Below are 228,444 nucleotides of genomic sequence, written 5' to 3'. Positions count from 1 at the left end.
CGACGCCCGTGTGCCGCCGCGGTCCGCTCACCCGCCGGGACCGGGATCCGGGGTGGGGTCGTCCGCCTCGACGACACAGGCGAGCCCGACGGTGCCGGCGCGCCCGCGGCGCAGCACACTGCCCTTGACCGTGAGCCACCCGAGGATCCCGTACTTGCGGGCGATCGTCGCCCGCGCCCGCTCGGTGCCGGCCGCGTCGAGCACCGTGGCGGTGCCGGGCACCGCGTCGCTGCGCGGTGTGCCGCGCACGTCGCACACCGCGACGGTGATCCGCGGATCGCGGCGCAACCGCCGGACCTTGTAGGAGTCGGTGACGGTCCACACCAGCAGCCGGTCGGCGTCGGCGGCGGCCCACACCGCGGTCGGCACCGGGGTGCCGTCCCTGCGGAAGGTGGTCAGCAGCACGTACTTCGCGGCGGCCAGGTCGGCGAAGGTCGGGGTCATGGGCCACACCCTACGGACGGGCGGGCCGCGCCGACCGCCGCCGTCTAGCCTGGAGGCCATGGCGCCCGCTGACGAACCCGTCGACCTGGTCGAGGTGTCCCTGCCCGGCGGTCGGCTCGCGGCGGCGCAGCTGCAGATCCTCGCCGAGCTCGCCCACGACCACGCCGGGGGCGCCCTGGTCCTCACCGCCGACGGTCTCGGGCTGCGCGGGAACCGGGCCGAACTCACCGCGCAGCTGTCCGGCCACGGCTTCGACCTGCCCGGACCGCATCGGCGCCGCCTGCTCGCCTCGCCGCTGTCCGGCCGCATCGGCGGGCATGTCGACGTGCGGGACATCCTCGCCGAGGTGCACCGTCGACTCACCGCGCTCGCGCCCGGCCGCGACCTCGTCGTCGGGATCGACGACGGCAGCGGCGACATCGCGGCCCTGGCCCCCGAGGTGGGGGCGGCGGCGCTGCCCGACCGGCGGTGGGCGCTGTTGCTCGACGGCACCGACACCGGCGTGCGCCTGCCCCCCGACGACGTCGTCGAGACGCTGGTCGCGGCGGCGCAGCGGCCGCCGCGGGCCGGGGTCGCCGCGACCCTCGCCGCTCTGGGCGTGGAGCCGTCGGCGCCGCCGGCGCGGCGCCCGTCGGCCCCGGCCCGGCCCGTGGGCTGGTTGGACCAGCCCGACGGTGCGGTCACCCTCGGCGGCGGTCTGCCCGGGGCGGTGCTGCCGGCGCGGACGGCGGAGTTCCTCGCGGCCGTGGATCGTCCCCTGGTGGTGACGCCGTGGTCGGTGGTGCTGCTGTGCGATCTCGACGAGTGGGCCGCCGAACAGGTGGTGCGGGTCCTCGCCCCGATGGGACTGGTCTTCGACGCCGACTCTCCCGAGCTGCGCTGAACCGCGCCGCGGCGGTCGTGTTCCGGGCCCGCACCGCCCGCACGCCGCCTACCGTGGGTTCATGAGCATCGGTGCGGGGTCCGAGTCCGAGGTGTTCGATGTCGTCGTCCTCGGCGGCGGACCCGCCGGGGAGAACGCCGCCGCCTACGCCATCGCCGGCAGCGACCGCACCGCCGTCCTGGTCGAACACGAACTCGTCGGCGGTGAATGCTCCTACTGGGCGTGCATGCCGAGCAAGGCGCTGCTGCGCCCGGGACAGGTGCTGGCCGCGGCCCGGCACATGCCCGGCGTCGCCGCCAAGGTCGCCGCCCACGGCGTCGACGTCGCCGACGTCCTCGCCCGCCGGGACGCGTTCACCGACGGCCGCGACGACACCGCCCAGGTCGAGTGGGCGCGCGGCGCCGGGATCGACGTCGTGCGCGGGCACGGCCGCCTCACCGCCCGGTGCGAGGTCACCGTGGACGGCCCGCAGCCGCGGCGGCTGCGGGCACGGCACGCGGTGGTGGTGGCCACCGGCAGCACCGCGTCCGTGCCCGATGTGCCGGGGCTGCGCGCGGCCCGGCCCTGGACCTCGCGGGATGCGACGAACCTGCAGCAGGTGCCGCGGCGCGCCGCGATCGTCGGCGGCGGCGTCGTCGCCTGCGAGATCGCGACCTGGCTGCGCGAGCTCGGCACCGAGGACCTGACGATGCTGGTGCGGGGGGACCGGCTGCTCGCCCGCACCGAGCCGGTCGCCGGCGCCGCCGTCGCCGAGGCGCTGCGCGAGCACGGCGTGCGGCTGCGGTTCGGCACCACGACGGCGGAGGTGTCCCGCCCGGACGTCGCGGACACCGGCATCGGACGCATCCACGGCGGCCCGGTGCGGCTGCGCCTCGACGACGGTGGCACCCTCGAGGTCGACGAGCTGATCGTCGCGGCCGGGCGCCGGCCCGCGACCGCCGGACTCGGACTCGACACGGTCGGGTGGGCCGGGGAGGGCCCGCTGCGCACCGACGACCACATGACCGTCGCCGGGGTGGACGGGCGCTGGCTCTACGCCGTCGGCGACGTCACCGGCCGGACCGCGCTGACACACATGGGCAAGTACCAGGGACGGGTGTGCGGCGACGTGATCGCCGCCCGCGCCGAGGGACGCGACCTCGACGCGCCGCGGTTCCGGGCGCGCGCCGACCACGGGCAGGTGCCGCAGGTGGTGTTCACCACCCCGGAGGTCGCGGCCGTGGGCCGCACCGCGGCCGACGCCCGCGCCGACGGCCTCGACGTCGAGGTGCTCGAGGTCGACATCGCCGTGGCCGGATCCGCGCTGGCGCGGGACGATTTCACCGGACGCGCCACCCTCGTGGTCGACCGCGCCGCCGACACCGTGGTGGGGGCGACGTTCGTGGGCACCGACGTCGCCGAGCTGCTGCACGCCGCGACGGTCGCGGTGGTCGCCGCGGTGCCGCTCGAGACGCTGTGGCATGCGGTACCGGCGTATCCGACGGTCGGCGAGGTGTGGTTGCGGCTGCTCGAGTCGCGCCGCCGCTGAGCGCGCCGGTCAGCGCGGCAGTCGCCGCCAGATCGGCCGCGGCAGCAGCCGCATCCCGACGAACACCGGCCGCAGCACAGCCGGCACCCACACCTCGCCGCGGCCGCGGCGCAACGCCCGCACCGTCGCGTCCGCGACCCGGTCCGGGGTGCTCGACAGCGGCGCGGGGCTCATCCCCTCGGTCATGCGGCCGACGACGAACCCGGGTCGCACCAGCAGCAGCGACACGCCGCTGCCGTGCAGCGCGTCCGCCAGGCCGGAGGCGAATCCGTCGAGACCGGCCTTCGCGGAGCCGTACACATAGTTCGCCCGGCGCACCCGCACCCCCGCCACCGACGAGAACACCACGATCCGGCCCGATCCCTGGGCCCGCAGATGCCCCGCCAGCCGCGTGAGCAGGGCCACGTGGGCGACGTAGTCGGTGTGCACGATCGCCACGGCATGGGCCGGGTCGTGTTCGGCGCGGTGCTGGTCGCCGAGGATGCCGAACGCGAGGACGGCGACGTCGATCGGCCCGTACAGCATCGCGAGGTCGGCGAGGGTCTGCTCGTGGGTGTCGAGCCGGTCGGCGTCGAACTCGACGGTGTGCACGGCGACGGCACCGGCGTCGAGCACGGCGCGGCGCTGCGCCTCGAGATCGCCGGCGCGACGCGCGGCCAGGACCACGGTGCGGCCGCGGGCCAGCCGGGCGGCCACCGCCGTCCCGATCTCGCTGCGGCCCCCGAAGACGACGATCGAACCCTGCCCGTTGTTCACCGCACCAGTGTGCCGGGTGGCGCCGCGGGGCGCGCGGGCCGGGTTCGGCTACCGTCGCAGGCATGGCCCGCACCCCCGCCGCGCTCGGCGACGCCGCGTTGCAGTTCCTCACCGAATACCATCTCGGGACGCTGACGACCCTGCGCAAGGACGGCAGCCCGCACGTGGTGGCCGTCGGTTTCACGTGGGATCCGGAGGCCGGGGTGGTGCGGGTGATCACCGATGCGACCTCGCAGAAGGCGCTCAACGCCGACCGCCGCGGATACGGTGCCGTCAGTCAGGTCGAGCGGGGCCGCTGGCTCACCCTCGAGGGGCCCGCCCGGGTGCGGGCGGAACCGGAGGCCGTCGCCGAGGGGGTGCGTCGTTACACCGCGCGGTACCGGACGCCGCGGCCCAACCCGACGCGCGTGGTGGTGGAGATCACCGTGGCACGGGTGATGGGCTCGGTACTCGACAAGTAGGGTCGCTCACCCCGGCAGCACCGTCAGTCCGTGCGGACGGTGGTTGAGCGGCTCGCAGCCGTCCTCGGTGACCACCACGATGTCCTCGATGCGCGCACCCCACTCGCCGCGGAAGTAGATGCCCGGTTCGATGCTGAACGCCATCCCGGGCCGCAGCACGTCGGCATTGCCGTCGACGATGTACGGCTCCTCGTGGACGGACAGTCCGATGCCGTGCCCGGTCCGGTGCACGAAGACCTCGGCGAGGCCGTGCGCGGCGAGGGCGTCGCGGGCGGCGGCGTCGACCGAGGCGGCGGTGACCCCGGGCCGGACCGCGTCGACCGCCGCCTGCTGCGCCGCCTCGAGCAACGCCACCTTCGCCGCGACGTCGTCGGGGGGCGCGCCGAGGCTGTAGGTGCGGGTGGAGTCGGAGTAGTAGCCGGGCTCGACCGGGCCGCCGATGTCGACGACCACGACGTCGCCGGGTTCGAGGACCCGGTCGGAGACCTCGTGGTGGGGATCGGCGCCGTGCGGGCCGGACCCGACGATGACGAAGGCGGCCTCGGTGTGGCCCTCGGCGACGATCGCGGCGGTGATGTCGGCCGCAACCTGCGCCTCGGTGCGGCCGGGCCGCAGCCACCGCCCCATCTGCGCGTGCACCCGGTCGATGGCGGCGCCGGCGCGGCGCAGCGCCGCGACCTCCTCGTCGTCCTTGACCATGCGCAGCTGCCGCACCACCTCGGTCGCCAGCACGGGCGGCACCGCGAACCGGGCCGCGAGGGGCACCAGGTGCAGGGCGGGCATGGCGTCGACGACCGCGGTGCGCGGACGCTGCGGCAGCAGCGCGGCGACCTGCGCGTACGGGTCCTGTCCGTCGACCCAGTCGTGCACCGGCAGGTTCAGGTCCGTGGCCGCGGAGTCGGTGAGGGAGGCCAGCTCGAGGCGCGGCACGACGACGGACGCGCCCTGCCCGTCGGTGGGGATCACCAGGCAGGTGAGCCGCTCGAACGATTCCGCGCGTGAGCCGAGCAGGTAGCGCAGGTCCGGTCCGGGAGTGACGAGCAGCGCGTCGAGACCGGCGTCGTGGCCGAGGGCGGCGGCCCGGGCGAGGCGGTCGGCGTAGACGGGGGCGGGGAAGCGGCGCTCGGGGGAACTCATGCGGACAGCGTAGTGGCGTTTGGCAGGATGACCGGTGTGACTGCGACGCCGGCCTCCGCCGCCCCCGTGCCCCCCACCGGCCCGTTGATGCTGCTCGACGGGGCGAGCCTGTGGTTCCGCGCGTTCCACGCGCTGCCCGAGTCGCTCACCGCCCCGGACGGCCGCCCGGTCAACGCGGTGCGGGGGTTCACCGACATGGTGGCGTCGCTGATCACCAAGCATCGGCCGGCGCGGCTGGTGGTGTGCCTGGATCTGGACTGGCGGCCGGCGTTCCGGGTGGCGGCGGTGCCGAGTTACAAAGCGCACCGGGTGGCCGCCGGTTCGGACGGCACCGCCGAGGAGGTGCCGGCGGCGCTGCCGCCGCAGGTGCCGATGATCCTCGACGTGCTGGCCGCGGTCGGGCTCGCCACCGCCGGGGCGGCCGGGTTCGAGGCCGACGACGTGATCGGCACTCTCGCCGCCGGCGAGGCCCGCGACCCGGTGCTGGTGGTCAGCGGCGACCGGGATCTGCTGCAGGTGGTGCGCGGCGGCGCGGTGCCGGTGCGGGTGGTGTACGTCGGGCGGGGCCTGGCCAAGGCCGAGGTGTTCGGTCCGGCCGAGGTCGCGGCCCGGTACGGGCTTCCACCCGGGCGGGCCGGAGCGGCCTACGCCGAGCTGGCGGCGCTGCGCGGGGACCCCTCGGACGGGTTGCCGGGCGTCAAGGGGATCGGGGAGAAGACCGCGTCGACGCTCCTGCAGGAGTACGGGTCGCTCGCGGCGCTGCGCGCGGCGGCCGCGGACCCGGCGTCGGGGCTGGCGAAGGGGGTGCGCGCCAAGCTGATCGACGCCGGCGAGTATCTGGACGCGGCGGTGCCGGTGGTGCGGGTGGCCACCGACGCTCCGGTCCGGGTGTCGCGCCCGGACACGATCCCGGGGGCCCCCGTCGATCCGCAGGGACTCGAGCGGCTGGCCCAGGATCTGGGGATCGGGCGGTCCGCCGCCCGGTTGACCGCGGCGGCGGCCGGGGTGTGAGGGCGACGGACCGGCGTGCTCAGTTGGGCCGGCTGACCTCGTAGGTGCCCTCGTCGTCGGTGAAGGTCAAGGTCACCGTCCGGAACTGCCCGTCCACCGTGAGGGTGCACTCGAAGCTGTTGCCCGCCTTGACTTCTTCGCCGTCCGGGCACTGCACGTCGGAGACGTCGGTTGCGCCGTACGACTCGGTGAGGACCTTCTCGACGCCGGCCTGCGCGGCCTCGGGGTCGAGGGTGTCGGTGCCGCCGAAGAGCAGGACGGCGCCGATGATCGCCCCGATCAGCACGAGCGCAGCGACGGCCAGGCCGACGATCAGGCCGGTCTTCGACTTCGTCTGCGGTGCACCGGCATTCCACTGGTTCGCGCCGGTCCATTGCTGGCCTTGCGGCTGACCGGGTTGCTGCTGTCCCCACTGGCCCTGTTGCGGCTGGCCCTGCTGCGGTTGTCCCCACTGCTGGCCGGGCTGCTGTCCCCACTGCTGGCCTTGCGGCTGACCGGGTTGCTGCTGTCCCCACTGGCCCTGTTGCGGCTGGCCCTGCTGCGGTTGTCCCCACTGCTGGCCGGGCTGCTGTCCCCACTGCTGGCCTTGCGGCTGACCGGGTTGCTGCTGTCCCCACTGGCCCTGTTGTGGCTGGCCCTGTTGTGGCTGGCCCTGCTGCGGCTGCCCCCACTGCGGCTGGCCCTGCTGGGGCTGGCCTGGGCCCTGCTGAGCCCACGACTGCCCGGGAGCCTGGCCCTGCTGCGGTGTGCCGAACGCCTGCGTCGGTGCCGGCCCCTGCTCGGCTCCGGAGGACGGCGGGGGCGACGGCGCCCACTGCTTGGTCGAATCGTCGGAATCCTGCGGGTCGTGCGGACCGCTCATTGTCGCCTCCACCTGCCTTCGCTGTGTCCAATTACCGTAGTCGTAGCACCCCACCCATCACGAGGAAGCCGTGTGGCAGCGCGCGTATCAAACCACACGCGGTGTCTTCACGCCGCATCGACCGCGACGACACCGCGCCGGATCGCGCCGATCGCGCGGGCGGCCGTCTTGGCGAGCTGCGGGTCGACGGCGCCGGTGCGGATCTGATCGAGCAGATCGATGACCTGCCGGCACCAGCGCACGAAATCGCCCGCCGACAGGTCACGTCCGGCGGTGCCGGCGGCGAGCAGAGCCTCGGTCAACGACTGGGTGCTCACCCACGTGTAGATGGCGTCGACGAATCCGGGATCCGGTTCCCGGGTCGGGGGCAGCTTGAAGCGGACCTCGTCGGCGCGCAGCTGTCCGCACAGACGGACGGTGTCGGCGAGCGCGCGACGCAGCGGCCCGGTCGGCCCGTACTCGGTGGCGCCCTCCTCGGCGCGGGCTTCGTACACCACGGCCGAGACGACCGCGGCGAGCTCGGCGGGCGAGAGCCCGGCCCACACCCCGTGGCGCAGGCATTCGGCGACCAGCAGGTCGCTCTCGCTGTAGATGCGGGCGAGCCGCTCCCCCGCCTCGGTGGTCGACGGATCGTCGCCGGCGGTGAGGTAGCCCCGCTCGGTCAGCAACGCGACGATCCGCTCGAAGGTGCGCGCGAGGGAATTGGTGGTGGCCGCGGATTGGCGGCGCATCTGGGCCACCTCCCGGCCCAGCCGGTTGTAGCGTTCCCCGAGCCGGGCGAGACGGTCGAGATCGGGATGCTGGTGGGCCGGATGCCGGCGCAGCCGCCGCAGCGTGTCGATTTCGCGGCTGTCGCCGTGCTTGGCGCGCTTGGGTCGGCGCGGCGCGGAAATCCCGGTGCTGCGCAGCGCCGATGCGAGGTCCCGGCGGGCCCGGGCGGTGCGGGCGTCGGCGTGTCGGGGCAGCCGGAGCTTCCCCAAGGCGGTCGCCGGGGCCGGGAAGTCCGCGGCCGACACCCGGCCGGACCAGGCGTCCGCGGTGACCACGAGCGGCCGGGGATCGGTGACATCGGTGTCGGTCTCGAGGACGACGGCCAGGCCGGTGCGTCGGCCGCCGGGGATGGCGACGATGTCGCCGCGGCGCAGCGCGAGCAGCGACGCGACCGCCGCCTGCCGGCGGTCCTGCCGCGCCTGGCGTTCGCGGGCACGTTCGAGCTGGGTCAGTTCCTCGCGCAGCTGCAGGTAGTCGAGGATTTCGCCGTCCTCGCCGCCGAGCTGGTCGCGCAGCTTGGCGAGGGTCTTCTCGTTGCGCTCGATGCCACGGGTCAGGCCGACGACCGACTTGTCCGCCTGGAACTGCGCGAAGGACCGTTCCAGCAGTGCCCGCGAGTGTTCGGCGCCGACCGCGTCGATCAGGTTGACCGCCATGTTGTACGACGGGCGGAACGAGCTGCGCAGCGGGAACGTGCGGGTGGAGGCGAGCCCGGCGACGTCGGCGGGCTCGAGACCCGGCTGCCACAGCACCACCGCGTGGCCCTCGACGTCGATGCCGCGCCGTCCGGCCCGCCCGGTGAGCTGGGTGTACTCGCCCGGGGTGAGTTCGGCGTGGGTTTCGCCGTTGTACTTGACCAGCTTCTCGAGCACCACGGTGCGGGCCGGCATGTTGATGCCCAGGGCGAGGGTTTCGGTGGCGAACACCGCGCGCACCAGGCCGCGGACGAACAGATCCTCGACGGTGTGCCGGAACGCCGGGAGCATGCCGGCATGGTGGGCGGCGATGCCGCGTTCGAGGGCGGCGCGCCACTCCCGGAAGCCGAGCACCTCGAGGTCTGCGCGCGGCAGGTCGCCGGTGTGCTCGTCGACGACCGCCCGGATCTGCGCGATCTCGGCCTCGGAGGTCAGGTGCAGCCCGGCGCGCAGGCACTGACCGACGGCGGCGTCGCAGCCGGCGCGGCTGAAGACGAACGTGATCGCCGGCAACAACCCCTCCCGGTCGAGGCGGGCGACGACCTCCGGGCGCGGCAGCGGCCGGAACCCGATGCGCCCGCGGGGCCCGCCCCACCGGCCGGCCGAGTCGAGGGCGGCGCGGCGGCGCACCTGCTCGACGAGTTCCCGGTTGACCACGACCCCGCGGCGACCGGTGCCGTCCGCCGCGTCCGGGTGTGCGGCGGATTCGAACAGGTCGAAGATGCGGGGACCGACCATGACGTGCTGGTGCAGCGGAATGGGCCGCACCTCGTCGACGACGACGGTGGTGTCCCCGCGCACGGTCTCCATCCAGTCACCGAACTCCTCGGCGTTGGAGACGGTCGCGGACAGGCTGACCAGGCGCACGTCCTCGGGCAGGTGCAGGATGACCTCCTCCCACACCGCGCCGCGGAACCGGTCGGCGAGGAAGTGCACCTCGTCCATCACCACGTGGGTCAGCCCGATCAGGGTGGTCGAGGACGCGTAGAGCATGTTGCGCAGCACCTCGGTGGTCATCACCACCACCGGGGCGTCCGGGTTGACGGACTGATCACCGGTGAGCAGCCCGACCGCGGCCTTGCCGTAGCGGGCGACCAGATCGGCATACTTCTGGTTGCTCAGTGCCTTGATGGGGGTGGTGTAGAAGCACTTGCTGCCGGCACGCAGCGCCAGATGCACGGCGAACTCCCCGACCACGGTCTTGCCGGCGCCGGTGGGGGCGCACACGAGCACGCCGTGCCCGCCCTCGAGGGCGCGGCAGGCCTGCACCTGGAACGGGTCGAGCGGGAAGGGCAGCCCGGCGGTGAACTCGGCGAGCCGGGACGCCGGCGGGGGCGCGGTGGATCCGGTGTCGGGTGAATCGGTCACAGGCGACTAGAGGGTGTCGGAGTAGTCGGCGGACGCGGGCCCGGGCGGCGGCGTGGAGGTGGGCGCCGGCACCGGGGCCGGCGGGGTGATCGGCGAGCTCTCGTCGTCGTCGAGGTCACCCCAGCCCTGTTCCCGGTCGCGGCGGGCCCGGCGCTTGTCGTTGAGGCGGGCGATCTGGATGGCCAGCTCGAGCAGCACGGTCAGGGCCGCGGCCAGCGCCAGCATCGAGAACGGGTCCTGCCCCGGGGTGGCGACGGCCGCGAAGACGAACATCGCCATGATCAGCCCCCGCCGCCACGCCTTGAGCTTGGCGTAGCTGAGGATCCCGACGGCGTTGAGGGCGACGATGACGAGGGGGATCTCGAAGGACACCCCGAAGATCACGAGCAGGTTGATGATGAACCCGAAGTACTCCGAGCCCGACAGCGCGGTGACCTGCACGTCGTTGCCGACGGTGAGCAGGAACGACAACGCGTGCGAGACCACCAGGTAGGCCAGGACGGCGCCCGCGACGAACAGTGCCGCGCCGGAGACGACGAACCCGATCGCGTAGCGGCGTTCCTTCGCATACAGCCCGGGGGTGATGAACGCCCACAGCTCGTACAGCCAGAACGGGCAGGCGAGCACGATGCCCGCGGTCAGCGCCACCTTCAGCCGCAGCATGAACTGCTCGAACGGCCCGGTGGCGAGCAGCCGGCAGCTGTCGTCGGGGCTGATGTCGGCGCGCGCGGACGCCGGCAGATCACAGTAGGGGCCCCGCAGGATCTCGCCGAGGCTCGGCAGCCCGAACAGGCCGGTGCTGTACCAGACGAACCCGACGATCGTGGTGAGGACCACCGCGGCGAGGGCGATGAGCAGACGGGTGCGCAGTTCGTAGAGGTGCTCGACCAGCGACATGGTGCCGTCGGGATTGGTCTTGCGTCGGCTTCGACGCGGATCGAACGGGATGCGCACGGTGCGGTTCTCAGCTCCTGTCACGGCCGCCGGGATCAGCGGAGGACCGGGACATCCGCGCGGATGTCCCGGTCAGGGTAGTACGGTCAGGCCGAACGCGATTCGGGCTGCGACGTCTGCGTCTGCGGCTCCACGGGGGCCTGGGGCGGCTGGGCCGGCGGCAACGGGCTCGGAGCCGGCTGCTGCGCGGGGCGCGCATCGTCGTTCTGCATCTCCTTGACCTCGCTCTTGAAGATGCGCAGCGACCGGCCGAGACCGCGAGCCGCATCGGGCAGCTTCTTCGAACCGAACAGGATGATCACGACGATCGCGACGATGGCCCAGTGCCAGGGGCTCATTGCACCCATTATCAACCTCCACTGATCTGCTGGCGTCGATGCTACCGGACCGCCCCTGCCGCGGCGCGCCGCACAGGGGCGTTCACAGGGAGTTCGCAGCGGCTTCACACACCGTTCCCGGCGAGCGCGTCGTACGCCGTCAGCGCCGCCTGCGCCCGGTCCCGCACCGCCGCGACCAGCTCCGGCGGGCCGAGCACCCGCACCCCCGCGCCGAGGCCGACGGCCAGGCGCGCCATCCAGTCCAGCGACGCGTAGTGCATCACCGCGTCGACGACGCCGTCCTCGTGGGCCTGCACATCGGTGAGCGGATAGTAGTCGAGCAGCCACCCGTAGCCGGACTCGATGCGCAACCGTGCCGCCGGCAGCGCCGGGTCCCCCGCGAACAGGTCGAGGTGGTCGTCCTCGTCCAGCGCCCGCTCGGGCGGATCCGCCGGTTCGTCGAGTTCGGTGGCGGCGTCGATGCGGTCGAACCGGAACAGCCGCACCCCGTCGGCGGCGCGGCACCAGGCCTGCAGGTAGGTCTGCTCCCCGACCAGCACGATCCGGATCGGATCGACGTCGCGTTCGGACACCGCGTCGCGGGAGGCCGAATAGTAGGTCAGGTGCAGCGCCCGTCCGTGCTGCACGGCCGACCGCACCGTCGCCGCCACCGGATCCTCGGCGACCGGAGGTGTGGGGGCCGGGGGGCGGGCGGTGGCCGCGGCCGTGCCGGCCGCCGCCTCGATCTTCGCGATCGCCCCGAGCGCCGCGGTGGGGTCGACCACACCGGGCATCTCCACCAGCGACCGCAACGCCACCAGCAGCGCCGTGGCCTCGGTGGACGTCAGCCGCAGCGGCCGGTCGATCCCGGCGGTGAAGGTGACCACGATGCTGTCCTCGGAGAACGACAGATCGATCAGGTCGCCGGGACCGTAGCCGGGCAGCCCGCACACCCACAGCTGATTCAGGTCGTCCATGATCTGCTTCGGGGTGACCCCGAGATCGCGCGCGGCCTCGGCGGCGCTGATCCCCGGATGGGCCAGGAAGTAGGGCACCAGGTTCAGCAGCCGGGTCAGCCGACCGGACAGACGTGTGCTCATCGGTGCTCCCCCCGCTCGGCGGCCACGCCGCTGTTCGTGCCGGCGCCGGCCGCGACCGTCGGGGTGGCCAGCACCCGGGCCAGGGTGCGGCGCACCTCCTCGCGCAACTCCGGCGGGTCGAGCACCAGCGCGTCGGCGCCCTGCCCGGCGATCACCCGCCCGATCCACTCCCACGACCGCACCGGCACGTCCAGGACCGTGCCGGGCCGGGCGCCCACCACGCGGCGCTCGTGCTCGGTGCCGAGCCGGCGCAGTTCGAATGCGCGCCCGTCCGCGACCCACACCCGGGCATGACCGGTCACGTCGCCGGTGGCGGTGGCGGCGCGGGCGTGCGCCCGCAGGTCCACCCCCTCGGGGATCCGCACGGCCCCGGCAGGACCGAACTCGGTGATGTCGTCGTCGATCCGGGAGAGCCGGAAGGTGCGCGGCGCCCCCCGGTCCCGGTCGAACCCCACCAGATACCAGCGACCGTGCACCGTGACCACCCCCCACGGCTCGACGGTGCGCTCGGTCCACGGGTCGGTCGGGGAACTGCGGTGCCGGAACCGCACCGCGCGGCGCGCGTCGACGGCGGCGAGCAGCCGCCCCAGCACCGGCTCGGAACCGCGACTGCGGGTGGGCATCGCGGTGATCGCGCCCGCCGGATCGGCATCGACCTGCACCCCGGCGGCGCGCAGCTTGAGCAGCGCGCCCTGCGCCGCGGAGGTGAGCTCCGGTGACTCCCACAGCGCCGCCGCCACCGCGACCGCCGCGGCCTCGGCGCTGGTCAGTTCGATCTCGGGCAGTTCGTAGGCGTCGCGGTTGATGCGGTAGCCCTCGACGGTGGAGAACCGGGACGGCATGCCGGTCTCGAGGGGGATCCCCAGATCGCGCAGCTCGTTCTTGTCGCGTTCGAACATGCGGCTGAACGCCTCGTCGCTGCCCGAGTCGTCGTATCCGGCGACGGAGGCGCGGATCTTCTCGGCGGTGAGGAACTGGCGGGTGGACAACAGGCAGATGACCAGGTTCACCAGCCGCTCGACTTTGGAATTCGCCACGCGGTGCAGCCTAATCCCCCGCCCGCCGGTCGACCCGGTTACCGGACGCCGGCCCCTCTGCCGGCGACCCCGGGGCGCTCCTACATCGAGGCGATGAGCCGTTCGACGCGTTCGTCGACCGAGCGGAACGGGTCCTTGCACAGGACCGTGCGCTGCGCCTGATCGTTGAGCTTGAGGTGCACCCAGTCCACGGTGAAGTCGCGGCCCGCGTCCTGCGCGGCGGCGATGAAGTCGCCGCGCAGCTTCGCCCGGGTGGTCTGCGGCGGGGTGTGCACGGCCGCGTCGACGGACTCGTCGTCGGTCAGCCGCGTGGCCAGGCCCTTGCGCTGAAGCAGGTCGAACACCCCGCGCCCGCGTTTGATGTCGTGGTACGCCAGGTCCAGCTGGGCGATCTTCGGGTCGGACAGCTCCAGGTCGTAGCGGTCCTGGTAGCGCTGGAACAGCTTGCGCTTGATCACCCAGTCGACCTCGGTTTCGACCTTCGCGAAGTCCTGCGACTCGACCGCGTCGAGCACCCGGCCCCACAGATCCACCACCTGCTCGACGTGCGGATCGGGTTCGCGGGTGCGCAGGTACTCCACCGCCCGGCCGTGATACTCGCGCTGGATGTCGAGGGCGCTGGCCTGCCGGCCACCGGCCAGGCGCACCGGCCTGCGCCCGGTCAGGTCGTGGCTGACCTCCCGGATGGCCCGGATCGGATTGTCGAGCGCGAAGTCGCGGAACGCCACCCCGGCCTCGATCATCTCGAGCACCAGCGACGCGGAGCCGACCTTGAGCATCGTGGTGGTCTCGGACATGTTCGAGTCCCCGACGATCACGTGCAACCGCCGGTACTTCTCGGCGTCGGCGTGCGGCTCGTCGCGGGTGTTGATGATCGGCCGGGACCGGGTGGTCGCCGACGACACGCCCTCCCAGATGTGCTCGGCGCGCTGCGACAGGCAGAACGTGGCCGCCTTGGGGGTCTGCAGCACCTTCCCGGCGCCGCAGATCAACTGCCGCGTCACCAGGAACGGCAGCAGCACGTCCGAGATGCGGGAGAACTCCCCCGCCCGCACCACGAGGTAGTTCTCGTGGCAGCCGTAGGAGTTGCCGGCCGAGTCGGTGTTGTTCTTGAACAGGTAGATGTCCCCGCCGATGCCCTCCTCGGCGAGGCGCTGCTCGGCGTCGATCAGCAGTTCCTCGAGCACCCGCTCGCCGGCGTGATCGTGCTCGACGAGCTGGAGAAGGTCGTCGCATTCGGCCGTGGCGTACTCCGGGTGCGACCCGACGTCCAGGTACAGGCGCGCCCCGTTGCGGAGGAACACGTTCGAGCTGCGCCCCCAGGACACCACCCGGCGGAACAGATACCGGGCGACCTCGTCCGGGCTCAGCCGCCGGTGCCCGTGGAAGGTGCACGTGACGCCGAACTCCGTCTCGATGCCCATGATTCGTCGCTGCACACTTCGACAGTACCGCGCGGAATCACCGAGCATGAGCCGCAACGGGATTACCGTCGAACCCGTGATGTTCGCCCCCGCACTGTTGACACGCCTGGACCGGTCCCTGTTCGCGGGCAGCGCCGCCCTGCGGCCCTCCCCCGCCGACCCCGTGCTGCGCGGCCTGAGCCGCGCCGCCGACCACGGTCGGCTGTGGCTGGGCTGCGCCGCGGCGTGCGCCGCGATGGGCGGACGGCCCCGGCGCGGCGCCGTCCGCGGCCTGCTGGCCCTGGGCGGGGCCAGCGCCCTGGCCAACGGGGTGCTCAAGCCGCTGCTGCCGCGCCGCCGCCCCCCGGCCCGGCAGGACGGGCCGCTGCGCCGCTCGCTGCCGACGCCACGCTCGTCGTCGTTCCCGTCCGGGCATTCGGCGTCGGCGGCGGCCTTCGCCACCGGGATGGCCCTCGAATCCCCGCTGGCGGGGGCCGTGCTCGCGCCGGTGGCCGCGGCGGTCGCCTACTCCCGGGTGCACACCGGGGTGCACTGGCCGGCCGACGTGGTCACCGGCGTCGCCCTCGGCACGGCGGTGGCCCTGGCCACCCGGCGCTGGTGGGCGGTCCGCACCGAGGAGCCCGCCCGGCTGGGCCCACCCGCCCCGGCCCCCGCCCTGCCGCAGGGCCGGGACCTGCTGGTGCTGGTCAACCCCGACGCGGGCCGGGACGACGGCGCGGACGCGATCGCCGCGGCGCTGCCCCGGGCACGGGTGATCGTCCTCGACCCGGACCAGGAGTTCACCGCCCAACTCGACCGGTACGTCGCCGAGCACGCCCCCGCGGCGCTCGGCGTACACGGCGGGGACGGCACCGTGCGGGCCGCGGCCGGCGCGGCCGTGGCGCACGGCCTGCCGCTGGCGGTGTTCCCGGGCGGCACCCTGAACCATTTCGCGCGCGACGCCGGGCTGCTCGACCTGGAGCAGACCGTGCGCGCGGTCGAGCGCGGGCAGGCCCAGCGCGTGGATCTCGGCCGGGTACAGGTCGACAGGTCCGGGCCGGAGGGTGGCCCGGTGTTCGTCAACACCGCCAGCGTGGGCGGCTATCCGGACTCGGTGCGGCTGCGCGAACGCTGGGAGCCGCGGATCGGCAAGTGGCCGGCCGCCGCGGCGGCGTTGGCCGCGGTCCTCGCGACCGCGAGCCCGCTGCGGGTGTCGCTGGACGGGGTGCCCACCGCGGTGTGGTTGCTGTTCGTCGGCAACGGACGGTACGCACCGGACGATCGGGTGCCGATGTCACGGCCCCGCCTCGACACCGGGACCCTGGACGTGCGGTATCTGCGGGCCGATCTGCACTGGTCGCGGACGCGACTGCTCGCGGCCGCGGCCACCGGCAGCCTCGCCGGGTCCCCGATCCACGTGCGGCGCGATGCGCCGGCGCTGTCGGTGCGGGTGCGTGACGGGCGGGTCGCCCTGGCCACCGACGGTGAGGTCCTCGCCGAGGGCACGCGGTTCGAGTTCCGCAGCGCCCCCGGCGCGCTGACCGTCTACCGGCCCGTCGATCAGGAACCCTGAGCGGGCTCCGCTCCGTCCGCCCCGGCGGTGTCACTGCCCGGCCCGGCGGTGTCACTGCCCGCCCCGGCGGTGTCACTGCCCGGCAGCAACTGGTCGAGCGCGGCGCCGGTGATGCGGCGGAACGCGCGGCGCGGGCGGGGCTTCTCGAGCACCGCCACCTCGAGTTCGGCGCGGCCGAGCACCCGGGTGCCGTTCTCGGGTCCGGCGGCGGGCACCTGCTGCAAGGCCTGCACTGCGACCTGCACCGCCTCGGCGAGGGACAGCCCCGGCCGGTACGACTCGCGTAGCGCGGTGGCGATGGGTTCGGTGTGCCCACCCATCACCACGAACTGCGGTTCGTCGACGATCGACCCGTCGTAGGTGATGCGGTACAGCTGCGCCGTGTCGGCGGACTCGGCGCGGCCGACCTCGGCGACGCAGATCTCCACCTCGTACGGCTTGGGCTGCTCGGTGAAGATGGTGCCCAGGGTCTGGGCGTAGGCGTTGGCCAGCGACCGCACGGTCACATCGCGCCGGTCGTAGGAATAGCCGCGCATGTCGGCGTGCACGATCCCGGCGCGCCGCAGGTTCTCGAACTCGTTGTACTTGCCGACCGCGGCGAATCCGATGCGGTCGTACAGTTCACTGACCTTGTGCAGGGCCTTCGACGGGTTCTCGGCAACGAACACCACCCCGTCGGCGTAGATCAGCACGACCACACTGCGGCCCCGCGCGATGCCCTTGCGCGCCAGTTCCGAGCGATCGCGCATGATCTGCTCGGCGGACGCATAGTACGGCAGCGTCACAGCGCACCTCCCTGCCCGGACTCGGTGACGGTGCGGTCCGCGACGACGGTGCGGGCCAGCTCGGACAATGTCTGCTCCGGTACCTCGACAGCGCCGTCGGCGGTGATGACCACCGCGGTGGGATAGATGCCGCGGGCGGTGTCCGGGCCGCCGGTGGCGGTGTCGTCGTCGGCGGCGTCGTAGAGGGCCTCGACGACGGTGCGCAGCGCCGCCGCCTGGTCCGCGTCGGCGCGGTAGAGCTTCTTGAGCGACGACTTGGCGAACAACGACCCCGAGCCCACCGCGTGGTAGCCGGCGCGCTCCTCGTAGCGGCCCCCCACCACGTCGTAGGACACGATCCGGCCGGCGCGCTGCGGGTCCGGCGCCTCGAGGTCGTAGCCGACCAGCAGCGGGACCACCGCCAGGCCCTGCATCGCGGCCCCGAGGTTGCCGCGCACCATCGACGACAACCGGTTGGCCTTACCGTCGAAGGTCAGCGGGACACCTTCGATCTTCTCGTAGTGCTCGAGTTCCACCGCGAACAGGCGCACGAGCTCGACGGCCAGCCCGGCGGTGCCGGCGATCCCGGCCGCGGAGTAGCTGTCGGTGACGAACACCTTCTGCACGTCCCGGCTGGCCACCATGTTGCCCATGGTGGCGCGCCGGTCACCGGCGATCAGCACCCCACCGGCGAACGTCACCGCGACGATCGTGGTGCCGTGCGGGGCGATGTCCGCGTCGGCGCCGCGCAGCCCGGGACGGTTCTCCGGCAGCAGTTCCGGCGCGTGCAGGCGCAGGTGGTCGGAGAACGAGGACAGCGGGGAACCGAACGGCATGTGCGGCGGGTGGACGGGGAACGGGATCGGCGAACGCTCCGCTGTCACTGGCCGCCCTTCTGCACGTACGCACGCACGAAGTCCTCGGCGTTCTCCTCGAGCACGTCGTCGATCTCGTCGAGCAGGTCGTCGGTCTCGGCCGCGAGCTTCTCGCGTCGTTCCTGACCGGCACCGCCGTCGCCGACGACCTCGTCGTCGTCGCCTCCGCCACCGCGTGTGGTCCGCTCCTGAGCCATAGCGGTCGACCTCCTCGTTCGTTCGTGGCGCCCGCCCCGGCCGCGACCGGCGCGAGCACCGACTGCTCGGACCTCCACCCTACCGAGCAGATGCGACACTCCGCGCGACTACGCGCGTGTCGCGCCCGCCCGGGCGGGTCAGCTGGTCAGTTCGTCGACCAGCGCGGCCGCCGAATCCACCGAGTCGAGCAACTTGCCGACGTGCGCGCGGCTGCCGCGCAGCGGCTCGAGGGTGGGGATGCGCACCAGCGATTCGCCGCCCAGGTCGAAGATCACCGAGTCCCAGCTGGCGGCGGCGATGTCGGCGCCGAACCGGCGCAGGCATTCGCCGCGGAAGAACGCGCGGGTGTCCGACGGCGGGGTATGCACCGCGTCGAGCACATCCTGCTCGGCGACCAGGCGCTCCATCGAGCCGCGGGCGACGAGCCGGTTGTACAGGCCCTTGTCCAGCCGCACGTCGGAGTACTGCAGGTCCACCAGATGCAGCCGCGGCGCCGACCACGCCAGGCCCTCCCGGTTGCGGAAACCCTCGAGCAGGCGCAGTTTCGCGGGCCAGTCCAGCAGGTGCGCGCAGTCCATGGGGTCGCGTTCGAGCAGGTCGAGGACCATCGCCCACTTGTCGAGGATGTCGCGGACCCGCTTGTCGTCGGTGCCGTCGTGGAACGTCGCGACCCGCTCGTGGTAGATCCGCTGCAGGGCCAGGCCGGTCAGCTCCCGGCCGTCGGTCAGGGCCACGGTCTTGCGCAGCGTGGGGTCGTGGCTGATGTGGTGCACGGCGGTGACCGGCCGCGCCAGCTGCAGATCCGACAGGTCCACACCGGCCTCGATCAGATCCAGCACCAGCGCGGTGGTGCCGACCTTGAGGTAGGTCGACATCTCGGCGAGGTTGGCGTCGCCGATGATGACATGCAGGCGCCGGTACTTGTCGGCGTCGGCGTGCGGCTCGTCGCGGGTGTTGATGATGCCCCGCTTGAGGGTGGTCTCGAGCCCGACCTCGACCTCGATGTAGTCGGCGCGCTGCGACAACTGGAATCCGGCCTCGTCGCCGGACTGGCCGATGCCGACCCGGCCGGAGCCGGTGATCACCTGCCGGGAGACGAAGAACGGGGTCAACCCCGCGACCACCGCCGAGAACGGCGTGTCGCGGGCCATGAGGTAGTTCTCGTGGGTGCCGTACGAGGCGCCCTTGCCGTCGACGTTGTTCTTGTACAACTGCAGGCGCGGCGCGCCGGGCACGCTCGAGGCGTGCCGGGCGGCCGCCTCCATCACCCGTTCGCCGGCCTTGTCCCAGATGACCGCGTCGAGGGGGTCGGTGACCTCCGGCGCCGAGTACTCCGGGTGGGCGTGGTCGACGTACAGCCGGGCGCCGTTGGTGAGGATCATGTTGGCGGCGCCGACCTCGTCGGCGTCGATGACCGGGGCCGGGCCGTTGAACCGGCCCAGGTCGAAGCCGCGGGCGTCGCGCAGGGGGGATTCGACCTCGTAGTCCCAGCGGGTGCGCTTGGCGCGGGGCACGCCCTCGGCGGCCGCGTACGCCAGCACCGCCTGGGTGGACGTGAGGATCGGGTTCGCTGTGGGCTCGTTGGGTGAGGAGATCCCGTACTCGACCTCGATGCCGATGATCCGCTGCATGACGTCGAGGTTAGGCGATCGGCGCCGGGTCGGGCGGGCCGGGACGGGCGGAAGGTGGGGCGACGGCGGTGTCGAGAAACTCCACCGAGCCGGTCGCGCGCAGGACCTGGCGGACCCCGGGCGGCGCCCAGCCCGCCGTCGGGTCGCGGCCGAGGACGGGGTCGACGAGGTCGAGACGGCGGCCGCGGTGGTGCAGGGTGCAGCCGCCCGCGGCACGCACGTTGCGCACCCAGTCGGTCCGGGGACCGTAGGTCAGTGCGATGCGGTAGCCGCCTGCGCGGCCGAACACCAGCACCGGGGTGCGATAGCGGCGCCCGCTGCGCCGGCCGCGATGTTCGACGATCGCCGTGCCCGGCAGGTGCCCGGCGACGGGCCGGGCGAGCCGGTTGGTGACCACCCGGTTGAACCGGGCGAGGGCACGGGGCAGCGGCACGCTCACCCTCCTGCCGGTCGCGTCGGGTCCCGGTGGGGCCGCCGCTCCCCGCGGCGGCCCCACCGGGACGGCGTCACAGGTACTGGCCGGTGTTCGACTCGGTGTCGATCGCCCGGCTGGCGCTGGCGTTCTTACCGGTGACCAGGGTGCGGATGTAGACGATGCGTTCGCCCTTCTTGCCCGAGATCCGTGCCCAGTCGTCCGGGTTGGTGGTGTTGGGCAGGTCCTCGTTCTCGGCGAATTCGTCGACGATGGAGTCGAGCAGGTGCTGCACCCGCAGGCCCGGTGCCCCGGTCTCGAGCACCGACTTGATCGCGTACTTCTTGGCGCGGTCGACGATGTTCTGGATCATCGCCCCGGAGTTGAAGTCCTTGAAGTACAGGACCTCCTTGTCACCGTTGGCGTACGTCACTTCGAGGAAGCGGTTCTCCTCGCTCTCGGCGTACATCCGGTCGACGACCCGTTCGATCATCGCGCGCACGCACGCACCGCGGTGCCCGCCGAACTCGGCGAGGTCGTCGGCGTGCACCGGCAGTCCCTCGGTGAGGTACTTGGAGAAGATGTCCAGTGCCGCCTCGGCGTCGGGCCGTTCGATCTTGATCTTCACGTCGAGCCGGCCGGGCCGCAGGATCGCCGGGTCGATCATGTCCTCCCGGTTGGACGCGCCGATCACGATGACGTTCTCGAGGCCCTCGACACCGTCGATCTCCGACAGCAGCTGCGGCACCACCGTGGTCTCGACGTCGGAGGACACCCCGGAGCCGCGGGTGCGGAAGATCGAGTCCATCTCGTCGAAGAACACGATCACCGGGGTGCCTTCGGACGCCTTCTCCCGCGCCCGCTGGAAGATCAACCGGATGTGGCGTTCGGTCTCGCCGACGAACTTGTTGAGCAGTTCGGGGCCCTTGATGTTGAGGAAGTAGGACTTGGCCTCCTTCGAATCCTCGCCGCGGGCCTCGGCGATCTTCTTGGCGAGCGAATTGGCGACGGCCTTGGCGATGAGGGTCTTGCCGCAGCCGGGCGGGCCGTAGAGCAGCACCCCCTTGGGTGGGCGCAGCGCGTATTCCCGGAACAGGTCCTTGTGCAGGAACGGCAGTTCCACCGCGTCGCGGATCTGTTCGATCTGCCGGCCGAGGCCACCGATGTCGTTGTAGTCGACGTCGGGAACCTCTTCGAGGACGAGGTCCTCGACCTCGGCCTTGGGGATGCGCTCGAAGGCGTACCCGGCCTTGCTGTCGACCAGCAGCGAGTCGCCCGGCCGCAGCTTGAACGACGCTTCGGTGTCCTCGCCGCCCTCGCCGACCTCGACGATCCCGGCCGCGGCTGCCGCCGCGGCGGCCAGCGGCGCGGCCAGCCACACGATGCGTTCCTCGTCGGCGTGTCCGACCACGAGGGCGCGGGTGCCGTCGTCGAGGACCTCGCGCAAGGTGGTGATCTCCCCGACCCGCTCGAAGCCGCCGGCTTCGACGACGGTCAGCGCCTCGTTCAACCGGACCGTCTGTCCGGAGACGAACGACTCGGGTTCGAGGTTCGGGGACACGGTGACCCGCATCTTGCGGCCGGAGGTGAACACGTCCACGGTCTGGTCGTCGTAGATGCCGAGCAGCACCCCGTAACCGCTGGGGGGCTGACCGAGCCGGTCGACTTCCTCGCGCAGGGTGATCAGCTGCTGGCGGGCCTCTTTGAGGGTGTCCATCAGCTTGCCGTTGCGCACGGTCAGGGAGTCGATCCGGGCCTCGAGGTCACGGACCTGTTCGGACGGTTCGACGAGCCGCCGCCGCAGGGCGGTCGCCTCGGCGCGCAGCGCTTCGAGTTCTTGTGCCGCCGCAACCGAATCCGGGTTCTCTGTCGAGCTCATGTGCGACTCCCTCCACTATCGGTCATTCCACGCTACCGGCAGACGGCCGACTGTGTGGTGCGACGCGAAATCGGCATGCGGCGAATGCGTGTCGGATTCCTCACGGCGGCGACCCGGGACCCCGCGACCGATGTTAGCCTTGCCTTTCTCGCAGCCGGGTCGAAAGGACTTCCGTGACCACTCGCACCAGGTGGGCAGCTGCCGCCGTCGCCGCCACCGCACTGACCGCGCTGCCGGCCTGCGCCACCGGCGACTCCACCGGTGCCGCCGTCCAGTCCACCGCCGTCCAGTCCACCGCCGTCCAGTCCACCGCCGTCCAGTCCACCGCCGCCCCGTCCGCCGCGTCCGCGGCCGAACTCGACGCCGTGCTGGCGACGTTCTTCGACCCGGCGGTGCCGGCGGCCGACAAGACCGCGATCGTCGAGAACGGCGCGGCGCGGGCCGCGCTGCTCGAACAGTTCAACGGGGTGCTCGCCGGCTACCCGCTCACCGCCGACGTCGACACCGTCGAGTCCGTCGACGGCGACACGGTCACGGCGACCGTGCAGGTCACCGGCCCGCACGGCGGCGCCCCGATGCCGATGACGTTCGAGCGGGAGGACGGAACCTGGCACCTGGCGGACGAGAGCACCTGCCAGGTCCTGGCGATGGGGTCCCTGACCTGCCGGTGACCGAGCGCTCGGCCCCCGGCCGGATCAGCCCTTGCTCGGCCGGCGCTGCGGCTTCGGCGTGACGGTGCCCTCGGCGAGACGGCGGGCGCTGACCAGGAACGCGGTGTGCCCCTGCATCCGGTGCTCCGGCCGCACCGCCAGACCCACCACGTGCCAGCCGCGCACCATCGACTCCCACGACCGCGGTTCCGTCCAGCAGGTCTGCTCCCGCAGCGCCTCGACCACCTTCGACAGCTGAGTCACCGTCGCCACGTACACGATCAGCACCCCACCGGGCACCAGCGCCTTCGCCGCCGTCGGCAGAGCATCCCACGGGGCCAGCATGTCCAGCACCACCCGGTCGACCGGACCGTGCCGGTCCAGGTCGTAGTCCGCGACGTCCCCCACCGTCAGATCCCAGTTCCCGGGACGCTGCCCGAAGAAGGTCTCGACGTTGCGCACCGCATGCTCGGCGTGATCCTCGCGCACCTCGTAGGACACCACCCGGCCGGTCGGTCCCACCGCCCGCAGCAGCGAACAGGTCAGCGCACCCGAACCGGCACCGGCCTCGAGTACCCGGGCGCCGGGGAACACATCACCCTCGTGCACGATCTGCGCGGCGTCCTTCGGGTAGATCACCTGCGCCCCACGCGGCATGGACAGCACGTAGTCCGTCAGCAGCGGCCGCAACGCCAGATACGGGGTGCCGTTCGTGGAGGTGACGACGCTGCCCTCGTCCGCGCCGAGCAGCGCGTCGTGCAGGATCCCGCCCCGGTGGGTGTGGAACTCCTTGCCCGCCTCGAGCACCACCGTGTACTTGCGGCCCTTGGCGTCGGTGAGCTGCACCCGGTCACCGACCTCGAACGGTCCGCTGCGCCCGAGTCCACCTGCTGCCATCGCCGTATCCACCTTCGTCCGCTCCACCGGGACCGACACCGTGTCGGTCCCGGGCCATACCCTGCCAGGTGTGAACCCGGCCGCGACCACGCCCCCCACCGACGACCGGCCCGCGGCACCGCGGCCACCGGCGCTGTCGCCGTCCCGTGCCGCCGACTTCAAACGCTGCCCCCTGCTCTACCGGTTCCGGGCGATCGACCGCATCCCGGAGGTCCCGTCGCGAGCCCAGCTGCGCGGCAGTCTCGTCCACGCAGCCCTCGAAGCGTTGTTCACCCTGCCCGCCGCCGACCGGCTGCCCGCCCCCGCCGCCGAGCTGGTGGCACCGGCCTGGCGGCGGCTCGTCGAGCACGAACCCGCCCTCGCCGAGGTGATCGGCGAGGACCAGCGCGACCGGTTCCTCGCCGAGGCCCGCGCCCTGCTCGCCCGCTACTTCACCCTCGAGGACCCCACCGCGTTCACCCCCGAGGCGTGCGAGCTGCGGGTGGAGACCGACCTGGACGACGGGCCGCGGCTGCGCGGCTTCGTCGACCGGCTCGACATCTCCCCGCAGGGCCTGCTGCGCGTGGTCGACTACAAGACCGGCCGCTCCCCCCGGCCCGACGGCGAGGCGGCGGCACTGTTCCAACTGAAGTTCTACGCCCTGGTGATGCTGCGCACCCGCGGCGTGGTGCCGGCGCGGCTGCGACTGCTGTACCTCGCGGACGGACAGGTGCTCGACTACACCCCCGACCAGGACGAGCTGCGCCGCTTCGAGACCACCCTGCGCGCCCTCTGGGCGGCCGTGCGCACCGCGACCGACGCACAGGACTTCCGGCCCAACCCGGGACCGCTGTGCCGGTGGTGCGATCATCGGGTGCGGTGCCCGGCATTCGGCGGCACCGCCCCGCCCTATCCGGACCGCCCGGACGAACACGCCGGTGCGGACCGCACCGAGGAGGAGACGAACGAGTGAGCGACGCGGCGTACTTCGTGCCGATCGACGGGAGCAACCCCAGCGCCGACGTCGAACGCTTCCAGCCCACCGCGCACACCGTCAGCACGTGGGCACCGACGATGCAGCACGGCGCCCCGCCGTCCGCGCTGCTGGCCCGCGCCCTCGACCGCCACGGCCGACGACCCGACGCCCGACTGACCCGCATCTGCGTCGAACTGCTCGGCCCGGTGCCGCTGACCGAGATCGAGGTCCGCACCCGCATCGACCGCCCCGGCCGCAAGGTCGAACTCGTCGTCGCCGAGCTGTGGGCCGCCGGCCCCGACGGCACCGCCCGCGCCGTGGCCCGCGGCACCGCCTGGCGCATGCAGACCACCGAACTGCCCGAGGTCGCCCACACCGCCGACGCACCGCTGCCGCCACCCGCTCGCGGCACCGTCGAACACCCCGACGCCGACTTCTGGCAGACCGGGTTCGTGCGCACCCTGGACTGGCGCACCATCACCCCCATCGGGGCGCCCGGGCCGTCGGCAGCGTGGCTGCGCACCGACGTCGCACTCGTCGAGGGCGAAGCCCCCACCCCCGTGGAGCGGCTGTTCACCGTCGCCGACGTCGCCAACGGTGTCGGCTCCAAGCTCGACCCCGCCGAGTGGACATTCCTCAACACCGACCTGACGGTGCACCTGTTCCGGGAACCGACCGGCGAATGGATCGGCATCAGCGCCGAGACCTCCACCGGCCCGGACGGGGTGGGCATGACCGCCGGCGTGCTGTACGACGAGGACGGCGCCGTCGGACGGATCGCGCAGACCGTGCAGGTCCGCCCCCGCTGACCCCGCCGCGGGCACCGACCACCGATCACCGGGCGGACGCCCGCGGACCGTGCCACACTCGACCGGACATTTCGGTCGGCGCCAGGGGAGGACGACATGCCCGCGACCGGTCCCCACCGCCGAGCCCGCGCCGCCACCGCCGCGCTGCGCACGGCACCGTGGTGGACGTCCGTGCTCCTCGGACTCGTCTGTCTGCTGCTCGGCCTGCTGCTCACGACGAGACCGCTGACCTCACTGTCCGCGCTGGGCCTGCTGATCGGCCTGGCCGCGATCACCGCCGGCGCCGCCGACCTGCTCGCCGCGCACCGCTCCCACGCCGGTGCGGCGGCCATCGCCACTGCCCTCGCCTGGATCGGGTTCGGCATCGTCGTCCTCGCCTGGCTCGGCCGGGCCCTGGATCTGCTCGCCCCCGCCGTCGCGCTCGCCCTCGTCGTCGGCGGCGCCCTGCGTCTGGCCCGCGCCGCCCGCGGCGACCTCGACGAGCGACTCACCACCGCAGTCCTCGGCCTCGCCGACATCGTGTTCGGTGTCCTCGCCTGGCGCTGGCCCGACGTCACGGTCCTCGTCGTCGCCTTCCTGTTCGGCATCCGCACCGTGTTCTTCGGCCTCACCCGCATCGGCGACGGACTCGCCGCCCTCGACGACCGCACCCCCGGCCCCACCCCGACGGCGCCCCGCCGCACCCCGGCCCGGTACCGGCGACCGGCCGTGGCGGTTCTCGCGCTGCTCGTGGCCGTCGCCGCAGCCGGCGTCGCGGTCCGCCTGCGCGCCGGCTCCCCCGTCGTCGACGCGTTCTACACCGCACCGCACCGGATGCCCGATCATCCCGGCGCGCTGCTGCGCGCCGAACCGTTCACCCGCGCCGTCCCCGACGGCGCCGAGGCCTGGCGCATCCTCTACACCACCACCCGCGACGACAACCAGCCCGCCGTGGCCAGCGCCCTGGTCGTGGTCGCGAAGAACGCCCCGCCCGGACCTCGACCGGTGATCGCCTGGGCCCACGGGACCACCGGTTTCGCCGAACCCTGCGCGCCCACCCTCCTCGACGACCCGCTCGGCGCCGGCGCCCTGCCCGCCGAGTCCGCGCTCCTCGACCGCGGCTGGGCTCTGGTGGCCACCGACTACGTCGGCCTGGGCACCGCAGGCCCGCACCCGTACCTGATCGGGCAGGGCGAAGGACGCTCGGTGCTCGACGCTGTGCGCGCAGCCCACCAGCTCGACCACCTCGACCTCGCCGACCGCACCGTCGTGTGGGGGCACTCGCAGGGCGGGCACGCGGCCCTGTGGGCGGGGCTGCTCGCCCCCACCTACGCCCCGGACACACCCGTCGCCGGGATCGCCGTGATGGCCCCCGCCAGCGACACCGTCGCGCTGACCACCGGACTCGACACCGTTCCCGGCGGCAGCGTGTTCGCCTCGTACGTCCTCGCCGCCTACACCGCGGTCTACGACGACGTCGACGGCGACACCTACGTCGGGCCCGCCGCCCGCACCCTCGTGCGCGAGATGGCGACGAGGTGCCTGTCCGAACCCGCCGTCTACGTCTCGGTCCTGTCGGCACTCTCGCTCAGTCGCGACCGATCCGTGCTGCGCACCGACCCCACTACCGGACCCCTCGGCCGCCGCCTCGCGGAGAACGTCCCCACCGGCACGATGGCCGTGCCCGTCCTGCTCGCGCAGGGCGCCACCGATTCCCTCGTCACCGCCGCCGTGCAGGACGGCTACGTGCGCGACCGCTGCGCCGAGAACTGGGCCCTGGACTACCGCACCTATCCCGGCCGGGACCACCTCGGGCTCGTCGCCGAGGACTCCCCGCTCGTACCCGACCTGCTCACCTGGACCGAACAGCGTCTCGCCGGCACCGCCGCCCCCGGCACCTGCCCCGGGCGCTGACGCGCCGGGCGCTCGGCCGCGGCTACTCGACGCCGCGCATCGCGCGGCACGACCGGATGTCCGTGGCCAGGATCGCCCGCGCCCCGATCCCGGCGAGCCGATCCATCACCGCGTTGTGACCCTTGCGCGGCACCATCGCCCGCACCGCCACCGACGAATCGTCGGCCAGCGGGGAGATCGTCGGTGACTCCAGCCCCGGCGTGATCTGCACGGCCTCGTCGAGCACCGGCTTGGGGCAGTCGTAGTCGAGCATCACGTACTGCTGCGCGAACACCACGCCCTCGATGCGGGCGACGAGCTGATTGCGCGCCGAATCCCCGCGGCTCGCACCCTCCTGTTCGATCAGCACACCCTCCGAGTCGCACAGCGACTCCCCGAACGCCACCAGATCGTGCTGGCGCAGCGTCCGGCCCGAGCCGACGACATCGGCAATCGCGTCGGCGACGCCGAGCTGAATGGAGATCTCCACCGCACCGTCGAGACGGATCACCGTCGCCTCGATCCCCCGCGCCGCCAGGTCCCGCCGCACCAGATTCGGATACGAGGTGGCGATCCGCAGACCGGCCAGATCCTCGACCTTCCAGTCCCGGCCCCTGGGCGCGGCGTACCGGAACGTGGAGTACCCGAAACCCAGCGCGAGACGCTCGGTGACCGGCGCCGCCGAATCCAACGCCAGATCGCGGCCGGTGATCCCCAGATCGAGCTCGCCGGACCCGACGTAGATGGCGATGTCCTTCGGGCGCAGGAAGAAGAACTCGACGTCGTTGACCGGGTCGATGACGGTCAGATCGCGCGAGTCGGTGCGGCGCCGGTATCCGGCCTCACGCAGGATCTCGGCGGCGGACTCGGACAACGAGCCCTTGTTCGGAACTGCGACGCGCAGCATGGACGGTCCTTTCGGCAACGGTGCGAACAGCAAGGGGCGGGAAAACGTGCGGGAGGTCTCGCGGGCACGACGGCCGGCCACGGGCCACGGCCCGGCGGCGCGCCGTCACAGATGCTTGTAGACGTCCTCGAGCTTCAGTCCCCGGCCGACCATCAGCACCTGCACCCAGTACAGCAACTGCGAAATCTCCTCCGCCAGCTGTTCGTCGCTCTGGTACTCGGCGGCGATCCACACCTCGCCGGCCTCCTCGATCACCTTCTTGCCCTGGGCATGGACCCCGGCGTCGAGGGCGGCGACGGTGCCGGACCCCTCGGGACGGGTGACGGCACGCTCGGACAGCTCGGCGAACAGGGAATCGAAGGTCTTCACGGGGGTTCATTGTTTCATGACCGCGGCACGCTCCCGCACCCAGTGTCCCCCGCCGGACCGTCAGAACCCGAGGGTGAGGCCGCTGTCGAACCGGCGCCGCCGCCCGGTGCGCGGATCGTCGAACTCGACGGTCCGCGCCAGCAGGCGCAACGGATCGGAGAAGTCGTCCGGCGCGCGGCGCCGCAGCCGCGGATAGAAGTTGTCCCCCACGATCGGCGCGCCCAGCGAGTTCAGGTGCAGCCGCAGCTGATGGGTGCGCCCGGTCCGGGGATGGAGCCGGTACCGGGCCAGCGCGCCGCGCCGCTCCACCAACTCGATCCACGTCTCGGAGTTGGCCTCGCCGGGCTCCTCCACCGCCGTGAGCTCACCGTGCCGCTTCCGGATGCGGCTGCGCACCGTGCGGGGGAACTCGAGTCCGGGCCGGTAGGGGGCGATCGCCTCGTACACCTTGCGCACCCGCTGCCGTTCGAACAGCTGCTGGTACAGCCCCCGCAACGCCGGGTCGACGGTGCACAGCAGCACGCCCGCCGTCATCCGGTCCAGACGGTGCACCGGCACCAGCTCCGGCAGACCGAGTTCGCGGCGCAGCCGTACCACCACCGTCTCCCGGATGTGCGCGCCCCGCGGGATCGTCGCCAGGAAGTGCGGCTTGTCCACGACGACCAGCCCCTCGTCGCGGTGCAGGACGGTCACCGGGAACGGCACCGGCACCTCCGGCGGCGGCTCGCGGTAGAAGTACACGAACCGACCCGGCTGGTAGCCGGTGTCCTCGGTCACCGGCCGGCCGTGCTCGTCGACGAGTTCCCCGGCCGCGACGTGGCGCTGCCAGTCCTCACCGGGTTCGGCGCGGTGCAGGAACCCCAGGATCGTGCGGGCCGGATCGGTCACCGGCAGCCGCAGCCGATCGGGGCCGAGACCGTCGCGCACCGGCAGCGGCGGCGCGGCCACGGTCAAGGCCCGGCCGGGTCCGGCACGCACGCCTCGCACACCAGGCTCAGCTCCCGGCCGTTGATGTCCGGGTGGTTGCGGTAGCGCGAGGTCGGGGCCCCGCACACCGCGCACCGCCCCAGCACCGCCGCCGCGTCCGAGAACTCGACGTTCATCCGGCCGTCGAAGACGTACAGCGAACCCTCCCACAGCCCGTCGTCGCCGAACGTCTCGCCGTAGCGGACGATGCCGCCGTCGAGCTGATACACCTGCTCGAACCCGCGGTTGCGCATCAACGCGGACAGCACCTCGCAGCGCACCCCGCCCGTGCAGTAGGTCACCACCGGCCGCGACTTGAGATGGTCGTAGCGGCCGCTGTCGAGCACCGACACGAACTCGCGCGTGGTCGCCACGTCCGGCACCACCGCCCCACGGAACCGGCCGATCTGCGCCTCGAACGCGTTGCGTCCGTCGAAGAACACCACCTCGTCGCCGCGCTCGCCGATCAACTCGTGCAGCCCGTGCGGCGACAGCGGCACACCACCGCCGACCACCCCGTGCTCGTCGACCTTCACCTCGTGCGGCGCCCCGAACGTCACGATCTCCGGCCGCACCCGCACCGACAGGCGCGGAAAGTCCCGCCCGGTCCCGTCCGACCATTTGATGTCGGCGTCGGCGAACGGCGCGTACGCGCGGGTGCCGCGCACGTACCGCTTCACGGCGGCGATGTCGCCGCCGACGGTGGCGTTGATGCCGTGCTCGGAGATGAGGATGCGGCCGGTGAGCCCGTTCGACGCCGCCAGGGTGTGCTGCCACAACCGGATCGCCTCCGGATCGGCCAGCGGGGTGAACCGGTAGAACAACACGATCTTCGGGATCGCCACCTCAGTACGCTCCGGGCAGGTGCAGCGCGTGCAGGTCCGCGGCGGTCAGCCCGTCCAGACTCTCCCGGAACACCCGTCGCGGCGAGCCGGGCACCTCCGTCAACGACGGCACCACCAGCACCGTGCAGCCCGCGGCCTCCGCGGCCGCCGCCCCGGTGGGCGAGTCCTCCACCGCCAGACAGTGCACCGGATCGAGACCGAGCAGCTGTGCCGCCCGCAGGTACGGCGCCGGGTCCGGCTTGCCGGCCGGCACCTCGTCGCCGCACACCGAATGGTCGAAGTGCTCGCGCCCCAACGTGTCCAGGGCGAACTCGCACAACGCCCGGTCGGTGTTGGTCACCAGCGCGGACCCGAGCCCGGCGGCGCGCACCGCCCCCAGCGTCCGGCGCGCCCCGGGCCGCCACGGCAGCCCCTGCGCGAACAACTCCCCCATGCGCCCGTACAGCCACGCCTTCGCCGCGGCCAGGGCGTCGGGGTCCGGGACGAGATCGAGCGACTCGAACACCGTCCGCAACGCGAACGCGCTCGACGCCCCGATCGTCGCCCGCCGTGTCTCGTCCGTCATGGGCCCGCCCAGGCGCAGCGACAACTCCCGCATCCCGATGTCCCACAACGTTTCCGACTCGAGCAGCGTGCCGTCCATGTCCCACAGGACCGCTCGCAGCGTCGACGTGGCCACCGCGCTAGACATTGAAGTACTTCGCCTCCGGGTGATGCAGGACGAACGCGTCGGTGGACTGTTCCGGATGCAGCTGCAGCTCCTCCGACAGCTCCACCCCGATCCGGTCCGGCTCGAGCAACTCGACCAGCTTGATGCGGTCCTCGAGGTTCGGGCACGCCCCGTACCCGAACGCGAACCGCGCCCCGCGGTAGCCCAGCTTGAAGAACTCGGCCACGTCCGCCGGATCCTCCTCGGCCAGGTTGTGACCGCCGGCGAGCACCAGCTCCTCCCGGACCCGCCGGTGCCAGTACTCGGCCAGCGCCTCGGTCAGCTGCACGCCGATGCCGTGCACCTCCAGGTAGTCCCGGTAGGAGTTCGCCGCGAACAACTCGTTCGCGAAGTCCGCGATCGGCTGCCCCATCGTCACCAGCTGGAACGGCAGCACGTCCACCTGCCCCTTCGCCCGCGCGTCCGCCCGCGACCGCACGAAGTCGGCGATGCACAGGAACCGGCCGCGCTGCTGCCGCGGATAGGTGAACCGGTACCGCTCGGCGGCGTCCGGATGCGGCTCGGCCAGCACCACCACGTCGTCGCCTTCCGACACCGCCGGGAAGTACCCGTACACCACGGCGGCGTGCGCCAGGATCCCCTCGGTGGACAACCGGTCGAGCCAGTACCGCAGCCGCGGCCGGCCCTCGCTCTCCACCAGCTCCTCGTACGTCGGCCCGTCCCCGGTGCGCTGCCCGCGCAGCCCCCACTGTCCCAGGAACAGCGCCCGCTCGTCGATCAGGCCCGCGTAGTCGGCCAGCGCCACCCCCTTGACCACCCGGGTGCCCCAGAACGGCGGGGTGGGCACCTCGAGGTCGGCGGCCACATCGGAGCGTTCCGGCACCTCCACCGGCGTCTCGGCGGCCTTGCGCTTCTCCGCGATCCGCTTGGACCGCTCGTGCCGCGCCTTGCGCTCGGCGGCCTTCTCCTTCGCCGCGACCGCCTCCGGGCTGTCCGGCGCCGGGCCCTCGCCGCGCTTGACGGCCATGACCCGGTCCATCAGATGCAGCCCCTCGAACGCATCGCGCGCGTAGGACACCTCACCGTCGTAGATCTCGGCCAGGTCGTTCTCGACGTACGAGCGGGTCAGCGCGGCACCGCCGAGCAGCACCGGGAACCGCTGCGCCACCCCGCGGTGATTGAGCTCCTCGAGGTTCTCCTTCATCACCACGGTCGACTTCACCAACAGCCCGGACATGCCGATCACGTCGGCGTTCTTGTCCACGGCCGCGTCCAGGATCGTCGCGATCGGCTGTTTGATGCCGAGGTTGACCACCTCGTAGCCGTTGTTGCTCAAGATGATGTCGACGAGGTTCTTGCCGATGTCGTGCACGTCGCCCTTGACGGTGGCCAGCACGATCCGGCCCTTGCCCTCGTCGCCGGTGGACTCCATGTGCGGCTCGAGGTACGCCACCGCCGCCTTCATCACCTCGGCGGACTGCAGCACGAACGGCAGCTGCATCTGCCCCGAGCCGAACAGCTCCCCGACCGTCTTCATCCCCGACAGCAGCGTGTCGTTGATGATCGCCAGCGGCGGCGTCGTCTGCATCGCCTCGTCCAGATCCGCCTCGAGCCCGTTGCGCTCGCCGTCGACGATCCGCCGCTCGAGCCGCTCGAACAGCGGCAGCGCAGCGAGCTCCTGCGCGCGGGACTCGCGCGACGACGCCGCCGACACCCCTTCGAACAGCGCCATCAGCTTCTGCAGCGGGTCGTATCCCTCGCGCCGCCGGTCGTACACCAGGTCCAGCGCCGTCTCGCGCTGCTCGTCCGGGATCCGCGCCATCGGCAGGATCTTCGACGCGTGCACGATCGCCGTGTCCAGCCCCGCCTGCACACACTCGTGCAGGAACACCGAGTTCAGCACCTGCCGCGCCGCCGGGTTCAGTCCGAACGACACGTTCGAGATGCCCAGGGTGAAGTGCACCCGCGGATGCCGGCGCTTGATCTCGCGGATCGCCTCGATCGTCTCGATGGCGTCCCGGCGGACCTCCTCCTGCCCGGTGGAGATCGGGAACGTCAGGGCGTCGACGACGATGTCCTCCTCGCCGAGGCCCCAGTTGCCGGTCAGATCCGCGATCAGCCGCTCGGCGATGCGCACCTTGTGCTCGGCGGTACGCGCCTGACCCTCCTCGTCGATCGTCAACGCGACCACCGCGGCACCGTGCTCGACCACGTGCTGCATGATCCGTTCGAACCGCGAACCCGGGCCGTCGCCGTCCTCGTAGTTCACCGAGTTCACCGCGCACCGGCCCCCGAGATGCTCGAGACCGGCCCGGATCACGTCCGGCTCCGTCGAATCGATCATGATCGGCAACGTCGACGCCGTCGCCAGCCGGCTCGCCAGATCCGCCATGTCGGCGGCGCCGTCGCGGCCCACGTAGTCCACGTTCAGATCCAGCAGGTGCGCGCCGTCGCGGATCTGATCCTTCGCGATGTCCAGGCACTTCTGATGATCCCCGGCGAGCATCGCCTCCCGGAACGCCTTCGACCCGTTCGAATTGGTGCGCTCGCCGATCATCAGGATCGACGAGTCCTGCTCGAACGGCACCGCCGAGTACAACGACGACACGCCCGGCTCCGGCCGGGGAGCGCGTTCGGCGCGCTCGGTCTCGCGCACCGCCTCGGCGACCTGCCGGATGTGCTCGGGGGTGGTGCCGCAGCAGCCGCCGACCAGCGCCAGCCCGAACTCGGCGACGAACCCGCTGAGCGCCTGCGCCAGTTCCTCCGGGGTCAACGGGTACTCGGCACCGTTGGCCCCGAGCACCGGCAGGCCCGCGTTCGGCATGACCGACACCGGGAGCCGGGCATGCTTGGACAGATGCCGCAGGTGCTCGCTCATCTCCTCCGGGCCGGTGGCACAGTTCAGCCCGATCAGGTCGATGCCCAGCGGCTCGAGCGCCGTCAGGGCCGCCCCGATCTCGCTGCCGAGCAGCATCGTGCCGGTCGTCTCCACCGTCACGTGGGTGACGATCGGAATGCGCCGACCGGACCGCTCCATCGCGCGGCGGCTACCGACGATCGCGGCCTTCGCCTGCAGCAGGTCCTGGCAGGTCTCGACGAGGATGGCGTCGGCGCCGCCGTCGAGCATGCCCAGCGCGGACTCGGTGTAGGCGTCACGCAACACGGCGAACGGGGCATGACCGAGGGTGGGCAGCTTCGTGCCCGGACCCATCGAGCCCAGCACGAACCGTCCCATGCCGTCCGGGCCGGGACCCATCTCGTCGGCCACCTCCCGGGCCAGGCGGGCGCCGCGTTCGGACAGGTCCCGGATGCGATCGGCGATGTCGTAGTCGGCGAGGTTGGGCAGGTTGCAACCGAAGGTGTTGGTGGAAACGGCATCCGCTCCCGCCTCGAAGTACGCCCGGTGGATTCCCCGGATGACGTCGGGCCGGGAGTCGTTGAGAATCTCGTTGCACCCCTCGAGGCCGCGGAAGTCGTCCAGACTCAGATCCGCGGCCTGCAACATCGTGCCCATCGCCCCGTCTCCCACGACAACGCGCTGCGAGAGCGCATCGAGCAAGGCAGAGTGCAATGGGGTGGACATGCGTTCCAGACTAGTGGGCGGCCCGTCCGGCTCTCGCCGTAGGCTGGACAGGTGAGTGCAAGCGAGTTCGCCGAGACCCCGGAACCGGACGTGCCGACCCTGCGTGACCCGGTGCTGGTCGCCGCATTCGAAGGGTGGAACGACGCCGGTGACGCGGCCAGCGGCGCCGTCGAACACCTCGAGCTCATCTGGGACGCCGAACCGTTCGCCGAACTGGACTCCGAGGACTACTACGACTACCAGGTCAACCGCCCCATGGTGCGTCTCGTCGACGGCGTCACCCGCGAGATCGAATGGCCCGCCACCCGCCTGTCGGTGTGCTCGCCGCCCGGCAGCACACGCGACGTCGTGCTGCTGCGCGGCATCGAACCCAACATGCGCTGGCGCAGCTTCTGCGACGCCATCATCGAACTCGCCGACGAGATCGGCGTGCACACCGTCGTCATCCTCGGTGCCCTGCTCGCCGACACCCCCCACACCCGGCCCGTCCCCGTGACCGGCACCGCCTACAGCACCGACGCCGCCAAACGCTTCAACCTGGAAGGCTCGCGGTACGAAGGGCCCACCGGCATCGCCGGGGTCCTGCAGGATGCGTGCGTCCGCGCCGGCGTGCCCGCCGTGTCGTTCTGGGCCGCCGTCCCCCACTACGTCTCGCAACCCCCGAACCCCAAGGCCACCGTCGCGCTGCTGCGCCGCGTCGAAGACGTCCTCGACCTCGAGGTCCCGCTCGGCGAACTGCCGGTCCTCGCCGAGGAATGGGAACAGACCGTCACCGCGATGACCGAGGACGACGAGGAGATCGCCGAATACGTCCGCGCCCTCGAGGAACGCGGCGACGCCGAATCGGACATCTCCGAGGTCATCGCCAAGATCGACGGCGACGCCCTCGCCGCCGAGTTCGAACGCTACCTGCGGCGACGAGGCCCGGGCGGCTTCACCCAGTGAGGGCGGCACGCGCCTCGCTGCCGCGTGCCGCCCTCTACGCCGGAGGATTCCTCGGACCCTTCGGCGGCGGTGTCGTGGCGTCGATGCTGCCGGAGATCGGCGCCTCCACCGGCGTGAGCGCCGGCGCGGCCGCGAGCACCCTCACCGCCTACCTCGGACCGTTCGCGCTGACCATGCTCGTCTCCGGCACCCTCGGGGCACGGTGGGGACGGGTCCGCACCGTCCGCACCGCGTACATCGTCTACGCCGTCGCGTCGCTGGCGTCCGCGCTCGCCCCCACCCTCGGGCTGCTGCTCGCATCCCGGGCCCTGCAGGGCGTCGCCAACGCCTTCACCACCCCGCTGCTGCTCGCGGCGCTCGCCGCGCTCGTCCCGCGGGCCCGCCTCGGCCGCGCCCTGGGCCTGTTCGGGGCGATGCAGGCCGCCGGACAGACCTCGGCCCCGCTCGTCGGGGGGCTGGCCGCCGAGGTCGACTGGCGGTGGGCGTTCGTCGTGATCGCCGCGGCGGCCGCCGTCCTCGCCGTGATCGGCCTGCCCGAGCAGCTGACCGTGCCCACCGGCGAGGCCCCGCCACGGCTGCGCGACGCGCTGCGCCCCGACGTGGTGCGCATCGGGGTCGTCGCCCTGCTCGGTTGGGGAGCCCTCGGCGGGTTGAACTTCCTGCTCGCCTTCCGCGCCGAGGACGTCTTCGGTCTGACCCCCACGCAACGGGGCCTGCTCCTGACCGGCTTCGGCGTCGCCGGCATCCTCACCGCCCGCCGGGTCGGCACCCTCATCGACCGCATCGGCGCCCGTCGCACCGTGCTGCTCGGCGCTCTCGCCGGCGCCGGTCTCGTCGTCGTCGTCGGCACCGCCGGACTGCTGTGGCTGGTCGCGGCCGCGTGGTTCGTCGCCGGCATCGCCTCCCAGTGTGTGCTCGTCGGGGTCAACGCCGCCGTCCTCGGCTCCTCGGGCCGCAACCGCGGCGGCGCCGTCTCGGTGGTGCAGGCGTTCCGGTTCTCCGGCGGCGCCGTCGCCCCGCTGGCACTGACCCCCCTCTACGCCGCCGCCCCGGTCGCGAGCTTCGTCGTGCCCGCCCTCGTGCTCGCCGTCGTCGCCCCGCTGGCGATGCCGCGCCGCGACTCCCCCTCCCGCTGACATCCTCACCCCGGCGGCGGTGAGCACTTCCTGACCGCCGCGTAACCCCGGTGCCGCCGAGCCGTCACCGCCCCCGGCAACCCTGGACGCATGACCCCAACCGCGTCGCACCACCACGGCCCGCGTCGGCGCCTGCTCGTCGTCGGCAACGGCATGGCCGGCGCCCGCACCGTCGAGGAGATCCTCGCGCGCGGCGGCCGGGACCAGTTCGACATCACCATGATCGGCGACGAGCCGTACGGCAACTACAACCGGATCATGCTCTCCCACGTGCTGGCCGGGGAGGCCGACGTCGACGACGACCTCGTCCTCAATCCGATGAGCTGGTACCGCGCGAACGGCGTGACCCTGTACGCCGGTGACCGCGCCACCCGTCTCGACCGCTTCGGCAAGACCGTCACGTGCGAGTCCGGCCGGCAGGTCCCCTACGACCTGCTCGTCGTCGCGACCGGATCGAACACCTTCTTCCCCAACATGGACGGGCTGCGTGAACCGGACGGACGGCTCGGCCGCGGGGTCTTCGGCTTCCGCACCCTCGCCGACACCAACGGCATGCTGCAGATGGCCGACGCCCACGACGACGTCCGCGCCGTGGTCGTCGGCGGCGGCCTGCTCGGCCTCGAAGCCGCCTACGGGCTGCGCACCCAGGGCCTGACCGTCACCGTGGTGCACTCGCCCACCCACCTGATGAACCAGCAGCTCGACGAACGCGGCGGCCGGGTACTGCGCACCGAAATCGAACGACTCGGCATCACCGTGCACACCGGCACCCGCACCACCGCCGTCCTGCGCGACGACCGCGGCGCCGTGACCGCCGTGCACTTCGCCGACGGCACCGTCGTCGACACCGACATGGTCGTGGTCACCGCCGGCATCCGTCCCAACACCGAATTCGCCCGCGCCGGCGGCCTCGTCGTCGAACGCGGCATCGTCGTCGACGACCAGATGCGCTGCGAGGAAGAATCGAGCATCTACGCCGTCGGCGAATGCGCCCAGCACCGCGGCGAGGTGTACGGGCTCGTCGCACCCGTCTGGGAACAGGCCGTCGTCCTCGCCGAGCACCTCACCGGCACGAATCCCCACGCCGCGTACGAGGGCTCGCGCACCGGCACCGCCCTCAAGGTCGCCGGCATCGACGTCGTCGCGATGGGCATCAAGGGACCCGAACACGAAGACGACGAGTTCGTCCAGTTCTACGATCCGCGCAGCGGCATCTACAAGAGCATCGTCGTGCGCGACGACCGGCTCGTCGGCGCCATGCTGCTCGGCGACGTGAGCAGAGCCACCACCCTGACCCAGGCCTTCGACGGCAGGATCGAGATCCCCGCGGACCGCGCGGCGCTGCTGTTCGACCTCGGCGACCCGCAGGGCGCCGACGTCGCCGCCGACCTGCCGGACGAAACCCAGGTGTGCAACTGCAACGGCGTCAGCAAGGGTGACATCGTCTCCTGCGTCCACGACGGCGCCGGCACCCTCGCGCAGGTGTGCGCCCGCACCCGCGCCGGGAAGGGCTGCGGCTCGTGCAAGAGCCTGGTCGCCGACATCGTCGCCTGCGCCGCCGGCGGCGCCCTCGCCGCGGACCCCGCCGCGAACTGGTACGTGCCGTGCATCCCGCTCGCCAAACCGGACCTGATCGCCGAGATCCGCCGCCGCGACCTGCGTGCGGTCTCCCAGGTCTTCGCCGAACTCGCCCCCGGCGGCCGCGAGGAGGCCACCGCCAAGATGCCGCTCGCGTCGCTGCTGCGCACCGTGTGGGGCCCCGACTGGGTCGACGAACGGGGTGCGCTGTTCATCAACGACCGCGTCCACGCCAACATCCAGCGCGACGGCACCTTCTCCGTGGTGCCGCAGATGAAGGGCGGGGTCACCACCCCGGACCAGCTGCGGCGCATCGCCGACGTCGCCGACAAGTACGACGTGCCCATGGTCAAGGTCACCGGCGGCCAGCGCATCGACCTGCTCGGCATCCGCAAGGAGGACCTGCCGAAGGTGTGGGCCGACCTGGACATGCCCTCCGGATACGCCTACGGCAAGAGCTTCCGCACCGTCAAGACCTGTGTCGGCAGCGACTTCTGCCGCTTCGGCCTCGGCGACTCGACCGCGCTCGGCATCGCCCTCGAGGAACGCTTCCAGGGACTCGAGACACCCGCCAAGCTGAAACTCGCCGTGGCCGGATGCCCCCGCAACTGCTCGGAAGCGCTGTGCAAGGACGTCGGCGTCGTCGCGGTCGGCGACGGACGCTGGGAGATCTACGTCGGCGGCGCCGCCGGCGCCCACATCCGCAAGGGTGACCTGCTCGCCGGCCCCGTGTCCGGCGACGACGTCCTGGCCCTGGCCGGCCGGTTCATCCAGTACTACCGCGAGAACGCCGCATGGCTCGAGCGAACCTACGACTTCGTGCCCCGCGTCGGCATCGACCGGCTCCAGGCGCTGCTGGTCCGAGACGAGGAGGACATCGTGACCGGACTCGACGACCGCATCGGCGCCGCCGTCGCGGCATACCGGGACCCCTGGCTCGAACGGACAGCCCCGAAGTCGCCGGCACAGTTCCGTCCCGCGCTGCCGCTGCTCCCGCTGCCGCAGGTGCCGGTCCGATGACCACCACCGAAAGCCGGACCACCGCGCGGGAGTACGAGGTAGGCGCGCTGAGCGACCTGACCCCGGGCGAAGGCCGCACCTACACGGCGGGCGGACGGCAGATCGCCGTGTTCCTGCTCGGCGACGGCACCGTCCGGGCGCTGGACGCGGTGTGCCCACACCGGGGCGGACCGCTCGCCGACGGCCAGATCGACCCCGACCTCGTCGTGTGCCCCCTGCACCAGTACGCGTTCAGGTTCGACACCGGACGGTGCACCGCACCCGGCATCGACCCCGTCCACATCTACCCCGCGCGGGTGCACGACGGCCGGATCGTCGTCACCGTCGGGTGAGCGACGGGTGGCTGTCACGCCACCAGCAGTACACGTACAGCGTCAGCGCGGCGACGAGGGCGGTGACCACCCAGATGGTCACCGCCACGTCGACCCACGACCCGATCGGCGGCGAACCCGGCAGGATGCCTCGCAGCGGAACCACGGCGAACAGCATGGCCGCCATCCAGGCGAGCATGTCGGTTTCGACTGCCCGGCGCCGCCGGAACGTCTGCACCGCGACGAACGCGGCGAGCACCGCGAGGACGACCATCATCAGCAGCAGGATCGCCGCATACACCAGAGTGCCCCCGGTGCGCACGAACACCACCTCGGTGCCGTCCACCCCCTCGGGGAAACCGAGCTCCGGGGCCGCCACGACCGCTCTACGGTCGATCGACCACCCGTCGATGCGGCCGTCGATCAGCACCGCCGACGGCACCGGCTCCCGCTCCGCTCCCTCCCCCACGTCGACCTCCACGACGACCGGCGTGACGTCGAAGACGTCGAACGGCCAGCGGATCGCCTGCCCCCGCGCCAGCAGTTCCACCGGGTAGGCGACAGGCACGGTGTGAGCCGGGAAGAACAACTCCGACTGCGCGACAGCCGGCACGAGCAGCACACTCAGCGGCACGGCGAGCGTGGCCCCGTTCGCATCGAGGAACGACTCCCCGGGATAGATGGTGACCTCCGCATGCACCCGGTCGACCGTCGGCTGCAGCGACTTCATCGTCACCACCACGAGCACCGAGTCGGCAGCCACCTCCACGGGCCGCCACTCCCGCCGTTCGTGCGAACTCACCCCGAACAGGAGGAGTACGCCGGCATACACAGCGATCGCCGCCGCCACCAGCGACATCAGCACAGACCGGCGAGACGGGCGATTCGGACGCGGCGCAGGCACTCCCGGACTGTAGTCCGCAGGTGCCGCCCGGGGGTCTTTGCTTTGTTTGTTGGCGAGTTGTCGTGGGAGCGAGGAAGGTTTCGGTAATTTTGTATGTTCCGTATTGTTCGGAACATTTCCCGTCGTTCCGGGCGACCGCCGAGTCGGCCTCCACTTCGCACCACCCTCGACGTCCTCACATGGCTTCGCCGGCTCGGGACCGACCGGACGGAACATCGGCCTCCGGATTCTGCTGTTCCGAGACTCTGCGCCTCGTCGCCTGCCGCTCCGCTCCCCTGCACTACAAGCCGAGAACGAGTGTTCGCAAATTGTTGGGCTTCCGTGTCGTACCGATTACCTATGGTGGGGACATGACCGCGTCCGCACCGCTCGCAGAACCAGCCGACAGCGCGACGGGCCCCCGCCCGGAGCGGCCCATCGACATCTACCGCCGCGCCATCGCCGTGGTCGAGGCGTGCCTGCCCCTGGGCTGGACGGTCACCTCCGACCGCCCCCGCTCCCCCGCGGCCCCCGACCGGATCCTCGTGACCGCGCCCGACGGCGAATCGGTGTCGTACGCGGTCATCGCGTCCCGCGGCGTCCTCAGCGGAGACGTCGCGCGCATCGCCGCGGAACTGTCCGAGTCCGACCGCGGATTCGTGTGCGCTCACTATCTCTCCGATCCGGTCCGCCGCCAGCTCGATCAGCACGGCATCTCGTACTCCGACGCGACCGGGAATCTCACGCTCGTCGCGTCCCGGCCGGCGATGTGGGTGCGCAACCGCGGCGCCGACGCCGACCCGTGGCGCGGGCCCGGCCGGCCGTCGGGCGTGCTCACCGGCGAACCGTCCGAACGCGTGGTCCGGGCGCTCGCCGACTTCACCGGGGAGATGTCCGTACCGGAACTGATCCGGCTCTCCGGTGCCTCCACCGGCGCCACCTACCGCGTCGTCGAGGTCCTCGGGGAACGGGAACTGATCCGCCGCATTCCGCGCGGCCCGATCACGATGGTGCACTGGGAGAAGATGCTGCGCGCGTGGGCTGCGGACCGTAAGCCTTGCGTCACAAGGGGATTCGCCGCGCCCGACGGCATCGGCACGGTACGGGCGGATCTCTCCGAACCGCTCGACCTGAGCTATGCGATCACCGGTCTCGGGGCCACCGACTACGCAGGCGCCGAGGTCCTCGAGGTGTACGCCGACGACCCGGACACGTTCGCCCAGGCCCTGGGTCTGCGCCCGGTCGACCGCGGCGCCGACGTCGTGGTGGCCACGCCGTGGTCGCCGGTGGTGTTCGAGCGGATGGAGCGACGCGACGGACTACGCTTCGCGGCACCGTCCCAGGTCTATGCGGACCTGCTGGCCGGACCGTTCCGCAATCCGAACGCCGCCGAACACCTACTCGCGGCGCTCACCGCCGACCCGAGCGCGTGGCGCCGGCCCGTGGGGCGCACCTGACCGTGGTCAGAGGCCGAGCGCGGTGACGGCATTGCCGGCGAGTCCGGCGTGCTGGCGGCTGTAGAGCGCCACCATCCGCTCGTCGGCGTGCCCCGTCTGCGTCATGATCGTCTGGGTCGTGGCTCCGTTGCGGACGGCCTGGGTGACGAACCCCGCGCGCAGGCTGTGCCCGCCCAGGGTGGCGACCACCTCGGGCGCGAACCCCGCCTGCCGCGCCCGGCGCTGGATCATCGAGTGCACCGACTGCCCGCTCAGGGCGCCGCTGCCGACGGCACCGGTGCGGTGGATCGTGCGGAACAGCGGCCGTTCCACACTCCCCGTCCCCGGCGCGACACCGCGGCAGCAGTGCTCGTCGCCGGCGGCACACTCGGCGCTCACCAACTCCCGCACCGCCGCCCCACCGTCCGCGTCCCATGCGTCGAGCACCTCGCGCCAGCGCCGGTAGGCGCACACCGGGCAGGTCTGCGGATCCCGGCCGTACGGGAGCGTGACGGTGCGCCCGCGCGCGTCCCGATCCGCCTTCGAGCGACGAATCGTCACGTACAACCCGTCGGACCGATGGGCGACGACATCGGACATGGCCAGTGCCGACAGTTCCGACCGGCGCATCGCACCGGCGAGCCCCAGCAGTAGCAGGGCGGAGTCGCGGCGCTCGGCTACCCGATCCGGCCACTCGGTGGCGGCGGTGCGCATCGCTCCGACGATCGCCCGGATGTCGTCGGTGAGCAGGGGTGTGCGGCGCGCCGGTGGCGCCGCACGGGTCCGCCGGATGCCCCGCACCACGTCTCGCACGGCCTCGTGGTGTCCCGGCTTCGGCAGTCCCGCCAAGGCGTGCATCTTGTTGATCGTCGCGACCCATCGCGCGAGGGTCGACGGGGCGTACGCCCACCGCCCGTCGGGTCGCAGTTCGCCCGACTTCTCGGTCAGGTACCAGCCCACGAGTTCGGGCGCGGCCGGAAGGGGGACGTGACCGACGGTGTCGCACCATCGGGCGAACTTGTTCCAGTCGCTGGTCACGGCGGCGCGGGTGTTCTCCGATGCGGCCTTGGCGCGGAGCCGGCGCATCGCCTCCTCCACACCGGGGGGAAGCGCCGGCGCAGGCAGTGGCGACTCGGGGGAATCATTGCCCGGCAACTGATTCGTCACGGTGACACCACTCCTCTGCCCGACCCTTCGCGCACGGACGATACGCGTCGATCGCGCCCCTCGCGTCGACGACACCGGCCGGCGCGTCGTGCCCGGCTCGGGGGTGCGACGCACGCACCCGTGCGGCGCCCCGGGCAGAAGCTGTTCCCGCCGGTCAGCGCGCGGGCGTGTGCGACCGGCCCGGGACTCGACCGTGACGGGCCTCGACTGCCTGCCGTGTCTCCTCGGCGATCAGGTCCGCGTTGATCCGGGCGGCGACGGACGCGCCTGCCGCCGCGGCGGCACCCACCTGGGCGACGGGATCGGTGACGTTACCGGCAACCCAGACGCCGGGGACGTCGGTGCGGCCGGTCACGTCCGCCGGAATGTGCTCTCCCACCCCGGCCGGATGCTGCGCCGGCCGCACCCCGAGGGGCGCGAGAAAATCGGTGCGCACCACCATCCGCGGCGCGACCACCAGCGCCTCCCGGGCGATCGTCCGGTCCCCACGCAGCCGTACCCCCGCAAGTCGGTCGTCGACGGTCTCCACTGCCACGACCTCACCGTCGATCACCCGGACGCCACGCGCGGCCAGTTGCTCCGCCTCCTCTGCGGCGGGCCCCGGCGCCGTGTGGGTGAAGAAGGTGACGTCGGCGCTCCACTGCCGGAACAGCAGGGCCTGGTGCACGGACATGGGGCCGCTCGCGAGCACGCCGATCGCCTGGTCGCGGACCTCCCAGCCGTGGCAGTACGGGCAGTGCAGCACGTCTCGTCCCCACCGTGCCCGCAGGCCGGGTACGTCGGGCAGGTCGTCGACCGCTCCGGTGGCCACCAGCACCTGACGACCACGGGTCACCCGGCCGTCGGACAGCGCCACCTCGAACCCGCCGTCTCTGCGGGTGACAGCATCCACGCCGGCGCGCACCACGTCACCGCCGTATCCGCGGACCTCGCCCCGGCCGCGCTCGAGCAGTTCGGCCGGCGGGATCCCCTCGCGGCCCAGCAGCCCGTGCACACCCGTCGCCGGTGCATTGCGCGGCGCACCCGCGTCGACGACGACCACCGATCGTCGCGCGCGGGCGAGCATCAGTGCCGCGTTCAACCCGGCGGCTCCCCCGCCGATCACTATCACGTCGTATCCGTACCCGAGCACGTCGCTCATCTCGACCACCTCCACGACGACTGTGCGTGCCGACCGCAATGACTGGCAACATAATTTGCCGATATGGCAAAATTCCCGCATGGACGATCTCGACCAGGCGCTCGCGACGGTCGGACCCCGGCTCCGCGCGCTGCGGCGTACCCGCGAGACGACGTTGACCGATCTCTCGGCGGCGACGGGCATCTCGGTGAGCACCCTGTCCCGACTCGAGTCCGGAACCCGCCGACCGACGCTCGAGCTGCTGCTGCCCCTGGCCAGAGCGCACGGGGTGACGCTCGACGAACTGGTCGGCGCCCCGCCGACGGGCGACCCGCGCATTCACCTGCGTCCCGTCACCCGGCACGGCATGACCATGGTGCCGCTCACCCGGCGAGCCGGCGGGATCCAGGCGTACAAGCTGGTGCTCCCCGCCGACAGCAGCCGCGGGGAACCGGATCCCCAGACCCACGAGGGGTACGAGTGGCTCTACGTCCTCGACGGACGGCTACGGCTCGTCCTCGGTGAGCACGACCTGGTTCTCTCCCCCGGGGAGGCGGCCGAGTTCGACACTCGCGTGCCGCACTGGTTCGGCGCCGCCGGTGCCGAACCGGTCGAGTTCCTCAGCCTGTTCGGCAAGCAGGGTGAACGAGCGCATCTTCGCGCCCGTCCGGCCACGAAACCTGTTCCGCGCCAGTCCGATCCGTAGAGATCTCCCGCTCCCGTGTGGGCACGGAAGGGCCGATGGTTCACCGCTGAGCCCCGGCACGGAACCCCTCCCCGCTTTTCGCCCACCCACGGCGTTCCGACTCACTATAAGAGGGGGTTATGACGATCATGCCCGATCCATGCATATATGCGAATCTATGCGCCCTTTGGAGGTCGACTGGATGGGTCTTCGTAACGTTTCGAGTTTCGTCCGCATAGCACCTTCATCTAACTGCTATTATTTTTTCTCATTCATTTCGTTTCGTAATTCATTTCGTTTTGAGACACGTACACTGCGGCCCACAGGACGCGCCGGGGCCCGTATTCGGCCCGCGGGGAAGGCCCCCGCCTCGTGCGCTCGGCTGGTGAGCTCGGTCGAGAAAGAGCTGGGCAGTGATTCGGCTAATCGAGGAATTCCGTAGGCAGCCGATTCCACTAATGCCTCCTGGCCTCTCCCTCCCCCTGATAGATATGGCGGCAACCACCGACCGAGATGAGGAATCCGTGAGCGAAGCGAGCACCGGCGACTCCCTGCCCGACCAACGCATGCCCGACCAACGCATGCCCGACGCGCGCCCGAAGCCGGGACGGCCGCGCAAGTACGCGTCCGCCGCAGACCGGGTCCGGGCCTACCGAGAACGCGAACGGCAGAAGAGGGAGGCGGCCTCCCTGGCCGAGCTGACCACTCCCCCGGGCCCGGCCGAAGCAGCCACCAACCTGGCGTCCGCCGTCGCCGCGCTCCGCACCCTGAACGCGACGTCGCTCGCGCAGTACAACGCCGTCGCCGCGCAGATCACCGCGGCCGTCGACAAGCTCACCGACCCGGACGCACTCGAGGCGCAGATGACCCGGGCCACCACGGAGCTGGCGAAGGTGAAGGCGGACGCGGATGCCAGGATCGCCCGCCTGCGCGAGCAACTCGCCCAGGCAACCGAGGACCGCGACAACGCGGAGGCCGCCGTCGAGGCCGTCGACCGCGAGCTGGCGGACGCCCGCGCCGCGCACAACACCCGGATCCGGGACCTCGAGACCGCGCATCGCGACGAGTCGACACGAGCGGCCGAGGAGCACGCGGACACACTGCGCACCTGGCAGGAACGCATCGACGCCACCGCGGCCGCGCACGCCGCGGAGATCGCCGAGTACCGGTCGACCGTCACCACCCAGCAACAGCAGCTCGCCCGGCTCGAATCGGAGCTCGCGACCCTGCGTGACGAACTGGCGCACACCCGCGCCGCGGCGGAGAAGGAGGCGGCCACGGCCGCCGCGGCCGTGGCCCGGCTCGACACCGATCTCACGGCGGAACGCGCCCGCGTCGAGGAACTGCGCGGCGCCCTCGAGGAGGCTCGCGTCGCGGCGGCCGCCGCGCGGGCCGCCGCGACCGCGGCCCGCGATCGAGGCGACGAACTGCGGGCCGAGATCGTCGACCTGCGCGGCGAGCGGGACCGGCTCCGGGGCGAGCTCGCCGCGGCACACGCCGCGGCGGCCGAGACCCGCCGCGAGGCGGACCCGACGGAGACGACGCCGGCCGAGAGCTGACCGAGCGGCGACGTTCCCGACCCCGGCGACGACCGGACGCCCACGCGAGGCACGGCGGCGCCTCCCGCCCCGGGTGTGGCACGCACGGCACCGGGGGTTGCGTGGCACGTGGGCCGCCCCCGCCTACCCTGTCACGGTGAACGAAACGCAGCCGCCCGCCGGGCACACCGACCCGGGGCCCGGGGTGCAGCACGATCGGCTCCGGTTGTTCTCGTTCGCCACGGCCGAGAAGCGGGCCGAGTACCTCTGGGTGCTGCGGGCTTTCGACATCGCTCGGGCCAACTACGTCGTGCTGCTGCACGCCGCCGAGGTCGCGGCGATCCTCGAGCGGACCGGCTCGACGGATCCGGCGGCGGCACTGTCCGCCCAGGACGTGGCGCCCCTCCTCGAGCAGCTGCACGCCTGGGGGGTGCTCGAACGCAGCTACGACGGCACCCGGGTGGCGTCGCTGGCCGAGTACCGCAACCGGCACTACGTGTATCAGTTCGGCCGGGCCGGTTACCACGCCTTCCGGGCGGTCGAGGAGGTGCTGAGCGCGCGCGGCGAGGACGCGTCGCTGTCGCGTCTCGCCCTGGCGGATCTGCTGGCCGACCTGACCGAGCTGGCGGCGGCGAACGACGCCGGGGACGGCGAGCTCGTCTACCGCAAACTGTCGCGGCTGGACACGACGTTGTCGGACATGGCCGAGCGGGCCGCCGGGTTCTACCTGATGCTCGGCGACCTGGTGCGCACCACCGAGGTCACACCCGAGTCGTTCCTGGCGCACAAGGATGCGGTGCTGGCCCACATGCGGGAGTTCAGCACCGACCTGGCCCGCTACGGTCCTAAACTCGCGGCGGCGCTGGCGCGGGTGCGGGAGACCGGGGTCGACCGCATGCTGGGGTTCGCCGCCGCGCACGACGAGCGGATGCTGTTGTCCGTGGCCGAGCGGCACGCGGACTGGCGGGCCCGGTGGCGTGGGCTCGAGCGGTGGTTCGTCGGCGCCGCCGACGTGCCCAGCGAGTCGGAGCGGCTCCGGGACGGCACGATGAGCGCGATCGCGGCGGTGCTGGCGCTGCTGCGGCGATTGACGGAGACCCGCCGGGGCGGGGTCAGCCGCGAATCGCAGCTGCGGCACCTGGCCGCCTGGTTCGCGGCCGCGCCGGACGAGCAGTCGGCGCACGCGCTGTTCGACGCGGTGTTCGACCTGGGCCGCCCGCGGCACTTCTCCGTCGTGCATCCCGACCCGGAGACGGTCCCGGTGACGACGTCGTGGTGGGACGCGCCACCCGTGCCGATCGCCCGGACGCTGGCCGAGACCGGGCGCACCCCGTCGGCGGGAGCGCCGGCGCGGGTGCAGCGCAACGAATCCGGGGTCCGGCGGTTGCGGGAACGGCAGCTGGCGACGCAGCGGGCGCGGGCCGAGGCGGCACGCTCCCTCGCGGCGGGCGGCGTGGACGAGCGGGAGTTGTCCGAGCCGGAGACCGAGGTGCTGTTGGGTCTGCTCGACGCGGCGCTGTCGGCGCGGGTTCCGGTCAGCGGCACCGTGCCGGGTGCGACGGGCACCCAGAACGGGGTGCGGCTGACGCTGAGCCCGGCCCCGGAGGGCACGGTGGTCCGGACGGCGCGGGGCCGGCTGCATCTGGACGGGCTGCGGGTGAGCGTGCAGTGAGCGCCCGGCGGATCTCGCCGCTCGACCGGGATTCCTACCAGCGGGCGGCACGGCTGATCCTCTCGCACCACCTGGTGACCACCCGATACCCCGACCGGGCCGCGCTGCCGCTGCTGCGCCGGTGGGCGACGGAGCTGCGGGAGGACCTGCTCGAGTTGTTCGGGTACCGGCTCGAGGTGACCGAGACGACCGCGCGGTTGTTCACCGTCGCCGACCGGCTCGATCCCGGGGGCGGGGCGCGCTCGGTGACCGACCGGCCCTTCGACCGTCGCCGGTACGCATATCTGGCACTGGCGCTGGCGGCGCTGGGCCGCGCGGGCGGGCAGATCACCCTGTCGGAGCTGGCCGAGCAGGTCGCGTCCGAGGCGGGCCAGGTGCCCGGGGTCGAACTGGCTCCCGAGCGGGCGACGGACCGGGACGCGTTCGTCGACGCGGTGGCGTGGCTGGCGGCGCGGGGGGCGATCGCACTGGCGGACGGCGACGCCGGGGGCTGGGTGTCGGACCCGGAGCGAGGTGAGGCCCTCTACGACATCGACCGGCCCGTGGTGGCCGCGTTGTTCCGGCCGCCGCGGGCGCTGCAGCACCTGCACTCGGTGCGGGGCCTGCTCGCCGCCGGTGACCGCCGCGACGGGGACCGGAGCGTGGGCACCGCGGAGGTGGCGCGGCGGGTGCGCCGGGCGCTGGTGCAGCGGCCGGTGGTGTATGCCGAGGAACTCGACGACGAGGCGCGGCTGCAGCTGGCGCTGCCGCGCACGACCGCGGGGATCGAGCTGTTGACGGGGCTGGTGGCCGAGCGCCGCGCGGAGGGCGTCGCGCTGGTGGACTCGTCGGGGCGGATGTCGGATCTGCGGTTTCCGGGGGTGGGGACGGTTCCGCAGGTGGCGTTGTTGCTGGCCGGGGAGATCTGCGCGCGGGTGTCGGAGCCGGGGTGCGAACCGGTGCGGTTGCCGCGGCCGGTGGACGCGGAGGCCGAGCTCGAGGCGGGATTGGACGCCGCGATCCCGGCGGCCGGGGTGTTCGCGCCGCTGGCGGGTGACGCGGCTGCGGCGGATGCGCCCCCGGGGCCGCGGCCGGCGCCGGAGCATCCGCTGGTCGAGGACAGTTGGCTGGCGGAGACGGTGGCGCGGCTGGCCGACGAGTTCGGCCGTACCTTCGCCGCGCAGTGGCAGGCCGATCCGGCCGGTCTGCTGGAGGCGGCGGTGACGATGTTGGAGCGGCAGCGGCTGGTGGCCCGGGTGCCCGGCGGGGTGCTGGCGTTGCCGGCGCTGGCCCGGTTCCGGGGGGTGGTGGTGACGGTGCGCGAACGCGATCCGCGTCTCGCGCTGGCCGGCGAGGATTCGAACGAAGCGGAGATGTCGTGAGCAGTGCCCGTTTCCGGCCCACCCGGGCCGGGATCATCAACCTGTGGGACTACCGGGATCAGGAGTTCTCGTTCGCGGACGGTCGGCTGGTGCTGCGGGGGCCCAACGGGTCGGGCAAGACCAAGGCGCTCGAGGTGCTGTTCCCGTTCGTGTTCGACGGTCGCATCGAGCCGCGGCGGTTGAACCCGTTCGCCGGCGAGGAGCGCACGATGCGGTCCAACCTGCTGTATCAGGGGCAGGACAGTGCGTATTCGTATGTGTGGATGGAGTTCTGCCGCGGGCGCCGGGACGATCCGGAAGCGGTGACCGTGGGGGTCGGGATGCGCGCGGCGCGCGGCCACGACAAGGTCACGCGGTGGTATTTCGTCGTCGACGGCCGGGTCGGTGTGGACTTCTCGCTGCTGGATGCGGCCGATCGTCCGCTGACGCGGCGGCAGCTGATCGAGGAGGTCGGTGCCGATGCGGTCACGGACCGGCCGGTGGACTACCGGGCGGCGATCGATGCGCGGTTGTTCGGGCTCGGGATCGAGCGTTACGAGCAGCTGATCAACCTGATCCTGACGTTGCGCCGGCCGCAGCTGGCGAAGAATCTGGATCCGAAGGGGTTGTCGCAGGCGCTCACCGACGGGTTGCGGCCGCTCGACGAGCAGCTGGTGCTCGAGGCGGCGCGGTCGTTCGCCGACATGGAGGAGGTGTCCCGCACGCTGGAGTCGTTGGCGGCGGCCGACGACGCGGCGCAGAGGTTCGTCGCGGTGTATACGACCTACCTGGGTCAGCAGGCTCGCGCCGACGTGGACCGGCTGGGGGCCCGGCTGGCGGCGGTCGACGCCGGCACGTCGGAGTGGACGGCGTCGGTGGCGGCGTTCGAGCGGGCCGGGGTGGAGCGGGCGCTGACGCTCGAGCGGCTCGAGGTCGCGGAGCGGGACCTCGAGCAGACCCGCGCGACGCTCGAGGCGCTGCAGCGGTCGAGCGCGTACGAGGGTAAGCAGCAGCTCGACGATCTGGCGCAGGTGGTGGCGGATCTCGAGCGCACCACGGCCGGGCAGGCGGAGCAGGCGCAGCGCGCGCGGGTGGAGCTGGCGCAGCGTGAGGAGGAGGCGCGGCGGGCCGCGGAGGCGGCCGCGGACGCGGCGTCCGCGGCACACCGCGCCGAGGACGCGCTCGCCGGGGCGGCGCGCGATGCGGGTGTCGAGTGGGCGGGGCCGGGCGGGGACATCGGCGGTGACCAGATCGCGGCGACGGTCGCCGCGTGTGCGGAGGAGCGGGCCGCGGATGTGCGCGCGGTGCGGGCGGCGGTGGCGGCCGCGGAGGGGGCGTCGGCGGCGCGGGTGCGGGCGGAGGCCGCGGCCGAGCGCGCCCGGGCGCAGCGCGAGTCGGCCCGGGCGGCGGTGGACGCGGCGGACGCGGCGGTGGAGTCGGCCCGCGCGGAGGCGTCGACCCTGTTGCGGGAGTGGTGGACCGGTCATCGGGACGCATGGTCGGGGGTCGACGGGCCGGAGGAGCTGTTCGAGGCGCTGGCTGCGGCGATCGCGGCGGCCGGCGACGACGAGGCGGCGACACCGGCGGCGGTGCTGGCCGAGCGTACGGCATCGGTGGTCGAGGAGTTGCGGTTCCGCGGCCGTGGCCTGGAGGCGGAGATCACGCACGGACGGGAGCGGATCGCGCTGTTGGAGGCCGAGCGGGACATGATCGAGGCCGAGCGCGACGACGCTCCCCCGGCGTTCCCTGCGTCGACCGCGGGGACCGGCACGTCGGGCGCGCCGCTGTGGCGGCTGGTGCGGTTCGCGGACGCGGTGAGCGCGGAGGCGGCCGCGGGCCTCGAGGCGGCGCTGGAGGCGGCGAACCTGTTGACGGGCTGGGTGTGCGGCGGGGCGGGAGACGTGCCCGCGGGGGCGACGGTGCTGGTGCCGGCGCCGCCGGCGCAGCGGCCCGCGGGCCGGACGTTGGCCGACGTGCTGGTCGTGGAACCGGATACCGGGGTGCCGGCCGAGCGGGTGCGGGAGGTGCTGGCGTCGGTCGCGGTGCCGGACGTGGTGACGGACGAGACCGGCCCGGCGGTCGACGAGCGTGGCGGCTACCGCCAGGGGGTGCAGCTGGGTCGGTACACGAAGGCGGAGGCCGAGTACATCGGGGCGACCGCGCGGGCCCGTCGCCGGCGCCTGCGATCGGCCGAGCTCGACGCGGAGATCGCCGAGGTGCGGGCGCGGGTGGCGGACGCGGAGTCGGCGCGGGTGGCGGTCGGCGAACGGCTGGCGCGGCTGGATGGGGCCGCGGCGGCGGTGCCGCGCACCGGCGCGGTGCTTGCGGCGTTGCGGAAGGTCAGTGAGTGCGCGGGGGCGTTGCGCACCGCCGGGGAGGCGGCGGCCGCGGCGGACCGGGACCTCGATCAGGTGATCGCCGAATGCTCCGTGAAGGAGCGGCAGGTGCGGTCGGTGGCGGCCCGGTACCGGGCGCCGCACACGGTCCGCGAGCTCGAGCAGCTGGCGGCGGCGATCCGGTTCTTCGAGTCGCAGGGCCAGGTGTTGTTGCGTGCCCGGCGGGAGCGGGTGGCCGCGGTCGAGCGGGCGCGGGAGGCGCAGGCGCGGCGCGACGACACCCGGGTGGCGGCCGGTGCGTCCGCCGAGCGGGCGGTCACGGCCGAGGAGTCGCTGCGGCAGCAGCAGCAGCGGCTGGCGAAGCTGCGTGAGGCGTTGGGCGCCGACGCGCAGCAGATCGACGCGCAGCTCGCGCAGGCCCGCGAACGGATCGAGGCGGCGCGGGCGGAGCAACGCGCCGCGCGCCGCGCGCACGACGAGGCGGTCGAGCGGCTCGGGAAGGCGGAGGCGGCGCATGTCGCGGCGGAGCAGGCGCTGCGGTCGGCGTTGACCGAGACGCGGGCCGATGCGGCACAGCTGGCGCCGTATGCGCGGCCGGATGTGCTGGCGCTGCTGGGGATCTCGGAGGAGCTGCGGTGGCCGTCGGCGGCAGTGGAGTGGCCGGCGCCGGAGCAGGCTCGGCTCACCCGGGCGGCCGGGGACGTGCCTGCGGTGCCCGCGGCGGTGGGGGCGTTGCATGCGGCGCTGGCGGCGGCGACGGCGACGGTCAAGGGCGGGGACGGGGCCCGCAAGGCGGCCCGGTCGGCGTTGACGGCGGCGTTGCAGGAGTTCGACGGTCAGCTTGCGGCGGCCGGTCAGGACTACCGGCTGCAGTGGGATGCGCCGGAGGGGTTGACGGTGGTCCGGGTGCAGGACGAGCAGGGATTCTCGTCGGTGGCGGAGTTCGCGGTGCGGATCGGGGCGGCGCGGCGGGAGCAGGAGCTGCTGTTGACCGACGCGGAGCGGCGCATCCTCGAGGATGCGCTGTTGGCGGGGTTGGCGCAGCAGATCCACGAGCGCACCGAGGACGCGCGGGAGCTGATCGCCCGGATGGGGGCGGAGATGCGGCAGCGGCGCATGTCGTCGGGGACGACGGTGGGCGTGCGGTGGGTGCTGGCCGATCATCTCGACGATCAGGCGCGGGCGGTGTGCCGGCTGCTGGATCGGGAGGTGTCGGCGCTGGGTCCGGAGGAGCTGGCGCGGGTGCGGGCGCATTTCGCGGCGCGGATCCGGGCGGAGCGGGCGGCGCATCCGGAGCGGTCGTATCCGGAGATCCTGGCGACGACGTTGGACTACCGGCGGTGGCGGGTGTTCTCGTTCGGGTTGATCGGGATGGACGGGTCGGAGGATCGGTTGACGGTGGCGCGGCATTCGGCGTTGTCGGGGGGTGAGCAGTCGGTGTCGCTGCATCTGCCGTTGTTCGCGGCGGCGCACGTGATGCTGGATTCGGCGGATCCGCAGGCGCCGCGGTTGCTGGCGTTGGACGAGGCGTTCGCCGGGGTGGACGACAACGGGCGTGCGGAGTTGCTGGGGTTGAGTGTGCAGTTCGATCTGGATCTGTTCATGACCGGCTACGACCTGTGGATCACCTATGCCGGGGTGCCGGCGTGCGCGCATTACGATCTGGCGCATTCGGTGGCCGAGCACACGGTCGGGGCGACGCTGCTGGTGTGGTCGGAGGGCGGGTTGCTCGCCGAGCACGACGGGTCGGATCTGGCGGCGGCGCTGGGGTCGCCGGGGACGCGGCGGGTGCCGGCGCCGGTGAAGGGGGCGCTCGAGTTCGCGTAGGGGTGCGGGTACTCCCGGATCGATGCGGGAGGCGGCGCATCCCCCTCTGCTCCGATGCGCCGGACGGTGGGTTCCGCTTCGGGGCTGTGGAAGCAGGGTCGCCAAGTTCGGTTTTTCTTTAGGTTCCGCTGCGCTCGGATTCTCTCGGTGCCGGGGTGCGGCGTCGCCGACCGCAGGCCCCGCCGACGCCGAGTCAGGGCCCCCGACTACGGCATCGATCGGCACCACACCGGATTCGACGGATGCTGTCGCCACCCGGTCGTCGGCGCTGCGCGCTGCCGAATCCACGGCAACGGGCAGACCGACGAGCTGCGGCGGAGCGTTGACCCCCGTCCGGTCCGATGCAAAGATGATCAACCACACGCGGTCGAACGCGTGTGCGAAAACTCAACAGGAAGGCCCGCCGCGACTGCCACCGCGACGGGCCGGATGTCCGACTGAAAAGGAGTCGAACATGCGACAGCATACTCATGCGCAGGTGACGCCATGAGCATCGAAGCGATCATCTGGGCACTTGAACGCGCCGCGATCCCCTCCCCCACGCCGCCCGGCATGCCGTCGGCGCCGGCGCTGACCGTGGTCCTGATCAGCCTGGCGAATCACGCGTCCCGGCACGGCGAGGGCGCCTATCCATCCGTGCGCACCCTCGCCGGCTACGCCCGGATGAGCGAACGGCAGGTGCAACGCTGCCTTGCCGCCCTCGTCCAGCTCGGTCTCATCTCCCGCGGCGACCAGCAGCGCGTCGCCGCCACCATCGCTCGCGAGGACCGTCGCCCCACCTGCTACAACCTGGCGATGCGGCGGGGCGACACATCGTCACCCCGCTCCCGCGCACGGGGCGACAACTGTGCCCCCGACGGGGTGACAGTCGAGCGGCCACGGGGTGACACGCATGTCACCCGAACCGTCCTCGAACCAAGAGATGAACCTGCTGCGTCGCGCCCGGCGCCTCCCGCCCGCGCCGCGAAGGCGGCGCAGCGGCCGCATCATCCGCAGATCGAGACACTGGCCGCGGCATGCCGCCGGGCCGGGCTCACCGCCCGGTTCGACACCCTCACCGCGGAGAAGGCCTCGATAATCACGCACTCGGTCGACGTCCACGGCATCGACGCGCTCGTGCGCGCGGCACTCGCACGCCATCGACCACACGATCCCGCCCGCTCGGCGGCGGCGTGGATCCCGACCTGGCAGGAACTGCGCCCGCCGCGGCCGAAACGTCCACCCACCTGCGGCAACTGCGAGGAGTACGGCTGGCGACCTGACGACGAACTCGGCAGAGCAGTTCGCTGCCCGTGCCGCCGCGCCGGATTCGAGTGGCCGGAGGCACCCCCCGGAGTGCCGAGCGCACGCAAGCGGACCGAATCCTGCTCCGCCCACGACCGCACTCACCGGACGTTGTGTGCGAGTAGTGCGTGACGCGGACGGAGTGTCTGTTCGCCGTGGTCGGTCCGATGGATCCACATTGCGCCGCGACGACGCCGCCGGCGGGCGATTCGTCCACGAGTCGCACCGCCAGGGGCCTTTTCGGCGAGTGCCGGTGGTGGCGGAGACCTACGGCCCGGCACCGGAGTTCCGCAGCGCACATCTCGTCGTTACGCCTCGGCGTGTCGCGACGAGATGTGCACACTCGAAATGAGCTCTATCGCAGTGGGATGCCGAGCAGGGCGTCGACGGCGTCCGCGAATACGGCGGGTGCCGAGGGGTCGTCGCCGCCGTGCTCGACCGCGAACTTCGCCCACGCATCCAGTGCGTCGAGGGCCTTGGGCGTGTCGAGGTCGTCGGCGAGGTGCTGGCGCAGCCGGGCGACGGTGTCGTCGACCGAAGCCGCGGACGGCAGGGCCGCGGCGTCGCGCCACCGGGCGAGGCGGGCCTGGGCGTCGGCGAGGACCTGGTCGGTCCAGGCCCGGTCGGTGCGGTAGTGCCCGGCGAGCAGACCCAGGCGGATGGCGGCGGGGTCGACGCCCTGGCCGCGGAGTTTGGAAACGAAGACGAGGTTGCCGCGGGACTTCGACATCTTCTCGCCGTCGAGGCCGATCATCCCGGTGTGCACGTAGTGCCGGGCGAAGCGGCGCTCGCCGGTAACGGCCTCGGCGTGGGCGGCGGAGAACTCGTGGTGCGGGAAGATCAGGTCGCTGCCACCGCCCTGGACGTCGAAGCCGCTGCCGATCCGGTTGAGGGCGATCGCGGCGCATTCGATGTGCCAGCCGGGGCGGCCGTCGCCGAACGAGGACGGCCAAGCCGGTTCGCCGGGCCGCTGCGCGCGCCAGAGCAGCGCGTCGAGCGGGTCACGTTTGCCGGGGCGGTCGGGGTCGCCGCCGCGTTCGGCGAAGAAGTGGTCCATGGTGGCGCGGTCGTAGCCGGACTCGTAGCCGAACTGCTCGGTGGCGTCGGCGCGGAAGTACACGTCGGCGTACTCGGCGTCGTCGACGATGTAGGCGGCGCCGGAGGCGACGAGTTTCTCGACCAGTTCGACGACTTCACCGACGGATTCGACGGCGCCGATGTAGTCGCGGGGCGGCAGGACGCGCAGCGCCTCCATGTCCTCGCGGAACAGCGCGGTCTCGCGCATGCCGAGCACGATCCAGTCCTCGCCGTCGCGGGCGGCGCGTTCGAACAGCGGGTCGTCGACGTCGGTGACGTTCTGGACGTAGTGCACGTCGTGGCCCGCGTCGCGCCACACCCGATGGACCAGGTCGAAGGCGAGGTAGGTGGCGGCGTGGCCGAGGTGGGTGGCGTCGTAGGGGGTGATGCCGCAGACGTACATCGTGGCCGTGCGACCCGGGGTGACGGGGCGGACCGCGCGGTCCGCGGTGTCGTAGAGCCGCAGCGGGGGGCCCTGGCCGGGGACGGACGGGAGCGCGATGTCGGACCATGACAGCATGCGCACGAGCCTAGTGGAGGGCGCAGAGCGCTCCGGACGGAGGCCGGGTCCTCAGAACGCCGGCCAGGGGATGCGCCGCTCGCCGACGGGGCGGGGCATGACGGGGCGGCGGAGCAGGGCGGCGATGCGGCCGCGCAGGGCGGCGACCTCGCGGGCGGTGATGTAGGTGCCCAGCCGCCGGCCGAGTTCGCCGTCGAGTTCGCGGGCGAGTTTGTCCAGGTCGACCAGGAGCGACGGGTCGATCGGGCTGCCGGCCCAGCCCCACAGCACGGTGCGCAGCTTGTTCTCCTGGTGCAGGCAGATGCCGTGGTCGACGCCGTACACGCCGCCGTCGAGGCCTTCGAGGGCGTGTCCGCCCTTGCGGTCGGCGTTGTTGAGGACGACGTCGAGCACGGCCATGCGCTGCAGGCGCGGGTCGTCGGCGTGGACGAGGACGACGTCGGTGCCGTCGAGGTCGCGGGCGCGCAGGACGGGCAGCCATCCGGGAGGGACGGCGTCGAGCGGGCACAGGTCGACGAGGTCGAGGCGGCCGGGCGGGTCGGCGGGATCGGGGGTGTCGATCCACTGCTGCACCATGCCGGTCCCGAAGGGTCCCTCGCGCAGCACGGTGGTGGGGATCACGCCCCAGCCGAGGGCTTCGGAGACGAGGTAGGAGGCGACTTCCCGGCCGGCGAGGGTGCCGTCGGGGAAGTCCCACAGGGGCCGTTCCCCGCGGACGGGTTTGTACACGCAGCGCACGGTGGTCGCGCCGAGGGTGGCGTCGCACACGAGGGTGGCGTTGCTGGCGTGGACGACGCGGCCGACCACGGTGAGTTCGCCGTCCGTGAGCACGGTGCGGAGGTCGGGGCTGCCCACCGGGTCAGGTCTCCTCGCCGAGCCAGGCGGCGGGGTCGAAGCCCTCGGTGCGCAGGTACCCGTTGGTGCGGACGCAGATGTGGCCGCCGCCGACCGGTTCCCCGCACAGCGGGCACGGGGTGCGGCCGGCGGCGACGACGAGTTCGGAGCGGGCGGCGAAGTCGCGGGCCTGCTGGGGGGTGAGGAAGACGCGGACGGCGTCCGGGCCCTCCTCGGCGTCGTCGAGGACGACGGACTCGTCGACCTCGGTCTCGGTGACGGCGAGCAGTTCGACGACGACGTTGCCGCTGTCGGCGTCCCAGCCCAGGCCCATGGTCCCGACGCGGAACTCCGCGTCGATGGGGGTGACGAGCGGACTGATGTCGACGTCCGGGTCCTCGGGCAGGTCGGTGCCGAAGCGGCGGTGCACCTCCTCGAGGAGCAGGCCCATACGGTCGGCGAGGATCTGCACCTGTTGCTTCTCGAGCATGACGCTCACCACCCGGGAGGCGTGCACGGCCTGCAGATAGAACACCCGGTCGCCGGGTTCACCGACGGTGCCGGCGACGAACCGGTCCGGGGTCCGGAAGACATGTATCGCGCGGGCCATCGCACCTCCTCGTTGTCGTATCCATCCGGTGTCGCTCTCCCATTATCCGCCGCGGGGGGCGACCTCCCCGCCGGGCGCGGGCGCCGGTTGGGCGGGCGGTGCGAGCCCGGACAGGTCCGAGCCGGTGTCGTTGACCCGCAGCACGAACGGGCGGGTCTCGGTGTAGCGGACGACGCTGAGGGACGCGGGCTCGGCGACGATGCGCTGGTAGCCGTCGAGGTGCGTGCCGAGCGCGTCGGCGAGGACGGCCTTGATGACGTCGCCGTGGGTGCAGGCGATCCAGACGACGTCACCGCCGTGGGCGGCGGCGAGGCGGCTGTCGTGTTCGCGGACGGCGGTGACGGCGCGGGCCTGGACCTGCGCGAGGCCCTCGCCGTCGGGGAACACGGCGGCCGAGGCGTGCTGCTGGACCACCTTCCACAGCGGTTCCTGCAGGAGTTCGCCGAGTTCGCGGCCGGTCCACTGCCCGTAGTCCACCTCGACGAGGCGGTCGTCGACGAGGGGGGTCAGGCCGCGGTCGGCGGCGAGGGGGGTCACCGTCTGGTGGCAGCGCAGCAGCGGCGAGTGCACGATCTCGGCGATGGTGAGGCCGGCGAGCCGCGCGACGAGGCCCTTGGCCTGGATGTGGCCGACCTCGTCGAGTTCGACGCCGGGGGTGCGTCCGGCGAGGACCCGGGCGGTGTTCGCCGTCGAGCGCCCGTGCCGCAGCAGGATGACCGTCATGAAGCCAGCCTAATGGGCCGGGCGCCCGACGAGCGGGCCCGGCGGGGTCCCGGCCTCAGGTGGCCGAGATGGTGCCGGTGGCGAGCAGGGCCAGGACGAGGGTGCCGAGGGCGATGCGGTAGCCGACGAACCAGTACATCGAGTGGTCGACGACGAATTTGAGCAGCCAGGCGATGGAGGCGTAGCCGACGGCGAACGCGACGGCGGTGGCGACGAACAGCTGGGCGCCGGAGGCGCTGAGGCCCTCCCCGGCGGGTTCGAACGCGTCCGGGAGGCTGAACAGGCCGGAGGCGACGACGGCGGGGATGGCGAGCAGGAACGAGTACCGGGCGGCGGCCTCGCGGGTCAGGCCGAGAAACAGGCCGGCGCTGATAGTGCCGCCGGAGCGGGACACGCCGGGGATCAGGGCGAGGGCCTGCGCGGAGCCCATGACGATGCCGTCGCGGAGGGTGAGTTCGTCGAGCTTGCGGGTCTTGCGGCCGTAGCGTTCGGCGGCGGCGATGACCAGGGCGAACACGATGAGCATGGTGGCGATGAGCCACAGGTTGCGGGCGCCGGTGCGGATCTGGTCCTTGAACAGGAAGCCGAGGACGCCGACGGGGATGGTGCCGACGATCACGTACCAGCCCATGCGGTAGTCGAGGTCGCTGCGGTGTTCGCGGTGGGCGAGGCCACGGAACCAGGCGGCGACGATCCGGACGATGTCCTTGCCGAAGAAGACCAGGACGGCCGCCTCGGTGCCGAGCTGGGTGACGGCGGTGAAGGAGGCGCCGGCGTCGGTGCCGAAGAAGATCTCCGAGACGATCCGCAGGTGGCCGGAGGACGAGATCGGCAGGAACTCGGTCAGGCCCTGCACGAGGCCGAGGACGAGCGCCTGCAGCCAGGTCATGGATTCGCCGATCACGCGGTGCCCTCCGGGTGCTCGTGGGGACGGTCGCCGGGGGTGGGGTCGATTTTCACCTGGGCGAGGGTACGCGGCGCGGCGGAACGGTTTTCGCGGCCTCACGGCACTAGGGTGCTGGGTCAGGGGCGGCGGTCGCGGTGACGGCGGCTCGACCCCGTCGGTCGGATCGTGACGAGGCGCGGGCGGATATGGAACACAGAACGGTGGGTGCGAGCGGGCTGCGGGTCTCGCGGCTCGGCCTGGGCACCCTGAGCTGGGGACGCGGCACGGACGGGGACGAGGCGGCGGCGCAGCTGTCGGCGTTCGTCGACGCCGGTGGCACCCTGGTCGACACCTCCCCCGCCTACGGTGACGGGGTGGCGCAGCGGATCCTGGCGGAGCTGCTCGACGACGTGGTGCCGCGCGATCAGCTGGTCGTGTCGGGCAGCTCGGGCATCGACACCTCGAAGGTCGGGGCCGGGCGGGTGGACTGTTCCCGTGCGGGTCTGCTCACGCAGCTGGACCGCACGCTGCGGGACCTGGGCACCGACCATCTCGATCTGTGGCAGGTGGCGACGTGGGATCCACGGACGCCGGTCGACGAGGTGGCGGCGGCGCTGGAGTTCGCGGTGACCAGCGGCCGGGCCCGGTACGTGGGGGTGCGCGGGTACCTGGGGTGGCAGCTGGCGACGGCCGCGTCGGTGGCGACGCGGCACGCACCGCTGGTGGGAACGCAGGTGGAGTATTCGCTGCTCGCGCGCGGGGTCGAGGAGGAGCTGATCCCGGCGGCCCTGCACCACGGGGTGGGGGTGTTCGCGGCGGTGCCGCTCGCGGGCGGGGTGTTGACGGGCAAGTACCGCGACGGCATCCCGGCGGACTCGCGGGGCGCCGACGACCTGCACACCGAGGAGGTGCGCAGCTATCTGACCGAGCCGGCGGCGCGGGTGGTCGAGGCGGTGGCGACGGCCGCGGACGGACTGGGGACCTCCCCGCTGGCGGTGGCGTTGGCGTGGGTGCGGGACCGGACGGGAGTGGCGTCGACGGTGGTGGGTGCGCGGGATCTGGCGCAGCTGACCGGGGTGCTGGTGGCGGAGGAACTGGAGTTGCCGGCGGCGATCGCGGCGGCGCTCGACGACGTCAGTGCGTGACGTCGGGCCCCCGGGCCCGCGACCCCGCCACGAAGTTAGGTTAGCCTGTGGTCGAGGTCGGTGCACCGGCACCGGACGGCGGGCACGAGGAGGGACCGGTCGATGACCGCGATCGAGGCCGCGGGGTTCGCGCAACGGCTCCGCCGGGAGACCGCGCAGGCGCACAGCGACACCGAGAACGCGCAGTTCGTCACCGAACTGCTGGCCGGCCGGCTCACCCGGCAGGGGTATGCGGCGCTGCTCGCGCAGTCGTGGTTCGTCTACGAGACGCTCGAACGGGTCGGCCGCTCGCACGCGGGTGACCCGATCGCCGGGCCGTTCCTGGACGACGCGTTGCTGCGCACTCCGGCGCTCGAGGCGGATCTGACGTTCCTGCTCGGCCCGCGGTGGCGGGAGACGATCGCGCCGCTGCCCGCGACCGAGCGGTACGTCGCGCGGCTCGAGCAGGTGGCCGCGGTGCGCCCGGAGGTGTTCCTGGCGCACCACTACCTGCGGTATCTGGGGGATCTGTCGGGTGGGCAGATCATCCGGCGCCTGCTCGAGCGCGCGTACGGGCTGGACCGGGACGGGTTGCGGTTCTACATCTTCGACGACATTCCCCACCCCAAGCCGTTCAAGGACGCCTACCGGGCGAAGCTGGACGCGGCGCCGCTCGACGAGGGCCGGCGGCGCACGGTGATCGACGAGGCGAACCTGGTGTTCGGGCTCAACGCCGACCTGTTCGCCGATCTGGCCGCCGACCTGGACCGGTACCGCACGACTTCCGCCCTGCCATGACGCGACGCGGCATCCTCGCGTTCCTCGCCGCGGCGCTCGCGCTCGTCGCGCTGCTCGTCGGGTGTTCGACCGCCCCGACCGGGGGCGGCGGGACCGGGGCGCGCACCGCGGTGGTGGGCGACCCGAATCCGCGGCCGATCGCCGAGGCTCCCGTGCCGGCGCTGCCGGTGACGGTCCGCGGCGTCGACGGGGTCGACGTCACCGTCACCGACGCCTCCCGCATCGTGACGGCCGACCGGTCGGGCACCCTCGGCCAGACCGTGTTCGCGCTCGGTCTCGGGGACCGGCTGGTGGGTCGGTCGACGGCGGGTTTCCCCGCCGTCGAGCAGGTGCCCAACGTCACCCCCGGCGGGCACGGGCTCTCGACGGAGGCGATCTTGGCCCTGGCCCCGACGGTGGTGCTCACGGACACGTCGGTGGGGCCGCTCGCGGTGCAGGAACAGCTGCGGGCCACCGGGGTGCCCGTGGTGTTCGTCGACCCGCGCCGCACCCTGGCGACCGTGGGCGAGCAGATCCGCTTCGTCGCCCGGGCGCTCGGCGTGCCCGCGGCGGGTGAGGCCCTGGCGCAGCGCACCGACGACGAGATCGCCGCGGCCCGCGCGGCGGTGCCGGACGACGGCGCACCCCCGACGGTGGCGTTCCTGTATCTGCGCGGGTCGGCGATCAAGATGCTCGGCGGTCCCGGGTCGGGGGCGGACGCGCTCGTCGAGGCGCTGGGGGGCCGCGATGCGGGCACCGTCGCCGGCCTGACGTCCGAGTTCACCCCGATCACCAGCGAGGCGATGATCGCCTCCGCCCCGGACGTGATCTTGATCATGACCGAGAGCCTGGCCTCCGTGGGCGGACCCGAGGGCCTCGCCCGGCTGCCCGGCGTCGCCCAGACCCCGGCCGGGCGCGACGGCACCATCGTCGACATGGCCGACTCGGTGCTGCTGAGCTTCGGCCCGGACACCGGCCGGGTGCTCGCCGCGCTCGCCGCGGCGCTCTACCCGGCCGCGCCGGCATGAGCGCCGTCGACTCCCCCGCCCCCGTCCGTCCGGCCGCCGCCCACCGCGGCCGCACCGCGGCGGTGGTCGCGGGCCTGACGGCCGCCCTGGTGGTGCTGGCGGTGCTCTCGGCGTGCCTCGGGCAGGTGCCCACCTCGCCGGCCGAGGTGATCGGCAGCGTGCTGCACCGCCTCGGGCTCGACCTCGGGCCGCTGCCGGCCCACCCGGCCGGTGAGGTCACCCTGTGGGAGGTGCGGTTCCCGCGGGTGGTGCTCGCCGTCGTGGTGGGGGCGTCGCTGGGCTGCGCGGGCGCCCTGCTGCAGGGCGTGTTCGCCAATCCGCTCGCCGAGCCCGGGGTGATCGGGGTGTCCGCCGGGGCCGCCGTCGGCGCGTGCGCGGCGATCGTGCTGGGCGGGGCGTTCACCGCCGGGTGGGCGCTGGCGGGCGCCGCGTTCGTCACCGGGCTGCTGACCACGACCCTGGTGTACGTGCTGTCGCGGTCCGAGGGCCGCACCGAGGTGGTCACGGTCATCCTCACCGGCGTGGCAGTCAACGCGTTCGCCGGCGGCCTGATCGCCCTGTTCACGTTCGTCGCCTCCCCCGCCGCGCGCGACCAGATCGTGTTCTGGCAGCTCGGCAGCCTGGGTGGGGCCACGTGGGAGGTCGTGTCGGTGGTCGCGCCGCTCGCGGTCGGCGGCGTCGTCGCGGCCGTCGTGCTCGCCCCGAAGCTGGACCTGCTCGCCCTCGGCGAGCACGTCGCGCGCCACCTCGGGGTCGACGTCGAGCGGGTACGGCAGGCCGCGATCGTCGTCGTCGCCGTCCTGGTGTGCTCCGGGGTGGCGTTCACCGGCATCATCTTGTTCGTCGGGCTCGTGGTGCCGCACCTGATGCGGATCGCGCTGGGGCCCGCGCACCGCGTGCTGATCCCGGCCGCCGCGTTGTGCGGCGCGGTGGTGCTGCTTGCCGCGGACCTCGGTGCCCGCACCCTGGTGCCGAACGCGGACCTGCCGCTGGGCATGCTGACCTCGCTGGTCGGTGGCCCGGTGTTCTTCTGGATGCTGCGCCGCACCCGGGCACGCCAGGGCGGCTGGGCGTGAGTCCGCGGCGGCCGTGGCCGGACCGGCAGGTGCCCGCCCGAGCCGGGCGGGGCGCGGTGACGCTGCGCGCCGAGCAGGTGGCCGTCCGCCGCGGCGACCGCGTCGTCCTCGACGGCGTCGACCTCGAGGTGCGGGTCGGGGAGGTGCTCGCGCTCGTCGGGCCCAACGGCGCCGGCAAGTCCACCCTGCTGGCCGCGCTCGCCGGCGATCACCCCGTCGCGGCGGGCGAGGTGACGGTCGGCGACCGTCCGCTGGCCGAGTTCTCGGCCGCCGCCCTGGCGCGACGACGGGCGGTGCTGCCGCAGCAGCACGCGGTCGGGTTCGCCTTCACCGCCCTGCAGGTGGTGCGGATGGGCCGTGCGGCCTGGGCGCGCACCGACCGCAGCCGGGACGACGAGACGACGGTGGCCGCGGCGCTGGCCGAGGCGGACGTCACGCACCTGGCGCACCGGCCGTTCCCGGCCCTGTCCGGCGGCGAGCGGGCCCGGGTGGCGCTGGCGCGGGTGCTGGCGCAGGACACCCAGACGCTGCTGCTCGACGAGCCCACCGCGGCCCTGGATCTGGGGCATCAGGAGACGGTGATGCAGGTGGTGCGCGGCCGCGCCGACGCCGGCACGGCCGTGGTGGTGGTGCTGCACGATCTGAATCTGGCCGCCGCGTACGCGGACCGGGTCTGTGTGCTCGCCGGAGGCCGCGTCGCCGCCGACGGTCCGCCCGCGCAGGTGCTGACCGGGGAGCTGCTCACTCGCGTGTACCACTACCCGGTGCGGGTCCATCCCCATCCCGGGACCGGCGCACCGCTGGTGCTGCCGCTGCGGGCCGGCGACGCGGCGGCGTCACCGGCCGGGCAGCCAGCCGAGCACGCGGTCGAGCCACGTCGGTGACCGGCACGGCCGGGCGCGGGCGACGGTGTCCCGCACCGCCGCCGCCACGCTGCGTTCGTCACCGAGGTCGATCTCGGCGACCGACGCCCGCGCCCGGGCGATCACGTCCGCCGCGGTGGGCACGGTGGACGGGCCCGCGGGCCGGTACACCTCCACCCGCAGGGTGGCGCGGCGCACCCGGAACGAGAACGGCCGGCCCTCCTCGGTGCGACCGAACCCGTGCGCGTGCACACCCGGGCTGAGGTACTCGACGACGAAGCCGTCGGGGGGCGGGTCGGGGGAACCGGTGGGCCAGGTCACATCGGCCTCCTGGCGGGGTGACGGGGGGCGAGGCGGCTGCGGCGCCGCCACGGCGATCAGGAACACTGGGGGTCGGGTGCGCCGCCGGCGACGGTGCCGCACGCCACCGACCCCGGGCGACGACGAGGAGCGAGACGATGGGCAGACCGGCAGCACGTGCGACCGCCGCGGCGGTGGGGTTCGCGTTGGCGCTGGTCACCGGGTGTTCCTCCTCCAGCGGCGGCGACAGCCTGCCCACCATCGACCCGGCGACCCCGGCCGTGGCGCCGGAACCGGCCGTCCCGCCGGCGGGGACGGTGCAGGCACTGGGCCGCGCCGTCGAGGCCCTCGCCGTCGATCCTGGCACGAGTACGGTCGCCGCGCTCGCCGGCGACGGGTCGCGGCTGCTGCTGCTCCGGGCCGCCGACCCCGCGGCAGCGCCCCGCGAGGTCACCCTGCCGGCCGCGGCGGCGACCGTGCTCGCCGGTGTCGACGGCGAGGTCCTCGCCCCCGGCGCCGGCGTCGTGGCCCGGGTGGATGTGCGGTCGGGCGCCGTCACGGAGGTACCCGTGGACGGGGATGCGCGGGCGGCCGCCGTGCTGGCGGACGGTCGCCTCGCCGTGGGCACCGCCGACGGCGTCATCCACCTCGTGGACCCGGCGTCGGGTGCGACGCAGACCGTCCCCGGTCTGGCGTCGGTCGACGCGCTCGCCGCCGTGGGCACCGAGCTGGCCGCGCTGGATCGGCGCCAGACGTCGCTGACCGAGGTCGACGTCGCCGACGGGGATCTCGGCCTGGCGTTGCGCGCCGGGGAGGGTGCCACGCAGCTGGCCACCGACCCGTTCGGCCGGGTGCTGGTGACCGACACCCGGGGTGGGGAGCTGCACGTGTACACGCTCGATCCGCTGGTGTTGCGCCAGCGGTATCCGGTGCCGAACGCCCCGTACGGCGTCGCCTACGACAGCGCGAACGACCTCGTGTGGGTCACTTCGACCGGGAGCAACGAGGTCGTCGGCTACGATCTGTCGACCGGGATTCCGCAGGAGCGAGGCCGGTACGCGACGGTGCGGCAACCGAACTCGGTGGTGGTCGACACCGCCGGCGCCGTCCTGGTGATCGGATCCGGGACCGGGGACGGGCTGCAGAGGATCCCGATCGGGGGTGTGTGATGGCAGGTCCACGCGACGTGGGCGGCCGGTGGACGCGGATGCCGGTGGGCTGGGACACCAGCAACGACGAGTACGACTACGTGCCGCTGCGGCTGCCGCGCGACGTCTCGCGGGTCAGCGCGTCGCTGCGGCTCGCCATCCAGGCCGAGTTCCACGGGTGGGAGCTGACGCGGGTGCGGCTGTATCCCGACGGCAGCCGCCGGGTGCTGCTGCGCCGCCGCAAGACCGGCCACCACGTGCCCGAACCCACCGTTCGTTGACGCCGACCCCGGGCGCCGCCCGGGCCAGCAGGGAGTGTTCCGTGTATCGCTTGTTCCTTCGACTGCTGTTCCTGCTGCCGCCGGAGCGGATCCACCACCTCGCGTTCACCGCGATGCGGCTCGCGACCCGGGTCCCGCCGCTGCGGACGCTGATCGCGAAGGTTCTCGTCGTCGACGATCCGGTGCTGCGCAACACGGTGTTCGGGGTGACGTTCCCGGCCCCGCTCGGTCTCGCGGCCGGCTTCGACAAGGATGCGGCCGGGGTGAACGCCTGGGGTCCCCTGGGCTTCGGGTTCGCCGAGATCGGCACCGTCACCGCCCAGGCGCAGCCCGGCAACCCGGCGCCCCGGCTGTTCCGCCTGCCCGCGGACCGGGCGCTGATCAACCGGATGGGCTTCAACAACCACGGGGCCGGGGAGGCCGCGAACCGGCTGCGCACCCGCGCGCACACCGTCCCGATCGGCGCGAACATCGGGAAGACCAAGGTGGTCGCGCCGGCGGACGCGGCCGAGGACTACACCGCGAGCGCCCGGCTGCTCGGCCCGCTCGCCGACTTCGTCGTCGTCAACGTCTCGTCCCCCAACACCCCCGGGCTGCGCGACCTGCAGGCGGTCGAGTCGCTGCGGCCGCTGCTCGCGGCGGTGCTGGACACCGTGCACGTACCGGTGCTGGTGAAGATCGCCCCCGACCTGTCCGACGAGGACGTCGACGCGGTCGCCGACCTCGCCGTCGAACTCAAGCTCGCGGGCATCGTCGCCACCAACACCACCGTCCGGCGGGACGGGTTGCGCACCGATCCGGCCCTGGTCGCGGAGATCGGCGCCGGCGGGCTGTCCGGTCCCCCGGTCGCACAGCGCTCCCTCGAGGTCCTGCGCCGGCTGCACGCGCGGGTCGGGGACCGGCTGGTGCTGATCTCGGTGGGCGGCATCGAGACCGCCGAGCAGGCGTGGGAGCGGATCCTCGCCGGCGCGTCGCTGGTGCAGGGCTACACCGGTTTCATCTACGGCGGCCCGTTCTGGGCACGCCGCGTCCACAAGGGTCTCGCCCGGAAGGTGCGGGCAGCCGGGTTCGCGTCGATCGGCGACGCGGTGGGCGCAGGCGCCCGCGTCTGATCCGCCGCGCCCGGATCCGGCGGGCCGGGCCACACCGCCGGACAGGCACACCCCTCGGGACGGGTGCGCCTGCCCGATTCCGGTGCGGAGCCGGCCCGCCGAACGGGTCTACTGCTCGAACGTGCCGTGCAGCGTCGCGCGCGCGATCGCGTGGGAGAACACGTTGAATCCGAGGAACGCCGGGGTCGAGTCGGGGCCGACCCCGTCGAGGGTCTCCACGTCGAGGGCGTGCACGGCCACGATGTAGCGGTGCGGGCCGTGCCCGGCCGGCGGGGCCGCGCCGAGGAAGCGGTGCAGACCGCCGTCGTTCTTCAAGGTGACCGCACCCTCGGGCAGCGCGGAGCCGGTGTCGTCGCCGGCCCCCGCGGGCAGCGACGTCACCGACGCCGGGATGTTCGCCACCGCCCAGTGCCAGAACCCGGACGCGGTGGGTGCGTCGGGGTCGAACACGGTGACGACGAAGCTCTTGGTTTCGGGGGGAAAGCCCGACCACGACAGCTGCGGGGAGATGTCCTGCCCGCCGGGCACCCCGAAGATCCCGCTGGCCTGTTCCGGCTTCAGCGGGCGACCGTCGGTGATGTCCTCGCTGGTGAGATCGAAGGTGGGCAGGTCGGGCAGCGGCGCATACGGGTCGTGGGCCATACCGGTCCTTTCTCTGGGTGCTGGTGTGCTCAGGCGTGCAGCAGGAAGTGTTCCATGACACGGGTGCCGAAGCGCAGCGCGTCGACCGGGACACGCTCGTCCACCCCGTGGAACAGCGCCGCGAAATCCAGTTCCGGGGGCAGCTGCAGCGGGGCGAATCCGAAGCAGCGGATGCCGAGCTTGGCGAAGGCCTTCGCGTCGGTGCCGCCGGAAAGCATGTACGGCACGGTCCGCCCGAGGGGATCGTGGGCCAGGATGGCCGCGTTCATCGCCTCGACGAGGTCCCCGTCGAACGTGGTCTCGTACGAGTCGAGGTCGGTGATCCATTCGCGGGTGACGTCCGGGCCGATCAGCTCGTCGACGGTGCGTTCGAACTCGGCGCGCCGGCCCGGCAGGATGCGGCAGTCGACGACGGCCTGCGCCGTCTGGGGAATGACGTTGGCCTTGTACCCGGCGTCGAGCATGGTCGGGTTGGCGGTGTCGCGCAGGGTGGCGCCGACGATGCGGGCGATGGACCCGAGCTTGGCGAGGGTGCCGTCGAGGTCCGGCGAGGCCGGATCGAAGTCGAGTCCGGTCTCCTCGGCGACGGCGGCGAGGAACTCGGCGACCGAGTCGGTCAGCACGAGCGGGAAGGTGTGCGTGCCGAGGCGGGCGACGGCCTGGGCGAGGACGGTGACGGCGTTGTCCTCGTGCAGGAACGAGCCGTGGCCCGCGCGGCCCTTGGCGGTCAACCGCATCCAGCCCAGGCCCTTCTCGGCGGTCTCGACGAGGTACAGGCGGCGCTCGCCGCCGTCGCGGCGCGGCACCGTCAGGGAGAACCCGCCGACCTCGCCGACGGCTTCGGTGATGCCGTCGAACAGGTCGGGGCGGTGCCGCACGAGCCAGTGGCTGCCGTAGGTGCCGCCGGCCTCCTCGTCGGCGAGGAACGCGAAGACCAGGTCGCGTGGCGGCACGATGTTCTCGGCCTTGAAACGGCGGGCGATGGCCAGCATCATCCCGACCATGTCCTTCATGTCGACCGCGCCGCGCCCCCACACGTAGCCGTTCTCCACGGCCCCGGAGAACGGGTGCACGCTCCAGTCCGCCGGTTCGGCGGGCACCACGTCGAGGTGCCCGTGCAGCAGCAGCGCACCCCGGGACGGGTCGGCACCCGGCAGGCGGGCGAACACGTTGCCGCGGCCGGGAGCGCCCGATTCGACGTATTCGGTGGTGTAACCGACCTCCTCGAGCCGCGCCGCCACCCACATCGCGCAGTCCCGTTCCCCGCGGGTGGTGGCCAGGTCTCCGGTGTTGGAGGTGTCGAAGCGGATCAGCTGCGACACCAGGTCGACGACTTCGGCCTCGGCGCGGGATCCGTCGGCCGGCTGGGCGGGATTCGATGTTATGGACACGGTCCCCTGTCTACCATCGATCTCGGCAAACCCGCAGGTGGGCGGGGCGATTTGGGCGCCGCGACGCGGTGGGTTACTCTTTCACAGCGCCCACGGACGTGGGAGCGCAGCATGTCCGAGTGGCGGAATGGCAGACGCGCTAGCTTGAGGTGCTAGTGTCCTATTAACGGACGTGGGGGTTCAAGTCCCCCCTCGGACACTCTGAGTTGAGACAGACGGCGAAGGCCCCGAACCGAACAGGTTCGGGGCCTTCGCCGTTGCGGCGCCGGGCCACGCCGGATCGGCCGTGCGTCGCCGCCGGAGCCGGCCGGGCCGTCGACCAGCGGATTGGGACGGGGCGCCCGGGTAGGCTACGCTGAAACGGCACCCGCGGAGCGGGGAGCATCAGCATGTCCGAGTGGCGGAATGGCAGACGCGCTAGCTTGAGGTGCTAGTGTCCTATTAACGGACGTGGGGGTTCAAGTCCCCCCTCGGACACTCCGAATCGAGATCGTCGACGAAGGCCCCGAACCGAGCAGGTTCGGGGCCTTCGCCGCTCGCGGCGGTGGGCGTTCGCCGCCCGCGGCGGGTGGGTGGCTCAGCCGATCCGGCCCCGGCGGAAGTAGGTGATCGGGCCGATCCAGTTCACTGCGATGATCGCGGCCCATTTCGCCTTGCTGCCCGCGACCCGGTCCGCGGGGCGCCGCGCCAGATCGGTCCACGCCGTCGCGGCGAGCGAGAGCTGCACAGCGGCGAGGGTGAGCACGAGCGTCTGCTGCCCCGGGGTCAGGTCGCGGAACTTCGGGCGGCGCCGTGCGGTCATCGTCGTCTCCTTGGGTCGAGGATTCCTTCCCGCCGAGCCTGCCACGTTCCCGCCGTCGCCGGCAGAGCCACAGGTCCCACGGGGCCGGCCGGCGCGGCCCGCCCGATACCATCGGTCCGTACCGCCCCACACGACGAACAGGCCCATGACTTCGCACACCGACGCGCCGGGTATCGACCCGGCCGACCTCGCCACCTGCCTCCGCGTCCTGTCCCTCGTGGGTGAGCTCGACGCCGACCACCCGGATTCGGTGGCGGTGCAGCGCGCCGTGGGGCACATGTTCAAGAAGCTGAAGCGGCTGCGCCGCAACGAGGCCCGCCGGGCCAAGGTCGCCGCGGACCGGCAGGTGCTCGCGACGACCGCGACCGGATCGCCCACCCGCATCGACGACGAGACCGCCGGGATCGCGTTGAGCTCGAACGCACCGGGGGCGAGCGCGGGCACCCTGATCCGGCCGCGGGCCTGCTACGTGTGCAAGGACAAGTACACCCGGGTCGATGCGTTCTACCATCAGCTGTGCCCGCGCTGCGCCGCGGAGAACCACGCGAAGCGGGACGCCCGTACCGATCTGACGGGCCGGCGTGCGTTGCTCACCGGCGGCCGCGCCAAGATCGGCATGTACATCGCGTTGCGGCTGCTGCGCGACGGCGCCCACCTGACGATCACGACCCGTTTCCCGAACGACGCGATCCGTCGTTTCGCGGCCATGGAGGACAGCGCCGACTGGCTGCACCGCCTGCGCATCGTCGGCATCGACCTGCGCGACCCCGCCCAGGTCGTGGCCCTGGCCGACGACGTGGCCGCGCAGGGTCCACTCGACATCCTCGTCAACAACGCCGCCCAGACCGTGCGCCGCTCCCCCGGTGCGTACTCCGCCCTCGCCGAGGCCGAGTCCGGTCCCCTGCCCGCCGGCCCGCGGCCGGAGGTGCTCACCTTCGGCAAGCCCTCGGACGCCCACCCGGCCGCGCTGGCCGGGTCGCTGCCGTCGCAGCTGACCGCGGAGTCGCTCACCTCGCTCGCGCTGGTGGCCGGGTCGGCCACGGCCGACCGGATCGCCGCCGGTGTCGCGGTCGACGCCGGGGGGCTGCTGCCCGATCTGGTGCACACCAACAGCTGGGTGCAGACCGTCGGGGAGGTCGAGCCGCTGGAGCTGCTCGAGGTGCAGCTGTGCAACTCCGTGGCACCGTTCATCCTGGTCAATCGGCTGCGGCCGGCGCTGGCGGCCTCCCCGGCCCGCCGCACGTACGTGGTGAACGTCTCCGCGATGGAGGGGCAGTTCGCCGGGCGCCGGTACAAGGGGGCCGGGCATCCGCACACCAACATGGCCAAGGCCGCGCTGAACATGCTCACCCGCACCAGCGCCGAGGACCTGCGCGCCGACGGGATCCTCATGACCGCCGTCGACACCGGCTGGATCACCGACGAACGGCCCCACCACACCAAACTGCGCCTGGCCGAGGAGGGATTCCACGCCCCGCTCGATCTCGTGGACGGGGCGGCCCGCGTGTACGACCCGATCGTGCAGGGCGAGGCCGGGGTGGACCTGTACGGCTGCTTCCTCAAGGACTACCGCCCGGCCCCGTGGTGAGCGCGTCCCGCCGGCCGGGTGAGATCCACCCGACACGTCCGCGCAGGTAGAGACCAGTTCCACACCGCCGGGAGCGGCCGGGGCGCCCCGGGACGGGGATACTGGAGACATACGCCGTCGCCGCCTCCGGAGGATCCCATGCCCGTTGCCGTAGTCCACGCCGACACCCCGGAAGGACACGCCGCGCTCACCACGGCCGCCCGCGAGGCCGCCCACGGCGACGGCACGACCCTCGTGCTCGTCGCGGTCGACGACGACGGCGCGGCCGGGCAGCGCGAACTCGACTCGATCCGCGCGGACGTCGCCGCCGCCCTGGGTGCCGACGGGTGGGAACTGCGGACGGCGGTGCACGACGGGGACCCGGTCGCCGCGCTGGTCGACCTGGTCGAGCGGTCCGGCGCGGACCGTCTCGTGGTGGGCAGCCGCGACCGCAACGCGCTCGGCAAGTTCCTGCTCGAACGGCGCCTGCAGCGGCTGCTGCTCGAGGCGCCGGTCCCCGTCCTGGTCGTCAAGGGCACCGACGCGGACGAGTAGTCGTCCGGAACGGCCGCTGCCCCGCCCGATCCGGTTAGGCTGGCGGTATGGCGTACCGGCTGTTGGCCGACGTCACCGTGGCCGCGCACCTGGCCTTCCTGCTGTATGTGACGTTCGGCGGTTTCCTGGCGTGGCGGTGGCCCCGCACGCTGGCGCTGCACGTCGTGGCGGTGGTGTGGGGGTTCGCCACCGTCCTCGCCGGGTTCGACTGCCCGCTGACCGATCTGGAGAACTGGGCGCGTCGCCGCGCTGGGATCGAGGGCCTGCCGCCGAGCGGGTTCATCGACCACTACCTGACCGGGGTGATCTACCCGGACTCGGCGGTGGGACTCGTGCGGGCCGCGGTGGCGGTGACGATCGTCGTGTCCTGGTTCGGGTGGTGGCTGCGGCGCCGTCGTGTGAGCCGCGTCGCATCCTGACTTACCCGGCAGTAGGGTGTGGCGCATGACTGCCTCCCGCGATCTCGACATCGTCGTCTACGGCGCCACCGGCTTCGTCGGCCGGATCACCGCCGCCTACCTCGCCGAACACGCCCCCGAAGGGGTGCGAATCGCCCTCGCCGGCCGCTCCCGCACCCGTCTCGACCGCATCCGCGCCGAGCTCGGGCCCGCCGCGCAGGCCTGGCCGGTACTCGAGGCGGACGCCGGCGACCCGCAGTCGCTGGCCGCGCTCGCTGCCCGCACCCGCGTGGTGGTCACCACGGTCGGCCCCTACGCCAAGTACGGGCTGCCGCTGGTGCAGGCCTGCGCCGAGTCGGGCACCGACTACGTCGACCTCACCGGCGAGGTGTTGTTCCACCGCGAGAGCATCGACCGGTTCGACGACCTGGCGCGCCGCACCGGCGCCCGCATCGTGCACTCCTGCGGATTCGACTCGATCCCCTCCGATCTCGGCGTGCACGCGCTGCACCGGGCCGTGCAGGCCGACGACGCCGGCGATCTCACCGACACGACGCTGGTGGTGCGGGCGATGCGGGGCGGCGTCAGCGGCGGCACGATCGACTCGATGCGCACCCAGGTGGACGTGGTGCGCCGGGACGCCGCGGCCCGCAAGGTCGCCCTCGCCCCCTACTCGCTGTCGCCGGACCGGTCCCGCGAACCCGACCTCGGGCGCCAGAACGACCTGGCGACCGTCGACGGCCGATCCGTCGCGCCCGACCTGTCCGGCCGGCTCGCGCCGTTCTTCATGGGCCCCTACAACACCCGGGTGGTGCGCCGCAGCAACGCGCTCAGCGGCTGGGCGTACGGGCCGCGCTTCCGCTACCGGGAGACCATGAGCGTCGGTTCGTCGCGGCTGTCGCCGCTCGTGGCGACCGGTGTCGCCGCGGGCTTCGGCGCGCTGGTGGCGGGGCTGGCGTTTCCCCCGACCCGGTTCGTGCTCGACAAGCTGCTGCCCGCGCCCGGACAGGGCCCGTCCGAGTCTGCCCGCGAGCGCGGCTTCTTCACCATCGACCTCTACACCACGACGAGCACCGGTGCCCGCTACCGCGCCCGCGTCGCCGCCCAGGGCGACCCCGGCTACAAGGCGACCGCGGTGATGCTCGGCGAATCGGCACTGTCGCTGGTCCTCGGCGGCGACCGCCTCCACGCCGGGGGCGGGGTGCTCACCCCCGCCACCGCCTTCGGGGACGTACTCACCGACCGGTTGCGCGCCGCCGGATTCGAGATCACGGCCCGGCGCCTGCCGTGACCGCCGCGGCGCCGTCGCGGGAGGCGGCGACACGCCGCCCGGCGACGGCGCCGCCGCGCGCGACCGGCTATGCTCGGACGGATCGTCGCGAGAGCGGCGAACGGCAGACCTGGGAAGGGACACGAACGTGCACACGACGAGCATCGCGGCGGCTCCGGCCACCCTGCTCGCGTTGATGGCGTTCTGGCCCACCCGACGGGGCGCGTGCTTCGACCAGGAGTGTTGCTGAGCGGCGTCCGCCGCCCTCTCCCCTCCCCGGTTCGCTCCTTCGTGGTCGGAGTCTTCTGCATGTTCGCTCTTCTGGTGTTCACGCTCGTCGGTATCGGTGCGCAGCTCGTCGACGGGGCCCTCGGCATGGCCTTCGGGGTCACCGCCACCACCTTGTTGATCTTCAGCGGGATCGGTCCCGCGCACGCCAGTGCCGCCGTGCACCTGGCCGAGGTCGGCACCACCCTCGTCTCCGGCGCCTCGCACTGGCGGTTCCGGAATGTGGACTGGGGGGTGGTCGCGAAGCTGGGCGTGCCCGGCGCGCTCGGCGCCTTCCTCGGCGCGACGGTGCTCTCGAGCCTGTCCACCGCGGCCGCGATCCCGGTGACGTCGACGATCCTGCTCGCCATCGGTGTCTATGTGGCGCTGCGGTTCTCGGTCCGGCCACCGGCCGTCGCGCACGCCCGCACCTCACCGCACTCGGCGAAGTTCCTGTCCCCGCTGGGCCTGTTCGGCGGGTTCATCGACGCCAGCGGCGGCGGCGGATGGGGGCCGATCACGACCAGCACCCTGCTCTCCCGCGGCAAGACGGCCCCCCGGACCGTGATCGGCTCGGTCAGCGCCTCCGAGTTCCTCGTCGCACTCGCCGCGAGCATCGGCTTCCTCGTCGGTCTCGGCCGGGAATCGCTCGGCAACCTGCTCGTCGTGGCCGGTCTCGCCCTCGGCGGGGCCATCGCCGCACCGATCGCGGCGTGGCTGGTCAGCCGGGTACCGGCCACCCTGCTCGGCACCGCCGTCGGCGGCGTCATCGTGTTGACCAACGCACAGAAGCTGTGCACCTCGTTCGAGATCTCCGCCACGGCCACTACCCTGCTGTACCTGCTGATCGTGGCCGGCTGGATCGCGCTGCTCACGGTCTCATGGCGCCGGTCGCGCCTCACCCGCGCCGAATCCGCCGGGGCGCTCGAGCGCCTCGAGCCGGCCCGCCCCGAGCTGCGGGAGCCGGCCGCGGACCGCACGAGCTAGCGTCCCCCTCTACGCTCGGCGCATGACGAGCCCCCTCGCCGTGCTCGACGCCTACGGCGCCGCCCTCGCCGCCGCCGGCCTCGACGTCCCGGTGGAGCCGGCGCCCGGCATCGACTGCGCCCCGGCCGGGCGGTTCCTCACCGCCCGGCTGCCGGTGGCCGACCTCGCCGCCGGGGCCGTGGCGGCCTTCGCGGCGGCCGCCGACCGCTACCGCCATGCCCGCGGACTCGCCCCGCAGGGGGCGCGGCTCGACCCGGAGCGGATCGCCGCGTCGTTCGGCGGGGACCGGATGCTGCGCATGGCCGGCCGGCCCGTAGAGGGGTTCGCGGCGCTGTCCGGGTTCTTCGCCGCCGCCGACGGGTGGGTGCGCACCCACGCGAACTACCCGCATCACCGGGCGCGCCTGCTGCGCGCCCTCGACCTGCCGGACGGCACCGACCGTGCCGGCTGCGCCGCCCGGCTCCGGCAGCTGCCGGCGGCGGCGGTCGAGGACGCAGCCGCCGCGCACGACGCGATCGCGGTGCGGGTGCGCACCGAGCACGAGTGGGCGACGAGCCCGCCGGGCCGGGCCGCGGCGTCGGGCCCGCTGGTCCGGATGCTCGCGCGGGACGACACCGCCGACCGGACCGTCGCAGGCGACGATCCGGCGCGGCCCCTGACCGGGCTCCGGGTGCTGGACCTGACCCGGGTGATCGCCGGGCCCGTCGCCGCCCGCGCGCTGGCCCTGCTGGGAGCGGAGGTGCTGCGCATCGATCCGCCCGCACTCCCCGAGATCACCTGGCAGCACGCCGAGAACGGGCAGGGCAAGCGCACGGCGCTGCTCGACCTGCACACTCGTCGCGGGCGGGAGACGTGGTGCCGTCTGCTCGCCGACGCCGACGTGCTGCTCACCGGCTACCGGCCCGGGGCGCTCGACGCGCTGACCGGTGCGCCCGGCACGATCCGGCCCGGTCTCGTGCACGGCCGGGTGTGCGCGTGGGGATGGTCCGGGCCGTGGGCGGCCCGCCGCGGCTTCGACTCGATCGTGCAGGCCGCGTCCGGGATCGCGGTGGCCGAGGGCGACTCCGACACGCCCGGCGCGCTGCCGGTGCAGGCCCTCGACCACGCGAGCGGCTACCTGCTGGCGGCCGGGGTGCTCGATGCGCTCGCCGCGCGGCACCGGGACGGGCGGGGCCGCGACGTGGCGGTCGCGCTGGCCCGCACCGCGGCATGGCTGCTGCAGGCGCCCGGCCGGGACCCGCACCCGCCGGTGCCGGCGCGTCCCGGGCCACGGACCGTGGCCACGCACGCGGCGGTGACCACGGCCCGTCCGGTGCTCGCCGAGTACCCGGACTATCCGTTCCCGGCCCGGGCCTGGGGCGGCGATCCGGCGGCCTGGTGGTCTAGGGGCCGGGTGGTCTAGGGTGCGGCGTCGAACGCGTCGAGGATCTGCTGGGCGGCCAGCGCCGCGGTGAGCGAGCCGTCGCGCACGGCGCGTTCGACGTCGCCGCGGAGCGCACGCACCCGGGGGTTGGTCTCGAGCCGGCGCAGCAGCTGGTCGTGCACCATCGTCCAGGTCCAGTCCACCAGCTGGCGGCGCCGGTTCTCCTCGAACAGGCCCGCCGCGGTGAGGACCCGGCGGTGCTCGAGGACGGTGTCCCAGAACGTGTCCAGGCCGGCGCCCTCGAGGCCGCTCATGGTGATCACCGGCGGCTTCCACACCGCGTCGTGCGGATGCACGAGCCGCAGGGCGCCGGCCAGTTCCCGCGCCGCGACCCGCGCGTCGCGTTCGAAGGGGCCGTCCGCCTTGTTGACCGCGACCAGGTCGGCGAGTTCGAGGACGCCCTTCTTGATGCCCTGCAGCTGGTCGCCGGTGCGGGCGAGGGTCAGGAAGGTGAAGCAGTCCACCATGTTCGCGACGGTCACCTCGGACTGCCCGACCCCGACGGTCTCGACGAGGATCACGTCGAACCCGGCGGCCTCGAGCAGCACCATCGTCTCGCGGGTGGCCTTGGCGACACCCCCGAGGGTGCCGGCCGTCGGGGACGGCCGGATGTAGGCGTCGCGCTGCACCGACAGCCGCGCCATGCGGGTCTTGTCACCGAGGATGGAGCCGCCGGTGCGGGTCGACGACGGATCCACCGCGAGCACCGCCACCCGGTGCCCCTTGCCGAGCAGGTACATGCCCAGCGCATCGATGAAGGTGGACTTGCCGACGCCGGGAACGCCGGTGATGCCGACGCGCATCGCGCCGCCCGCCTTCGGGAGCAGGCGCAGCAGCAGTTGCTGCGCCTGCTCCCGATGGTCGTCGCGGGTGGATTCGACGAGGGTGATCGCCTTCGCCAGGCCGGCCCGCCGGTTGGCAAGCACGGCCTCGGCGAGGGCGTCGACGTCGACCGCGGGCCGGCGGGTGTGACTGCCGACGGGGGTGCTGCCCATTGCGGGTCAGGCCCCGAGGTCGTGGCCGAGCTGGTCGGCGAGCTTGTGCAGCAGCCCCACCGCGGCGTCCGCGATGACGGTGCCCGGCGGGAAGATCGCGGCGGCACCGGCCTGGTACAGCTCGTCGAAGTCGCCGGGCGGGATGACCCCGCCGACGACGATCATGATGTCCGGGCGGCCCACCTCGGCGAGGGCCTCCCGCAGCGCGGGCACCAGGGTGAGGTGTCCCGCGGCCAACGACGACACGCCGATGACGTGCACGTCGTTGTCGGCCGCCTGGTTGGCGACCTCCTCGGGGGTCTGGAACAGCGGTCCCACGTCGACGTCGAAGCCGAGGTCGGCGAAGGCGGTGGCGATCACCTTCTGCCCGCGGTCGTGGCCGTCCTGGCCCATCTTCGCGACGAGGATACGCGGCCGGCGGCCTTCCTCCTCGGCGAACTTCTCGACGAGTTCGGTTGCCGTGCTGATGTTGACCGCCTTTCCGGCCTCGTCCCGGTAGACCCCGCTGATGGTGCGGATCTCGGCCTGGTGGCGGCCGTAGACCTTCTCGAGGGCATCGGAGATCTCGCCGACGGTGGCCTTGGCGCGGGCCGCGTCGATGGCCAGGGCCAGCAGGTTCGTGTCCGGCCCGGTGTCGGTCGCGCCGGCGGCGCGGGTGAGGGCGTCCAGCGCGGCCTGCACGGCCTCGGGATCGCGGTCGGCCCGCAACTGCTCGAGCTTGGCGAGCTGCTCGGCCCGCACGCGGGAGTTCTCGACCTTGAGGACCTCGATCTCGTGGTCCTCGGTGACCTGGTACTTGTTGACGCCGATCACCGGCTGGCGGCCGGAGTCGATGCGGGCCTGGGTGCGGGCCGCGGCCTCCTCGATGCGCAGCTTCGGGATGCCCTCGGAGATGGCCTGCGCCATGCCGCCGGCCTCCTCGACCTCCGCGATGTGCTTGCGGGCGCGGTTGGCGAGCTCGTGGGTGAGCCATTCGAGGTAGTACGAGCCGCCCCACGGGTCGATCGGCCGGGTGGTGCCCGACTCCTGCTGCAGCAGCAGCTGGGTGTTGCGGGCGATGCGGGCGGAGAAGTCGGTGGGCAGCGCGAGCGCCTCGTCGAGGGCGTTGGTGTGCAGCGACTGGGTGTGGCCCTGGGTCGCGGCCATCGCCTCGATGCAGGTGCGGGCGACGTTGTTGAACACGTCCTGCGCGGTGAGCGACCAGCCGGAGGTCTGCGAGTGGGTGCGCAGCGACTTGGACTTGGCCGACTTCGGGTGGAACTTCTCGACGAGCTCGGCCCACAGCAGGCGGCCGGCGCGCATCTTGGCGATCTCCATGTAGAAGTTCATCCCGATGGCCCAGAAGAAGGACAGGCGCGGGGCGAACTTGTCGATCTCCATGCCCGCGTCGAGGCCGGCGCGGATGTACTCGACGCCGTCGGCGAGGGTGTAGGCCAGCTCGAGGTCGGCGGTCGCACCGGCCTCCTGGATGTGGTAGCCGGAGATCGAGATGGAGTTGAAGCGCGGCATGTTCGCGCTGGTGTAGGCGAAGATGTCGGAGATGATCCGCATCGACGGCTTGGGCGGATAGATGTAGGTGTTGCGGACCATGAACTCCTTCAGAATGTCGTTCTGAATGGTCCCGGCCAGCTGCTCGGGCTTGACGCCCTGTTCCTCGGCGGCGACGACGTACAGCGCCAGGATCGGCAGCACCGCGCCGTTCATGGTCATCGACACCGACACCTGCGACAGGTCGATGCCGTCGAACAGCTGCCGCATGTCGAGGATCGAGTCGATCGCGACGCCGGCCATGCCGACGTCGCCCTGCACGCGGGGATGGTCCGAGTCGTAGCCGCGGTGGGTGGCGAGGTCGAACGCCACCGACAGGCCCTTCTGCCCGGCCGCGAGGTTGCGCCGGTAGAAGGCGTTGGACTCGGCGGCGGTGGAGAACCCGGCGTACTGCCGGATGGTCCACGGCTGGTTGACGTACATCGTCGGGTACGGGCCGCGGACGAACGGCTCGAGACCCGGGTAGCTGCCCAGCGGGTAGCCCTCGGCGACGATCCGGTCGCGGTCGGCCTTGGTGTAGACGGGCTTGACGTCGATGCCCTCGGGCGTGGACCACACCACCTGCTCGGTCGTGTAGTGGTTGGCGGCGGCGACCCCGTCGACGAGCGCTGCGGCCTGCTCCTCGGTGGGGGCGGCGGGGGCCGGCGCCGCCGGATCCGTCAGCGGGACGTCGGCGAAGCTGCCGATCTTGTGTTCGATGCTCACTTACGCTCCCAGGGTGTTCAGCAGGTCGGTCAGCGCGGCGATCGCGTCGATCTTGGCGGTGAGGAACCCGTCCGGGCGCGCGGCGCCGCCGGTCTCGCTCACGGCCTTCTCCGGCCCGGCGAGCAGGACGGTGCCGACGCCGGCGTCGCGGAGGGCGGTGACGGCCGCGCCGGCCTGTTCGCCGTAGCGCTTGTCGGTGCCGCACACCACGGCGACGGTGACGTCGGCGTCGCGGACGGCGGCGGCGATGCTGTCGTCGTCGACGGACAGCGGACCGGGATTGACCGTCTCGATGCCGCCGGAGGCGAGCAGGTTCGCGGCGAACGTCGTGCGGATGTTGTGCTCGGCGATCGGCCCCAGCGGGGCGAGCAGCACCCGGGGCCGGGCGCCGTGCGCGGCGAGGTGGACGTCGGAGCGGTCGCGCAGCGCCTCGAAGGCGGCGGCGTACCGGGCGACGGCGGCCCCGGCGTCGGCGGTCTCCGCGGGCAGCGGCGCCTCGGCCAGGTTGGGGAACTCGTTGACGCCGGTCACCGCGGTCCGGCGGTGGGCGATGTCGGATTCGCGGCGGGCGCGGGTGGCGGCGATCCGCTCGGCGATCAGGCCGGCGTCGAGGGCGGCGCGGTAGCCGCCGGCCGCCTCGATCTGCTGGAAGAACTCCCACGCCTTGGCCGCGATCTGCGCCGTCAGTTCCTCGACGTACCAGGACCCGGCGGCCGGGTCGAGGACGCGGCCGAGGTTGGACTCCTCGAGCAGCAGCAGCTGGGTGTTGCGGGCGATGCGCGCGGAGAAGGCCTCCGACACCCCGAGCGCGCCGGCCGGCAGGGCGGCGTCGAACGGGAGCACGGTGACCGCGTCCGCGCCGCCGATGCCGGCGCCGAACGCGGCGAGGGTGGTGCGCAGCATGTTCACCCAGGGGTCGCGCTGGGTCATCATCGCGGCCGAGGTGACGGCGTGCTGGGGGGCGTGACCGGCGTCGGCCGCACCCACGACCTGCGCGATGCGGGCCCACAGTTGCCGGCCGGCGCGGAACTTGGCGATGGTCTGGAACTGGTCGTCCGTGGCGGCGAACCGGAACTCGATCTGGCCGAGAGCCCGGGCCGCGGACTGGCGGCTGCCGGTCAGCTCGCGCAGGTACTCGAGTCCAGCGGCGACGGCGGCACCGAGTTCCTCGGCGTCGGCGGCCCCGGCATTGTGGAATGCGGTGCCGTCGACCGTGAGGGCCCGCACGGTCTCGGCGCGGCCGGCGGCGGCGTGGGCGAGCTCGACGGCCTGGGCGACGGTGACGTCGGCGCGTCCCGAGAAGGCGCTGGTCAGCGGGGCGGCCCCGAGATGCAACCGCACGGCGGCGCGCTCGGCGACGTCGGTGCGCGCATCGAGCAGCGCGTAGAGGGCGCCCGCGGCGGCGGCGGTGTCGGCGCCGGCGTCGAGGGTGAGCGGCGCGAGATCGAGCAGGACCTTGTCGAGCGCGGCGGGCAGGTCGGCGATCGCGATGCCGTCCGCGCCGACACGCAGCCACAGGGCGCTGACGCCGTTCTCGAGGGCGTCGAGGATGCGCTCGTTCACCTCGCCGGGAGTGTCACCGAAGCGGGCGCTGACGAGCCATCCGGTGTTGACGTCGCGGACCGCGGAACCGCCACGGACGAAGGGGAAGGAGCCGGGCAACGGCGCCTCGGGACGTTCGTCGCGCAGGCCGTAGAGGGGCGCGACGGCGACGTCGTCGTAGGTGGTGGTCTCGAGCAGCCGCTGCGGTTCCGGTCCGAGCTCCGCGGGGTCGACGCGGCGGGACTTGGCCAGCACCCCCGCCACCGCCTCCTGCCACTGCGCGTAGGCGCGCGCGGCATCCTCGGCTTCTGAAGCTAATGACACGTGAGGTCCTCTCGTACGCAGCGGGCGGGCTCGCCGAACACGGCCGTGGAAACCTTAAACTGATTCCGTTGTGATGCTAGCCGCATACACGCCGCCCCTATTGTGGGGATCACCACAGTTTCCCTAGCGATCGATAATGTCGTCGCCTAAGGAATCTACCGGGCGCCGGCGCGACGGCCCGAGGGGCCCCGCCCCCGGCCGTGCACGGCCGCGCCCCGGCGCGCGAAGCCCGGTATCGTGACCGGTCGTGACGAAGATGCTGCGGGACCGGCGGATTCTCGCGGCGGCGGCCGCGCTGGCCGTCCTCGCACTCGTCGCCCTGCTCCTGCCCCACCCGTCCGTCGCCGAGGTGCGCGCCTGGGCCGAGGCGGCCGGGCCGCTGCTTCCGCTGCTGTTCTTCCTGATCCACGCCGTGGTGACCGTGGCCCCGTTCCCCCGCACGATCTTCACCCTCAGCGCCGGGGTGCTGTTCGGGTCGGCGACGGGCATCGCGGTGACCGTCGCCGCCACGACCGTCAGCGCCGTGCTGGCGCTGCTGCTGGTGCGTGCGATCGGCCGCGGGGTGGTCGAGGAGCATCTGAGCCACCCCACGGTCCAGGCGGTCGACGAGCGACTGGCGCGGCGTGGCTGGCTGGCGGTGGGGTCGCTGCGGCTGATCGCGCCCCTACCGTTCGCGGTGGTCAACTACTGCTGCGGGATCTCGTCGGTGCGGGTGGTCCCGTACGCGCTGGCCACCGCCGCCGGCATCCTGCCGGGCACGGTAGGGGTGGTCCTGCTCGGCGACGCCCTCACGGGACGCACCCATCCGGCACTCCTGGGGATTTCGGCGGTGTGCATCGCCGTCGGCGCTTCGGGACTGTGGCTCGAGTCCCGCCTCCCGGCGCCCCGCCCCGCGACCACCACCGTGCCATCAAGCCCTGAAGCTTGATTTTTACCATTCAAGTCCCCATCCTTGATGGATGTTCGTGTTGACTGTCGATCAGCGCGGCAGCCGACGGGACGTCGACCGGGTCGCGGACCTGCTCGGCGAGCTGCGCGGCGCCGAGCTGCTCCGCCCCTTCGAACGCACCGCCGGCGACGAGGTGCAGGCCGTCGCAGCCGACCCGGCCGTCGTGGTCGATCTCGCCCTCGACCTCGTCCGCCGCGGCCACTGGAGCGTCGGCATCGGCGTCGGCCCCGTCGAGCAGCCCTTGCCCGCGCAGACCCGCGCCGGCCGCGGCCCGGCCTTCGAACATGCCCGCCGCGCCGTCGACCGCGCCAAGAACGCACCCGCCCGGGTCGCGGTGGAGGGACCGGACGCCGCCGCGGCCGCCGACGCGGACGCCGCCCTCACCCTGACGGCGCTGCTGGTGACCCGCCGCTCCGATGCCGGGCACGAGGCCGTCGAACTCGTCCGCCGCGGGCTCACCCAGGCCGAGGCCGCCACGCGACTCGGCATCAGCACCCAGGCGGTGTCGCAGCGTCTGGCCGCCGCCGGATGGCAGGCCGAACCGGCCGGCCGCGACCTCGCCCGCCGTCTCCTGGAAAGGGCCGATCGTTGACCGTCGTCACCCTGGTTCTGCTCGCCGTCGCCGCGCTGGTCCCGGCCCTCGGCCTGCGCCGCGGCACCCCCGTGTGGCTCGTCGCCGGACTCGCGGTGGCGGCCCTTGCCGGTGCCGCGCTCGCCGCGACCGCCACCCCCGCCGTCCGTGGCGTCGCCCTGGCCGCGACCCTCGTGCTCACGACCGCGGCGGCGGTCACCGGCGGCGGCCCCGCCGTGCTGGCCTCGTTCCGCATCGCACGGCGGCAACCCGATGCGGGACCGGTCCCGCCGTCACCGGCCGGACCCGAACCGCCGCCCGGACCGCTGCGCGGCGGCCGGGTGATCGGCCTGCTGGAGCGGGCGGCGGTCGCCGCCGCGATCCTGGCCGGATGGCCGGAGGGCATCGCCGTCGTGCTCGCCGTCAAGGGCCTCGCGCGTTATCCCGAACTGCGCGAACCCCAGGCCTCGGAGCAGTTCATCATCGGCACCTTCACCAGCGTGCTGTGGGCGATCGCGGTGTGCGGGGTGGGACGGGGCCTGCTCACCTGAGCGGCCGCGCAACCCCGGGATCCGGGTCCCGGGGTTCAGGTCACCGGGTCCAGGTCACTGGGGTTCGCCGTGCCGTTGCCCGGGCTGCGGCTGCACCCATCCGCCCGTGATCGGCTCGGACGGCGGCAACGCCGCCGACGGGGGCTCCCCGCCCCGGCGTTCGGCGCCGGTCGGGTTGTGCACCGCCGGATCGACCGGTTTGCGGGCGACGGCCTCCGCGGCGGCGACGGCCTGCGCGACCTCCGGATCACGCGCGGTGGAGAACCAGTCGGCCACCTCGTCGGTGTCCTCCTCCGGTCGCGGGAGCCGCTCGTCGACCGGGCTGGGCTCGAAGCGGAACACCCCGTCCTCGCCCGGCGCGCCGAGATGCCGGGCGAAGCCCTTGAGGGCGTCCCCGAAGTCGCTCGGCACCATCCACACCTTGTTCGCGTCGCCCTGCGCCATCTGCGGCAGCGTCTGCAGGTACTGGTAGGCGAGCAACTCCGGGGTGGGCCGGCCGGACTTGATCGCCGCGAACACCTTCTCGATGGCCTTCGCCTGACCCTGCGCCTCGAGGTACTTCGCGGCGCGGTCACCCTGAGCGCGCAGGATCCGCGACTGGCGGTCCGCCTCCGCCTCGAGGATGGCCGCCTGCTTGGCACCCTCGGCCGACAGGATCCGGGACTGCTTGTCACCCTCGGCGGTCTTGATCGCCGACTCCCGATGCCCCTCGGCGGTGAGGATCATCGCCCGCTTCTCGCGGTCCGCCTTCATCTGCTTCTCCATCGACTCCTGGATCGACGGAGGCGGATCGATGCTCTTGAGCTCGACCCGGGCCACCCGCAGACCCCAGCGGCCGGTCGCCTCGTCGAGCACCCCGCGCAGCTGGCCGTTGATCGAGTCGCGGGAGGTGAGCGTCTCCTCCAGGGTCATGCCGCCGACCACGTTGCGCAGCGTGGTCACCGTCAACTGCTCCACCGCCGCGATGTAGTTGCTGATCTCGTACACCGCCGCCTGCGGGTTCGTCACCTGGAAGTACACGACCGTGTCGATGCTCAGGGTGAGGTTGTCCTGGGTGATCACCGGTTGCGGCGGGAACGAGACCACCCGCTCGCGCAGATCCACCTTGGCCCGGATCCGGTCCACGAACGGGACCAGGAACGTCAGCTGACCCGACACCGTCCGGTAGTACCGGCCCAGCCGCTCGATCACCGCGGCCTCGGCCTGCGGCACCAGCGCCACCGATTTGACGACCACCAGCGCGACGAACGCCACGACAACGGCGAGCACGATCAGCGCTTCCATCTACGGTCCCTTCCACACGACGGCCGTCGCGCCGTCGATCTGCATCACGGTCACGGTCGTGCCGGGCGGGTACACCTCGGTGACGTCGAGCGGACGCGCCGTCCACACCTCCCCGTCCAGCTTCACCTGCCCGGAATGCGCGGCCACCTCCTCGAGCACCAGCGCCTGCTTGCCCGGCAGGGCGTCCACGTTCGTCGCCTTCGCCGGTGGCAGCGCGTAGCGGCGGCGCAGCACCGGCCGCACCCCGCCCAGCAGCACGAGCGACGAGACCGCGAACACCAACGCGTCGGCCCACACCGGCAGGTCCGTCGCAGCGGACACCCCCGCCGTGGCCAGAGCGGCCGCACCGAGCATCAGCAGGACGAAATCGCCCGTCAACGCCTCCGCGGCGGCGAGCACCAGCCCGGCGATCAGCCAAATCAATGCCGACACGACGCCATCCAACCACAAATCGGACATCCCGGGTGGAACCGCAGGCCAGGGCCGCGGTGCCGTCAGTCCCCGGCGGGCTCGGTGACGAAATCGACGAGCTGCTCGACCGCCCCGATCAGCGGCGCCTCGAGATCGCGGAAGCTCGACACCGCCGAATAGACGCGACGCCACCCGTCCTGCGGGCTGCCCCACCCCAGCGCCCGGCACACCCCGGTCTTCCAGTCCTGCCCACGCGGAATCGTCGGCCACGCCTCGATGCCCAGCGCCTTCGGCCGCACCGCCTGCCACACGTCGACGAACGGATGCCCGGTGACGAGCACGTGCGGCCCCAGATTCGCGGTCAGCCGCTCCTCCTTGGAACCGGCGACGAGGTGGTCGGCGAGCACCCCCACCCGGCGACCGGGACCGGGGGCGAACCCGGCGAGCCGCTCCCCCAGATTGTCGAGACCCTCGAGCTGTTCGACCACGACACCCTCGACACGCAGATCGTGCCCCCACACCCGTTCCACCAGGGCGGCGTCGTGCACCCCCTCCACCCAGATCCGGCTGCCGCGCGCGACCCGCGCCCGCAGCCCGGCGACCTTGGTCGACCCGGACGCGGACCGGCCGGCGCCGGCCGCCGCGGGGTGCGGCGTGGGCCGCACCAGGGTCACCGGGCGGCCGTCGAGGAGGAACGCCGCCGGACGCAGCGCGAACAACCGGGTGCGCCGCGCGGCGTCCTCGAGCCGGACGAAGTCGCCGTCGTAGGTGCGCTCGAAGCCGACGACTGCACCGCACCACCCGGACGCGGCGTCCTCGACCACGAGGTCCTTCTCGGCAGCCACCTCGGGAACTGCGGGTCTACGGGCGCGCGGATGGCCGGCGAAGATGTCGCCGCCGTACATGTCGGGACTCACCCGCGCCACGTTAGGGCCGCCGCGGCCGCAGCCGCGGGAGGGCACGCCGACGGTCGTGACTGCGCCGTCGCGACGGCGCCTATGCTCGGAAACCGTGAGTTCCCCCGGTCAGACCCTGACGGTGTGGGCCGGTTCCTGGCTGGCCGGACACGCCGCGCCCGACGACGTCCTCGACGCCCTGCACGCCTGGGCGCCGCTGCACCTGGTGGTCTCCCACGACGAGCCCGCCGGCGACGTCTCCGGCGTGCCCGCACGCTCCCCCGTCGACGGCGCCGCCGTGCTGCTCACCGCGCTGCGCCGGGCCGACCCGGCCGGCGCGGACGGGATCCGGCTGGTGCTGCCCGCCCCCGGCGACGTGCGCGGCCTGCCCCCGGGCACCGCGCTGGCCCGCGCCGCGGTCGCGGCCGGCGAGGCGGTGCTCGCGGGCGCACCCGGAACACCCGGTCTCGGCTTCGTCCCCTCCGTGGAGGGCCCGGACGTGCTGCGCTGGACCCTGTTCGCGGTCCCGGCGGTGCCCGAGCCGCCCGCCGAGCCCGGCCTCGGGGAGGCCGAGTTCGCCATGCGCGAGGCGGTGCGGGAGGCCGCGACCAGGGTGGGCGGGGTGCTGACCGTGGGCGCCGGCGGCCGCGCCGCCGATCCCCGGGAGCAGATCGCAGCCGAGATCGCCGAGCATGCGCGGCACCGCTATCCGGAGTCGATGCCCGAACGCGCCGCCCGCATCCTCGACTCGGCCGATCAGGTCGCGGCGATCCTCACCGTCGCCGGCCGCGGCGCGGAACCGGACGCGGCCTCGGCCACCGGGCAGGCGGCGCGGGAGCAGGCGCTGCGCCCGCTGTGGGCCGCCGTGCGCGCCGCCCGCCTCGGGGCGGTGGCGGCCACGGTCCGGGCCGGCCATCACGCCTGACGCACTGCTGGCGACACCCCGCCCGGGACGTCCCCCAGCACGATGGCGCTCTTCTCCGTCCGGATCGCCGCCCGCACCACGATCAGCAGCAGCAACGACACCGCGAACCCGGCCAGCGCGCCGAACTGGCGCAGGTCGAACAGGAACACTTGGGTGACGAGCAGGTTCACCGCGACGGAGGCGTACAGCAGCCGCAGCGCGGACAGATCGCGGTGCCGCGCGAGCTGCCAGAGTCCGGCCACGATCAGCACGGCGCTCACGGCACCGGAGAGTTCGGCGCCGATCTCGGAGATGCCGGCGTCCTCGGCCTCCCACCCCGACCCGGCCAGTACGATCGCCAGTCCGACGAGGGTGTGGGCGGCGTGCACGGCGAACACCACCAGCACGAGCCGGCGGGCCGCGGCGGTCGCCGCCCAGGCCGTGACCCGATGCTCGATCCGGTCCCGGGCCGCGGCGATGCGCCCGTCGAATCCGGTCGTCGCCGCGACCGGCGCGGCCAGCGCGGCCCGTACCGAGCCGGCCAGCTCACGCTGCGCCGGATCCTGAACCCCTGCCAGGACGTCCAGCGCGCGGCGGCGCCCGAGCTCGTCGAGCCGGCCGAGCACGAGATCGGTCAGCGCCTCGAAACCGACGGCGAGGCGCTGCCGGTCGGTCGGGCCGCGCCGCGCCAGTGCCACGCGGGCACCGAGGTAGAACGCGACGAGCACCACGTACATCACGGCCACGGCGGGCCGGAAGAAGTAGTCGACGTCGGTGCTGAGGAACTTGCCGACCTCGTCGAGGAACAGCCCGAAGCCGATCCCCCCGAGCAGCGCGGCGCGCATCCGCACCCGGCTGCCGTGCCGGATCAGGGCGCCGACGAGGGCGACGGCCATGAGCAGCCCACCCCACAGCACGTGCGCGATGTGCAGGGTGCCGCCGCCGATCTGCGGATAGCCGGTCGCGGCGAGGTAGCCGCGGGTGACGAGCACGGTCGCGACGGTGGCGACGAGGAAGACCTCGACGCGGGTGAGGGCGGCGTCGTCGACGGTCATGCCGACATCTTCCCCCGGGTCGTGGCGGCCGAGCCCGATATCGGCGCGACCGCCTGCCCGTCCGGCTCGGGGCACCGGGCAGCACGGTCGGCGAGTCGACCCGGCGCGGCAGGTGGTGGCTGTCGGCCGGAGCCCGCACGCCGGGCCCGCGGGCCGGGCCCGCCCGGTCAGCGGCGCGGCCGTGCCGGGGGCCGGCAGCATTCGGGGGCGCAGAGCTCACCGTTGCACCCGACGCCGAGCAGCGGTTCGGTGCCGCGCCGCACGGGGGCGGCACCGTCGAGGCGTTCGCGCACCAGCTCACGCACCATCTGCACGAACCGCGGGTCGGTGCCGGCGGTGGCGGCGCGGACGAATGCCATGCCGAGTTCCGCGGCCCGGTCGCGCGCCTCGGTGTCGAGATCCCAGACGACCTCGAGGTGGTCGGAGACGAATCCGACCGGCACGACGACGACCGCGTCGATGCCGCGGGCGTGCAGAGCGTCGAGGTGGTCGACGATGTCCGGCTCGAGCCACGGCACCTGCGGGGGTCCGGACCGGGACTGCCACACCAGGTCGTGGTCGCCGGTGCCGGTGGCGGTGGCGACCAGGCGGGCCGCCTCGGCGACCTGCCGGCTGTAGAGGTGCCCACCCAGATCGGGGGGGCCACCGGTGGCGTCGGCGGCGGTGGGCACCGAGTGCGCGGTGAACACCAGGCGCGCCGCGTCGCGACGGTCGGCGGGCAGCTGGGCCCGGGCCGCGGCGACGGCGTCGGCGACGGCGGCGAGGAAGAGCGGATGATCGTAGAAGTGCCGCAGCTTGGTCAGCGCGGGCGCGTCGTCGCCGACGGCGGCGCGGGCGCGGGCGATGTCCTCGTGATACTGCCGGCACCCCGAATAGCCACCCCAGGCCGAGGTCGGGAACACCAGGGCGTTGCGCACCCCGTCGCCGCGCATGGCCGCGACGGTGTCCTCGATCATCGGGTGCCAGTTGCGGTTGCCGAAGTAGATCGGCAGGTCCAGCCCGGCGGCGGCGAAATCCACCTCGAGACGCGCGATGAGGTCGCGGTTGAGGGCGTTGATCGGGGACACACCGCCGAAGTGCAGGTAGTGCTCGGCGACCTCGTCGAGGCGTTCGGGTGGCACCCCCCGCCCGCGGGTGACGTTCTCGAGGAACGGGCGCACGTCGTCCGGCCCTTCCGGGCCGCCGAACGAGAGCACCAGCAGCGCGTCGTACGGCTCGGGGGTACGGGTCATGGCTCGACCCTAGGCGCCGGCACCGAAGCCGACCTGGGAATGGAAGCCCCCGTCGACGTAGACGATCGACCCGGTGGTGCCGGGCAGCCAATCCGAGAGCACCGTGCACACGGTCTTGGCGACGGGCGTCGGATCCTCGACGTCCCAGCCGATCGGGGCAGCCGCGGACCAGCCCTCGTTGAGCCGGTTCATCTCCGCCCCGGGACCGGTGGCGTCGCCGGCGATGGCCTTGGCGGCGAGGGTCTTGATCGGCCCGGCGGCGACGAGGTTGGAACGGATGCCGCGGCCGCCGACCTCCTTGGCGACGTAGCGGTTGACGGACTCGAGGGTGGCCTTGGACACGCCCATCCAGTTGTAGAAGGGCACGGCCCGGGCCGGGTCGAAGTCCATGCCGACCAGGGACGCACCGTCGCTGAGAACGGGCAGCAGCGCCTTGGCCAGTGCGGCGTAGGAGTAGGCGGACACTTCGAGGGCGACGGCGACGTCGGTCCACGGCGCGTCGAGGAACGGGCTGCCGAGGCAGGAGCGGGGCGCGAACCCGATCGAATGCACCACGCCGTCGAGGCCGTCGGGGGCGAGTTCGCGCACCCGGTCGGCGAGGGTGGCGAGATGCTCGGTGTTCTGCACGTCGAGTTCGAGGGCCGGCGGCACCGGCTGCGGCAGCCGCTGCGCGATGCGGTCGATCAGGCGCAGCCGGTCGAAGCCGGTGATGATCACCTTCGCGCCCTGTTCCTGCGCGACCTTCGCGGTGTGGAAGGCGATGGAGGCGTCGGTGATGATGCCGGTGACGAGAATGGTCTTGCCCTCGAGCAGTCCGCCCATGAGTGTGTCGGTCCTCCAGTGAGTTTCGGATGTGGTGGCGTGCGCCGGTGTCAGTGGCCCATGCCGAGGCCGCCGTCGACGGGGATGACCGCGCCGGAGACGTACGCGGAGTCGTCGGACGCGAGGAAGCTGACGACGGCGGCGACGTCCTCGGGTCTGCCGAGACGCTGCAGCGGGATGAACTTCTTCGCGGTGTCGCGGACGTCGTCGGAGAGTTCGGCGGTCATGTCCGTCTCGATGAAGCCGGGCGCGACGACGTTGGCCGTGATCGACCGCGAGCCGAGTTCGCGGGTCACCGAGCGGGCCAGGCCGATGACGCCGGCCTTCGAGGACGCGTAGTTGATCTGCCCCGCCTGACCGGCCATGCCGACGACCGAGCCGAGGAAGATCATCCGGCCCCAGCGCCCTCGCAGCATCGCGCGGTTGGCGCGCTTCGCGCACCGGAACGCACCGGTGAGGTTGGCGTCGACGACCTTCGTGAACTGGTCCTCCGTCATCCGCATCAGCAGCGTGTCGTCGGTGATGCCGGCGTTCGCGACCAGAACCTCGACCGGTCCCTGGTGCTCTTCGACCTCCTTGAACGCGGCGTCGACGGAGTCGCTGTCGGTGACGTCGCAGCGGACGGCGAACAGCCCGTCCGGGGCGCCGGAGCCGCGGTGGGTGACGGCGACCCTGTGGCCGTCCGCCTGCAGGCGGCGGGCGACGGCGAGGCCGATGCCACGGTTGCCACCGGTGACGAGAACCGAGCGGGGGGTGGCCGCGGGGCGCGGCGATCCGGCGGGGCTGCTTGCGTCAGTCATGGGGTCAAACCCTATCTGGTGGCGGTACGGGTCGGTAACAAGGCGCCCCGAGCGGCGGACGGACCGGCTGCTACGCAGGTCAGGGCAGGCGTTGGCGCAGCAGCAGGGCGGCGCCGACCCCACCGGTGACGGCGAGGACGCCGAGGATCAGCCAGGGGCGGCTGGCGTCCCCGCGGGTGGTCTCGTACCCGATCTGTTCCTCGAGGGTGTTGTAGGCGTCCTCGAGTTCCTGCAGGTTCGACGCGGTGAAGAAGGTGCCGCCGGAGAGGTTTGCGATCTCCTTGAGGGACGGATCGTCCACCGGAACCGGGATGCGTTCGTTCTCGATCGAGACGGTGCCGTACTCGGTGCCGAAGGAGATCGTCGAGACGGGCACGTCCTTGTCCGCGGCCTGCCGGGCGGCGGTGAATCCCCCGCGTGGGTCGTCGGGGCTCTCCGGGACGGTCTGCTTGCCGTCCGAGAGCAGCACGATCCGGGCCGGGGGTGCCTGGTCGCCGCCGCCGAGCACCGCGGCGAGGGTGTCGACGGACTGCAGGGCCGTGAAGATCGCCTCGCCGGTGGCGGTGCGTTCGCTCAGCTGCAGGTTGTCGATCGCGGTCTTGGTGGCCTCCCGGTTGGTGGTGGGCGAGACGAGCACCGACGCGGTGCCGGAGAACGCCACCAGGCCGAGATTGATGCCGGGTGTCAGGTCGTCGGCGAAGGACTTGGCGGCCGCCTGCGCGGCGGCCAGACGGGTCGGCTCGACGTCGGTGGCCTGCATCGACAAGGACACGTCGATCACCAGGACGACGGTGGCGCGGTTGCGCGGGACCCGCTGTTCGGCGGTGGGCCCGGCCGCGGCGACGGTGAGCAACGCGAGACCGGCCAGCAGCAACGCGACCGGGACGTGCCGGCTGCGGCCGGGCCGCTGCGGCGCCACCTTCTCGAGCAGTTCGAAGTTGGTGAACCGCAGCGTGTGCCGCATGCGGCGGCGCTGCACCGCCACGTACCCGGCGGCGAGGGCGAGGACGACGGCCAGGAACAGCAGCCACCACGGCGCGGTGAAGTCGGAGATGCTCACCGGGCCCCCTTCACGGGCGCGCCGAAGCTGTGGCGGCGGGCGGCGACGAACCGGACCACGTCGTCGATCCAGTTGCGGTCGGTGCGCAGGCTCAGCAGGGGGGCGCCGCAGCTGCGGACCGCCCGGCGGACGGCGTCGCGGTGTTCGGTGGCGGCGCGCGCGTAGTCGGCGCGCAGCTGCTCGGTGGTGGTGAACTCGCGGGTGCGCCCGGTTTCGGGGTCGTGCAGCACGACGTCGCCGAGGTCGGGGAGTTCGAGATCGCGGCGGTCGAGGACTTCCACCGCGAGCAGGTCGTGCCGGCCGGAGAGGGCACGCAGCGACCGTTCCCAGTCGAGGGGGCCGAGGAAGTCGCTGACGACGACGACGAGGCCGCGGCGCCGCTGCGGGCGCCGCAGCGACTCGATCAGGCCGCGCAGGTCCCCGCGGGTGCCGTCGGGGGCGTGCGGGGTCGTCGCGATGGCGCGGAGCATCGCCTGCGTGTGCAGCTGGCCGCCGCGGGCGGGCACGCGGCGGGTGTGCGCCCCCGTCCCGACCACCGCGCCGATCCGGTTGCCGCCGCCGCCGGCGAGGTAGCCGACCGCGGCGGCGGCGGCCACGGCGAGGTCCCGCTTCTCACAGACCCCGGTGCCGAAGTCGAGACTGGGCGAGAGGTCGATCGCCAGCCACGTCTCGAGCTCGCGGTCGGCGACGGTCTGCCGCACGTGCGGGTGGGTGGTGCGAGCGGTGACGGACCAGTCCATCTGGCGCACGTCGTCGCCGGGCTGGTACTCGCGGGCGTCGCCGGGCTCGGAGCCGGGGCCCGGGATGAGTCCGAGGTGGTCGCCGTGCAGCACGCCGTCGAGGCGGCGCCGCACCGTCAGCTCGAGGGTTCGCAGCGCCGCAGTCAGGGCGGGGTCACGCAGCTCGCCGGAACGGAAGGTCGGCGGAGTGACCGGGGGGCGTCGGCTCACCGCTGCCCCGCACCGGCCTCCGGCCCGGGCATCCCTGCCGCCGGCGCGGCCGCGACCCCGACCGGCGCCGGGGCGGGGACGGGCGGTTCGGCCTGCGGGGCCACCTGCGGCATGCCGACGGTCTGCAGGATGCGGGCGATGATCTGGTCGGGCGAGACGTCGTCGGCGAGGGCGTCGTAGGACAGCACCAGCCGGTGCCGCAGCACGTCCGGGATGACGTCGACGACGTCCTGGGGCACGACGTAGTCGCGGCCGCGCAGCAGCGCCAGGGCCCGCGCGGCGGAGATGATGCCGAGCGTCGCCCGCGGGGACGCTCCGTAGGCGATCCAGCCGTCGACCTCGGTGAGACCGATCTCGCCGGGAGCGCGGGTGGCGAAGATGACCCGCACCACGTAGTCGACGAGGGCGTGGTGGACGAACACGCGGTTGGCGACCTGCTGCAGGCGGATCAACTCGTCGCTGTCGAGGATCTGCTTGGGTTCGGGTGCCGCCACCCCCATGCGGTAGACGATCTCGCGTTCCTCCTCCACCGTGGGGTAGTCGACGAGGACCTTGAACAGGAACCGGTCGCGCTGCGCCTCCGGCAGCGGATACACGCCCTCGTTCTCGATCGGGTTCTGGGTGGCCATCACCAGGAACGGGTCCGGCATGGGGAAGGTCCGGCCACCGATCGTGACGTGCCGTTCGGCCATCACCTCGAGCAGGGCGGACTGCACCTTCGCCGGGGCACGGTTGATCTCGTCGGCGAGCACGAAGTTCGCCACGACGGGGCCGAGTTCGGTGTCGAAGGCTTCGCGGCCCTGCCGGTAGATGCGGGTGCCGACGAGGTCGGTCGGCACGAGGTCGGGGGTGAACTGCACCCGCGAGAACGATCCGCCGACGACCTTGGCGAACGTCTCGACGGCGAGGGTCTTCGCCACGCCGGGGACTCCCTCGAGCAGCACATGGCCGCGGGCGAGGACGCCGACGAGCATCCGCTCGACGAGCCGGTCCTGACCGACGATCACCCGTTTGACCTCGTAGATGGCCTGTTCGAGCAGCCGCACATCGTGTGCCTGGTCCGACGTGCGGCCCGCCTCCCCGGTCGGGGCGGACGCGGCGGTCTTCGCGTCCGACGTTGCCGTGCCCGACGTGCCACCCTCGCGTGAGGTCACCAAGAATCCACCGCTTTCGCCTCGTTGCTGCTGGAAGTCACCTACCCACACCACTATTCCAGGTGGCGGACGTCGGCGCCGTCGCCGAGCCGGTGCCCGCGGTCACCGGTGTCGGACGAGCCTCCTCCGGCCGGGTGGGAGCAGTGTGTCAGGACACCATCCGTACCACGTACGGGGTCATGCCGTCCCAGCGTACCGGTGAGATCTTCACGTGCGAACCCGACTGCGGGGCTTCGATCATCTGCCCGTCGCCCAGGTACAGGCCCACGTGCTGGCTGGCGTTCGGGCCGTAGAAGATCATGTCGCCGCGGCGCATCTGAGCCGACGGCACCTGCTCGCCGGCGGTGTACTGGTAGCCGGTGTAGTGCGGCAGCGAGATCCCGATCCCGGCGAACGCGTAGATCATCAGCCCGGAGCAGTCGAAGCCGACCTTGTTGTAGTCGCCGTAGCTGTCCGCGACGCCGCCGTCGCGGATGCCGAGGGTCGGACCGTTCTCGTCGCCACCGCCCCACGCGTAAGGCACCCCGATCTGGGACATCGCCCGGTCGATCACCGTCTCGACGGCGGCCGCGCCGGTGAGGGTCGAGCCCCGCTCGGGGCTGGTCCGGGGCCGGCTGCGGGTGGGCGGAGTGGTGGTGGTGTCCTCCTCCACCACCGGGTCGGCGCGGTCGGGACTCGTCGCGTCCTCGGAGCCGGACTCGTCGCTGCCGTCGGTCGACGAGTCGCCCGAGCCGCCGGTGCCCGAGCCGTCGGTGCCCGCACCATCGCTGCCCGAGCCGTCGCTGCCCGAGCCGTCGCTGCCCGAGCCGTCGCTGCCCGAATCGTCGGTGCCCGAGCCGTCGCTGCCCGAATCGTCGGTGCCCGAGCCGTCGCTGCCCGCACCATCGGTATCGGACCCGCCCGTACCCGACCCGTCCGCGCCGGATCCGTCGGCACCGGATTCGTCGGCACCGGATTCGTCGGCACCGGATTCGTCGGCGTCCGATCCGTCCTGCCCGGACGTGGCGCGCCCAGGCCGGGTCGTGCCGGAGGTCGGCGGCAGCGGCGACTCGAACCCGACCTCGGACTCGCCGGAGTCGGCGGCCGCGGCCTGGGGCCGCACGTAGCCGTCGATCTGGGTGTGGGGGCGCTGCCCGTTGGCCAACTCGGCCGCGCGGGCATTGGCGTCGGCGTCGGCGGCGACGCGCCGGGCGGCGTCGGCCGCCGCCTGCCGCGCGGCAGCCTCGGCCGCCGCCGTCGCGGCCTCCTCGGCCTGCCGCTGCCGATCCCACTCCGCATACTGCGCGCGCTGACCCTCGAGTCCGGTGACGGTGCCGCGGGCCCGGTCGAGTTCGGCCTGCGCCTGTGCGCGGTCCTGTTCGATGCGTTGCTTCTCGGCCGTCTGCGCGGCCAGCGCGGTGCGCGCCTCGCTGATGGCGGCCTCGGCGGCGGCACGACGTTCCTCCGCCGCCGCGGCGGCGGCGTCCGCTTCCTGCTTGCTGGCGCGCGCTCGCGAGTCCCGGTTGGCCTGCTCGGTGCGGGCACGTTCGAGCGCGTCGAGGACGGCGGTGCGGCCCGCGGAGAGCAGACGCATGATCTGGGCGCGGTCGAGCAGATCGTCGGGCCCGGTGGAGCCGATGAACGAGGCGAGCGAGGCGACATTGGTGCCCTGGACGTAGCTGTCGCGGGCGAAGGCGTCGAAGTCCTGCTGGGCCTGCCGGATCCGGGTGCCCGCGTCCTTCAGCGCCTGCTGCGACAGGGTGACGGCGTGGGCGGCGGCGTCGGCGGCGTCGCGGGCGGACTGCAGGTCGACCAGGGCGCGGTTGACGTTCTCCCGTTTGATCGCCACCTGGTTCTCGAGTTCGGCGAGGTGCTGGTCGGCTGCGGCGATGCGGAGGATGAGACCGCCCACCTGGTCCAGCCCGGCGGCGACGGCACCCCCGGCGGCCGCGAGATCGGCATCGCTCGGATTGGGTGGCGGGGGCGGGACCGCCCCGGCGGACGCGGCAGTGCCGGCGATCAGCGAGGCGGCCAGGCCGATGCCGAGGACCAGCCGCGCCGTGCGGGGCAACCGGCGTCTTCGGGGCGTCCGCGACGACTGCCGGGACATCGCCTGCCGTATTCCGCTACGCCTCACATCGCCCTCCCTCGGTCGCGCCGGCGGGACGCACCCGAGCGCAACCGGGAAAGGGGTCGGTGCAGCAGCGATCCACCGCGGACGAGGCCGCGGTTGCACCGCTCGACGGCCCGGCGTCGATTCACGGTTCGCACCGCAACCCGGCACCGGGTATGTGTGACACCCCTTCCCCAAGAGCGCCAAGTGCACCGTACGACACTTCGCACCCCGAGGAAACTCCAGTCACAGAAGACGGAAGCGTACTGAGACCTGTGTCAACGGCCTGAGCTGTGACGACGGCCACAGTCGGGGGCGAAAATTCTCCGTCGCGTCAGCGCGGGATCCGGTCGGCGGCCGCCGTCGTCGTGTCGGTGTCGTGACGGCGACGGACCGCCTTGGCGAGATACGTGGCCCCGGCCGCGCCCGCGACCGCGAGCAGCAGCAGCACCGTGAGCAACGTCCAGGGCGGCGCGGGCTCGGTGAGAGCGTCGACGAAATTCGACGCCGAGACGACCGGGTCGCCGGTGTAGGTACGGTCCTGCGCGGACTCGAGAACCACCCGATCGATGCTGTCGCTGTGCGCGCCCACCCAGCCGGGGCTGAGCACGAGCACGGTGCCGCCGTCCTCGCCGGCGACGTCCGTGGCGAGGTCGCGCAGCTGCGAATCGAGACGCGGATCGCGGTCGAGCACGACGATGCTCAGGTCGATCCCGTGCTGCTGCGCGCGTTCGACGACGGCGACGAGATCGTCGACGCGCTCCGGGGGTGCCGAGACCTGGTCGTCGGCGAGCTCGGCGAGGACCTGCTCGAGCGAGACGCCCGGCGGGAGGTCGGTGGCCGACGGCGTCAGGACACGTGGCAGGGGCGCAGACATCTCTCTCCGTGGTACTCGACGGCCACCGCTCGTGCGGCGCCGTTCGTACCCTACGCGACGAGGCGATCGCGGCGGCCGGACGCCGGATCGGCGGTTCCGTCCCACCGCTTCACAGGACAAGCGTACTGTTAGACTTGCCGCGAGACGCCTCCGACGCCGTCCGGCCCTGTTCTGCGGCCCGGCCCGGCTGCGGAGCCTCGCTTCGGCCGTCGACACAGCCCCGTCGGCGGCGAGCCTCATCGACGAGTGGAGCTGACGTGAGCACCAGTATTGATTCGTTCGGCGCCAAGGGGACGCTGGAGGTCGGAGAGAACTCGTACGAGATCTTCCGCCTCTCGGCCGTTCCCGGCACCGAGAAGCTGCCCTATGCACTGAAGGTTCTCGCCGAGAACCTGCTGCGCACCGAAGACGGTGCGAACATCACCGCCGATCACATCCGCGCCCTCGCGAACTGGGATCCGTCGGCCGAGCCGAGCGTCGAGATCCAGTTCACTCCCGCCCGGGTGATCATGCAGGACTTCACCGGCGTGCCCTGCGTGGTCGACCTCGCCACCATGCGTGAGGCCGTCACCACCCTCGGCGGCGACCCGAACAAGGTCAACCCGCTCTCCCCCGCCGACATGGTCATCGACCACTCGGTCATTCTCGACGTCTTCGGCCGGGCCGACGCCCTCGAGCGCAACGTCGACCTCGAGTACGAGCGCAACGGCGAGCGCTACCAGTTCCTGCGCTGGGGCCAGGGCGCCTTCGACGACTTCAAGGTCGTTCCCCCGGGCATGGGCATCGTGCACCAGGTCAACATCGAGTACCTGGCCCCCACCGTGATGGTGCGCAACGGCCAGGCCTACCCCGACACCTGCGTCGGCACCGACTCGCACACCACGATGGTCAACGGCCTCGGCGTGCTCGGCTGGGGCGTCGGCGGCATCGAGGCCGAGGCCGCGATGCTCGGCCAGCCGGTCTCGATGCTCATCCCGCGCGTGGTCGGCTTCAAGCTGACCGGCGAGATCCGGCCGGGCGTGACCGCCACCGACGTCGTCCTCACGGTCACCGACATGCTCCGCAAGCACGGCGTCGTCGGCAAGTTCGTCGAGTTCTACGGCGCGGGCGTCGCCGAGGTGCCGCTGGCCAACCGCGCCACCCTGGGCAACATGAGCCCCGAGTTCGGATCCACCGCCGCGATCTTCCCGATCGACGGCGAGACCATCAACTACCTGCGCCTGACCGGCCGCAGCGACGAGCAGCTCGCGCTCGTCGAGGCGTACGCCAAGGAGCAGGGCATGTGGCACGACGCGGACAAGGAGCCCGCCTACTCCGAGTACCTCGAGCTGGACCTGAGCACCGTGGTCCCGTCCATCGCCGGCCCGAAGCGCCCGCAGGACCGCATCCCGCTCACCGAGTCGAAGACCGCCTTCCGCAAGGACATCCACAACTACGTCGAGGAGCAGCACCCCGTCGAGCACACCCAGCTCGACGAGGCCGTCGAGGAGTCCTTCCCGGCGTCCGACCCGGTCGCGCTGTCCTTCGCCGACGACGGTGCCGTCGACGTCCAGTCCGCCGCCAACGGCGCGGACGGCCGGCCCACCAAGCCGGTGCGGGTCGTCTCCGAGGAACGTGGCGAGTTCGTGCTCGACCACGGCGCCGTCGTCGTCGCGGGCATCACCTCGTGCACCAACACCTCGAACCCGTCGGTGATGCTCGGCGCCGCGCTGCTCGCCCGCAACGCCGTCGAGAAGGGCCTGTCGTCGAAGCCGTGGGTCAAGACCAACATGGCACCCGGTTCGCAGGTCGTCTCCGACTACTACGAGAAGGCCGGGCTGTGGCCGTACCTCGAGAAGCTCGGGTTCTACCTCGGTGGCTACGGCTGCACCACGTGCATCGGCAACACCGGGCCGCTGCCGGAGGAGATCTCCAAGGCCGTCAACGACAACGACCTGTCGGTGACCGCCGTGCTCTCCGGTAACCGCAACTTCGAGGGTCGCATCTCCCCCGACGTGAAGATGAACTACCTCGCGTCCCCGCCGCTCGTCATCGCGTACGCCCTGGCGGGCACGATGGACTTCGACTTCGAGACCGATCCGCTCGGACAGGACCAGGACGGCAACGACGTCTTCCTGAAGGACATCTGGCCGTCGGCCCAGGAGATCGACGACACCATCAAGTCGGCGATCAGCCAGGACATGTTCCGCAAGTCCTACGCCGATGTCTTCAAGGGCGATCACCGCTGGCAGAACCTGGAGACCCCGGAGGGCGACACCTTCGCGTGGGACGCGAACTCGACCTACGTCCGCAAGGCTCCGTACTTCGACGGCATGACGATGGATCCGGCTCCGGTCTCCGACATCAAGGGTGCCCGCGTGCTGGCCCTGCTCGGCGATTCGGTCACCACCGACCACATCAGCCCGGCCGGCCCGATCAAGCCCGGCACCCCCGCCGCGCAGTACCTCGACTCCCACGGGGTCGCGCGCAAGGACTACAACTCGCTCGGGTCGCGGCGCGGCAACCACGAGGTGATGATCCGCGGCACGTTCGCGAACATCCGCCTGCAGAACCAGCTGCTCGACGGGGTCTCCGGCGGGTACACCCGCGACTTCACGCAGGACGGTGCTCCGCAGGCGTTCATCTACGACGCCTCGCAGAACTACCAGAAGGCCGGCATCCCGCTGGTCGTCCTGGGCGGCAAGGAGTACGGTTCCGGCTCGTCCCGCGACTGGGCCGCCAAGGGCACCCGCCTGCTCGGTGTCAAGGCGGTCATCACCGAGTCGTTCGAGCGCATCCACCGGTCGAACCTGATCGGCATGGGCGTCATCCCGCTGCAGTTCCCCGCGGGTGAGTCGGCGAAGTCGCTCGGACTCGACGGCACCGAGGTGTTCGACATCGCGGGCATCGAGGAGCTCAACCAGGGCACGACGCCGCGCACGGTGCACGTCACCGCCACCAAGGCGGACGGCAGCACGGTCGAGTTCGACGCGGTCGTGCGCATCGACACCCCCGGCGAGGCGGACTACTACCGCAACGGCGGCATCCTGCAGTACGTGCTGCGCAACATGATCCGGGGCTGACACCCCCCCGGATCGGCCGCCCGCACCCGCGGGCGGACCACGCTGTGCACCGGCGGCGGGCTCGGGGCGACTTCGTCTCGGGCCCGCCGTCTCCGCCCCGAAAGGACGTTCGCGGTGCCCAAGGTCAGTGAGGACCACCTCGCCGCGCGCCGGAGACAGATCCTCGCCGGCGCCCGCCGGTGCTTCGCCGAGTTCGGCTACGACGGCGCCACGGTGCGCCGCCTGGAGGACGCCACGGGACTGTCCCGCGGCGCGATCTTCCATCACTTCAAGGACAAGGACGGCCTCTTCCTGGCCCTGGCACAGGAAGACGCCGCGCGGATGGCCGACGTCGCCGCCGAGCAGGGCCTGGTGCAGGTGATGCGCGACATGCTCGCCTCACCCGAGCAGTTCGACTGGCTCGGTACCCGGCTCGAGATCACGCGGCGCCTGCGCACCGACCCGGACTTCGCGAAGGCCTGGACCCAGCACTCCGCGGAGCTGACCAAGGCGACGGTGGGCCGGCTCGAACGGCAACGCGAGGCCGGCCGGCTGCGCGACGACGTGCCGACCGAGGTCGTGCTCAGCTACCTGGACCTGGTTCTCGACGGGCTGATCGCACGGCTTGCCTCGGGCACCGCCGACGGCGAGCTGGCGGCGGTACTGGACCTGGTCGAGGAGTCCGTGCGGCGCACCGCCGCCGGCTGACCCGGTCAGGTCGAGGCGCGTGCCGCGCTGCGCCGGTTCGGTCCGCCCCGGCCGCGCAGCGCGACGTGGGACTCCACGAGCACGTTGTGCACGAACCCGTAGGAACGGCCCGTTTCCTGCGCCAGCGTCCGAATGCTCGCCCCGGCCTCGTAGCGGCGTTTCAGTTCTGCCTGCAGACGGTCACGCGATTCCCCCGTGACCCGTGTGCCCTTGGTCAGTACGCTCCCGGCGTGCTCGGATTTGCGTGCCATCGGATCCTCCCGTCGGCTCGGCAAGGCCCCGCCTCCCAGGCTAGTTCACGGCGCGGGGCACCGGGAGGAATCGCACAGGTCCGGGCCGCAGCGGCCGCCCGGCTCCGCACCGGAGATGCGCCCGCACCCGCCGCGCAGGTCGAAGCTCAGGCGAGCTGGATCAGCTCCAGGTACTCCTGCGACCAGTGGTCCTCGGTGCCGTCCGGAAGAAGGATGACGCGCTCCGGATCGAGCGCTTCGGCGGCCCCGGGATCGTGGGTGACGAGCACGACCGCACCGGCGTAGCTGCGCAGCGCGTCGAGCACCTGTTCCCGCGAGACCGGGTCCAGGTTGTTGGTCGGCTCGTCGAGCAGCAACACGTTCGCCGCGGAGGACACGAGCCCGGCCAGCGCCAGGCGGGTCTTCTCGCCACCGGACAGCGTCCCGGCGGGCTGGTCGAGCTGGGGGCCGGTGAACATGAACGCCCCGAGCAGCCCCCGCAGGTCCTGCTCCCCCGCGTCCGGTGCCGCGTGCCGGATGTTCTCCCACACTGTCGCATCGTCGTCGAGGGTGTCGTGCTCCTGGGCGAAGTATCCGATCTTCAGGCCGTGTCCGGGCACCAGCCCGCCCGCGTCCGGGGTCTCGACCCCCGCGAGCAGCCGCAGCAGCGTGGTCTTGCCGGCACCGTTGAGGCCGAGCACGACGACGCGGCTGCCCCGGTCGATCGCCAGGTCCACGCCGGTGAAGATCTCCAGCGAGCCGTACACCTTCGTCAGGCTCTCGGCGGTGAGCGGGGTCTTGCCGCACGGCGCCGGGTCCGGGAACCGGATCTTGGCCACCTTGTCGGCCACCCGCACCTCGTCGAGTTCGGCGAGCAGCTTGTCGGCGCGCTTGGCCATGTTCTGCGCGGCGACGGCCTTGGTGGCCTTCGCGCCGAGCTTGGCCGCCTGCTGACGCAGCGCGGACGCCTTCTTCTCGGCGTTGGCACGTTCGCGGCGACGGCGCGCCTCGTCGGTGGCCCGCGCGTCGAGGTACTTCTTCCAGCCCATGTTGTAGATGTCGGCCTCACCGCGCACCGCGTCGAGGAACCACACCTTGTTCACGACGTCGGCGAGCAGGTCCACGTCGTGGCTGATGACGACCAGCCCGCCGTCGTGGTTCTGCAGGAATCCGCGCAACCAGGTGATCGAGTCGGCGTCGAGGTGGTTGGTGGGCTCGTCGAGCAGCAGGGTGGTGGTGGACTTGCCGGAACCGTCGGAGGCGGCGAACAGGATGCGGGCCAGTTCGACGCGGCGGCGCTGGCCGCCCGACAGGGTGCGCAGCGGCTGGCCCAGCACCCGGTCCGGCAGGCCGAGGCTGGTGCAGATGCGGGCCGCCTCGGATTCGGCCTCGTACCCGCCGAGGGCCGAGAAGCGTTCCTCGAGCGACCCGTACTTGCGCACCGCCCGGTCGCGGACGTTCTCGTCGACGGCCTCGGCCATGACGGCCTGCTGCTTCTCCATCGCCCGCAGGATCTCGTCGAGGCCGCGGGCGGAGAGCACGCGGTCCTTGGCGAGCACGTCGAGGTTGCCCTCGCGGGGGTCCTGCGGCAGGTACCCCAGGTCACCGGAGCGGACGACGGCACCCGCGTACGGCTCCCCCTCCCCCGCGAGGATGCGCAGGGTGGTGGTCTTGCCGGCGCCGTTGCGTCCGACCAACCCGATCCGGTCGCCCGGCTGCACCCGCAGCGCCGGTCCCGGCGCCGAGAGCAGCGTCCGCACGCCGGCGCGGACTTCCAGATCGGTGGCGGTGATCACGCGTGGGACTCCTCAGGGATGTTTCGGATCGGTTGCCGATGATGCCGCAGGGGCAGGCGCACGAACCATTCATTTTACCGTCCGCAGCGCCGACTCCCGACGTGAGATGCGCTACGTTCCCCGGCATGACGACTTCCCCCCTATATCCCGCCGGCTCGGACCTGACGGGCCGGACGGCACTGGTGACCGGAGCGAGCCGCGGGATCGGCAAGGCGATCGCCGCGGCGCTGCTCGCCCGCGGCGCGAACGTGGCCCTCACGGCCCGCAAGGCCGAGCCGCTCGCCGAGGCCGCCGGCGAGCTGCGCGCCCTCGGTCACCGCGGACGGGTGCTCGAGCTGCCCGGCAACGCCGGGGACGCCGAGGCCCGCGCCGAGGCGGTGCGGCGCACCGTCACCGAGCTCGGCACCCTGGACATCCTGATCAACAACACCGGCATCAACCCCGTCTTCGGGGCGCTGATGGACGCCGACCTCGACGCCGTCCGCAAGATCTTCGACGTCAACGTCGTCGCCGCGCTGGGATTCGTGCAGCAGGCCTACCGCGCATGGATGGGTGAGCACGGCGGGTCCGTGGTCAACATCGCGAGCGTGGCGGGCCTGCGGTCGACCGGGGTGATCGCCGCGTACGGGGCTTCGAAGGCGGCGCTGATCCGGCTGACCGAGGAGCTGGCCTGGCAGCTCGGCCCGGGCGTGCGCGTCAACGCGGTGGCGCCCGGGGTGGTGAAGACGAAGTTCGCGGCCGCACTCGTCGCCGACGGCGAGGACAGCGCCGCCGCCCGGTACCCCATGCGCCGGCTCGGCACCCCCGCCGACGTCGCCGAACTGGTCGCCTTCCTCGTCTCGGATGCGGCCGGGTGGATCACCGGGGAGACTGTGCGGGTGGACGGTGGACTGCTGGCGACGGGAGCGATGTAGCGGGTGATCGACGCGAAGGTGATCGATGCGGAGGTGATCGTCGTCGGGCTCGGGCCCGCCGGGCGCGCGGTGGCCCACCGCGCCGCCGCGGCCGGTCTCGACGTGCTCGCGGTGGATCCGCGGCCGGACCGGCCGTGGACGGCGACCTACGCGGCCTGGCTCGACGAGCTGCCTCCCTGGCTGCCCGAGTCGGTACTCGCGGCGCGGGTGGCGGAACCGTCGGCGTGGACCGTGCGGCCGCACCGAATTCCGCGCCCCTACGGTGTTTTCGACACATCGGCACTGCAGCGAAGTCTGTCGCTGGACGGCGTGCGGGTCTGCACCGCCCGGGCGGACGTCGTCGCCGCCGACCACGTCGCCCTCGCGGACGGTGCGGTGCTGCGCGCGCGGACCGTGATCGACGCGCGCGGGGTGCCTGCCCACCGCTCCCGCGCCCAGCAGACCGCCTTCGGCGTGATCGTCGACACCGCGACCGCTGCACCCGCGCTGCAGGGTCGCGACGCCTGGTTCATGGACTGGCGGCGCGACAACCGCACCGACGCCGGGGATGCGCCGTCGTTCCTGTACGCGGTGCCGCTCGGGCAGGACCGGATGCTGCTCGAGGAGACCTGCCTGGTGGGCCGGCCGGCGCTACCCCTCCCCGAGCTGCGGCGGCGACTCGAGGTCCGGCTCGCCGCGCGCGGGGTCGAACTGAGCGGATCGGAGCCCGTCGAGCGGGTGCGGTTCGGGGTGCAGCCGCCGCCGGGATCGACGCGCGGGGTGGCCCGGTTCGGGGCCCGCGGCGGTCTGATGCACCCGGGCACCGGGTACGCGGTGGCGGCCTCGCTGGCGGCGGCCGATCCCGTGGCGCACGCGCTCGCCGGGGGCCGCAAGGCCACGGCGGCGTTGTGGTCGCCCTCGGCGCGGGCGGTCGCGCAGTTGCGCGCCTCGGGGCTGCGGGTGCTGCTGAAACTGCACCCGGAACAGACCCCGGCGTTCTTCGCCGGGTTCTTCACGCTGCCGCCCGAGCGTCAGCGCTCCTACCTGTCCGGTCGCACCGACCTCGGCGGGACGGTGGCGGCGATGACCCGGATGTTCACGACGGGCTCGCCGGCCCTGCGCGGGGCCATGCTGCGCGCCCTGTGGTGACGAGTTCGCCGGGTTCCGCGCGGCGGACGCCGATCTCGATCATGATGGAACCATGCGTTCGATCTGGAAGGGTGCCATCGCGTTCGGACTGGTGAACGTGCCGGTGAAGGTCTACTCCGCCACGGAGAGCCACGACATCCGGTTCCACCAGGTGCATGCGAAGGACGGCGGCCGGATCAAGTACGACCGTGTCTGCACCGAATGCGGCGAGTCGGTGCCCTACGCCGAGATCGACAAGGCCTACGACTCCGACGAGGGCGTCCGGGTCGTGCTCACCGACGAGGACTTCGACAAGCTGCCCGTCGCGGAGAAGCACGAGATCCCGGTGCTGCAGTTCGTCCCGTCGGAGCAGATCGACCCGATCTTCTTCGAGAAGTCCTACTACCTCGAGCCGGACTCGTCGTCGCCGAAGGCGTACACGCTGCTCGCCGAGACGCTCACCCAGACCGATCGCACCGCGCTCGTGCACTTCACGCTGCGCCAACGCACCCGGCTGGCGGCACTGCGCAACCGGGACGGCGTGCTCGTGCTGCAGACCCTGCTGTGGCCGGACGAGGTGCGGTCGGTGTCGTTCCCGGTGCTCGACGACGCGGAGCCGCCGAAGCAGAAGGAAATGGCGATGGCGGAGATGCTCGTCGAGTCGATGGCCGACGATTTCCGGCCGGACGAGTTCACCGACGAGTACCAGGCCGAGCTGCGGTCGCTGATCGACGACATCATCGCCCGGGGCGGCGAGAAGGTGCTGCCGGTGACCCCGGCGGGCGAACCCGCGGCCGAGGACGCCGAGGTGCTGGATCTGGTGGCTGCGCTGCAGCGCAGCGTGGACGCCGCGTCCGGTGAGAAGAAGGGGGAGGGGGCTGCGCCGGCCCGCGGCTCGGCGGCGAAGAAGTCACCCGCCCGCAAGAGCGCCGCGAAGAAGACTCCGGCGAAGAAGACCGCCGCGAAGTCCGGCGGCACGTCGGCCGCGAAGAAGACGGCGGCAACCAAGTCGAGCGCGAAGAAGTCCACCGCCCGCAAGCGGGCCTGAGGCCCCGGCACCGGCCGGGGCCTCAGGCGTCGGGCGGTACGTCCTCAGTCCAGTCCGTCGCCGAGCCGGCGCAGCAGAGCGGTGAGCTGCTCGACGTCGGCGGGATCCCAGGTGGACAGGCGGCGCCGCCACCGCGCTGTCTGTTCGCGCTGCAGTGCGGTCAACCGTTCCCGGCCGTCGGCGGTGAGCGCGACGAGCCGTGCGCGGGCGTCGTGCGGATCCGGCGTCCGCTCGACCAGCCCGAGCCGGACGGCGGCGTCGATGCGTCGCGTCAACGTCGACTTCTCGATCGCGAGATCGCGGAGCAGCTCCGACATCGCCACCGCGTCCGCGCGGCCGAGCAGCACCAGCAGCGGGTAGCACGCGGGATCCAGCTGGGGGTGGACGGCGCGGGCCCGCACCCCCATCTGGTCCCGGCCGCGGCGCATCAGCGCCATGAACTCGTGTTCGAGTGCGGTGATCGGATCCACGGAGCCGGCGGCTCCCGGATCCGCGGAGCCGGCGGCTCCTGGGTCCACGGAGCCGGCGGCTCCCGGGTCCGCGGAGCCGGCGGCTCCCGGGTCCGGGGACACCTGGGGGACGTGCCGGGTCACCGGCCGCGTCAGACGGTGAACCCGAGCGCGCGCAACTGCTCGCGACCGTCGTCGGTGATCTTGTCCGGTCCCCACGGCGGCATCCACACCCAGTTGATGCGCAGCTCGTCGCACAGTCCGCTGCGGACGAGGGCGTTGCGGGACTGGTCCTCGATGACGTCGGTGAGCGGGCAGGCCGCCGACGTGAGCGTCATGTCGATGGTGACGGCGTCGTCGTCCTCGGAGATGCCGTAGACCAGGCCCAGGTCGACGACGTTGATCCCGAGTTCGGGGTCGACGACGTCGCGCATCGCCTCCTCGAGCTCGTCGTACCGCTCGGGATCGAGGGCGGGGGACGCGTCCGGGGCGGCGGGGGCGGTCTCGTCCGCCGGGGTCACGGGTTCGGTCATCAGTTCTGTCCTCCACTGGCTACGGGTGCGGTCCGGTGAGTGCTGTCGGTGCCGTCGGTGATCTGCACGACGGCGTCCTTGAACGCCATCCAGCCCAGCAGCGCGCACTTCACGCGCGCCGGATACTTCGAGACCCCGGCGAAGGCGATGCCGTCGCCGAGCACGTCCTCGTCACCCTCGACGGTTCCCCGGCTGCCGACCATCTCCGCGAACGCGTCGACGGTGGCCAGGGCGCGGTCCAGCGGGAGCCCGATCACCTGGTCGGTGAGCACCGAGGTCGACGCCTGGCTGATCGAGCAGCCCTGCCCGTCGTAGGAGACGTCCGCGACGGTGCCGTCGCCGGCGAGCTGCACCCGCAACGTCACCTCGTCGCCGCACGTGGGGTTGACGTGGTGCACCTGCGCTCCGTAGGGCTCGCGCAGGCCCCGGTGGTGCGGGTGCTTGTAGTGGTCCAGGATGACCTCCTGGTACATCTGTTCCATCCGCATCAGCGTGCTCCGAAGAAGTCCTGGGCCCGGCGGATCGCCGCACCGAGCGCGGCCACCTCGTCGAGCGTGTTGTACACGGCGAAGGAGGCCCGGGCGGTCGCCGCGATCCCGAATCGGCGGTGCAGCGGCCACGCGCAGTGGTGACCGACGCGGATCTCGACGCCCTCGTCGTCGAGGATCTGTCCGAGGTCGTGCGCGTGGATCCCGTCGACGACGAACGACACGGCCCCGCCGCGCTGCTCGGCCGTGGTGGGGCCGACGATCCGCACGCCGTCGATGCCCGCGAGTTCGGCCAGGGCCGCCGCGGTGAGCTCGTGCTCGTGCGCGGCGACGGCGTCCATGCCGATCTGCTGCAGGTACCGCACCGCGGCACCGAGTCCGACGGCCTGCGACGACATCGGCGAGCCCGCCTCGAAGCGCTGAGGTGGCGGCGCGAACGTCGAGGCCTCCATGGTGACGGTCTCGATCATCGAGCCGCCGGTGATGAACGGTGGCACGTCGGCGAGCAGCTCGCGGCGTCCGTAGAGGACGCCGACGCCGGACGGGCCGAACATCTTGTGGCCCGAGAAGGCCGCGAAGTCGACCCCGAGCGCGTGGAAGTCCACGCCCATGTGCGGCACCGACTGGCAGGCGTCGAGCACGACGACCGCGCCGACGGCCTTCGCGCGCCGCACCAGCTCCTCGACCGGCGCCACGGCCCCGGTGACGTTGGACTGGTGGGTGAAGGCGACGACCTTGACCCGGTCGGTGAGCTCGAGGGAATCGAGATCGATGCGGCCGTCGTCGGTCACCCCGTACCAGCGCAGCGTGGCGCCGGTGCGGCGGGCGAGTTCCTGCCACGGCACCAGGTTGGCGTGGTGTTCGAGCTCGGTGACGACGATCTCGTCGCCGGGCCCGACCCGCCGGGGGAACCGGGCGTCGGCGAAGGCGTAGGCGACGAGGTTGAGCGACTCGGTGGCGTTCTTGGTGAACACCAGCTCGTCCGCGTCCGCGCCGACGAAGTCGGCGATCACGGCGCGGGCACCCTCGTAGGCGTCGGTGGCTTCCTCGGACAGCTCGTGCGCTCCCCGGTGCACGGCCGCGTTGCAGGTGGTCAGGAACGCCCGTTCGGCGTCGAGGACCTGCGTCGGGCGCTGCGAGGTGGCCCCGGAGTCGAGGTAGACCAGGGGTTTCCCGTCGCGCACCGTGCGCCCGAGGATCGGGAAGTCGGCCCGGATCCGGGCGACGTCCACCGTGGGCACCTGCACCGTCATCGGCTCACCGTTCCTTACTTGTCGGCACCCGCGGCCGCGGCGGCCTGGGTGAAGCGCACGTAACCGTTCGTCTCGAGTTCGTCGGCGAGCTCCGGGCCGCCGGACTCGACGACGCGGCCACCGACGAACACGTGCACGAACTGCGGCTTGATGTAGCGCAGGATGCGGGTGTAGTGGGTGATCAGCAGCACGCCGCCGTGCTCGCGTTCCTGGTAGCGGTTGACGCCCTCGGAGACCACGCGCAGGGCGTCGACGTCGAGGCCGGAGTCGGTCTCGTCGAGGATGGCGATCTTCGGCGCGAGCAGGCCCAGCTGGAGGATCTCGTGGCGCTTCTTCTCGCCGCCGGAGAAGCCCTCGTTGACGGACCGGTCGCCGAACGCCGGGTCGATGTCGAGTTCGGTCATCGCCGACTTGACCTCCTTGACCCAGTGGCGCAGCTTCGGGGCCTCACCGCGGACCGCGGTCGCGGCGGTGCGCAGGAAGTTCGACATGGACACGCCCGGGACCTCGACGGGGTACTGCATGGCCAGGAACAGGCCGGCGCGGGCCCGCTCGTCCACGCTCATCGCGAGCACGTCCTCGCCGTTGAGGGTGATCGACCCGGAGGTCACCTCGTACTTGGGGTGGCCGGCGATGGCGTACGACAGGGTGGACTTGCCCGAGCCGTTGGGGCCCATGATGGCGTGGGTCTCCCCGGACCGGACGGTGAGGTTCACGCCCTTGAGGATGTCGATCGGCTCGGCGTTGTCGTCGGTCTGGGCGACGCGGACGTGCAGGTCCTTGATCTCGAGGACGTTCTGCTCGGTGGACATGTCGGTAACGGTTCCTTCGCGAATATGGGAGAACGGGTGGGGGTCAGGCGCCGACGGCGGCGAGTTCGGCCTCGATGGCGGCCTCGAGCCGCTCCCGGACGGCGGGCACGGTGATCTTCTCGACGAGTTCGTGGAAGAACCCCCGGACCACCAGCCGGCGGGCCTGCTCCTCGGAGATGCCGCGGGCACGCAGGTAGAACAGCTGCTCGTCGTCGAACCGGCCGGTGGCGCTGGCGTGGCCGGCACCGACGATCTCGCCGGTCTCGATCTCGAGGTTGGGCACCGAGTCGGCGCGAGCCCCGTCGGTGAGCACCAGGTTGCGGTTGAGCTCGAAGGTGTCGGTGCCCTCGGCCTCGGCGCGGATGAGCACGTCCCCGATCCACACCGTGTGCGCGTCCGGCTTGCCGGAGCCGGGATCGCCCTGCAGCGCCCCCTTGTACACGACGTTGGACTTGCAGTGCGGCTGCGCGTGGTCGACGAGCAGGCGCTGCTCGAGGTGCTGGCCGGCGTCGGCGAAGTACAGGCCGAGCATCTCGGCGTCGCCGCCGGGTGCGTCGTACCGGACCGTCGGGGACACGCGCACGAGGTCACCGCCGAGCCCGACGGTGAAGTGCCGCAGCACGGCGTCGCGGCCGAGGCGGGCATGGTGGGCCGCCACGTGCACCGCGTCGTCGGCCCAGTCCTGGACGGCGACGATGTTCAGGCGCGAGCTGTCGCCGAGGACGAACTCGACGTTCTCGGCGTAGGTGCCGGAACCGCGCTGGTCGAGGACCACGGTGACCGACGCGAACGGCTCGAGCCGCAGTTGCAGGTGCCCGAACGCGACCTTGCCCTCGCCGGGGCCGGTGACGGTGATCGTGACGGGCTCGGGAACCTCGACCTCGCGGCCGACCGTGACGACGGTGGCGGTGGTGAAGCCCGAGTAGGCCTGGGCGGCGACGCGGTCGGCGGGCACGCCGCCCTCGCCGAGGCGGGTGTCGTCGCGGCCGACGGTCTCGACCTGCACGCCGTCCACGGGGGTGACCTCCACGGTGGCGGTGCCGTCGGCGACCGCGGTGCCGTCGTGCAGGCCCCGCAGGCGGCGCAGCGGGGTGAATCGCCACGCCTCGTCGCGGCCGGAGGGGATCTCGAAGGCGTCCACGTCGAACGACGTGAACACCTCCCCCTTGTTCACGGCCGGCCCGGCGGCCTTCTCCGAGCGCGCGGCTCCCTGCACCCCGGTGGCGACGACCGGCGAGCCGGTGGCGGGGGTGTTCTTCGCTTCCGCAGTCATTTAGCCGACTGCCCCTTCCATCTGCAGTTCGATCAGGCGGTTGAGCTCGAGCGCGTACTCCATCGGCAGCTCCTTGGCGATGGGCTCGACGAAGCCACGCACCACCATCGCCATCGCCTCGTCCTCGGTCAGGCCGCGGCTCATCAGGTAGAACAGCTGATCGTCGGAGACCTTGGAGACGGTCGCCTCGTGCCCCATCGTCACGTCGTCCTCACGGATGTCGACGTACGGGTAGGTGTCCGAGCGGGAGATCTGATCGACGAGCAGCGCATCGCACTTGACGGTCGACTTCGACCCGTGCGCGCCCTTGTTGACCTGCACCAGGCCGCGGTAGGAGGCGCGTCCACCGCCGCGGGCCACGGACTTCGACACGATGGTCGAGGAGGTGTGCGGCGCCAGGTGCAGCATCTTCGCGCCGGTGTCCTGGTGCTGGCCCTCGCCGGCGAACGCCACGGAGAGCACCTCGCCGCGCGCGTGCTCGCCCATCATCCACACGGCCGGGTACTTCATGGTGACCTTGGAGCCGATGTTGCCGTCGATCCACTCCATCGAGCCGCCGGCCTCGACCTTGGTGCGCTTGGTGACGAGGTTGTAGACGTTGTTCGACCAGTTCTGGATCGTCGTGTAGCGGCAGTGCCCGCCCTTCTTGACGATGATCTCCACCACCGCCGAGTGCAGCGAGTCCGACTTGTAGATCGGGGCGGTGCAGCCCTCGACGTAGTGCACGGAGGCGCCCTCGTCGACGATGATCAGGGTCCGCTCGAACTGGCCCATGTTCTCGGTGTTGATCCGGAAGTAGGCCTGCAGCGGGATGTCGACGTGCACGCCGGGCGGGACGTAGATGAACGAGCCGCCCGACCACACGGCGGTGTTCAGCGCGGAGAACTTGTTGTCGCCGGCCGGGATGACCGACCCGAAGTACTCCTTGAAGATCTCGGGGTGCTCGCGCAGGCCGGTGTCGGTGTCGAGGAAGATCACGCCCTGGGACTCGAGGTCCTCACGGATCTGGTGGTAGACCACCTCGGACTCGTACTGGGCGGCGACCCCGGCGACGAGGCGCTGCTTCTCGGCCTCGGGGATGCCGAGCTTGTCGTAGGTGTTCTTGATGTCCTCCGGCAGTTCTTCCCAGCTCGTGGCCTGCTTCTCGGTGGAGCGCACGAAGTACTTGATGTTGTCGAAGTCGATGCCCTCGAGGTTCGAACCCCACCCCGGCATCGGCTTCTTCTCGAAGGTGCGCAGCGCCTTGAGGCGGATGTCGAGCATCCACTCGGGCTCGTTCTTCTTCGCGGAGATGTCGCGCACGACCGCCTCGGACAGCCCTCGCTGGGCCGTGGCGCCGGCCGCGTCGGGATCCGACCAGCCGTAGCCGTAGTGACCGAGGGACGCGATGGTCTCCTCCTGTGTCAGCGGCGCGCCGGCCGACGCCTGATCCGATGTGACGGTCATGTGAGCTCCTTCCGGAGTCTTGTTCGGTGCCGGCGAGGGCTGGTCGCCGGCGGACAACGTCGTGCTTCTGTCGGGGATGTGCGGGTCCTGCTCAGGTCTTCCGGGCGTCCGACGGCGGCACCGGCACGTGGGTGGTGCAGAAGCTGTCGCCGTTGGCGATGGTCGCCAGCCGCTGGACGTGGGTGCCGAGAATCCGGGTGAACGCCTCGAGCTCGGCCTCGCAGAGCTCGGGGAACTGCTCGGCGACGTGCGAGACCGGGCAGTGGTGCTGGCAGATCTGCACGCCGGTGCCGACCCGCCGGGTCGAGGCCGCGAACCCCGCATCGGTGAACGCCGCCGCGATGTCCTCGGCGGTGTCCTCGATCTCGGCGCCGCTCCCGGACTCGACCGGGGTGACCCCGCCGAGCAGGGACTGCACGCGACGCCGGGCGAAGTCCTCGACCGCCGCCTCGCCGCCGACCTCCCGCAGGTGCCGCATCGCGGCGCTGGCCAGGTCGTCGTAGGAATGCCCCAGCCGTGCCCGGCCCACCGCGGTGAGCTGGAAGCGGCGCGCCGGCCGTCCCCGCCCCCGGCCCTCCCGCCGAGGTGGCGGAGCCGCCTGGGCCTCGCCGGTGTCGATGAGGGCGTCGAGGTGGCGGCGCACCCCGGCCGCGCTCAGTCCGAGACGGGCGCCGATCTCGGTGGCCGTGATCGGTCCCTCCTCGAGCAGCAGCTGCACCACCGCCGCCCGGGTCTGCCCCTCGTGGGCGCCCGGCACCTGGGCGACCGGCAACCCGGCAGGCGGATGACCTGCGCGTTCCCCGTGCACCCCGGTATCGGACGTCGTTTTCACAACACCAGTGTGACGGAATTGCCCCGGCCGGTCTACAAAGGGTGCCCTACCTTACAGGCGGCAAAGTCCCGGTTTCCGTCCCCGCTACGCTGCTCGCGTGCCGTCCACCGTGGAACCCGACCCGACCGGGCCGGCGCCGAGCCGCTGCGCCGCGGCCCTCGGGGCCCGCGCCGCCGAACTCGGCCGGCGCGCCCTCGGACTCGACGGGCGCGGCGGCGGCCCCGCCGTGGCCACGATCCTGCACGGCGACGAACTCGAGGGGCGTGGTCTCGACGCCACCGAGACCACCCAGCTGCACCGCATCCGGCTGTTCGGCGCGACGGGCACCGTGCTCATGGCGGTCGGCGCGCTCGGCGCGGGAGCGCAGCCGGTGCTGCAGAACCCCGTCCAGGGCCTGCGGGTGCTCGGGCTGCCCGCGCGCATGCCCAGCGCCGCGCTGACGCTGACCATGACGGGCACCGTGCTGGTGGTGCTGGCCTGGCTGCTGCTCGGTCGCTTCGCCGTCGGCCGCCGCGACCCGGACGGGGTGCCCCGACGCCTGAGCCGGTCCCAGCTCGACCGCACCCTGCTGCTGTGGATCCTGCCGTTGACGGTGGCGCCCCCGATGTTCAGCAAGGACGTCTACTCGTATCTGGCGCAGAGCGAGATCGCCGCCCGCGGCCTCGACCCCTACGGGATCGGCCCCGCCGGCGCCCTGGGGGTCGACCACGTCCTGACCCGCACCGTGCCCAACATCTGGCGCGACACGCCGGCGCCGTACGGGCCGGCGATCCTGTGGCTCGGGCAGCGGATCACCGACCTGACGGGCGAGAACATCGTCGCCGGGGTGTTCCTGCACCGCGTGACCGCGCTCGCCGGGGTCGCGCTGATCGTGTGGGCGCTGCCGCGGCTCGCGCGCCGCTGCGGTGTCGCCGCCGTCAGCGCCCTGTGGCTCGGTGCGGCCAATCCCCTGCTGCTGTTCCACCTCGTCGCCGGCATCCACAACGAGGCCCTGATGCTCGGTCTCATGCTGGCCGGTCTCGAGCTGGCGCTGCGCGGCATCCACACCGCCGATCCGGCGGCGCCGCTGCGCGGCCGGGCGCTGGGCTGGCTGCTGGCGGGCTCCGCGGTGATCGCGCTGTCGGCGATGGTCAAGGTGCCGTCGCTGCTCGCCCTCGGCTTCGTCGGGATGGCGCTCGCGCACCGCTGGGGCGGCACCGTGCGCGCGGTGGTCTCCGCCGCCGCGTTGCTCGCCGTGGTCGCCGTCGTCGTCGTGGGCGCGGTCAGCTGGGGCAGCGGGCTCGGGTTCGGCTGGACGCAGACCCTCGGGACCGCGACGGAGGTGCGCAGCTGGATGTCCATCCCGACGCTGCTCGGCCTGGGCACCGGCCTGGCCGGGGTGTTGCTCGGTCTCGGTGATCACACGACCGCGATCCTGTCGCTCACCCGGCCCGTCGCCGCGCTGATCGCGGCGCTGGTGACGGTGCGGATGATGCTGGCGGTGCTCACCGGCCGGCTGCATCCGGTGGGCGCGCTCGGGGTGTCCCTCGGCGCGATCGTGCTGCTGTTCCCGGTGGTGCAGCCCTGGTACCTGCTGTGGGCGGTGATCCCGCTGGCCGCGTGGGCCACCCGGCCGATCTTCCGGCTCCCCACCGTGGCGTTCTCGTCGCTGGTGAGCGTGATCCTGATGCCCAACGGCGGCGAGTACCAGCCGTTCATCATCGTGCAGGCGGCCATCGCGACGGTCGTCGTGGTGGGGCTCGCGATCTTCGCCACCCGCAACCGGCTGCCCTGGCGCGACGAGGACGACGCACCACCGCGTCCCGCCGATTCGCCCGGCGCCTACGCTGGAACCTCGTGACCTCGAGATCCCCCGTCGCTGCGCCGCCCGCCGTCCGCCTCGAGGGCGTCGTCAAGCGGTTCGGCGACCTCACCGCCGTCGACGGGCTCGACCTGACCGTCGACCGCGCCCAGGTGCTCGCGCTGCTCGGCCCCAACGGTGCCGGCAAGACCACCACCGTGGAGATGTGCGAGGGCTTCGTCACCCCCGACTCCGGGACCGTGCGGGTCCTCGGGCTCGACCCGATCGCCGACTCCGAGGCCCTGCGCCCGCGGATCGGGGTCATGCTGCAGGGCGGCGGCGCCTATCCGGGGTCCAAGGCCGGGGAGATGCTCGATCTGGTGGCCGCCTACTCCGCGGATCCGCTCGATCCGGCCTGGCTGCTGCGCAGCCTCGGGCTCGAGGAGGCACGGCGCACCCCCTATCGGCGGCTGTCCGGCGGGCAGCAGCAGCGGCTCGCGCTGGCCTGCGCCCTCGTCGGCCGGCCCGAACTCGTCTTCCTCGACGAACCGACCGCCGGTCTGGACGCGCAGGCGCGGCTGCTGGTGTGGGAACTGATCGACGCCCTGCGGCGCGACGGCGTCGCGGTGCTGCTCACCACGCACCTGATGGACGAGGCGGAGGAACTCGCCGACGAGGTCGTCATCATCGATCACGGCCGGATCGTGGCCGCCGGCACCCCCGCCGAGGTCGCCAGCACCGGCGCGGAGGGCCAGTTGTGGCTCACCGCCGCCCCGGGGCTGGATCTCGCTCCCCTGCGTGCCGCGGTGACGGACGCGTTCCGGGTGCGCGAGGCCGGTCCCGGCCGGTATCTCGTCGAGGGCCCCATCGATCCGCAGGTCGTCGCGGCGGCCGCCGCGTGGTGCGCCGACCAGGGTGTCCTGGCCCGCGAGATCCGGGTGGACCAGCGCAGCCTCGAGGACGTGTTCCTGGACCTGACCGGACGGGAGATCCGCGGATGAGCACCTCGCACGAGCGCCTGGCGGCGAACCGGTTCGCGCCCGGCACCTTCGCTCCCGCGCCCCGCCCGAACGGCCCGGCGGCGATGCTCGCCGCGCAGACCCGCATGGAGCTGGTGCTCCTGCTGCGCAACGGCGAGCAGCTGCTGCTGACGATGTTCATCCCGATCACCCTGCTGATCGGGCTCACCCTGCTCCCGATCGGCGATCTGGGCGAGGCCCGCGTCGAGCGCGTGCTGCCGGCGGTGATGATGGTCGCGGTGATGTCGACGGCGTTCACCGGGCAGGCCATCGCGGTCGGATTCGACCGCAGATACGGTGCATTGAAAAGACTCGGCGCCACCGCCCTGCCGAAATGGGGCATCATCGCAGGCAAGAGCGGTGCGGTGGCCCTCGTCGTCGCACTGCAGTCGATTCTGCTGGGCGGCATCGGTCTCGCCCTCGGCTGGCGCCCGGACCCGGTCGGGCTGCTGCTCGGCGCCGCCGTCATCGCCCTGGGCACCGTGACGTTCGCCACCCTGGGTCTGCTGCTCGGCGGCACCCTGCGCGCCGAGATCGTGCTGGCGCTGGCCAACATCATCTGGTTCGTGCTGCTCGGGATCGGCAGCGTCGTCCTCGCCGGCGGCGGTCTGCCCGATGCGGTGGTGCATCTGGCGCGCCTGGTCCCGTCCGGGGCGCTCGCCCTCGCCCTCGACGCGGCGCTGCGCGGCAGCGTCGACTGGCTGGCCGTGGCGATCCTCGGCGCGTGGGCGGCCGCCGGCGGGGTCCTGGCGAGCAGACTGTTCCGGTTCGTCTGACCGGCACCCCACTACAGGCTGTAGTGGACCGGCCCGTACCATCGTCGATGTGCTGTATCGCGGCTTCCTGCGCCTTGTCGACCGTCTGCCCCTGCCGTCCCTGCGGACCCAGCGGCTGCTCGCGCTGATCGCGATCCTGACCCAGGGCGGCATCGCCGTGACCGGGTCGATCGTCCGCGTGACCGCGTCCGGCCTGGGGTGCCCCACCTGGCCCCAGTGCTTCCCGGGCAGCTTCGTGCCCGTCGGTGTCTCCGAGGAGGTCGCCACCCTGCACCAGGTCGTCGAGTTCGGCAACCGGCTGCTGACGTTCGTCGTCGTCGCGTCCGCCGCGGCGGTCGTGCTGGCCGTGACCCGGGCCCGGCGCCGCCGCGAGGTTCTCGTCTACGCGTGGCTGATGCCCGCCGGCACCGTCCTGCAGGCCGTCATCGGTGGCATCACCGTGCTCGCCGGCCTGGCCTGGTGGACCGTCGCGGTGCACCTGCTGGCGTCGATGCTGATGGTGTGGCTGGCGGTGCTGCTGCATGCGAAGGTCGGCGAGCCCGACGACGGGGCGGTCGTGGAGACGATCCCGCGCCCGCTCCGGACCCTGACCGCGCTGTCCGCCGTACTGCTCGCCGGGGTGCTCGTCGCGGGCACGATGGTCACCGGCGCCGGCCCGCACGCCGGCGACAAGAGCGCCGATCGGCCGGTGCCGCGCCTCGAGATCGACATCGAGTCCCTGGTGCACCTGCACGCCGAACTGCTCGTCGGATACCTCGGCTTGCTCGTCGGCCTCGCCTTCGCGCTGTACGCCGTGGCCGCGCCGCAGGCGGTGAAGACGCGCCTGCACGTGCTGCTCGCCCTCGTCGTCGCCCAGGCCCTCGTCGGGGTCGTGCAGTACTTCACCGACGTGCCCGCCGCCCTCGTCGCCGTGCACGTCGCCGGCGCCGGGCTGTGCACGGCCGCGACGGCAGCGGTGTGGGCGGCGGGACGGGTCCGCACCACCGAACCGGCCCGCGAACCGGTCGCCGTCTGACCCCCGGGCGCACGCGCGCCGGAGAAACGGTTCCGGGGGCCACCCAGGACGGGTGACCCCCGGAGCCGTTCGAGGATCGGTCAGCGTTCGTTGCGGGCCCGCGGGAACCGGGTCTGACGGGCCACCCAGCCGGCCATCTTCTTCCAGTGGCCCTGCTGCGGCGTCGCGATGCTGGTCACTTCGCGATCCCACTCCGAGACCGTGACGCCGGGCAGCGCCTCGACCACCGCGTGCGCCGTGGCGAGATCGCGCACCACCCGGTCGCCGAGCACCCCGTCCTCGGCGACGACGGTGATGCGCACCGCGCCCCGCGCGACCGGCTGCAGCACCGCCTTGGCGGAGCCACCGTGTGCGGCGACGAAGCTGCGGAGGGATTTCACGATGTCGGCCGGTGCGGCCACGACCTGAGTATCGGCGCTCATGCCTGCAGAATACTGTGAACGTATGCGTGCAATCGAAGTGGCACGGTTCGGCGGCCCCGAGGTGCTCACCCCCGTCGAGCTCCCCGCTCCCGAGCCGGGGCCGGGCGAGCTGCTGGTCCGGACCGACGCCGTGGGCGTCAACTACATCGACACCTACTTCCGCACCGGGCTCTACCCCCGGGAGTTGCCGTACATTCCCGGATCCGAGGGCACCGGACGGGTCGTCGCGGTCGGTGAGGGCGTGGGCGGCGTCGCGGTCGGCGATCGGGTGAGCTGGGCAGCGGCCGACGGTTCCTACGCCGAACAGGTGCTCGTGCCGGCGGCGGTGGCGGTGCCCGTGCCCGACGCGGTTCCCGCCGAGCAGGCGGCGTCGGCGCTGCTCCAGGGCATGACCGCGCACTACCTGCTCAATTCGACGTATCCGGCGCAGCCCGGCGAGACCGTGCTCGTGCACGCGGGCGCCGGTGGGGTGGGCCTGCTGCTCACCCAGCTCGCCGCCGCGAAGGACGTGCGGGTGATCACGACCGTCTCCTCCGACGAGAAGGAAACCCTCTCGCGCGGCGCGGGCGCCGCCGAGGTGCTGCGCTACACCGACGACCTCGCCGAGCAGGTCCGGGATCTCACCGGCGGGGAGGGCGTCGCGGCGGTCTACGACGGCGTCGGCGCGGCCACGTTCGAGTCGTCGCTCGCCTCGCTGCGCATCCGCGGCACGTTGGCGCTGTTCGGCGCGGCCAGCGGTCCGGTGCCGCCGTTCGATCTGCAGCGGCTCAACCCCGCCGGCTCGCTGTACGTCACCCGGCCGACCCTCGCGCACCACGTGCGCACCCGCGAGGAGCTGATGTGGCGGGCGGGCGAGGTGTTCGCCGCCGTCGCGGACGGGACCCTCACCGTCCGGGTCGGCGCGCGGTACCCGCTGGCACAGGCGGAGCAGGCACACCGCGACCTCGAGGCCCGTCGCACGACCGGCTCGATCGTGCTGCTCCCCTGAGGTCCGCTCCGGGCGGAAGTACCGCTTCCGTCGCTCTCCGGCAGCGGACGGTACATTCGCCGGGTCCCGGAGCCGCGCGGAAGGCGGATCAGAAGAACGAGGCGATGGTGCGCAGGTCGAGCACCGAGTCCACGGCCAGGCCCAGGCACACCAGGGCGAGGTAGTTGTTCGACTGCAGGAACAGCTTGAGGGGCTTGACCGCCGCCCCGCCCCGGACGCTGCGGTACAGCTGATGCGCGACGAGCAGGAACCAGGCGCCGGCGGCGACGGTCACCGCCGCGTACACCAGGCCGGCGGCCGGCACGAGCACCAGCGTCGCCAGGACGGTCGCCCAGGTGTAGAGCAGGATCTGCTTGGTGACGTGCTGCTCGCTCGCGATCACGGGCAGCATGGGCACGCCGGCGGCCTTGTAGTCCTCCTTGTACCGCATCGCCAGCGCCCAGGTGTGCGGCGGTGTCCAGAAGAAGATCACCAGGAACAGCACGATCGGTTCCCAGCTCAGCGAGCCGGTGACCGCGGCCCAGCCGACCATCACGGGCATGCACCCGGCGGCCCCGCCCCACACCACGTTCTGCCAGGTCCTGCGCTTGAGGACCATCGTGTACACCAGGACGTAGAAGGCGATCGTGGCGACCACGAGCAGGCCGGCGAGCAGATTCGCCCGCCACCACAACCACAGGAACGACACGACGCCGAGCACCGCGCCGAACACGAACGCGTGCCGGGTCGGGACGGCCTGCCGGGCCAGCGGCCGCAGCGCCGTCCGCTTCATGACCTTGTCGATGTCGGCGTCGACGACGCAGTTGAGGGCATTCGCGCTCGCCGCACCCATCCACCCGCCGAACAGGGTGCTCGCGATGAGCACCAGGTCCACCTCGCCGCGGTCGGCGAAGAGCATCGCCGGGATCGTCGCCACCAGCAGCAACTCGATCACGCGCGGCTTGGTCAGCGCGATATAGGCGAGCACCGTGCCCGAAACGCGTCCCCACATCGTGTCGGGGCGAGGCGGTCCAGGTGCCTCGGGGGCGCCGAAGCCGTGACCTCCCGGCCGTTGCCCTGCCCGCACCCTGTCTCCTTGCACCACGCGATTACGCACCTTCGCTCGCCGTCGCTCTACTACGAACGATGGTAGACGTCGCGCAGGCCCGGACCGAATCGACCCGCAAAGCGCAGCACATTACTCTGGAGGGGCGCTCGAGGCTCTCGCGCCCGCACGCTCCCCGTATACCCATGTCAGGAGACTTCTGCTCGTGTCGATCACAGACGAGATCCGCTCCCTCACCCAGGCAGTGCACCCCGCCGACTGGACCGACCTCGACACCAAGGCCGTCGACACCGCCCGCGTGCTCGCCGCCGACGCGGTCCAGAAGGTGGGCAACGGGCACCCCGGCACGGCGATGAGCCTTGCCCCCGTGGCCTACACGCTGTTCCAGAAAGTGATGCGGCACGACCCGACCGACCCGCACTGGGTGGGACGGGACCGGTTCGTGCTCTCGTGCGGACACTCGAGCCTGACGCTGTACATCCAGCTGTACCTGTCGGGGTACGGGCTCGAACTCGCCGACCTCGAGGCGCTGCGCACGTGGGGTTCGAAGACGCCGGGCCACCCCGAGTTCGGGCACACCGCGGGGGTGGAGATGACCACCGGCCCGCTCGGGCAGGGCCTGGCCTCCGCCGTGGGCATGGCGATGGCGGCGCGCCGGGAGCGCGGCCTGTTCGATCCGGACACCGCGACCGGCGCGAGCCCGTTCGACCACCACATCTACGTCCTCGCCTCCGACGGCGACATCGAAGAGGGCGTGACGTCGGAGGCCTCGTCCCTCGCGGGCGTGCAGCAGCTCGGCAACCTGATCGTCTTCTACGACGACAACAAGATCTCCATCGAGCACGACACGGCGATCGCCCTCGGTGAGGATGTCGCCCGGCGCTACGAGGCCTACGGCTGGCATGTGCAGACCGTCGAGGGCGGCGAGAACGTCACCGCGATCCTCGACGCCGTCGAGGCCGCCAAGGCCGTCACCGACAAGCCGTCGCTCGTCGTGCTGCGCACGATCATCGGCTACCCGGCGCCGACCAAGATGAACACCGGCGACGTGCACGGCGCCGCCCTCGGCGCCGAGGAGGTCGCCGCCGTCAAGACCGCCCTCGGGTTCGACCCGGAGCGGCACTTCGACGTCGACCCGGCGGTGATCGAGCACACCCGCGGCGTCGTCGAGCGCGGCGCGGCGGCCCGCACCGCATGGCAGGCCGAGTTCGACGCGTGGGCCGGCCGGGAGCCGCAGCGCAAGGAACTGTTCGACCGGTTACAGGCCGGGGAGTTCCCCGCCGGCTGGACCGAGGTCCTGCCCACCTACGAGCCGGCCGCCAAGGGCCCGGCCACCCGTAAGGCGTCCGGCAGCGCCCTCGCCGCGCTCGGCCCGGTGCTGCCCGAGCTGTGGGGCGGTTCGGCCGACCTGGCGGGCTCGAACAACACCACGATCCCCGGCTCGGACTCGTTCGGCCCGGTGTCGATCTCCACGAAGGACTGGAACGCCCAGCCCTACGGGCGGACGCTGCACTTCGGTGTGCGCGAGCACGCGATGGGTTCGATCCTCAACGGCATCGCCCTGCACGGCCCGACCCGCCCCTACGGCGGCACCTTCCTGGTGTTCAGCGACTACATGCGTCCCGCCGTGCGGCTCGCCGCGCTCATGCAGACCCCGGCGATCTACGTGTGGACCCACGATTCGATCGGTCTCGGCGAGGACGGCCCGACCCATCAGCCGGTCGAGCACCTCACCGCGCTGCGCGCGATCCCGAATCTGGCCGTGATCCGTCCCGGCGACGCGAACGAGACCTCGTTCGCGTGGGCCGCGGCGCTGGAGAACAAGACCGGCCCGACCGCCCTGGCCCTGACCCGCCAGGATGTGCCGGTGCTCGCGGGCACCCGGGAGAAGGCCGCCGAGGGCCTGCCCCGCGGCGCGTACGTGCTCGCCGAGGCGTCCACCGGCACGCCCGAGGTGATCCTGCTCGGCACCGGCTCCGAGCTGCAGCTCGCCGTCGCCGCCCGCGAGGTACTCGAGGCCGACGGTGTGCCCACCCGCGTGGTCTCCGTGCCGGTCCTCGACTGGTTCCTCCAGCAGGACCAGGCGTACCGCGACGAGGTGCTCCCGCCGGCGGTGCGTGCGCGTGTCTCCGTCGAGGCCGGACTGGCGATGCCGTGGCACCGCCTGCTCGGCGACGCCGGCGAGGCCGTCTCGCTCGAGCACTTCGGCGCCTCCGCCGACCACAAGACCCTGTTCCGCGAGTTCGGCATCACCGCCGAGGCCGTCGTCGACGCCGCCCGCCGCTCGCTGACCCGAGTGAAGGGATGATCCCGATGACCCAGCAGGTAACCCAGAACGCGAATCTCGTCCAGCTCTCGGCCGCCGGGGTGTCCGTGTGGCTCGACGACCTGTCCCGGGACCGCATCGAGACCGGCAACCTCGCCGAGCTGATCGCCACCCGCAGCGTCGTGGGTGTGACCACCAACCCGTCGATCTTCCAGGCGGCGCTCAGCAAGGGCCACGTCTACGACGCCCAGGTCCGGGAGCTCGCGCTGGCCGGCGCCGATGTGGACACCACCATCCGCACCGTCACCACCGACGACGTGCGCTCCGCGTGCGACGTCCTGGCCCCGGTGTTCGAGGCCAGCGACGGTGTCGACGGCCGGGTCTCCATCGAGGTCGACCCGCGGCTGGCGCACTCCACCGACGCGACCGTGCAGCAGGCGATCGAGCTGTGGCGCATCGTGGACCGGCCCAATCTGCTCATCAAGATCCCCGCGACGGTGGCCGGCCTGCCGGCCATCGCCCGCGTGATCGGCGAGGGCATCAGCGTGAACGTGACGCTGATCTTCTCGGTCGAGCGCTACGAACGGGTCATCGAGGCCTATCTGGACGGTCTGACCGCCGCCAAGTCGGCCGGGCACGAGCTGTCGACGATCCACTCGGTGGCCTCGTTCTTCGTCTCCCGCGTCGACACCGAGATCGACGCGCGGCTCGACGCGATCGGCACCCCCGAGGCGCTGGCGCTGCGCGGCAAGGCCGGCGTCGCCAACGCCCGCCTGGCGTACGCGGCGTACCGCCGGGCGTTCGAGTCCGGGGCCCGGTTCGAGCAGCTCGCCGCGGCCGGTGCGCGTCCGCAGCGCGCCCTGTGGGCGTCGACCGGGGTGAAGAACCCCGACTACTCGGACACCCTGTACGTCACCGAACTGGTCGCCCCGAACACGGTCAACACGATGCCGGAGAAGACCCTCGAGGCCGTCGCCGACCACGGCGAGGTCACCGGCGACACGGTCACCGGTACCGAGAAGGCGGCCGAGAACGTGTTCTCCGCGCTGTCGACGATCGGGGTGAACCTGCCCGAGGTGTTCCGCAAGCTCGAGGACGAGGGCGTCGAGAAGTTCGAGGTGTCCTGGAACGAGCTGCTCGCCGCCACCTCCGAGCAGCTGATCGCGCACGGCGCGAAGAGCTGACGCGGTGCGCGGACCCGAGACGGCGGCGTGGGTCAATCCACTCCGGGACGAGCGTGATCGTCGGCTACCCCGGATCGCCGGGCCGTGTGCCCTGGTGATCTTCGGGGTCACCGGCGACCTCGCCCGCCGCAAGCTGATGCCGGCGGTGTACGACCTGGCCAACCGCGGTCTGCTGCCGCCCGGGTTCGCGCTCGTCGGCTTCGCGCGACGGGACTGGGCCGACGAGGACTTCGGTCAGGTCGTGCACGATGCCGTGAAGGCCAACTCGCGCACCAAGTTCCGGGAGGAGGTGTGGAATCGTCTGGCCGAGGGCATCCGGTTCGTGCAGGGCAGCTTCGACGACGACGCCGCGTTCACCGAACTCGCCTCGACGCTGGCCGAGCTGGACAAGGCCCGCGGCACGGGCGGCAACCACGCCTTCTACCTGTCCATCCCGCCGAACGCGTTCCCGGTGGTGTCCGCGCAGCTCAAACGGTCCGGACTCGCGATCGCGCAAGACGGCACCTGGAGCCGGGTGATCATCGAGAAGCCGTTCGGTCACGACCTGACGAGCGCCCAGGAACTGAACCGGCTGGTCGCCGAGGTGTTCCCCGAGGAGGCGGTGTTCCGCATCGACCACTACCTCGGCAAGGAGACGGTGCAGAACATCCTGGCGTTGCGATTCGCGAATCAGTTGTTCGATCCGCTGTGGAACGCGCACTACGTCGACCACGTGCAGATCACGATGGCGGAGGACATCGGTCTCGGCGGCCGCGCCGGCTACTACGACGGCATCGGCGCCGCCCGGGACGTGATCCAGAACCACCTGCTGCAGCTGCTCGCGTTCATCGCGATGGAGGAACCGATCAGCTTCGACCCGGCGGAGTTGCGGGCGGAGAAGATCAAGGTGCTGTCCGCGACCCGGCTCGCCGAGCCCCTCGACGAGACCACCGCGCGCGGCCAGTACATCGCCGGCTGGCAGAACGGCGGGCAGGTCGTCGGCCTGCACGAGGAGCAGGGCTTCGCCGCCGACTCGACCACCGAGACCTACGCGGCGATCACCTGCGAGATCGACACCCGCCGCTGGGCCGGAGTGCCGTTCTACCTGCGCACCGGCAAGCGTCTGGGCCGGCGCGTCACCGAGATCGCGATCGTGTTCAAGCGGGCCCCGCACCTGCCGTTCGACCAGACGATGACCACCGAGCTCGGCCAGAACGCCCTCGTCATCCGCGTGCAGCCCGACGAGGGGGTCACCCTCCGCTTCGGTTCCAAGGTGCCCGGCTCGAGCATGGAGGTCCGCGACGTCAACATGGACTTCAGCTACGGCCAGGCGTTCACCGAGTCCTCCCCCGAGGCGTACGAGCGGCTGATCCTCGACGTGCTGCTCGGCGTGCCGTCGCTCTTCCCTGTCGACGACGAGGTCGAGCTGTCGTGGAGGATCCTCGACCCGGTGCTCGAGCGCTGGGCGGCGCACGGCAAGCCCGAGCCGTACGAGGCCGGCACCTGGGGGCCGTCGTCGGCCGACGAGATGCTCCGCCGCTCGGGCCGCGAATGGAGACGCCCGTGAGGATGCAGCTGCGCAACGCCACCGCGATCGACATCAGCAAACAGCTCGTCCAGCTGCGGCAGACCGGCGGCATCGTCACGCAGGGGCGCGTGCTCACCCTGGTGGTGTGCACCGACGGTCCACGCGGCCTCGAGGCCGCGATCACCGCGGCCATCGGGGCGTCGCGGGAGCATCCGTGCCGCGTGATCGTCGTCGGCCGCGGCCGCGCGGGCGACGAACCGCGCATGGATGCGGAGATCCGCATAGGCGGTGACGCCGGGGCCTCGGAGGTGCTGATCCTCGCGTTGCACGGCCCGCTCGCCGACCACCAGGAATCGGTGATCGTGCCGTTCCTGCTGCCGGACACCCCGGTGGTGGTGTGGTGGCCGAACACCCCTCCCGAGGTGCCGGCGGCGGACCCGGTGGGGCGGCTCGCCGTGCGACGCCTGACCGATGCGACGAACTCGTCGCGCCCGATGACCGAGATCGTCTCGCGGCTGTCCGGCTACACCCCCGGCGACACCGACCTCGCGTGGGGCCGGATCACGTATTGGCGGGCGCTGCTCGTCTCCGCGCTCGACCAGCCACCGTTCGAGCCGGTCGAGTCGGCGCTGGTATCGGGACTCGGCAGCGAACCGGCGGTGGATCTGCTCGCGGGCTGGCTCGCGAGCCGTATCGACGGCCCGGTGCACCGCGCGGTGGGCGATCTGCGGGTCGAGTTGCGCACCCGAACCCAGACGATCTCGCTCGAGCGGCCTCAGGACGGGCGCGTGGCCACGCTGCGGCGCACCGGCAAACCCGATTCGCTGATCACGCTCGCACGCCGCGACTCCTCGGAATGCCTCGCCGAGGAACTGCGGCGGCTCGATCCCGACGAGGTGTACCACGCGGCCCTGACGGCCCTGTCGAAGGTGGAATATGTCTGACGCGCGCCACATCTCCGGGAACGTCCACGTGCGGCGCTTCGAGTCGGGCGACGAGCTCGCGCGGGCGGCCGCCGCAGCGTTCGTCGAGACCGTGGTCGCCGCGCAGCGCGACCGCGGCCACGCCGCGGTGGTGCTGACCGGCGGCGGCACCGGCATCGCCGTGCTCGACGCGGTCCTGCGGGCTCCCGGCGGAATCGACTGGTCCGCGGTCGACGTGTACTTCGGCGACGAGCGGTACCTGCCGCCGGGCGATCCCGAGCGCAACGAGGTCCAGGCCCGCGCGGCGCTGCTCGACCACGTGCCGCTCGATCCGGCGCGGGTGCACGCGATGCCCACCCTCGACGAGGCCGGGGCCGGTTCCCCCGAGTCGGCGGCCCGCGCGTACGCGCAGGTGCTCGCCGCGAACTCCTCCGACGGCAGCACCCCCGAGTTCGACGTGCACCTGCTGGGGATGGGCGGCGAGGGACACGTCAACTCGCTGTTCCCGCACACCGACGCGGTGCGCGAGCAGGATCGCTTCGTCGTCGGCGTCGACGACTCCCCCAAGCCGCCCGCCGCGCGGGTCACGCTCACCCTCCCGGCGGTCCGCCGTGCCCGGCAGGTGTGGCTCCTCGTCACCGGCGCGGCCAAGGCCGAGGCCGTCGCGGCCGCGGTGGGCGGCGCCGACGCGGTGGACATCCCGGCCGCCGGGGCGCGGGGCCGCGAACAGACCGTGTGGTTCCTCGACACGGAGGCCGCCGCGGCGCTGCCCGCGGGCTGACCGTCACCACCGCCGCCCGTCCCGGTCGGGTCCGCCGGACCGCGGATCCGGGGGCACACGGCCGTCGGTCACGCCGCAACGCAGGCGTGCCGCCCAGCTCGGATTGCGGGTCGCGCGCAGCCCGGTGAGGCGGCCACGGCGGCATCGCTCCGTCCTACGGTCCATCGCGAAGCTCCTCCCCTACGGTGTTCCCTGCCCAGTTCGGTGTTCCCAGTTCCGTGTTCCCTGCCCAGTTCGACGCCGCGGCCACCCCCGCGGTTCCCGCGGGACGGCCCGGCGCATACCCGGCGGGCTGCGCTCCGGCGGACCACAATGGGGACAGCACTGCGTGGAAAGGAGCCTTCGATGAGCACCCCGACCACCGTCCTGGGCGAGATCCGGCCCGAGCACGGCTGTCCGGACGGGTCCTCCCTCGTCACCCTGCACTACGTGCGCAGCTTCGCCCTGCCGGTCGGCGAGGTGTGGGCGGCGCTGACCGACCGGCTCGAACACTGGTACGGACGGTGGACGGGCGACCCCGCCTCGGGACGGGTGCAGCTGACGATGACCGACGAGCACGACACGGCGACGACGGACGTGCGGATCCTGCGCTGCGACCCGCCCCACGTCCTCGTCGTCGACCAGGACGGGTGGCAACTCGAGCTCACGACGAAGCAGGTGGGGGTCGTCACCACCCTCGAGTTCTCGCACCGGCACGTCCCGCGGTCGGAGACCTCGGAGATCGGTCCCGGCTGGCAGTACTACCTCGACCGGCTCGACGCCGTGCTCGGCGGCCGGGCCCTGCCGCACTGGGAGGGCTACCTCGAACTCGCCGACGAGTATCGGTGAGTCGCACCCGATTCCGGTGATCACCGGCCTGCGCCGGCAACGTCCTCTACGCTCGGGGCACCGCGCAACTTCCGGGGAGGACGGCGGCCATGAGCGCTTCCGGTGCCAGCGAGACCACTCGGCGGAACCTGCAGGCCGCGGCGGCCACGCTGCCCGCGGACGACGGGCAGGACTTCGAGGATGCGACGCGCGGGTTCGTCGGCCGCAGCGAGCAACGGACGATCACCACCGCGGACGGACGCGTGGTGTGGGACCTCGACGCCTACGCGTTCCTCGACGGGCCCGCCCCGCCGACGGCGCATCCGAGTCTGTGGCGGCAGAGCCGGCTGCTCACCGAGGACGGCCTGTTCGAGGTGGTGCCGGGGATCTACCAGTTGCGCGGGTTCGACCTGTCGGTGATGACCGTCGTCGAGGGTGACACCGGGGTGATCGTGATCGACCCGCTGATCAGCGCGGAGACCGCCGCGGCGGCGCTGACGCTGTACCGGCGGCACCGCGGCGACCGGCCCGTGTCCGGAATGATCTACACCCACTCCCATGTCGACCACTTCGGTGGCGTCGAGGGGGTGCTCGACGCGGAACTCGTCGCGGCCGGGACGGTCCCGGTCGTCGCCCCGGCCGGGTTCCTCGAACATGCGGTGTCGGAGAACCTGTTCGCGGGCACGGCGATGTCGCGGCGCTCGGGTTACATGTACGGGGCGGCGCTCGGGAAGGGGCCGGCCGGTCAGATCGGTGCCGGGCTGGGCCAGACCACGTCGGCCGGCACCGTCACGCTCATCGCGCCGACCGTCGACATCACCGCGACCGGGCAGGAGCTCACCGTCGACGGGGTACGGATGGTCTTCCAGCTGACCCCCGGCACCGAGGCCCCCGCCGAGACGAACATCTGGTTCCCCGAGCGGCGCGCGCTGTGCGCGGCCGAGAATGCCACCCACACCATGCACAACATCCTCACGTTGCGCGGTGCGGTGGTGCGCGACGCGCACGCCTGGGGCCACTACCTCAACGAGACGATCGGCCTGTGGGGCGACGCGCTCGAGGTCGTGTTCGCCTCGCACCACTGGCCGACCTGGGGCCGGGAGCGAGCGCTCGAATTCCTCGCCGTGCAGCGCGACATGTACCTGTACCTGCACGATCAGACGGTGCGGATGATGAATCAGGGCCTCGTGGGCGCGGAGATCGCCGAACGGTTCGAGTTGCCCCCGGCCCTGGCGGCGGCGTGGCACACCCACGGCTACTACGGCTCGGTGAGCCACAACGTCAAGGCGATCTACCAGCGGTACATGGGGTGGTACGACGGCAACCCCGCCAACCTGTGGGCCCATCCCCCGGCCGAGGCCGCCCGCCGGTACGTCGACGCCATGGGCGGCGCCGACGCCGCCCTCGCCGTCGCGCGAGGTGCCTTCGAGGAGGGCGACTACCGCTGGGTGCTCGAGGTCTGCAAACATCTGCTGTTCACCGACGACACCGATCAGGCCGCCCGGGACCTGCAGGCCGACGCGATGGAGCAACTCGCGTACGGCGCCGAGAACGGCACCTGGCGCTGCGTCTATCTGGCCGGCGCGAAGGAACTCCGCGAGGGAATCTTCGGGTCGCCGGTGCAGTCCTCGGGCGACTTCCTCGATGCGCTGACCGTCCCGCAGCTGTTCGACAGCCTGGCGGTGCGGGTGGACGGACCCCGCGCGTGGGATCTGCAGCTGGTGATCACGTGGGTCCTGACCGACCTCGGGACCACGTATCTCACGGAACTGCGCCACGGCGTGCTCAACCATCGGACCGTGCCCGAGCCGCCGCCGGACAGCACCGTGTTCACCCTCACCCGCCGCGCCCTGATCGGTGCCCTCACCGGGCAGCTGGATGCGGCGGCGGCCCTCGCGGACGGGACGATCGCGGTGACGGGCGACCCGACGGTGGTGGCCCGGCTCGTCGAGGTGCTCGCACCGGTGGATCCGGACTTCGCGATCGTCACGCCCTGACGTCCGCCTCGGCCGGACCCGCGGTGCACGCGCCGCGGGTCAGCCGGGCCGGAGGACGCCGAAGTCGCCGAGGTCGTGGGAGATGGTGAAGGTGCGCGACGTCAGGCGCCAGCCGTCCCGGGTGCGGACCCACCGGTCGTCGTACTCGCCGAAGCACTCGTAGCTCGCCCCGGCGGCCGGGCCCGCGCCCACGTGGTGGACGCGGGCGTACGTCAGCGACCGGGCCCGGTCGCCGTCGACCTCGATGCGGTGGTTGCCCAGCAAGTGCTGCGAGGGTCCGCAGCCGCCGAGATGGGCGCGGACCACGGCGACGATGCCGTCGCGCCCCGCCGCGCCGTAGCCGGTCGCGGAGTCGGTGAAGGCGGCACCGAGACCGGCCCAGTCCCGGCGGTCGAGGGCGGAGGCGAGTTCGGCGAGCCGTTCGACGATCTGTTCGCGGTCATGAGTCACCCGTCCAGGTGTAGCGGGTCACGGCCGTTCGGCGCGCCGTCGTCCCGCTGAGCGGGCAGCTCCGGCCGGTCCGGCCCGGCCGGTCCGGCCGCTGCCGCCCCGGCCTGCTGCCCGGCGCTAGCCGCTGTTCCGCAGCGCGGTCGCGAGGCCGTTCATCGTCAGCTGGATGCCGCGGCGGACCCGGTCGGTGTCCTCCCCCGCCCGGAACCGGCGCAGCAACTCGACCTGCAGGTGGTTCAGCGGCTCGAGGTACGGGAAGCGGTTGTGCACCGACCGGGCGAGCGCCGGGTTGTCCGCGGTGAGCTCGGAGTGCCCCGTGATCGCCAGGTAGACGCGCACGGTGCGCTCGTGTTCCGCGGTGATCTTGTCGAACACCCGGTCCCGCAGGTCCGGGTCCGGCACCAGTTCGGCGTAGCGCGCCGCGAGACCGAGGTCGGACTTGGCCAGCACCATCGCCATGTTGGACAGCACGGTGCGGAAGAACGGCCAGCGCCGATACAGGCCGGTGAGGGTGGCCAGGCGCGCCTCGTCGCCCGCGATCCAGGTCTCGACGGCCGTCCCGGTGCCGTACCAGCCGGGCAGCATGACACGGGACTGGGTCCATGCCAGCACCCAGGGGATCGCCCGCAGGTCGGCGATCGACGACGTCGGCTTGCGCGAGGTGGGCCGGCTGCCGATGTTCAGGGCCCCGATCTCCGCGACCGGCGTGGCCGTCCGGAAGTACTCGACGAAGCCCGGGGTCTCGTGCACGAGATCGCTGTAGGCGGCGCGGGCAAGTTCGGCGAGCTCGTCGAGCACCGCGTACGCCGGGCCGGCGTCGCTGCCGAGTCCCTCGACGTCGAGGAGGGTGGACTCGAGGGTCGCGGCGACGAGGGACTCGAGATTGCGGCGCGCCAGCTTCGGCTCGGCGTACTTCGCCGCGATCACCTCACCCTGCTCGGTCAGGCGCAGCGAGCCGGCGACGGCCCCGGGCGGCTGCGCAAGGATCGCGTCGTAGCTCGGTCCGCCGCCGCGACCGACGGTGCCGCCGCGGCCGTGGAACAGGCGCAGCCGGATCCCGGCGGTGCGCGCGGCCTCCACCAGGTCGAGTTCGGCCCGGTACAGCGCCCAGTTCGCGGCGAGGTAGCCGCCGTCCTTGTTCGAGTCCGAATAGCCCAGCATGACCTCCTGGACCCCGCCGGCGGAGTCGACGAGGTTGCGGAACTCGGGGACGGCGAGGGCGGCGGTGAGGATCTCGGCGCCGTGCCGCAGATCGTCGATGGTCTCGAACAGCGGGATCACCGCGACCGGGCAGCGCGGCCCGGCGATGTCGTGCTCGACGAGGCCGGCCTCGTCGAGCAGAACCAGCGCCTCGAGCAGATCCGAGACCGAGCTGCACATGCTGACGATGTAGTGCGGCACGGCATCCGGGCCCAACCGGGTCACGGCGTCGGCGGCGGCACGGAGCACGCCGAGTTCACGGGCGGTGTCGGCGCCGAGCCGCGCGCCGGGCGCGCTGAGGGGACGGCGGGTGCGCAGTTCGGCCGCGAGCAGCGCGACCTTCTCCTCCTCGGGCAGCGCCGGGTAGTCGTCGGTGACACCGGCCCAGCTGAACAGTTCGGCGATCACCCGGCCGTGCACCTCCGCGTTCTGCCGCAGGTCGAGGGAGGCGAGGTGGAAGCCGAAAGCCTCGACGGCGCCGCGCACGTGCGCGAGCCGGTCGTCGGCGAGGACCGCGCTGCCGCCGGCGCGCAGGGCGGCGTCGAGGATGTCGAGGTCGGCGAGCAGTTCGGCGGGCGTGTCGTAGGCGGTCAGCCGGCTCGGCACCGCGTGCGGCGGTGGGTCGTCGAGCAGTCGCGCCGCGGTGGCGGTCAGGCGGCCCCGGATGCCGCGCAGCGCGCGGCGGTACGGTTCGTCGGCGCGCGACGGGGCGGCGTCACCGGAGGCGTCGGCGAGGCGGGCCAGGTCGTCGGTGACGCGGACCAGACGTGCGGACATCGACAGCTCCTGCTCGAGCCGTTCGAGCTCGGCGAGGTGATGGCCGAGGGCGGTCGCGGCGGCCCGGTCGGTGGCGCGGTGGACGACCTCGGCGGTGACGTTGGGGTTGCCGTCGCGGTCGCCGCCGATCCAGGTTCCGGTGCGCACCAACGGGTCCGGCAGCAGCGGGACGCCGGGCCAGCGTTCGCGCAGGGCGCGCCGGACCTCGGCGTTGAGGGCCGGGACGACGCGGAACAGGGCGGCGTCGTAGTAGCGCAGGCCCACTTCGATCTCGTCCTGGATGCGCAGGCGGGCGAGCCGGATGAGGGCGGTCTGCCACAGGGTGAGGATCTGCCGCCACAGGTGCAGGTCGATGTCGGATCGCTCGTCGGGTTCGGCGCGTTCGCGGCGGCGCATGAGATCGGTGATGCGGGTCTGCACGTCGAAGACGGTGCGGCGGCGGGTCTCGGTGGGGTGGGCGGTGATCACCGGGGAGACGAGGGCGCCGTCGAGCGCGGCGGCGACCTCGGCGGGGTCGAGTTCGGCGGCGTCGAGCTTGCGGTAGGTGGCGGCCAGGGAGCTGTCCTGTGCCGGCTCCCCGGCGCGCACGTGCACGGCGCGGCGGCGTTCCCGGTGCAGGTCCTCGGCGAGGTTCGCCAGCAGCGCGAAGTGGCTGAAGGCCCGGATGACGGGGAGGGTGTCGTCGGTGGGGACGTCGGCGAACATCGCCGCGAGTTCGGCGCGGTCGATCTCGGAGCGGCGCACGCGGAAGCTCTCGACGCGGGCGCGTTCGACGAGGGCGAAGAGGTGCTCGCCGGCCTGTTCGCGGACGATGCGGCCCAGCATCCCGCCGAGCAGCCGGATGTCCTGGCGCAGAGGTTCGGTGGCGGAGCGGGACCCGGAGGGGTCGGCCGGGCGGGCGGTATCCGTCATCCGGTCAGTATCGCGGCCGACGCACGACGGCGCGACCCGGAAGTCCGGGTCGCGCCGTCGTGCGCAGTGCTCAGCTGAACTTGATCTGCAGGCCGATGCCGAGGATGGCGATCAGCCAGACGATGCCGGTGAACACGGTCAGCCGGTCGAGGTTCTTCTCGGCGACACTGGAGCCGGACAGGCTGGACTGGACACCGCCACCGAACAGGGTGGACAGACCGCCGCCCTTGCCGCGGTGCAGCAGCACGAGCAGGATCAGCAGCAGGCTGGTGGTGATCAGCAGGATGTCGAGGAACAGTGCCATGGCGCCAGACTACAGGGCGCCGTCGCGGCGCCCTTCCGGGCCTCGGGGGATCCGGAAGGGCACCGCGGGTGCCTTACAGCGGCCCGCCCGCGGCGATGGCGGACAGCTGGGCGAACTCGTCGGCCTTGAGCGAGGCACCGCCGACGAGACCGCCGTCGATGTCGAGCTGGGCGATCAGTTCGCCGACGTTCTTGGCGTTGACCGAGCCGCCGTAGAGCACGCGGACGGCGTCGGCGGTCTCCGGGGAGGCGAGCTCGGCGAGGGTGGCGCGTACCGCCGCGCACACCTCCTGGGCGTCGGCGGCCGAGGCCACCTTGCCGGTGCCGATGGCCCAGACCGGCTCGTACGCGACGACGATCTTCGCGATGTCGTCGGACGAGAGCCCCGCGAGGGATCCGCGCAGCTGGGCGACGTTGTGGGACACGTGCTGACCGGCTTCGCGGATGTCGAGGCCTTCGCCGATGCACACGATCGGGGTCAGGCCGTGCCGCAACGCCGCCTTGGTCTTGGCGAGGACGATCTCGTCGGTCTCGCCGTGCAGGGTGCGTCGCTCCGAGTGGCCGACCACCACGTAGGTGCACCCCAGCTTGGCCAGCATCGCGCCGCTGATCTCTCCGGTGTAGGCACCCGAGTCGTGGGCCGAGACGTCCTGCGCACCGTAGGTGAGCAGCAGCTTGTCGCCCTCGATCAGCGTCTGCACGCTGCGGATGTCGGTGAACGGCGGCAGCACCGTCACGTCCACCTTCTCGAGGTACTTCTCCGGCAGCGCGAAGGCGATCTTCTGCACGAGGGCGATGGCCTCGAGGTGGTTGAGGTTCATCTTCCAGTTGCCGGCGATGAGCGGCTTTCGGGTCATCTCAGGCCTCCGGTGCGGTGTCGTCGAGGGCGCTGATCCCGGGCAGCTCCTTGCCCTCGAGGTATTCGAGGGAGGCGCCGCCGCCGGTGGAGATGTGGGAGAACCCGTCCTCGGGGAGGCCGAGCAGACGCACGGCCGCGGCCGAGTCGCCGCCGCCGACGACGCTGAACGCGCCGGAGCGGGTGGCCTCGACGATCGCCTCGGCGACCCCCTTGGTGCCGGCCGCGAACTTCTCGAACTCGAACACGCCCATCGGGCCGTTCCAGAACACGGTCTTGGCGCCGGTGAGGTACTGGGCGAACCGGGCCACCGACTCGGGTCCGATGTCCAGGCCCATCCAGCCGTCGGGGATCTCGGTGGTGGGCACCGTCTTCGCCTCGGCGTCGGCGGCGAAGGAGTCGGCGACGACCACGTCCTGCGGGATGTGGATGACGTCGCCGAACCGCTCGAGCAGGTCCTTGCACGTCTCGGTCATCGATTCCTCGAGCAGCGAGTTGCCCACCGGGATGCCTTGCGCGGCAAGGAAGGTGAAGCACATACCGCCACCGATGACGAGGGTGTCGACCTTGGGGGCGAGGGCTTCGATGACGGCGAGCTTGTCGGAGACCTTCGAGCCGCCGAGCACCACCGCGTAGGGCCGCTCCGGGTCGCTCGTGAGCTTGGCGAGGACCTCGACTTCGGCGGCGACGAGGTTGCCCGCGTAGTGCGGGAGCAGCTTCGCCACGTCGTACACCGAGGCCTGCTTGCGGTGCACCACGCCGAAGCCGTCGGAGACGAAAGCCCCGTCGTCGCCGACGAGTTCGACGAGGTCGCGGGCCAGCGCCTGCCGCTGCGCCTCGTCCTTGCTGGTTTCGCGCGGATCGAAGCGAATGTTCTCGAGCAGGAGGATGTCGCCGTCGGTCAGGCCTTCCGAGCGGGCCAGCGCGTCCTGCCCGACGACGTCGCCGGCGAGCTGGACGTTGCGGCCGAGCACGTCGCCGAGTTTCGCCGCGACCGGGGCGAGGGAGAACTTCGGATCGGGCTCGCCCTTGGGCCGGCCCAGGTGGGCGGTGACGACGACCTTCGCGCCCGCCTCGGCGAGCGCGGCGATCGTCGGGGCGGACGCGATGATGCGACCGGGGTCGGTGATCGTCGCGCCGTCCAGCGGGACGTTGAGGTCCGAGCGCACCAGCACGCCACGGCCCTCGACGCCGGCGGCGAGCAGATCCTCGAGAGTCTGAACTGCCACTGTTCGACTGTCCTGTTCGGTCAGAGGGACTTCGAGACCAGGCCGATGAGGTCGACCAGGCGGTTGGAGTAGCCCCACTCGTTGTCGTACCAGGAGACGATCTTGACCTGGTCGTCGATGACCTTGGTCAGGCCGGCGTCGTAGATCGACGAGTGCGGATCGGTGACGATGTCCGAGGAGACGATCTCGTCCTCGGTGTACTTGAGGATGCCCTTGAGCGGGCCCTCGGCGGCCGCCTTCATCGCCGCGTTGATCTCCTCGACGGAGGCCGGGGTGGCGAGGTTGGCGGTCAGGTCGGTGACCGAGCCGGTGGGGATCGGCACGCGCAGGGCGTAGCCGTCGAGCTTGCCGACCAGCTGCGGCAGGACGAGACCGATGGCCTTGGCGGCGCCGGTGCCGGTGGGCACGACGTTCAGGGCGGCGGCGCGGGCGCGGCGCAGATCCTTGTGCGGGCCGTCCTGCAGGTTCTGGTCCTGGGTGTAGGCGTGGACCGTGGTCATCAGGCCCTTGACGATGCCGAAGCTGTCGTCGAGGACCTTGGCGATCGGTCCGAGGCAGTTGGTGGTGCACGAGGCGTTGGAGATGATGTTCTGGCTGCCGTCGTACTTGTCGTCGTTGACACCCATCACGACGGTGAGGTCCTCGCCCTTGGCGGGCGCCGAGATGATCACCTTCTTGGCGCCGGCGTCGAGGTGACCCTTCGCCTTCGACGCGTCGGTGAAGATGCCCGTCGACTCGACGACGACGTCGACGCCCAGGTCGCCCCACGGCAGCGCGGCCGGGCCTTCCTTGACCTCGAGGGCCTTGATCCGGTGGTCGCCGACGACGATGGTGTCCTCACCGTCGAGGCTGACATCCTGCGGCAGCCGGCCGAGGATCGAGTCGTACTTGAGCAGGTGGGCCAGAGTCGCGTTGTCGGTGAGGTCGTTGACCGCGACGATCTCGATGTCGGTGGTGCCGAGCGCCTTCTGCGCCTCGACAGCCCGGAAGAAGTTACGTCCGATACGACCGAAGCCGTTCACGCCTACCCGGACAGTCACAATTACGCTCCTTTGCCCATTTCTTCTGGTTGTGCCAGTGTTGCCCGCCGCGGCGCCGGAGACATCGGCGCCCACCGGCAGGACTCATCGGTCGATGTGACCCCTACCCTATCTGCGGTGCCGGCGGAGTGCGGCAGGAGGCCCGGGCCGGTCGGCTAGGCCTCGTCGAGCAGCTCCGGGGTCACTGCCGATTCGGTGTCGGGGATGCCGAGATCCTTGGCGCGGCGATCGGCCATGGACAGCAGTCGGCGGATGCGTCCGGCGACGGCGTCCTTCGTCATCGGGGGGTCGGCGAGCTGGCCCAGTTCCTCGAGGGAGGCCTGCCGGTGCTGGACGCGCAGGGCGCCCGCCGCGGCGAGGTGGTCGGGCACGTCGTCGCCGAGGATCGCCAGGGCCCGTTCGACGCGGGCGGCCGCGGCCACGGCGGCGCGCGCGGAGCGGCGCAGGTTGGCGTCGTCGAAGTTGGCGAGCCGGTTGGCGGTGGCGCGGACCTCGCGCCGCATCCGGCGCTCCTCCCAGGTCAGCCGGGTGTCCTGGGCACCCATGTGGGTGAGCAGCGCCCCGATGGCTTCGCCGTCGCGCACGACGACCCGGTCGGCGCCGCGCACCTCGCGGGCCTTGGCGGCGATGCCGAGGCGGCGGGCGGCGCCGACGAGCGCGAGCGCGGCCTCCGGGCCGGGGCAGCTGACTTCGAGGGCGGAGGAGCGGCCCGGCTCGGTGAGCGAGCCGTGGGCGAGGAAGGCGCCGCGCCACGCCGCTTCGGCGTCGGCGATGCTGCCGCCGACGACCGGGGCGGGTAGGCCCCGCACCGGGCGGCCACGCACGTCGAGCAGGCCGGTCTGACGGGCGAGGGCCTCGCCTTCCTTGGCGACGCGCACCACGTAACGTGAGCTCTTGCGCAGTCCGCCGGCGCCGAGGACGTGCACCTCCGCCGAGTAGCCGTAGAGCTCGAAGATCTCGCGGCGCAACCGGCGGGCGATCGACCCGAGGTCCACCTCGGCCTCCACGACGACGCGGCCGCCGACGATGTGCAGCCCGCCGGCGAAGCGCAGGAGGGCGGACACCTCGGCCTTGCGGCTGCTGGTGCGGGTGACCGCCAGCCGGCTCAGCTCGTCCTTGACCTCCGCTGTCATTGCCACGTCGGGATCTCCCTTCCGTCCCGCTGCGCGAGATCCCGGGGGCGGGCCGCGTCGGGCAGGTGTCGTTCCAGGACCGCCGCCAGTTTGGCGGGATCGTGTCGGTGGGTGCCGGTCTCGGCGACGTCGGCGTAGACCACCCGGGCGCCGAATCCGGCGGCCGCCCGGCACAGGTGTTCGCGTTCGCGTCCTTCGGGTACCGACGCGGAGTCGACGACCACGTGGTCGACCCGGAAGTCGGGGGCGTGCTGGGCCAGCACGTGCAGATGCCGCTCGGTGGAGAATCCGGCGGTCTCCCCCGGTTCGGCAGCGAGGTTGAGCACCAGCACCTTGTGGGCGGGCGCCGCCACCAGCGCCTCGTGCAGCTCGGGGACGAGCACGTGCGGGATGACGCTCGAGAACCACGAGCCGGGCCCGAGCACGACGAGGTCGGCGGCGCCCACCGCGTCGAGCGCGTCGGGGCACGCCGGCGGGTCGGCCGGGATCAGCCGCACGCGCCGCACCTTGCCGGGGGTGGTGGCGACGGCGACCTGCCCGCGGATGATCCGGCTGGCGCGCGGATCGGATTCGAGGCCGGAGACGTCCGCCTCGATGTCGAGGGCGATCGGCGACATCGGCAGCACCCGGCCGCGCACCTCGAGCAGCTCGGCGACGCGGTCGAGCGCGGCCACGGGGTCGCCGAGCACCTCGGTCAGTCCGGCCAGGATCAGGTTGCCGACCGAGTGTCCCGCCAGGGCGCCGGTGCCGCCGAACCGGTGCTGGACCGTCTCGGTCCAGGTGTGGATGCGGGGGGTGTCCGCGGCGAGCGCGGCCAGGGCCATGCGCAGGTCGCCGGGCGGGATGACGCCGAGTTCGGCGCGCAGCCGCCCGGAGGACCCCCCGTCGTCGGCGACGGTGACGACGGCGGTGACGCGGTTACTGAGCCGGCGGACGGCGCTGAGGGTGGCGTACAGGCCGTGGCCGCCGCCCAGGGCGACGATCGACGGTTCCGGCGCGGCGACCTGCCCGCCGGGCCCGGGTGCGGGGGCCGCGGTGCCGGGGCCCGTCATTCGCGCCCCAGATCCCGGTGCGCGACGTGCACCGCCAGCGTCGGGTCGGTTTCCAGGCGCGCGGCGAGGGCCTCGCTCATCGCCACGCTGCGGTGCTTGCCGCCGGTACATCCCACCGCGATCGTCATGTAGCGCTTTCCCTCCCGGCGGTAGCCGGCCGTGGTCAGTTCGAGGAGCCGATGATAGGTCTGCAGGTAGTCCTGGGCCCCGTCCCGGCTCAGCACGTAGTCGCGGACGTCGTCGTCCTGGCCGGTGTGCGGGCGCAGTTCGGGCACCCAGTGCGGGTTGGGCAGGAACCGCACGTCGCACACCACGTCCGCGTCCATCGGCAGACCGTACTTGAACCCGAAGGATTCGACGGTGACCCGGATCGAGTCGGCGTCGCCGTCCCCGAACGCGGAGTCGATCTTGCGGCGTAGTTCCGGACCGGACAGCGACGACGTGTCGACCACCAGATCGGCGGCCGCCTTCACCCCGGCGAGCTGGGCGCGTTCGGCGGCGATGCCGTCGGTGAGGGTGCGGTCGGCGGTGTCGGCCTGCAGCGGGTGGCTGCGCCGGACCTGCTCGAAACGACGCACGAGGACCTCGTCGGTGGCCTCGAGGAACAGCACCCGGGTGCGCACGGGCCGGGCGGCCAGTTCGGTGACGACCCAGCCGAGGTCGCCGGTGAACAGGCGGCTGCGGACGTCCATGACCACGGCGAGGCGCTGCAGGGGCGGGTCGGCCTGCACCGCGAGATCGACCATCGAGGTGACCAGTTGCGGGGGCAGATTCTCGGCGACGAACCAGCCGAGATCCTCGAGTGCCGTCGCGGCGGTGCTCAGGCCGGCCCCGGACAGGCCGGTGACCAGGGCGACCTCGGCGCGCGGGCGGAGTTCACCCCGCGGCCGGGGTCGAGGCTGCGCCGTCTGCGCCTGCTGCGTCACCGTTCCGTCTCCGTTCGTCCGCCCGACACGCCGACGGTGCCATCATCACTCACCGGCGTGTCCGGCGCAGCCTCGCCCGCCGTCTCGGTGTCCGGGGCGTCGCCGCGCAGGGCGTCGAGCACGGCGCGGGCGGTGGCGACACCGATGCCCGGCACCGCGGTGATCTCCTCCACGCTCGCCTCCCGCAGCCGGGCCACCGACCCGAAGTGCGCGACGAGCGCGTTGCGCCGCGCCTGCCCGAGCCCGCGAACCCCGTCGAGCGCGGACGCGGTCATCCGCCGGGACCGCTTGCTGCGGTGGTAGGTGATGGCGAAGCGGTGCGCCTCGTCGCGCACCCGCTGCAGCAGGTAGAGCGATTCGCTGGTGCGCGGCAGGATGACCGGGTCTTCCTCTCCCGGCACCCACACCTCCTCGAGCCGTTTGGCCAGGCCGATCACCGCGACGTCGGTGATGCCGAGTTCGTCGAGCACCTCCGCCGCGGCGGCGACCTGCGGGGCACCACCGTCGACGACGTACAGGTTCGGCGGGTACGCGAAGCGGCGGGGCCGCCCGGTGGCCGGGTCGAGCGCGGCCTCCGGGGCGAGGTCACCGCCGTCGCCGTCGCGGGCGGCGACCGGGTCACCGCGGCGGGCCGCGTCCGGGTCACCGCGGCGGGCCGCGTCCGGGTCACCGCGGCGGGCCGCGACCAGGTCACCGCCGGCCGCGGCGAGGTCCCGGTTGTGCCGCAGGAATCGGCGCCGGGTCACCTCGGCGATGGAGGCGACGTCGTCGGAGCGGCCGTCGCCGGCGGCCTCGCGGATGGCGTAGTGGCGGTAGTCGGACTTGCGGGGCAGGCCGTCCTCGAACACCACCAGCGACGCCACGACGTCGGTGCCCTGGACGTGGCTGATGTCGACGCACTCGATGCGCAGCGGGGCCGAGTCCAGGTCGAGGGCCTCCTGGATGCCCTGCAGGGCGGCCGAGCGGGCGGTGAAGTCACCGGCGCGGCGCAGCTTGTGCTGGGTCAGCGCCTCGTGCGCGTTGCGCTGCACGGTCTCGGCGAGGGCCTTCTTGTCCCCGCGTTGCGGTACCCGCAGCCGCACCGGCCCCCCGCGCAGGGTGCCGAGCCAGCGGCTCATCTCCTCCGGGTCGGGCGGCAGGGCGGGCACGAGCACCTCCCGCGGCACCGCGCTGCCGGCCGGTTCGGCCCCGGCCGCCGACAGCGCGGCCTCCTCGCCGTAGAACTGGGTGAGGAACTGCTCGACGAGCAGCGACACCTCCGTCTCGGCGTCGGACGCGCCTGCCGCGGTCTCGGGCCGGTCGACCACGTCCCCGGACTTCTCCACCACCCAGCCGCGCTGTCCGCGCACGCGGCCGCCGCGCACGTGGAACACCTGTACGGCCACCTCGAGCTCGTCGCCGGCGAAGGCGACGAGGTCGGCGTCGGTGCCGTCGCCGAGCACCACCGCCTGCTTCTCCATGGCCCGGCGCAGCGCCCCGAGGTCGTCGCGCAGGCGCGCGGCGGTCTCGAAGTCCAGGTCTTCGGCGGCGGCCTGCATGCGCTGTTCGAGGTCGCGGACCAGCTTGTCGGTGCGGCCGGCGAGGAAGTCGCAGAAGTCCTCGACGATGCGCCGGTGCTCGTCGGCGTCGACGCGGCCCACGCACGGCGCCGAGCACTTGTCGATGTAGCCGAGCAGGCACGGGCGGCCGATCTGCGCGTGACGCTTGAACACCCCGGCGGAGCAGGTGCGGGCCGGGAACACCCGCAGCAGCAGGTCCAGGGTCTCGCGGATGGCCCAGGCGTGGGAGTAGGGCCCGAAGTACCGCACGCCCTTGCGGCGCGGTCCTCGGTAGACGAACAGCCGCGGGTAGTCCTCGTTCAGCGTCACCGCGAGCATGGGGTAGGTCTTGTCGTCGCGGTAGCGGACGTTGAAGCGCGGATCGAACTCCTTGATCCAGTTGTATTCGAGCTGGAGCGCCTCGACCTCGGTGCCCACCACGGTCCACTCGACGGACCCGGCGGTGGTCACCATCTGGCGGGTCCGCGGGTGCAGCGACGCGACGTCGGCGAAGTACGAGTTCAGCCGCGAGCGCAGGCTCTTGGCCTTTCCGACGTAGACGACGCGGCCGTGCGGGTCGCGGAACTTGTACACCCCCGGCTCCACCGGGATGGTGCCGGGAGCAGGGCGATAGGTCGAGGGGTCGGGCACGGGTCCAGGCTAGTCGGCGGTGCCGACGCTCCCGCCGTACCGCTGTTCGAGCTCGCGGAACGCGGTCAGCGCCGCGACGGCGTGCTCGCCGTCGCGGGCCTGTACCGCGACGACGGGCACGTACTCGTCCTGCGGCAGCTCGAGCCTCGGCCACGGCTTGCCCTGGGGGAAGCTCATGCCCCGGACCTGATCCCAGCCGAACGTCTTCTCGCCGAGGATGTTGCGGACCGCCACGCCGGCGGCCCCGGCGCGCAGCCGGGGCCGGGTCAGCAGCAGCACACCGCCGGAGACGACCACCCCCACGCAGACGATGGCGATCTGATCGGCGAGGCGCAGGTTCACGCCGGTGTCGCCGCCGGCGCGCAGCACGAGCGCGGCCCCGATGTGGCCGAGCATGAGCAGGACCGCCGCGACGATCGCCCACCGGGTCATCTTGCGGCTGCGGACCTCGAGGTCCCAGACGGTGTCGGCGGCGGAGGTCACCGCGCGGCCCCGCGCAGCCGCCGCAGGGTGACGGCGGTGTCGAGGGCGGCGGCGCACGCCTGGCCGCCCTTGTCCTCGACGGAGCCGGGCAGTCCGGCCCGGTCGAGGGCCTGTTGTTCGTCGTTCGTGGTCAGGACGCCGTTGCCGACGGGGGTGCCCTCGTCCAACGCGATGCGGGTCAGCCCGTAGGTGACCGCGTCGCACACGTACTCGAAGTGCGGGGTGCCGCCGCGGATCACGACGCCGAGGGCGACGACCGCGTCGTGGGTACGGGCCAGCTGCTGGGCGACGACCGGCAGCTCGATCGCACCGGCGACGCGTTCGACGGTGACGTCGGTGACGCCGGCCTGCTCGGCGACGCGCTGCGCCCCGGCGACGAGCGCCTCGGAGATCTCGGTGTGCCAGCGGCCGGCGACGATGGCCAGCTTCAGCCCGGCCGCCTCGGACAGCTGCAGCTCGGGCAGTCCTTCGCCGCTCATCTACGCGTCCCCCGCCTCGTAGTCGTCCAGGCCGATCAGGTCGTGGCCCATGCGGTCCCGCTTGGTGCGCAGATAGGTGATGTTCTCGGAATTCGCGCGCAGCGGCATCGCCACCCGCTCGGTGATCTGCAGCCCGTAACCGTCGAGGCCGACCCGCTTGGCCGGGTTGTTGGTGAGCAACCGCATCGACGAGATGCCCAGGTCCACGAGGATCTGCGCGCCGATGCCGTAGTCGCGGGCGTCGGCGGGCAGGCCGAGCTGCAGGTTCGCGTCCACGGTGTCCGAGCCGGAGTCCTGGAGCTGGTAGGCCTGCAGCTTGTGCATCAGCCCGATGCCACGGCCCTCGTGTCCGCGCATGTACAGCACCACGCCGCGGCCCTCCATGGCCACCATCTCGAGTGCGGCGTCGAGCTGCGGGCCGCAGTCGCAGCGCAGCGAGCCGAACACGTCGCCGGTCAGGCACTCCGAGTGCACCCGCACGAGCACGTCGGCGCCCTCGCCGTCCGGGCCGGGGATGTCGCCGAGCACCAGCGCGACGTGTTCGACCTCGTCGTAGACGCTCTGGTAGCCGACGGCGGTGAAGTCGCCGTGCCGGGTGGGGATGCGGGCCTCGGCGATGCGCACCACGTGCTTCTCGTGCTTGCGGCGCCAGGCGATCAGGTCGGCGATGGAGATCAGGGCGAGCTTGTGTTCGTCGGCGAAGACCCGCAGTTCCTCGGTCTGAGCCATGTGGCCCTCGTCCTTCTGCGAGACGATCTCGCAGATCACCCCCGCCGGACGCAGGTCGGCCATGCGGGCGAGGTCGACGGCGGCCTCGGTGTGGCCGGGCCGGCGCAGCACGCCGCCCTCCTTGGCGCGCAGCGGCACCACGTGCCCGGGGCGGGTGAAGTCCTGCGCGGTGCTGTTCGGATCGGCGAGCAGGCGCATCGTCGTGGCCCGGTCCGACGCGGAGATGCCGGTGCCGATCCCTTCGCGCGCGTCGACGGTCACCGTGTAGGCGGTGCCGTGCTTGTCCTGGTTGGTCGAGTACATGGGGGGCAGGCCGAGGCGGTCGCAGTCCTCACCGGCCAGCGGCACGCACAGGTACCCGGAGGTGTAGCGCACCATGAACGCCACGAGTTCGGGGGTGGCCTTCTCGGCCGCGAAGATGAGGTCGCCCTCGTTCTCGCGGTCCTCGTCGTCGACCACGACGACCGCCTTGCCGGCTGCGATATCGGCGATCGCGCGCTCGATGGTGTCGAACCTCGTCACTTGCGTGGGCTCCAAAATCTCGTGTACGGACAAACTGATTGCCGAGTTCAACAGTACGACTCAGCGGCCGGCGGCCTGCAGCCGCTCCACATACTTGGCGATGACGTCGACCTCGAGGTTGACGAGCGTGCCGGGCGCGGCACTGCCCAGGGTGGTCAGCGACAACGTCGTCGGGATCAGGGAGATCTCGAACCACTCGTCGCCGGGCGTCCCGCCGAGGGCGGAAACGGTCAGCGAGACCCCGTCCACGGTGATCGAGCCCTTGTGCACCACGTACCGGGACACCTCCGCCGGCAGCGAGATCCGCACCACGGTCCAGTTCTCCGACGGGGTGCGGGAGAGCACGGTGCCGGTGCCGTCGACATGCCCCTGGACCAGGTGCCCGCCGAGACGGCTGTTCAGCGCCGCGGCCCGCTCCAGGTTGACGCGGCTGCCCGGACCGAGCTGCGACAGGCTCGAACGGTCGAGGGTCTCCTTCATCACATCGGCGGTGAAGGAGTCACCGCCCTGGACGTCGACGACGGTCAGGCACACACCGTTGACGGCGATGGAGTCGCCGTGGCCGGCGTCGGAGGTCACCACGGGCCCGCGGACGGTGAACCGCGCCGCGTCGGCGAGGTCCTCCCGCGCGACGATCTCCCCCAGTTCCTCCACGATCCCGGTGAACACGTACCCGCTCCTTCACTCCCGGTCGGGGACCAGGGTCAGCAACACGTCGGCGCCGACGGTTTCGACGCGCTCCCGACGAAACCGTAGCGCCTCGGCGATCGTGCCCACGCCCGCGTCCCGTACGGCGGACGGTCCGGCCCCGAGCAGGACCGGCGCGAGGTAGGCCTGGATGCGGTCGACCCGGCCGGCGGCGAGGAACGCCCCGGCCAGGCGCGGGCCGCCCTCGAGCAGCACGTCCGCCCGGTCCGCGAGCGCACCGAGCACCTCGTCGGGGTCGTGGGTGCGCAGCACCAGGGTCGGCGCGGCGTCGTCGAGAACCCGTGCGGTCCTGGGGATTTCACTTCGGCCGACGACGACGCGCAGCGGTTGGTGCGGGGCGAGCGAGCCGTCCGGCCGCCGGGCGGTCAACCACGGGTCGTCGGCGAGGACGGTGCCGGTGCCGACGACGATCGCGTCGAGGCGGGCACGCTCGGCGTGTACGCGGGCCCGTGCCTGCGGGCCGGAGATCCAGCGGCTCGTGCCGTCGGCCGCGGCGCTGCGCCCGTCCAGGCTCGCCGCGTACTTCCAGGTCACGTGGGGACGTCCCGTGCGCTGCCGGTGCAGCCAGGCGCGCAGCGCGCCCGCCTCGGCGAGTTCGGCGCCGAACCCGCCGTGCACGCTCACCCCGGCGGCGCGCAGGGTCTGTGCGCCGCCGGCGGCGGGCGGATTCGGATCGGTCACCGCGTAGTAGACGGCGGCGACGCCGGCACGCAGCAGCGCCTGGGCGCACGGCCCGGTGCGGCCGGTGTGGTTGCACGGCTCGAGGGTGACCACCGCGGTGCCGCCGCGGGCCCGCTCCCCCGCTTCGGTCAGGGCCACGACCTCGGCGTGCGGGCCGCCCGGCGGGCAGGTCGCCCCCACCCCGGCGACCTGCCCGGCCGCGTCGAGGATCACCGCGCCGACCGGCGGGTTGGGGGTGGTGGTGCCGCGCACCGATTCGCCGGCGTCGAGCGCGAGGCGCAGGGCCGCGTCGAGCGGTGCGCCGCTCACCGCCGCCCCGCGCGGAGCACCGCTCACGGGGCCAGGGTCAGGTGCGGGGAGGCGTGCGCGGCCCGCTCGCGCAGCTTGCGCACCGCCTCGCCCGGGTCGTCGGCCCCGTACACGGCCGACCCGGCGACGAAGCAGTCGACACCGGCCTCGGCGGCCGCCTCGATGGTGTCGGCGTTGATGCCCCCGTCGATCTCGACGAGCAGGGTCAGCTCGCCGGCGTCGACGAGGCGGCGGACGGCGCGGGCCTTGTCGAGCACGTCCGGGATGAAGGACTGGCCGCCGAATCCGGGCTCGACGCTCATCACCAGCAGCGTGTCGAACTCCTCGAGGATCTCGAGGTACGGCTCGATCGGGGTGCCGGGCTTGACGCTCAGCCCGGCCCGCGCACCGGCGGCCCGGATGTCGCGGGCGACGGCGACGGGGTTGTCGGTGGCCTCGACGTGGAAGGTGACGTTGTGGGCGCCCGCCTCGGCGTAGGGCGGCGCCCAGCGACCCGGATCCTCGATCATCAGATGGCAGTCGAGCGGGATGTCGGTCGCCTTCAGCAACGACTGCACGACCGGAAGGCCGAGGGTCAGGTTCGGGACGAAGTGCGCGTCCATGACGTCGACGTGCAGCCAGTGCGCGTCGGCGACCGCGGCGGCCTCGTCGGCGAGCCGGGCGAAGTCCGCGGAGAGGATGGAGGGAGCAATCATCGGGTGGGCCACGTCCACCGAGTTTAACGGTCCCGGCGGCGGACTCTGCCGCCCGTCACGGTGCCCGCGCCGCCGGCGCGGGTTTTCATGACTTTCGACCCCTGGTTCGGTCTGCTGGGCGATGCTTGAGTGGACGATGGCGGGTCCGGAACCGCTGGGCCCGATGCGGCAGTGGGGAGCGAGAATGGCCACGCACACGGTGTGGGTTCGACCGATCGGCGACGTGGGCGCGGAGGACGCGCCGACGGTGGGCGGCAAGTCCGCCAACCTCGGGGAGATGACCCGCGCCGGGTTCCCCGTGCCGCCCGCCTTCGCCATCACCACCGCCGCCTATCTCGATGCGATGGCCGCGGCGGGAGTGCGCGACCGGCTGCGCGCCGAGGCCGTCCCGGCCCCCGACATCGACGACGCGACGCTGATCCGCACCTCGGCGGAACTGGCGGCGCTGGTGACCGAGTCCACGGTGCCCGACGAAATTCGCGCCGCCATCGTCGCCGCCTACGAGAAACTGGGCGTGGACGTGCCGGTGGCGGTGCGGTCCTCCGCGCCCGCCGAGGACGCCGCGGACACCTCCTTCGCGGGAATCCACGAGTCGTACACCAACATCGCCGGTGCCGACGCGGTGGTGCGCGCCGTGCAGGCGTGCTGGGCGTCGCTGTGGTCCGAACGCGCCCGCACCTACCGCGGCCTGCGCGGGGTGACCGACGAACCGTCCATCGCCGTCGTGGTGCAGGTGATGGTGCGCTCGGAATCGTCGGGGGTGGCGTTCACGGCCGATCCGCGCACCGGCGAACTCGATCGCATCGTCGTCGAGGCCGCCCTCGGTCTGGGCGAGGTCGTCGTCGGGGGGCAGGTCGAGCCCGACACCTACGTCGTCGCCAAGGACGGCTTCACGGTGCTCGATGTACATCTCGGGCATCAGGAGTTCCAGATCGCCTCCACCGACGCCGGCGACAGCCGCGTCGCGGTCGATTCGTCACGGCAGATCCGCGTGCTCGACGAGGAGCAGCTCGGGAAGGTCGCGCGGCTCGCCGCGGACGTCGAACAGCACTACGGCCGGCCGCAGGACCTCGAGTTCGCGTTCGCCGAGGGTGAGCTGTGGATCGTGCAGACCCGCCCGATCACCACCCTCGGGATGCCTGCCGCCGCTGCGGCGTCGGGCAACGGACAGGCGGCGCCGCTGCTGACCGGGCTCGGTGCCGGCCCCGGCCGGGCCACCGGACGGGTCCGGGTGCTGCACGAGCTGGTCGACGGCAAGCGCCTGAGCGACGGGGAGATCCTCGTGGCCCCGATGACGCGCCCCGACTGGCTGCCGATCCTGCGCCGCGCCGGCGGCATCGTCACCGACGGCGGCGGCATCACCTGCCACGCCGCGATCGTCGGCCGCGAACTCGGCAAACCCGTCGTCGTGGGTGCCCGCACCGCGACGCAGGACCTGCAGGACGGCCAGCTGATCACCGTGGACGGCGACGCCGGCGTCGTCTTCGACGGGGAGGTCCGCGCCGAGCGGCCGGCCGCGGCCCAGACCGCCGCCCCGGCGGCCGCCGCATCCGCGCCGACCGTCACCGCGACAGCCGTGTACGTCAATCTCGCCACCCCGGACGCCGCGCAGGCCGTCGCCGACACCGACGTCGACGGGGTGGGGCTGCTGCGGGCGGAATTCATGATCACCGAGGCGCTCGCCGGCCAGCATCCCGCCTACATGATCGCGCAGGGCCGGCGCGAGGAGTACGTGTCGAAGATGGCCGACGGCGTCGCGCGGATCGCGGCGGCCTTCGCCCCGCGTCCGGTGGTGTACCGCGCGATCGACCTGCGCAGCAACGAGTTCGCGAACCTCGAGGGCGGCGAGACGGAGCCGGACGAGGAGAACCCGATGATCGGGTACCGCGGCTGCTTCCGCTACGTGCGCGACCCCGAGCTGTTCTCGCTCGACCTCGACGTCCTGCATCGCGTACGCGCGCAGCATCCCAACGTGCACCTGATGATCCCGTTCGTGCGCACCCGCTGGGAGCTGAAGGAATGCCTGGGCCAGCTCGACGCGCATCCGCTCGGCACCGATCGGCGGATGCTGCGCTGGATCATGGCCGAGGTCCCGTCGGTGGTGTACTGGCTGCCCGAATACGCGAAGCTCGGCATCCACGGCGTGTCGATCGGCAGCAACGACCTGACCCAGCTCGTGCTCGGCGTCGACCGCGACTCCGAGATGTGCAAGGACCTGTTCGACACGCTCGACCCGGCGGTGCTGGACGCGATCGACCACATCATCGAACGCGCGTCGGCGGCCGGCCTGACCACGTCGCTGTGCGGGCAGGCCGTCTCCACCAGCACCGAGCTCGCCGAGCATCTCGTGCGCCGGGGCATCACGTCGGTGTCGGTCACGCCGGACGCGGCCGCACAGACCCGGCGCACGGTGGCGCGGGCCGAGCAGCGGATCGTTCTGGACCGCGCCCGGCACGAGCACTGACGACCCCGGGCGACCGGACCCGTCGGCCCGCTCGGCACCGCCCGGACGACGGGGACGATCGGGTGTCACCGCTCGCGCGCGAGGACGTCGAACCGTTCGACGTCCTCGCGCCGGCAAACCTGGCTGCCCGGGGTGAGCAGCGCCGCCGAGCCGGCGGCGATGCCCAGTGCCAGGGCGTCGCGCAGCGACCGCCCCCGCAGCAAGCCGACGACCAGTCCGGCGACCATGCTGTCGCCCGCGCCGACGGCGCTGCGCACGGGCACGTCCAGCGCTTTCACCCGCGCGGTCGTGTCGGCGGAGACCAGCAGCGCCCCGTCCGGCCCGAGCGAGACCACCACGACCTCGGCGATGCCGGCGTCGACGAGCTCGTGGGCGGCCGCGGCCTGTTCGTGCGGGGTGCGCAGTTCCCGGCCCACCCACTCGCGCAGCTCCCGTAGGCTCGGTTTGACCAGGTGCACACCGGACTTGATGCGGCGCAGCGCGTCCCCCGACGAGTCGAGGACGAAGCGGGCGCCGGCATCGGTGGCCGCGTCGGCCACGCGCTGGACGAACTCGCCCGGCACACCCGGCGGCAGGCTGCCGCTGGCGACGACGTACCGCGCACCGGTGGCGGTCTCGACGAGCACGTCCAGGCACCGTTCCTGATCCCGCACGCTCAGCTCCGGGCCGGGCAGCACGAACCGATACTCCTGGCCGGTGCTGCGCTCGATCGCCGTGAACGACTCCCGGGTCATGCCGTCGATGTCGATGCGCCGGCTGTCGACGCCGCCGCCGGACAGCAGCGCCGAGAGCATGTCCCCGGTCGGGCCGCCGGCCGGATACACCGCTGCGGCCGAGACACCGAGCACCCCGGCGACCTTCGCGACGTTGATCCCGCCGCCGCCGGCCTCGAGTCGCGGCGCCTCGCAGCGCAGTTTGCTGGTGGGCCGCACCTGCTCGGTGTAGGTGGTCATGTCGAGCGCCGGGTTCATGGTCACGGTGACGATGTCGGGCACGACGTGCCTCCTGCCGGGAGCGGGCGGGTCGCGTCCGACCGTATCCGAGCGCGGACCGATTCTCCCGGCGTTCGCGCGGCGAGCTCGCCGGTCAGCTCGCCGGGGCGCGCAGCGCGGCCATGAACATCGCGTCGGTGCCGTGCCGGTGCGGCCACAGCTGCACGGACGGACCGTCGCCGAGACGCGGCACGCCGGGCACGAGCTCGCGCGTGTCGAGCTGCTCGACCCGGTGCCGCCGGACGGCGTCGGCGACGACGGCGAGGGTCTCGGACGTGTGCGGCGAGCACGTCGCATACAGCACCACCCCACCCGGCCGCAGCAGCCCGATCGCCGAGGCGAGGAGCTGCTTCTGCAACCGCACCAGCTCGGCGACGTCGCCGGGGTTGCGCCGCCACCGGGATTCGGGCCGGCGACGCAGGGCGCCGAGCCCGGTGCACGGCGCGTCGACCAGGATGCGGTCGTAGCCGGCCCCCAGGCCGGGCTCGCGGCCGTCGGCCACGTGCACCGTGACCGGGAGGCCGCGGGTGGACTTGCGGACCAGTTCGGCGCGGTGCTCGACCGGTTCGACGGCGTCGACGGTGAAGCCGTCGATGTCGGCGAGCGCGCCGAGCAGGGCGGCCTTGCCGCCCGGGCCGGCACACAGGTCCAGCCACCGGCCGTGGTCGGGCCCGTCGAGGGGGGCGAGGGTGAGCGCCCGCGCCACCAGCTGACTGCCCTCGTCCTGCACTGCGGCCATGCCCTCGCGCACGGCGTCGAGCTTGCCGGGATCACCGCCGGCATCGAGATGCACGGCGTAGGGCGACCAGGGCCCGATCTCGCCACCGGTGGCCAGCGCGAGTTCCTCCGCGGTGATCACCCCCGGGCGGGCCACCAGGTGCACCACCGGTCGGGCGTCGTCCGCCGCGAGCACCTCCTCGAGCTCCCCGGCGTCCGGGCCGAGCGCGACCGCGAAGGCCTTCGCGATCCACTCCGGGTGCGCATACCGGAAGGCCAGGTGTCCCACCGGGTCGCGAGCCGGGTCGGGGGCGAGCTCGGCGATCCACTGCTCCTCCGGCTTCTCCGCGACGCGGCGCAGCACCGCATTGACGAAGCCGGACTTGCCGTGGCCGAATTCGCCGCGGACGATGTCGACGCTCGTCGCGACGGCCGCGTGCGGGGCGATGCGGGTCCGCAGCAGCTGATACGTGCCCAACCGCAGGGTGTCCAGCAGCGCCCCGTCGATCTCGGTGACGGGCCGGTGGGCACACGCGGCGATCACGGCGTCGAGCAGGCCCTGGGCGCGGGCGGCGCCGTATGTCAGCTCGGTGGCCAGGGCGGCGTCGCGCCCGTCGAGTCGTCGCTCGCGCAGCAGCGCCGGCAGCACCAGGTTGGCGTAGGCGTCGCGCTCCCGGACGGCGCGCAGCACGTCCCGGGCGGCGAGCCGAGCCTGGTCGAGGCCGGCCTCGGCGGGCGACGGCCGGCGGGCCTGCCGGGGCTTGTTGTTGCGGTCCCCGGGCCCGCGGCGGGACCGGCGGGCGGGGCGGCGGGACTCGGTCACTGGGCGCGTACCTCCGGGTCGAGGCGGGCGCCGCGAACCCAGTCCGCGGCCGCCATCGTCTTCTTACCGGGCGGCTGGACCTGCCCGAGTCGCACGGCGGTGCTGCCGGTGCCGACGAGGACACCGTCCTTGCGGGCCAGGATCTGCCCGGGCGCGAGGGTCTCGTCGGTGCCGGTCACGGGTCCGAGCTTCACGCGCAGGTCGCCGATCATCGTCCAGGCCCCGGGTGCGGGCGTGACCGAACGGATGTGGCGGTCGACGAGGTGTGCGGGACGGTCCCAGCTCACCCGAGCCGACTCGACGGTGACCTTCGGGGCGTGCGAGACGCCGTCCGGGGGTTGGGGCACCGCCGTGAGCATCCCGTCCTCGAGGCCGTCGAGGGTCGATTCGAGCAGCACGGCTCCGGAGTCGGCGAGCCGGGCGAGCAGATCTCCCGCGGTGTCGTCGGGCCGGATCGTCTCGGTGACCACCCCGTAGACCGGGCCGGTGTCCAGGCCCGCCTCGAGCCGGAACGTGCTCGCGCCGGTCACCTCGTCCCCCGCGGCGAGCGCGGCCTGGACGGGCGCGGCGCCGCGCCAGGCGGGCAGCAGCGAGAAGTGGAGGTTCACCCAGCCGAACTTCGGGATGTCGAGCACCGGCTGCGGGATGAGCGCGCCGTAGGCGACGACCGGGCAGCAGTCGGGGGCGAGTTCGGTCAGCCGGGCGACGAAGTCGGGGTCGCGGGGCCGCTCCGGGGTGAGGACCTCGATGCCGTGTTCGTCGGCGAGCCGCCCCACGGCCGAGCGGACGACGCGCCGTCCGCGGCCGGCGGTGGTGTCGGGCCGGGTCACCACCGCGACCACCTCGTGGCGCGGCGAGTCGAGCAGGCGGCGCAGGGCCGGTACGGCCGGTTCGGGGGTCCCGGCGAACACCAGCCGCACGTCAGCGGCCCGTCCGCGGGCGGGAAACGAGGCCCCGGCCCCGGGACGAGGACCGTGCTGGGCCGACCGAACTGTTCACGAATGCTGCTCCCGGATCTCGACGACGAATGGTGCCCTCAGTCTAGGGACCGGGCCTGCGGGCGGTGACAGCCGTCCGCGAACCCGACGGGCCGGGCCGGGCGTGACGAATCCCGGCACCCGCCGCGCCGCGTCGATAGGCTGAGCCGATGGCAGAGACGCGAGAACGGATGGAACGGTCTCCCCGGGTGCGCTCGGCGGATCCCGCGGGCGTGCCCTGGCCGGCGGCGCAGGAGCAGGACGTGGTCCTGGTGGACACCACGTGGGGCGAGCTGCAGCCGCTGCAGTGCGCGCCCGGGGTGGTGACCGTCGGCGAGCTGGAACTGACCGAGCTGGTCGCGAACGGAGCGGTGCTCGTCGACACCCGGGTCCCGGACTCACGCAAGGGCAGGTCCATTCCGGGCGCGATCAATCTGCCGCACGGCCGGATCACGGAGCTGCGGGACCGGCTCGATCCGTCCCGGGTGTCGATCCTGTTCTGCAACGGCCCGCAGTGTCCGCAGTCCCCGATGGCGATCCGGGAGCTGCTCGAGGCGGGATACCCGGCGTCCGCGCTGGCGTACTACCGCGGTGGCCTGCACGACTGGGTGACGCTGGCGATGCCGCTGGAGCAGGTGGACTGACCTGCGGGGCACGCCGCGCCCCGCGGCGCGCCTCCCAGGCTCGGGCGGCCAGGACGGCGAGCCCGACGTAACCCCAGCCGAGCAGCACGTCGACCAGGTAGTGTTCGCCGCCGTAGACGAGCGTGAAGGCCATGGCCAGCGGGAACGCCACCAGCAGGGCCCGCATCCAGGCGCGCCGCGCGATCGGCCACAGGGCGACCGCCACGAGCAGGGCGAATGCCGAGTGCAGCGACGGCAGCGCGGCGACCGGGTTGCCCTGCGCCTCCAACCATCGGGTGCCGACGTCGATGGGCACCACGCCGAACCCGAAGCCGGTGACCCGGCCGACGCCTTCCGGCAGGACGCCCACCTCGGACGCATACCACGGCGGGGCCGCCGGCACGAGGATGTAGGTGATCAGCCCGAAGTACGACAGGAGCAGCACCCGTCGCATGTATCCGGCCCAGCGCGCCCGCGACTGCAGGTACAGCACGGCCGCGAGCAACCACGGCACGAGGAAATGGCTGGTGTAGACGACCGAGGTGAGCATCGTCCAGCCGGGCCGCTCCCCGTCCGCGCCGAGCAGGCGTTCCTGCAGCCACACCGTCGGGACCGTGCCGAACAGCCAGCTCTCCACAGCGACCAGTTCGTGTATTCGAACGGGCAGGCCGAGTTCGTCGGCGATGCCACGGGTGTGGTCGTAGACCACGAGCGCCGCGACCAGGGGCAACCAGTCGACGACGACGCGCACGTGCCCGCGCCACGGCCGGTCGATCGCGAAGGCGATCAGCCCGGCGACGATCCAGGCCGCCTGGTACACCCGGTCGGCGGGGATGCCCATCGTGACGACGGTGCCGACCAGCGCGATGAGGTACCCGCACCGCGCGGCCACCCGGAGGTACTGCCGCGGCGGCACGAGCTGCGGCGCCCGCATCACCGCGAGAGCCCGGGCCGGAAGCGAGGGGGCGTTCACCGCTACCTCCCTTCGGCGCGCCGTCCCGGGCGCCGGTGACCGTCGTCCGCAGGGGCTCGTGCCGCCCGCATACCCATGATCGGGGTACCGGACACGCCCCGGGGACGGAACGGCTCAGGAGTTGCTCTCGATGATCAGTTCGGGGATGCCCGTGCCGAGCCGCACCGGGACACACTCGCCGGGGACGTACCGCTCGGGGTCGAGGGCGTGCCGGATCACGGTGAGCGAGAACGGGTCGTACACCATGTTGAAGTGCCCGGTCTGATCCGGTGGGCACAGGTCCTGGATCATCAGGTTGACCGCCCCGGGTCCGCGCAACGCGACGTTGGTGGCCGGCTGGATGACCTCGTCGACGCGGGATCCGATGGTGGTGTAGCGGACGCCGGGAACGGTGTCGACCGGGGTGTTGAGCTCGGTGAGCAGGTCGGAGCCCTGCAGCTGCTGCGCGAGGGCCACCGAGAAGAAGTCCTCGACCGCGCCGGTGGCGCCCGGAGCGGCCACGACCGCGGCGCCGAGCCCGTAGAAGGTGCCGCCGTAGCTCGGCGAGGCCACCCCCACCCAGCGGTCCACGACGGCCGAGCCGCCCAGCCGGTTGACGTAGTACCGCGCGACGGTCGCACCCTGCGAGTAGCCGACGAGGTCGACCTCGTCGGCGCCGGTGCCGGCACGCACCCGCTCGACGAACGCCCCGAGCTGCGCGGCGCTGACCCTGATGTCGCCGGTGCCGTACTCGTCGGCGCCGTCGGCCTTGCCGTAGTCGAGGGCGAACACGCACCATCCGGCATCGGCGAGCATCGGTGCGACCGCGGCCCAGTCCGAGTAGGAGTTGGAGTCGGTGCCGTGGGCGAGCACCACCGGTCGTGGATACTCCGGAGACGGCACGCACCCGAAGTCGTTCGACCGCGCCGGCGCCGTTCCGGGATGCTCCTCGGCGTAGCCGGCGGCCTGGGCGTGGGTGGTGGCCACGGGGCCCGGGTCGACGGGTACGGACGCCGACGACCCCGGCGCGGCGGTGACGGCCGCGGCGCCCGTGACGGCCGCGGCGGCCACCGCGATACCGGCCAGCGCCCCGGCAATCCTGCGTGCGCCGTTCACGGCCCCTCCCTCCGGCTCGCCCGCAGCCGGGCTCCCGTCACCAGAATCGACCCCTCGGGACCTATCGTGACACAGGTGCGCCCCACCGGCATGTCATCTTTCCGCAGGTGACGGGGGGTTCTTCCCGTCCTGCCACCCGGGGCGATCCTCCGCGCGGCGCCGGAGGCCGTGGCGGCCGTCACCCGACGCGCAGCGGATCGATCTGCACCCGCAACGCCCCCTCGCCGCGGCGGGCACTGCGGGCGGCCTGCGCCTCACGCAGGGCGCGGCCGAGCGCGAGGCCCCGGCCGCGCGGCACCCGGATCACCATGCGCTGCACCTCGTCCGGCTCGGGATCGTCGGCCCCGAACGGCAGCCGCTCCCCCGGCGGCAACGGCACCGGCCCGAGCACCTCCGCCTCCGGCGGGAGCGTCGCGGCGGCCAGCAGGTCGGCGACTGCGGCGGCGGTGCCGTCGACGGCGGCCATGTGCACCGCCGGCGGGAAGCCGACCTCGGCGCGCTCGGCGAGCTGGGACTGCGCGTGCCCGATCGGGTCCCACCGCACCAGTGCCTGCACGGTGGGGATGCCGGCGTCTGCGACGACGACGACCTGGCCGCCGTCGGCGAAGGGCCGCACCAGCGACGACGCGGTGAGCCAGCGACGCATCGTCTCCTCGGCGGCCCGCAGGTCGGCGCGGCCGAGCAGGGCCCACCCGTCGAGCAGCAGCGCCGCGCCGTACCCCCCGGCGGCGACGGGTTCGGCGCCCACCGTGGCCACGACGAGCGCCGGTCCCGCCGGGGCGGTGGCTTTGACCTCCGTCCCACCGGAGGTGACCACCGGGACACCGGGGAACGCCCGGCCGAGTTCCTCGGCGGTGCGCCCGGCGCCGACGACGACGGCGCGCAGGGCACGAGCACCGCACGCGTGGCAGCGGTGGGTGGCGTCGGCGATGCCGCACCAGCGGCAGGCGGGGGTCGCGGCACCGTCCGGGCCGGCGGCCTGCGGCAACGCGAGCGGGCCGTTGCAGTGCCGGCAGCGGGCCGGGGTCCGGCACTTGGCGCACGCCAGCGCAGGCACGTAGCCGCGGCGGGGCACCTGCACGAGCACCCCGCGGTCGGCGCCCAGGGCGGCGCGGGCGGCGGCGAAGGCGATGGCCGGCAGGCGGGCGGCGCGGGCGGCGGGGTCGCGGGCGAGGGCCTGGTCGCTGTCGGCGAGGGCGGTGATCTTGGGGGCGCTGGCACGGACGACGTCGCGGGGGGCGGCGAGGTCGTGCGCCCATCCGGTGTCGACGAGGGCCTGGGTCTCGGCGGTGCGGGCGTGCCCGGCCAGGACGACGGCGGCACCGGTGGCGTGGGCTCGCAGCAGCGCCACCTCTCGGGCGTGCGGGTACGGCGCCCGGGGCTCGGAGTGCAGGTCGTCGCCGTCGTCCCACACCACGAGCAGGCCGAGGGCGGGGGTGGGAGCGAACACCGCGGCCCGGGTGCCGACGACGATGCGGGCGGTTCCGCGCAGCGCCGCGAGCCAGCGCCGGTAGCGCACGGCCGGACCGAGCCCGGCTGCGAGCCCGACGACGCAGTCGGCGCCGGCCATGTCGGCGCAGGCGGTCACGACCCGGTCGAGGTCGCGCTGGTCGGGCACCACGAGCACCGCGGCGTGGCCGGTGGCGGCGACCGCCGCCGCGAGTTCGGCCAGGCGACGGGGCCAGTCCTCTCCGGGCAGGGACTGCCAGGCCGCGCGGGGGGCGCGGCCGGCGGCGAGGGCGTCGAGGAAGTTCTCGCCGTGGCGGTATCGGGACCAGGCGATCCGGTCGACGGCCGGTGCCGCGGTGGGCGGTGCGGGTGGCGGGTCCTCCGCCTCGACCCGGGCGTGCCGCGGGGGCACCGCGAGTCGCAGCACGTCGGCTCGGGTACCGGCGTAGCGGGCGGCGACGGCGTCGGCGAGGGCGGCGATCTCGGGGGTCAGGACGACCTCGGGCGAGACGATCCGGTCGAGCCAGCCGAGCCGGCCCGTGTGCTCGCTGGTCGGCGCGCGGGACAGCAGGAAGCCGTCGACGAGCCTGCCGGCGAACCGGACGCGCACCCGCACGCCCGGTCGCGCCTCGGCATCGAGCTCACGCGGGATCAGGTAATCGAATTCGCGGTCGAGGTGCGGCAACGGCAGCAGCGGCAGGATCCGCGCCACCGGATCCGTCTCGGCCGCGGTCCTGTCGGTGGCCACCCGGACCGTCGAGGGGTCGGGTTACAGACCGGCGGCGGCGCGCAGCTTCTCGGCCCGGTCGGTGTTCTCCCACGGCAGGTCGATGTCGGTGCGGCCGAAGTGCCCGTACGCGGCGGTCTGTGCGTAGATCGGCCGCAGCAGGTCCAGGTCCCGGATGATCGCACCCGGTCGCAGGTCGAACACCTCGGTGATCGCCTGCTGGATCCGTGCCGGGTCGGTCTTCTCGGTGCCGAACGTCTCGACGAACAGTCCCACCGGGGCGGCCTTGCCGATGGCGTAGGCCACCTGCACCTCGAGCCGGCCGGCCAGGCCCGCGGCCACGGCGGTCTTGGCGACCCACCGCATCGCGTAGGCGGCCGAGCGGTCCACCTTCGACGGGTCCTTGCCCGAGAACGCGCCGCCGCCGTGCCGGGCCATGCCGCCGTAGGTGTCGACGATGATCTTGCGGCCGGTCAGGCCCGCATCCCCCATCGGGCCGCCGAGCACGAACGACCCGGACGGGTTCACCAGCAACCGCAGGCCGGTGGTGTCCAGGCCCGCGAGGCTCGGGTCCGCCAGCACCGCCTCGACGACGTGGGTACGCAGGTCCGGGGTGAGCAGGTTGTTCAGGTCGATGTCCGCCGCGTGCTGGGTGGAGATCACCACGGTGTCCAAGCGGACCGGGCGGTCGCCGTCGTACTCGATGGTGACCTGGGTCTTGCCGTCCGGCCGCAGGTACGGCAGCACCCCGCTCTTGCGGACCTCGGTGAGCCGGCGCGAGAGCCGGTGCGCCAGCGCGATCGGCAGCGGCATCAGTTCCGGGGTGTCCGAGCAGGCGTAGCCGAACATCAGGCCCTGGTCGCCGGCGCCCTGCCGGGCCACCTCGTCGTCGGTGAGCACCCCGGTGCGGGCCTCGTGCGAGACGTCGACGCCGCCGGCGATCTCCGGGGACTGCGCGCCGATGGCGATGTTGACCCCGCAGGAGTTGCCGTCGAAACCCTTCGAGGACGAGTCGTAGCCGATCTCGAGGACCCGGTCGCGCACGATCTTCGGGATGTCCGCGTAGGCCGAGGTGGTGACCTCCCCGACCACGTGCACCTGCCCGGTGGTCACGAGGGTCTCGACCGCGACGCGGGCGCGGGGGTCTTCGGTGAGCAGCGCGTCGAGGACGGAGTCGCTGATCGCGTCACAGATCTTGTCCGGGTGTCCCTCCGTCACGGACTCACTGGTGAAAAGCCGACCGCCGGTCTTGCTCACGGAACTCCCTCTCGACTGGTTGTGTCTAGCTCGAACGATATGGGCGACGCTACTGTTCCGGCCGCGCCGACGCGAGACTTTCGCTCACGGGCGCGCCCCCGACGTCACGGGCGCGCCGCCCCCGACGTCACGGGCGCGCCGCTGCCAGGGTCACGACCGGTCCTGCGCCAGCAGCGGGCGCAGTGCGTCGAGGACGCGGCTGGCCATCAGCGCCTTGGAGCCGTGCGCGAGGGCGGTCTCGGAACCGTCTGCCGCCAGCAGCCACCCGTCGTTGTGGTCGACCTCGAACGCCTTCCCGTCGCCGACGGCGTTGACCACCAGCAGATCGCAGCCCTTGCGGGCCAGTTTGGCGCGGGCGTGGGTGAGGACGTCGCCCTCGGCGTCGCCGGTCTCGGCGGCGAAACCGACGATGACGGTGCTCGCCGGCAGCGTGCCCTCGGTGCGGGCGGCGACCAGCCCGGCGAGAATGTCCTCGTTCTTGGTCAGCGCGATCGCCTCCGGCTCGCCCGCGCCCTTCTTGATCTTGCTGGTGGCGAAGGTGCTCGGCCGGAAGTCGGCGACGGCGGCGGACATGACGACCGCGTCCGCACCGGCGGCATGCTTGGTGACCGCGGCCTGCATCTGGGCGGCGGTCTGGACCTGCACCACCTCCACCGCGGCGGGATCGGCCAGCCCGGCTACCGCCCCGGCGACGAGGGTGACGTCGGCGCCGCGCTGGGCGGCGAGCCGGGCGAGGGCATAGCCCTGCTTGCCGGAGCTGCGGTTGCCGAGGAACCGCACCGGGTCCAGCGGTTCGCGGGTGCCGCCGGCGGAGACGACGATGCGCCGCCCGGTCAGATCCCGCGGCAACGCGTCCGGTCGTTCGAGCAGCAGCGACGCCAGTCCGAAGATCTCCTCGGGTTCGGGGAGCCGGCCGGCGCCGGTGTCGTGCCCGGTGAGCCGGCCGGAGGCGGGCTCGACGACGACGGCGCCGCGGCGGCGCAGCGTGGCGACGTTGTCCACCGTCGCCGGGTGTTCCCACATCTCGGTGTGCATCGCAGGCGCGAACACGACCGGGCACCGCGCGGTGAGCAGCGTGGCGGTGAGCAGGTCGTCGGCACGGCCGTGGGCGGCGCGGGCCATCAGGTCGGCGGTGGCGGGGGCGACGACCACCAGGTCGGCCTCCTGTCCGAGCCGCACGTGCGGAACCTGCGGCACGTCGGCGAACACGCCGGTGTGCACGGGGTTGCCGGACAGGGCCTCGAAGGTGGCGCGGCCGACGAACTCGAGCGCCGAGTCCGTCGGGATGACCCGCACGTGGTGTCCACTTTCGGTGAACGCCCGGATCAGCGCGCAGGCCTTGTAGGCGGCGATGCCGCCACCGACGCCGACGACGATGCGGCGGCGTTGCGCGAATTCCGAGTGGTCCGCGGTGCCCGCGGCGCGCTGGCTCACTCGCCTTCGGCGTGCTCGAGCAGGTCTGCGTGGATCTCCCGCAGCGCGATCGACAGCGGCTTCTCCTGCAGGCCGGGCTCGACGAGCGGGCCGACGTACTCGAGGATGCCGTCGCCGAGCTGGTTGTAGTAGTCGTTGATCTGCCGGGCACGCTTGGCTGCGTAGATCACCAGCGCGTACTTCGAGGAGGTGCGCTCGAGCAGCTCGTCGATGGGCGGGTTGGTGATGCCCAGCGGGGTGTCGTAGGCCGGCAGGTCGTGGCCGGCGGTGTCGGACACGGCTGCTTGGGTGCTGCTCACTCGGTGTTCTCCTGTGTCGTTCCGGAGCTCTGGTGGGGCCCGGGATTCGGGTTCGAGGCGGGGAGGGTCGTGATCGGCTGCGGACGGTCGGGGCGATCGTCGCGGGGACCGACCAACAAGGATACCAATTCGTCGCAGGCGCGGTCGACGTCCTCGTTGACGATCACCGTGTCGAACTCGTCGCGGGCGTCGAGTTCGGTCCGGGCGGTCTCGAGCCGGCGGCGGACCACCTCGTCCGATTCGGTGCCGCGGCCGGTGAGGCGGGCGACCAGCACATCCCAGCTCGGCGGCGCCAGGAAGGCCAGCACGGCCTCCGGCATGGCGGCGCGCACGGAGCGGGCGCCGGTCAGGTCCACCTCGACGAGCACGGGGCGTCCCGAGGCGAGCGCGTCCCGCACGGGACCGGCGGGGGTGCCCGAGCGTTGCAGCCCGCCGTGGATCTCGGCCCACTCGAGCAGGTCCCCGGACTCGATCATCCGATCGAACTCGTCGCGGCTGACGAAGTGGTAGTCCACCCCGTTCACCTCGCCGGGCCGGGGGTCGCGGGTGGTGGCCGACACGCTGAACAGCAGGTCGGGCACCCGGCTGCGGAGCCGGCGGACAACGGTGGACTTCCCGACGGCGGAGGGGCCGGCCAGCACCACCAGCCGGCCCCTCCGCGTCGTGGAACCGCTGTCCGACACGGTGTGTGCGTCAGCTACCACCGGTCGCTCAGGCGTCGAAGTCGAACCTGGCGAGCAGCGCCTTGCGCTGACGGTCGCCCAGGCCGCGCAGGCGGCGCGTCGGGGCGATCTCGAGTTCGGTCATGATCTCCTGCGCCTTGACCTTGCCGACCTTCGGCAGGGCCTCGAGCAGGGCGGACACCTTCATCTTGCCGAGGATCTCGTCGTTCTCGGCATCGGCCAGGACCTGCTTGAGGTCGGTGCCGCCGCGCTTCAGGCGGTCCTTGAGCTCAGCCCGGGCGCGACGGGCAGCAGCCGCCTTCTCCAGAGCAGCGGCGCGCTGCTCGTCGGTCAGCTGGGGAAGGGCCACGGTTCCTCCGTCTCATCGTTGGCAATCAGTCTCATCCGCCGGTTAACCAGCGGCGATAGCGACCGTACTCACGCCGGACGACGATTGCGAACCCACCCCCCGGCGTTTCGGCTCGAAAACACGTGCGGTAGTGCGCCCGCAGCGTGGCCCGCGGGCAGGTCCGGCCCGGGGACGTAGGCACCGCCCCTCACCTCGGCGAACCCGGCATCGCCGCAGGTAGCGGCGTTGTGGATGGCAGTTCGGCCCGGCGCGGGTGCCGGTCTGCGGGCCGGCGCCGGCGCCGGCGCGTCCACGCCGGAAACGGCCCGGAAAAATTTCCGCGCACGAGCGTGTCGGGGGGCTCCCACCTGCACCGGAACGGACATCCGGCCCGGAGCCGGGAGCCGGATCCGGGCCGGATGTCCGGGCCGTCAGGCCCGCAGGAAGGCGAACGCGTCCACGGTGCGGGACACGGCGTCGCGCAGCGCCGCGGGCGTCGGGCCCGCCCGCAGCACCTCGCGGGAGACGTTGGGCACGACGGCGTCGAGGCGGTCGCCCGCCAGCCGGCGCACGTCCTCCGCGGTGCCGCCCTGGGCGCCCACCCCGGGCATCAGGATCGGGCCGTGCAGCGCGCTCAGGTCCGGTGCCCGGGTGAGGGTCGCGCCCACGACGACGCCGACGGAGCCGAGCGTGTCGGCGCCGGCGTTGCGGGCCGCGGCCTCGTCGACCATCACCTGCGCGACGCTGCGCCCGTCGGCGGTGCGCGCCTGCTGCACCTGGGCGCCCTCGGGGTTGGAGGTGGCGGCGAGGACGAACACCCCGCGCCCGTCGACGGCGAGGCGCAGCGCGGGCTCGAGCGCGCCGAACCCCAGGTACGGCGAGACGGTGACCGCGTCGGAGCCCAGCGGGGACGCATCGGTCAGCCACGTGCGGGCGTACGCGTCCATCGTCGAGCCGATGTCGCCGCGCTTGGCGTCCGCAAGGACGAGGGTGCCGGCGCCGCGCAGGGCCGTCACGGTGCGCTCGAGCACCGCGATGCCCGCGGCACCGAACGCCTCGAAGAACGCGACCTGCGGCTTGACGAGGGCCACCCGCCCGGCGAACGCGTCGACACACGTCCCGGCGAACCGCTCGAGGCCCGCGACGTCGACCGGCAGCCCCCACGCCGCGAGCAGTTCCGGGTGGGGGTCGATGCCCACACACAGCGGCCCGCGCTCGGCGAGGGCCGCGTGCAGACGCTGCCCGAACGTCGTCACGACGCCGTGTCCGCGAGTCCGTCGCGCAGCCCTCCGACGCCGCCGGACGCCCCGGCGTCCTCGCGGAGGCTGCCCTGGTCCTCCCGGAGCCCGGCGTGCATCTCCTGCAGGGAACGGACCCCGATGTCGCCACGGATGGCGGCCTCGATGCCCTGCACGGCCGCGGAGGCACCCTGCACGGTCGTGATGCACGGGATGTTCGCGGCGACGGCCGCGGTGCGGATCTCGTAGCCGTCGATGCGCGGCCCGGAGTTGCCCCACGGGGTGTTGATCACCATGTCGACCTCACCGGCGCGGATCTTCTCGACGATGGTGTGGGCCCCCTCGGGCCGTTCCTCCTCCGACACCTTGTACACGTGCTCGCACGGGATGCCGTTGCGGCGCAGCACCTCCGCGGTGCCGATGGTGGCGAGCACCCGGAAGCCGAGGTCGGCGAGCCGCTTGACGGGGAAGATCAGCGACCGCTTGTCCTTGTTGGCGACCGAGACGAACACAGAGCCGGAGGTGGGCAGCGAACCGTAGGCGGCGGTCTGGCTCTTGGCGAACGCGGTGCCGAAGTCGTCGTCGATGCCCATGACCTCGCCGGTGGACTTCATCTCCGGGCTGAGCAGCGAGTCGATGCCGGTGCCGTCGGCGCGGCGGAACCGGTTGAACGGCAGCACCGCCTCCTTCACCGCGACCGGGGCGTCGACCGGGGCGTGCCCGCCGTCGCCGTGGGCGGGCAGGATGCCCTCGGCGCGCAGGTCGGCGATGCTCTCGCCCATCATGACCCGCGCGCAGGCCTTGGCGAGCTGCACGGCGGTGGCCTTCGAGACGAACGGCACGGTGCGGGAGGCACGCGGGTTGGCCTCGAGCACGTAGAGGACGTCGTCCTTGAGGGCGTACTGCACGTTGAGCAGGCCCTTGACGCCGATACCGTGCGCGAGGGCCTCGGTGGAGCGGCGCACGTTCTCGAGGTCGGACCGCCCGAGGGTGATCGGCGGCAGCGCGCACGACGAGTCGCCGGAGTGGATGCCGGCCTCCTCGATGTGCTCCATGATGCCGCCGATGTAGACGTCGGTGCCGTCGCACAGGGCGTCGACGTCGATCTCGACCGCGTCGTCGAGGAAGCGGTCGACCAGCACGGGCCGGTCCTCGGAGATCTCGGTGGCGCGGGAGATGTAGCTCTCGAGCGCGTTCTCGTCGTAGACGATCTCCATGCCGCGCCCGCCGAGGACGTAGGACGGACGGACCAGCACCGGATAGCCGATGCCGGCGGCGATGTCGCGGGCGCCCTCGAAGGTGGTGGCGGTGCCGAACTTCGGGGCCGGCAGGCCCGCCTCGGTGAGCACCCGGCCGAACTCGCCGCGGTCCTCGGCCAGGTCGATGGCCTCGGGGCTGGTGCCCACGATCGGCACCCCGGCGGCCTTCAACCGTCGCGCGAGCCCGAGCGGGGTCTGGCCGCCGAGCTGGACGATGACCCCGGCGACGGTGCCGGACTGCGACTCGGCCCGGTACACCTCGAAGACGTCCTCGAAGGTGAGCGGCTCGAAGTAGAGACGGTCGGCGGTGTCGTAGTCGGTCGAGACCGTCTCGGGGTTGCAGTTGACCATGACGGTTTCGTAGCCGGCCTGCGACAGGGTCAGGGCGGCGTGCACGCACGAGTAGTCGAACTCGATGCCCTGACCGATGCGGTTGGGGCCCGAGCCGAGGATGAGCACCTTCGGCCGCTCGCGCTGCTCGGCGACCTCGGTCTCGGCGTCCGGGTCGAGTTCGTACGTCGAGTAGTGGTACGGGGTCTTGGCCTCGAACTCGGCGGCGCAGGTGTCGACGGTCTTGTACACCGGATGCACGCCGAGCTGCTCGCGCAGGGCCCGCACCGCGTCCTCGTCGCCGAGTTCGGGGCGCAGCGCCGCGATCTGCCGGTCGGAGAAGCCGTGGTGCTTGGAAAAGCGCAGTTCCCGCTCCCCGAACGTCTCGGCGGCGCGCACCGTCTCCCCCAGCTCGACGATCTGCTGGATCTGATCGAGGAACCACGGGTCGATCTTGGTGGCGTCGAACAGCTGCTCGACGGTGGCGCCGAGCTCGAAGGCCTTGGCGATGCCGTAGAAGCGGCCGTCGTGCGGGACCTCGAGCTCGCCGAGGAGGGTGCCGAGATCGGCCGCCTCGACCTCGGGGCCGGTCCAGAACCCGGAACGCTTGGTTTCGAGGGACCGCAGGACCTTGCCGAAGGCCTCGGTGAAGTTGCGGCCGATCGACATGGCCTCGCCGACCGACTTCATGGTGGTGGTGAGGGTGCCGTCGGCGCCGGGGAACTTCTCGAACGCGAAGCGCGGAGCCTTGACGACGACGTAGTCGAGCGTCGGCTCGAAGCAGGCCGGCGTCTCCTTGGTGATGTCGTTGACGATCTCGTCGAGGGTGTAGCCGATGGCGAGCTTGGCGGCCATCTTCGCGATCGGGTAGCCGGTGGCCTTCGAGGCCAGCGCGGACGACCGCGACACCCGCGGGTTCATCTCGATCACCACGAGACGACCGTCGCGCGGGTCCATCGCGAACTGGATGTTGCAGCCGCCGGTGTCGACGCCGACCTCGCGCAGGATCGCGATCGACAGGTCGCGCATCTTCTGGTATTCGCGGTCGGTCAGGGTCATGGCGGGGGCGACGGTGACCGAGTCGCCGGTGTGCACGCCCACCGGGTCGACGTTCTCGATGGAGCAGACGATCACGACGTTGTCGCGGCCGTCGCGCATGAGCTCGAGCTCGTACTCCTTCCAGCCGAGGATGGACTCCTCGATGAGCACGTTCGCGGTGGGCGACGCGGCGAGGCCGCCGCCGGCGATGCGCTCGAGGTCGGCCTCGTCGTAGGCCATGCCGGAGCCGAGGCCGCCCATGGTGAACGACGGGCGCACCACGACGGGGTAGCCGAGCTCGGCAACGGTGTCGCGCACCTCGTCCATCGTGTAGCAGACCCGCGAGCGCGCGGACTCGCCGCCGCACTTGGCGACGATGTCCTTGAACTTCTGCCGGTCCTCGCCGCGCTGGATGGCATCGAAGTCGGCGCCGATCAGCTCGACGTCGTACTTGGCGAGGATGCCCTGCTCGTGCAGGGCGACGGCGGTGTTGAGCGCGGTCTGCCCGCCGAGGGTGGCGAGCACCGCGTCGATCGGGGTGCCCTTGGCCTGCTCGGCGGCGATGACCTTCTCGACGAACTCGGCGGTGATGGGCTCGACGTAGGTGGAGTCGGCGAACTCCGGGTCGGTCATGATCGTGGCCGGGTTGGAGTTGACGAGGGAGACCCGCAGGCCTTCCTCGCGCAGCACGCGGCACGCCTGGGTGCCGGAGTAGTCGAACTCGCAGGCCTGGCCGATGACGATCGGGCCGGAGCCGATGACGAGGATGTGGGAGAGGTCGGTACGGCGTGGCATCTAGTTCTTCTCTCCCTCGAGCATGCTGGTGAACCGGTCGAACAGGTAGGAGGCGTCGTGCGGGCCGGCCGCCGCCTCGGGGTGGTACTGCACGGAGAAGGCGGACCCGTCGAGCAGGCGCACGCCCTCGACGGCGCCGTCGTTGGCGCAGGTGTGGCTGATCACGGCCCGGCCGAACGGGGTGTCGAACTCCTGGCCCGCCTCGCCCTCGAGCGCGAAGCCGTGGTTCTGGGCGGTGATCGCGATCCGCCCGGTCTCGTGTTCGATGACCGGGATGTTGATGCCGCGGTGCCCGAACTTCATCTTGTAGGTGCCCAGACCGAGGGCGCGGCCGAGGATCTGGTTGCCGAAGCAGATGCCGAACAGCGGCAGTCCCTGCCCGAGCACTTCCTTGGTCAGGTGCACCGCGCCGTCCGCGGTGGCCGGGTCCCCGGGACCGTTCGAGAGGAAGACACCGTCGGCCTTCAGGTCCAGGATGTCGTGCAGCGTCGCGGTGGAGGGCAGCACGTGCACGCGCATGCCGCGCTCGGCGAACATCCGCGGGGTGTTGGTCTTGATGCCGAGGTCGATCGCGGCGACGGTGAAGCGGGCCTCGCCGTCGGGCTCGACGACGTAGCCGCTGGTGGTGGTGACCTCGCCGGCGAGGTCGGCGCCGAGCATCGACGGCTGGCTCCGGACCCGGTCGAGCAGCTCGGCGTCGTCGGCGAGGGCGTCGCCGGAGAAGACACCCGCCCGCATCGAGCCGCGGGTGCGCAGATGCCGCACCAGGGCGCGGGTGTCGATCCCGGCGATGCCGACGATGTTCTGCCGCTCGAGTTCGTCCTGCAGGGAGCCGGCCGCGCGCCAGCTCGAGGTGCGGCGCGACGGGTCGCGCACGACGTACCCGGCGACCCAGATCTTCGCGCCGGCGGGGTCACCGGTGGGGCCGACGGACTCGTTGTCCTCGGCGTTCCACCCGGTGTTGCCGATCTGCGGGGCCGTGGACACCACGATCTGCCGGTGGTAGCTGGGGTCGGTGAGGGTCTCCTGGTAGCCGGTCATGCCGGTGCTGAACACCGCCTCGCCGAGGGTCTGGCCCACCGCACCGAAGACGGTGCCGCGGAACGTGCGACCGTCCTCGAGCACCAGTATCGCGGTGTCCGTGTCGAAGTTGTTGCCGCTCATGCGTTCTCTCCGTTCTGCTCGACCTCACCGGAGCTCGCCGCATCAGCCGAAATCTCGCGTGCCGTCGTCGCTGTACCAGCCGTCCAGGCTGTCGTCCTAGCTGTCACTGTCCCGGTGATTCTCGTTCGTCTCCTGCACCCACTGGGGGTAGATGGTCTTGTCGTCGCCGCGGAATCCGGTGTCGATCTCGGTGCCGGACGGCAGCTGCCAGCGGATCACCAGCACCCCGTCCTTGGTCATCACCTTTCCCGCGAGGCCACGTTCGGTGCGCACCGCTCGGATCGAGTCCTGCGGGATCCAGATCGGCGAGGCGCCGTCCCGTTCGAGCAGCACCCCGGCGCGGTAGCGGCTGATCTCGCCGGCCGCGCGGTGGCCCAGGTCGCCGACGGCGATCCGGTCCTGCCAGCTCGGCGCGAGGGTACTGCCCACGTACAGGCCGGTGCTCGGGGCCACCAGCTGCTCCCCCAGCTCGGCCGGCACCGGCGGGAGGGCACCGACGGCCTCGGCCTGGCGGCGGCCGCGGCCGCGCCAGCCCTTCCACATCAGCAGGACCAGCACCACCCACAGGGCGACGAAGCCGAGCGTGAGCCACAGGCGGTCCATCACCGCACCCCGCTTCCGGTGCCGGGCCGGACCGCTCCGTCGAGTGCGGTGATGCGGCCGCGCAGCACGGTCGCAACGACCTTGCCGGGCAGCGTCATCGCCTCGTACGGCGTGTTGTGCGCCACCGAGGCCAGCTCCGGTCCGCGCACCGTCCATTCGGCGTCGGGGTCGACGAGCACCACGTTGGCGGGCTCGCCCACCTCGAGCGGGCGCCCCTGGTCGTCGAGGCCGACGATCTCGGCGGGCCGTTCGCTCATCACCTTCGCGACGCCGCGCCAGTCCAGCAGCCCGGGACGGACCATCGTCTCGACGACGATCGACAGGGCCGTCTCGAGCCCCAGCATGCCGGGCCGGGCCTGCGAGAACTCGCAACACTTGTCCTGCTCGGCGTGCGGGGCGTGGTCGGTGGCGATGCAGTCGAGCACGCCCTCGGCCAGTCCGCGGCGCAGCGCCTCGACGTCGGAACGCTCGCGCAGCGGCGGGTTGACCCGGTTGATGCCGTCGTAGGTCTCGAGCCGCGAATCGTCGAGCATCAGATGATGCGGAGTCACCTCGGCGGTAATCGGGATCCCTTGTGCCTTGGCCCATTTCACCAGTTCGACGGTGCCGGCGGTGGAGGCGTGGCAGATGTGCACGCGGGCCCCGGCGTCCCGGGCGAGCAGGGCGTCGCGCGCGACGATCGACTCCTCGGCCGCGCGCGGCCAGCCGGCCAGCCCGAGACGCGCCGCGGTGGGCCCCTCGTGCGCGACGGCCCCGGCGGTCAGCCGCGGCTCCTCCGCGTGCTGGGCGATGAGCACCCCGAGCGAACTCGAGTACTCCAGCGCCCGCCGCATGATCAGCGGATCGTGGACGCAGTGCCCGTCGTCGGAGAACATCCGGACGCGGCCGACGCCGGCGGCCATGGTACCCATCTCGGCGAGCTGCGTGCCGGCGAGCCCGACGGTGACGGCACCCACGGGGTGCACATCGACGAGGCCGACCTCCTGCCCCCGTCGCCACACGTGGTCGGTGACGACGACGGAGTCCGCGACGGGGTCGGTGTTGGCCATCGCGAACACCGCGGTGTAGCCGCCGAGCGCCGCGGCCGCGGATCCGGTGTCGATGGTCTCGGTGTCCTCGCGGCCGGGCTCACGCAGATGCGTGTGCAGGTCGACGAAGCCGGGCAGCAGGATCCGTCCGGCGCCGTCGATCACCTCGGCGTCGGGGCTCGCCTCGAGGTCGGGGCCGAGGGCGAGGATCTGTTCGTCGCCGAGCAGCACGTCGGTCGGCGCACCCTCCCCGTAGACGAGCACGTTGCGGATGAGCACCTGCGGCGACACCGAATCTTCTCCTGTCCCACTGTTCTTCGTCTTCTGCGCGGACGTCCGGTCCGCATACGCGTCGGTCATGCGATTGCGCTCTCCGTGCCGACGAGCAGCCGGAACAGCACGGCCATGCGCACGTGCACGCCGTTGCTCACCTGCTGCAGCACCGCGGTCTGCGGGGCGTCGGCGACCGCGGAGGCGATCTCCATGCCGCGCAGCATCGGGCCGGGGTGCAGCACCACGGCGTGCTCGGCGAGCATCGCCAGTCGCTTCTCCGACAACCCGTAGCCGATCGAGTACTCGCGCGCCGACGGGAAGAACCCGCCGTTCATGCGTTCGGCCTGCACCCGCAGCATGAGCACCGCGTCGAGGCCGGGCAGTTCGGCGTCGAGGGAATGGGAGACGGTGACGGGCCAGGTCTCGACGCCCACCGGCAGCAACGTGCGCGGCGCGACGAGCACCACCTCGGCCCCGAGCGTGGACAGCAGCAGGGCGTTGGAGCGCGCGACCCGGCTGTGCAGGATGTCGCCCACGATCGCGATGCGCCGGCCGGCGATCGATCCGAGCCGCTGCCGGAGGGTGAGCGCGTCGAGCAGGGCCTGCGTGGGGTGCTCGTGGGTGCCGTCGCCGGCGTTGATCACCGCCGGTCCCCCGCCGTCGCCGTCGCCGGTCCATTCGGCGATCCGGTGCGCGGCGCCCGACGCGGGGTGCCGCACGATCAGGGCGTCGGCGCCGGCGGCGTGCAGGGTCAGCGCGGTGTCGCGCAGCGATTCGCCCTTGGCGACCGACGAACTCGACGCGCTGACGTTGATGACGTCGGCGCTCATCCACTTGCCGGCGACCTCGAACGAGACCCGGGTGCGGGTGGAGTTCTCGAAGAACACCGTCATCACGGTGCGGCCGCGCAGGGTCGGCAGCTTGCGCACCTCACGGCCGAGCAGCGCCTGCTCGAACCGTTCGGCCTCGTCGAGAAGCTCGGTCGCGGACTGCTCGGTCAGGTCCGCGATGGAGAGCAGGTGCTTCACGAAATCTTGCCTCCGGAGATCACCACGGCGTCGCGGTCGTCCTGCTCGGTGAGCAGGACCCGCACGTCCTCGGCGCGGGCGGTGGGGACATTCTTGCCGACGTAGTCGGCGCGCAGCGGCAGTTCGCGGTGCCCGCGGTCGACCAGGACGGCGAGCTGCACCGCGCGGGGCCGGCCCAGGTCGCGCAGGGCGTCGAGGGCGGCGCGCACCGAGCGACCCGAGAACAGGACGTCGTCGACGAGGACGACGAGGGCGTCCTCGACGCCGCCCTCGGGCACCGATGTGCGCTCGAGCGGCCGGTGCGGCTTGGTGCGCAGGTCGTCGCGGTAGAGGGTGATGTCCAGGGAGCCGACGGGCACGCGCACCCCGGAGAACTCGGCGATGCGTTCGGCGAGCCGGTGCGCGAGGGTGGTGCCGCGGGTGGGAATGCCGACGAGGACGACGCGGGGGGCTTCACCCGCGGGGGCGTCGAGCGCGGTCTTCTCGATGATCTGGTGCGCGATGCGGGCGACGGTGCGACCGACGTCGGCTGCGGAGAGCAATTCGCGGGCCGGACCGGGCGGGGATGCCGGTGACCCGTCTTCGGACATGGCCATACTGCGACCTCCTTCTCCGCCTCGCTGGACGGATCGTTAAAGGATGCCTGACGGTGCTCCAGCCTAGCAGCGGCCGGTGCCCGCCAGACACGGATGCGGGGTGAGGCCCGACACAGGCCGGGGTCCCCGAAGCGGCGAGCGGGCCCGGCCGGCGACCTCCGTCGCCGGCCGGGCCCGCTCCCGCTGCGTTGTCAGGGCCGCTCGGAGTCCCGCTGCCCGGCCGGGTCGGCGGCGCGCGACGAGGTGGCCGCCGCGGCGGCACGCACCTGGTCGGCGAGCGCCACGATCTGACCGAGGATGCCGTTGACGAAGGCCGGCGAATCGTCGGTGGACAGCTGCTTGGCCAGCTCGACCGCCTCGTCGACGGCCACCACCGGCGGCACGTCGGGGGCGTGGAACAGCTCCCACACCGAGATGCGCAGGATCGCCCGGTCCACGGCGGGCAGCCGCTCGAGCGTCCAGTCGTGCAGGTGCTCGGCGATCACCTGGTCGAGCTCGTCGAGTCGCTCCGCCACGCCGCGCACGACGGTCTGCGTGTACGGCGGGATCTGCGCGACCTGGTCGTCGGTGACGGCGAGCGCGATCCGGTCGGCGGCGAGACCGACCGGATCGATGTCGCGGGCCTCGGCCTCGAACAGCAGATCCACGGCGCGCTTACGCGCCTTGTGCCGGGCTCCGAGTTTCTTCTGCGTACCGGACACTCAGGAATTCACTCGCCCGAGGTAGCTGCCGTCACGGGAATCGACCTTGAGCTTGTCACCGGTGTTGATGAACAGGGGCACCTGGATCTCGGCGCCGGTCTCGAGGGTCGCGGGCTTGGTGCCGCCGGTCGAGCGGTCGCCCTGCAGGCCGGGATCGGTGTGGGTGACCTCGAGTTCGACGGTGACGGGCAGTTCGACGAACAGCGGGGTGCCCTCGTGGGTGGCCACCTGCACCTGCATGTTCTCGAGGAGGAATCGGGCGCCGCCGCCCAGGGTCTCCTCGCTGATCGAGATCTGGTCGTAGGTCTCGCCGTCCATGAAGACGTAGTCGGTGCCGTCGTGGTACAGGTACGTCATGTCGCGACGGTCGACGGTGGCCGTCTCGACCTTCACGCCGGCGTTCCAGGTCTTGTCGACGGTCTTGCCGGAGAGCACGTTCTTGATCTTCGTGCGGACGAACGCCGGCCCCTTGCCGGGCTTGACGTGCTGGAACTCGATGATCTGCCACAGCTGACCGTCGATCTTCAGCACGAGCCCGTTCTTGAAATCGCTGGTATCGGCCACTTGGTTTCGCGTCTCCTAGAGTCGAGGTACCGCCCTTATACGACGGTCAATGTCTTGTCGGTGAGTGTGAGCAGCTCCGGTCCCTGCTCACGCACCACGAGCGTGTCCTCGATCCGCACGCCTCCGCGCCCGGAGAAGTACACGCCCGGTTCGACGGTCACCGCCGCACCGCAGGCAAGTGTACCGGTCGCGGCCTGGCCGATTCCGGGTGCTTCGTGGATCTCCAGACCGACGCCGTGGCCGAGTCCGTGCAGGAACAGCTCACCGTGGCCGGCGGCGGCGATCACGTCGCGGGACGCGGCGTCCACGGCGGCCAGGTCGACGCCCGGCACGAGCGCCGCCCGCCCGGCCGCCTGGGCGCGCGCGACCAGGTCGTACACGTCACGCTGCCAGTCGGCGGCCCGGCCGAGGACGTAGGTGCGGGTCATGTCGGAGTGGTATCCGCCGACCTGTGCACCGAAATCGAGCTTGACGAAGTCGCCGGCGGCGAGCACGGCGTCGGTGGGCCGGTGGTGCGGCACGGCCGAGTTCGCCCCGGTCGCGACGATCGTCTCGAAGGAGATGCCGTCGGCGCCGTGGTCGAGCATGCGGGCCTCGAGATCGCGGCCGACCTGCCGTTCGGTGCGGCCCGGGCGCAGGCCGCCGGCGGCGACGAGATCGGCCAGTGCCCGGTCGGCCACGGCGCACGCCGCCGCGAGCAGCCCGACCTCGTGTTCGTCCTTGACCATGCGCAACTGCTCGACCAGCCCGGGCGCGGGGGTGAGGGTGAGCGGGCTGTCCAGCCCCGCCCAGCGCACGTGCGCGTCGACGGTGACGACATGGCTCTCGAAGCCCCACCGGGCCGGCGTCGCCGCGGAACGGACCAGGTGATCGGCGCTGGCGCGGGCGATCTCGGCCCGCAGATCGGGCACCTGCGCGGCGACCTGGGTGAGGTAGCGGCCGTCGGTGCACACGACGGTGCGGGACTCGTCGAGGTCGTCGTCGGTGGTGACGAGCAGCGCGGCGTTCGAGCCGGTGAATCCGGTGAGGTAGCGGATGTTGAGCAGGTCGGTCACCAGGAGCGCATCGAGGTCGCGGTCGGCGAGCAACCGGCGCAGCGCGGCGCGGCGGGCGGAGTGATCGGCGGACATGGGGTCAACGTACTCCCGCGCCGACAGCCGGGACGGCCGTCGACGGTCACGAATGTGGGGCGGGACACATCCGCGCCGATCCAGACGTTACTCTGAGGTACATGAAACCCTGGTTGCTTCGCGGGCTCGGCCTGACCCTCGTGCACGTGCTGGTACGGGTCCTGCTGGGGGTCGCCCTGGTGCAATGGCCGCTGCAAGGCTCGATGCTGCGGATGGTCGCGTTGGCCGTCGTCGTGCTCGCCGCGATCGTGTGGGCCGGGCTCGACGGGATCCGCGATCAGCGGGCGCACCCGCAGTCGGAGGACGGGGCGGACCTGACGATGCTGTGGCTGAAGGCCGCGGCGGTCACCGGTCTCGCCGCCGGCCTGCTGACGTGGCTGATCGACACGGTCGGTCCGATCCAGGTCGGGGTCAAGTCGCTGTTCTTCGAACTGACCTCGGGTGCGGCGTTCACCGTGCTGCTGGTGTTCGTTCCCGCGACGGCCGCGGTGATGCTCGGGCGGCTGCTGGTGCGTCGAGATCAGCGCAAGTCTGCGGCGACGGGGACGGCGACGGGGAAGCCGGACGACGGGCCGGCACCGGTCACGGCGTCCGCTGCCCCGGATCAGGGGTGGCGTGACGACGACGCGCCCACCGAGGTGTTCGAGCGGATCGACCCGGACCGCCGCCCCTGACACCTACCCGGGTCCGCACCGTTGGCGGAGAATCGGGTCCGCGGCCCGGAGCGGGCAGGTACCGTTCGGCCCATGGCCGGACGCGGGACGAGCGGCACCCACGGACGCCGGCGGACGGCGCTGGTCGTCGCGGGCGCGGGTGCGCGCGGCGCGTATCAAGCCGGCGCGATCACGACCCTGCTCCCCCGGATGACGCGGCACCACGGAGCGCCCCGGATCCTCGTCGGGACCAGCGCCGGCGCCATCAACGTGGTCGGGCTCGCCGCGTTCGCCGACGAGGGACTGCCGACGGCCGCCGAACGGCTCGTGGACCTGTGGACCGGGGTGGTCTCGTCCGACGTGTACTCGTCGGTGCACAGCGTGCTCGGCACCGGCGCGGCGTTCCTGGGTCAGGCGATCGGTTTTCCCCGCACGCGTCTCGTCAGCCTGCTCGACACGACCCCGATCCGGGGGACCCTGCAGCGCCTGGTGCCGTGGGACCGGCTGCACGAGAACATCCGGGCCGGGCTGGTGGACGCGGTCGCGGTCGCGACGACGTCCGTGGCCACCGGCGGGACGGTGGTGTTCGTGGAGAAGAACGCCTCGGTGCCCCTCCCCGAGTACGACATCCGCCGCAACATCAGCTACGTCGAGACGACCCTGACCGTCGACCACCTGCTGGCGTCCTCCGCGGTGCCGATCCTGTTCCGGCCCATCCACGTCACCGATCGGTGCGCCCCGCAGCGCTCCGGCTGGTACATCGACGGCGGTCTGCTGCTCAACACCCCGATCAAGCCCGCGCTCGTGCTCGGCGCGAACGACGTCGGCGTCGTGGCGACGCAGCCGCGGATGTGGCCCCCGCCGGTGTCCGCGCGCACCGGCAGGCGCCGACCGGCACCTCCCGACGTGGCCGGCGTCGCGGCCCTGGCGCTGCGGGCGATGCTCGGCTACCGGATGATCGAGGACCTGCACACGCTCGAGTTCCGCAATGCCCGCATCGCCCAGACCCGAGCCGTGTCCCCCACCGACCGTCCCATCGGGATCGACTTCGCCGGCCCGCCGCCCGGCCAGGCCGGGCGGATCGCCGAGATCGCGGAAGGGGTGGTCCGTCGCCGCCCCGCCGTGCGCCGGTTCCTGCGCAACCCCGCGCCGTCCGTCGTCGCACGATTGATCGGTGGCGACGACGAGGATCGCGGCGACCTGCTCAGCTTCCTGCTGTTCGATCCCGAATTCACGTGCGCGATCGCCGAACTGGGTCGCGAACACGGCGCCGAACCGAGCACCGCACAGCCTGCCGCCGAGCTCCGGGCCTGATCCCCGCGCCGATCCGGGCGGTCAGGGCCGTCGCGCCGGGGCCGGGCGCCGATATCCCACCGCATCCCGGTCACGGGGCCCGTACCGCGCCGTCCCGAAGGTCTCCACGAAACTGCGGTCGCGCCGTACCGGCCGCAGCCCGGTGGCGGCGAAGTAGGTGCGCACCGCGGATCGCGCGACGTAGGCCAGAGCGGGCCGCGGCTCGGGCAGGCTCTGCACGGCCCGTAGGCGGTCGTCGCAGAACGTCGACAGCACCTCCGGCGCGAGCGGTCGCAGCGGACCCGGAAACCAGCGGTCCGCGAAGTCGTCGACGAGTCGCCGGGTCACGGCGAGCCCGTCGTCGGTGCGCGCGTATTCCGCGGCCTCGAAGTCGGCGGTCCACCGCGCGAGCTCGTCGCGGGAGCCGGGGATGTCCGTGATGCGCTGGGCGGCCGCCACGCCGCGCCAGAAATGCCACTGCGCTTGAAGTTCCGTCCCGGAGAACGGCCGGGACCCGACGAGCGCGGCGATACGCTGCGGTTCGAGCACGAGCGTGGCGAGCGTGTAGAGCGAGTCCTCGTTGCGGATTGGGAAGTGCCCGTGGATCTCGTTGAGCCGCTCGATCCATGCGAGCCCCTCGGACGTGTCGTAGCCGAGTTCGAGGAACTTGCCGAAGAACACCATCGTGTCGTCGTTGCGCTTCGCCGTGCGGACGACGATGTCGCCGCGTCCGCGGCGGTGCAGGATCTTCGCGATGCCGGGCACGGCCACCTGCCGGATGAACGACACCGTGAACAACGCGTTGACGAGCATCGCGTTCCCGTGCAGGACCTCGAGCGAGAGTCGAGCGACGGCGCGATCGTCGCGGAGCGGATCGAGACGCTCGATTTCCCGTCGGACCTGCCGTCCGATCGTCACATTCCTCATTCGTCCTCCGTCGCTCTCCCGGCCCCCGTAGTGGACAACATATGTTGTCCACTACGGGCGGGTCAACGGCCGTTCCCGGTCCGACCGATCGGTCCGGCAGGATGGGATCCATGCGCACCCCCCCGAGCCGCAGCTGGCACGGCGTCAGCGCCGACGACCGGCGCGCGCAGCGCCGTACCCGGATCCTCGCGGCGGGTACCGAACTGCTCGGCACCGGCGGAGGCCGCGCGGTCACGGTCCGCGCCGTCTGCCGGGCCGCCGGGGTCAGCGAGCGGTACTTCTACGAGAGTTTTCCCTCGCGCGACGAACTGGTCGCCGCAGTCTTCGCAACGACGGCGGAGGGCCTCATGCGTCACATGCAGGCCGTCGTGGCCTCCGCCCCGGCGGAGGTCGCCGCGCGGGCCCGCGCCTTCGTCTCCGGAGCGATCGACTTCTTCGCCGCCGACCCCCGCCGCGGCCGGGTGCTGGTCCGCGAGGCGATGACCGAGCCGGCGTTGTCGCAGCAGGGCCTGCACGCAGCACCCGCCCTGCTCGGCGCCCTGCTCGTCGGCGTCGCTGCGCCGGAACCGGACGCCGAGTCCCGGCTGATCAGCGGCGCCGTCCTGGGCCTGGGCATCGGGGCGCTGATCGTCGCGTGGATCGACGGGCAGGTCGACGTCGAGCGAGAGGCGCTCGTCGAGCACTGCACCCTGCTCGTCCGACGCGCCGTCACCCCCTCGGAGTCCGGGTAGGTTCCCCGGAACCGGACTCGCCGGGCGGAACGGACCGATTCGGACGGAAGCAGTGTCACGGGACGTGCCGGTGGTGTAAATGTGAACTGTCGGGGTCGAGAACCGGGAACCGGCAGGGGCACGCCGGTCACCCGACCGCACGCACCGAGGGGGGATTGCGATGGCCGAATTCGAGCGATGGCCGACCGATCTGCTCGCCGAATTCGTAGCCGACCTCGAACTGGGACGCACCCTGACACTTCCGGCCGCCGTCGAAATCGCCGCGCGCGAGGAACTGGCCCACCGGAGCATCGACGCCGGATGAGTCCGATCCGCGGCACCGGCCGCGGCGGCCCCGCGCACCGGGACATCGGGCACAGGAGCCGCCGCTCCCCCGTCATGCGATCGCCGAAAACCAATCCCTCTGGCGCCCAGCACATTTAAGGTAGGGAAGCATGGGAGAGCGCGCCCCGATACGTCCCGACCGGAAGACGGTCCCGAACGGCTCGGACGAGGGCGGAGCCTTCGCGTCGCGGACCGGCGGCGAGCCGCAGCTGGGGCGACTGCTCGGGGCGATACTGCCGCTGACGCACCCCGGAGGGCTGTGGTCCACGACGCGGGGGCTCGTGAAAGGAACGTGCAGCGCCGCGGCGGCGGTGGGCGGACGGGTGCTCGGTCTCCGCCACCCGGGCGCCCGGCAGGCGGCCGACCCCGTCCTGCCGGCGAACTGGTGGCCCGACGACCTCGATCTCGAGGCGGCGGCCCGGAAGTGCCCGGGGGTGGATCTGTATGCGGTGACCGTCGACTTCGTCGAGCGCCACCACGGGTTCGCCCTGTCGATGCTGGGCGGGATCCCGTCCTGGACCGCCGCCTGGTACTCCCGGGTCGGCGTGGCCTATCTGCAGGCCCACCGGATCGCCCGCCCGGACCGGGACGAACGGGCCCGCCGCGGGGCACCTCCGTCGGCGCGGGCGACCCGTCCCGGCCTGCAGGTCGTGCACGGCGCCGAGTAGCCCGGCCGGGGCCGGCCGCGCCGGCGACCGACGCGCGGGTGACCGGTCCGCGCGCGCGTCGCCGTCCCGGCCCGGCCCGATCGATCATGGTCCGGCTCGACGACGGCGAGAGCACCCTCACGGCAGTGCGGACGGGCCCAGGACCCGGCCCCGGACGTCGGCCAGCACCCGGCGCACGAACTGCTCGTGCCCGATGCGCGCCCGCTGACCGCACTGCGGCACCAGGACGCTGACGGTGCCGTCCGCGAGTTCCTCGTCGCCGACGATCGCGAGGTAGGGATCGCGGTGCAGGCGCGCAGCGCGGATCCGGCTGCCCAGCGATCCACCGGAGAGCACCTCGGCGCGAATCCCCTCGTCCAGCAGCCTGTCCCGCAACGCGCCGGCCTCGTCGCGGTGTGGGTCACGGACCGGCAGGACCGCCACTTGGCGGGGCGAGAGCCACGGCGGCATGCGCCCTTCGAAGCGTTCGACGAGCATCGCGGTCAGCCGCTCCATCGATCCGAGCACACCCCGGTGGATCATCACGGGCCGGTGCCTGTGCCCGTCCTCGCCGGTGTATTCGAGGCCGAAACGCTCGGGTTGAGTGAAGTCGAACTGGACGGTGGACACGGTCTCCTCGCGCCCGTGCGCCCCGGCGACCTGGACGTCGATCTTCGGACCGTAGAACGCGGCCTCCCCCTCGGCTTCGAAGAAGTCCAGCCCACACCGTTCGAGCGCACCGCGCAGCTGACCCTGAGCATGCGCCCACTGCTCGCCGGAGCCGAGATAGCTGCCCCCGGCACCGCGGAGGGAGAGGCGGTAGCGCCGGGCGTCGAGCCCGAGAACCCGATAGCAGCGCTCGATCGCACTCAACGCGAGTTCCACCTCCGCACCGGCCTGTTCGGGCGCGCAGAACACATGCGCGTCGTCGAGACCGATCTGCCGGACCCGGCTCAGGCCGCCGAGCACGCCCGACAGTTCGCTGCGGAACATCGATCCCAGCTCCGACAGGCGGATCGGCAGGTCGCGGTAGCTGCGGGCCCGCGAGGCGAAGATCTGGGCGTGATGGGGACAGTTGGCGGGCCGCAGGACGAAACTCTCGCCGCCGACCCGCATCTCGGGGAACATGTCGTCGGCGAACTTGGACCAGTGGCCCGACCGGACGAACAGCTCCTTCTTGGCGAGCACCGGGGTGTAGACGCGGCGACAGCCGGACTCGGCCGCCACCTCGGCGGCGAAGGCCTCGAGCTCGGCACGGATCACCGCACCGTCCGGCAGCCACAGCGGAAGACCCGCACCCACAATCGGCGCGCTGGCGAACATGTCGAGTTCGCGACCGAGCACTCGGTGATCTGCACCGTTCATTTCCTGTTCCTCGACTCTCGTCTCGGCGAGAGGGAGCGACGTGCCCGAACACGACGAAAGCCCCGGGACGTCGACTCCCGGGGCTCGCTTGGTGGGTCAGCAGTGAGCGACGCGGCGCCGGAAGGCATCCGGCGTCGTCGTGACCTGCTGAGCGTTCATCACGACCGGAATCGTACGGCCGGTTTCGCCCGGAAATCAACGGCGAAGAGCGATTGCATCCCGGAGCTCCTGCACGCCCGGGTTTTTCATCGTCTTTTCGGTAGGCGGCCGTTCAGCTCGGGCGGGGACCAGGAATTCGGAGAATTCCTGCGTTCCGTCCAGGGCGAATTATCCGCGCGGTGGTGAACCGGGAAGATCCCCGACGAGGACGCGGGCCGTCGCACCCCGAGGGTGCGACGGCCCGTCGACGACGGTCGGCAGCTCAGCCGGTCAGCAGCTCACAGGAGCACGGTGCCTGCGTCCGCGGTGCCCTCCCGCGCGACCGCCGAGTACGCCGCGGCGAGCAGCGACGGATCCGGTCCCTCGAGGCGCCCGGGCTTGGCGAGGCCGTCGAGGACGACGAACCGCAGCATCCCCGCGCGGTTCTTCTTGTCGGTCTGCATGCCCTCGAGCAGCTGGGGGAAGGCGTCGGCATCGTAGGTGGTGGGCAGGCCGACGAGCTCGAGGATGCTGCGGTGCCGGTCGGCGGTGGCGTCGTCCAGGCGCCCCGCGAGGCGTCCCAGCTCGGCGGCGAAGACGAGACCGACGGCGACGGCGGCGCCGTGCCGCCACCGGTAGCGTTCGCGCCGTTCGATGGCGTGACCGAGGGTGTGCCCGTAGTTGAGGATCTCGCGCAGGCTCGACTCCTTGAGGTCCGCGGCGACGACCTTCGCCTTGACCTCGACCGAGCGCCGGATCAGTTCGGGCAGCACCGTTCCCGTCGGGTCGAGCGCGGCCTCCGGATCCGCCTCGATCAGCTCGAGGATCTTCGGGTCGGCGATGAAGCCGGTCTTGATCACCTCGGCGAGACCGGCGACGATCTCGTTGCGCGGCACCGTCTCGAGCGTCGCGAGGTCGACGAGCACCGCGGACGGTTCGTGGAAGGCACCGACGAGGTTCTTGCCGGCCTCGGTGTTGATGCCGGTCTTGCCGCCGACCGCGGCGTCGACCATGGCGAGCAGCGTGGTGGGGACGTGCACGATCCGCACGCCGCGCATCCACGTGGCGGCGACGAACCCGGCCAGGTCGGTGGCTGCTCCCCCGCCGAGGCTGACGATCGCGTCGGATCGGGTCAGCCCGATGCGGCCGAGCACCTCCCAGCAGAAGCCCGCCACGGCGAGGTCCTTGCCGTCCTCGGCGTCGGGGATCTCGACGCGGTGAGCGTCGATGCCCTTCTCTGCCAGCGCGGCGCGCACCGCCTCGGCGGTCTCCGCGAGCGGCGGCTGGTGCAGGATCGCCACGGTGCGGGTGCCGGTGAGTTCGTCGACGAGCTCACCGAGCAGGCCCCGGCCGATGATCACCGGGTAGGGCTGGGCCGTCTGGACGTCGACGCGTACCGGTTCGGTCACGATTGATTGCTCCGATTCTCTGTACTGGTCGTGCTGGGCGCGGACGGGTGGGCGCCGGTGGCCGCCAGATCCGACTGGGCCTCCAGCTTGGCGAGGACCTGCTGCACCACCCGGCCCGGACTGCGTCCGTCGGTGCGCACGCGGATGGTGGCCGCCTGCCGGTAGAGCGGGCGGCGCCGGCGCATCAGCTCCCGGTACTTCGCCGCGGGGTCCGCCCCGGCGAGCAGCGGTCGTGTGGTGTTGGTCCCGGTGCGGCGCAGGCCCTCGGCGACGCTGATCTCGAGGTAGATCACCGTTCGGTCCTGGAGCAGGGCGCGGGTGCGCTCGGACAGGATCGCGCCGCCGCCGAGCGAGACGATGCCGTCGTGCCGGGCGAGCGCGTCGGCCACCACCTCCTCCTCGATCCGCCGGAACGCCGGTTCGCCGTCGGTGCCGAAGATGTCCGGGATCGTGCGGCCGGTGGTGCGCTCGATCTCGGCGTCGGTGTCGAGCAACGGCAGATCGAGCGCCTGGGCGAGCCGCCGGCCGATGGTCGACTTGCCGGCCCCGGGCGGCCCGATCAGGACTGCGCGTGGCGTCATGGCGTCACCGTGGCACCCGGGCCGCGACGGCCTCGAGGTAGTTGCGGACGTTGGCGCGGGTCTCGTCGATCGAGTCGCCCCCGAACTTCTCGAGCGCGGCCTGCGCCACGACGAGCGCCACCATCGCTTCGGCCACGACACCGGCCGCAGGCACAGCGCACACGTCGGAGCGCTGGTGGATCGCCACGGCCTCCTCGCCGGAGGCCATGTCGACGGTGGCGAGGGCGCGCGGCACCGTCGAGATCGGCTTCATCGCCGCCCGTACCCGCAGCGCCTCGCCGTTGGTCATGCCACCCTCGAGACCGCCGGCCCGGTTGGTCGAGCGGAGCACGCCGTCCGGGCCGGGCCGGATCTCGTCGTGGGCGACGCTGCCGCGCCGGCGTGCGGTCTCGAAGCCGTCGCCGACCTCGACACCCTTGATCGCCTGAATGCCCATGAGGGCCGCGGCGAGCCGGGCGTCGAGCCGGTCCGCCCCGCTGATGAACGAGCCGAGGCCTACGGGCAGGCCGTGCACCACGACCTCGACGACACCGCCCAGGGTGTCACCGTCGCGCTTGGCGGCCTCGATTTCGGCGATCATCGATTCCTCGGCCGCCTTGTCGAAGGCCCGCACGGGGCTGGCGTCGATGGCGGCGAGATCGGCCCCGGTCGGCTCCGCCCCCACGTAGGGGTCGGACGCGCCGATGGAGATCACATGCGAGACGACCTCCGCGCCGAACACCTGCCGCAGGAAGTTGCGGGCCACGGTGCCGGCGGCGACCCGGGCCGCGGTCTCCCGGGCGCTGGCGCGCTCGAGGACGGGACGAGCGTCGTCGAAGCCGTACTTGAGCATCCCCGAGTAGTCGGCGTGGCCGGGTCGCGGGCGGGTGAGCGGTGCGTTGCGGGCCTGTCCGACGAGCAGTTCGGCGTCCACCGGGTCGGCGGACATGATGGTCTCCCACTTGGGCCACTCGGTGTTGCCGATCTCGATGGCCACCGGGCCGCCGAGGGTGTGGCCGTGCCGGACGCCGCCGAGAATGGTGACCTTGTCGGCCTCGAACTTCATGCGCGCGCCGCGGCCGTAGCCGAGGCGCCGCCGCGCGAGCTGCTCCGAGATGTCGCTCGACGTCACCTCGACACCGGCGACCATCCCCTCGAGCATCGCGACGAGGGCGGGACCATGGGACTCTCCAGCAGTTATCCAGCGCAGCACAGGACCATCCTTCCACGTTCGTCGCCACCGGCGGGACGCCGCCCCGGTCAAGCCGCCGCGAGGACCCCGGCGACGGCTGCCGCGCACATCGACGGCCCGTGTGGCAGCACCACACCGCGCGGGCGACGGTGTGCCCGTGCCCAACCCACGGCGGCGACGACGACGCCCACCGCGGCGGTGAGCAGCGGCGGCAGCAGGGCCGCCGTCGTCCACGCTCCCGCGCCGGCGGCGCCCGCGGCTGCCCCCAGCCCGGCCGCGAGCTTCACGTCGCCCGCGCCGAGACTGCGCGGGGCGGCCAGGTGGGCAAGCAGGTACGGTCCCGCCAGCAGGCACGCGCCGACGAACGCCGGGACTGCCTGCCCCGCTGCCGCGGCGACCGTGAGGACGACGCCGGTGCCCGGCACGGTCAGCACGTTCGGCAGCCGCCGCGCCGACAGGTCGGCTGCGCTCAGGCACAGGCACCACCAGGTCAGCGCCGCGACGGTAACCGCCCCCGGCATCGTCGAGGTCCCGAGCACGGCCACGGCACCGCCGCCCGCGCCGGCCACCTCGCACATCCCTCGTAGTGGGAGACGCCGGACGAGGCGGGCGACGAGCCGCCGCATGCCGGCTCCGGCCACGGCACCGAGAACGGCGAACACCACAACGGTCATGGCGTCAGCGTGCCGTCCGGGTGGCACCCGAACGGCGCTCTCGCCGCCCACGGCCGGAATCTGTGGACGAACGGGCCGGGTGTGGACAACCCGGTTGCCGGGACGGATCGAGCCGGACCTGCGACCATGACCGAATCGTCCCGTCCGCATCCCGGAGGTTCGCATGGAGCTGGCCCGCGTTCTCGAGACCGTCGGCGGCGCCGTCGACGTGGTCGGGGTGGCGGTGATCGTCGTCGGGGCGGCGGTGGCGAGCTGGATCGCCCTACGGTCCTGGCGCCGCTCGCCGGGTGCGCCGATCTACGAGCGCTACCGGCGCGATCTGGGACGGTCCATCCTGCTCGGCCTCGAATTCCTGGTGGCCGCGGACATCATCAAGACGGTCGCCGTGACCCCCACCTTCACGTCGGTGGGGGTCCTGGCGATCATCGTCCTGATCCGGACCTTCCTCAGCTGGTCGCTGCAGCTCGAGATCTCCGGCCGGTGGCCGTGGCAGAACGGCAGGAGCGGACCGCAGAGCGAGAAGGAACCGGTCAGCTGAGTTCGGCGCGGCGACGTTGCAGGAAGCCGCGCTCGGCGGCGTTGGTGGCCCGGGCGAGCGCGGCGTCGTATGCCGCGGCGGCCTCCGGGAGACGACCAAGCCGGCGGAGCAGGTCGGCCCGCACCGCGTGCCACAGGTGGTACCGGTCCAGGTCGAGGGCGTCGACCAGGTCCAGACCCGCGGCGGGGCCGTCCACCTCGGCCACCGCGACGGCCCGGTGCAGGGCGGCGACGGGGGTGGGTGCGACGACGAGCAACTGATCGTAGAGTGCGACCACCTGCCGCCAGTCGGTCGTCTCGATCGTGGCGGCGTCGCTGTGGACGGCGGCGATCGCGGCCTGGATCTGGTACGGGCCGGGCCGGCGCAGTTGCAGGCAGCGGCGGACGAGGGACTGTCCCTCGGTGATCAGGTCTCGGTCCCAGAGCGTGCGGTCCTGCGCGGCGAGCGGGATCAGGTCGCCGTCGGCGTTCGTGCGGGCCGGTCGTCGCGCGACGGTGAGCAGCAGCAGCGCGAGCAGGCCCAGCACCTCGGGCTCGTCGGGCAGCAGTTCGGCCAGCAGGCGGGCGAGCCGGACCGCCTCCACGCACAGGTCGTCGCGGACCAGGCGGTCCCCACCGGCCGCGGTGTGCCCCTCGGTGAAGACGAGATAGACGACGGCGAGGACGGAGGCGAGGCGGGCGGGCAGTTCCGCGGGGCCCGGAACGCGGTACGGGATCCGGGCGTCGCGGATCTTGCCCTTGGCGCGCACCAGCCGCTGCGCCATGGTCTTCTCCGGAACGAGGAAGGCGTGGGCGATGTCGGCGGTGCTCAGGCCGCCGAGCAACCGGAGCGTGAGAGCGACGCGGGCGGCGGGCGCCAGCGCGGGATGGCAACACGTGAAGATCAGGCGCAGCCGGTCGTCGGGCACGGCATTCTCCTCGTCGACGGCGCTGGTCCCGACCTCCTGCAGGCGGGCGGCCTCGGCGTGTTTGCCTGCGCGGGCGTTCTCCCGGCGGATGCGGTCGATCGCGCGGCGCCGGGCGGTGGTGACGATCCAGCCGGCCGGGCTCGGCGGCAGTCCGTCGGCGGGCCACCGGGCGACGGCGACGGCGAACGCGTCCTGCACGGACTCCTCGGCAAGGTCGATGTCCCCGAATGCGCGGACGAGCACGGCGACCGCGCGGCCGTGCTCGCTGCGGAACACACGCGCGATCTCCGCGGCCGTCACCGCGGCCACGGCCGACTCACCCGCAGTGCCCGCCCTGCAGCGGCCGCACCTCGATCGGCAGTGTGATCGCGCGGGCGAGTTTGCGGCCCCATTCGAGGGCGGCGTCGAGGTCGGGCGCCTCGACGACGGTGAACCCACCGATGTGTTCCTTGCCCTCGAGGTACGGGCCGTCGGTGGTGAGGATTCCGTCGCCGTCGAGCCGGAGCACGGTGGCCGTGCTCGGCGGGTGCAGTCCACCGGCGAACACCCAGGCGCCGGCGGCGCGCATCTCGGCGTCGACGGCCTCGACGTCGCGCATGATCGGTTCGAGGATCGCCGCCGGTGGCGGGTCGCCGTCCGGCTGGTAGATGCTCAGCAGGTACTGGGTCATGGCACTCCTCCTCACGATCACCGGACCGGCGCCGGTGATCCACCCTCTACACGATCGGCGGGCCGCCGAATCGACATCGCACTCGCCGGCTCGGGGCGTCCCCCCTCCTCCGCGCGCCATCGGCTCGGACTGCACCCGAACCGGTTCCGGAACCAGCGGGAGAAATTGCTGGGCGCGGAGAACGACAGCAGGTCGGAAACCTCGGTGAGCGAGTGTCGTCCGCTGCCGACCATGCGCGTCGCCAGGTCCGCGCGGGTGGCGTCGAGGACGGACGAGAACGTCTCCCCCTCGTCCGCGAGCCGGCGGTGCACGGTGCGGCGGTCGATGCCGAGACTGCGGGCCACCTGGTCGACCGAGCACCGGCCGGTGGGAAGGAGCAACTCGATCAGCTCCCGCACCCGGTCCACCGTGGTCGTCTCGCGTGGACTTCCGACCGAGTCGAGGAACTGCTGCGCGTACGACCGCAGCAGCGGATCCGACATGGCATTGGACGCGTCCAAATCCGCTGTGTAGAGGACGATTCCGTCGAAGTCCCGGCCGAAGTCGACGGCGGTGCCGAACACGCGGTGGTGAGTGTCGAGGCGCCGGGGTGCGGGACGGGCGAACGAGACGGACAGCGGACGCCATTGCGGACCGAGGAAGCCCTGCAGCAGACGATGCATCACTGCTACCGCGAGATCGACGGATTGGTGGAACTCCCCCGGCCGGCCGACGTCCAGGGTGATGCGGATGGTGGCGACACCGTCCTGTTCGGTCAGGCGGGTGTGCAGGGCCTCGTTGTACATGTGCTCGTAGCGCACGAGGATCCGCAGCGCGCTGCGGACGTCCGGCTCCTCTCGGACCACCAGGCTCAACGGGCCCAGATTGGAAAATCGCCGTCGCTCGGCCAGCTCGAGACCGAAGTCGTCGCGATCGGCTGCCGCGGCGGAACGTTCGAGCAGGTCCGCGATCGCCTCGGCCGGCACCCACCGGTCCTGCAGGCTCAAGCCGGCCGGGTCGAGACCGGACGCGCGGAGCAGCGTCGCCGGATCGATCTTCGACGAGTGTGCCACCTCGACATAGCTGTTCAGTGCGGCGTAGCGCGCCAGTGGTTTCACTGCCCTCCCTGTCCCGAAATGAATGACAATCCGTCCCCGTGGGATAAGCATACCGCCTCAAGATCCCCTACTGTTAGTTGCATCACAAGGTACGGCGAAGTGTGACGGAGCGGATCGAGAGTCCGGACCCCCGAGCGGCTCCGCTTCCACCGCCTCGGCCGCACCCCACGGCCGAGAACCGGGATCGCCGCCACCGGCTCACCGAATTCATACACATCCGCCCTCCGCCGGCCAATCGTGGCCTGCGAGTGCGCGTTCAGGAGGAAACATGGCAAAGGCTGTTCGCTTCTACGAGACCGGCGGTCCGGAAGTACTGCAGTGGGAGGCCGTCGAGGTCGGCGAACCGGGCCCCGGCGAGGTCCGCATCCGGCACGAGGCGGTGGGCCTGAACTTCGCCGACACCTACTTCCGCACCGGCCTGTACCCGGCACCGCTGCCCGCCGGGATGGGCGTCGAGGCCGCCGGGGTGGTCGAGGCGGTGGGTCCAGGCGTGACGTCGGTCCGGGAAGGCGACCGGGTGACCTACACCGGCAGCCCGCTCGGGGCCTACAGCACCGAACGGGTGATGCCCGCCGACCACCTGATCGCACTGCCCGACGCCATCGGCTTCGACACGGCCGCGGCGATGACGATGCGCGGCCTGACCACCGCCTACCTGCTGCGGCGCATCTGGCCGCTGGCGGCCGGGGACACGGTGCTGCTGCACGCCGCCGCCGGCGGCGTGGGCCTGATCTTCTGTCAGTGGGCGAAGCTGCTGGGCATCCGGGTGATCGGCACGGTCTCGAGCGAGCGCAAGGCGCAGGTCGCCCGAGCACACGGCTGCGACGAGGTCGTCATCTACACCGAGGAGGACGTGGCGCAACGGGTGCGGGAACTGACCGACGGCAAGGGCGTTCCCGTGGTGTTCGACAGCATCGGCGCCACCACTTTCGAGACCTCACTGAACTCGCTGGCCCGCCGCGGCCTGCTGGTGTGCTTCGGCACCGCCTCGGGGCCGATTCCGCCGATCGACGCCATGCAGCTGGCGATCAAGGGGTCGGTGTACGTCACCCGTCCGGCGCTGGCGGACTACATCGCCGACCCTGCCGAGCGGGCCGCCCTCGCCGCGGAGCTGTTCTCGCACGTCGCGACCGGAGAAATCGCGATCGAGATCAACCAGCGCTACGCACTCGAGGACGCGGTGCAGGCGCATCGCGATCTCGAGGCCGGCCGCAGCATCGGCTCGTCGGTCTTCGCCCTCTGACCCCGTCCGGGCCGTACCCGGAGTCCGCCCACTTCCGAAGGACATCCATGACCACCGCCACCCGACCGCCGAGTCCGGTCTCCACGGCCTTCCGGGTCGAACCACTGACCTGCACGATCGGTGCCGAACTGTTCGACGTGGACCTCGGCGAGGTCTCGCGCGACGACACGCTGTTCGCCGAGCTGCGGGCCCTGCTGCTCGAGCACAAGGTGCTGTTCTTCCGCGACCAGGACATCACCCGTGCCGAGCACGTCGCCCTGGCCGAGCGGTTCGGCCCGCTCGAGGATCACCCGGTGGTCGGCAGCGACCCCGACCATCCCGGGCTGGTGCGGATCTACAAGGACCTCGACAGCCCGCCCGAGCACTACGAGAACGCCTACCACTGCGACGCCACCTGGCGCGACAACCCCCCGATGGGATGCGTGCTGCGCTGTGTGCAGACCCCGCCGGTGGGCGGGGACACCATCTGGGTGAACATGGCCGAGGCCTACCGGCGGCTGCCCGGCTCGGTCAAGGAGCAGATCGCCGGCCTGCGGGCCCGGCACAGCATCGAGGCGAGCTTCGGCGCCCAGCTGCCGCTCGAACAGCGCCATGCGCTGCACGCCCGCTACCCGGATGCGGAACATCCGGTGGTGCGTACCCACCCCGAGACCGGCGAGAAGATCCTGTTCGTCAACTCCTTCACCACCCACCTGGTCAACTACCACACCGCCGAGAACGTCCGCTTCGGCATCGACTACGCCCCGGGCGCCGGCAACCTGCTGCAGTTCCTGACGAGCCAGGCGTCGATTCCCGAGTACCAGGTGCGCTGGCGCTGGACGGAGAACAGCATCGCCATCTGGGACAACCGCTCCACGCAGCACTACGCGGTGCAGGACTACTGGCCCGCCGTTCGCAAGATGGAACGCGCCGGGATCGTCGGCGACCGGCCCTTCTGAGCTCTTCCCTTCCTTCCCTTCCACCGTCCACATTCCGAAACGGAGACCCGACAATGCACTTCCACGACGACGCCCTGTTCCCCGAGAACCAGGAGAAGCTGGTCATCACCGCCGCGCCCTACGGCCCGGAATGGGAGCTCGACGACTTCCGCGAAGATCTTCCCCTGACCATGGACGAGCACATCCAGCAGGCGGTGGACTGCTACGAGGCGGGCGCCACCGTGCTGCACATCCACGTCCGTGAACTCGACGGCAAGGGCAGCAAGAGGTTGTCGAAGTTCAACGAGCTGCTCGCCGGCCTGCGCGAGGCGGTGCCGGACATGATCCTGCAGGTCGGCGGATCCATCTCCTTTGCTCCCGAAGGTGAAGGCGCCGAGGCGAAGTGGCTCTCGGACGACACCCGGCACATGCTCGCAGAACTCGACCCGGCGCCGGACCAGGTGACCATCGCCATCAACACCAGCCAGATGAACATCATGGAGCTGATGACGGCCGACGACATCGCCGGCACCTCGATGGAGCGCCCGGAACTCGCGGCGACGTACCGGGAGATGACCGTGCCCGCCGGTCCGGAGTGGGTTGCGGAGCATCTGAAGCGACTGCAGGCCAAGGGTATTCAGCCGCACTTCCAGCTCTCGTCCATCCCGCAGCTCGAGACGGTCGAGCGCCTGATCCGGCGCGGGGTCTACACCGGACCGTTGAACCTGACGTGGGTCGGTATCGGCGGCGGCTTCGACGGCCCCAATCCGTACAACATCATGAATTTCGTCCAGCGGGTTCCGGACGGCGCCTGCCTGACCCTCGAGACGCTCATGCGGTCCGTGCTCCCGGTCAACGCGATGGCCATCGCGATGGGCCTGCACACCCGCTGCGGCAACGAGGACACCATCTGGGGCCGCAAGGGCGAGAAGATGACGTCGGTGCAGCAGATCCGGCAGCTGGTCCGCATCGCCGGGGAACTGGGCCGCGAGGTCGCCACCGGCAAGGAGGCCCGCGAGATCTACCGGATCGGCGAGACCTACCGCGACGCCGACGAAACCCTCGCCAAGCTCGGCTATGCCCCCAACCGCCGGCCCGGACAGGTCGGCTTCACCCACCACGGCTGACCCACCGACCCCCGGGGCACGCGACCCGCACCGCGTGCCCCGGGACCCGGCCGGTGACCGAGTCCGTCGAGCCCTCCCTGTCCTCGCCCCTCTCGCGGTGGGCGCTCCCCGATGCGCATCCCCGCCCGCCGCCCCAGCCTTGCAGGAGCACCCATGGGATCGTCCACCTCCTCCCTGGAGAACCACACCGCCACCAGCACCCCCGCCGGTCCGAGGACCCGATCGCGGAAGTACCCGTGGCTCGTGTTCGCTCTCACCTTCGGACTGTTGTTGTCGGACTACATGTCCCGGCAGGTTCTCAGTGCCGTCTTCCCGTTCCTCAAAGCCGAATGGGCCCTGACCGATTCCCAGCTCGCATCGTTGACGAGCATCGTGGCGCTCATGGTCGGACTGCTCACCCTCCCGCTGTCGCTGCTGGCCGATCGGTGGGGCCGGGTCAAGAGCCTGGTGCTCATGGCGGTGCTGTGGTCGGTGGCCACTCTCATGTGTGCGGTGGCCACCAACTTCGAGCAGATGCTCGGCGCGCGATTCCTCGTCGGCGTCGGCGAGGCCGCCTACGGCAGTGTCGGAATCGCGGTGGTACTGAGCGTGTTCGCTCCCCGGGTCCACGCCTCCCTCAGTGGGGCGTTCATGGCCGGCGGCTCGTTCGGCTCGGTCCTCGGTGTCGCCCTCGGCGGCGTCATCGCCGTTCATCTGAGCTGGCGGTGGTCGTTCGCGGCGATGGCGGTCTTCGGGCTCATCCTGGTGGCACTGTTCCGCGCCCTGGTCACCGAGCGCAGGCTCGCCGCGCACGCCGCCGACGACCGGCCCGCTGCCGTCGACGAGCGACCCGCCGGTGCCGCGACCACACCGCCGGACGGATTCCGCGCGCCGGTGTCGAGCCTGTTCACCAACCCCGCCGTGCTGTGCGCCTACGCCGGCGGCGGCCTCCAGATGTTCACCGCCGCGGTCCTGCTGTCGTGGACGCCGAGCTTCTTCAACCGCTACTACGGCCTCGCCCCGGACAAGGCCGGCGTCGCCGCCTCGATCGTCGTCCTGCTCGTCGGCAGCGGCATGGTGGTGTGCGGGATCGTCACCGACCGCGTCGGACGGCACGACATCACCCGCAAGTGGACCACCGCGATCGCCTTCTGCGCCATCTCCCTGGCGTGCCTGGCCCTCGCGTTCCGTCTCGACACGGGCACCGCGCAACTGGTGCTGCTCGGCATCGGTGCGTTCTTCTCCGCCGGATCCTCCGGACCCACCGCGGCCATGGTCGCCAACCTCACGCACTCGTCCGTCCGCGCGTCCGCCATGGGGACGCTGACCGTGGCCAACAATCTGCTCGGCCTCGCCCTCGGGCCCTTCGTCGTGGGCATCCTCGCCGACCGACTCGGCCTGCGGGAAGCGCTGCAGCTGTCCCCGCTGGTCTACGTCCTCGCCATCGGCGCACTGGTAGCAGGCAAACGCCTCTACCCGCTGGGCCTGCGCAAGTTCACCACCCTCGGCACCGGCCCCGGCACGGCTGCCTGAACGACTGTCGTCCCGTTCCCACCCCATCTCCCGGAGTCACCCGTGAACCCCTCCCACTCCCCGACCGTGGTCATCGTCCCCGGCCTGCGCGACCACGTCGCCGATCACTGGCAGACCCTGCTCGCCGAACGTCTTTCCGACGTCCGGACCGTTCCTCCGCTCGAGCGCGACAAGCTCAGCCGCGCTGCCCGCGTCGCCGCACTCGACGACGTCCTGCGTGAGATCGACGGACCCGTGGTGCTCGTCGCCCACAGCGCCGGCGTGATGATCACCGTGCACTGGGCGCAGAACCCGACGCGTCCGATCCAGGGCGCGCTGCTGGCCACGCCGGCAGACCTGGAACTACCCCTGCCCGAGGGCTACCCGACCACCGACGACCTCGACCGGGGCGGATGGAACCCCATCCCCCGCCGCAGGCTGCCGTTTCCGAGCATCGTCGCCGCCAGCCGCACCGATCCGCTCGGTGGCTACCGGCGCATCGCCGGCATGGCCGAAACGTGGGGCAGCCGCCTGGTGGACCTCGGCGACGTCGGGCACCTCAATCCCGCCGCCGGATACGGCTACTGGCCCGACGCCGAGAACCTGCTCCGGCAACTGCTCGACAGCACCGCCCTCCCGGTACACAGCTGAACCCCACCGGCACCGCGACTCCGTCCCCGTCCACACTCCGAGCGCCTCGCTCACGTCCGGAAAACCACGAAATGACCAAGATCTATGAAACGGCCGCCGAGGCGGTCGCCGACGTTCCCTCCGGAGCCTCCCTCGCCGTCGGCGGGTTCGGCCTGTCCGGCATCCCGGACCAGCTGATCGCCGCGATCGCCGCCGGGGACGCGACCGACCTCGAGGTGTTCTCCAACAACTGCGGCGTAGACGGCCGCGGACTGGGAATCCTCCTCGAACGACGACGGATCCGACGAGTGACGGCCTCCTACGTCGGCGAGAACAAGGAGTTCGCCCGGCAGTACCTCTCCGGTGAACTCGAAGTGGAACTGACGCCGCAAGGCACCCTGGCCGAGAAGCTGCGCGCCGGCGGCGCCGGCATCCCAGCCTTCTTCACCCCGGCCGGTGTCGGCACCCCCGTCTCCGACGGTGGCCTGCCGTGGCGCTACCACCCCGACGGCTCGGTGGCAGTCGCGTCCCCACCGAAGGAGATCCGCGAGTTCGGCCGCAAGCAGTACGTGCTCGAAGAGTCCATCACCGCCGACTATGCACTGGTACACGCCCTGCGCGGCGACACCGAGGGCAACCTGGTGTTCAACAAGGCCGCAATGAACTTCAACCCGCTCGCCGCGACGGCCGGACGCATCTGCATCGCCCAGGTCGAACAGCTCGTCGCACCGGGCGAGATCGACCCGGGCCAGGTACACCTGCCGGGCGTCTTCGTCGATCGCATCGTGCACACCGGCGCCCAGGACAAGCAGATCGAAAAGCGCACCGTCTCGACGGGAAAAGGAGCCTGACGTGACCGTAGTAGCAGAACCCAAGATCCTCGGATGGTCGCGGACCGAGATGGCCGCCCGTGCCGCGGCCGAACTCTCGCCCGGCCAATATGTCAACCTCGGTATCGGACTGCCGACACTGATCCCGAACCATCTGCCCGCCGGGGTGAAGGTCACCCTGCACAGTGAGAACGGAATCCTGGGCACCGGCCCCTACCCCACCGAGGAGCAGGTGGACGCGGATCTGATCAACGCGGGCAAGGAGACCGTCACGGTCGAGCCCGGCGCGTCGTTCTTCGATTCGGCGACGAGCTTTTCGATGATCCGCGGCGGTCACATCGACACCGCGGTGCTCGGCGGGATGCAGGTCTCGGCCACCGGTGACCTCGCGAACTGGATGGTGCCCGGCGCGATGGTCAAGGGCATGGGCGGGGCGATGGACCTGGTCCACGGCGCCGCCAAGGTCATCGTGCTCATGGAACACACCGACAAGCACGGCAATCCGAAGATCGTCGAGAAGTGCACGCTGCCCCTCACCGGCCGAGCCGTGGTGCAGCGCATCGTCACCGATCTCGCGGTCGTCGACGTCACCGACCACGGACTGGTCCTGGTCGAGACCGCGCCCGGCGTCACCGACGAGCAGGTCCGCGCCGCCACCGGCGCTCCCCTCGTCTGATCCCCTCGTCCCCTTCCGACAGGACATCGATTCGTATGCTCAATCTCTCCGTGTTGCTGGAGGACTCCGCGCGCCGCTACCCCGACCGGACCGCGCTGGTCCTCGGCGGCGAACGACTCACCTACGCGCAACTCGACGCGCAGGCCAACCGGATCGCCAACCTGCTCGTCGCCGAGGGCGTCGCGCCGGGCGACAAGGTCGCGCTCTCGTGCCCGAACGTCCCCCAGTTTCCCGCCGTCTACTACGGCATCCTCAAGGCCGGCGCGGTGGTCGTGCCCCTGAACGTTCAGCTCAAGCCTCGCGAGATCGCCTATCACCTCGACGATTCCGGTGCCGCCCTCTACCTCTGCTTCGAAGGGACCGCGGAACTTCCCGTCGGCGAATACGGCAGGGCCGGTTTCGACCGGGCCGACCGTTGCCGCACCATGCTGCTGATCACCCGCGATCCGCAGGCCCCGTCCCCGCTCGACGGCGTCGCCACCCTGGCCCACGCCACCGCCGAGCAGCCGGACACGTTCGCCACCGCCGTGCGCGAACCCGTCGACACCGCCGTGATCCTCTACACCAGCGGCACCACCGGCCGGCCCAAGGGCGCCGAACTGACCCACGCCAACATGGTGCTCAACGCCCTGACCGCGAACCGCCTGTTCGACAGCACCCCGCAGCGTCCGGACACCTATCTGCTCACCCTGCCGCTGTTCCACTCCTTCGGCCAGACCGTGACGATGAACGCCGCACTGTCGGTCGGTGCCACCTGCGTGCTCATGCCCCGCTTCGACGCCCCCGCGGCGCTGCAACTGATGGACGAGCACGACATCACCGTGTTCGCCGGGGTGCCGACAATGTACTGGGCGCTGCTCGGTGCGCTCGACGCCGCGAAGGCGGCCGGCGTCGACGTCGAAAAGATCGCGCGGACCATGCGTCGGGCGATCTCCGGCGGCGCGGCGCTGCCGGTGGAGATCCTCACGCAGTTCAAGGACAGGTTCGATGTCCAGATCCTCGAAGGCTACGGACTGTCCGAAACCTCGCCGCTGGCGATGTTCAGCGACCCCGAACGCGCCCCGCGTCCCGGTTCGATCGGCGTACCGGTGTGGGGCATCGAGGCCGCTCTCGTCGACGAACACTGGAATCCCGTCCACGACGGCGTCGGAGAACTCGCCCTGCGCGGCCACAACATCATGACCGGCTACCTCGGACGACCCGAGGCGACCGCCGAGGTGATGCGCGACGGCTGGCTGCGCACCGGCGACCTGGCCCGGCGTGACGAGGACGGGTTCTACTACATCGTCGACCGCGCCAAGGACCTCATCGTCCGCGGCGGCTTCAACGTCTACCCCCGCGAGATCGAAGAGGTCCTCATGACCCACCCGGCCGTCTCCCTCGCCGCCGTCGTCGGCGTCCCCGACGATCGTCACGGCGAGGAAGTCAAGGCGTTCGTCATCCGCGAACCGGGCGCACCGATCACCGAACCCGAGCTGATCGCCTGGTGCAGGGAGCAGATGGCCGGCTACAAGTATCCCCGTCACATCGAGTTCGCCACCGTATTGCCCATGACCGCCACCGGAAAGATCCTCAAACGCGAACTGGTTCCAGCCGTCGCAGGTCAGGGCAGTGGCCGATGACAACCCACGAAGCAGCTTCGTCCATCGTCGACCGCCTCAAGCGCGAGGGCAGTTGGAATCCGATGTGGGACGGACTCGACGAACTCGATCCCGGATGGACCGAGCACTACCTGACTGCGACGATGCAACCCTACGAAAGCGGTGTGCTCCCGCCGCAGGTCGTCCAGTTGCTGTGCATTGCGGTCGATGCCTCCTGCACCCACATGTACGGCCCCGGACTGCAGCGGCACATCCGGGCCGCACTCGATCTGGGCGTCACCGCACACGAAATTCTCGAAGTCCTCAAACTCGCCACGACCGTCGGCATCCACTCGCTCAACCTCGGCGTGCCGATCCTGCTGGAGGAACTGTCCGCGCGAGACTCGTCCTGACCTCCACCGGCCGTGCCGAGGCACCGAGGCCGGCAGTCCTGACATCTCGTGCCGCGTACCGGTCACCTCTCGTCGGCTGCGCCCTCTGCCGCGGCGATCGCGTAGGCCGCACCGATCAGGGTCAGGTGGCTGAACGCCTGCGGGAAGTTGCCGACCTGGCGACGACGTCCGACGTCGTACTCCTCCGCCAGCAACCCGAGATCGTTGCTCAAGGCGGCGAGCCGCTCGAACAACGTCCGAGCCTGCTCGACACGGCCGTTGCGGGCGAGCGCAGCGACCAGCCAGAACGAGCACGCCAGGAACTGGCCTTCGTCGCCGGGCAGACCGTCGTCCGTCCGGGAGGTCGAGTACCTCGAGACGAACCCGTCGCGCCCGAGTTCGCGGGTGACCGCGTCGATCGTGCCAGTCACCCGCTCGTCGGTGCCCGGCAGGAAGCCGACGAGCGGAATCGTCAGCACGCTGGCGTCGAGTTCCTCCGATCCGTAGTACTGGGTGAAGGTGTTGCGCTGCGCATCGTAGCCGCGCTCGCACACCTCGTCGTGGATCTCGTCCCGTAGCCGCCTCCACCGTTCGACCGGACCGTCCAGGTCGTAACGTTCGACCAGGCGGACCGCCCGGTCGAACACCACCCATGCCATCACCTTCGACTGGGTGAAGTGCCGCCGCGGCCCGCGGGTCTCCCAGATTCCGTCGTCGGGTTCACCCCAGATCGACTCGACGTATTCGATCAGAGTGCGCCAGCGCGGCCACAGGTGCGGTTCGACCCGCCCCACGGCCTCGGTGCTGAGGAAGGCGACGCCGATCAGTTCGCCGTAGACGTCGAGCTGGAACTGTTCCGAGGCGGCGTTGCCGACCCGTACCGGGGCGGATCCCTCGTATCCCGGCATGTCGGGCAGCTCGAACTCCGTCAAGCGCCGCTCACCGCCGATGCTGTACATGATCTGGATCTTCGCGGGGTCTCCCGTGCCGACCCGCTGGAGGAAACTGCGGAACGAGAACGCCTCCTCGGTGTATCCGCCGGCGAGAAGGGATTCCAGGGCCAGCACAGAGTCACGGATCCAGCAGAACCGGTAGTCCCAGTTGCGCACTCCCCCGATGTCCTCGGGCAGGGACGTCGTCGGCGCTGCGATCAGCGCGCCGGTCACCTCGTAGGTCATGGCCTTGAGCACGATGAGGGAGGTGAGTACCTCGTCCCGGTACGGTCCGGCGTACTCGAGCCGGCTGCTCCACTCGTGCCACCACGCCTGCGTGCGGGCCAGCGCCGAGTCCGCGTCCTCGACCGACGGCGGGGGACCGAAGGAGTAGTGCCAGCACAGCGTGAAGCGCTCGCGTCGCCCCTCGGCGACGGTGAAGTCCGCCGTCGCATCACCATCCGATATCCCCAGCGGCACCGGAGTATTCAGCCGGAACGAGTCGGGTCCCGCGGTGGCGAGTACACCGTCGGCAGCGGGCTCGACCCAAGGCGTGATCGTGCCGTAGTCCGGTCGGAGCGACAGACGCATCCGCATCGACACCCTGCCGCGCAACCCCTCGACGATGCGCATGAGCCGCGGAGGTCCGTCGCCGCGGCGCGGCATGAAGTCGATCACGCGGACCGCACCGTCCGCGGTCTCGAAGTCGGTCTCCAGGATGAGCGTTCCGGGGCGGTACCGCCGCGTGACCCCCGTGATCTCGGCTGCCGGGCGCAGACTCCAGTGCCCGTGCCGATCGTCACCGACCAGCGCGGCGAAGCACGACGGCGAATCGAACCGAGGCAGGCACAACCAGTCGATGTTGCCGGCGCGGCCGACGAGCGCGGCACTCTGCAGATCTCCGATCAGACCGTAGTCTTCGATACGCATCGCATACTCCCGCTGGTCGGTCGTGTACCGCCGGTGATGCACACACGTGCGGTTCCGGTGACGCGCCGGGCGCCGCCGGCGTGTCTCAGTCTTCGCGCTCGAACGTCACGAGCATTCCCTCGACGCCGCCTGGACCGAGCCGGCCCTTGATGTCCGCCGACGTGATCGCCTTCAAGCGCCACCCCTGTCGGGCCTGTTCGTTGAGGAGCCGCTCGAGCTTGTCACCCGACATCTTGCCGCCGAGCATCTTCTCGCGAACTTCGATCACCTTGTACGTGTACACGCCGCCTCCTCCTGATTGCCGGATGTGTCCGCCGGGCCGGGTGCCCAGCACGACTCGCGACATTCCTTCCGGTGAATGTCAGACCGGCTCGAGCGGCCGGAACGGGAGGATCTCGTCCGCCCCGGGCCGGACGATTCCGACGGACGCCTCGGGCACCTCGTTCCAGGCACCCGGCAGGTCGCGCAGTGGTTCGGAGACCACGAAGCGGGTCTCGGGGCCGAGGCGATGCAGCACCTCCACCTCCGGATGCAGCGCCCGGACCTTGTCGACCGCCGTGGAAAAGAACAGCGAGCGGCTGCGGCCCACGCTCGAGTACCGGAAGACCCACAGGGATTCGCCGTCGGTGGTGGCCACGGTCATCTGCACCGGGTCGTCGACGCCCTTGGCGCGAGCGACATGTTCGACGGTCCCGACGGCCCTGGAGACCGCGGTGATCGGATCGTCCGACAAGCCGAAGGTCAGGGCGAGGAAGAACAGTACCTCCGAATCCGTCGACCCCTCGATGTCCGGATACAGTTCCGGATCGACCGCCAGCACCAGATCGCGTTTGATGCGCCGGAATTCGCTCAGCACCCCGTTGTGCATCCACAGCCAACGGCCGTGACGGAACGGATGACAGTTGCTGCGCTGAACCGGTGTGCCCGTCGAGGCGCGGATGTGCGCGAGGAGCAGCGGCGTGCGCACATGGGCGGCGAGTTCCCGGAGATTGCGGTCGTTCCACGCCGGATCGACCCCTTTGAACACGGCCGGCTCGTCCTCCTCGCCGTACCACCCGATCCCGAATCCGTCACCGTTGGTGGTGGTCGCCCCGAGCCGCGAGTGCAGGCTCTGGTCGATCAGGGAATGCTCGGGCTTGAACAGCAAGTCCTCCACGAGGATCGGATCGCCCGAGTAGGCCATCCATCTGCACACCACCTCATTGCATCACACCGGCGCCATCCCCGGCTCGAGAATGCCGAGGTTGCCGCCGGAACCGAGCGGTCCGGTACCCCCTCGTGACAAGGGTCAGTGAGTGAGCACGATCTTCACGATCACGACGACGGTCGCGATCGCGGTCAAGAGCGCAGCAGCAACCACCGACGCACGGGTGGGACGTTCGCCCTTCAACCGGCCGATGACCCACACGATTCCTCCGATGCGGACCAGCACCGCGACTTCGGCCACGATCTGGGCGGTCCTCGGCTCGAGCCATCCCAGCAGCGCGGTCCCGAGGACTGCACACGGCAGCACAGCGGAACTGAGAATCGGTACGGAGTTGCGCAGCTCGCGGATCTTGTCCGCTCGAGTCACCGTGATTCCTTCTCGGACACTCTGACCCACGCCTTCGGCGAAGGCATGGGCAAGGAAGGTGGACAGGGCCGTGCCGAGGACGACGAGAATCCCGACGCGCTCACTCGAAGTGGCGATCGGCACCAGCGCCGCAAGGACGAGGACATTGCCGTAGACGTAGGCGCTGATCCGACTCGCCGCGTTCTCGCGGTCCAACGGTCGACGGCGCGAGAACAACGGGCCGTGAAGCAGCGCGTGCGTATCGGTTCCCATCGGATCCCACCTTTCTCCTCAACCGGATCGAGCCGTGGCTCGCAGGTCACATCGTGGGACCGTCGTACAGCGACGTGCCGTTCGGTCGAGCGGACCGCTCCGGGTGTCACGATTCCGCGCCGTCGTCGTCTCCCGGTCGGATCGGGTCGTGCAGCCGATCGCGGGACTCGAAGGCGTCCACGGCAGCCTCGAGCGTGGGATGGAAGCGGGACGGATCGAAGCGGTCGCCCACACCGAACCGCACCAGCCGATCCTTGATCGGGCCCTTCATCTCCGCGAACACCAGCCTGATGCCGCAACTCTCCAGGTAGCGGTCGAGGTCGACGAGTTCGTCGACCGCGGTGGTGTCCAATCCGATGATGGGTTCGGCGGCGAGCACGACCCATTCGACCGGACGGGGAGAATCGGTCACCAGCGAGCGAACGTAGCGATCGAACATCTCCCCGTTGGCGAAGAACAGCGGTGCGTCGAATCGGACGATGACCAATCCCGGGATGCGCCGGCCCTCGGGATGACGGGCGAGGTCGTGGAAGCCCTCCCGATCGGGCACGGCCACCAATTCGGCCCGGTACGGCTGCCACACCCGCACCACCACCGCGAGGAACGACAGTCCGATCGCGACCAGGATGCCCTGCAGGACTCCCACCAGTGCGACGCCGACGAATGCCGCGGCCGCGAGCAACGCCTCCGTCCGGCTCATACGCCACATCTGCACCAGCCCGCGGACGTCGACCAGCGCCGTCGCCGCGACGATCACCACCGCTCCGAGGGTCGCCTGGGGCAGGTACGCGGTCACTCCCGGTGCCAGGAGGACGAACAACAGCACCGCCACGGCGCCGACCACGCCGGCAAGCTGGGTACGCGCCCCGCTCTGCTCTGCCACAGGCGTGCGCGATCCGCTGGCAGAGATGGGAAACCCCCCGAACATGCCACTGGCCACGTTGGCGACCCCGATCGCCTTCATCTCCGTGTTCCCGTCGACGCTTTCCCCCCGCCGGGCAGCGAAGGTGCGGGAGAGCACACCGGAGTCGGCGAATGCGATCAGCGCGATGCCCGCGGCCGGTCCCACCAGAGACGCGACGTCACCCCAGTCGACCCCGCCGAACGAGGGACGCGGCAGGCCCTCGGGCAGTGCGCCGACCATGTCGATGTCGTCGCTCAGATCCGCCACCGCGGCCACGATCACGGCTCCCACGACCGCGACGAGCACCCCCGGGACCCTCGAATGCAGCACCTTGAAACCCACGATGACCAGCAGCGATGCGACTCCGACCCAGGCAGCTGTCGGATCCACCTGCCCGTCCCCCACCGCGCGGGCGATCGCGCCGATCTCACCGAGCAACCCGGACGCGTCCACCGAGAAGCCCAGCAGCTTCGGCAACTGCCCGACGATGACGACGAGCGCGATGGCGTTGAGGTATCCCAGCCGCAACGGCTTGGACAGCAGCTCGGTGACGAAGCCGAGGTTCAGGAATCCGCCCGCGATCATGATGGCACCCACGAGCACGGCGAGGACGCCGGCCAATGCGAGGGCGCTCTCGGGGTCGTCGGTCACGGCCAGCGGCACCACCGCCGCCGCGATCAACGGCGCCAGCGACGAATCGGGGCCGAGGACGAGGATCTTGGACGGCCCCACGATCGCGTAGGCGAGCAGCGGAACGATCGTCGCGTAAAGCCCCGCGTACGCGGGCAGTCCCGCCGCCTCGGCGTATCCCATGCCGGCGGGGATCAACAGGGCAGTGAGAACGAGACCCGCGACGAGATCCGAGCGCAGCCAGTCCCGACGGTAGCCGCGTACCGTCTCGACTCCGGGCAGTCGAGCGAGAGCTCGCCTCCGAGACATTCCGCAAGTATGGCACCGCCCACAGGGCGCTCACCGCACTTCGGGCAGTCCGCATACCTGCTGCCGCGCGAACGAATTTCGTGGCACGGCCTCGCCGGCATCCGACGGGACGCGGCCGCTCGTGCCGCGCTGCGTCGACCGGATCCCGAACGCCGTGCGCGGGAGGACGGCGATCCGCATCGACCGGTGCCCTACTCCCCCGCGTCGATGATGTCCCGGAGGGTGGCGAGTTGCTCGGTGGTGATCCCCACCGGTTGCACGACCGTGTTCAAGCCGTCGACGTACTCGCCGGTGTATTTGTGGCCGTGGCCGCCGGGCACTCCGGTGGAGAACGGCAGATCGGCGGTGACCTGCCAGAACGTGACGAACGGAATCCAGACCATGTCCTCGAGCACGTCCCGGCCGGGTGCCTCCCCGATCCAGTCCGGTTCGCGGAGAATCAGATTCGGGCCCCACCACACGATGGGATCGGACGGATGCATCAGGTACAGCACCCGGCTGCCGTCCCACGGACGATCCGCGGGAGGAATGCCGCCCTGCGGATCGTTGGTGAACCGCACGGTGCGCCCGTCCTTGTAGACCGGTTCGACCTCCGGACTGCCGGGTTCACGCCGGTCGCTGAATTCCCGGAACAGCGTGTTGAAGTTGGGGGGCCCGGCGAACACGGTTCCCGAGGTGCGGTTACGCAGATCGTATTCGCCGCTGAAGGCGGTCTCGCCGCCGAACGAGCCGAGACTCTCTCCGGCGACGAACAGTCGGGGACGGGCGTCCTGGGGCAGCTTCGACCACACGTCGTACACCGCGTCGAACAGATCGCGACCGGCCTGCCGAGCCTTCGATTGGTCCACCAGATAGGAGATCCACGACGGCAGGTACGAATACTGGACCGTCACGGTCGCCGCGTCGCCCCCGGTGAGGTACTCGAACGAATCCACCAGCGCCGGGTCCACCCACCCGCTCCCCGTGGTCGTGACCACGAGCAGATTCGCCCGCTCGAAGCCTCCGGCACGCTCCAGATCCTGGACCGCCGCCGCTGCCCGAGCCTCGGAGTCGTCCGCCGACGCCAGACCGGCATACGTCCGAATCGGCTCCACAGCCGGGCGGCCGACGAACTGTGCGATCTCCTCGGTGGTGGGGCCCGAGCCGATGAAGGTGCGCCCCTGGTACCCCAACGAGTCCCACGGCACCACCGAACCCGGTCCACCCGATCGCAGGCTCGTCTCGGGTTGCTGCACGCCCTCGGGAGTCGTGGTGTCGCGCAGAGAGAATGCGGAGTTGGCGACGTTGACGAGGCCACCGAGCAGCACACCCGAGACGACCGCGTAGACCAGCCAGGCGACCGCGATCCACCCGAGCACCCTCGCCGCGCGATGCCCGATCCATCTGTCGAGCAGAGTGGTCAGCCACCGGTACGCGCCCCGCACGCCACGTCCGATCGCGAGCAGGAGACCGAAGACGAGCACTGCCACGAACGGCGAGAGGACGACGAGCGCGACGTTGTACTCGGTGACTCCCATCAACGTGCGGATCTGGTGCTGCCAGTATTGTCCGGCGGCGAAGGAGCCGACGAACAGCACCGTCGCCGCGGCGAGGAAGACGTACCAGGAGCCGCGCCGCGGGCGCCGGGGACCGCGATCGGCGAAGGCGCGCCACACGTACGCCGCGAATACTCCCAGCCCGTAGCCGATCGCGGCGGTGATGCCGCAGATCACGCCCTGGAGCAGGCCTCCTCGAGGCAGCAGCGACGGCGTGAACGACAGGCACGCGAAGAGCAGTGCGCCCCAGCACCCCGGAAGGGTGACGAACAGCAACCTCCGGCGGCGCCCGGTCTCGCGATCCGTGTCGTCCGCACTCGGCGCGTCCTGGGGCTCGGTGCCGGCAGCACGGACTCCGCTGTTCTGCTTCCCGGGCGTGCTCGCCGCCGGTTCGTCCTCCACCCTGGGTCCGTGCGCTGTCATCGCCGTCCGCCTACGCGAGTTCGATCCGAGACGACGCTGTGCCCTCATCGATCTCGCGGCGGGCTGCCTTCTCGATCAACAGGGACAGGAAGTCCCGGACCTTCGCGTCGGCGAACCGCTTCTCGACGGTCCGCACCACGACCTCGATGTCGCCGCGCGACATCGACGGAAAGCGCACGGCGAGGCGAGTGACGATCAGCTCGAGCTGCACGGCTTCGTCCCCGCCCGGTGGGGGCACGTCCCGGGTGCGGACCCGCCTCAGGTCGCTGGTGGCCGGCTGCGGAGCCGACCGCGCCGACGCGGGACGGACATCGCTCCTCGGGTCGAGGGCACTGTAGACCATGTCGCACTCCTTCCGCGTGCACCGGCCGACTCCGCCGGATCCGTCCCCGAGAGTTGGAATCTACTTCTGCCGCAACGGACCCGATCACGAATTCGACTGCCGGCCACCTGCCCTCACCGACATGATGAAAGGACGATCGCACCGGACTTCCGGTCCCGCTCGCGACTCAGCCGACGGGGACGCCGTCACGACCAGCGGTACCCCGTCCCAGCGCCTGAGCTTTGAGGTGCTCGAACTCGGCGGCCGTGATCGCACCCGAGTCGAGTAGCGCCTTGGCGTCGGCGATCTGCTCGGCCGGGGACTTGCCGGCCGCGACGTTCCGGATGTACTCGTCGGTGGCCTGCTTGGCTTCCGCCTGTGCCTGCTGCGCCCGTAGCGCCATCCCCCGGCCTCGGACGATCAGGTAGACCAGTGCGCTGATGTACGGGAAGAGCACCAGCACGACCACCCACACCGCCTTGGCGAAGCCGGATACGGTGTGATCGCGGAACAGGTCGACGAGAATCTGGAACAGCACGATCAGATACGCCACGAAGGCGAATACGACGACCGTGTACCACACGTAATCCCAGAAGGAATCCATCAGGTCAGCCTCCTCGACCGGACCGGCAAGGTGATTTCCCGAAGCCGGCCGGAATGAAATTCTCGGATCCTGCTACGGCGATCCCGGCGCGCTACGGTACCGCCGTCGTCCGCGACTCGACCGAGTTCAGCGGACCCCGACGGAGGAACCGTCCCCCGGGTTCCGGCAGATCCGACTCCGGAACCCCGCTCGAATTACCGACGCCCACCACCACCGCGGCCTCGAGGACCGCGGGTGGTACATCGCCACCGAAATCGGTGGTAAGCCGATCGACCGTGACAGCGTCGGCACCAGCACCCGGCATGCTCATCTCGCATCCATGTGGCCCCTTTTGCGGGACGACCGTACATATCGTACGCCGCCCATATACGCAAAGCCCCCGAAACCGTCAACGTGGTGCCGGAGTTCGATCGGGTGTGCCGGGGAGAAGCAGCGCCGCCACCAACCCGATCAGACCGAGGACGGCCAGCACTGTCATGGCCAGCGCGTACGCGCGGTCGGGCGAGGTCAACCCGGCGACCAGGACGGTACCCGCCACAGCCGTACCCAGCGACGATCCGAGATTGGATACGCACCGCGACAACCCCGAGATCTCGCCTTGACGCTCCTCCGCGAATGCGGACTGCACCACGTTGACCGACGGCGTCAGCATCGTCCCGAGTCCGATGCCGATGAGCAGCAGCCCTGGCGTGAATGCCCATGCACTCGTCCAAGCCCGCACGAGCAGGAGAAGGACACCGACACCCGCGAGGGTGGTGACGAACCCGGCTGTGATCAGCGTGCGCTGCGGGTACTTCGCCGTCAGCCGCTCCGCCACGAGCGAGGCACCGAGGATGCCGGCGGTGGCCGCGGTGAAGATCACGCCGGTCTCGATCGCGTTGTATCCCCGGACGACCTGCAGGAAGGCGGAAACGACGAACGCGATCCCCATCAGCAGCAGCCACTGGATGTTCTGCGTCACCAGCGCGAGGTTCGAGGTGCGGTTGCGGAACAGTGACAGCGACAGCAGTGGCTCCTTGCCGGCCCGTTCACGGGCCCGCACGTACAGCAGGAACCCCATGATGAACAGCGCTCCCACCACGACCAGGATCGCCATCAGGACGACATCGGTGTCTGCCTGCAGGATCCCCATCACGAGACAGACCAGGCCGGCGGCGGAAAGGAGGGCGCCGACGGCGTCGAACGGTCGCGCCGGGTCGGGAGGCACCGGGTCCACGATCCCCCGGCTGAGCACGAGGATGGCTCCGATGATCAGCGCCTGGAACACGAAGGCCGCGCGCCAGTCGATGCCGGTGGTGATGACACCACCGATCAGCGGACCTGCTGCCGCTCCGATGCCGCCCATCCCGGTGATGACACCGAATGCCCGCGCTCGAGAGGTCAGATCACTGAAGAGCATCGTGGTGAGGATGTACACCGGCGGAATCAGCAGCGCGGTGCCCACCCCTTCGAGGATCGAGTTGCCGATGATCAGTACCCCGAGGTTGGGCGAGACCGCGCTGATCAATGCTCCGATGCCGTACAGAACGAGACCGAGCACAAAGCACCGCTTACGCCCCCACCGGTCGGTCAGCTTGCCTCCGGGGATCATGAACGCGGCCATCACCAGCAGGAACACGGTGATCGCGGTCTGCACACCCTGCACGGTCGTCCCGAGATCCGCACTGATGTCGTTGATCATCACGTTCATGTTCGACCCGGCGAAGCTGCAGATGAACTGTGCCAGAGCGAGCGGCACGAGCATCCGCCGCAGGGTCGAGGACGGGCGCGGAGAGTCGAGACTGTCCGGCATGGCGAGCCCTTCCGCTCGACAAAGAGATGCACTGACTCGTGCACAACGTGGCCAGTGACATTCTGGGGCATTCGAAGAACCCAAGGTGGCAATTTCGAGCGTCCACCGCCGCCGTTGCGTCGCCCCGATCGAGCCGGCGAAATGGTCGAAATCCGGCGGATTTCTCGGCACTGATGGAAAATCGCTTCCATGCACCTTCCGGCGATCGCTCCGGAAGTGCCGGCCGTTCGATGAGGCCCCTCGCCTCCAGTCCACACATCGGGAGATTCGGTCATGGGTTCCAAATCGGCCCGGAAGAAGGCACCGAAGGGCGGCCACGGCCGGAAGCGCGTTGACGAAGCCGGGGAGCTCCGTTCGCCCGCTGCGGAACCGGGAACGCCGGCGAAGAAGCCGATGAAGAACAAGGAGTATCTACGACGTCTCAAACCGCTCCAGGGTGAACTCGTCGCCATGCAGGAATGGGTCAGATCCTCCGGCGCGAAAGTCTGCATTCTGTTCGAGGGCCGCGACACCGCCGGAAAGGGCGGCGTCATCAAGGCGATCACCGAACGCGTCAGCCCGCGTGTGTTCCGCGTGGTCGCCCTGCCCGCGCCGACCGAGCGCGAGAAGAGCCAGATGTACGTGCAGCGGTACCTTCCGCATCTGCCGGCCGGTGGCGAGGTGGTGATCTTCGACCGCAGTTGGTACAACCGCGCGGGAGTCGAACGGGTGATGGGGTTCTGTACCGACGAGGAAGCGCGGCACTTCCTCGAGATGACGCCCGCGGTCGAACGGGCGATCGTCGACTCGGGCATCGTTCTGCTCAAGTACTGGCTCGAGGTGAGTCAGGAACAGCAGACGGTGCGGCTGCAACGCCGGATCGACGATCCGCGCAGGATCTGGAAACTCTCGGACCTCGATCTACAGTCGTACAGCCGGTGGTACGACTATTCGCGGGCACGCGACGAGATGTTCCGCTACACCGACACCGGCTGGGCACCCTGGTATGTCGCCGACAACGACGACAAGAAGCGCGGCCGGCTCAATGTCGTCAGCCACCTGCTGAGCCAGATTCCCTACGAACCGCTCGAACACCGCGACATCACCCTGCCGGAGCGTCGGGGTCCGCACGGATACCGGACGCCCAGGCAGCAACTGCACTGGATCCCCACGCCCTTCTGAGGAGTCGTCTCCGACGAGTCGTCTCCGGCGAGGAGAAGCGATCATGGCTCTCACCGAACACCCCCCGGATCAGGGGCATCCCACCGACACCGACGACGTGCAGGCCGAGCGGAACACCTGGCACGTCCAGGAGCCGGATACCGTTGTCGCGGTGCTGAACTCGGATCGGCACTCGGGGTTGACCGCGGGAGAAGCCGGTGCCCGCCGCCGCCGGTACGGCCTCAACGAGATCGCCTCCGAGCCCGGACCGTCGATGTGGGCGATCGCGCTTCGGCAGCTCGAAGATCCGATGAACCTGATGCTGGTCGCGGTCGCCGTCGTCAGCATCGTCATCGGTGAGGTACCGACGGCGATCGTGGTCGTGGTGCTCGTCGGACTCAACATCGTGCTGGGCACGCAACAGGAACTGAAGGCTCGTGCCAGCGTCGATGCGCTCGCGAGGATGCAGACCCCGCAGACGCGCGTGATCCGTGACGGCATCCTGGTTCAGCTCGCCGCCACCGACCTCGTCCCGGGCGACATCGTGCAAGTGGAGGCCGGCGACATCGTGCCCGCCGACGGTCGGCTGCTCACGACGGCCACCCTCGAGACGCAGGAGGCGGCGCTGACGGGTGAAAGTACCCCCGTCCCGAAGGACCCCCACACGCTCGACACCACCGATGTCGCCCTCGGCGACCGCAGCAACATGGTCTTCCAGAACACGTCGGTCACCCGGGGCACCGCCACGATGATCGTCACGGAAACCGGCATGCACACGGAGATGGGCCGGATCGCGTCGATGCTGTCGGCCGTCGCACCGAGCAAGTCGCCGCTTCAGCGCGAGCTGGACTCACTGACCAAGATTCTCGGGATCATTGCGTGGGCTGCGGTCGCGATCATCGTGATCATCGGGTTGGTTCGGGGGCAGGAACTGGCGACGCTGCTGCTGCTGGGCATCTCCATGGGGGTGTCCGCCATCCCCACCGGTCTGCCCACGTTCGTCCAGGCCATGCTCGCCTTCGGGGCTCGTCAACTGGCGGACGCCAAGGCCGTCGTGAAGAACCTCACCGACGTCGAGACACTCGGTGCCACCAGCGCGATCAACTCGGACAAGACCGGCACCTTGACCATGAACCAGATGACCGTCCGGTCCCTGTACTTCCACGGCCGCTGGTACACCGTGGACGGCGAGGGCTACGACAAGACGGGGAGGATTGCCCAGGCTGCTGGCCTGGAGGTTCCGGACTTCACCCTGCTCGCGTACGGCCTGTGCCTGGACAGCGACGCCACCGTCTCCGACACCGGCGACATCGTCGGCGATCCCACCGAGGCCGCGCTCGTGGTGCTCGCCGCGAAGATCGGGATCGACGCTCCGCTGACCCGGCGGACGTATCCGCGGGTCGCGGAGGTGCCGTTCGACTCCGCTTACAAGTTCATGGCGACGTTCCACCACCTACCGGTCGACGGCACCACCCGATTCGTGGAACTCGTCAAGGGTGGACCCGATGTCGTCCTCGCCCGCTGCACCAGCGCCTACCAGCCGGGCCGTCGGGAGGTACCGATCGAGGAGGTCCGCGACGACCTGGGCGCGGCCAACCGAACTCTCTCGGAGCAGGGGTTGCGCGTGCTGGCGTTCGCGGTCCGCCTGCTCGACGGTCGGGAAGAGGCGGTGCAGGCCGACCCGATGTCGTTCGTCGGTGAGCTCATCTTCGTCGGGATGGTCGGCATCATCGATCCGCTTCGCCCGGAGGCCGTCGACTCGGTCCGCACCGCGCGAGCGGCCGGCATCGAGGTCCGCATGATCACCGGCGACCACGCGATCACAGCGTCGGCGATCGGTGCCGAACTCGGTCTCGGGCCGGGCGCGATCGGCGGGGCCGAACTGCACGCCATGTCGGACGAGGAACTGACGGCAGCGTTGCCGAACCTGCACGTCTTCGGCCGCGTCACTCCGCAGGACAAGCTGCGGCTGGCCGACCTCATGCAGCGGAGCGGCGCGGTAGTGGCCATGACCGGCGATGCCGTCAACGACGCCGCGGCCCTGAAGAAGGCCGACATCGGGGTGGCCATGGGCTCGGGCAGCGAGGTCACCAAGCAGGCCGGCAAGATGGTGCTCACGGACGACAACTTCGGGACGTTGATCACCGCGATCAGGTTGGGACGCAGCATCTACGACAAGATCGTGTCCTACATCCGCTACCAGATGTCCAAGCTGTTCTCACTCGTCCTGCTGTTCCTCGTCGCGAGCATCTTCGACATCAACGACGGCGTCGCGCTCACGCCGCTGATGGTGCTGTTCCAGCACTTCTTCATCACCCTCTTTCCGGTTGCGGTCATCATGCTCGACCCGCCACCGCCGAACCTGATGACCAAGACGCCCCGCGACCCCGGGGTGCCGATCGCGAACCGCACGGCGCTACTGCAGTGGCTGGCATATGGCATCCTGCAGTTCGCCGTCACCCTCGCTGCGATGCTCCTCGCTCCCGGCGAGATGAGCCCCACCGCGGCCAACGTCCCGATGACGACCGCATTCGTGGTCTTGTCGTTCGGTTCCATCCTGAGCGGACTCGCCCTGCGCCGAGACCCGGACTCGGGGATGACCGCTCCGGTCCTGAGGGCGCTCGGAATCCTGTCCATCCCCGTCGTCGTCACAGTGTTCGCCGTCGAGGCCGGCTTCCTCCAGGATCTGCTGATGACCACCTCACTGACCGGCGGCCAGTGGCTCGCCTGCGTGGGTTGGTCGCTCCTCGTTCCGGTCGTCATCGAAGGCGAGAAGGTACTGCGGCGACGCCGACGTTCGGCGCCGACGGCCCCCATCCCCGTCGCGGCCGCAGTGGCACCGCAGCGTGTCCATCACCGCTGACAGCGAATCACGATCGCGCACCTACGATCCGGCCGCACGTACGACTCGGGAAGCGGATGACCGAGACTTCGAGCATGTGGGGCCCGAAGGCGCCGGGACACGCCCGCCCGCAGGATGATTCACCGCGGTCGGGCGTGCCGTCGGCTGGTCAGGAAGCCAGGATTCGGGCCTTCTCGGCTTCGAACTCGGCCTCGGTGAGCACGCCCTGCGCCTTCAGCTCGGCGAGGTCCTTCAATGCGGCGATCCGGTCCGTCCCTCCTTGGGCGACGGGCGCGGCCGGGGCGGCGGGCGGCGGGGCGGGTTCAGGCGGATACTGCTCGTAGCGTTCGTATCGCGCCTGCTCCTGCCCCGCCCAGCGCTGGCCCTGTCGCCGGGACACACGGTTGGAGACGGCGGTGGCGGTTCCCGCCACCACGGCCGTGCGGGCGACGCCCCGCAGCAGTCCGGGCATGACGCACTCCTCTGCATACTCGAAGGATCGACGTAGCCGAATCCCTCTGTCTGTTCTCAGCTTTCGGACTCGATCCGATCCAGGGACGACAGGATGCTCTGCACGGGAATCCGGCCCGACGCGACGAGCTGGGCGCCGTTGCGGCGCAGAGCGCGAGCAAAGGGTGCTGCCCACGTGTTCTCGTACACGAGCACAGCCGCCGAACAGCCCGGCTCGAGTGCGGCGCCGGCTTCGGCGAAGTCGGTGTCGTCGAGCAGACCGGAGGCGGCCTCCGCGAACAGCGTGACATCGACCTCGCCTTCGAGCCCGACGTCGGCGATGTCGATCCCGGCGACGGAGCCGTCCGGATCCTTCTGGACGAACGCCAGGTCCAGCACTCGGACGATGCCGCGCTCGACGAGATCGCGCAGCAGGGGCAGCGCCGACCCGTCGGGCGGACGGTCGGCGGGGAACTCGATGACGAGATAGTCGACCGGACCCATCTCGTCGATGTCGGAATCGGTCACCGGGTGCCTCGTTTCAGCGACGGGATCGGTCTTCGGCAGCAGTTCGGGCGGTTTCACGGCGCCACACCCGCATGGTGGCGACGCCGACCGGGGAACGGAGAACCGGTCCACTGCATGTTCGACGATAGCTCGCACATGTCTGCGCGCATCCGGTTTTCGGGCAGGCTGTCTTCGGGCAGGCAACCGGATTGCTCCCGCCTCGTCGCCGAAAGAAGGAGCGCGAGGGGTGCGTGACCGCGCCGATACCGAGAATGGGACGAAAGTCCCTGCTGGACCTGTGCAACCCGGCGCACACTCGACCCGTCAGATCCGTTCGGAGAGGGAGACGACCGTGTCACACAACGTGCATGTCGAACCGGAACCCATGTCCACGAAACAGGCCGTCGCGGCGGGGACGTCGATCGGAGCCGCGGTCATCATGGCCACGATCGGAGTCCTGCAGTTCTTCCAGGGGATTGCGGCGGTCGCCGAGGACGAAGTGATCGTCCAGGGCCAGGAGTACACTTTCAAGTTCGATCTCACGACCTGGGGATGGATCCACATCGTCATGGGTGTCGTGATCGTCGTCGTCGGCATCGCGCTGATCACCGGCGCGACGTGGGCACGGGTGGCGGCCATCATCATCGCCGCGCTGTCCATTCTGGCGAATTTCCTGTGGTTGCCGTACTACCCGTGGTGGTCGATCCTGATCATCGCCTTGGACGTCGTGGTCATCTGGGCGATCTCGACGTGGAACCCCCGGGCCGACTACTACTGATCGCGCCCGGCACCGGGTCGTGCGACGGCGATCCGTCCCGTCGCACGGCCCGCGGCGTCGCGCGGGTGGCGTCGATGCAGTCGTTCCTCAGTACTGCATCGACCCCCGCTCCATCGATCACCCCGGATGCGACGACCGTCGCCGGTGCCGGCCGGAGCCGAACCCGCCGCGTCGTCAACCGGCGAGGGCCGCGGCCATCTCCGCCTTCGGTGCGGGTCGACCGGTGAACTGCTCGACCTGGCCGAATGCCTGATGCAGCAGCATCTGCAGGCCGCCCACCACGACGGATCCATGCGCCGTGGCGGCCTCGGCGAGCGGGGTGGGCCACGGGTCGTAGATCGCGTCGAGGACGAACGGTGCGCGGCCGAGCTGCTGCGCGTAGGGCGCCGCCGCGGCCGCCGGCACGGTGCTCACGAGCGCACCAGCGCCGGCGCACACGTCCGCGAGTTCCGGGGCGTCGAACGGCAACCAACGCGGCTTCATACCCACCGCCTCGGCGCAGTCGAACGTCTCGGCGGCCCGGACCTCGTTGCGGGCGACGACGGTCACCGAGGTGACCCCGAGCTCGGCGAGCCCCACCAGGGCCGGCCGCGCGGTCCCCCCGGCCCCGACCACCACCGCCGAAGCGCCGGCCAGATCCCCGACGCCGGCGGCGCGCAGCGCGCCGGTGACGCCGTCGACGTCGGTACAGTCGGCCCGCCAGCCGTCCGCGGTCCGCACCAGGGTATTCGCCGAGCCGATCAGCACCGCCCGGTCGGTGCGCTCGGTCGCGAACTCGAGGGCCGCGAATTTGCCGGGCATCGTCACCGACACCCCGACCCACTCGGGCCCGAGTCCCGACACGAGGGCCGGCAACTCCTCGCCCGTGCATTCGATGCGCTCGTAGGTCCAGTCCGTCAGACCCAGTGCCCGGTAGGCAGCCAGGTGAAGCAACGGGGACTTCGAATGCGCGATGGGGCTGCCGAGGACCGCGGCCCTGCGGGCGCCGGTCACGATGTCATCTGCCACTGTCGTCATCTGCCACTGTCGAGGATTCCGCTGTCCAGCGCCTGCTGCGTATTCGTCAGGTGTTCGTCGTAGTTGTCGGCGAACAGGGTCGTGCCCTGAGCGTCGATGGTCACGAAGTACGTCCAGTTCCCCGTCTCCGGGTTCTCCACGGCCTGCAGCGCCTCGATGCTCGGCGACGAGATCGGGGTGGCGGGCAGTCCCGGGCTCGCGTACGTGTTCCAGGGGGTGACCTGCGCCCGATCGGCATCGGTCGTCGCCAGCTCGGTTTCGTCGAGGGCGTAGTTGACCGTCGAGTCGAACTGCAACGGCTGCCCGATCTTCAGGCGATTGAGGATCACCCGGGCGACCTTCGCGAAGTCGTCCGGCAGCGCCTCGCGTTCCACGAGGGACGCAGAGACGAGCATCTCGTACGGCGTCAGCCCCACCTTGGCCGCGGCCTGGGTGATGCCCGTCTCGTCGTAGCGCTCGGCGCTGGTGGAGACGAGGTACCGGAGTATGTCCGCGGCCCCGGCAGTGGGATCGAAGTCCCAGCGGCCGGCCGCGATGAGTCCCTCGAGCTGTCGAGTGCGATCGGGCACGTTCGCGACGGCGGCCCGCGCCCATTCCGGCACACCGAGCGCGGCGAGGTCGGTACTCGCACCCGCGGCGTCGAGTTCCTCGTAGGTCAGACACGTGCGTTGCCCGTCGCGTTCGAGGCAGCTGGCCTCCGCGATGAGGGTGTAGATCCCCTTGCGCACCGCACCGGTGTTGACGTCGCGGATGTCGTGCAATTGCCGGCCCTCGGAGATCACCAGCGCCCCCACCCGGTTCGCGGGGTCGACCAGGGCGGCGACGGCCTGACGGGCGGGAAGCCGGCTGGCGATCGAGTAGAAGCCCGGCTGTAGCGAGTTCATTCCGGAGTTCTGGACGGCGGCGTTGTAGAAGGCGTCGGAGCTGGCGACGATGTCCGCCTCCTTGAACGCGACGCCGATCTGCTCGGCGGTGTCACCCGGGTGCACCTGCACGACGACGGCGGGACCGCCCGCACCGGTGTAATCGGGCGGCAGATCGGGGCCGGTGAACTTCTGGTAGGCGAAGAATCCGCCGCCGAGGAACAGAACCAGTACGGCCGCGACGGCGAGCACGCCGACGATCCGGCCGCGTGTGCGGCGGGCCCGGGCCGAGCGGGCATGGGCCCGGCGGGCCGGGGACATCCCGACGGGTTCGGGGGCGGCGCGATCGGCGGAGTCGGTCCAGTCCCGTCCCGCTGTGGACGCCTCGGGGTAGCCGCGCGGATCGTCGTCGACTGCGGCGTACCCGAACTGGTCGTAGCCCGACTCGTCGTAGGTCGGCGGCTGCTCGTGGTCGTCGTGTCGGTAGGTGCCCGGCGCGGGGTCGTATCCGTCGTGGTCGCAGGGATCGTAGTCGCTGGGCCCGTAGCCCTGGGTCTCGTAGGTCTGAGCCTCGAAGACCTGGGTCTCGGCGCCCGGGTCGTCGGCGGGGTGTCCACCGTAGGGGCGGGGCTCGGGCTGCGACGGGGCGCCGGGGTCGTACTCGTCGAGCCGGTAGACGTGCTCGGTGGTGGGGGCGTCGTCGAAGGGGTGCCCGCCGGCCGGAGGGGTCGGAGGCTCGTAGCGGTGGCCGCCCCCGGCGGCGGACGGCTGCGAAGCGTCGGTCCCGTGCCGCGGCCGGTACCACTCGTCCTGCTGGGCGGACCCGAACCCGGGACGGTCTCCGAAGGCGTGGTCCGCCCCGGTGGACTCGTCGTCCGGCCTCCCGTGCCGGCTCATCGTCCGTTCTCCGGCTTGCCGTCCTCGGCCACGTTCACCACTGCACTCCGCTCGTCCAACCAACCCTGCAAGATGGCGACGGCGGCGGCCTGGTCGATCACCGGCCGCGCACCGCGCGCACTGACTCCGCTCTCGCGGAGGGCCCGCGCCGCAGTGACCGTCGTGAATCGTTCGTCGGCCATCCGCACGGGAATCCCGGTCATCCGCCGACGCAACCGTCCCGCGAAGTCACGGGCCAGTTTCGCGGCCTTGCCGGGCTCCCCGCGCAGGGTCTGCGGCAGACCGACGATAACCTCCACGGCCTCGTACTCCGTGACGATGTCCACAATGCGCCGGATATCCGGCGCGTCGGGCCCGCGTTCCTTCGAGCGCGGCACGGTCTCGACCGGGGTGGCCAGGATCCCGTCGGGATCGGACGAGGCCACACCGATCCGGACACTTCCGACGTCGATGCCGATGCGGCGTCCGCGGCCGGGGTCGTCGACACCCGGGCGGTCGGGACCGGCGAAGTCGGCCACGATCAGCCGGCCAGCTCGCTGAGCCGGGCGCGGAACGCGGTCAACGCCGCGGGGATACCGGCGGGGTCGGATCCGGATCCCTGTGCCATGTCGGGCTTGCCGCCGCCGCGGCCACCGATGACCGGCCCGAAGCTCGAGACCAGGTCGCCGGCCTTGATGCCCTTGGCCTGGGCGGCCTTGGTGGTGGCGACGACGAACGGCACCTTGCCGTCGGCCGAACCGAGGAGCAGCACCACGGCGGGCTCGCTGCCGAGCCGGCCGCGGACGTCGGAGGCGAGGCTGCGCAGGTCGTTGCCGGCCACGCCCTCGGGGGCCGCCTCGGCGACGACGAGCAGATCACCGGTGCGCTGTGCCTTCTCGGCGAACGTGCCGGCCGAGGCGAGCACTGCGGCGGCGCGGGTGCGTTCGAGTTCCTTCTCGGCCGCCTTCAGCCGCTCGACCAGCGATTCGACGCGCGCAGGCACCTCCTCGGAGGGCACCTTCAGGGTCGAGGACAGACCGGCGAGCAGGGCCCGTTCCTTGGCCAGGTGCCGGTACGAGTCCAGGCCGACGTATGCCTCGACACGGCGCACACCCGAGCCGACGGACTGCTCGCCGAGCAGGGTGACGGTGCCGACGTGGGAGGAGTGCTCGACGTGCGTGCCACCGCACAGCTCCATCGAGAACGGGCCGCCGATCTCCACGACGCGGACCTCGTCGCCGTAGTTCTCGCCGAACAGCGCCATCGCACCCATCTTCTTGGCCTTGTCCAGGTCCGTGACGAAGGTGTTGACCGGATAGTTCGCCGCGACCGCCTCGTTGGTGACGGCCTCGATGTCGGCCTTCTGCTGCTCGCTGAGCGCACCGGGCCAGGAGAAGTCGAACCGCAGGTAGCCCGGCTTGTTCAGCGAACCCGCCTGCACGGCGTTGGGGCCGAGGACTTCGCGCAGCGCGGCGTGGACCAGGTGGGTACCCGAGTGGCCCTGCGTGGCGCCCTTGCGCCAGGACGGGTCGACCTGCACGAGGACGGCGTCGCCCTCGGTGACCTGGCCCTCGAGCACGGTCACCTTGTGCACCCACAGCTGCTTGGCGATCTTCTGGACGTCGTTGACCTTGATGCGCAGGCCGCCGGCGGTGATGGTGCCGACGTCGGCGATCTGTCCGCCGGACTCGGCGTAGAGGGGGCTGCGGTCGAGGATCAACTCGACGTCCTGGCCGGCCTGCGCCGCGTGCAGCCGCTCCCCGCCGGTGATGACGGCCAGCACCGTCGCCTCGGTCACCAGCTCGGTGAAGCCGGTGAACTCGGTGGGGCCGCGGTCGAGCAGTTCCTTGTAGACGGTCAGGTCGGCGTGGGCGTGCTTGCGGGCACGGGCGTCGTCCTTGGCGCGCTGACGCTGCTCGGCCATGAGGGAACGGAAGCCGTCCTCGTCGACGGTCAGGCCCGCCTCGGAGGCCATCTCCAGCGTCAGGTCGATGGGGAACCCGTAGGTGTCGTGCAGAGTGAAGGCTTCGGTGCCACCGAGAACGGACCTGCCCTGCGCCTTCGCGGACTCGACCGCGCCCTCGAACAGCTTGCTGCCGGTGCCCAGGGTCTTGAGGAACGCCGTCTCCTCACCGACGGCGACGGTCTCGATGCGCGAGAAGTCCGTCGCCAGCTCCGGATAGGACGGGCTCATGGTGTCGCGCACGACGGCCATGAACTCGGCCATCGTCGGCGCGTCGGCGCCGAGCAGGCGCGCGGAACGCACGATTCGGCGCAGCAGGCGGCGCAGGACGTAGCCGCGCCCGTCGTTGCCGGGGTTGACGCCGTCGACGATGAGCATGGCGGCGGTGCGGGCGTGGTCGGCGATGACCCGGAAACGCACGTCCGAGGCATGGTCGGCGCCGTAGACGCTGCCGGTGAGCTCGGCGGCCTTGTCGATGACCGGGCGCAGCAGGTCGGTCTCGTAGACGTTCTCGACGCCCTGGAGCAGGAACGCGACTCGCTCGACACCCATGCCGGTGTCGATGTTCTTCTTCGGCAGTGGCCCGAGGATCGGGTAGCCCTCCTTGGCCCCGCCCTCCCCGCGCTCGTTCTGCATGAACACGAGGTTCCAGATCTCGATGTAGCGGTCCTCGTCGGCCTCGGGGCCGCCCGGGGCGCCGTATTCGGGGCCGCGGTCGTAGAAGATCTCCGAGCAGGGGCCACAGGGACCGGGGATGCCCATGGACCAGTAGTTGTCCTTCATGCCGCGGCGCTGGATGCGCTCGGCGGGGACGCCGATCTTGTCGTGCCAGATCGAGTACGCCTCGTCGTCGTCCAGATACACCGTCGCCCAGAGCTTCTCGGGATCGATGCCGTAGCCGCCGTCGTCGACGGAGCCGGTCAGCAACGACCACGCGTGCCCGATCGCCTCTTCCTTGAAGTAGTCGCCGAACGAGAAGTTGCCGGCCATCTGGAAGAACGTGTTGTGCCGGGTGGTGATGCCCACCTCCTCGATGTCGAGGGTGCGCACGCACTTCTGCACCGAGGTCGCGGTGCTGAACGGCGGGGTCTGCTGGCCGAGGAAGTAGGGCACGAACGGGACCATGCCGGCGTTGACGAACAGCAGGTTCGGATCGGCCAGGATCAGCGACGCGCTGGGCACCTCGGTGTGGCCGGCCTTCACGAAGTGGTCGAGAAAGCGCCTGCGGATCTCGTGGGTCTGCACGTCGATGGTCCTCTTTGTCTGACGGTGTGGACTACCGTGCCCGTCCGGACACGGCGAATCGGCCATCGTTCAGCCTATCGCGCCGACGTCGGCGGCCGCCGTGAGCATCCGCCGGGCGTGAGCGAAGTATCGTTCGGCCCTGTCGACCGGCGGCCCGAGGCGGCACAGCGACCGTCGACGGACCGGCTGACACCCGGCGGTACGCGCTCAGTCGAACTGCAGCGGCAGCTTCGCGAATCCGCCGATCGGATAGCGGGCGCGCACGGCGGCGCACCCGTCGGCCGGCATGATCCGCGCGGTGCGGCCGAGCAACTCCTCGAACAGCACCCTCAGCTCGAGCCGGGCCAGCGGGGCGCCCGGGCAGTAGTGCACGCCCCGGCCGTAGACCAGGTTGTCGGCGGGGTCGCGGTCGAGCCGGAACTCGTCGGGGTCACCGAAGACCGCCCCGTCCCGGTTCACCGACGCCCACAGCACCTGTACCCGCGCATCGACGGGCAGCGGGCAACCGGCGACCCGGCGCTCGGCAGTTACCCGGCGGCGGCTGGCGACGAACGGCGGGTCGATCCGCAGGATCTCGTCGCTCGCGGCAACGAGCAGCGTCGGGTCCGCCCGCAGCCGGTCCTGCACCTGGGGGTGGTTCGCCAGGAAGCCGGCGACCACGCCGACGCTCGCGGCGATCGTCGACAGCTCGCCGACGGTCCAGTTGCGCACGATCGAGACGATCTCCTCGTCGCGCAGCGGCCGGCCGTCCACGGTTTCGTGCAGCAGTTCGCCCGTGGGATCGGTGACGGGCTCGCCGCGACGGGCGTCGAGCTGGGCGCGGATGTGGCCGTCGAACTCGACGGCGATCGTCGACAGCGCCGTCCGGTCCCCGGCGCGGGTGGCGCGACGATTCTTCTCCGCCCACGCCCGCAGCGGCGCCCGCAGCGCATCGGGCCAGCCCATGAACGCGCACGTGACGTTGTCGGCGAACGGCTCGGCCAGCACGGACATCACCTCGACCGCGCGTCCGCGGGGCAGTGCGGCGGCCAGTTCGGCGGCGACGGCGCGGCAGGCCGGTTCGAACGCGGCGAGCCGCTCGGCGGTGAAATAGCGGTCGACGACGGCGCGGTACGCGCGGTGCCGTTCCCCGTCGAGTCCGTTGGGGATCTGCAGGTGCCGGGACACGGCATTGGAGAACGTCGCGGGGTCGTCCAGGATCCGCACGGCCTCGGCGTGTCCGAAAACGGTCCAGCTGCGGTCACCGTCGTACGCGATCGGCCCGCGGGCCCGCATCGCGTCGTACCCGGCGACCTGATCCGCCTGCACCGCCTCCGAGCGGGGATCCCACTCCGCGTGCGCCGTGTCGATGGTCGCCTCCTCGCCTCGGTGCCCGGATCACGCTAACGCGCGCCGCGCACGATCCGTCGGAGTTTCGGCACCCGCTGTGCCAGCTCGCGCTCGGCGCCGTGGCCGGTCGGGGTGTAGTAGTCGACGCCGACGAGTTCGTCGGGCGCGTACTGCTGTGCCAGCACGCCGTCGGGGTGGTCGTGCGGGTAGCGGTAGCCGACGGCGTTGCCGAGCTTCTGGGCGCCTGCGTAGTGGCCGTCGCGCAGATGCGCCGGCACCGACCCGGACCGGCCGGCCTTGACGTCGGCGATCGCGGCGCCGAGCGCGGCGGTGACCGCACCCGACTTGGGTGCGGTGGCGATGTGGATGGTGGCCTGCGCCAGGGCGAGCTGGGCCTCGGGCATGCCGACGAGCTGCACGACCTGCGCGGCCGCGGTCGCCGTCTGCAGCGCGGTCGGATCGGCCATGCCGACCTCCTCGCTGGCCTGGATCATCAGCCGCCGCGCGATGAACCGCGGGTCCTCCCCCGCGACGATCATCCGCGCGAGGTAGTGCAGCGCGGCGTCGACGTCGGAGCCGCGCAGCGACTTGATGAACGCGCTCGCGACGTCGTAGTGCTGGTCGCCGTCGCGGTCATAGCGCACCGCGGCCTTGTCGATGCTCGACTCGACGGTCGGCAGGTCGATCGTCGCGCCCGTACCGCCGCGGTCGAGGGCGGTCTCGGCGGCCGCCTCGAGGGCGGTCAGCGCGCGGCGTGCGTCGCCACCGGCGAGGCGCACCAGGTGCTCGAGCGCGTCGTCGGTGATCTGCACGCTTCCACCGAGGCCGCGTTCGTCGGTGCGGGCCCGCTCGAGCAGGGCCCGGATGTCGTCGGGGCCCAGCGGTTGCAGCTGCAGCACCAGGGAGCGGGACAGCAGCGGAGCAACGACGGAGAACGACGGATTCTCGGTGGTGGCGGCCACGAGCAGCACGATCCGGTTCTCCACCGCGGCGAGCAGCGCGTCCTGCTGGGTCTTGGAGAAGCGGTGCACCTCGTCGATGAAGAGCACGGTCTGCTCGCCGGCGCTCAGGCGGCGACGGGCCAGGTCGATCACGGCCCGCACGTCCTTGACGCCGGCCGACAGCGCGGACAGTGCCTCGAAGCGTCGACCGGTGGCGCCGGAGATGAGGGAGGCCAGGGTGGTCTTGCCGGTCCCGGGCGGGCCGTAGAGCACGACGGACGCGGCGCCGGAGCCCTCGACGAGGCGGCGCAGCGGCGCGCCGGGGGCGAGCAGGTGCTGCTGGCCGACGACTTCGCTCAGGTCGGCCGGGCGCATGCGGGCGGCGAGCGGTGCGTTCGGTCCGCCGCCGCGGGGCGGACGCGCCGCCGGTTGCGCGGGGTCGGGTTCGGGTTCGGCCGGGCGGGGGGCCTCGAACAAGGCGTCCGGGCCGGTGGGTTCCTCCGCTCCGAAGAAGGTGCTCACCCCACGAAGCTACCGTCCCGTCCCGACGGCGGTCCGGGCCGACGGGACCGTGAACCGACCGTGAACGTTCAGGACGTTCGGCTGTGGTGCTTGCTCATCGCCGGGCACGCTGGTCTGATCGTCCGGTGCCCCCCACCGAACCTCGTGCCGTGTCGCGACGGACCGCGCTGCGCGCGGGCGGCGCCGTCCTCGGCGCCGCGGCCCTCGCGGCCGTCTGCGCCTCCCCCGCCTCGGCGCAGAACTCCGTGTTCGCACACGGCGTCGCCTCCGGCGACCCGCTGCCCGACCGGGTGATCCTGTGGACCCGCGTGACCCCCGCCCCGGACGCCGTGCCGGGTTCCGGCCTCGGCGCGGCGACGGCGGTCCGCTGGGAGGTCGCCACCGACGGCGATTTCCGCGACGTGGTGGCCTCGGGGTCCGTGACCACGTCCCCGGTGTCCGACCACACCGTCAAGGTCGACGCGACGGGCCTGGAACCGGACACCGCCTACGTCTACCGGTTCACCGCCGGCGACGTGTCCTCCCCCGTCGGCCGTACCCGCACCGCGCCGGGGCCGGACACGGACCCGGACCGCCTGCGGTTCGCGGTGGTGTCGTGCTCGAACTGGGAGGCCGGGTTCTTCGGCGTCTACCGGCATCTGGCGGCGCGCCCGGACCTCGATGCCGTCGTGCACCTCGGCGACTACCTGTACGAGTACGGCACGGGCGAGTACGCCGCCGGTGACCGGGTGGTGCGCCCGCACGATCCGCGACACGAGATCGTCACCCTGGCGGACTACCGGATCCGGCACGGCCAGTACAAGAGCGATCCCGACCTGCAGCGATTGCACGCGCTGGTGCCGTGGATCGTGGTGTGGGACGACCACGAGAGCGCCAACGACGCCTGGTCCGGCGGCGCGGAGAATCACGATCCGGCCGTCGAGGGAATCTGGGCGGACCGGCGGGCCGCGGCCCTGCAGGCGTACCTCGAATGGCAGCCCGTCCGGCCGGGCGGCACCACCGACGCGCCCCGGTTGTACCGGCGGCTGCAGTTCGGGAGCCTGGCCGAGTTGTCGATGCTGGATCTGCGCAGCTACCGATCCGAGCAGGTGAACGGGCGCCGCCTCGACGACCCGGAGCGCACCATCACCGGCGCCGAGCAGATGGCGTGGCTGACCGCGGGCGTCGCCAGTTCGGGCACGCGATGGCAGCTCGTCGGGAACCCGGTGATGATCGCACCCGTGCTGCTGCCGCCGCTGGACGAGCGGACCACGGCGGCGCTGACCGCCGTCGCGGGGATCCCGGCTGCGGGGGCGCCGTTCAACGTCGACCAGTGGGACGGCTACCCCGCGGACCGGCGACGGCTGCTCGACGCGATTCGCGCCTCCGGCCGGGACGTGGTGTTCCTCACCGGCGACATCCACTCGTCGTGGGCCGCCGACATCCCTGTCGACGCCGCGAACTATCCGGGCGCAGGCACCGTGGCCACCGAGCTCGTGGTGCCCTCGGTGACCTCGGCGAACATCGACGAGTTGCTCGGCGTCGCGCCGCGCACCGTCTCCCCGTCGATCGAGGCGGCGGTACAGGCGACGAATCGCCACATCGGGTACGTCGAGCTGGATTCGCACGGCTTCGGAATCCTGGACGTGACCGCCGACGCGGTGCAGATGGACTGGTTCTACGTCCTCGATCCAACCGACCCGGGGACCGGCGTGCGGTACGGCACGAGCCGACGGGTCGCAGCCGGCACGCCGCGGCTCGCCCCGGCCGGCCCGCTCGACCCCGGTGCGCACCGCCGGGCGGACCGGCCGTGAGGCGGCCCGCCGGGGCGATCGACCGGCGCACGATGCTCGCGGGCACGGCCGTGCTGGCCGGCGCGGCCCTGATCGGCGCGGCACCGGCGAGGGCGGCCACGTCGGCGCTGGTTCCGGACGCGGACGTGCACGTCCTCGTCGTCGACGGGATGCGTCCGGACGAGCTCGCGCCGGGTCTCACGCCGCATCTCGTGGCGCTCGCCGACGCCGGCACCCGGTACACCGCGGCCCGGGCGATTCCGGTGGCCGAGACGCTGCCCAACCATGCGGCGATGATGACCGGTGTGCTGCCGCACCGGAACGGGGTGCCCGCGAATTCGGTCTTCGACCCGGCGCTCGGACGCACCCGGGACCTGGATCGGCCGGCCGACCTGCGCGCCGCCACGGTGCTCGACCGGTTGTCCCGCGAACTGGGGTTGACGACGGCGAGCGTGCTGTCCAAGCGGTACCTGCACGGCTTGTTCGGCGGTCGCGCGTCGGTGGCGTGGGATCCGGTGCCGCTGCTCCCGCTCACCGAGCACGCCCCGGACCGGTTCACGGTCGACGCGCTGATCTCCGTGGTGGACGAGCGGTCTCCGCGGTTCACGTTCACCAATCTCGGCGACGTGGACCGCGTCGGGCACCTGGACGTGCTCGGCGCGTCACTGCGGCTCGCCCGGACGGCGGCGCTGCGCTCGGCGGACGAGCAGGTGGCGCGGTTCGTCGAGTTCCTGCGCGCGACAGGGCGGTGGGAACGCTCGGTGCTGATGGTGCTGGCCGACCACGGGATGGACTGGTCGGCGCCGGACCAGGTGATCGGACTCGTCGACGTGCTCGGCGCCGACCCGCTGCTCGCCGGCTCGGTGCGCACCGCGCAGAACGGTGGCGCGAACCTGCTGTACTGGGTCGGCGATCCGGCGGCCCGTCTCGAGGCGGTCGCGCGGATGCGGGAGGTGACCTCCGCCGTGCCGGGCGTGGCCGAGTTGTACGCGGGAGCGGATCTGGGTCTCGGGGCGGCCGCGGGCGATCTGGTCGCGCTGTGCGACGCGGGGTGGCGGTTCTCCGATCCGAGCCCGCTGTCGAATCCGATCCCGGGCAATCACGGTCACGCCGCGACCGTCGAGATCCCGTTCTTCGTCGCCGGCGGGCACGCCAGCCTCCGCCGGGGCTCGACGGTCTCCGAGCCCGTCCGCACCCTCGACGTCGCCCCTACGGTCGCGGCGCTGTTCGGGCTGGCCGAGCCGCCGGGCGGCTGGGACGGCCGCGCGGCGACGCACGCCTTCGCCGGGTGAGTTCGATGGCCCCTCCCCCCTTCCACCGCCCGCCGCCGCGCGTGACAATGGAAGGGCAGTAACCGTTTTCAACGGAGGAGGCAGTGATGACCACCGCACGCGACATCATGCACCGTGACGCGGTCTGCATCGGTGAACACGACACCCTCGAGACCGCGGCCCGGCGGATGCGGGAACTGGATATCGGCGCGTTGCCGATCTGCGGCGACGACAATCGGCTCCACGGCATCATCACCGACCGCGACATCGTGCTCGAGTGCGTGGCAGCGGGCGGCGACCCGCGTTCGATGACGGCCGGTGCGCTCGCCCACGGCAAGCCCTACGTGGTCGACGCGGACGCGGACGTCGGCCGGGTCCTGACGGTGATGGAGGAACACCGCATCCGCAGGCTGCCCGTCGTCGAGGAGCATCGGCTGGTGGGGATGATCAGCGAGGCCGACCTGGCCGTGCATCTGCCCGAGTCGGAGGTGGGCCGGTTCGTCGAGGCGATCTGCGCACGCACCGCGCCGTGACCCTTCGAGCGTCCCGCGCCGTGACCCTTCGAGCGTCCCGCTCCGTGACCCTTCGAGCGTCCCGCTCCGGAGCCCTTCGAGCGTCCCGCTCCGGAGCCCTCCGAGCCTCCCGCGCCGGGGCGCTCCGGGCGTGGTGTGGTCAGTCGCCGACGCGCTGCTCGAGCCGGTCGAGGACGTCCCGGGCATGCCCGGCGACGTCGTCGTGTCCGGCGTCGCCGGCGAAGTCGGCGAGCAGCGACCAGCGGGTGCGCAGCGCGTCGGTCCACGGCACGGACAGATGGTGGTCACGCACCGCAGCGATGCGGGCCGGGTCCTCGGGAACGAACAGGTAGGTGCTCAACCACACCCACGCGAGTTGTGCGTCGAGCAACCGCTCGGCGAGCACCTCGTCGAAGCCGAGCGAGGGCCACATGCCCACCACCTCGGCGCGCCACGCGTCGGCCATCGCGCGGGCCCGCTCGAGGGTGAGCGGTGCCTTGCACAGGCAGGCCGGGAAGGAGGTCAGGGCATAGGCGATGTCGAGGGTGGCGTCGCGGAAGCCGCCCCATTCGTAGTCGAGGAACTGCACGCCCTCGTCCCCGACGACGATGTTGTCCGGGCACAGATCCGAGGGACTGAACGCCCGGAACCGGCCGGCGGTGAACAGCTTCGCGGCCCGCTCGGCGCGGTCGATCACGCTCTGCGGCACCTCGAGCCCGAACTCGGTGGCGAAGCGGTCCGGCACCCCGCGGAGCGCGCCGGTGGCCTGCTCGACGACGGCGTCGGCGAAGTGCGCCACCTCGGCGCGACGCAGCAGCGCGGCGAAGTCCTCGTCGCGCCCGACGGTCGCGGCGTGCATCCGGCCGAGGGCCTGGGCGAAGGCCATGAGGGTGTTGGTGACCGTGTCGGTGTCGTCGCTGCGCAGCAGTGTCGCGATCGGAGTGGCGTCGCCGAGATCGCTGAGCACGAGCAGACGGGATTCGAAGTCGTAGGCCAGGAGTTCGGCGCCGGGCCGGTCGTCCTTGGGCAGGGCGGTAGCGAACTGGTAGGACACCGCCTCCCGGAGGAACGCGACCTCGTCGTCGGTGGCGGCACCGCGGAAACCCACCTGCCGGTTCGCGCGTGGCGGCACCTGCTTGAGCACGAGGGTGCGCGGCAGGGAGAACGGGTTCGCCGCGACCCGCACGCGCAGGACCACCGAGCGGCCGCTGCCGCCGAGATCCACCGGATCGGCCAAGGTCACGGGTGCGCCGGTGCGCCGGGTCAGCAGCTTCTCCGCCGCCTCCACCACTTCCGACATGGGCTCCGCCAATGTTGCAGTCATCGCCTGACAATCTACCCGGTTCGGACGACGATCAGTTCGTGCACGAACCGCATCTTGACCGAAACGTGCGTGGGCAGCACGAACGGATGCCGGTCCCGTGACCCGGTGCACCGGGTCCGGCGACGGCCGGTGCCCCGGGGGCGCCACCCGGGGATCCCGGGCGGCGCCACCGGGACGGCTCCGCCGTCCTCTTACTTCCCGGCCGGCTTCGGCTCCGGCTTGAAGTCGATGCCCGAGTCCTTGCGCTGTTCGGCGGTGATGGGCGCCGGGGCGTCGGTCAGCGGATCGACGCCACCCCCGGACTTCGGGAACGCGATGACCTCGCGGATCGAGTCCGCGCCGGCGAGCAGGGCGGTGATGCGGTCCCAGCCGAAGGCGATGCCGCCGTGCGGCGGCGCGCCGTACTTGAACGCCTCGAGCAGGAAGCCGAACTTCTCGTTCGCCTCCTCCTCGGAGATTCCCATCACCTTGAACACCCGCTGCTGGACGTCCATGCGGTGGATACGGATCGAGCCGCCGCCGATCTCGTGACCGTTGCACACGATGTCGTACGCGTAGGCGAGCGCCGAACCGGGGTCGGTGTCGAACGTGTCGAGGTGCTCGGGCATCGGCGAGGTGAAGGCGTGGTGCACCGCGGTCCACGCGGAGGTGCCCAGCGCCACGTCGCCGGACGCGGTGGCGTCGGCGGCCGGCTCGAACAACGGGGCGTCGACGACCCACACGAACTTCCAGTCGTCGGGATCGATGAGATCGAGCTTGCGGGCGATCTCGCCGCGCGCGGCACCGAGCAGCGCACGCATGGGCTTGGTGGGGCCGGCGGCGAAGAAGATGCAGTCCCCCGGCGCTGCACCGACGTGCGCGGCCAGCCCGGCCCGCTCGGTGTCGGTGAGGTTCTTCGCGACCGGTCCGGACAGCTCGCCGTCCTCACCGACCAGTACGTACGCCAGGCCCTTCGCACCCCGCTGCTTGGCCCACTCCTGCCAGGCGTCGAGCTGGCGCCGCGGCTGGCTCGCACCGCCGGGCATGACGACCGCACCGACGTACTCGGCCTGGAAGACCCGGAAGGTGGTGTCCTTGAAGAACTCCTTGCACTCGACCAGTTCGAGACCGAAACGCAGGTCGGGCTTGTCCGAGCCGAAGCGGCGCATCGCCTCGGCGTAGGTCATGCGCGGGATCGGTGTGGTCAGCTCGTGGCCGATCAGGCGCCACAGCGCGTGCAGGATCTCCTCGGCGAGCAGGATCACGTCGTCCTGGCCCACGAAGGCCATCTCGATGTCGAGCTGGGTGAACTCCGGCTGACGGTCGGCGCGGAAGTCCTCGTCCCGGTAGCAGCGGGCGATCTGGTAGTAGCGCTCGATGCCGCCGGCCATCAGCAGCTGCTTGAACAGCTGCGGCGACTGCGGCAGCGCGTAGAAGCTGCCGGGCTGCAACCGGGCCGGCACCACGAAGTCGCGTGCGCCCTCGGGGGTGGAGCGCGTCAGCGTCGGAGTCTCGACCTCCACGAAGCTGTGGTGGGCGAGCACGGCACGCGCGGCGGCGTTGACCTTGCTGCGGAGCCGGATCGCCTTGCCGGGGCCCTCGCGTCGCAGGTCCAGGTAGCGGTACTTGAGGCGGGCTTCCTCCCCGACCTGGTCGTCGAGCTGGAACGGCAGCGGTGCGGCCTCGTTGAGCACCTCGAGCTGCGTCGCGTTCACCTCGACGGCGCCGGTGGGGATGTCGAAGTTCTGGTTGCCCTCGGGGCGGACCTCGACGACCCCGACGACCTTGATGCAGTACTCGGCGCGCAGACGGTGTGCCTGCTCGAGGACGTCGCCCTCGCGGAAGACGACCTGCGACACGCCCGACGCGTCGCGCAGGTCGATGAAGATCACCCCGCCGTGGTCGCGGCGCCGGGCCACCCAGCCGGTGAGGGTGACGGTCTGCTCGGCGTGCTCGGCTCGCAACGAGCCGGCGAGATGGGTGCGCAGCACGGAATTCCTTTCGAAACAACTTTGGCGAGGGACGTCGTCGCTGCAATCCTACGAAAGGCACATATCCGCCGAGGACACCCGTACCCGATCGGCCGTGCCAAGCTGAACCGGTCGGTCACCCTGCGACGAGAAAGCGAAGGCGGCGATGACGTTCAACGAGGGCGCGCGGATGGAGGGCGGCCGGATCCAGCTCGGCGGCGGGGGCAGCCCCGGCGGGCGGATCGCGATCGGCGGTGGCGCCGGCGGCCTCGTGGTGCTGATCCTGGCACTGCTGTTCGGGGGTGACCCCGGTTCCCTGCTCGGCAGCGGCGCCCCGGAGCAGTCCGGACAGTACGGTTCGGGCACCCTCGAGGGCTGCGAGACGGGTGCGGACGCCAACGCGAGCGTCGACTGCCGCGTCCAGTTCACCGTCGGCAGCCTCGACGCGGTGTGGGAACAGCAGCTCGGTCGGCAGACCGGCGTCGAGTACGTCCGGCCCGACGTCGTGCTGTTCTCCGGCGCGGTCGCGACGGGCTGCGGCAACGCCACGAGCGACGTCGGGCCGTTCTACTGCCCGGCCGACCGGACCGCGTACTTCGACACCAGCTTCTTCCAGGATCTGGTCACCCGGTTCGGTGCCAACGCGGGCCCGCTCGCGCAGGAATACGTCGTCGCGCACGAGGTGGGTCACCATCTGCAGAACCAGCTCGGCGACCTCGGCCGCGCGCAGGCCGATCCGCGTGGCGCCGACTCCGGGGCGGTCCGCACCGAACTGCAGGCCGACTGCTACGCCGGCGCGTGGGCGTACCACGCCGACAAGCAGCCGGATCCGAACACCGGGGAGCCGTTCCTGCAGCCGCTCAGCGACCAGGACATCCGCGACGCCCTGTCGGCGGCCTCCGCCGTCGGCGACGACCGGATCCAGGCCTCCGCCGGCGGGCGGGTCAACCCCGAGGGCTGGACGCACGGCTCGTCCGAACAGCGGCAGAAGTGGTTCCTCGCCGGGTACACGACGGGGCAGATCGCGGCGTGCGACACGTACACGGCGCGGGACCTGGACAACCCGCCGGCGCTGCGCTGACGCCGCCTCGCACCGCGGGGATTCCGTACCCGGAACGCGGTGCGCGTGCCATGCTCGAGGGGTCCGCACCGGTACGAGGTGACCTGCCGTGGAATGGTACGACGCCGAGGGGTATTCGCTGGGACGGTTGCTGTGCACGCGCGCGCTCGCCCTGGTCTACCTCGTCGCGTTCCTCGTGGCGCTCAATCAGTTCCGGGCGCTGCTCGGATCCGCCGGCCTGACGCCGATCCCCCGCTTCCTGAGCGCGACGTCGTTCGGGCGTGCCCCGAGCGTGTTCCACCTGCGCTACTCGGACCGTCTCTTCGCGGCGGTCGCCGGTCTCGGCGCGGTCCTGGCCGCCGCGACGGCCCTCGGGGTGACGGACCGGCTGCCGCTGATCGCCTCGATGCTCGTCTGGTTCCTGATGTGGCTGCTGTACCTGTCGATCGTCAACGTCGGTCAGGTCTGGTACTCGTTCGGCTGGGAATCGTTGCTGCTCGAGACCGGATTCCTGGCGATCTTCCTCGGCAACGCGGACACCGCCCCGCCGCTGCTCGGCCTGATCCTGCTCCGCTGGCTGCTGTTCCGGCTCGAGTTCGGCGCGGGCCTGATCAAGATGCGCGGCGACCGGTGCTGGCGGGACCTGACGTGCCTGTACTACCACCACGAGACCCAGCCGATGCCGGGGCCGCTGAGCTGGTACTTCCATCGTCTGCCGAAGCCGCTGCACCGGGTCGAGGTGGCCGGGAACCATGTCACCCAGCTGGTGGTGCCGTTCTTCCTGTTCGCGCCGCAGCCGATCGCGGGGATCGCGGCGTCGATCATGATCGTCACCCAGCTGTGGCTGGTGGCCAGCGGGAACTTCTCCTGGCTGAACTGGCTGGCGATCGTGCTGGCGCTGTCGGTGATCCCCGACGACTGG

At 72.0% G+C, this 228,444-nt stretch carries 206 protein-coding genes, 2 tRNA genes and 1 pseudogene (1 of these 209 only partly in view); 82 read left to right on the top strand and 127 right to left on the bottom strand.

Going from position 1 to position 228,444, the window contains the following annotated elements; genetic code table 11:
• Window positions 1-27: 27 nt before the first annotated feature.
• Window positions 28-444, bottom strand: a complete 417-nt coding sequence (locus ACWPQI_RS12445; RefSeq protein ID WP_017682068.1) for a PPOX class F420-dependent oxidoreductase — start codon at window positions 442-444, stop codon at window positions 28-30.
• 58 nt (window positions 445-502) lie between these two features.
• On the opposite strand from ACWPQI_RS12445, the gene ACWPQI_RS12440 reads away from it, so the two are divergent.
• The gene (locus ACWPQI_RS12440) at window positions 503-1,327 is read left to right on the top strand and encodes a precorrin-3B synthase (RefSeq protein ID WP_203010717.1); all 825 of its coding nucleotides are present in this window, start codon (window positions 503-505) and stop codon (window positions 1,325-1,327) included.
• A gap of 61 nt (window positions 1,328-1,388) precedes the next feature.
• A complete protein-coding gene (locus ACWPQI_RS12435) occupies window positions 1,389-2,855 on the top strand; it encodes a dihydrolipoyl dehydrogenase family protein (RefSeq protein ID WP_040269792.1) in 1,467 nt (488 codons plus the stop codon).
• Window positions 2,856-2,864: 9 nt separating this feature from the next.
• On the opposite strand, the gene ACWPQI_RS12430 is transcribed toward ACWPQI_RS12435, so the two are convergent.
• The gene (locus tag ACWPQI_RS12430; RefSeq protein ID WP_010596439.1) at window positions 2,865-3,611 is read right to left on the bottom strand and encodes an SDR family NAD(P)-dependent oxidoreductase; all 747 of its coding nucleotides are present in this window, start codon (window positions 3,609-3,611) and stop codon (window positions 2,865-2,867) included.
• A 62-nt stretch (window positions 3,612-3,673) separates the two neighbouring features.
• Here ACWPQI_RS12430 and ACWPQI_RS12425 point away from each other — a divergent pair, with 62 nt between their 5' ends.
• Window positions 3,674-4,072 (top strand): TIGR03618 family F420-dependent PPOX class oxidoreductase, encoded by a 399-nt coding sequence (locus tag ACWPQI_RS12425; RefSeq protein ID WP_010596440.1) that lies wholly within the window; start codon window positions 3,674-3,676, stop codon window positions 4,070-4,072.
• A 6-nt stretch (window positions 4,073-4,078) separates the two neighbouring features.
• On the opposite strand, the gene ACWPQI_RS12420 is transcribed toward ACWPQI_RS12425, so the two are convergent.
• A complete protein-coding gene (locus ACWPQI_RS12420) occupies window positions 4,079-5,209 on the bottom strand; it encodes a M24 family metallopeptidase (protein WP_010596441.1) in 1,131 nt (376 codons plus the stop codon).
• A 27-nt stretch (window positions 5,210-5,236) separates the two neighbouring features.
• Between ACWPQI_RS12420 and ACWPQI_RS12415 the strand changes: the two genes are divergently transcribed.
• Window positions 5,237-6,220: a 5'-3' exonuclease gene (locus ACWPQI_RS12415; protein ID WP_017682300.1), complete on the top strand. Its 984-nt coding sequence runs from the start codon at window positions 5,237-5,239 to the stop codon at window positions 6,218-6,220.
• 19 nt (window positions 6,221-6,239) lie between these two features.
• Here the strand turns inward: ACWPQI_RS12415 and ACWPQI_RS12410 are convergent, their stop codons facing one another.
• The 7 genes from ACWPQI_RS12410 to pafA form a co-directional block, all read right to left on the bottom strand.
• Window positions 6,240-7,082 (bottom strand): DUF4333 domain-containing protein, encoded by an 843-nt coding sequence (locus ACWPQI_RS12410; RefSeq protein ID WP_119700308.1) that lies wholly within the window; start codon window positions 7,080-7,082, stop codon window positions 6,240-6,242.
• 107 nt (window positions 7,083-7,189) lie between these two features.
• Window positions 7,190-9,916 (bottom strand): DEAD/DEAH box helicase, encoded by a 2,727-nt coding sequence (locus ACWPQI_RS12405; RefSeq protein WP_474738828.1) that lies wholly within the window; start codon window positions 9,914-9,916, stop codon window positions 7,190-7,192.
• Between the two features lie 6 nt (window positions 9,917-9,922).
• A complete protein-coding gene (gene tatC / locus ACWPQI_RS12400; protein WP_474738850.1) occupies window positions 9,923-10,870 on the bottom strand; it encodes a twin-arginine translocase subunit TatC in 948 nt (315 codons plus the stop codon).
• An 86-nt stretch (window positions 10,871-10,956) separates the two neighbouring features.
• Window positions 10,957-11,217 (bottom strand): Sec-independent protein translocase subunit TatA, encoded by a 261-nt coding sequence (tatA, locus tag ACWPQI_RS12395; protein ID WP_026138124.1) that lies wholly within the window; start codon window positions 11,215-11,217, stop codon window positions 10,957-10,959.
• Window positions 11,218-11,312: 95 nt separating this feature from the next.
• Window positions 11,313-12,287: a helix-turn-helix transcriptional regulator gene (locus tag ACWPQI_RS12390; RefSeq protein ID WP_017682296.1), complete on the bottom strand. Its 975-nt coding sequence runs from the start codon at window positions 12,285-12,287 to the stop codon at window positions 11,313-11,315.
• Window positions 12,284-13,324 carry a helix-turn-helix transcriptional regulator gene (locus tag ACWPQI_RS12385; protein ID WP_017682295.1) on the bottom strand — a complete coding sequence of 347 codons (1,041 nt, stop codon included), beginning with the start codon at window positions 13,322-13,324 and terminating at the stop codon, window positions 12,284-12,286. Before ACWPQI_RS12385 ends, ACWPQI_RS12390 begins: the two co-directional genes overlap by 4 nt.
• Before the next feature lie 80 nt (window positions 13,325-13,404).
• A complete protein-coding gene (gene pafA / locus ACWPQI_RS12380; protein ID WP_003937216.1) occupies window positions 13,405-14,763 on the bottom strand; it encodes a Pup--protein ligase in 1,359 nt (452 codons plus the stop codon).
• A 64-nt stretch (window positions 14,764-14,827) separates the two neighbouring features.
• On the opposite strand from pafA, the gene ACWPQI_RS12375 reads away from it, so the two are divergent.
• Window positions 14,828-16,300 carry a bifunctional phosphatase PAP2/diacylglycerol kinase family protein gene (locus tag ACWPQI_RS12375; protein ID WP_203011872.1) on the top strand — a complete coding sequence of 491 codons (1,473 nt, stop codon included), beginning with the start codon at window positions 14,828-14,830 and terminating at the stop codon, window positions 16,298-16,300.
• On the opposite strand, the gene prcA is transcribed toward ACWPQI_RS12375, so the two are convergent.
• The 6 genes from prcA to arc all read right to left on the bottom strand — a co-directional run bounded on the left by prcA (window position 16,288) and on the right by arc (window position 22,059).
• Complete coding sequence (gene prcA, locus ACWPQI_RS12370) at window positions 16,288-17,085, bottom strand: proteasome subunit alpha (RefSeq protein ID WP_474738827.1); 798 nt, start codon at window positions 17,083-17,085, stop codon at window positions 16,288-16,290. The two genes, ACWPQI_RS12375 and prcA, sit on opposite strands and share 13 nt — an antisense overlap.
• Window positions 17,082-17,900, bottom strand: a complete 819-nt coding sequence (gene prcB / locus ACWPQI_RS12365; protein WP_017681810.1) for a proteasome subunit beta — start codon at window positions 17,898-17,900, stop codon at window positions 17,082-17,084. Before prcB ends, prcA begins: the two co-directional genes overlap by 4 nt.
• Window positions 17,901-17,944: 44 nt before the next feature.
• Window positions 17,945-18,136 (bottom strand): ubiquitin-like protein Pup, encoded by a 192-nt coding sequence (locus ACWPQI_RS12360; RefSeq protein WP_003937722.1) that lies wholly within the window; start codon window positions 18,134-18,136, stop codon window positions 17,945-17,947.
• Window positions 18,137-18,274: 138 nt separating this feature from the next.
• A complete protein-coding gene (dop, locus tag ACWPQI_RS12355) occupies window positions 18,275-19,768 on the bottom strand; it encodes a depupylase/deamidase Dop (RefSeq protein WP_010596453.1) in 1,494 nt (497 codons plus the stop codon).
• A gap of 10 nt (window positions 19,769-19,778) precedes the next feature.
• Window positions 19,779-20,201 (bottom strand): nitroreductase family deazaflavin-dependent oxidoreductase, encoded by a 423-nt coding sequence (locus ACWPQI_RS12350; RefSeq protein ID WP_017681809.1) that lies wholly within the window; start codon window positions 20,199-20,201, stop codon window positions 19,779-19,781.
• Window positions 20,202-20,274: 73 nt separating this feature from the next.
• Window positions 20,275-22,059 carry a proteasome ATPase gene (gene arc, locus ACWPQI_RS12345; RefSeq protein ID WP_099527978.1) on the bottom strand — a complete coding sequence of 595 codons (1,785 nt, stop codon included), beginning with the start codon at window positions 22,057-22,059 and terminating at the stop codon, window positions 20,275-20,277.
• Window positions 22,060-22,232: 173 nt separating this feature from the next.
• Here arc and ACWPQI_RS12340 point away from each other — a divergent pair, with 173 nt between their 5' ends.
• Window positions 22,233-22,730, top strand: a complete 498-nt coding sequence (locus tag ACWPQI_RS12340; RefSeq protein ID WP_040269747.1) for a WKL family lipoprotein — start codon at window positions 22,233-22,235, stop codon at window positions 22,728-22,730.
• Between the two features lie 24 nt (window positions 22,731-22,754).
• On the opposite strand, the gene ACWPQI_RS12335 is transcribed toward ACWPQI_RS12340, so the two are convergent.
• Complete coding sequence (locus ACWPQI_RS12335; protein WP_010596458.1) at window positions 22,755-23,606, bottom strand: tRNA (adenine-N1)-methyltransferase; 852 nt, start codon at window positions 23,604-23,606, stop codon at window positions 22,755-22,757.
• Window positions 23,607-23,676: 70 nt separating this feature from the next.
• On the opposite strand from ACWPQI_RS12335, the gene ACWPQI_RS12330 reads away from it, so the two are divergent.
• The 3 genes from ACWPQI_RS12330 (at window position 23,677) to ACWPQI_RS12320 (ending at window position 27,263) form a co-directional block, all read left to right on the top strand.
• Complete coding sequence (locus ACWPQI_RS12330; RefSeq protein ID WP_040269745.1) at window positions 23,677-24,558, top strand: RecB family exonuclease; 882 nt, start codon at window positions 23,677-23,679, stop codon at window positions 24,556-24,558.
• Window positions 24,555-25,370: a thioesterase family protein gene (locus ACWPQI_RS12325; RefSeq protein WP_010596460.1), complete on the top strand. Its 816-nt coding sequence runs from the start codon at window positions 24,555-24,557 to the stop codon at window positions 25,368-25,370. Before ACWPQI_RS12330 ends, ACWPQI_RS12325 begins: the two co-directional genes overlap by 4 nt.
• A gap of 96 nt (window positions 25,371-25,466) precedes the next feature.
• Complete coding sequence (locus tag ACWPQI_RS12320) at window positions 25,467-27,263, top strand: alpha/beta fold hydrolase (RefSeq protein WP_040269743.1); 1,797 nt, start codon at window positions 25,467-25,469, stop codon at window positions 27,261-27,263.
• A 22-nt stretch (window positions 27,264-27,285) separates the two neighbouring features.
• Here the strand turns inward: ACWPQI_RS12320 and hisG are convergent, their stop codons facing one another.
• The 6 genes from hisG to metH all read right to left on the bottom strand — a co-directional run bounded on the left by hisG (window position 27,286) and on the right by metH (window position 34,582).
• Window positions 27,286-28,149 carry an ATP phosphoribosyltransferase gene (hisG, locus tag ACWPQI_RS12315; protein WP_010596462.1) on the bottom strand — a complete coding sequence of 288 codons (864 nt, stop codon included), beginning with the start codon at window positions 28,147-28,149 and terminating at the stop codon, window positions 27,286-27,288.
• 105 nt (window positions 28,150-28,254) lie between these two features.
• Window positions 28,255-28,518, bottom strand: a complete 264-nt coding sequence (locus ACWPQI_RS12310; protein ID WP_003937712.1) for a phosphoribosyl-ATP diphosphatase — start codon at window positions 28,516-28,518, stop codon at window positions 28,255-28,257.
• A gap of 60 nt (window positions 28,519-28,578) precedes the next feature.
• Window positions 28,579-29,466, bottom strand: a complete 888-nt coding sequence (locus ACWPQI_RS12305; protein ID WP_026138018.1) for a pseudouridine synthase — start codon at window positions 29,464-29,466, stop codon at window positions 28,579-28,581.
• Window positions 29,467-29,468: 2 nt separating this feature from the next.
• Window positions 29,469-30,329 (bottom strand): oxygen-dependent tRNA uridine(34) hydroxylase TrhO, encoded by an 861-nt coding sequence (trhO, locus tag ACWPQI_RS12300; RefSeq protein WP_010596464.1) that lies wholly within the window; start codon window positions 30,327-30,329, stop codon window positions 29,469-29,471.
• Window position 30,330: 1 nt separating this feature from the next.
• Window positions 30,331-31,020 (bottom strand): HAD family hydrolase, encoded by a 690-nt coding sequence (locus ACWPQI_RS12295; protein ID WP_040269738.1) that lies wholly within the window; start codon window positions 31,018-31,020, stop codon window positions 30,331-30,333.
• Window positions 31,013-34,582 (bottom strand): methionine synthase, encoded by a 3,570-nt coding sequence (gene metH / locus ACWPQI_RS12290; protein ID WP_040269736.1) that lies wholly within the window; start codon window positions 34,580-34,582, stop codon window positions 31,013-31,015. Before metH ends, ACWPQI_RS12295 begins: the two co-directional genes overlap by 8 nt.
• 51 nt (window positions 34,583-34,633) lie before the next feature.
• Here metH and ACWPQI_RS12285 point away from each other — a divergent pair, with 51 nt between their 5' ends.
• The 4 genes from ACWPQI_RS12285 to ACWPQI_RS12270 all read left to right on the top strand — a co-directional run bounded on the left by ACWPQI_RS12285 (window position 34,634) and on the right by ACWPQI_RS12270 (window position 39,593).
• Window positions 34,634-35,527, top strand: a complete 894-nt coding sequence (locus ACWPQI_RS12285; protein ID WP_010596468.1) for a PAC2 family protein — start codon at window positions 34,634-34,636, stop codon at window positions 35,525-35,527.
• Entirely contained in the window at window positions 35,524-36,663 is a 1,140-nt protein-coding gene (locus ACWPQI_RS12280; protein WP_017681801.1) for an MFS transporter, read from the top strand. The genes ACWPQI_RS12285 and ACWPQI_RS12280 overlap by 4 nt, the downstream gene beginning before the upstream one ends.
• Before the next feature lie 90 nt (window positions 36,664-36,753).
• Complete coding sequence (nirB, locus tag ACWPQI_RS12275) at window positions 36,754-39,261, top strand: nitrite reductase large subunit NirB (protein WP_010596470.1); 2,508 nt, start codon at window positions 36,754-36,756, stop codon at window positions 39,259-39,261.
• A complete protein-coding gene (locus ACWPQI_RS12270) occupies window positions 39,258-39,593 on the top strand; it encodes a Rieske (2Fe-2S) protein (protein WP_010596471.1) in 336 nt (111 codons plus the stop codon). Before nirB ends, ACWPQI_RS12270 begins: the two co-directional genes overlap by 4 nt.
• On the opposite strand, the gene ACWPQI_RS12265 is transcribed toward ACWPQI_RS12270, so the two are convergent.
• Window positions 39,580-40,431, bottom strand: a complete 852-nt coding sequence (locus ACWPQI_RS12265) for a DUF4436 family protein (RefSeq protein WP_172603596.1) — start codon at window positions 40,429-40,431, stop codon at window positions 39,580-39,582. The two genes, ACWPQI_RS12270 and ACWPQI_RS12265, sit on opposite strands and share 14 nt — an antisense overlap.
• Before the next feature lie 395 nt (window positions 40,432-40,826).
• Here ACWPQI_RS12265 and ACWPQI_RS12260 point away from each other — a divergent pair, with 395 nt between their 5' ends.
• Window positions 40,827-41,912: a hypothetical protein gene (locus tag ACWPQI_RS12260; protein WP_010596473.1), complete on the top strand. Its 1,086-nt coding sequence runs from the start codon at window positions 40,827-40,829 to the stop codon at window positions 41,910-41,912.
• Between the two features lie 6 nt (window positions 41,913-41,918).
• Here the strand turns inward: ACWPQI_RS12260 and ACWPQI_RS12255 are convergent, their stop codons facing one another.
• Together ACWPQI_RS12255 and ACWPQI_RS12250 are read right to left on the bottom strand one after the other, a co-directional pair.
• Complete coding sequence (locus ACWPQI_RS12255) at window positions 41,919-42,977, bottom strand: site-specific integrase (protein WP_048774383.1); 1,059 nt, start codon at window positions 42,975-42,977, stop codon at window positions 41,919-41,921.
• A 235-nt stretch (window positions 42,978-43,212) separates the two neighbouring features.
• Window positions 43,213-44,199 (bottom strand): NAD(P)/FAD-dependent oxidoreductase, encoded by a 987-nt coding sequence (locus ACWPQI_RS12250; protein ID WP_253261040.1) that lies wholly within the window; start codon window positions 44,197-44,199, stop codon window positions 43,213-43,215.
• Window positions 44,200-44,278: 79 nt separating this feature from the next.
• Between ACWPQI_RS12250 and ACWPQI_RS12245 the strand changes: the two genes are divergently transcribed.
• The 6 genes from ACWPQI_RS12245 (at window position 44,279) to ACWPQI_RS12220 (ending at window position 54,992) form a co-directional block, all read left to right on the top strand.
• The gene (locus tag ACWPQI_RS12245) at window positions 44,279-44,884 is read left to right on the top strand and encodes a helix-turn-helix domain-containing protein (RefSeq protein ID WP_048774377.1); all 606 of its coding nucleotides are present in this window, start codon (window positions 44,279-44,281) and stop codon (window positions 44,882-44,884) included.
• A gap of 503 nt (window positions 44,885-45,387) precedes the next feature.
• Window positions 45,388-46,422, top strand: a complete 1,035-nt coding sequence (locus tag ACWPQI_RS12240; protein WP_474738826.1) for a hypothetical protein — start codon at window positions 45,388-45,390, stop codon at window positions 46,420-46,422.
• A gap of 184 nt (window positions 46,423-46,606) precedes the next feature.
• Window positions 46,607-48,073, top strand: coding sequence for a TIGR02677 family protein (locus ACWPQI_RS12235; protein ID WP_301916032.1), 1,467 nt, complete (start codon window positions 46,607-46,609; stop codon window positions 48,071-48,073).
• Complete coding sequence (locus ACWPQI_RS12230) at window positions 48,070-49,434, top strand: DUF2398 family protein (RefSeq protein ID WP_474738825.1); 1,365 nt, start codon at window positions 48,070-48,072, stop codon at window positions 49,432-49,434. The genes ACWPQI_RS12235 and ACWPQI_RS12230 overlap by 4 nt, the downstream gene beginning before the upstream one ends.
• Window positions 49,431-53,576 (top strand): TIGR02680 family protein, encoded by a 4,146-nt coding sequence (locus ACWPQI_RS12225; protein WP_474738824.1) that lies wholly within the window; start codon window positions 49,431-49,433, stop codon window positions 53,574-53,576. Before ACWPQI_RS12230 ends, ACWPQI_RS12225 begins: the two co-directional genes overlap by 4 nt.
• 486 nt (window positions 53,577-54,062) lie before the next feature.
• Complete coding sequence (locus ACWPQI_RS12220) at window positions 54,063-54,992, top strand: helix-turn-helix domain-containing protein (RefSeq protein WP_010596481.1); 930 nt, start codon at window positions 54,063-54,065, stop codon at window positions 54,990-54,992.
• Between the two features lie 223 nt (window positions 54,993-55,215).
• Here ACWPQI_RS12220 and mshC read toward each other — a convergent pair whose 3' ends face one another.
• The 5 genes from mshC to ACWPQI_RS12195 are packed head-to-tail and all read right to left on the bottom strand — an operon-like array spanning window position 55,216 to window position 59,525.
• Window positions 55,216-56,457, bottom strand: coding sequence for a cysteine--1-D-myo-inosityl 2-amino-2-deoxy-alpha-D-glucopyranoside ligase (gene mshC / locus ACWPQI_RS12215; protein ID WP_010596482.1), 1,242 nt, complete (start codon window positions 56,455-56,457; stop codon window positions 55,216-55,218).
• Window positions 56,458-56,508: 51 nt separating this feature from the next.
• Window positions 56,509-57,312, bottom strand: a complete 804-nt coding sequence (locus ACWPQI_RS12210; RefSeq protein ID WP_010596483.1) for an SCO1664 family protein — start codon at window positions 57,310-57,312, stop codon at window positions 56,509-56,511.
• Between the two features lie 4 nt (window positions 57,313-57,316).
• The gene (locus ACWPQI_RS12205; RefSeq protein WP_017682191.1) at window positions 57,317-57,901 is read right to left on the bottom strand and encodes a DUF3090 domain-containing protein; all 585 of its coding nucleotides are present in this window, start codon (window positions 57,899-57,901) and stop codon (window positions 57,317-57,319) included.
• Between the two features lie 42 nt (window positions 57,902-57,943).
• Window positions 57,944-58,624: a histidine phosphatase family protein gene (locus ACWPQI_RS12200; RefSeq protein WP_010596485.1), complete on the bottom strand. Its 681-nt coding sequence runs from the start codon at window positions 58,622-58,624 to the stop codon at window positions 57,944-57,946.
• Between the two features lie 55 nt (window positions 58,625-58,679).
• Window positions 58,680-59,525 carry an undecaprenyl-diphosphate phosphatase gene (locus ACWPQI_RS12195; RefSeq protein ID WP_174557566.1) on the bottom strand — a complete coding sequence of 282 codons (846 nt, stop codon included), beginning with the start codon at window positions 59,523-59,525 and terminating at the stop codon, window positions 58,680-58,682.
• Window positions 59,526-59,716: 191 nt separating this feature from the next.
• Here ACWPQI_RS12195 and ACWPQI_RS12190 point away from each other — a divergent pair, with 191 nt between their 5' ends.
• From ACWPQI_RS12190 to ACWPQI_RS12170, 5 genes are all read left to right on the top strand, one after another.
• The gene (locus ACWPQI_RS12190; RefSeq protein ID WP_003934904.1) at window positions 59,717-60,655 is read left to right on the top strand and encodes an aldo/keto reductase; all 939 of its coding nucleotides are present in this window, start codon (window positions 59,717-59,719) and stop codon (window positions 60,653-60,655) included.
• A 102-nt stretch (window positions 60,656-60,757) separates the two neighbouring features.
• On the top strand, window positions 60,758-61,432 hold the full coding sequence (locus tag ACWPQI_RS12185) for a biliverdin-producing heme oxygenase (RefSeq protein ID WP_010596488.1): 675 nt from the start codon (window positions 60,758-60,760) through the stop codon (window positions 61,430-61,432).
• Entirely contained in the window at window positions 61,429-62,439 is a 1,011-nt protein-coding gene (locus tag ACWPQI_RS12180) for a heme/hemin ABC transporter substrate-binding protein (RefSeq protein WP_474738823.1), read from the top strand. The genes ACWPQI_RS12185 and ACWPQI_RS12180 overlap by 4 nt, the downstream gene beginning before the upstream one ends.
• Window positions 62,436-63,515, top strand: a complete 1,080-nt coding sequence (locus tag ACWPQI_RS12175; protein WP_017682195.1) for a FecCD family ABC transporter permease — start codon at window positions 62,436-62,438, stop codon at window positions 63,513-63,515. Before ACWPQI_RS12180 ends, ACWPQI_RS12175 begins: the two co-directional genes overlap by 4 nt.
• Window positions 63,512-64,399: a heme ABC transporter ATP-binding protein gene (locus tag ACWPQI_RS12170; protein ID WP_048773508.1), complete on the top strand. Its 888-nt coding sequence runs from the start codon at window positions 63,512-63,514 to the stop codon at window positions 64,397-64,399. The genes ACWPQI_RS12175 and ACWPQI_RS12170 overlap by 4 nt, the downstream gene beginning before the upstream one ends.
• Here ACWPQI_RS12170 and ACWPQI_RS12165 read toward each other — a convergent pair.
• The gene (locus ACWPQI_RS12165; protein WP_017682197.1) at window positions 64,352-64,699 is read right to left on the bottom strand and encodes a hypothetical protein; all 348 of its coding nucleotides are present in this window, start codon (window positions 64,697-64,699) and stop codon (window positions 64,352-64,354) included. The genes ACWPQI_RS12170 and ACWPQI_RS12165 overlap by 48 nt on opposite strands.
• A gap of 137 nt (window positions 64,700-64,836) precedes the next feature.
• Here ACWPQI_RS12165 and ACWPQI_RS12160 point away from each other — a divergent pair, with 137 nt between their 5' ends.
• From ACWPQI_RS12160 to ACWPQI_RS12150, 3 genes are read left to right on the top strand one after another with little or no spacing between them, the layout of a single operon-like run.
• On the top strand, window positions 64,837-65,847 hold the full coding sequence (locus ACWPQI_RS12160) for an NHL repeat-containing protein (protein ID WP_064066675.1): 1,011 nt from the start codon (window positions 64,837-64,839) through the stop codon (window positions 65,845-65,847).
• A complete protein-coding gene (locus ACWPQI_RS12155) occupies window positions 65,847-66,107 on the top strand; it encodes a DUF5703 family protein (RefSeq protein WP_017682199.1) in 261 nt (86 codons plus the stop codon). Before ACWPQI_RS12160 ends, ACWPQI_RS12155 begins: the two co-directional genes overlap by 1 nt.
• Before the next feature lie 41 nt (window positions 66,108-66,148).
• A complete protein-coding gene (locus ACWPQI_RS12150; RefSeq protein ID WP_407040852.1) occupies window positions 66,149-67,219 on the top strand; it encodes a quinone-dependent dihydroorotate dehydrogenase in 1,071 nt (356 codons plus the stop codon).
• 108 nt (window positions 67,220-67,327) lie between these two features.
• On the opposite strand, the gene ACWPQI_RS12145 is transcribed toward ACWPQI_RS12150, so the two are convergent.
• The gene (locus ACWPQI_RS12145) at window positions 67,328-67,861 is read right to left on the bottom strand and encodes a YbhB/YbcL family Raf kinase inhibitor-like protein (RefSeq protein ID WP_010596495.1); all 534 of its coding nucleotides are present in this window, start codon (window positions 67,859-67,861) and stop codon (window positions 67,328-67,330) included.
• Window positions 67,862-67,890: 29 nt separating this feature from the next.
• Complete coding sequence (locus tag ACWPQI_RS12140; protein WP_395704499.1) at window positions 67,891-69,252, bottom strand: M20/M25/M40 family metallo-hydrolase; 1,362 nt, start codon at window positions 69,250-69,252, stop codon at window positions 67,891-67,893.
• Window positions 69,253-69,365: 113 nt separating this feature from the next.
• On the opposite strand from ACWPQI_RS12140, the gene ACWPQI_RS12135 reads away from it, so the two are divergent.
• A tRNA-Leu gene (locus ACWPQI_RS12135) sits at window positions 69,366-69,451 on the top strand.
• Window positions 69,452-69,643: 192 nt separating this feature from the next.
• Window positions 69,644-69,729, top strand: a tRNA-Leu gene (locus ACWPQI_RS12130).
• A 100-nt stretch (window positions 69,730-69,829) separates the two neighbouring features.
• On the opposite strand, the gene ACWPQI_RS12125 is transcribed toward ACWPQI_RS12130, so the two are convergent.
• A complete protein-coding gene (locus ACWPQI_RS12125) occupies window positions 69,830-70,054 on the bottom strand; it encodes a membrane protein (RefSeq protein ID WP_010595039.1) in 225 nt (74 codons plus the stop codon).
• Between the two features lie 145 nt (window positions 70,055-70,199).
• Here ACWPQI_RS12125 and ACWPQI_RS12120 point away from each other — a divergent pair, with 145 nt between their 5' ends.
• The 6 genes from ACWPQI_RS12120 (at window position 70,200) to ACWPQI_RS12095 (ending at window position 76,500) form a co-directional block, all read left to right on the top strand.
• Window positions 70,200-71,642 (top strand): SDR family oxidoreductase, encoded by a 1,443-nt coding sequence (locus ACWPQI_RS12120; protein ID WP_140188606.1) that lies wholly within the window; start codon window positions 70,200-70,202, stop codon window positions 71,640-71,642.
• A gap of 138 nt (window positions 71,643-71,780) precedes the next feature.
• Window positions 71,781-72,176: a universal stress protein gene (locus ACWPQI_RS12115; RefSeq protein WP_010595041.1), complete on the top strand. Its 396-nt coding sequence runs from the start codon at window positions 71,781-71,783 to the stop codon at window positions 72,174-72,176.
• A gap of 47 nt (window positions 72,177-72,223) precedes the next feature.
• A complete protein-coding gene (locus tag ACWPQI_RS12110; protein WP_040271570.1) occupies window positions 72,224-72,595 on the top strand; it encodes a DUF2784 domain-containing protein in 372 nt (123 codons plus the stop codon).
• A 25-nt stretch (window positions 72,596-72,620) separates the two neighbouring features.
• Window positions 72,621-73,865 carry a saccharopine dehydrogenase family protein gene (locus ACWPQI_RS12105; protein ID WP_407040849.1) on the top strand — a complete coding sequence of 415 codons (1,245 nt, stop codon included), beginning with the start codon at window positions 72,621-72,623 and terminating at the stop codon, window positions 73,863-73,865.
• A 288-nt stretch (window positions 73,866-74,153) separates the two neighbouring features.
• Window positions 74,154-75,098, top strand: coding sequence for a sulfite exporter TauE/SafE family protein (locus ACWPQI_RS12100; RefSeq protein WP_010595045.1), 945 nt, complete (start codon window positions 74,154-74,156; stop codon window positions 75,096-75,098).
• 22 nt (window positions 75,099-75,120) lie between these two features.
• Window positions 75,121-76,500, top strand: a complete 1,380-nt coding sequence (locus ACWPQI_RS12095) for a CoA transferase (protein WP_200903467.1) — start codon at window positions 75,121-75,123, stop codon at window positions 76,498-76,500.
• Here ACWPQI_RS12095 and meaB read toward each other — a convergent pair.
• Genes meaB through mutA form a run of 3 tightly spaced genes read right to left on the bottom strand, consistent with a single transcriptional unit; the run spans window position 76,497 to window position 81,635 of the window.
• Window positions 76,497-77,516 (bottom strand): methylmalonyl Co-A mutase-associated GTPase MeaB, encoded by a 1,020-nt coding sequence (meaB, locus tag ACWPQI_RS12090; protein WP_040271567.1) that lies wholly within the window; start codon window positions 77,514-77,516, stop codon window positions 76,497-76,499. The two genes, ACWPQI_RS12095 and meaB, sit on opposite strands and share 4 nt — an antisense overlap.
• 6 nt (window positions 77,517-77,522) lie before the next feature.
• A complete protein-coding gene (gene scpA / locus ACWPQI_RS12085) occupies window positions 77,523-79,769 on the bottom strand; it encodes a methylmalonyl-CoA mutase (protein WP_017682218.1) in 2,247 nt (748 codons plus the stop codon).
• Window positions 79,770-81,635 carry a methylmalonyl-CoA mutase small subunit gene (gene mutA / locus ACWPQI_RS12080; protein ID WP_040271566.1) on the bottom strand — a complete coding sequence of 622 codons (1,866 nt, stop codon included), beginning with the start codon at window positions 81,633-81,635 and terminating at the stop codon, window positions 79,770-79,772.
• Between the two features lie 247 nt (window positions 81,636-81,882).
• Here mutA and ACWPQI_RS12075 point away from each other — a divergent pair, with 247 nt between their 5' ends.
• The 3 genes from ACWPQI_RS12075 to ACWPQI_RS12065 are packed head-to-tail and all read left to right on the top strand — an operon-like array spanning window position 81,883 to window position 83,706.
• Window positions 81,883-82,563 (top strand): TVP38/TMEM64 family protein, encoded by a 681-nt coding sequence (locus ACWPQI_RS12075; RefSeq protein WP_082335510.1) that lies wholly within the window; start codon window positions 81,883-81,885, stop codon window positions 82,561-82,563.
• 31 nt (window positions 82,564-82,594) lie between these two features.
• Window positions 82,595-83,176: a hypothetical protein gene (locus tag ACWPQI_RS12070; RefSeq protein WP_010595051.1), complete on the top strand. Its 582-nt coding sequence runs from the start codon at window positions 82,595-82,597 to the stop codon at window positions 83,174-83,176.
• A complete protein-coding gene (locus ACWPQI_RS12065) occupies window positions 83,173-83,706 on the top strand; it encodes a hypothetical protein (protein WP_395704497.1) in 534 nt (177 codons plus the stop codon). The genes ACWPQI_RS12070 and ACWPQI_RS12065 overlap by 4 nt, the downstream gene beginning before the upstream one ends.
• 54 nt (window positions 83,707-83,760) lie before the next feature.
• On the opposite strand, the gene ACWPQI_RS12060 is transcribed toward ACWPQI_RS12065, so the two are convergent.
• From ACWPQI_RS12060 to ACWPQI_RS12050, 3 genes are all read right to left on the bottom strand, one after another.
• Window positions 83,761-84,990, bottom strand: coding sequence for an SPFH domain-containing protein (locus tag ACWPQI_RS12060; RefSeq protein WP_010595054.1), 1,230 nt, complete (start codon window positions 84,988-84,990; stop codon window positions 83,761-83,763).
• The gene (locus ACWPQI_RS12055) at window positions 84,991-85,422 is read right to left on the bottom strand and encodes an NfeD family protein (protein ID WP_003934930.1); all 432 of its coding nucleotides are present in this window, start codon (window positions 85,420-85,422) and stop codon (window positions 84,991-84,993) included.
• 62 nt (window positions 85,423-85,484) lie between these two features.
• Complete coding sequence (locus ACWPQI_RS12050) at window positions 85,485-86,306, bottom strand: DUF3097 domain-containing protein (RefSeq protein ID WP_010595055.1); 822 nt, start codon at window positions 86,304-86,306, stop codon at window positions 85,485-85,487.
• 106 nt (window positions 86,307-86,412) lie between these two features.
• Between ACWPQI_RS12050 and ACWPQI_RS12045 the strand changes: the two genes are divergently transcribed.
• On the top strand, window positions 86,413-87,222 hold the full coding sequence (locus ACWPQI_RS12045; RefSeq protein WP_010595056.1) for a hypothetical protein: 810 nt from the start codon (window positions 86,413-86,415) through the stop codon (window positions 87,220-87,222).
• On the opposite strand, the gene ACWPQI_RS12040 is transcribed toward ACWPQI_RS12045, so the two are convergent.
• The 9 genes from ACWPQI_RS12040 to ACWPQI_RS12000 all read right to left on the bottom strand — a co-directional run bounded on the left by ACWPQI_RS12040 (window position 87,213) and on the right by ACWPQI_RS12000 (window position 97,243).
• On the bottom strand, window positions 87,213-88,256 hold the full coding sequence (locus ACWPQI_RS12040; protein WP_432794051.1) for a hypothetical protein: 1,044 nt from the start codon (window positions 88,254-88,256) through the stop codon (window positions 87,213-87,215). The genes ACWPQI_RS12045 and ACWPQI_RS12040 overlap by 10 nt on opposite strands.
• A gap of 167 nt (window positions 88,257-88,423) precedes the next feature.
• On the bottom strand, window positions 88,424-89,488 hold the full coding sequence (locus ACWPQI_RS12035; RefSeq protein WP_010595058.1) for a ferrochelatase: 1,065 nt from the start codon (window positions 89,486-89,488) through the stop codon (window positions 88,424-88,426).
• A gap of 9 nt (window positions 89,489-89,497) precedes the next feature.
• Window positions 89,498-90,310, bottom strand: coding sequence for an NADH-dependent enoyl-ACP reductase InhA (gene inhA / locus ACWPQI_RS12030; RefSeq protein ID WP_017682356.1), 813 nt, complete (start codon window positions 90,308-90,310; stop codon window positions 89,498-89,500).
• A 50-nt stretch (window positions 90,311-90,360) separates the two neighbouring features.
• Window positions 90,361-91,110 (bottom strand): 3-oxoacyl-ACP reductase FabG1, encoded by a 750-nt coding sequence (gene fabG1, locus ACWPQI_RS12025; RefSeq protein ID WP_010595061.1) that lies wholly within the window; start codon window positions 91,108-91,110, stop codon window positions 90,361-90,363.
• Window positions 91,111-91,189: 79 nt separating this feature from the next.
• The gene (locus tag ACWPQI_RS12020) at window positions 91,190-92,170 is read right to left on the bottom strand and encodes a VWA domain-containing protein (RefSeq protein ID WP_010595062.1); all 981 of its coding nucleotides are present in this window, start codon (window positions 92,168-92,170) and stop codon (window positions 91,190-91,192) included.
• Window positions 92,167-93,120 (bottom strand): DUF58 domain-containing protein, encoded by a 954-nt coding sequence (locus ACWPQI_RS12015; RefSeq protein ID WP_010595063.1) that lies wholly within the window; start codon window positions 93,118-93,120, stop codon window positions 92,167-92,169. The genes ACWPQI_RS12020 and ACWPQI_RS12015 overlap by 4 nt, the downstream gene beginning before the upstream one ends.
• Window positions 93,117-94,274 (bottom strand): AAA family ATPase, encoded by a 1,158-nt coding sequence (locus ACWPQI_RS12010; protein WP_010595064.1) that lies wholly within the window; start codon window positions 94,272-94,274, stop codon window positions 93,117-93,119. Before ACWPQI_RS12010 ends, ACWPQI_RS12015 begins: the two co-directional genes overlap by 4 nt.
• Before the next feature lie 148 nt (window positions 94,275-94,422).
• The gene (locus ACWPQI_RS12005; protein ID WP_210062870.1) at window positions 94,423-96,363 is read right to left on the bottom strand and encodes an NlpC/P60 family protein; all 1,941 of its coding nucleotides are present in this window, start codon (window positions 96,361-96,363) and stop codon (window positions 94,423-94,425) included.
• A gap of 337 nt (window positions 96,364-96,700) precedes the next feature.
• Window positions 96,701-97,243: an Rv1476 family membrane protein gene (locus tag ACWPQI_RS12000; RefSeq protein ID WP_010595067.1), complete on the bottom strand. Its 543-nt coding sequence runs from the start codon at window positions 97,241-97,243 to the stop codon at window positions 96,701-96,703.
• Between the two features lie 257 nt (window positions 97,244-97,500).
• Between ACWPQI_RS12000 and acnA the strand changes: the two genes are divergently transcribed.
• Entirely contained in the window at window positions 97,501-100,305 is a 2,805-nt protein-coding gene (gene acnA / locus ACWPQI_RS11995) for an aconitate hydratase AcnA (RefSeq protein WP_010595068.1), read from the top strand.
• A gap of 114 nt (window positions 100,306-100,419) precedes the next feature.
• Window positions 100,420-100,992 (top strand): TetR/AcrR family transcriptional regulator, encoded by a 573-nt coding sequence (locus ACWPQI_RS11990; protein ID WP_010595069.1) that lies wholly within the window; start codon window positions 100,420-100,422, stop codon window positions 100,990-100,992.
• 5 nt (window positions 100,993-100,997) lie between these two features.
• On the opposite strand, the gene ACWPQI_RS11985 is transcribed toward ACWPQI_RS11990, so the two are convergent.
• Both ACWPQI_RS11985 and ACWPQI_RS11980 read right to left on the bottom strand, forming a co-directional pair.
• The gene (locus ACWPQI_RS11985) at window positions 100,998-101,243 is read right to left on the bottom strand and encodes a helix-turn-helix domain-containing protein (protein ID WP_010595070.1); all 246 of its coding nucleotides are present in this window, start codon (window positions 101,241-101,243) and stop codon (window positions 100,998-101,000) included.
• A gap of 146 nt (window positions 101,244-101,389) precedes the next feature.
• Window positions 101,390-103,018 (bottom strand): ABC-F family ATP-binding cassette domain-containing protein, encoded by a 1,629-nt coding sequence (locus ACWPQI_RS11980; protein ID WP_017682210.1) that lies wholly within the window; start codon window positions 103,016-103,018, stop codon window positions 101,390-101,392.
• A 125-nt stretch (window positions 103,019-103,143) separates the two neighbouring features.
• On the opposite strand from ACWPQI_RS11980, the gene ACWPQI_RS11975 reads away from it, so the two are divergent.
• Genes ACWPQI_RS11975 through ku form a run of 3 tightly spaced genes read left to right on the top strand, consistent with a single transcriptional unit; the run spans window position 103,144 to window position 106,087 of the window.
• Complete coding sequence (locus tag ACWPQI_RS11975) at window positions 103,144-103,932, top strand: SDR family oxidoreductase (protein ID WP_026138110.1); 789 nt, start codon at window positions 103,144-103,146, stop codon at window positions 103,930-103,932.
• Window positions 103,933-103,935: 3 nt separating this feature from the next.
• On the top strand, window positions 103,936-105,060 hold the full coding sequence (locus ACWPQI_RS11970; protein WP_017682208.1) for a lycopene cyclase family protein: 1,125 nt from the start codon (window positions 103,936-103,938) through the stop codon (window positions 105,058-105,060).
• A 52-nt stretch (window positions 105,061-105,112) separates the two neighbouring features.
• The gene (gene ku / locus ACWPQI_RS11965; RefSeq protein WP_010595074.1) at window positions 105,113-106,087 is read left to right on the top strand and encodes a non-homologous end joining protein Ku; all 975 of its coding nucleotides are present in this window, start codon (window positions 105,113-105,115) and stop codon (window positions 106,085-106,087) included.
• Window positions 106,088-106,131: 44 nt separating this feature from the next.
• Here the strand turns inward: ku and ACWPQI_RS11960 are convergent, their stop codons facing one another.
• The 8 genes from ACWPQI_RS11960 to ACWPQI_RS11925 form a co-directional block, all read right to left on the bottom strand.
• Complete coding sequence (locus ACWPQI_RS11960) at window positions 106,132-106,524, bottom strand: MarR family winged helix-turn-helix transcriptional regulator (protein WP_048773575.1); 393 nt, start codon at window positions 106,522-106,524, stop codon at window positions 106,132-106,134.
• 164 nt (window positions 106,525-106,688) lie between these two features.
• Window positions 106,689-107,069 (bottom strand): metal-sulfur cluster assembly factor, encoded by a 381-nt coding sequence (locus ACWPQI_RS11955; RefSeq protein ID WP_010595076.1) that lies wholly within the window; start codon window positions 107,067-107,069, stop codon window positions 106,689-106,691.
• The gene (gene sufU / locus ACWPQI_RS11950; protein WP_010595077.1) at window positions 107,069-107,557 is read right to left on the bottom strand and encodes a Fe-S cluster assembly sulfur transfer protein SufU; all 489 of its coding nucleotides are present in this window, start codon (window positions 107,555-107,557) and stop codon (window positions 107,069-107,071) included. The genes ACWPQI_RS11955 and sufU overlap by 1 nt, the downstream gene beginning before the upstream one ends.
• Window positions 107,557-108,810, bottom strand: coding sequence for a cysteine desulfurase (locus tag ACWPQI_RS11945; protein WP_010595078.1), 1,254 nt, complete (start codon window positions 108,808-108,810; stop codon window positions 107,557-107,559). The genes sufU and ACWPQI_RS11945 overlap by 1 nt, the downstream gene beginning before the upstream one ends.
• A 14-nt stretch (window positions 108,811-108,824) precedes the next feature.
• Window positions 108,825-109,622, bottom strand: coding sequence for a Fe-S cluster assembly ATPase SufC (gene sufC / locus ACWPQI_RS11940; RefSeq protein ID WP_010595079.1), 798 nt, complete (start codon window positions 109,620-109,622; stop codon window positions 108,825-108,827).
• 43 nt (window positions 109,623-109,665) lie between these two features.
• Entirely contained in the window at window positions 109,666-110,895 is a 1,230-nt protein-coding gene (gene sufD / locus ACWPQI_RS11935) for a Fe-S cluster assembly protein SufD (RefSeq protein WP_017682206.1), read from the bottom strand.
• Window positions 110,896-112,341, bottom strand: coding sequence for a Fe-S cluster assembly protein SufB (gene sufB, locus ACWPQI_RS11930; RefSeq protein ID WP_040271542.1), 1,446 nt, complete (start codon window positions 112,339-112,341; stop codon window positions 110,896-110,898).
• A 91-nt stretch (window positions 112,342-112,432) separates the two neighbouring features.
• Complete coding sequence (locus ACWPQI_RS11925) at window positions 112,433-113,173, bottom strand: helix-turn-helix transcriptional regulator (RefSeq protein ID WP_228287153.1); 741 nt, start codon at window positions 113,171-113,173, stop codon at window positions 112,433-112,435.
• A 97-nt stretch (window positions 113,174-113,270) separates the two neighbouring features.
• Here ACWPQI_RS11925 and mptB point away from each other — a divergent pair, with 97 nt between their 5' ends.
• Genes mptB through ACWPQI_RS11905 form a run of 4 tightly spaced genes read left to right on the top strand, consistent with a single transcriptional unit; the run spans window position 113,271 to window position 117,763 of the window.
• A complete protein-coding gene (gene mptB / locus ACWPQI_RS11920) occupies window positions 113,271-115,013 on the top strand; it encodes a polyprenol phosphomannose-dependent alpha 1,6 mannosyltransferase MptB (RefSeq protein WP_010595085.1) in 1,743 nt (580 codons plus the stop codon).
• Window positions 115,010-115,954, top strand: a complete 945-nt coding sequence (locus ACWPQI_RS11915) for an ABC transporter ATP-binding protein (protein ID WP_010595086.1) — start codon at window positions 115,010-115,012, stop codon at window positions 115,952-115,954. The genes mptB and ACWPQI_RS11915 overlap by 4 nt, the downstream gene beginning before the upstream one ends.
• Entirely contained in the window at window positions 115,951-116,748 is a 798-nt protein-coding gene (locus ACWPQI_RS11910; protein ID WP_010595087.1) for an ABC transporter permease, read from the top strand. Before ACWPQI_RS11915 ends, ACWPQI_RS11910 begins: the two co-directional genes overlap by 4 nt.
• A gap of 49 nt (window positions 116,749-116,797) precedes the next feature.
• Window positions 116,798-117,763, top strand: coding sequence for a COX15/CtaA family protein (locus ACWPQI_RS11905; protein WP_010595088.1), 966 nt, complete (start codon window positions 116,798-116,800; stop codon window positions 117,761-117,763).
• Between the two features lie 80 nt (window positions 117,764-117,843).
• Here the strand turns inward: ACWPQI_RS11905 and ACWPQI_RS11900 are convergent, their stop codons facing one another.
• Complete coding sequence (locus ACWPQI_RS11900) at window positions 117,844-118,185, bottom strand: hypothetical protein (RefSeq protein WP_010595089.1); 342 nt, start codon at window positions 118,183-118,185, stop codon at window positions 117,844-117,846.
• A gap of 22 nt (window positions 118,186-118,207) precedes the next feature.
• Between ACWPQI_RS11900 and ACWPQI_RS11895 the strand changes: the two genes are divergently transcribed.
• Window positions 118,208-119,173, top strand: a complete 966-nt coding sequence (locus ACWPQI_RS11895) for a quinone oxidoreductase family protein (RefSeq protein WP_010595090.1) — start codon at window positions 118,208-118,210, stop codon at window positions 119,171-119,173.
• 88 nt (window positions 119,174-119,261) lie between these two features.
• Here the strand turns inward: ACWPQI_RS11895 and ACWPQI_RS11890 are convergent, their stop codons facing one another.
• Complete coding sequence (locus ACWPQI_RS11890) at window positions 119,262-120,239, bottom strand: heme o synthase (RefSeq protein ID WP_026138082.1); 978 nt, start codon at window positions 120,237-120,239, stop codon at window positions 119,262-119,264.
• A 184-nt stretch (window positions 120,240-120,423) separates the two neighbouring features.
• On the opposite strand from ACWPQI_RS11890, the gene tkt reads away from it, so the two are divergent.
• From tkt to ACWPQI_RS11855, 7 genes are all read left to right on the top strand, one after another.
• Window positions 120,424-122,526: a transketolase gene (gene tkt, locus ACWPQI_RS11885; RefSeq protein ID WP_017682096.1), complete on the top strand. Its 2,103-nt coding sequence runs from the start codon at window positions 120,424-120,426 to the stop codon at window positions 122,524-122,526.
• Window positions 122,527-122,531: 5 nt separating this feature from the next.
• The gene (gene tal, locus ACWPQI_RS11880; RefSeq protein ID WP_026138081.1) at window positions 122,532-123,668 is read left to right on the top strand and encodes a transaldolase; all 1,137 of its coding nucleotides are present in this window, start codon (window positions 122,532-122,534) and stop codon (window positions 123,666-123,668) included.
• Between the two features lie 4 nt (window positions 123,669-123,672).
• Window positions 123,673-125,214: a glucose-6-phosphate dehydrogenase gene (gene zwf, locus ACWPQI_RS11875; protein WP_017682095.1), complete on the top strand. Its 1,542-nt coding sequence runs from the start codon at window positions 123,673-123,675 to the stop codon at window positions 125,212-125,214.
• The gene (gene opcA / locus ACWPQI_RS11870) at window positions 125,211-126,119 is read left to right on the top strand and encodes a glucose-6-phosphate dehydrogenase assembly protein OpcA (RefSeq protein ID WP_371851032.1); all 909 of its coding nucleotides are present in this window, start codon (window positions 125,211-125,213) and stop codon (window positions 126,117-126,119) included. Before zwf ends, opcA begins: the two co-directional genes overlap by 4 nt.
• The gene (gene pgl, locus ACWPQI_RS11865; protein ID WP_010595097.1) at window positions 126,112-126,879 is read left to right on the top strand and encodes a 6-phosphogluconolactonase; all 768 of its coding nucleotides are present in this window, start codon (window positions 126,112-126,114) and stop codon (window positions 126,877-126,879) included. Before opcA ends, pgl begins: the two co-directional genes overlap by 8 nt.
• A gap of 345 nt (window positions 126,880-127,224) precedes the next feature.
• Complete coding sequence (locus tag ACWPQI_RS11860) at window positions 127,225-127,707, top strand: SRPBCC domain-containing protein (RefSeq protein ID WP_010595098.1); 483 nt, start codon at window positions 127,225-127,227, stop codon at window positions 127,705-127,707.
• Between the two features lie 89 nt (window positions 127,708-127,796).
• Window positions 127,797-129,683, top strand: a complete 1,887-nt coding sequence (locus tag ACWPQI_RS11855) for an alkyl/aryl-sulfatase (protein ID WP_017682093.1) — start codon at window positions 127,797-127,799, stop codon at window positions 129,681-129,683.
• 39 nt (window positions 129,684-129,722) lie between these two features.
• Here ACWPQI_RS11855 and ACWPQI_RS11850 read toward each other — a convergent pair whose 3' ends face one another.
• The 16 genes from ACWPQI_RS11850 to rpe form a co-directional block, all read right to left on the bottom strand.
• On the bottom strand, window positions 129,723-130,133 hold the full coding sequence (locus ACWPQI_RS11850; RefSeq protein ID WP_040271526.1) for a nuclear transport factor 2 family protein: 411 nt from the start codon (window positions 130,131-130,133) through the stop codon (window positions 129,723-129,725).
• A gap of 117 nt (window positions 130,134-130,250) precedes the next feature.
• Window positions 130,251-133,022: a phosphoenolpyruvate carboxylase gene (gene ppc, locus ACWPQI_RS11845; RefSeq protein WP_010595101.1), complete on the bottom strand. Its 2,772-nt coding sequence runs from the start codon at window positions 133,020-133,022 to the stop codon at window positions 130,251-130,253.
• Window positions 133,023-133,092: 70 nt separating this feature from the next.
• On the bottom strand, window positions 133,093-133,326 hold the full coding sequence (secG, locus tag ACWPQI_RS11840; RefSeq protein ID WP_003939471.1) for a preprotein translocase subunit SecG: 234 nt from the start codon (window positions 133,324-133,326) through the stop codon (window positions 133,093-133,095).
• 73 nt (window positions 133,327-133,399) lie between these two features.
• Window positions 133,400-134,182, bottom strand: coding sequence for a triose-phosphate isomerase (tpiA, locus tag ACWPQI_RS11835; protein ID WP_010595102.1), 783 nt, complete (start codon window positions 134,180-134,182; stop codon window positions 133,400-133,402).
• A 1-nt stretch (window position 134,183) separates the two neighbouring features.
• A complete protein-coding gene (locus ACWPQI_RS11830; protein WP_010595103.1) occupies window positions 134,184-135,410 on the bottom strand; it encodes a phosphoglycerate kinase in 1,227 nt (408 codons plus the stop codon).
• Between the two features lie 20 nt (window positions 135,411-135,430).
• Window positions 135,431-136,450, bottom strand: coding sequence for a type I glyceraldehyde-3-phosphate dehydrogenase (gene gap / locus ACWPQI_RS11825; RefSeq protein ID WP_010595104.1), 1,020 nt, complete (start codon window positions 136,448-136,450; stop codon window positions 135,431-135,433).
• Window positions 136,451-136,605: 155 nt separating this feature from the next.
• A complete protein-coding gene (gene whiA / locus ACWPQI_RS11820) occupies window positions 136,606-137,583 on the bottom strand; it encodes a DNA-binding protein WhiA (protein WP_017682091.1) in 978 nt (325 codons plus the stop codon).
• Complete coding sequence (locus tag ACWPQI_RS11815) at window positions 137,580-138,635, bottom strand: gluconeogenesis factor YvcK family protein (protein ID WP_010595106.1); 1,056 nt, start codon at window positions 138,633-138,635, stop codon at window positions 137,580-137,582. Before ACWPQI_RS11815 ends, whiA begins: the two co-directional genes overlap by 4 nt.
• A complete protein-coding gene (gene rapZ, locus ACWPQI_RS11810) occupies window positions 138,632-139,486 on the bottom strand; it encodes an RNase adapter RapZ (RefSeq protein WP_172603666.1) in 855 nt (284 codons plus the stop codon). The genes ACWPQI_RS11815 and rapZ overlap by 4 nt, the downstream gene beginning before the upstream one ends.
• Window positions 139,487-139,557: 71 nt before the next feature.
• A complete protein-coding gene (uvrC, locus tag ACWPQI_RS11805) occupies window positions 139,558-141,750 on the bottom strand; it encodes an excinuclease ABC subunit UvrC (protein ID WP_210062867.1) in 2,193 nt (730 codons plus the stop codon).
• A 9-nt stretch (window positions 141,751-141,759) separates the two neighbouring features.
• On the bottom strand, window positions 141,760-142,233 hold the full coding sequence (locus ACWPQI_RS11800; RefSeq protein WP_017682233.1) for a PH domain-containing protein: 474 nt from the start codon (window positions 142,231-142,233) through the stop codon (window positions 141,760-141,762).
• Entirely contained in the window at window positions 142,230-142,712 is a 483-nt protein-coding gene (gene ribH, locus ACWPQI_RS11795; protein ID WP_017682234.1) for a 6,7-dimethyl-8-ribityllumazine synthase, read from the bottom strand. Before ribH ends, ACWPQI_RS11800 begins: the two co-directional genes overlap by 4 nt.
• Window positions 142,713-143,963 (bottom strand): bifunctional 3,4-dihydroxy-2-butanone-4-phosphate synthase/GTP cyclohydrolase II, encoded by a 1,251-nt coding sequence (locus ACWPQI_RS11790; RefSeq protein WP_006937680.1) that lies wholly within the window; start codon window positions 143,961-143,963, stop codon window positions 142,713-142,715. It abuts the gene before it with no gap.
• Window positions 143,964-144,023: 60 nt separating this feature from the next.
• Window positions 144,024-144,632 (bottom strand): riboflavin synthase, encoded by a 609-nt coding sequence (locus ACWPQI_RS11785; protein WP_010595111.1) that lies wholly within the window; start codon window positions 144,630-144,632, stop codon window positions 144,024-144,026.
• A 12-nt stretch (window positions 144,633-144,644) separates the two neighbouring features.
• Window positions 144,645-145,688 carry a bifunctional diaminohydroxyphosphoribosylaminopyrimidine deaminase/5-amino-6-(5-phosphoribosylamino)uracil reductase RibD gene (gene ribD / locus ACWPQI_RS11780; protein ID WP_228287154.1) on the bottom strand — a complete coding sequence of 348 codons (1,044 nt, stop codon included), beginning with the start codon at window positions 145,686-145,688 and terminating at the stop codon, window positions 144,645-144,647.
• A complete protein-coding gene (rpe, locus tag ACWPQI_RS11775; protein WP_026138115.1) occupies window positions 145,685-146,368 on the bottom strand; it encodes a ribulose-phosphate 3-epimerase in 684 nt (227 codons plus the stop codon). Before rpe ends, ribD begins: the two co-directional genes overlap by 4 nt.
• 172 nt (window positions 146,369-146,540) lie before the next feature.
• On the opposite strand from rpe, the gene ppsA reads away from it, so the two are divergent.
• Window positions 146,541-148,820, top strand: a complete 2,280-nt coding sequence (gene ppsA, locus ACWPQI_RS11770) for a phosphoenolpyruvate synthase (protein ID WP_010595114.1) — start codon at window positions 146,541-146,543, stop codon at window positions 148,818-148,820.
• A gap of 65 nt (window positions 148,821-148,885) precedes the next feature.
• Here ppsA and ACWPQI_RS11765 read toward each other — a convergent pair whose 3' ends face one another.
• The 3 genes from ACWPQI_RS11765 to fmt all read right to left on the bottom strand — a co-directional run bounded on the left by ACWPQI_RS11765 (window position 148,886) and on the right by fmt (window position 152,272).
• Complete coding sequence (locus tag ACWPQI_RS11765; protein WP_048773529.1) at window positions 148,886-149,815, bottom strand: 1-phosphofructokinase family hexose kinase; 930 nt, start codon at window positions 149,813-149,815, stop codon at window positions 148,886-148,888.
• A gap of 91 nt (window positions 149,816-149,906) precedes the next feature.
• On the bottom strand, window positions 149,907-151,352 hold the full coding sequence (locus tag ACWPQI_RS11760) for an RsmB/NOP family class I SAM-dependent RNA methyltransferase (RefSeq protein WP_119699769.1): 1,446 nt from the start codon (window positions 151,350-151,352) through the stop codon (window positions 149,907-149,909).
• The gene (fmt, locus tag ACWPQI_RS11755; protein WP_048773532.1) at window positions 151,349-152,272 is read right to left on the bottom strand and encodes a methionyl-tRNA formyltransferase; all 924 of its coding nucleotides are present in this window, start codon (window positions 152,270-152,272) and stop codon (window positions 151,349-151,351) included. The genes ACWPQI_RS11760 and fmt overlap by 4 nt, the downstream gene beginning before the upstream one ends.
• Window positions 152,273-152,499: 227 nt before the next feature.
• On the opposite strand from fmt, the pseudogene ACWPQI_RS11750 reads away from it, so the two are divergent.
• Window positions 152,500-152,880, top strand: a pseudogene (locus ACWPQI_RS11750) (rhodanese-like domain-containing protein); the annotation flags it as partial.
• On the opposite strand, the gene ACWPQI_RS11745 reads toward ACWPQI_RS11750, so the two are convergent.
• The 18 genes from ACWPQI_RS11745 to ACWPQI_RS11660 all read right to left on the bottom strand — a co-directional run bounded on the left by ACWPQI_RS11745 (window position 152,780) and on the right by ACWPQI_RS11660 (window position 172,944).
• Window positions 152,780-153,925: a phosphatase PAP2 family protein gene (locus ACWPQI_RS11745; protein ID WP_017682240.1), complete on the bottom strand. Its 1,146-nt coding sequence runs from the start codon at window positions 153,923-153,925 to the stop codon at window positions 152,780-152,782. The pseudogene ACWPQI_RS11750 and the gene ACWPQI_RS11745 overlap by 101 nt on opposite strands.
• Window positions 153,926-154,039: 114 nt before the next feature.
• A complete protein-coding gene (locus ACWPQI_RS11740) occupies window positions 154,040-155,020 on the bottom strand; it encodes an esterase/lipase family protein (RefSeq protein ID WP_474738822.1) in 981 nt (326 codons plus the stop codon).
• A gap of 178 nt (window positions 155,021-155,198) precedes the next feature.
• Window positions 155,199-157,217: a primosomal protein N' gene (locus ACWPQI_RS11735; protein ID WP_010595122.1), complete on the bottom strand. Its 2,019-nt coding sequence runs from the start codon at window positions 157,215-157,217 to the stop codon at window positions 155,199-155,201.
• Window positions 157,218-157,238: 21 nt separating this feature from the next.
• The gene (gene metK, locus ACWPQI_RS11730; RefSeq protein WP_017682101.1) at window positions 157,239-158,453 is read right to left on the bottom strand and encodes a methionine adenosyltransferase; all 1,215 of its coding nucleotides are present in this window, start codon (window positions 158,451-158,453) and stop codon (window positions 157,239-157,241) included.
• Window positions 158,454-158,603: 150 nt separating this feature from the next.
• Window positions 158,604-159,887 (bottom strand): bifunctional phosphopantothenoylcysteine decarboxylase/phosphopantothenate--cysteine ligase CoaBC, encoded by a 1,284-nt coding sequence (gene coaBC, locus ACWPQI_RS11725; protein ID WP_010595124.1) that lies wholly within the window; start codon window positions 159,885-159,887, stop codon window positions 158,604-158,606.
• On the bottom strand, window positions 159,884-160,186 hold the full coding sequence (gene rpoZ, locus ACWPQI_RS11720) for a DNA-directed RNA polymerase subunit omega (protein WP_003935406.1): 303 nt from the start codon (window positions 160,184-160,186) through the stop codon (window positions 159,884-159,886). The genes coaBC and rpoZ overlap by 4 nt, the downstream gene beginning before the upstream one ends.
• Window positions 160,183-160,830 carry a guanylate kinase gene (gene gmk, locus ACWPQI_RS11715; RefSeq protein WP_040271513.1) on the bottom strand — a complete coding sequence of 216 codons (648 nt, stop codon included), beginning with the start codon at window positions 160,828-160,830 and terminating at the stop codon, window positions 160,183-160,185. The genes rpoZ and gmk overlap by 4 nt, the downstream gene beginning before the upstream one ends.
• 67 nt (window positions 160,831-160,897) lie before the next feature.
• Complete coding sequence (mihF, locus tag ACWPQI_RS11710; protein WP_003935409.1) at window positions 160,898-161,218, bottom strand: integration host factor, actinobacterial type; 321 nt, start codon at window positions 161,216-161,218, stop codon at window positions 160,898-160,900.
• 410 nt (window positions 161,219-161,628) lie between these two features.
• Window positions 161,629-162,453, bottom strand: coding sequence for an orotidine-5'-phosphate decarboxylase (pyrF, locus tag ACWPQI_RS11705; RefSeq protein WP_010595126.1), 825 nt, complete (start codon window positions 162,451-162,453; stop codon window positions 161,629-161,631).
• Window positions 162,450-165,857, bottom strand: coding sequence for a carbamoyl-phosphate synthase large subunit (gene carB / locus ACWPQI_RS11700; protein ID WP_017682102.1), 3,408 nt, complete (start codon window positions 165,855-165,857; stop codon window positions 162,450-162,452). The genes pyrF and carB overlap by 4 nt, the downstream gene beginning before the upstream one ends.
• A complete protein-coding gene (gene carA / locus ACWPQI_RS11695) occupies window positions 165,858-167,021 on the bottom strand; it encodes a glutamine-hydrolyzing carbamoyl-phosphate synthase small subunit (protein WP_010595128.1) in 1,164 nt (387 codons plus the stop codon).
• A gap of 96 nt (window positions 167,022-167,117) precedes the next feature.
• On the bottom strand, window positions 167,118-167,624 hold the full coding sequence (locus ACWPQI_RS11690) for a PH-like domain-containing protein (protein WP_017682104.1): 507 nt from the start codon (window positions 167,622-167,624) through the stop codon (window positions 167,118-167,120).
• Window positions 167,624-168,943, bottom strand: coding sequence for a dihydroorotase (locus ACWPQI_RS11685; RefSeq protein ID WP_010595130.1), 1,320 nt, complete (start codon window positions 168,941-168,943; stop codon window positions 167,624-167,626). The genes ACWPQI_RS11690 and ACWPQI_RS11685 overlap by 1 nt, the downstream gene beginning before the upstream one ends.
• A gap of 65 nt (window positions 168,944-169,008) precedes the next feature.
• Entirely contained in the window at window positions 169,009-169,953 is a 945-nt protein-coding gene (locus tag ACWPQI_RS11680; RefSeq protein ID WP_010595131.1) for an aspartate carbamoyltransferase catalytic subunit, read from the bottom strand.
• Window positions 169,950-170,549, bottom strand: coding sequence for a bifunctional pyr operon transcriptional regulator/uracil phosphoribosyltransferase PyrR (pyrR, locus tag ACWPQI_RS11675; protein WP_010595132.1), 600 nt, complete (start codon window positions 170,547-170,549; stop codon window positions 169,950-169,952). The genes ACWPQI_RS11680 and pyrR overlap by 4 nt, the downstream gene beginning before the upstream one ends.
• A gap of 191 nt (window positions 170,550-170,740) precedes the next feature.
• Window positions 170,741-171,250, bottom strand: coding sequence for a transcription antitermination factor NusB (gene nusB / locus ACWPQI_RS11670; RefSeq protein WP_010595133.1), 510 nt, complete (start codon window positions 171,248-171,250; stop codon window positions 170,741-170,743).
• Window positions 171,251-171,814 carry an elongation factor P gene (efp, locus tag ACWPQI_RS11665; RefSeq protein ID WP_010595134.1) on the bottom strand — a complete coding sequence of 188 codons (564 nt, stop codon included), beginning with the start codon at window positions 171,812-171,814 and terminating at the stop codon, window positions 171,251-171,253.
• A 35-nt stretch (window positions 171,815-171,849) separates the two neighbouring features.
• On the bottom strand, window positions 171,850-172,944 hold the full coding sequence (locus ACWPQI_RS11660; protein WP_010595135.1) for a M24 family metallopeptidase: 1,095 nt from the start codon (window positions 172,942-172,944) through the stop codon (window positions 171,850-171,852).
• A 101-nt stretch (window positions 172,945-173,045) separates the two neighbouring features.
• Here ACWPQI_RS11660 and ACWPQI_RS11655 point away from each other — a divergent pair, with 101 nt between their 5' ends.
• The gene (locus ACWPQI_RS11655) at window positions 173,046-173,618 is read left to right on the top strand and encodes a B-4DMT family transporter (RefSeq protein WP_048773537.1); all 573 of its coding nucleotides are present in this window, start codon (window positions 173,046-173,048) and stop codon (window positions 173,616-173,618) included.
• Window positions 173,619-173,690: 72 nt separating this feature from the next.
• Entirely contained in the window at window positions 173,691-174,911 is a 1,221-nt protein-coding gene (locus ACWPQI_RS11650; protein WP_010595137.1) for a patatin-like phospholipase family protein, read from the top strand.
• A gap of 21 nt (window positions 174,912-174,932) precedes the next feature.
• Here the strand turns inward: ACWPQI_RS11650 and ACWPQI_RS11645 are convergent, their stop codons facing one another.
• Window positions 174,933-175,817, bottom strand: coding sequence for an oxygenase MpaB family protein (locus tag ACWPQI_RS11645; protein WP_225222418.1), 885 nt, complete (start codon window positions 175,815-175,817; stop codon window positions 174,933-174,935).
• A 110-nt stretch (window positions 175,818-175,927) separates the two neighbouring features.
• On the opposite strand from ACWPQI_RS11645, the gene ACWPQI_RS11640 reads away from it, so the two are divergent.
• The 3 genes from ACWPQI_RS11640 (at window position 175,928) to ACWPQI_RS11630 (ending at window position 177,540) form a co-directional block, all read left to right on the top strand.
• A complete protein-coding gene (locus tag ACWPQI_RS11640; protein WP_010595139.1) occupies window positions 175,928-176,548 on the top strand; it encodes a TetR/AcrR family transcriptional regulator in 621 nt (206 codons plus the stop codon).
• A 160-nt stretch (window positions 176,549-176,708) separates the two neighbouring features.
• Window positions 176,709-176,852 (top strand): hypothetical protein, encoded by a 144-nt coding sequence (locus ACWPQI_RS11635; RefSeq protein ID WP_017682110.1) that lies wholly within the window; start codon window positions 176,709-176,711, stop codon window positions 176,850-176,852.
• Between the two features lie 130 nt (window positions 176,853-176,982).
• Window positions 176,983-177,540, top strand: a complete 558-nt coding sequence (locus tag ACWPQI_RS11630; protein ID WP_010595140.1) for a hypothetical protein — start codon at window positions 176,983-176,985, stop codon at window positions 177,538-177,540.
• A gap of 117 nt (window positions 177,541-177,657) precedes the next feature.
• Here the strand turns inward: ACWPQI_RS11630 and thrS are convergent, their stop codons facing one another.
• From thrS to ACWPQI_RS11605, 5 genes are all read right to left on the bottom strand, one after another.
• Window positions 177,658-178,884, bottom strand: coding sequence for a threonine--tRNA ligase (gene thrS / locus ACWPQI_RS11625; RefSeq protein ID WP_029540087.1), 1,227 nt, complete (start codon window positions 178,882-178,884; stop codon window positions 177,658-177,660).
• Between the two features lie 437 nt (window positions 178,885-179,321).
• Window positions 179,322-180,431, bottom strand: a complete 1,110-nt coding sequence (gene aroB / locus ACWPQI_RS11620) for a 3-dehydroquinate synthase (protein WP_010595142.1) — start codon at window positions 180,429-180,431, stop codon at window positions 179,322-179,324.
• Window positions 180,428-181,012, bottom strand: coding sequence for a shikimate kinase (locus tag ACWPQI_RS11615; protein WP_010595143.1), 585 nt, complete (start codon window positions 181,010-181,012; stop codon window positions 180,428-180,430). The genes aroB and ACWPQI_RS11615 overlap by 4 nt, the downstream gene beginning before the upstream one ends.
• A gap of 4 nt (window positions 181,013-181,016) precedes the next feature.
• Entirely contained in the window at window positions 181,017-182,204 is a 1,188-nt protein-coding gene (aroC, locus tag ACWPQI_RS11610; protein ID WP_003935429.1) for a chorismate synthase, read from the bottom strand.
• A gap of 47 nt (window positions 182,205-182,251) precedes the next feature.
• Window positions 182,252-182,857 carry a prepilin peptidase gene (locus tag ACWPQI_RS11605; protein WP_203010680.1) on the bottom strand — a complete coding sequence of 202 codons (606 nt, stop codon included), beginning with the start codon at window positions 182,855-182,857 and terminating at the stop codon, window positions 182,252-182,254.
• Between the two features lie 163 nt (window positions 182,858-183,020).
• On the opposite strand from ACWPQI_RS11605, the gene ACWPQI_RS11600 reads away from it, so the two are divergent.
• Complete coding sequence (locus ACWPQI_RS11600) at window positions 183,021-183,395, top strand: DUF1622 domain-containing protein (RefSeq protein WP_010595145.1); 375 nt, start codon at window positions 183,021-183,023, stop codon at window positions 183,393-183,395.
• Here ACWPQI_RS11600 and ACWPQI_RS11595 read toward each other — a convergent pair.
• The 3 genes from ACWPQI_RS11595 to ACWPQI_RS11585 are packed head-to-tail and all read right to left on the bottom strand — an operon-like array spanning window position 183,388 to window position 186,069.
• Entirely contained in the window at window positions 183,388-184,611 is a 1,224-nt protein-coding gene (locus tag ACWPQI_RS11595) for an RNA polymerase sigma factor (protein WP_010595146.1), read from the bottom strand. The two genes, ACWPQI_RS11600 and ACWPQI_RS11595, sit on opposite strands and share 8 nt — an antisense overlap.
• Before the next feature lie 7 nt (window positions 184,612-184,618).
• Window positions 184,619-184,972, bottom strand: coding sequence for a YciI family protein (locus ACWPQI_RS11590; RefSeq protein ID WP_010595147.1), 354 nt, complete (start codon window positions 184,970-184,972; stop codon window positions 184,619-184,621).
• Window positions 184,973-184,989: 17 nt separating this feature from the next.
• Window positions 184,990-186,069 (bottom strand): AraC family transcriptional regulator, encoded by a 1,080-nt coding sequence (locus tag ACWPQI_RS11585; protein ID WP_048773547.1) that lies wholly within the window; start codon window positions 186,067-186,069, stop codon window positions 184,990-184,992.
• A gap of 268 nt (window positions 186,070-186,337) precedes the next feature.
• Between ACWPQI_RS11585 and ACWPQI_RS11580 the strand changes: the two genes are divergently transcribed.
• From ACWPQI_RS11580 to ACWPQI_RS11540, 9 genes are all read left to right on the top strand, one after another.
• The gene (locus tag ACWPQI_RS11580) at window positions 186,338-187,312 is read left to right on the top strand and encodes a quinone oxidoreductase family protein (RefSeq protein WP_040271321.1); all 975 of its coding nucleotides are present in this window, start codon (window positions 186,338-186,340) and stop codon (window positions 187,310-187,312) included.
• Between the two features lie 47 nt (window positions 187,313-187,359).
• A complete protein-coding gene (locus ACWPQI_RS11575) occupies window positions 187,360-188,250 on the top strand; it encodes a TauD/TfdA dioxygenase family protein (RefSeq protein WP_040271317.1) in 891 nt (296 codons plus the stop codon).
• A gap of 53 nt (window positions 188,251-188,303) precedes the next feature.
• Window positions 188,304-189,356: a beta-keto acid cleavage family enzyme gene (locus ACWPQI_RS11570; protein ID WP_102030723.1), complete on the top strand. Its 1,053-nt coding sequence runs from the start codon at window positions 188,304-188,306 to the stop codon at window positions 189,354-189,356.
• A 153-nt stretch (window positions 189,357-189,509) separates the two neighbouring features.
• Window positions 189,510-190,868 carry an MFS transporter gene (locus tag ACWPQI_RS11565; RefSeq protein WP_010595153.1) on the top strand — a complete coding sequence of 453 codons (1,359 nt, stop codon included), beginning with the start codon at window positions 189,510-189,512 and terminating at the stop codon, window positions 190,866-190,868.
• 42 nt (window positions 190,869-190,910) lie between these two features.
• Window positions 190,911-191,498, top strand: a complete 588-nt coding sequence (locus ACWPQI_RS11560) for an RBBP9/YdeN family alpha/beta hydrolase (RefSeq protein ID WP_010595154.1) — start codon at window positions 190,911-190,913, stop codon at window positions 191,496-191,498.
• A 71-nt stretch (window positions 191,499-191,569) separates the two neighbouring features.
• On the top strand, window positions 191,570-192,328 hold the full coding sequence (locus ACWPQI_RS11555) for a CoA transferase subunit A (protein WP_003935440.1): 759 nt from the start codon (window positions 191,570-191,572) through the stop codon (window positions 192,326-192,328).
• A gap of 49 nt (window positions 192,329-192,377) precedes the next feature.
• The gene (locus tag ACWPQI_RS11550) at window positions 192,378-192,983 is read left to right on the top strand and encodes a 3-oxoacid CoA-transferase subunit B (protein WP_048773580.1); all 606 of its coding nucleotides are present in this window, start codon (window positions 192,378-192,380) and stop codon (window positions 192,981-192,983) included.
• A gap of 35 nt (window positions 192,984-193,018) precedes the next feature.
• Window positions 193,019-194,605: a long-chain-fatty-acid--CoA ligase gene (locus ACWPQI_RS11545; protein ID WP_010595155.1), complete on the top strand. Its 1,587-nt coding sequence runs from the start codon at window positions 193,019-193,021 to the stop codon at window positions 194,603-194,605.
• Window positions 194,602-194,976 carry a carboxymuconolactone decarboxylase family protein gene (locus ACWPQI_RS11540; RefSeq protein ID WP_029540089.1) on the top strand — a complete coding sequence of 125 codons (375 nt, stop codon included), beginning with the start codon at window positions 194,602-194,604 and terminating at the stop codon, window positions 194,974-194,976. The genes ACWPQI_RS11545 and ACWPQI_RS11540 overlap by 4 nt, the downstream gene beginning before the upstream one ends.
• Before the next feature lie 62 nt (window positions 194,977-195,038).
• Here the strand turns inward: ACWPQI_RS11540 and ACWPQI_RS11535 are convergent, their stop codons facing one another.
• The 9 genes from ACWPQI_RS11535 to ACWPQI_RS11495 form a co-directional block, all read right to left on the bottom strand.
• A complete protein-coding gene (locus ACWPQI_RS11535) occupies window positions 195,039-196,817 on the bottom strand; it encodes a glycoside hydrolase family 15 protein (protein ID WP_474738821.1) in 1,779 nt (592 codons plus the stop codon).
• An 85-nt stretch (window positions 196,818-196,902) separates the two neighbouring features.
• Entirely contained in the window at window positions 196,903-197,100 is a 198-nt protein-coding gene (locus ACWPQI_RS11530) for a DUF4177 domain-containing protein (RefSeq protein ID WP_003935445.1), read from the bottom strand.
• Window positions 197,101-197,178: 78 nt separating this feature from the next.
• Window positions 197,179-198,000 carry a class II glutamine amidotransferase gene (locus ACWPQI_RS11525; protein WP_003935446.1) on the bottom strand — a complete coding sequence of 274 codons (822 nt, stop codon included), beginning with the start codon at window positions 197,998-198,000 and terminating at the stop codon, window positions 197,179-197,181.
• A 105-nt stretch (window positions 198,001-198,105) separates the two neighbouring features.
• A complete protein-coding gene (locus ACWPQI_RS11520; protein ID WP_010595158.1) occupies window positions 198,106-198,642 on the bottom strand; it encodes a hypothetical protein in 537 nt (178 codons plus the stop codon).
• A 106-nt stretch (window positions 198,643-198,748) separates the two neighbouring features.
• Window positions 198,749-200,485 (bottom strand): SulP family inorganic anion transporter, encoded by a 1,737-nt coding sequence (locus ACWPQI_RS11515; RefSeq protein ID WP_099527974.1) that lies wholly within the window; start codon window positions 200,483-200,485, stop codon window positions 198,749-198,751.
• 191 nt (window positions 200,486-200,676) lie between these two features.
• Complete coding sequence (locus ACWPQI_RS11510) at window positions 200,677-202,422, bottom strand: alpha/beta hydrolase (protein WP_474738820.1); 1,746 nt, start codon at window positions 202,420-202,422, stop codon at window positions 200,677-200,679.
• 31 nt (window positions 202,423-202,453) lie between these two features.
• Window positions 202,454-202,786 carry a three-helix bundle dimerization domain-containing protein gene (locus tag ACWPQI_RS11505; RefSeq protein ID WP_003935450.1) on the bottom strand — a complete coding sequence of 111 codons (333 nt, stop codon included), beginning with the start codon at window positions 202,784-202,786 and terminating at the stop codon, window positions 202,454-202,456.
• A gap of 166 nt (window positions 202,787-202,952) precedes the next feature.
• Entirely contained in the window at window positions 202,953-203,369 is a 417-nt protein-coding gene (locus ACWPQI_RS11500; protein ID WP_003935451.1) for an SHOCT domain-containing protein, read from the bottom strand.
• A gap of 388 nt (window positions 203,370-203,757) precedes the next feature.
• On the bottom strand, window positions 203,758-205,332 hold the full coding sequence (locus tag ACWPQI_RS11495) for an MFS transporter (RefSeq protein ID WP_234420186.1): 1,575 nt from the start codon (window positions 205,330-205,332) through the stop codon (window positions 203,758-203,760).
• A 102-nt stretch (window positions 205,333-205,434) separates the two neighbouring features.
• On the opposite strand from ACWPQI_RS11495, the gene ppk2 reads away from it, so the two are divergent.
• Window positions 205,435-206,322: a polyphosphate kinase 2 gene (ppk2, locus tag ACWPQI_RS11490; protein ID WP_010595162.1), complete on the top strand. Its 888-nt coding sequence runs from the start codon at window positions 205,435-205,437 to the stop codon at window positions 206,320-206,322.
• 43 nt (window positions 206,323-206,365) lie between these two features.
• Window positions 206,366-209,164 (top strand): cation-translocating P-type ATPase, encoded by a 2,799-nt coding sequence (locus ACWPQI_RS11485; RefSeq protein WP_010595163.1) that lies wholly within the window; start codon window positions 206,366-206,368, stop codon window positions 209,162-209,164.
• A gap of 148 nt (window positions 209,165-209,312) precedes the next feature.
• Here ACWPQI_RS11485 and ACWPQI_RS11480 read toward each other — a convergent pair whose 3' ends face one another.
• Together ACWPQI_RS11480 and ACWPQI_RS11475 are read right to left on the bottom strand one after the other, a co-directional pair.
• Window positions 209,313-209,615 carry an SHOCT domain-containing protein gene (locus tag ACWPQI_RS11480; RefSeq protein ID WP_003935456.1) on the bottom strand — a complete coding sequence of 101 codons (303 nt, stop codon included), beginning with the start codon at window positions 209,613-209,615 and terminating at the stop codon, window positions 209,313-209,315.
• Window positions 209,616-209,671: 56 nt separating this feature from the next.
• The gene (locus tag ACWPQI_RS11475) at window positions 209,672-210,121 is read right to left on the bottom strand and encodes a DUF6325 family protein (RefSeq protein WP_029540091.1); all 450 of its coding nucleotides are present in this window, start codon (window positions 210,119-210,121) and stop codon (window positions 209,672-209,674) included.
• Between the two features lie 364 nt (window positions 210,122-210,485).
• Between ACWPQI_RS11475 and ACWPQI_RS11470 the strand changes: the two genes are divergently transcribed.
• Window positions 210,486-210,878, top strand: coding sequence for a DUF7144 family membrane protein (locus ACWPQI_RS11470; protein ID WP_225222415.1), 393 nt, complete (start codon window positions 210,486-210,488; stop codon window positions 210,876-210,878).
• 174 nt (window positions 210,879-211,052) lie between these two features.
• On the opposite strand, the gene ACWPQI_RS11465 is transcribed toward ACWPQI_RS11470, so the two are convergent.
• From ACWPQI_RS11465 to ACWPQI_RS11440, 6 genes are all read right to left on the bottom strand, one after another.
• Window positions 211,053-211,895, bottom strand: a complete 843-nt coding sequence (locus ACWPQI_RS11465) for a shikimate dehydrogenase (protein WP_048773559.1) — start codon at window positions 211,893-211,895, stop codon at window positions 211,053-211,055.
• Window positions 211,892-213,655: an endolytic transglycosylase MltG gene (locus tag ACWPQI_RS11460; protein WP_474738819.1), complete on the bottom strand. Its 1,764-nt coding sequence runs from the start codon at window positions 213,653-213,655 to the stop codon at window positions 211,892-211,894. The genes ACWPQI_RS11465 and ACWPQI_RS11460 overlap by 4 nt, the downstream gene beginning before the upstream one ends.
• Window positions 213,652-214,176, bottom strand: coding sequence for a Holliday junction resolvase RuvX (ruvX, locus tag ACWPQI_RS11455; protein WP_190242399.1), 525 nt, complete (start codon window positions 214,174-214,176; stop codon window positions 213,652-213,654). The genes ACWPQI_RS11460 and ruvX overlap by 4 nt, the downstream gene beginning before the upstream one ends.
• Window positions 214,176-216,842 carry an alanine--tRNA ligase gene (gene alaS / locus ACWPQI_RS11450; RefSeq protein ID WP_010595169.1) on the bottom strand — a complete coding sequence of 889 codons (2,667 nt, stop codon included), beginning with the start codon at window positions 216,840-216,842 and terminating at the stop codon, window positions 214,176-214,178. Before alaS ends, ruvX begins: the two co-directional genes overlap by 1 nt.
• 207 nt (window positions 216,843-217,049) lie before the next feature.
• Complete coding sequence (locus ACWPQI_RS11445; protein ID WP_172603565.1) at window positions 217,050-218,150, bottom strand: cytochrome P450; 1,101 nt, start codon at window positions 218,148-218,150, stop codon at window positions 217,050-217,052.
• A gap of 74 nt (window positions 218,151-218,224) precedes the next feature.
• Entirely contained in the window at window positions 218,225-219,634 is a 1,410-nt protein-coding gene (locus ACWPQI_RS11440) for a replication-associated recombination protein A (protein ID WP_010595172.1), read from the bottom strand.
• Window positions 219,635-219,783: 149 nt separating this feature from the next.
• On the opposite strand from ACWPQI_RS11440, the gene ACWPQI_RS11435 reads away from it, so the two are divergent.
• The 3 genes from ACWPQI_RS11435 to ACWPQI_RS11425 all read left to right on the top strand — a co-directional run bounded on the left by ACWPQI_RS11435 (window position 219,784) and on the right by ACWPQI_RS11425 (window position 223,210).
• Entirely contained in the window at window positions 219,784-221,427 is a 1,644-nt protein-coding gene (locus ACWPQI_RS11435; protein WP_210062853.1) for an alkaline phosphatase D family protein, read from the top strand.
• The gene (locus ACWPQI_RS11430) at window positions 221,424-222,698 is read left to right on the top strand and encodes an alkaline phosphatase family protein (protein ID WP_082170409.1); all 1,275 of its coding nucleotides are present in this window, start codon (window positions 221,424-221,426) and stop codon (window positions 222,696-222,698) included. The genes ACWPQI_RS11435 and ACWPQI_RS11430 overlap by 4 nt, the downstream gene beginning before the upstream one ends.
• A gap of 86 nt (window positions 222,699-222,784) precedes the next feature.
• Window positions 222,785-223,210 carry a CBS domain-containing protein gene (locus ACWPQI_RS11425; RefSeq protein WP_010595175.1) on the top strand — a complete coding sequence of 142 codons (426 nt, stop codon included), beginning with the start codon at window positions 222,785-222,787 and terminating at the stop codon, window positions 223,208-223,210.
• A gap of 139 nt (window positions 223,211-223,349) precedes the next feature.
• Here the strand turns inward: ACWPQI_RS11425 and ACWPQI_RS11420 are convergent, their stop codons facing one another.
• Both ACWPQI_RS11420 and aspS read right to left on the bottom strand, forming a co-directional pair.
• On the bottom strand, window positions 223,350-224,489 hold the full coding sequence (locus ACWPQI_RS11420) for a hypothetical protein (RefSeq protein WP_017681672.1): 1,140 nt from the start codon (window positions 224,487-224,489) through the stop codon (window positions 223,350-223,352).
• A 215-nt stretch (window positions 224,490-224,704) separates the two neighbouring features.
• A complete protein-coding gene (aspS, locus tag ACWPQI_RS11415; RefSeq protein WP_010595178.1) occupies window positions 224,705-226,483 on the bottom strand; it encodes an aspartate--tRNA ligase in 1,779 nt (592 codons plus the stop codon).
• A gap of 145 nt (window positions 226,484-226,628) precedes the next feature.
• On the opposite strand from aspS, the gene ypfJ reads away from it, so the two are divergent.
• The gene (gene ypfJ, locus ACWPQI_RS11410; RefSeq protein ID WP_010595179.1) at window positions 226,629-227,543 is read left to right on the top strand and encodes a KPN_02809 family neutral zinc metallopeptidase; all 915 of its coding nucleotides are present in this window, start codon (window positions 226,629-226,631) and stop codon (window positions 227,541-227,543) included.
• Between the two features lie 88 nt (window positions 227,544-227,631).
• A protein-coding gene (locus ACWPQI_RS11405) for a lipase maturation factor family protein (RefSeq protein WP_017681674.1) crosses the window boundary here: on the top strand, window positions 227,632-228,444 show its 5' portion. Its footprint extends 627 nt past the window's final position; only the first 813 of its 1,440 coding nucleotides appear in the window; it begins with the start codon at window positions 227,632-227,634; the stop codon falls past the right edge of the window.

Source organism: Rhodococcus sp. LMD, assembly GCF_056108245.1.
This window is presented reverse-complemented; position numbering and strand designations above follow the sequence as displayed.

Excerpts from the sequence above, each read along its gene's own strand:
- ACWPQI_RS12445 (WP_017682068.1), bottom strand. The coding sequence starts at position 444 with ATGACCCCGACCTTCGCCGACCTGGCCGCCGCGAAGTACGTGCTGCTG.
- ACWPQI_RS12440 (WP_203010717.1), top strand. The coding sequence starts at position 503 with ATGGCGCCCGCTGACGAACCCGTCGACCTGGTCGAGGTGTCCCTGCCC.
- ACWPQI_RS12435 (WP_040269792.1), top strand. The coding sequence starts at position 1,389 with ATGAGCATCGGTGCGGGGTCCGAGTCCGAGGTGTTCGATGTCGTCGTC.
- ACWPQI_RS12425 (WP_010596440.1), top strand. The coding sequence starts at position 3,674 with ATGGCCCGCACCCCCGCCGCGCTCGGCGACGCCGCGTTGCAGTTCCTC.
- ACWPQI_RS12420 (WP_010596441.1), bottom strand. The coding sequence starts at position 5,209 with ATGAGTTCCCCCGAGCGCCGCTTCCCCGCCCCCGTCTACGCCGACCGC.
- ACWPQI_RS12415 (WP_017682300.1), top strand. The coding sequence starts at position 5,237 with ATGACCGGTGTGACTGCGACGCCGGCCTCCGCCGCCCCCGTGCCCCCC.
- ACWPQI_RS12410 (WP_119700308.1), bottom strand. The coding sequence starts at position 7,082 with ATGAGCGGTCCGCACGACCCGCAGGATTCCGACGATTCGACCAAGCAG.
- tatA (WP_026138124.1), bottom strand. The coding sequence starts at position 11,217 with ATGGGTGCAATGAGCCCCTGGCACTGGGCCATCGTCGCGATCGTCGTG.
- ACWPQI_RS12390 (WP_017682296.1), bottom strand. The coding sequence starts at position 12,287 with ATGAGCACACGTCTGTCCGGTCGGCTGACCCGGCTGCTGAACCTGGTG.
- ACWPQI_RS12375 (WP_203011872.1), top strand. The coding sequence starts at position 14,828 with ATGTTCGCCCCCGCACTGTTGACACGCCTGGACCGGTCCCTGTTCGCG.
- prcB (WP_017681810.1), bottom strand. The coding sequence starts at position 17,900 with ATGCCGTTCGGTTCCCCGCTGTCCTCGTTCTCCGACCACCTGCGCCTG.
- ACWPQI_RS12360 (WP_003937722.1), bottom strand. The coding sequence starts at position 18,136 with ATGGCTCAGGAGCGGACCACACGCGGTGGCGGAGGCGACGACGACGAG.
- dop (WP_010596453.1), bottom strand. The coding sequence starts at position 19,768 with ATGCAGCGGATCATCGGCATCGAGGTCGAGTACGGGATCTCCTCACCC.
- arc (WP_099527978.1), bottom strand. The coding sequence starts at position 22,059 with ATGAGCTCGACAGAGAACCCGGATTCGGTTGCGGCGGCACAAGAACTC.
- ACWPQI_RS12335 (WP_010596458.1), bottom strand. The coding sequence starts at position 23,606 with ATGGCAGCAGGTGGACTCGGGCGCAGCGGACCGTTCGAGGTCGGTGAC.
- ACWPQI_RS12320 (WP_040269743.1), top strand. The coding sequence starts at position 25,467 with ATGCCCGCGACCGGTCCCCACCGCCGAGCCCGCGCCGCCACCGCCGCG.
- hisG (WP_010596462.1), bottom strand. The coding sequence starts at position 28,149 with ATGCTGCGCGTCGCAGTTCCGAACAAGGGCTCGTTGTCCGAGTCCGCC.
- ACWPQI_RS12295 (WP_040269738.1), bottom strand. The coding sequence starts at position 31,020 with ATGTCTAGCGCGGTGGCCACGTCGACGCTGCGAGCGGTCCTGTGGGAC.
- metH (WP_040269736.1), bottom strand. The coding sequence starts at position 34,582 with ATGTCCACCCCATTGCACTCTGCCTTGCTCGATGCGCTCTCGCAGCGC.
- nirB (WP_010596470.1), top strand. The coding sequence starts at position 36,754 with ATGACCCCAACCGCGTCGCACCACCACGGCCCGCGTCGGCGCCTGCTC.
- ACWPQI_RS12270 (WP_010596471.1), top strand. The coding sequence starts at position 39,258 with ATGACCACCACCGAAAGCCGGACCACCGCGCGGGAGTACGAGGTAGGC.
- ACWPQI_RS12265 (WP_172603596.1), bottom strand. The coding sequence starts at position 40,431 with ATGTCGCTGGTGGCGGCGGCGATCGCTGTGTATGCCGGCGTACTCCTC.
- ACWPQI_RS12260 (WP_010596473.1), top strand. The coding sequence starts at position 40,827 with ATGACCGCGTCCGCACCGCTCGCAGAACCAGCCGACAGCGCGACGGGC.
- ACWPQI_RS12255 (WP_048774383.1), bottom strand. The coding sequence starts at position 42,977 with ATGCGCCGGCTCCGCGCCAAGGCCGCATCGGAGAACACCCGCGCCGCC.
- ACWPQI_RS12250 (WP_253261040.1), bottom strand. The coding sequence starts at position 44,199 with ATGAGCGACGTGCTCGGGTACGGATACGACGTGATAGTGATCGGCGGG.
- ACWPQI_RS12245 (WP_048774377.1), top strand. The coding sequence starts at position 44,279 with ATGGACGATCTCGACCAGGCGCTCGCGACGGTCGGACCCCGGCTCCGC.
- ACWPQI_RS12220 (WP_010596481.1), top strand. The coding sequence starts at position 54,063 with ATGAGCATCGAAGCGATCATCTGGGCACTTGAACGCGCCGCGATCCCC.
- mshC (WP_010596482.1), bottom strand. The coding sequence starts at position 56,457 with ATGCTGTCATGGTCCGACATCGCGCTCCCGTCCGTCCCCGGCCAGGGC.
- ACWPQI_RS12205 (WP_017682191.1), bottom strand. The coding sequence starts at position 57,901 with ATGGCCCGCGCGATACATGTCTTCCGGACCCCGGACCGGTTCGTCGCC.
- ACWPQI_RS12200 (WP_010596485.1), bottom strand. The coding sequence starts at position 58,624 with ATGACGGTCATCCTGCTGCGGCACGGGCGCTCGACGGCGAACACCGCC.
- ACWPQI_RS12190 (WP_003934904.1), top strand. The coding sequence starts at position 59,717 with ATGGAACACAGAACGGTGGGTGCGAGCGGGCTGCGGGTCTCGCGGCTC.
- ACWPQI_RS12185 (WP_010596488.1), top strand. The coding sequence starts at position 60,758 with ATGACCGCGATCGAGGCCGCGGGGTTCGCGCAACGGCTCCGCCGGGAG.
- ACWPQI_RS12180 (WP_474738823.1), top strand. The coding sequence starts at position 61,429 with ATGACGCGACGCGGCATCCTCGCGTTCCTCGCCGCGGCGCTCGCGCTC.
- ACWPQI_RS12175 (WP_017682195.1), top strand. The coding sequence starts at position 62,436 with ATGAGCGCCGTCGACTCCCCCGCCCCCGTCCGTCCGGCCGCCGCCCAC.
- ACWPQI_RS12160 (WP_064066675.1), top strand. The coding sequence starts at position 64,837 with ATGGGCAGACCGGCAGCACGTGCGACCGCCGCGGCGGTGGGGTTCGCG.
- ACWPQI_RS12155 (WP_017682199.1), top strand. The coding sequence starts at position 65,847 with ATGGCAGGTCCACGCGACGTGGGCGGCCGGTGGACGCGGATGCCGGTG.
- ACWPQI_RS12145 (WP_010596495.1), bottom strand. The coding sequence starts at position 67,861 with ATGGCCCACGACCCGTATGCGCCGCTGCCCGACCTGCCCACCTTCGAT.
- ACWPQI_RS12125 (WP_010595039.1), bottom strand. The coding sequence starts at position 70,054 with ATGACCGCACGGCGCCGCCCGAAGTTCCGCGACCTGACCCCGGGGCAG.
- ACWPQI_RS12120 (WP_140188606.1), top strand. The coding sequence starts at position 70,200 with ATGACTTCGCACACCGACGCGCCGGGTATCGACCCGGCCGACCTCGCC.
- ACWPQI_RS12115 (WP_010595041.1), top strand. The coding sequence starts at position 71,781 with ATGCCCGTTGCCGTAGTCCACGCCGACACCCCGGAAGGACACGCCGCG.
- ACWPQI_RS12110 (WP_040271570.1), top strand. The coding sequence starts at position 72,224 with ATGGCGTACCGGCTGTTGGCCGACGTCACCGTGGCCGCGCACCTGGCC.
- ACWPQI_RS12105 (WP_407040849.1), top strand. The coding sequence starts at position 72,621 with ATGACTGCCTCCCGCGATCTCGACATCGTCGTCTACGGCGCCACCGGC.
- ACWPQI_RS12100 (WP_010595045.1), top strand. The coding sequence starts at position 74,154 with ATGTTCGCTCTTCTGGTGTTCACGCTCGTCGGTATCGGTGCGCAGCTC.
- ACWPQI_RS12095 (WP_200903467.1), top strand. The coding sequence starts at position 75,121 with ATGACGAGCCCCCTCGCCGTGCTCGACGCCTACGGCGCCGCCCTCGCC.
- meaB (WP_040271567.1), bottom strand. The coding sequence starts at position 77,516 with ATGGGCAGCACCCCCGTCGGCAGTCACACCCGCCGGCCCGCGGTCGAC.
- ACWPQI_RS12070 (WP_010595051.1), top strand. The coding sequence starts at position 82,595 with ATGTTCGTGTTGACTGTCGATCAGCGCGGCAGCCGACGGGACGTCGAC.
- ACWPQI_RS12060 (WP_010595054.1), bottom strand. The coding sequence starts at position 84,990 with ATGGAAGCGCTGATCGTGCTCGCCGTTGTCGTGGCGTTCGTCGCGCTG.
- ACWPQI_RS12050 (WP_010595055.1), bottom strand. The coding sequence starts at position 86,306 with ATGTACGGCGGCGACATCTTCGCCGGCCATCCGCGCGCCCGTAGACCC.
- ACWPQI_RS12040 (WP_432794051.1), bottom strand. The coding sequence starts at position 88,256 with ATGACCGTCGACGACGCCGCCCTCACCCGCGTCGAGGTCTTCCTCGTC.
- ACWPQI_RS12035 (WP_010595058.1), bottom strand. The coding sequence starts at position 89,488 with ATGACCCGTACCCCCGAGCCGTACGACGCGCTGCTGGTGCTCTCGTTC.
- inhA (WP_017682356.1), bottom strand. The coding sequence starts at position 90,310 with ATGGGCGGACTGCTCGAGGGCAAGACCATTCTCGTCACCGGCATCATC.
- fabG1 (WP_010595061.1), bottom strand. The coding sequence starts at position 91,110 with ATGACTGACGCAAGCAGCCCCGCCGGATCGCCGCGCCCCGCGGCCACC.
- ACWPQI_RS12005 (WP_210062870.1), bottom strand. The coding sequence starts at position 96,363 with ATGTCCCGGCAGTCGTCGCGGACGCCCCGAAGACGCCGGTTGCCCCGC.
- ACWPQI_RS12000 (WP_010595067.1), bottom strand. The coding sequence starts at position 97,243 with ATGTCTGCGCCCCTGCCACGTGTCCTGACGCCGTCGGCCACCGACCTC.
- ACWPQI_RS11985 (WP_010595070.1), bottom strand. The coding sequence starts at position 101,243 with ATGGCACGCAAATCCGAGCACGCCGGGAGCGTACTGACCAAGGGCACA.
- ACWPQI_RS11975 (WP_026138110.1), top strand. The coding sequence starts at position 103,144 with ATGACGACTTCCCCCCTATATCCCGCCGGCTCGGACCTGACGGGCCGG.
- ku (WP_010595074.1), top strand. The coding sequence starts at position 105,113 with ATGCGTTCGATCTGGAAGGGTGCCATCGCGTTCGGACTGGTGAACGTG.
- ACWPQI_RS11960 (WP_048773575.1), bottom strand. The coding sequence starts at position 106,524 with ATGGCGCTGATGCGCCGCGGCCGGGACCAGATGGGGGTGCGGGCCCGC.
- ACWPQI_RS11955 (WP_010595076.1), bottom strand. The coding sequence starts at position 107,069 with ATGACCGAACCCGTGACCCCGGCGGACGAGACCGCCCCCGCCGCCCCG.
- sufU (WP_010595077.1), bottom strand. The coding sequence starts at position 107,557 with ATGCGGATGGAACAGATGTACCAGGAGGTCATCCTGGACCACTACAAG.
- ACWPQI_RS11945 (WP_010595078.1), bottom strand. The coding sequence starts at position 108,810 with ATGACGGTGCAGGTGCCCACGGTGGACGTCGCCCGGATCCGGGCCGAC.
- sufC (WP_010595079.1), bottom strand. The coding sequence starts at position 109,622 with ATGTCCACCGAGCAGAACGTCCTCGAGATCAAGGACCTGCACGTCCGC.
- sufD (WP_017682206.1), bottom strand. The coding sequence starts at position 110,895 with ATGACTGCGGAAGCGAAGAACACCCCCGCCACCGGCTCGCCGGTCGTC.
- sufB (WP_040271542.1), bottom strand. The coding sequence starts at position 112,341 with ATGACCGTCACATCGGATCAGGCGTCGGCCGGCGCGCCGCTGACACAG.
- ACWPQI_RS11910 (WP_010595087.1), top strand. The coding sequence starts at position 115,951 with ATGAGCACCTCGCACGAGCGCCTGGCGGCGAACCGGTTCGCGCCCGGC.
- ACWPQI_RS11900 (WP_010595089.1), bottom strand. The coding sequence starts at position 118,185 with ATGAGCGCCGATACTCAGGTCGTGGCCGCACCGGCCGACATCGTGAAA.
- ACWPQI_RS11895 (WP_010595090.1), top strand. The coding sequence starts at position 118,208 with ATGCGTGCAATCGAAGTGGCACGGTTCGGCGGCCCCGAGGTGCTCACC.
- tal (WP_026138081.1), top strand. The coding sequence starts at position 122,532 with ATGACCCAGCAGGTAACCCAGAACGCGAATCTCGTCCAGCTCTCGGCC.
- pgl (WP_010595097.1), top strand. The coding sequence starts at position 126,112 with ATGTCTGACGCGCGCCACATCTCCGGGAACGTCCACGTGCGGCGCTTC.
- ACWPQI_RS11860 (WP_010595098.1), top strand. The coding sequence starts at position 127,225 with ATGAGCACCCCGACCACCGTCCTGGGCGAGATCCGGCCCGAGCACGGC.
- ACWPQI_RS11855 (WP_017682093.1), top strand. The coding sequence starts at position 127,797 with ATGAGCGCTTCCGGTGCCAGCGAGACCACTCGGCGGAACCTGCAGGCC.
- ppc (WP_010595101.1), bottom strand. The coding sequence starts at position 133,022 with ATGACGGATACCGCCCGCCCGGCCGACCCCTCCGGGTCCCGCTCCGCC.
- secG (WP_003939471.1), bottom strand. The coding sequence starts at position 133,326 with ATGGCACTGTTCCTCGACATCCTGCTGATCACCACCAGCCTGCTGCTG.
- tpiA (WP_010595102.1), bottom strand. The coding sequence starts at position 134,182 with ATGACCCGAAAGCCGCTCATCGCCGGCAACTGGAAGATGAACCTCAAC.
- whiA (WP_017682091.1), bottom strand. The coding sequence starts at position 137,583 with ATGACAGCGGAGGTCAAGGACGAGCTGAGCCGGCTGGCGGTCACCCGC.
- ACWPQI_RS11815 (WP_010595106.1), bottom strand. The coding sequence starts at position 138,635 with ATGACGGGCCCCGGCACCGCGGCCCCCGCACCCGGGCCCGGCGGGCAG.
- ribH (WP_017682234.1), bottom strand. The coding sequence starts at position 142,712 with ATGAGCGGCGAAGGACTGCCCGAGCTGCAGCTGTCCGAGGCGGCCGGG.
- ppsA (WP_010595114.1), top strand. The coding sequence starts at position 146,541 with ATGGCCACGCACACGGTGTGGGTTCGACCGATCGGCGACGTGGGCGCG.
- carB (WP_017682102.1), bottom strand. The coding sequence starts at position 165,857 with ATGCCACGCCGTACCGACCTCTCCCACATCCTCGTCATCGGCTCCGGC.
- carA (WP_010595128.1), bottom strand. The coding sequence starts at position 167,021 with ATGAGCGGCAACAACTTCGACACGGACACCGCGATACTGGTGCTCGAG.
- ACWPQI_RS11690 (WP_017682104.1), bottom strand. The coding sequence starts at position 167,624 with ATGGACCGCCTGTGGCTCACGCTCGGCTTCGTCGCCCTGTGGGTGGTG.
- pyrR (WP_010595132.1), bottom strand. The coding sequence starts at position 170,549 with ATGGCCATGTCCGAAGACGGGTCACCGGCATCCCCGCCCGGTCCGGCC.
- ACWPQI_RS11660 (WP_010595135.1), bottom strand. The coding sequence starts at position 172,944 with ATGTCCGCCGATCACTCCGCCCGCCGCGCCGCGCTGCGCCGGTTGCTC.
- ACWPQI_RS11655 (WP_048773537.1), top strand. The coding sequence starts at position 173,046 with ATGAAACCCTGGTTGCTTCGCGGGCTCGGCCTGACCCTCGTGCACGTG.
- ACWPQI_RS11650 (WP_010595137.1), top strand. The coding sequence starts at position 173,691 with ATGGCCGGACGCGGGACGAGCGGCACCCACGGACGCCGGCGGACGGCG.
- ACWPQI_RS11645 (WP_225222418.1), bottom strand. The coding sequence starts at position 175,817 with ATGAGGAATGTGACGATCGGACGGCAGGTCCGACGGGAAATCGAGCGT.
- ACWPQI_RS11640 (WP_010595139.1), top strand. The coding sequence starts at position 175,928 with ATGCGCACCCCCCCGAGCCGCAGCTGGCACGGCGTCAGCGCCGACGAC.
- ACWPQI_RS11635 (WP_017682110.1), top strand. The coding sequence starts at position 176,709 with ATGGCCGAATTCGAGCGATGGCCGACCGATCTGCTCGCCGAATTCGTA.
- ACWPQI_RS11630 (WP_010595140.1), top strand. The coding sequence starts at position 176,983 with ATGGGAGAGCGCGCCCCGATACGTCCCGACCGGAAGACGGTCCCGAAC.
- thrS (WP_029540087.1), bottom strand. The coding sequence starts at position 178,884 with ATGAACGGTGCAGATCACCGAGTGCTCGGTCGCGAACTCGACATGTTC.
- ACWPQI_RS11615 (WP_010595143.1), bottom strand. The coding sequence starts at position 181,012 with ATGACGCCACGCGCAGTCCTGATCGGGCCGCCCGGGGCCGGCAAGTCG.
- ACWPQI_RS11605 (WP_203010680.1), bottom strand. The coding sequence starts at position 182,857 with ATGACCGTTGTGGTGTTCGCCGTTCTCGGTGCCGTGGCCGGAGCCGGC.
- ACWPQI_RS11600 (WP_010595145.1), top strand. The coding sequence starts at position 183,021 with ATGGAGCTGGCCCGCGTTCTCGAGACCGTCGGCGGCGCCGTCGACGTG.
- ACWPQI_RS11590 (WP_010595147.1), bottom strand. The coding sequence starts at position 184,972 with ATGACCCAGTACCTGCTGAGCATCTACCAGCCGGACGGCGACCCGCCA.
- ACWPQI_RS11580 (WP_040271321.1), top strand. The coding sequence starts at position 186,338 with ATGGCAAAGGCTGTTCGCTTCTACGAGACCGGCGGTCCGGAAGTACTG.
- ACWPQI_RS11575 (WP_040271317.1), top strand. The coding sequence starts at position 187,360 with ATGACCACCGCCACCCGACCGCCGAGTCCGGTCTCCACGGCCTTCCGG.
- ACWPQI_RS11570 (WP_102030723.1), top strand. The coding sequence starts at position 188,304 with ATGCACTTCCACGACGACGCCCTGTTCCCCGAGAACCAGGAGAAGCTG.
- ACWPQI_RS11565 (WP_010595153.1), top strand. The coding sequence starts at position 189,510 with ATGGGATCGTCCACCTCCTCCCTGGAGAACCACACCGCCACCAGCACC.
- ACWPQI_RS11555 (WP_003935440.1), top strand. The coding sequence starts at position 191,570 with ATGACCAAGATCTATGAAACGGCCGCCGAGGCGGTCGCCGACGTTCCC.
- ACWPQI_RS11550 (WP_048773580.1), top strand. The coding sequence starts at position 192,378 with ATGGCCGCCCGTGCCGCGGCCGAACTCTCGCCCGGCCAATATGTCAAC.
- ACWPQI_RS11545 (WP_010595155.1), top strand. The coding sequence starts at position 193,019 with ATGCTCAATCTCTCCGTGTTGCTGGAGGACTCCGCGCGCCGCTACCCC.
- ACWPQI_RS11540 (WP_029540089.1), top strand. The coding sequence starts at position 194,602 with ATGACAACCCACGAAGCAGCTTCGTCCATCGTCGACCGCCTCAAGCGC.
- ACWPQI_RS11535 (WP_474738821.1), bottom strand. The coding sequence starts at position 196,817 with ATGCGTATCGAAGACTACGGTCTGATCGGAGATCTGCAGAGTGCCGCG.
- ACWPQI_RS11525 (WP_003935446.1), bottom strand. The coding sequence starts at position 198,000 with ATGGCCTACTCGGGCGATCCGATCCTCGTGGAGGACTTGCTGTTCAAG.
- ACWPQI_RS11520 (WP_010595158.1), bottom strand. The coding sequence starts at position 198,642 with ATGGGAACCGATACGCACGCGCTGCTTCACGGCCCGTTGTTCTCGCGC.
- ACWPQI_RS11515 (WP_099527974.1), bottom strand. The coding sequence starts at position 200,485 with ATGTCTCGGAGGCGAGCTCTCGCTCGACTGCCCGGAGTCGAGACGGTA.
- ACWPQI_RS11505 (WP_003935450.1), bottom strand. The coding sequence starts at position 202,786 with ATGGTCTACAGTGCCCTCGACCCGAGGAGCGATGTCCGTCCCGCGTCG.
- ACWPQI_RS11500 (WP_003935451.1), bottom strand. The coding sequence starts at position 203,369 with ATGGATTCCTTCTGGGATTACGTGTGGTACACGGTCGTCGTATTCGCC.
- ppk2 (WP_010595162.1), top strand. The coding sequence starts at position 205,435 with ATGGGTTCCAAATCGGCCCGGAAGAAGGCACCGAAGGGCGGCCACGGC.
- ACWPQI_RS11485 (WP_010595163.1), top strand. The coding sequence starts at position 206,366 with ATGGCTCTCACCGAACACCCCCCGGATCAGGGGCATCCCACCGACACC.
- ACWPQI_RS11480 (WP_003935456.1), bottom strand. The coding sequence starts at position 209,615 with ATGCCCGGACTGCTGCGGGGCGTCGCCCGCACGGCCGTGGTGGCGGGA.
- ACWPQI_RS11470 (WP_225222415.1), top strand. The coding sequence starts at position 210,486 with ATGTCCACGAAACAGGCCGTCGCGGCGGGGACGTCGATCGGAGCCGCG.
- ACWPQI_RS11465 (WP_048773559.1), bottom strand. The coding sequence starts at position 211,895 with ATGACGACAGTGGCAGATGACATCGTGACCGGCGCCCGCAGGGCCGCG.
- ACWPQI_RS11460 (WP_474738819.1), bottom strand. The coding sequence starts at position 213,655 with ATGAGCCGGCACGGGAGGCCGGACGACGAGTCCACCGGGGCGGACCAC.
- ACWPQI_RS11425 (WP_010595175.1), top strand. The coding sequence starts at position 222,785 with ATGACCACCGCACGCGACATCATGCACCGTGACGCGGTCTGCATCGGT.
- ACWPQI_RS11420 (WP_017681672.1), bottom strand. The coding sequence starts at position 224,489 with ATGTCGGAAGTGGTGGAGGCGGCGGAGAAGCTGCTGACCCGGCGCACC.
- ypfJ (WP_010595179.1), top strand. The coding sequence starts at position 226,629 with ATGACGTTCAACGAGGGCGCGCGGATGGAGGGCGGCCGGATCCAGCTC.